This is a genomic window from Leptolyngbya sp. UWPOB_LEPTO1 (genome assembly GCF_017302695.1).
GTDB classification, from domain to species: Bacteria; Cyanobacteriota; Cyanobacteriia; order Leptolyngbyales; family Leptolyngbyaceae; genus Leptolyngbya; species Leptolyngbya boryana.
Map to the genome: position 1 here is coordinate 1 of NZ_JAFLCJ010000009.1, position 228,680 is coordinate 228,680.

At 47.1% G+C, this 228,680-nt stretch carries 229 protein-coding genes, 2 tRNA genes, 1 other RNA gene and 2 pseudogenes (1 of these 234 running past the window's edge); 115 read left to right on the plus strand and 119 right to left on the minus strand.

All coding sequences use genetic code 11. The annotated features are described in order from the left end of the window. The 4 genes and pseudogenes from J0L70_RS14665 to J0L70_RS14680 all read right to left on the minus strand — a co-directional run. Positions 1-188, minus strand: a pseudogene (locus J0L70_RS14665) (rhodanese-like domain-containing protein); the annotation flags it as partial. Positions 189-343: 155 nt separating this feature from the next. Beyond that, complete coding sequence (locus tag J0L70_RS14670; protein ID WP_026148470.1) at positions 344-628, minus strand: hypothetical protein; 285 nt, start codon at positions 626-628, stop codon at positions 344-346. A 158-nt stretch (positions 629-786) separates the two neighbouring features. Next, the gene (locus J0L70_RS14675) at positions 787-1,227 is read right to left on the minus strand and encodes a hypothetical protein (protein WP_017286874.1); all 441 of its coding nucleotides are present in this window, start codon (positions 1,225-1,227) and stop codon (positions 787-789) included. 471 nt (positions 1,228-1,698) lie between these two features. Next, positions 1,699-1,770: transfer RNA gene (locus J0L70_RS14680), tRNA-Val, on the minus strand. A 174-nt stretch (positions 1,771-1,944) separates the two neighbouring features. On the opposite strand from J0L70_RS14680, the gene J0L70_RS14685 reads away from it, so the two are divergent. Next, entirely contained in the window at positions 1,945-2,160 is a 216-nt protein-coding gene (locus tag J0L70_RS14685) for a hypothetical protein (protein WP_017286758.1), read from the plus strand. Positions 2,161-2,228: 68 nt separating this feature from the next. Here J0L70_RS14685 and sppA read toward each other — a convergent pair whose 3' ends face one another. Both sppA and J0L70_RS14695 read right to left on the minus strand, forming a co-directional pair. After that, complete coding sequence (gene sppA / locus J0L70_RS14690; RefSeq protein WP_287455132.1) at positions 2,229-4,034, minus strand: signal peptide peptidase SppA; 1,806 nt, start codon at positions 4,032-4,034, stop codon at positions 2,229-2,231. 106 nt (positions 4,035-4,140) lie between these two features. Further along, complete coding sequence (locus J0L70_RS14695) at positions 4,141-6,780, minus strand: DUF4912 domain-containing protein (protein WP_287455133.1); 2,640 nt, start codon at positions 6,778-6,780, stop codon at positions 4,141-4,143. Between the two features lie 257 nt (positions 6,781-7,037). Between J0L70_RS14695 and J0L70_RS14700 the strand changes: the two genes are divergently transcribed. The 7 genes from J0L70_RS14700 (at position 7,038) to J0L70_RS14730 (ending at position 14,803) form a co-directional block, all read left to right on the plus strand. Further along, entirely contained in the window at positions 7,038-8,540 is a 1,503-nt protein-coding gene (locus tag J0L70_RS14700; RefSeq protein ID WP_287455134.1) for a glycosyltransferase, read from the plus strand. Between the two features lie 57 nt (positions 8,541-8,597). Further along, the gene (locus J0L70_RS14705; protein WP_268183902.1) at positions 8,598-9,431 is read left to right on the plus strand and encodes a glycosyltransferase; all 834 of its coding nucleotides are present in this window, start codon (positions 8,598-8,600) and stop codon (positions 9,429-9,431) included. Next, on the plus strand, positions 9,431-10,846 hold the full coding sequence (locus J0L70_RS14710; protein ID WP_017286753.1) for a NupC/NupG family nucleoside CNT transporter: 1,416 nt from the start codon (positions 9,431-9,433) through the stop codon (positions 10,844-10,846). Before J0L70_RS14705 ends, J0L70_RS14710 begins: the two co-directional genes overlap by 1 nt. A gap of 3 nt (positions 10,847-10,849) precedes the next feature. Then, complete coding sequence (locus J0L70_RS14715; protein WP_190651915.1) at positions 10,850-11,584, plus strand: hypothetical protein; 735 nt, start codon at positions 10,850-10,852, stop codon at positions 11,582-11,584. Beyond that, positions 11,584-12,924, plus strand: coding sequence for a cobyrinic acid a,c-diamide synthase CobB (locus J0L70_RS14720; RefSeq protein ID WP_287455135.1), 1,341 nt, complete (start codon positions 11,584-11,586; stop codon positions 12,922-12,924). The genes J0L70_RS14715 and J0L70_RS14720 overlap by 1 nt, the downstream gene beginning before the upstream one ends. Positions 12,925-12,931: 7 nt before the next feature. After that, the gene (locus tag J0L70_RS14725) at positions 12,932-13,810 is read left to right on the plus strand and encodes a hypothetical protein (RefSeq protein WP_017286750.1); all 879 of its coding nucleotides are present in this window, start codon (positions 12,932-12,934) and stop codon (positions 13,808-13,810) included. A gap of 81 nt (positions 13,811-13,891) precedes the next feature. After that, positions 13,892-14,803 (plus strand): TIGR04168 family protein, encoded by a 912-nt coding sequence (locus J0L70_RS14730; RefSeq protein WP_017286749.1) that lies wholly within the window; start codon positions 13,892-13,894, stop codon positions 14,801-14,803. A 114-nt stretch (positions 14,804-14,917) separates the two neighbouring features. Here the strand turns inward: J0L70_RS14730 and J0L70_RS14735 are convergent, their stop codons facing one another. The 4 genes from J0L70_RS14735 to J0L70_RS14750 all read right to left on the minus strand — a co-directional run bounded on the left by J0L70_RS14735 (position 14,918) and on the right by J0L70_RS14750 (position 17,011). After that, on the minus strand, positions 14,918-15,121 hold the full coding sequence (locus J0L70_RS14735; protein WP_026148458.1) for a phycobilisome linker polypeptide: 204 nt from the start codon (positions 15,119-15,121) through the stop codon (positions 14,918-14,920). A 306-nt stretch (positions 15,122-15,427) separates the two neighbouring features. After that, a complete protein-coding gene (gene apcB, locus J0L70_RS14740) occupies positions 15,428-15,913 on the minus strand; it encodes an allophycocyanin subunit beta (RefSeq protein WP_017286747.1) in 486 nt (161 codons plus the stop codon). Positions 15,914-15,974: 61 nt separating this feature from the next. Beyond that, positions 15,975-16,460: an allophycocyanin subunit alpha gene (gene apcA, locus J0L70_RS14745; protein WP_017286746.1), complete on the minus strand. Its 486-nt coding sequence runs from the start codon at positions 16,458-16,460 to the stop codon at positions 15,975-15,977. Positions 16,461-16,792: 332 nt separating this feature from the next. Next, complete coding sequence (locus J0L70_RS14750) at positions 16,793-17,011, minus strand: hypothetical protein (RefSeq protein WP_017286745.1); 219 nt, start codon at positions 17,009-17,011, stop codon at positions 16,793-16,795. A gap of 182 nt (positions 17,012-17,193) precedes the next feature. Here J0L70_RS14750 and J0L70_RS14755 point away from each other — a divergent pair, with 182 nt between their 5' ends. Next, positions 17,194-18,789: an Hsp70 family protein gene (locus J0L70_RS14755; RefSeq protein WP_287455136.1), complete on the plus strand. Its 1,596-nt coding sequence runs from the start codon at positions 17,194-17,196 to the stop codon at positions 18,787-18,789. A 78-nt stretch (positions 18,790-18,867) separates the two neighbouring features. Next, positions 18,868-19,092 (plus strand): hypothetical protein, encoded by a 225-nt coding sequence (locus tag J0L70_RS14760; protein ID WP_190651911.1) that lies wholly within the window; start codon positions 18,868-18,870, stop codon positions 19,090-19,092. Between the two features lie 20 nt (positions 19,093-19,112). Here J0L70_RS14760 and hisC read toward each other — a convergent pair whose 3' ends face one another. Then, entirely contained in the window at positions 19,113-20,159 is a 1,047-nt protein-coding gene (gene hisC, locus J0L70_RS14765; protein ID WP_287455137.1) for a histidinol-phosphate transaminase, read from the minus strand. A 390-nt stretch (positions 20,160-20,549) separates the two neighbouring features. Here hisC and J0L70_RS14770 point away from each other — a divergent pair, with 390 nt between their 5' ends. The 3 genes from J0L70_RS14770 (at position 20,550) to J0L70_RS14780 (ending at position 22,832) form a co-directional block, all read left to right on the plus strand. Beyond that, positions 20,550-21,689 carry a coiled-coil domain-containing protein gene (locus J0L70_RS14770; protein ID WP_287455138.1) on the plus strand — a complete coding sequence of 380 codons (1,140 nt, stop codon included), beginning with the start codon at positions 20,550-20,552 and terminating at the stop codon, positions 21,687-21,689. A gap of 239 nt (positions 21,690-21,928) precedes the next feature. After that, the gene (gene yidD, locus J0L70_RS14775) at positions 21,929-22,168 is read left to right on the plus strand and encodes a membrane protein insertion efficiency factor YidD (protein WP_190651904.1); all 240 of its coding nucleotides are present in this window, start codon (positions 21,929-21,931) and stop codon (positions 22,166-22,168) included. Then, positions 22,146-22,832, plus strand: a complete 687-nt coding sequence (locus J0L70_RS14780) for a M15 family metallopeptidase (protein ID WP_287455139.1) — start codon at positions 22,146-22,148, stop codon at positions 22,830-22,832. Before yidD ends, J0L70_RS14780 begins: the two co-directional genes overlap by 23 nt. Here J0L70_RS14780 and J0L70_RS14785 read toward each other — a convergent pair. The 3 genes from J0L70_RS14785 to J0L70_RS14795 form a co-directional block, all read right to left on the minus strand. Further along, positions 22,829-23,269, minus strand: a complete 441-nt coding sequence (locus tag J0L70_RS14785; protein WP_017286739.1) for a peptidylprolyl isomerase — start codon at positions 23,267-23,269, stop codon at positions 22,829-22,831. The two genes, J0L70_RS14780 and J0L70_RS14785, sit on opposite strands and share 4 nt — an antisense overlap. Positions 23,270-23,524: 255 nt before the next feature. Beyond that, positions 23,525-25,030 (minus strand): UDP-N-acetylmuramoyl-L-alanyl-D-glutamate--2,6-diaminopimelate ligase, encoded by a 1,506-nt coding sequence (locus tag J0L70_RS14790; RefSeq protein WP_287455140.1) that lies wholly within the window; start codon positions 25,028-25,030, stop codon positions 23,525-23,527. A 30-nt stretch (positions 25,031-25,060) separates the two neighbouring features. Then, the gene (locus J0L70_RS14795) at positions 25,061-25,315 is read right to left on the minus strand and encodes a glutaredoxin family protein (RefSeq protein ID WP_190651901.1); all 255 of its coding nucleotides are present in this window, start codon (positions 25,313-25,315) and stop codon (positions 25,061-25,063) included. A 31-nt stretch (positions 25,316-25,346) separates the two neighbouring features. On the opposite strand from J0L70_RS14795, the gene J0L70_RS14800 reads away from it, so the two are divergent. From J0L70_RS14800 to J0L70_RS14815, 4 genes are all read left to right on the plus strand, one after another. Then, positions 25,347-26,147, plus strand: a complete 801-nt coding sequence (locus J0L70_RS14800; RefSeq protein WP_287455141.1) for an SDR family oxidoreductase — start codon at positions 25,347-25,349, stop codon at positions 26,145-26,147. A gap of 5 nt (positions 26,148-26,152) precedes the next feature. After that, positions 26,153-27,421 carry an exonuclease subunit SbcD gene (gene sbcD, locus J0L70_RS14805; RefSeq protein ID WP_287455142.1) on the plus strand — a complete coding sequence of 423 codons (1,269 nt, stop codon included), beginning with the start codon at positions 26,153-26,155 and terminating at the stop codon, positions 27,419-27,421. 253 nt (positions 27,422-27,674) lie between these two features. Beyond that, positions 27,675-28,457 (plus strand): PEP-CTERM sorting domain-containing protein, encoded by a 783-nt coding sequence (locus J0L70_RS14810; protein WP_287455143.1) that lies wholly within the window; start codon positions 27,675-27,677, stop codon positions 28,455-28,457. Positions 28,458-28,563: 106 nt separating this feature from the next. Continuing rightward, positions 28,564-29,007, plus strand: coding sequence for an SH3 domain-containing protein (locus tag J0L70_RS14815; RefSeq protein WP_017286733.1), 444 nt, complete (start codon positions 28,564-28,566; stop codon positions 29,005-29,007). Positions 29,008-29,203: 196 nt separating this feature from the next. Here the strand turns inward: J0L70_RS14815 and J0L70_RS14820 are convergent, their stop codons facing one another. The 4 genes from J0L70_RS14820 to J0L70_RS14835 are packed head-to-tail and all read right to left on the minus strand — an operon-like array spanning position 29,204 to position 34,872. After that, positions 29,204-29,569 (minus strand): response regulator transcription factor, encoded by a 366-nt coding sequence (locus tag J0L70_RS14820; RefSeq protein WP_017286732.1) that lies wholly within the window; start codon positions 29,567-29,569, stop codon positions 29,204-29,206. An 11-nt stretch (positions 29,570-29,580) separates the two neighbouring features. Next, positions 29,581-30,957, minus strand: coding sequence for an adenylate/guanylate cyclase domain-containing protein (locus J0L70_RS14825; protein WP_287455144.1), 1,377 nt, complete (start codon positions 30,955-30,957; stop codon positions 29,581-29,583). Continuing rightward, on the minus strand, positions 30,923-33,778 hold the full coding sequence (locus tag J0L70_RS14830; protein WP_287455145.1) for an ATP-binding protein: 2,856 nt from the start codon (positions 33,776-33,778) through the stop codon (positions 30,923-30,925). Before J0L70_RS14830 ends, J0L70_RS14825 begins: the two co-directional genes overlap by 35 nt. Positions 33,779-33,795: 17 nt before the next feature. Continuing rightward, a complete protein-coding gene (locus J0L70_RS14835) occupies positions 33,796-34,872 on the minus strand; it encodes an AEC family transporter (RefSeq protein WP_287455146.1) in 1,077 nt (358 codons plus the stop codon). Positions 34,873-35,219: 347 nt separating this feature from the next. Here J0L70_RS14835 and J0L70_RS14840 point away from each other — a divergent pair, with 347 nt between their 5' ends. After that, the gene (locus J0L70_RS14840; RefSeq protein WP_287455147.1) at positions 35,220-36,797 is read left to right on the plus strand and encodes an iron uptake porin; all 1,578 of its coding nucleotides are present in this window, start codon (positions 35,220-35,222) and stop codon (positions 36,795-36,797) included. Positions 36,798-36,933: 136 nt separating this feature from the next. Here the strand turns inward: J0L70_RS14840 and J0L70_RS14845 are convergent, their stop codons facing one another. Continuing rightward, positions 36,934-38,124: a pyridoxal phosphate-dependent aminotransferase gene (locus J0L70_RS14845; protein ID WP_287455148.1), complete on the minus strand. Its 1,191-nt coding sequence runs from the start codon at positions 38,122-38,124 to the stop codon at positions 36,934-36,936. A gap of 106 nt (positions 38,125-38,230) precedes the next feature. Here J0L70_RS14845 and J0L70_RS14850 point away from each other — a divergent pair, with 106 nt between their 5' ends. Continuing rightward, positions 38,231-38,965, plus strand: coding sequence for a DUF561 domain-containing protein (locus J0L70_RS14850; RefSeq protein WP_287455149.1), 735 nt, complete (start codon positions 38,231-38,233; stop codon positions 38,963-38,965). A gap of 66 nt (positions 38,966-39,031) precedes the next feature. Here J0L70_RS14850 and J0L70_RS14855 read toward each other — a convergent pair whose 3' ends face one another. From J0L70_RS14855 to J0L70_RS14870, 4 genes are all read right to left on the minus strand, one after another. Further along, positions 39,032-39,406, minus strand: coding sequence for a DUF4870 domain-containing protein (locus J0L70_RS14855; protein ID WP_017286725.1), 375 nt, complete (start codon positions 39,404-39,406; stop codon positions 39,032-39,034). Between the two features lie 185 nt (positions 39,407-39,591). Next, complete coding sequence (locus tag J0L70_RS14860) at positions 39,592-40,221, minus strand: lysozyme family protein (protein WP_190649033.1); 630 nt, start codon at positions 40,219-40,221, stop codon at positions 39,592-39,594. A 184-nt stretch (positions 40,222-40,405) separates the two neighbouring features. After that, positions 40,406-41,488, minus strand: coding sequence for a class II fructose-bisphosphate aldolase (fba, locus tag J0L70_RS14865; RefSeq protein ID WP_017286723.1), 1,083 nt, complete (start codon positions 41,486-41,488; stop codon positions 40,406-40,408). A gap of 227 nt (positions 41,489-41,715) precedes the next feature. After that, positions 41,716-42,555 carry an acyl-CoA desaturase gene (locus J0L70_RS14870; RefSeq protein WP_017286722.1) on the minus strand — a complete coding sequence of 280 codons (840 nt, stop codon included), beginning with the start codon at positions 42,553-42,555 and terminating at the stop codon, positions 41,716-41,718. A gap of 183 nt (positions 42,556-42,738) precedes the next feature. Between J0L70_RS14870 and J0L70_RS14875 the strand changes: the two genes are divergently transcribed. Beyond that, entirely contained in the window at positions 42,739-43,914 is a 1,176-nt protein-coding gene (locus J0L70_RS14875; protein ID WP_287455150.1) for a TetR family transcriptional regulator, read from the plus strand. A gap of 38 nt (positions 43,915-43,952) precedes the next feature. On the opposite strand, the gene dnaG is transcribed toward J0L70_RS14875, so the two are convergent. Continuing rightward, the gene (gene dnaG / locus J0L70_RS14880; RefSeq protein WP_287455151.1) at positions 43,953-45,857 is read right to left on the minus strand and encodes a DNA primase; all 1,905 of its coding nucleotides are present in this window, start codon (positions 45,855-45,857) and stop codon (positions 43,953-43,955) included. A 128-nt stretch (positions 45,858-45,985) separates the two neighbouring features. Between dnaG and J0L70_RS14885 the strand changes: the two genes are divergently transcribed. Continuing rightward, positions 45,986-46,591 (plus strand): HD domain-containing protein, encoded by a 606-nt coding sequence (locus J0L70_RS14885; protein ID WP_268183848.1) that lies wholly within the window; start codon positions 45,986-45,988, stop codon positions 46,589-46,591. 118 nt (positions 46,592-46,709) lie between these two features. Here the strand turns inward: J0L70_RS14885 and J0L70_RS14890 are convergent, their stop codons facing one another. From J0L70_RS14890 to J0L70_RS14910, 5 genes are read right to left on the minus strand one after another with little or no spacing between them, the layout of a single operon-like run. Beyond that, positions 46,710-46,901, minus strand: coding sequence for a type II toxin-antitoxin system PrlF family antitoxin (locus J0L70_RS14890; RefSeq protein ID WP_190649047.1), 192 nt, complete (start codon positions 46,899-46,901; stop codon positions 46,710-46,712). Between the two features lie 9 nt (positions 46,902-46,910). After that, on the minus strand, positions 46,911-47,246 hold the full coding sequence (locus J0L70_RS14895; protein ID WP_287455152.1) for a cupin domain-containing protein: 336 nt from the start codon (positions 47,244-47,246) through the stop codon (positions 46,911-46,913). Further along, positions 47,231-48,451 (minus strand): caspase family protein, encoded by a 1,221-nt coding sequence (locus tag J0L70_RS14900; protein WP_287455153.1) that lies wholly within the window; start codon positions 48,449-48,451, stop codon positions 47,231-47,233. The genes J0L70_RS14895 and J0L70_RS14900 overlap by 16 nt, the downstream gene beginning before the upstream one ends. A gap of 45 nt (positions 48,452-48,496) precedes the next feature. Further along, positions 48,497-49,339: a M28 family peptidase gene (locus tag J0L70_RS14905; RefSeq protein WP_287455154.1), complete on the minus strand. Its 843-nt coding sequence runs from the start codon at positions 49,337-49,339 to the stop codon at positions 48,497-48,499. Further along, complete coding sequence (locus J0L70_RS14910) at positions 49,340-49,804, minus strand: acyl-CoA thioesterase (protein ID WP_017286713.1); 465 nt, start codon at positions 49,802-49,804, stop codon at positions 49,340-49,342. It lies immediately after the preceding gene. 136 nt (positions 49,805-49,940) lie between these two features. On the opposite strand from J0L70_RS14910, the gene J0L70_RS14915 reads away from it, so the two are divergent. Beyond that, the gene (locus J0L70_RS14915; RefSeq protein WP_017286712.1) at positions 49,941-50,786 is read left to right on the plus strand and encodes a universal stress protein; all 846 of its coding nucleotides are present in this window, start codon (positions 49,941-49,943) and stop codon (positions 50,784-50,786) included. An 89-nt stretch (positions 50,787-50,875) separates the two neighbouring features. Here J0L70_RS14915 and J0L70_RS14920 read toward each other — a convergent pair whose 3' ends face one another. Then, entirely contained in the window at positions 50,876-52,222 is a 1,347-nt protein-coding gene (locus J0L70_RS14920; protein ID WP_287455155.1) for an HlyD family secretion protein, read from the minus strand. 248 nt (positions 52,223-52,470) lie between these two features. Between J0L70_RS14920 and J0L70_RS14925 the strand changes: the two genes are divergently transcribed. The 3 genes from J0L70_RS14925 to sixA all read left to right on the plus strand — a co-directional run bounded on the left by J0L70_RS14925 (position 52,471) and on the right by sixA (position 55,011). After that, positions 52,471-52,980 (plus strand): HNH endonuclease, encoded by a 510-nt coding sequence (locus J0L70_RS14925; RefSeq protein WP_017286710.1) that lies wholly within the window; start codon positions 52,471-52,473, stop codon positions 52,978-52,980. A gap of 221 nt (positions 52,981-53,201) precedes the next feature. Next, the gene (locus J0L70_RS14930) at positions 53,202-54,452 is read left to right on the plus strand and encodes a DHH family phosphoesterase (protein WP_017286709.1); all 1,251 of its coding nucleotides are present in this window, start codon (positions 53,202-53,204) and stop codon (positions 54,450-54,452) included. A gap of 70 nt (positions 54,453-54,522) precedes the next feature. Next, on the plus strand, positions 54,523-55,011 hold the full coding sequence (gene sixA / locus J0L70_RS14935; protein ID WP_190649061.1) for a phosphohistidine phosphatase SixA: 489 nt from the start codon (positions 54,523-54,525) through the stop codon (positions 55,009-55,011). A gap of 106 nt (positions 55,012-55,117) precedes the next feature. On the opposite strand, the gene J0L70_RS14940 is transcribed toward sixA, so the two are convergent. The 5 genes from J0L70_RS14940 to J0L70_RS14960 are packed head-to-tail and all read right to left on the minus strand — an operon-like array spanning position 55,118 to position 59,220. Next, positions 55,118-55,336 carry a type II toxin-antitoxin system HicB family antitoxin gene (locus J0L70_RS14940; protein ID WP_190649063.1) on the minus strand — a complete coding sequence of 73 codons (219 nt, stop codon included), beginning with the start codon at positions 55,334-55,336 and terminating at the stop codon, positions 55,118-55,120. Beyond that, positions 55,333-55,560: a type II toxin-antitoxin system HicA family toxin gene (locus tag J0L70_RS14945; RefSeq protein WP_190649066.1), complete on the minus strand. Its 228-nt coding sequence runs from the start codon at positions 55,558-55,560 to the stop codon at positions 55,333-55,335. Before J0L70_RS14945 ends, J0L70_RS14940 begins: the two co-directional genes overlap by 4 nt. Positions 55,561-55,617: 57 nt before the next feature. Further along, the gene (locus J0L70_RS14950) at positions 55,618-56,277 is read right to left on the minus strand and encodes a pentapeptide repeat-containing protein (protein ID WP_287455156.1); all 660 of its coding nucleotides are present in this window, start codon (positions 56,275-56,277) and stop codon (positions 55,618-55,620) included. Further along, positions 56,278-57,639, minus strand: a complete 1,362-nt coding sequence (locus J0L70_RS14955) for a DICT sensory domain-containing protein (protein WP_287455157.1) — start codon at positions 57,637-57,639, stop codon at positions 56,278-56,280. Positions 57,640-57,648: 9 nt separating this feature from the next. Next, a complete protein-coding gene (locus J0L70_RS14960) occupies positions 57,649-59,220 on the minus strand; it encodes a photosystem II high light acclimation radical SAM protein (protein ID WP_268183825.1) in 1,572 nt (523 codons plus the stop codon). A gap of 358 nt (positions 59,221-59,578) precedes the next feature. On the opposite strand from J0L70_RS14960, the gene J0L70_RS14965 reads away from it, so the two are divergent. Together J0L70_RS14965 and J0L70_RS14970 are read left to right on the plus strand one after the other, a co-directional pair. Then, a complete protein-coding gene (locus tag J0L70_RS14965) occupies positions 59,579-59,899 on the plus strand; it encodes a DUF1830 domain-containing protein (protein WP_017286704.1) in 321 nt (106 codons plus the stop codon). 147 nt (positions 59,900-60,046) lie between these two features. Continuing rightward, the gene (locus tag J0L70_RS14970; RefSeq protein WP_026148455.1) at positions 60,047-60,460 is read left to right on the plus strand and encodes a DUF4079 domain-containing protein; all 414 of its coding nucleotides are present in this window, start codon (positions 60,047-60,049) and stop codon (positions 60,458-60,460) included. Positions 60,461-60,477: 17 nt separating this feature from the next. Here the strand turns inward: J0L70_RS14970 and J0L70_RS14975 are convergent, their stop codons facing one another. Next, entirely contained in the window at positions 60,478-61,467 is a 990-nt protein-coding gene (locus J0L70_RS14975) for an adenylate/guanylate cyclase domain-containing protein (RefSeq protein WP_017286702.1), read from the minus strand. A gap of 168 nt (positions 61,468-61,635) precedes the next feature. Then, complete coding sequence (locus tag J0L70_RS14980; protein ID WP_017286701.1) at positions 61,636-62,373, minus strand: DUF3120 domain-containing protein; 738 nt, start codon at positions 62,371-62,373, stop codon at positions 61,636-61,638. Between the two features lie 243 nt (positions 62,374-62,616). Between J0L70_RS14980 and J0L70_RS14985 the strand changes: the two genes are divergently transcribed. Beyond that, positions 62,617-63,471 (plus strand): undecaprenyl-diphosphate phosphatase, encoded by an 855-nt coding sequence (locus J0L70_RS14985; RefSeq protein WP_017286700.1) that lies wholly within the window; start codon positions 62,617-62,619, stop codon positions 63,469-63,471. 27 nt (positions 63,472-63,498) lie between these two features. Then, positions 63,499-64,845, plus strand: a complete 1,347-nt coding sequence (locus tag J0L70_RS14990) for a TIGR03279 family radical SAM protein (protein WP_287455158.1) — start codon at positions 63,499-63,501, stop codon at positions 64,843-64,845. 47 nt (positions 64,846-64,892) lie between these two features. Here J0L70_RS14990 and J0L70_RS14995 read toward each other — a convergent pair whose 3' ends face one another. The 5 genes from J0L70_RS14995 to acpP all read right to left on the minus strand — a co-directional run bounded on the left by J0L70_RS14995 (position 64,893) and on the right by acpP (position 69,769). Next, entirely contained in the window at positions 64,893-65,294 is a 402-nt protein-coding gene (locus tag J0L70_RS14995; RefSeq protein WP_287455159.1) for a hypothetical protein, read from the minus strand. Between the two features lie 115 nt (positions 65,295-65,409). Further along, positions 65,410-65,625 (minus strand): hypothetical protein, encoded by a 216-nt coding sequence (locus tag J0L70_RS15000; protein WP_017286697.1) that lies wholly within the window; start codon positions 65,623-65,625, stop codon positions 65,410-65,412. 371 nt (positions 65,626-65,996) lie between these two features. Then, positions 65,997-68,006, minus strand: a complete 2,010-nt coding sequence (gene tkt / locus J0L70_RS15005) for a transketolase (RefSeq protein WP_268183820.1) — start codon at positions 68,004-68,006, stop codon at positions 65,997-65,999. 177 nt (positions 68,007-68,183) lie between these two features. After that, positions 68,184-69,437: a beta-ketoacyl-ACP synthase II gene (gene fabF / locus J0L70_RS15010; RefSeq protein ID WP_017286693.1), complete on the minus strand. Its 1,254-nt coding sequence runs from the start codon at positions 69,435-69,437 to the stop codon at positions 68,184-68,186. Positions 69,438-69,517: 80 nt separating this feature from the next. Further along, positions 69,518-69,769 (minus strand): acyl carrier protein, encoded by a 252-nt coding sequence (gene acpP, locus J0L70_RS15015; protein ID WP_017286692.1) that lies wholly within the window; start codon positions 69,767-69,769, stop codon positions 69,518-69,520. Positions 69,770-69,994: 225 nt separating this feature from the next. Here acpP and J0L70_RS15020 point away from each other — a divergent pair, with 225 nt between their 5' ends. The 3 genes from J0L70_RS15020 (at position 69,995) to J0L70_RS15030 (ending at position 73,347) form a co-directional block, all read left to right on the plus strand. Further along, on the plus strand, positions 69,995-70,879 hold the full coding sequence (locus J0L70_RS15020; RefSeq protein ID WP_017286691.1) for a CoB--CoM heterodisulfide reductase iron-sulfur subunit B family protein: 885 nt from the start codon (positions 69,995-69,997) through the stop codon (positions 70,877-70,879). A 78-nt stretch (positions 70,880-70,957) separates the two neighbouring features. Next, on the plus strand, positions 70,958-72,334 hold the full coding sequence (locus J0L70_RS15025; protein WP_353736639.1) for a protein kinase domain-containing protein: 1,377 nt from the start codon (positions 70,958-70,960) through the stop codon (positions 72,332-72,334). After that, positions 72,331-73,347 (plus strand): substrate-binding domain-containing protein, encoded by a 1,017-nt coding sequence (locus J0L70_RS15030; protein ID WP_287455161.1) that lies wholly within the window; start codon positions 72,331-72,333, stop codon positions 73,345-73,347. The genes J0L70_RS15025 and J0L70_RS15030 overlap by 4 nt, the downstream gene beginning before the upstream one ends. Here J0L70_RS15030 and J0L70_RS15035 read toward each other — a convergent pair. Both J0L70_RS15035 and lipB read right to left on the minus strand, forming a co-directional pair. Further along, on the minus strand, positions 73,344-74,429 hold the full coding sequence (locus tag J0L70_RS15035) for a sensor protein KdpD (RefSeq protein ID WP_287455162.1): 1,086 nt from the start codon (positions 74,427-74,429) through the stop codon (positions 73,344-73,346). The two genes, J0L70_RS15030 and J0L70_RS15035, sit on opposite strands and share 4 nt — an antisense overlap. Next, entirely contained in the window at positions 74,398-75,054 is a 657-nt protein-coding gene (gene lipB, locus J0L70_RS15040) for a lipoyl(octanoyl) transferase LipB (RefSeq protein WP_287455163.1), read from the minus strand. The genes J0L70_RS15035 and lipB overlap by 32 nt, the downstream gene beginning before the upstream one ends. Before the next feature lie 198 nt (positions 75,055-75,252). Between lipB and hpf the strand changes: the two genes are divergently transcribed. The 3 genes from hpf to J0L70_RS15055 all read left to right on the plus strand — a co-directional run bounded on the left by hpf (position 75,253) and on the right by J0L70_RS15055 (position 80,253). Beyond that, a complete protein-coding gene (gene hpf / locus J0L70_RS15045; RefSeq protein ID WP_017286686.1) occupies positions 75,253-75,882 on the plus strand; it encodes a ribosome hibernation-promoting factor, HPF/YfiA family in 630 nt (209 codons plus the stop codon). A 263-nt stretch (positions 75,883-76,145) separates the two neighbouring features. Further along, positions 76,146-78,170, plus strand: coding sequence for an elongation factor G (locus tag J0L70_RS15050; protein WP_287455164.1), 2,025 nt, complete (start codon positions 76,146-76,148; stop codon positions 78,168-78,170). Positions 78,171-78,405: 235 nt separating this feature from the next. Continuing rightward, positions 78,406-80,253 carry a VWA domain-containing protein gene (locus J0L70_RS15055; RefSeq protein ID WP_287455165.1) on the plus strand — a complete coding sequence of 616 codons (1,848 nt, stop codon included), beginning with the start codon at positions 78,406-78,408 and terminating at the stop codon, positions 80,251-80,253. 6 nt (positions 80,254-80,259) lie between these two features. Here J0L70_RS15055 and J0L70_RS15060 read toward each other — a convergent pair whose 3' ends face one another. Together J0L70_RS15060 and J0L70_RS15065 are read right to left on the minus strand one after the other, a co-directional pair. Continuing rightward, a complete protein-coding gene (locus tag J0L70_RS15060; protein WP_017286683.1) occupies positions 80,260-80,949 on the minus strand; it encodes a DUF6745 domain-containing protein in 690 nt (229 codons plus the stop codon). Next, the gene (locus J0L70_RS15065) at positions 80,949-81,269 is read right to left on the minus strand and encodes a DUF8820 family protein (RefSeq protein ID WP_017286682.1); all 321 of its coding nucleotides are present in this window, start codon (positions 81,267-81,269) and stop codon (positions 80,949-80,951) included. Before J0L70_RS15065 ends, J0L70_RS15060 begins: the two co-directional genes overlap by 1 nt. A gap of 377 nt (positions 81,270-81,646) precedes the next feature. Between J0L70_RS15065 and J0L70_RS15070 the strand changes: the two genes are divergently transcribed. The 5 genes from J0L70_RS15070 (at position 81,647) to ppk1 (ending at position 86,602) form a co-directional block, all read left to right on the plus strand. Then, positions 81,647-82,474: a Tic22 family protein gene (locus J0L70_RS15070; RefSeq protein ID WP_287455166.1), complete on the plus strand. Its 828-nt coding sequence runs from the start codon at positions 81,647-81,649 to the stop codon at positions 82,472-82,474. 5 nt (positions 82,475-82,479) lie between these two features. Continuing rightward, a complete protein-coding gene (gene prmC / locus J0L70_RS15075; RefSeq protein ID WP_190649115.1) occupies positions 82,480-83,349 on the plus strand; it encodes a peptide chain release factor N(5)-glutamine methyltransferase in 870 nt (289 codons plus the stop codon). Then, positions 83,346-83,843 (plus strand): DUF427 domain-containing protein, encoded by a 498-nt coding sequence (locus tag J0L70_RS15080; RefSeq protein WP_190649117.1) that lies wholly within the window; start codon positions 83,346-83,348, stop codon positions 83,841-83,843. Before prmC ends, J0L70_RS15080 begins: the two co-directional genes overlap by 4 nt. Before the next feature lie 378 nt (positions 83,844-84,221). After that, on the plus strand, positions 84,222-84,443 hold the full coding sequence (locus J0L70_RS15085) for a hypothetical protein (RefSeq protein WP_017286676.1): 222 nt from the start codon (positions 84,222-84,224) through the stop codon (positions 84,441-84,443). Beyond that, a complete protein-coding gene (gene ppk1 / locus J0L70_RS15090) occupies positions 84,443-86,602 on the plus strand; it encodes a polyphosphate kinase 1 (RefSeq protein ID WP_287455167.1) in 2,160 nt (719 codons plus the stop codon). Before J0L70_RS15085 ends, ppk1 begins: the two co-directional genes overlap by 1 nt. A 141-nt stretch (positions 86,603-86,743) precedes the next feature. Here the strand turns inward: ppk1 and J0L70_RS15095 are convergent, their stop codons facing one another. Continuing rightward, complete coding sequence (locus J0L70_RS15095) at positions 86,744-87,235, minus strand: group I intron-associated PD-(D/E)XK endonuclease (protein ID WP_287455168.1); 492 nt, start codon at positions 87,233-87,235, stop codon at positions 86,744-86,746. A 493-nt stretch (positions 87,236-87,728) separates the two neighbouring features. Here J0L70_RS15095 and J0L70_RS15100 point away from each other — a divergent pair, with 493 nt between their 5' ends. The 3 genes from J0L70_RS15100 to J0L70_RS15110 are packed head-to-tail and all read left to right on the plus strand — an operon-like array spanning position 87,729 to position 88,790. Continuing rightward, the gene (locus tag J0L70_RS15100; protein WP_017286673.1) at positions 87,729-88,079 is read left to right on the plus strand and encodes a YkgJ family cysteine cluster protein; all 351 of its coding nucleotides are present in this window, start codon (positions 87,729-87,731) and stop codon (positions 88,077-88,079) included. 60 nt (positions 88,080-88,139) lie between these two features. Further along, a complete protein-coding gene (locus tag J0L70_RS15105) occupies positions 88,140-88,496 on the plus strand; it encodes a TMEM165/GDT1 family protein (RefSeq protein WP_287455169.1) in 357 nt (118 codons plus the stop codon). A 3-nt stretch (positions 88,497-88,499) separates the two neighbouring features. Further along, positions 88,500-88,790 carry a TMEM165/GDT1 family protein gene (locus J0L70_RS15110; protein WP_017286671.1) on the plus strand — a complete coding sequence of 97 codons (291 nt, stop codon included), beginning with the start codon at positions 88,500-88,502 and terminating at the stop codon, positions 88,788-88,790. Positions 88,791-88,900: 110 nt separating this feature from the next. Here J0L70_RS15110 and J0L70_RS15115 read toward each other — a convergent pair whose 3' ends face one another. After that, positions 88,901-89,371 (minus strand): DUF4149 domain-containing protein, encoded by a 471-nt coding sequence (locus J0L70_RS15115; RefSeq protein WP_017286670.1) that lies wholly within the window; start codon positions 89,369-89,371, stop codon positions 88,901-88,903. A 496-nt stretch (positions 89,372-89,867) separates the two neighbouring features. On the opposite strand from J0L70_RS15115, the gene J0L70_RS15120 reads away from it, so the two are divergent. Beyond that, positions 89,868-90,428 (plus strand): DUF2808 domain-containing protein, encoded by a 561-nt coding sequence (locus J0L70_RS15120; protein WP_287455170.1) that lies wholly within the window; start codon positions 89,868-89,870, stop codon positions 90,426-90,428. Positions 90,429-90,598: 170 nt separating this feature from the next. Then, a complete protein-coding gene (locus J0L70_RS15125) occupies positions 90,599-91,021 on the plus strand; it encodes a hypothetical protein (RefSeq protein WP_190649123.1) in 423 nt (140 codons plus the stop codon). Between the two features lie 101 nt (positions 91,022-91,122). On the opposite strand, the gene J0L70_RS15130 is transcribed toward J0L70_RS15125, so the two are convergent. The 6 genes from J0L70_RS15130 to J0L70_RS15155 all read right to left on the minus strand — a co-directional run bounded on the left by J0L70_RS15130 (position 91,123) and on the right by J0L70_RS15155 (position 95,485). Then, entirely contained in the window at positions 91,123-91,512 is a 390-nt protein-coding gene (locus J0L70_RS15130; protein WP_268183788.1) for a response regulator, read from the minus strand. A 216-nt stretch (positions 91,513-91,728) separates the two neighbouring features. Next, complete coding sequence (locus tag J0L70_RS15135) at positions 91,729-92,718, minus strand: sigma-70 family RNA polymerase sigma factor (RefSeq protein ID WP_017286666.1); 990 nt, start codon at positions 92,716-92,718, stop codon at positions 91,729-91,731. Positions 92,719-93,280: 562 nt separating this feature from the next. Next, positions 93,281-93,865 (minus strand): CPBP family intramembrane glutamic endopeptidase, encoded by a 585-nt coding sequence (locus J0L70_RS15140; RefSeq protein WP_017286665.1) that lies wholly within the window; start codon positions 93,863-93,865, stop codon positions 93,281-93,283. A 66-nt stretch (positions 93,866-93,931) separates the two neighbouring features. Further along, positions 93,932-95,011, minus strand: coding sequence for a DUF3326 domain-containing protein (locus J0L70_RS15145; RefSeq protein WP_287455171.1), 1,080 nt, complete (start codon positions 95,009-95,011; stop codon positions 93,932-93,934). Continuing rightward, positions 95,004-95,168, minus strand: a complete 165-nt coding sequence (locus J0L70_RS15150; protein WP_017286663.1) for a DUF8621 family protein — start codon at positions 95,166-95,168, stop codon at positions 95,004-95,006. The genes J0L70_RS15145 and J0L70_RS15150 overlap by 8 nt, the downstream gene beginning before the upstream one ends. Then, positions 95,165-95,485 carry a 2Fe-2S iron-sulfur cluster-binding protein gene (locus tag J0L70_RS15155; protein ID WP_017286662.1) on the minus strand — a complete coding sequence of 107 codons (321 nt, stop codon included), beginning with the start codon at positions 95,483-95,485 and terminating at the stop codon, positions 95,165-95,167. The genes J0L70_RS15150 and J0L70_RS15155 overlap by 4 nt, the downstream gene beginning before the upstream one ends. Positions 95,486-95,933: 448 nt before the next feature. On the opposite strand from J0L70_RS15155, the gene J0L70_RS15160 reads away from it, so the two are divergent. Continuing rightward, on the plus strand, positions 95,934-96,929 hold the full coding sequence (locus J0L70_RS15160) for a hypothetical protein (RefSeq protein WP_287455172.1): 996 nt from the start codon (positions 95,934-95,936) through the stop codon (positions 96,927-96,929). 40 nt (positions 96,930-96,969) lie between these two features. After that, positions 96,970-97,971: a pentapeptide repeat-containing protein gene (locus J0L70_RS15165; protein WP_017286660.1), complete on the plus strand. Its 1,002-nt coding sequence runs from the start codon at positions 96,970-96,972 to the stop codon at positions 97,969-97,971. 164 nt (positions 97,972-98,135) lie between these two features. Here J0L70_RS15165 and atpC read toward each other — a convergent pair whose 3' ends face one another. The 10 genes from atpC to J0L70_RS15215 all read right to left on the minus strand — a co-directional run bounded on the left by atpC (position 98,136) and on the right by J0L70_RS15215 (position 105,598). Further along, positions 98,136-98,546, minus strand: coding sequence for an ATP synthase F1 subunit epsilon (atpC, locus tag J0L70_RS15170; protein ID WP_190649129.1), 411 nt, complete (start codon positions 98,544-98,546; stop codon positions 98,136-98,138). Between the two features lie 82 nt (positions 98,547-98,628). Continuing rightward, the gene (atpD, locus tag J0L70_RS15175) at positions 98,629-100,080 is read right to left on the minus strand and encodes a F0F1 ATP synthase subunit beta (protein ID WP_017286658.1); all 1,452 of its coding nucleotides are present in this window, start codon (positions 100,078-100,080) and stop codon (positions 98,629-98,631) included. A gap of 241 nt (positions 100,081-100,321) precedes the next feature. Further along, positions 100,322-100,975 (minus strand): urease accessory protein UreF, encoded by a 654-nt coding sequence (locus J0L70_RS15180; protein WP_287455173.1) that lies wholly within the window; start codon positions 100,973-100,975, stop codon positions 100,322-100,324. Next, positions 100,959-101,390: an urease accessory protein UreE gene (gene ureE, locus J0L70_RS15185; protein WP_017286656.1), complete on the minus strand. Its 432-nt coding sequence runs from the start codon at positions 101,388-101,390 to the stop codon at positions 100,959-100,961. Before ureE ends, J0L70_RS15180 begins: the two co-directional genes overlap by 17 nt. 55 nt (positions 101,391-101,445) lie before the next feature. Further along, positions 101,446-102,444: a Gfo/Idh/MocA family protein gene (locus J0L70_RS15190; protein WP_287455174.1), complete on the minus strand. Its 999-nt coding sequence runs from the start codon at positions 102,442-102,444 to the stop codon at positions 101,446-101,448. Between the two features lie 27 nt (positions 102,445-102,471). Next, on the minus strand, positions 102,472-103,188 hold the full coding sequence (rnc, locus tag J0L70_RS15195; protein WP_017286654.1) for a ribonuclease III: 717 nt from the start codon (positions 103,186-103,188) through the stop codon (positions 102,472-102,474). Positions 103,189-103,247: 59 nt separating this feature from the next. Beyond that, the gene (locus tag J0L70_RS15200; RefSeq protein WP_017286653.1) at positions 103,248-103,856 is read right to left on the minus strand and encodes a hypothetical protein; all 609 of its coding nucleotides are present in this window, start codon (positions 103,854-103,856) and stop codon (positions 103,248-103,250) included. A 264-nt stretch (positions 103,857-104,120) separates the two neighbouring features. Next, an RNA gene (rnpB, locus tag J0L70_RS15205) (RNase P RNA component class A) lies at positions 104,121-104,516 on the minus strand. A gap of 109 nt (positions 104,517-104,625) precedes the next feature. After that, positions 104,626-105,309 carry a hypothetical protein gene (locus J0L70_RS15210; RefSeq protein ID WP_190649141.1) on the minus strand — a complete coding sequence of 228 codons (684 nt, stop codon included), beginning with the start codon at positions 105,307-105,309 and terminating at the stop codon, positions 104,626-104,628. A 127-nt stretch (positions 105,310-105,436) separates the two neighbouring features. Further along, a complete protein-coding gene (locus tag J0L70_RS15215; RefSeq protein WP_172410470.1) occupies positions 105,437-105,598 on the minus strand; it encodes a hypothetical protein in 162 nt (53 codons plus the stop codon). Positions 105,599-105,995: 397 nt separating this feature from the next. Between J0L70_RS15215 and J0L70_RS15220 the strand changes: the two genes are divergently transcribed. From J0L70_RS15220 to J0L70_RS15250, 7 genes are read left to right on the plus strand one after another with little or no spacing between them, the layout of a single operon-like run. Next, positions 105,996-107,330, plus strand: a complete 1,335-nt coding sequence (locus tag J0L70_RS15220; protein WP_287455175.1) for a nicotinate phosphoribosyltransferase — start codon at positions 105,996-105,998, stop codon at positions 107,328-107,330. After that, positions 107,327-107,914, plus strand: coding sequence for a nicotinate-nucleotide adenylyltransferase (locus J0L70_RS15225; RefSeq protein ID WP_268183758.1), 588 nt, complete (start codon positions 107,327-107,329; stop codon positions 107,912-107,914). Before J0L70_RS15220 ends, J0L70_RS15225 begins: the two co-directional genes overlap by 4 nt. After that, entirely contained in the window at positions 107,878-108,621 is a 744-nt protein-coding gene (locus tag J0L70_RS15230; protein ID WP_017286647.1) for an NUDIX hydrolase, read from the plus strand. The genes J0L70_RS15225 and J0L70_RS15230 overlap by 37 nt, the downstream gene beginning before the upstream one ends. Before the next feature lie 11 nt (positions 108,622-108,632). Then, positions 108,633-108,929 (plus strand): nucleotidyltransferase family protein, encoded by a 297-nt coding sequence (locus tag J0L70_RS15235; protein WP_268183754.1) that lies wholly within the window; start codon positions 108,633-108,635, stop codon positions 108,927-108,929. Then, the gene (locus tag J0L70_RS15240) at positions 108,926-109,273 is read left to right on the plus strand and encodes a HepT-like ribonuclease domain-containing protein (RefSeq protein WP_287455176.1); all 348 of its coding nucleotides are present in this window, start codon (positions 108,926-108,928) and stop codon (positions 109,271-109,273) included. The genes J0L70_RS15235 and J0L70_RS15240 overlap by 4 nt, the downstream gene beginning before the upstream one ends. After that, positions 109,270-110,952, plus strand: a complete 1,683-nt coding sequence (locus tag J0L70_RS15245) for an NAD+ synthase (RefSeq protein WP_287455177.1) — start codon at positions 109,270-109,272, stop codon at positions 110,950-110,952. Before J0L70_RS15240 ends, J0L70_RS15245 begins: the two co-directional genes overlap by 4 nt. Before the next feature lie 27 nt (positions 110,953-110,979). Then, positions 110,980-111,168 carry a hypothetical protein gene (locus J0L70_RS15250; RefSeq protein ID WP_268183747.1) on the plus strand — a complete coding sequence of 63 codons (189 nt, stop codon included), beginning with the start codon at positions 110,980-110,982 and terminating at the stop codon, positions 111,166-111,168. Here J0L70_RS15250 and J0L70_RS15255 read toward each other — a convergent pair. From J0L70_RS15255 to cutA, 4 genes are all read right to left on the minus strand, one after another. Then, on the minus strand, positions 111,125-111,715 hold the full coding sequence (locus J0L70_RS15255; RefSeq protein ID WP_287455178.1) for a pseudouridine synthase: 591 nt from the start codon (positions 111,713-111,715) through the stop codon (positions 111,125-111,127). The two genes, J0L70_RS15250 and J0L70_RS15255, sit on opposite strands and share 44 nt — an antisense overlap. Positions 111,716-111,741: 26 nt before the next feature. Further along, positions 111,742-111,942 (minus strand): hypothetical protein, encoded by a 201-nt coding sequence (locus J0L70_RS15260; RefSeq protein WP_017286639.1) that lies wholly within the window; start codon positions 111,940-111,942, stop codon positions 111,742-111,744. A gap of 93 nt (positions 111,943-112,035) precedes the next feature. Beyond that, positions 112,036-112,548, minus strand: coding sequence for a GNAT family N-acetyltransferase (locus J0L70_RS15265; RefSeq protein WP_287455179.1), 513 nt, complete (start codon positions 112,546-112,548; stop codon positions 112,036-112,038). Then, positions 112,518-112,844 carry a divalent-cation tolerance protein CutA gene (gene cutA / locus J0L70_RS15270; RefSeq protein ID WP_190649162.1) on the minus strand — a complete coding sequence of 109 codons (327 nt, stop codon included), beginning with the start codon at positions 112,842-112,844 and terminating at the stop codon, positions 112,518-112,520. The genes J0L70_RS15265 and cutA overlap by 31 nt, the downstream gene beginning before the upstream one ends. 41 nt (positions 112,845-112,885) lie before the next feature. Here cutA and J0L70_RS15275 point away from each other — a divergent pair, with 41 nt between their 5' ends. The 6 genes from J0L70_RS15275 to aroF all read left to right on the plus strand — a co-directional run bounded on the left by J0L70_RS15275 (position 112,886) and on the right by aroF (position 117,904). Then, positions 112,886-113,557, plus strand: coding sequence for a DUF2834 domain-containing protein (locus J0L70_RS15275; protein WP_287455180.1), 672 nt, complete (start codon positions 112,886-112,888; stop codon positions 113,555-113,557). After that, positions 113,554-114,222 (plus strand): 4'-phosphopantetheinyl transferase family protein, encoded by a 669-nt coding sequence (locus tag J0L70_RS15280; protein ID WP_287455181.1) that lies wholly within the window; start codon positions 113,554-113,556, stop codon positions 114,220-114,222. Before J0L70_RS15275 ends, J0L70_RS15280 begins: the two co-directional genes overlap by 4 nt. 38 nt (positions 114,223-114,260) lie before the next feature. After that, complete coding sequence (locus J0L70_RS15285; protein ID WP_287455182.1) at positions 114,261-115,856, plus strand: alpha-amylase family glycosyl hydrolase; 1,596 nt, start codon at positions 114,261-114,263, stop codon at positions 115,854-115,856. Positions 115,857-115,922: 66 nt separating this feature from the next. Continuing rightward, positions 115,923-116,192: a 30S ribosomal protein S15 gene (rpsO, locus tag J0L70_RS15290; RefSeq protein ID WP_017286633.1), complete on the plus strand. Its 270-nt coding sequence runs from the start codon at positions 115,923-115,925 to the stop codon at positions 116,190-116,192. Positions 116,193-116,198: 6 nt separating this feature from the next. Continuing rightward, positions 116,199-116,741, plus strand: a complete 543-nt coding sequence (locus tag J0L70_RS15295; RefSeq protein WP_017286632.1) for a PAM68 family protein — start codon at positions 116,199-116,201, stop codon at positions 116,739-116,741. Positions 116,742-116,842: 101 nt separating this feature from the next. Next, positions 116,843-117,904 carry a 3-deoxy-7-phosphoheptulonate synthase gene (aroF, locus tag J0L70_RS15300; protein ID WP_017286631.1) on the plus strand — a complete coding sequence of 354 codons (1,062 nt, stop codon included), beginning with the start codon at positions 116,843-116,845 and terminating at the stop codon, positions 117,902-117,904. A 61-nt stretch (positions 117,905-117,965) separates the two neighbouring features. Here the strand turns inward: aroF and J0L70_RS15305 are convergent, their stop codons facing one another. Next, on the minus strand, positions 117,966-118,796 hold the full coding sequence (locus J0L70_RS15305) for an Rpn family recombination-promoting nuclease/putative transposase (protein ID WP_287455183.1): 831 nt from the start codon (positions 118,794-118,796) through the stop codon (positions 117,966-117,968). Between the two features lie 63 nt (positions 118,797-118,859). Continuing rightward, on the minus strand, positions 118,860-119,366 hold the full coding sequence (locus J0L70_RS15310) for a DUF2396 family protein (RefSeq protein WP_190653559.1): 507 nt from the start codon (positions 119,364-119,366) through the stop codon (positions 118,860-118,862). 167 nt (positions 119,367-119,533) lie between these two features. Between J0L70_RS15310 and pedR the strand changes: the two genes are divergently transcribed. The 8 genes from pedR (at position 119,534) to J0L70_RS15350 (ending at position 125,712) form a co-directional block, all read left to right on the plus strand. Further along, positions 119,534-119,803, plus strand: a complete 270-nt coding sequence (gene pedR / locus J0L70_RS15315) for a photosynthetic electron transport-dependent transcriptional regulator PedR (RefSeq protein WP_017286628.1) — start codon at positions 119,534-119,536, stop codon at positions 119,801-119,803. Next, positions 119,800-120,060: a hypothetical protein gene (locus tag J0L70_RS15320; RefSeq protein ID WP_287455184.1), complete on the plus strand. Its 261-nt coding sequence runs from the start codon at positions 119,800-119,802 to the stop codon at positions 120,058-120,060. Before pedR ends, J0L70_RS15320 begins: the two co-directional genes overlap by 4 nt. Positions 120,061-120,119: 59 nt before the next feature. Then, a complete protein-coding gene (locus J0L70_RS15325) occupies positions 120,120-120,884 on the plus strand; it encodes an ABC transporter ATP-binding protein (protein WP_017286626.1) in 765 nt (254 codons plus the stop codon). 36 nt (positions 120,885-120,920) lie between these two features. Beyond that, positions 120,921-121,631, plus strand: a complete 711-nt coding sequence (locus J0L70_RS15330) for an ABC transporter ATP-binding protein (RefSeq protein ID WP_287455185.1) — start codon at positions 120,921-120,923, stop codon at positions 121,629-121,631. A gap of 64 nt (positions 121,632-121,695) precedes the next feature. Continuing rightward, positions 121,696-122,880 (plus strand): ABC transporter substrate-binding protein, encoded by a 1,185-nt coding sequence (locus J0L70_RS15335; RefSeq protein ID WP_190653562.1) that lies wholly within the window; start codon positions 121,696-121,698, stop codon positions 122,878-122,880. Between the two features lie 41 nt (positions 122,881-122,921). Beyond that, positions 122,922-123,872: a branched-chain amino acid ABC transporter permease gene (locus tag J0L70_RS15340; protein WP_017286623.1), complete on the plus strand. Its 951-nt coding sequence runs from the start codon at positions 122,922-122,924 to the stop codon at positions 123,870-123,872. After that, positions 123,869-124,795, plus strand: a complete 927-nt coding sequence (locus J0L70_RS15345; protein ID WP_287455186.1) for a branched-chain amino acid ABC transporter permease — start codon at positions 123,869-123,871, stop codon at positions 124,793-124,795. Before J0L70_RS15340 ends, J0L70_RS15345 begins: the two co-directional genes overlap by 4 nt. Positions 124,796-124,887: 92 nt before the next feature. Beyond that, positions 124,888-125,712 carry a slipin family protein gene (locus J0L70_RS15350; RefSeq protein WP_287455187.1) on the plus strand — a complete coding sequence of 275 codons (825 nt, stop codon included), beginning with the start codon at positions 124,888-124,890 and terminating at the stop codon, positions 125,710-125,712. Positions 125,713-125,750: 38 nt separating this feature from the next. Here J0L70_RS15350 and J0L70_RS15355 read toward each other — a convergent pair whose 3' ends face one another. Further along, entirely contained in the window at positions 125,751-126,092 is a 342-nt protein-coding gene (locus J0L70_RS15355) for a DUF5615 family PIN-like protein (protein WP_287455188.1), read from the minus strand. Beyond that, positions 126,089-126,313 carry a DUF433 domain-containing protein gene (locus tag J0L70_RS15360; protein ID WP_017286619.1) on the minus strand — a complete coding sequence of 75 codons (225 nt, stop codon included), beginning with the start codon at positions 126,311-126,313 and terminating at the stop codon, positions 126,089-126,091. The genes J0L70_RS15355 and J0L70_RS15360 overlap by 4 nt, the downstream gene beginning before the upstream one ends. A 198-nt stretch (positions 126,314-126,511) precedes the next feature. On the opposite strand from J0L70_RS15360, the gene J0L70_RS15365 reads away from it, so the two are divergent. The 5 genes from J0L70_RS15365 to J0L70_RS15385 all read left to right on the plus strand — a co-directional run bounded on the left by J0L70_RS15365 (position 126,512) and on the right by J0L70_RS15385 (position 134,786). Then, positions 126,512-127,210 carry a diacylglycerol/polyprenol kinase family protein gene (locus J0L70_RS15365; RefSeq protein WP_287455189.1) on the plus strand — a complete coding sequence of 233 codons (699 nt, stop codon included), beginning with the start codon at positions 126,512-126,514 and terminating at the stop codon, positions 127,208-127,210. Positions 127,211-127,259: 49 nt separating this feature from the next. After that, positions 127,260-128,894, plus strand: a complete 1,635-nt coding sequence (locus J0L70_RS15370; RefSeq protein ID WP_287455190.1) for a dipeptide ABC transporter ATP-binding protein — start codon at positions 127,260-127,262, stop codon at positions 128,892-128,894. A gap of 65 nt (positions 128,895-128,959) precedes the next feature. Beyond that, positions 128,960-129,649: a glycoside hydrolase family 24 protein gene (locus J0L70_RS15375; protein ID WP_287455191.1), complete on the plus strand. Its 690-nt coding sequence runs from the start codon at positions 128,960-128,962 to the stop codon at positions 129,647-129,649. A 422-nt stretch (positions 129,650-130,071) separates the two neighbouring features. Beyond that, entirely contained in the window at positions 130,072-130,236 is a 165-nt protein-coding gene (locus tag J0L70_RS15380) for a hypothetical protein (RefSeq protein WP_017286615.1), read from the plus strand. 167 nt (positions 130,237-130,403) lie between these two features. Continuing rightward, on the plus strand, positions 130,404-134,786 hold the full coding sequence (locus tag J0L70_RS15385) for a PAS domain S-box protein (protein WP_287455192.1): 4,383 nt from the start codon (positions 130,404-130,406) through the stop codon (positions 134,784-134,786). A 306-nt stretch (positions 134,787-135,092) separates the two neighbouring features. Here the strand turns inward: J0L70_RS15385 and J0L70_RS15390 are convergent, their stop codons facing one another. Beyond that, positions 135,093-136,031, minus strand: a complete 939-nt coding sequence (locus J0L70_RS15390) for an alpha/beta fold hydrolase (RefSeq protein WP_287455193.1) — start codon at positions 136,029-136,031, stop codon at positions 135,093-135,095. Between the two features lie 524 nt (positions 136,032-136,555). Between J0L70_RS15390 and J0L70_RS15395 the strand changes: the two genes are divergently transcribed. Continuing rightward, a complete protein-coding gene (locus J0L70_RS15395) occupies positions 136,556-137,515 on the plus strand; it encodes an inositol monophosphatase family protein (protein WP_287455194.1) in 960 nt (319 codons plus the stop codon). Here J0L70_RS15395 and J0L70_RS15400 read toward each other — a convergent pair. After that, entirely contained in the window at positions 137,462-138,277 is an 816-nt protein-coding gene (locus tag J0L70_RS15400) for a VanZ family protein (RefSeq protein ID WP_268183697.1), read from the minus strand. The two genes, J0L70_RS15395 and J0L70_RS15400, sit on opposite strands and share 54 nt — an antisense overlap. 543 nt (positions 138,278-138,820) lie before the next feature. On the opposite strand from J0L70_RS15400, the gene J0L70_RS15405 reads away from it, so the two are divergent. The 7 genes from J0L70_RS15405 (at position 138,821) to J0L70_RS15435 (ending at position 146,479) form a co-directional block, all read left to right on the plus strand. After that, positions 138,821-140,053, plus strand: coding sequence for a class I SAM-dependent methyltransferase (locus J0L70_RS15405; protein ID WP_190653573.1), 1,233 nt, complete (start codon positions 138,821-138,823; stop codon positions 140,051-140,053). Positions 140,054-140,184: 131 nt separating this feature from the next. After that, positions 140,185-141,318, plus strand: a complete 1,134-nt coding sequence (locus J0L70_RS15410) for an NAD-dependent epimerase/dehydratase family protein (protein WP_051077844.1) — start codon at positions 140,185-140,187, stop codon at positions 141,316-141,318. Next, positions 141,318-142,655 carry a UDP-glucose dehydrogenase family protein gene (locus J0L70_RS15415; RefSeq protein WP_268183694.1) on the plus strand — a complete coding sequence of 446 codons (1,338 nt, stop codon included), beginning with the start codon at positions 141,318-141,320 and terminating at the stop codon, positions 142,653-142,655. The genes J0L70_RS15410 and J0L70_RS15415 overlap by 1 nt, the downstream gene beginning before the upstream one ends. Positions 142,656-142,732: 77 nt before the next feature. Next, positions 142,733-143,665 carry a phytanoyl-CoA dioxygenase family protein gene (locus J0L70_RS15420; RefSeq protein WP_017286607.1) on the plus strand — a complete coding sequence of 311 codons (933 nt, stop codon included), beginning with the start codon at positions 142,733-142,735 and terminating at the stop codon, positions 143,663-143,665. 5 nt (positions 143,666-143,670) lie between these two features. Beyond that, a complete protein-coding gene (locus tag J0L70_RS15425; RefSeq protein WP_287455195.1) occupies positions 143,671-144,987 on the plus strand; it encodes a DUF4910 domain-containing protein in 1,317 nt (438 codons plus the stop codon). Between the two features lie 26 nt (positions 144,988-145,013). Next, complete coding sequence (locus J0L70_RS15430) at positions 145,014-145,802, plus strand: glucose-1-phosphate cytidylyltransferase (RefSeq protein ID WP_017286605.1); 789 nt, start codon at positions 145,014-145,016, stop codon at positions 145,800-145,802. Between the two features lie 23 nt (positions 145,803-145,825). Continuing rightward, on the plus strand, positions 145,826-146,479 hold the full coding sequence (locus J0L70_RS15435; protein ID WP_017286604.1) for a PIG-L deacetylase family protein: 654 nt from the start codon (positions 145,826-145,828) through the stop codon (positions 146,477-146,479). A 143-nt stretch (positions 146,480-146,622) separates the two neighbouring features. Here J0L70_RS15435 and J0L70_RS15440 read toward each other — a convergent pair whose 3' ends face one another. Beyond that, positions 146,623-148,266, minus strand: a complete 1,644-nt coding sequence (locus J0L70_RS15440) for a Ppx/GppA phosphatase family protein (protein WP_268183684.1) — start codon at positions 148,264-148,266, stop codon at positions 146,623-146,625. 192 nt (positions 148,267-148,458) lie between these two features. Between J0L70_RS15440 and J0L70_RS15445 the strand changes: the two genes are divergently transcribed. Continuing rightward, on the plus strand, positions 148,459-149,358 hold the full coding sequence (locus tag J0L70_RS15445; protein WP_017286602.1) for a 4-hydroxybenzoate solanesyltransferase: 900 nt from the start codon (positions 148,459-148,461) through the stop codon (positions 149,356-149,358). Here the strand turns inward: J0L70_RS15445 and J0L70_RS15450 are convergent. The 4 genes from J0L70_RS15450 to J0L70_RS15465 all read right to left on the minus strand — a co-directional run bounded on the left by J0L70_RS15450 (position 149,355) and on the right by J0L70_RS15465 (position 153,052). Beyond that, on the minus strand, positions 149,355-149,987 hold the full coding sequence (locus J0L70_RS15450) for a DUF6391 domain-containing protein (protein WP_287455196.1): 633 nt from the start codon (positions 149,985-149,987) through the stop codon (positions 149,355-149,357). The two genes, J0L70_RS15445 and J0L70_RS15450, sit on opposite strands and share 4 nt — an antisense overlap. Before the next feature lie 98 nt (positions 149,988-150,085). Beyond that, complete coding sequence (locus J0L70_RS15455) at positions 150,086-151,021, minus strand: hypothetical protein (RefSeq protein WP_287455197.1); 936 nt, start codon at positions 151,019-151,021, stop codon at positions 150,086-150,088. 58 nt (positions 151,022-151,079) lie between these two features. Next, positions 151,080-151,853: an RNA polymerase sigma factor SigF gene (locus tag J0L70_RS15460; protein ID WP_017286599.1), complete on the minus strand. Its 774-nt coding sequence runs from the start codon at positions 151,851-151,853 to the stop codon at positions 151,080-151,082. A gap of 371 nt (positions 151,854-152,224) precedes the next feature. Next, the gene (locus J0L70_RS15465; RefSeq protein ID WP_017286598.1) at positions 152,225-153,052 is read right to left on the minus strand and encodes a photosystem II manganese-stabilizing polypeptide; all 828 of its coding nucleotides are present in this window, start codon (positions 153,050-153,052) and stop codon (positions 152,225-152,227) included. A gap of 212 nt (positions 153,053-153,264) precedes the next feature. Between J0L70_RS15465 and J0L70_RS15470 the strand changes: the two genes are divergently transcribed. After that, positions 153,265-153,705: a hypothetical protein gene (locus J0L70_RS15470; RefSeq protein WP_017286597.1), complete on the plus strand. Its 441-nt coding sequence runs from the start codon at positions 153,265-153,267 to the stop codon at positions 153,703-153,705. 61 nt (positions 153,706-153,766) lie between these two features. Here the strand turns inward: J0L70_RS15470 and psbM are convergent, their stop codons facing one another. Further along, positions 153,767-153,880, minus strand: coding sequence for a photosystem II reaction center protein PsbM (gene psbM, locus J0L70_RS15475; RefSeq protein ID WP_017286596.1), 114 nt, complete (start codon positions 153,878-153,880; stop codon positions 153,767-153,769). Positions 153,881-153,932: 52 nt separating this feature from the next. Beyond that, entirely contained in the window at positions 153,933-154,319 is a 387-nt protein-coding gene (locus J0L70_RS15480; RefSeq protein WP_353736640.1) for a 2Fe-2S iron-sulfur cluster-binding protein, read from the minus strand. 347 nt (positions 154,320-154,666) lie between these two features. On the opposite strand from J0L70_RS15480, the gene psbB reads away from it, so the two are divergent. The 6 genes from psbB to J0L70_RS15510 all read left to right on the plus strand — a co-directional run bounded on the left by psbB (position 154,667) and on the right by J0L70_RS15510 (position 159,881). Beyond that, a complete protein-coding gene (gene psbB, locus J0L70_RS15485) occupies positions 154,667-156,196 on the plus strand; it encodes a photosystem II chlorophyll-binding protein CP47 (protein ID WP_017286594.1) in 1,530 nt (509 codons plus the stop codon). 63 nt (positions 156,197-156,259) lie between these two features. Then, complete coding sequence (locus J0L70_RS15490; RefSeq protein ID WP_017286593.1) at positions 156,260-156,355, plus strand: photosystem II reaction center protein T; 96 nt, start codon at positions 156,260-156,262, stop codon at positions 156,353-156,355. 122 nt (positions 156,356-156,477) lie between these two features. Beyond that, entirely contained in the window at positions 156,478-157,047 is a 570-nt protein-coding gene (locus J0L70_RS15495) for a GNAT family N-acetyltransferase (RefSeq protein ID WP_017286592.1), read from the plus strand. A 130-nt stretch (positions 157,048-157,177) separates the two neighbouring features. Continuing rightward, positions 157,178-158,380: an inorganic phosphate transporter gene (locus J0L70_RS15500; RefSeq protein ID WP_287455229.1), complete on the plus strand. Its 1,203-nt coding sequence runs from the start codon at positions 157,178-157,180 to the stop codon at positions 158,378-158,380. Between the two features lie 79 nt (positions 158,381-158,459). Next, the gene (locus J0L70_RS15505; protein WP_287455198.1) at positions 158,460-159,623 is read left to right on the plus strand and encodes an EamA family transporter; all 1,164 of its coding nucleotides are present in this window, start codon (positions 158,460-158,462) and stop codon (positions 159,621-159,623) included. A gap of 27 nt (positions 159,624-159,650) precedes the next feature. Further along, complete coding sequence (locus J0L70_RS15510) at positions 159,651-159,881, plus strand: hypothetical protein (protein WP_017286589.1); 231 nt, start codon at positions 159,651-159,653, stop codon at positions 159,879-159,881. Between the two features lie 137 nt (positions 159,882-160,018). Here the strand turns inward: J0L70_RS15510 and J0L70_RS15515 are convergent, their stop codons facing one another. Further along, positions 160,019-161,818: a DUF3352 domain-containing protein gene (locus J0L70_RS15515; RefSeq protein WP_287455199.1), complete on the minus strand. Its 1,800-nt coding sequence runs from the start codon at positions 161,816-161,818 to the stop codon at positions 160,019-160,021. 116 nt (positions 161,819-161,934) lie between these two features. Between J0L70_RS15515 and J0L70_RS15520 the strand changes: the two genes are divergently transcribed. Then, on the plus strand, positions 161,935-162,804 hold the full coding sequence (locus tag J0L70_RS15520) for a CNNM domain-containing protein (RefSeq protein ID WP_017286587.1): 870 nt from the start codon (positions 161,935-161,937) through the stop codon (positions 162,802-162,804). Positions 162,805-162,862: 58 nt separating this feature from the next. On the opposite strand, the gene J0L70_RS15525 is transcribed toward J0L70_RS15520, so the two are convergent. From J0L70_RS15525 to J0L70_RS15540, 4 genes are all read right to left on the minus strand, one after another. Next, positions 162,863-164,254: an amidohydrolase family protein gene (locus J0L70_RS15525; protein WP_287455200.1), complete on the minus strand. Its 1,392-nt coding sequence runs from the start codon at positions 164,252-164,254 to the stop codon at positions 162,863-162,865. Between the two features lie 23 nt (positions 164,255-164,277). After that, a complete protein-coding gene (locus J0L70_RS15530; RefSeq protein ID WP_287455201.1) occupies positions 164,278-164,601 on the minus strand; it encodes an Mpo1-like protein in 324 nt (107 codons plus the stop codon). Positions 164,602-164,860: 259 nt separating this feature from the next. Next, complete coding sequence (locus tag J0L70_RS15535; protein WP_017286584.1) at positions 164,861-165,103, minus strand: hypothetical protein; 243 nt, start codon at positions 165,101-165,103, stop codon at positions 164,861-164,863. Between the two features lie 111 nt (positions 165,104-165,214). Next, a complete protein-coding gene (locus J0L70_RS15540) occupies positions 165,215-165,433 on the minus strand; it encodes a hypothetical protein (protein WP_017286583.1) in 219 nt (72 codons plus the stop codon). 253 nt (positions 165,434-165,686) lie between these two features. On the opposite strand from J0L70_RS15540, the gene J0L70_RS15545 reads away from it, so the two are divergent. After that, positions 165,687-166,955: an NAD(P)/FAD-dependent oxidoreductase gene (locus tag J0L70_RS15545; protein WP_287455202.1), complete on the plus strand. Its 1,269-nt coding sequence runs from the start codon at positions 165,687-165,689 to the stop codon at positions 166,953-166,955. 132 nt (positions 166,956-167,087) lie between these two features. Here the strand turns inward: J0L70_RS15545 and wecB are convergent, their stop codons facing one another. Continuing rightward, complete coding sequence (gene wecB / locus J0L70_RS15550) at positions 167,088-168,203, minus strand: non-hydrolyzing UDP-N-acetylglucosamine 2-epimerase (RefSeq protein WP_190653581.1); 1,116 nt, start codon at positions 168,201-168,203, stop codon at positions 167,088-167,090. Between the two features lie 209 nt (positions 168,204-168,412). Next, positions 168,413-168,790, minus strand: coding sequence for a hypothetical protein (locus J0L70_RS15555; RefSeq protein ID WP_017286580.1), 378 nt, complete (start codon positions 168,788-168,790; stop codon positions 168,413-168,415). A 485-nt stretch (positions 168,791-169,275) separates the two neighbouring features. Between J0L70_RS15555 and J0L70_RS15560 the strand changes: the two genes are divergently transcribed. Beyond that, positions 169,276-172,731 (plus strand): HEAT repeat domain-containing protein, encoded by a 3,456-nt coding sequence (locus J0L70_RS15560; protein WP_287455203.1) that lies wholly within the window; start codon positions 169,276-169,278, stop codon positions 172,729-172,731. An 83-nt stretch (positions 172,732-172,814) separates the two neighbouring features. On the opposite strand, the gene J0L70_RS15565 is transcribed toward J0L70_RS15560, so the two are convergent. The 3 genes from J0L70_RS15565 to J0L70_RS15575 all read right to left on the minus strand — a co-directional run bounded on the left by J0L70_RS15565 (position 172,815) and on the right by J0L70_RS15575 (position 176,055). Next, on the minus strand, positions 172,815-174,452 hold the full coding sequence (locus tag J0L70_RS15565; protein WP_287455204.1) for a RecQ family ATP-dependent DNA helicase: 1,638 nt from the start codon (positions 174,450-174,452) through the stop codon (positions 172,815-172,817). A gap of 67 nt (positions 174,453-174,519) precedes the next feature. After that, the gene (locus J0L70_RS15570) at positions 174,520-175,533 is read right to left on the minus strand and encodes an SDR family oxidoreductase (protein WP_190653584.1); all 1,014 of its coding nucleotides are present in this window, start codon (positions 175,531-175,533) and stop codon (positions 174,520-174,522) included. A gap of 12 nt (positions 175,534-175,545) precedes the next feature. Next, positions 175,546-176,055: a DUF6335 family protein gene (locus J0L70_RS15575; RefSeq protein WP_017286576.1), complete on the minus strand. Its 510-nt coding sequence runs from the start codon at positions 176,053-176,055 to the stop codon at positions 175,546-175,548. Positions 176,056-176,245: 190 nt separating this feature from the next. Here J0L70_RS15575 and J0L70_RS15580 point away from each other — a divergent pair, with 190 nt between their 5' ends. The 5 genes from J0L70_RS15580 (at position 176,246) to J0L70_RS15600 (ending at position 180,922) form a co-directional block, all read left to right on the plus strand. Then, positions 176,246-177,337, plus strand: a complete 1,092-nt coding sequence (locus tag J0L70_RS15580) for a DJ-1/PfpI/YhbO family deglycase/protease (protein ID WP_287455205.1) — start codon at positions 176,246-176,248, stop codon at positions 177,335-177,337. 70 nt (positions 177,338-177,407) lie between these two features. Continuing rightward, positions 177,408-178,118 carry an SRPBCC family protein gene (locus tag J0L70_RS15585; RefSeq protein ID WP_017286573.1) on the plus strand — a complete coding sequence of 237 codons (711 nt, stop codon included), beginning with the start codon at positions 177,408-177,410 and terminating at the stop codon, positions 178,116-178,118. Positions 178,119-178,136: 18 nt separating this feature from the next. Continuing rightward, the gene (locus J0L70_RS15590) at positions 178,137-179,306 is read left to right on the plus strand and encodes a zinc-dependent alcohol dehydrogenase (protein WP_287455206.1); all 1,170 of its coding nucleotides are present in this window, start codon (positions 178,137-178,139) and stop codon (positions 179,304-179,306) included. Next, positions 179,306-179,752, plus strand: coding sequence for a hypothetical protein (locus tag J0L70_RS15595; RefSeq protein WP_287455207.1), 447 nt, complete (start codon positions 179,306-179,308; stop codon positions 179,750-179,752). Before J0L70_RS15590 ends, J0L70_RS15595 begins: the two co-directional genes overlap by 1 nt. After that, a complete protein-coding gene (locus tag J0L70_RS15600) occupies positions 179,753-180,922 on the plus strand; it encodes a zinc-dependent alcohol dehydrogenase (RefSeq protein WP_017286570.1) in 1,170 nt (389 codons plus the stop codon). A 108-nt stretch (positions 180,923-181,030) separates the two neighbouring features. Here J0L70_RS15600 and J0L70_RS15605 read toward each other — a convergent pair whose 3' ends face one another. From J0L70_RS15605 to J0L70_RS15650, 10 genes are all read right to left on the minus strand, one after another. Further along, positions 181,031-181,750 carry a carbonic anhydrase gene (locus J0L70_RS15605; RefSeq protein ID WP_287455208.1) on the minus strand — a complete coding sequence of 240 codons (720 nt, stop codon included), beginning with the start codon at positions 181,748-181,750 and terminating at the stop codon, positions 181,031-181,033. A 255-nt stretch (positions 181,751-182,005) separates the two neighbouring features. After that, positions 182,006-183,133 carry a THUMP domain-containing class I SAM-dependent RNA methyltransferase gene (locus tag J0L70_RS15610; RefSeq protein WP_326498301.1) on the minus strand — a complete coding sequence of 376 codons (1,128 nt, stop codon included), beginning with the start codon at positions 183,131-183,133 and terminating at the stop codon, positions 182,006-182,008. Further along, positions 183,134-184,219 (minus strand): undecaprenyldiphospho-muramoylpentapeptide beta-N-acetylglucosaminyltransferase, encoded by a 1,086-nt coding sequence (murG, locus tag J0L70_RS15615; RefSeq protein WP_190653590.1) that lies wholly within the window; start codon positions 184,217-184,219, stop codon positions 183,134-183,136. It lies immediately after the preceding gene. Positions 184,220-184,324: 105 nt separating this feature from the next. Further along, positions 184,325-185,143, minus strand: a complete 819-nt coding sequence (locus J0L70_RS15620; RefSeq protein ID WP_017286566.1) for a segregation/condensation protein A — start codon at positions 185,141-185,143, stop codon at positions 184,325-184,327. 15 nt (positions 185,144-185,158) lie between these two features. Further along, entirely contained in the window at positions 185,159-185,311 is a 153-nt protein-coding gene (locus tag J0L70_RS15625; RefSeq protein WP_154660823.1) for a hypothetical protein, read from the minus strand. Positions 185,312-185,386: 75 nt separating this feature from the next. After that, positions 185,387-185,740: a LapA family protein gene (locus J0L70_RS15630; protein ID WP_017286565.1), complete on the minus strand. Its 354-nt coding sequence runs from the start codon at positions 185,738-185,740 to the stop codon at positions 185,387-185,389. Positions 185,741-185,865: 125 nt separating this feature from the next. Further along, complete coding sequence (locus J0L70_RS15635) at positions 185,866-186,945, minus strand: AI-2E family transporter (RefSeq protein WP_017286564.1); 1,080 nt, start codon at positions 186,943-186,945, stop codon at positions 185,866-185,868. Between the two features lie 6 nt (positions 186,946-186,951). Continuing rightward, on the minus strand, positions 186,952-187,692 hold the full coding sequence (locus tag J0L70_RS15640) for a DUF3153 domain-containing protein (RefSeq protein ID WP_287455209.1): 741 nt from the start codon (positions 187,690-187,692) through the stop codon (positions 186,952-186,954). A gap of 58 nt (positions 187,693-187,750) precedes the next feature. Beyond that, positions 187,751-188,287 carry a tol-pal system YbgF family protein gene (locus J0L70_RS15645; RefSeq protein WP_017286562.1) on the minus strand — a complete coding sequence of 179 codons (537 nt, stop codon included), beginning with the start codon at positions 188,285-188,287 and terminating at the stop codon, positions 187,751-187,753. Between the two features lie 43 nt (positions 188,288-188,330). Continuing rightward, positions 188,331-188,768 (minus strand): hypothetical protein, encoded by a 438-nt coding sequence (locus J0L70_RS15650; protein WP_017286561.1) that lies wholly within the window; start codon positions 188,766-188,768, stop codon positions 188,331-188,333. Positions 188,769-188,882: 114 nt separating this feature from the next. On the opposite strand from J0L70_RS15650, the gene J0L70_RS15655 reads away from it, so the two are divergent. Next, positions 188,883-189,770 carry an RpnC/YadD family protein gene (locus J0L70_RS15655; RefSeq protein WP_287455210.1) on the plus strand — a complete coding sequence of 296 codons (888 nt, stop codon included), beginning with the start codon at positions 188,883-188,885 and terminating at the stop codon, positions 189,768-189,770. Positions 189,771-189,838: 68 nt separating this feature from the next. Here the strand turns inward: J0L70_RS15655 and nuoK are convergent, their stop codons facing one another. The 5 genes from nuoK to J0L70_RS15680 all read right to left on the minus strand — a co-directional run bounded on the left by nuoK (position 189,839) and on the right by J0L70_RS15680 (position 194,059). Beyond that, complete coding sequence (nuoK, locus tag J0L70_RS15660; RefSeq protein ID WP_017286559.1) at positions 189,839-190,144, minus strand: NADH-quinone oxidoreductase subunit NuoK; 306 nt, start codon at positions 190,142-190,144, stop codon at positions 189,839-189,841. 12 nt (positions 190,145-190,156) lie between these two features. Further along, the gene (locus J0L70_RS15665; RefSeq protein WP_287455211.1) at positions 190,157-190,756 is read right to left on the minus strand and encodes an NADH-quinone oxidoreductase subunit J; all 600 of its coding nucleotides are present in this window, start codon (positions 190,754-190,756) and stop codon (positions 190,157-190,159) included. Between the two features lie 49 nt (positions 190,757-190,805). After that, positions 190,806-191,387: an NAD(P)H-quinone oxidoreductase subunit I gene (gene ndhI, locus J0L70_RS15670; RefSeq protein WP_197693408.1), complete on the minus strand. Its 582-nt coding sequence runs from the start codon at positions 191,385-191,387 to the stop codon at positions 190,806-190,808. A 29-nt stretch (positions 191,388-191,416) separates the two neighbouring features. Next, positions 191,417-192,535 carry an NADH-quinone oxidoreductase subunit NuoH gene (nuoH, locus tag J0L70_RS15675; protein ID WP_017286556.1) on the minus strand — a complete coding sequence of 373 codons (1,119 nt, stop codon included), beginning with the start codon at positions 192,533-192,535 and terminating at the stop codon, positions 191,417-191,419. 381 nt (positions 192,536-192,916) lie between these two features. Continuing rightward, positions 192,917-194,059: a citrate synthase gene (locus J0L70_RS15680; RefSeq protein WP_017286555.1), complete on the minus strand. Its 1,143-nt coding sequence runs from the start codon at positions 194,057-194,059 to the stop codon at positions 192,917-192,919. A gap of 323 nt (positions 194,060-194,382) precedes the next feature. Here J0L70_RS15680 and J0L70_RS15685 point away from each other — a divergent pair, with 323 nt between their 5' ends. Together J0L70_RS15685 and codA are read left to right on the plus strand one after the other, a co-directional pair. Next, on the plus strand, positions 194,383-194,727 hold the full coding sequence (locus J0L70_RS15685) for a hypothetical protein (protein ID WP_017286554.1): 345 nt from the start codon (positions 194,383-194,385) through the stop codon (positions 194,725-194,727). 154 nt (positions 194,728-194,881) lie between these two features. Beyond that, positions 194,882-196,135 (plus strand): cytosine deaminase, encoded by a 1,254-nt coding sequence (gene codA / locus J0L70_RS15690; RefSeq protein ID WP_190653595.1) that lies wholly within the window; start codon positions 194,882-194,884, stop codon positions 196,133-196,135. Between the two features lie 115 nt (positions 196,136-196,250). Here codA and J0L70_RS15695 read toward each other — a convergent pair whose 3' ends face one another. Continuing rightward, the gene (locus J0L70_RS15695; RefSeq protein ID WP_190653596.1) at positions 196,251-196,583 is read right to left on the minus strand and encodes a hypothetical protein; all 333 of its coding nucleotides are present in this window, start codon (positions 196,581-196,583) and stop codon (positions 196,251-196,253) included. 224 nt (positions 196,584-196,807) lie between these two features. Here J0L70_RS15695 and J0L70_RS15700 point away from each other — a divergent pair, with 224 nt between their 5' ends. The 4 genes from J0L70_RS15700 to J0L70_RS15715 all read left to right on the plus strand — a co-directional run bounded on the left by J0L70_RS15700 (position 196,808) and on the right by J0L70_RS15715 (position 200,446). After that, on the plus strand, positions 196,808-198,166 hold the full coding sequence (locus J0L70_RS15700) for an 8-oxoguanine deaminase (RefSeq protein WP_287455212.1): 1,359 nt from the start codon (positions 196,808-196,810) through the stop codon (positions 198,164-198,166). Positions 198,167-198,209: 43 nt separating this feature from the next. Then, on the plus strand, positions 198,210-199,619 hold the full coding sequence (gene glgA / locus J0L70_RS15705) for a glycogen synthase GlgA (protein ID WP_287455213.1): 1,410 nt from the start codon (positions 198,210-198,212) through the stop codon (positions 199,617-199,619). A gap of 87 nt (positions 199,620-199,706) precedes the next feature. Further along, entirely contained in the window at positions 199,707-200,123 is a 417-nt protein-coding gene (locus J0L70_RS15710; RefSeq protein ID WP_287455214.1) for an element excision factor XisH family protein, read from the plus strand. After that, positions 200,111-200,446, plus strand: coding sequence for a XisI protein (locus tag J0L70_RS15715; RefSeq protein ID WP_017286547.1), 336 nt, complete (start codon positions 200,111-200,113; stop codon positions 200,444-200,446). The genes J0L70_RS15710 and J0L70_RS15715 overlap by 13 nt, the downstream gene beginning before the upstream one ends. Positions 200,447-200,580: 134 nt before the next feature. On the opposite strand, the gene J0L70_RS15720 is transcribed toward J0L70_RS15715, so the two are convergent. Both J0L70_RS15720 and J0L70_RS15725 read right to left on the minus strand, forming a co-directional pair. Continuing rightward, the gene (locus tag J0L70_RS15720; protein WP_287455215.1) at positions 200,581-200,985 is read right to left on the minus strand and encodes a type II toxin-antitoxin system VapC family toxin; all 405 of its coding nucleotides are present in this window, start codon (positions 200,983-200,985) and stop codon (positions 200,581-200,583) included. Positions 200,986-200,988: 3 nt separating this feature from the next. Then, entirely contained in the window at positions 200,989-201,279 is a 291-nt protein-coding gene (locus tag J0L70_RS15725; RefSeq protein WP_017286545.1) for a hypothetical protein, read from the minus strand. Between the two features lie 172 nt (positions 201,280-201,451). On the opposite strand from J0L70_RS15725, the gene J0L70_RS15730 reads away from it, so the two are divergent. Continuing rightward, positions 201,452-202,414, plus strand: a complete 963-nt coding sequence (locus J0L70_RS15730) for a lysophospholipid acyltransferase family protein (protein ID WP_287455216.1) — start codon at positions 201,452-201,454, stop codon at positions 202,412-202,414. Here J0L70_RS15730 and J0L70_RS15735 read toward each other — a convergent pair. Then, positions 202,411-202,773 (minus strand): Lin0512 family protein, encoded by a 363-nt coding sequence (locus J0L70_RS15735; RefSeq protein WP_017286543.1) that lies wholly within the window; start codon positions 202,771-202,773, stop codon positions 202,411-202,413. The two genes, J0L70_RS15730 and J0L70_RS15735, sit on opposite strands and share 4 nt — an antisense overlap. 2 nt (positions 202,774-202,775) lie before the next feature. Beyond that, entirely contained in the window at positions 202,776-204,473 is a 1,698-nt protein-coding gene (locus J0L70_RS15740) for a helicase HerA domain-containing protein (RefSeq protein ID WP_287455217.1), read from the minus strand. A gap of 113 nt (positions 204,474-204,586) precedes the next feature. Here J0L70_RS15740 and J0L70_RS15745 point away from each other — a divergent pair, with 113 nt between their 5' ends. Beyond that, complete coding sequence (locus J0L70_RS15745; RefSeq protein WP_287455218.1) at positions 204,587-206,209, plus strand: ArnT family glycosyltransferase; 1,623 nt, start codon at positions 204,587-204,589, stop codon at positions 206,207-206,209. Positions 206,210-206,260: 51 nt separating this feature from the next. Here the strand turns inward: J0L70_RS15745 and J0L70_RS15750 are convergent, their stop codons facing one another. Both J0L70_RS15750 and recF read right to left on the minus strand, forming a co-directional pair. Then, a complete protein-coding gene (locus tag J0L70_RS15750) occupies positions 206,261-207,061 on the minus strand; it encodes a glutathione S-transferase family protein (RefSeq protein WP_190653605.1) in 801 nt (266 codons plus the stop codon). Positions 207,062-207,161: 100 nt separating this feature from the next. After that, positions 207,162-208,334, minus strand: coding sequence for a DNA replication/repair protein RecF (recF, locus tag J0L70_RS15755; RefSeq protein WP_190653606.1), 1,173 nt, complete (start codon positions 208,332-208,334; stop codon positions 207,162-207,164). 169 nt (positions 208,335-208,503) lie between these two features. On the opposite strand from recF, the gene J0L70_RS15760 reads away from it, so the two are divergent. Further along, on the plus strand, positions 208,504-209,880 hold the full coding sequence (locus J0L70_RS15760; RefSeq protein WP_287455219.1) for a cytochrome P450: 1,377 nt from the start codon (positions 208,504-208,506) through the stop codon (positions 209,878-209,880). 20 nt (positions 209,881-209,900) lie between these two features. Here the strand turns inward: J0L70_RS15760 and J0L70_RS15765 are convergent, their stop codons facing one another. From J0L70_RS15765 to J0L70_RS15780, 4 genes and pseudogenes are all read right to left on the minus strand, one after another. Continuing rightward, the gene (locus J0L70_RS15765) at positions 209,901-210,566 is read right to left on the minus strand and encodes a PIN domain-containing protein (RefSeq protein WP_287455220.1); all 666 of its coding nucleotides are present in this window, start codon (positions 210,564-210,566) and stop codon (positions 209,901-209,903) included. Continuing rightward, positions 210,550-210,996, minus strand: a complete 447-nt coding sequence (locus tag J0L70_RS15770) for a hypothetical protein (RefSeq protein WP_287455221.1) — start codon at positions 210,994-210,996, stop codon at positions 210,550-210,552. The genes J0L70_RS15765 and J0L70_RS15770 overlap by 17 nt, the downstream gene beginning before the upstream one ends. A 2,111-nt stretch (positions 210,997-213,107) precedes the next feature. Then, a pseudogene (locus tag J0L70_RS32140) lies at positions 213,108-214,217 on the minus strand (NACHT domain-containing protein); the annotation flags it as partial. Between the two features lie 587 nt (positions 214,218-214,804). Further along, positions 214,805-217,651, minus strand: coding sequence for a cation-translocating P-type ATPase (locus J0L70_RS15780; RefSeq protein ID WP_287455223.1), 2,847 nt, complete (start codon positions 217,649-217,651; stop codon positions 214,805-214,807). A 176-nt stretch (positions 217,652-217,827) separates the two neighbouring features. Here J0L70_RS15780 and J0L70_RS15785 point away from each other — a divergent pair, with 176 nt between their 5' ends. From J0L70_RS15785 to J0L70_RS15800, 4 genes are all read left to right on the plus strand, one after another. Next, a complete protein-coding gene (locus tag J0L70_RS15785) occupies positions 217,828-218,889 on the plus strand; it encodes an AAA family ATPase (RefSeq protein WP_017286533.1) in 1,062 nt (353 codons plus the stop codon). Positions 218,890-218,990: 101 nt separating this feature from the next. After that, on the plus strand, positions 218,991-219,230 hold the full coding sequence (locus J0L70_RS15790) for a helix-turn-helix domain-containing protein (RefSeq protein WP_017286532.1): 240 nt from the start codon (positions 218,991-218,993) through the stop codon (positions 219,228-219,230). Between the two features lie 137 nt (positions 219,231-219,367). Beyond that, positions 219,368-220,669, plus strand: a complete 1,302-nt coding sequence (locus J0L70_RS15795; RefSeq protein ID WP_017286531.1) for a P-loop NTPase family protein — start codon at positions 219,368-219,370, stop codon at positions 220,667-220,669. 30 nt (positions 220,670-220,699) lie between these two features. Further along, positions 220,700-222,631, plus strand: a complete 1,932-nt coding sequence (locus tag J0L70_RS15800; protein ID WP_017286530.1) for an ATP-binding protein — start codon at positions 220,700-220,702, stop codon at positions 222,629-222,631. A 1-nt stretch (position 222,632) separates the two neighbouring features. Here J0L70_RS15800 and J0L70_RS15805 read toward each other — a convergent pair whose 3' ends face one another. Next, positions 222,633-223,001, minus strand: coding sequence for a 2Fe-2S iron-sulfur cluster-binding protein (locus J0L70_RS15805; RefSeq protein WP_017286529.1), 369 nt, complete (start codon positions 222,999-223,001; stop codon positions 222,633-222,635). Between the two features lie 90 nt (positions 223,002-223,091). Between J0L70_RS15805 and J0L70_RS15810 the strand changes: the two genes are divergently transcribed. Further along, positions 223,092-223,178: transfer RNA gene (locus J0L70_RS15810), tRNA-Ser, on the plus strand. A 27-nt stretch (positions 223,179-223,205) separates the two neighbouring features. Here the strand turns inward: J0L70_RS15810 and J0L70_RS32005 are convergent. Continuing rightward, the gene (locus J0L70_RS32005) at positions 223,206-223,295 is read right to left on the minus strand and encodes a hypothetical protein (RefSeq protein WP_353736641.1); all 90 of its coding nucleotides are present in this window, start codon (positions 223,293-223,295) and stop codon (positions 223,206-223,208) included. A gap of 447 nt (positions 223,296-223,742) precedes the next feature. Here J0L70_RS32005 and J0L70_RS15815 point away from each other — a divergent pair, with 447 nt between their 5' ends. The 3 genes from J0L70_RS15815 to J0L70_RS15825 all read left to right on the plus strand — a co-directional run. Continuing rightward, entirely contained in the window at positions 223,743-224,453 is a 711-nt protein-coding gene (locus J0L70_RS15815) for a DUF305 domain-containing protein (RefSeq protein WP_287455224.1), read from the plus strand. A 150-nt stretch (positions 224,454-224,603) separates the two neighbouring features. Continuing rightward, on the plus strand, positions 224,604-226,262 hold the full coding sequence (locus tag J0L70_RS15820; RefSeq protein WP_287455225.1) for an efflux RND transporter periplasmic adaptor subunit: 1,659 nt from the start codon (positions 224,604-224,606) through the stop codon (positions 226,260-226,262). Positions 226,263-226,266: 4 nt separating this feature from the next. Further along, positions 226,267-228,680, plus strand: the 5' portion of a protein-coding gene (locus J0L70_RS15825; RefSeq protein WP_287455226.1) for an efflux RND transporter permease subunit. It continues 703 nt past the right edge of the window; the window shows 2,414 of its 3,117 coding nt (coding positions 1-2,414); its start codon is at positions 226,267-226,269; its stop codon lies beyond the right edge, outside the window.

Here is a 228,680-nt window from a genome sequence, read left to right on the forward strand (position 1 = left end):
TCAGAAATTCGGCGTGTCTCCCGATGCTTTGCAGCTTCATAGGAAACGCGCAAATACCCTGGCATATCAATTGCCGGATTATCTAAAGGGGGTTTGGGAGCGGCGATCGCTGCCTGATTTCTAGAAGTAGCCAGCATCTCACTGGACAGAACGATGCAAGAGAGGAGAGCCACTGCGAGATATTTCATCACTGTTTCCTTATCAAAGAAGATCGAAGAAGCTTGACTGGCACCCATTTTCCATAACTCTGCTGCAATCCTACTGATAGAGATCCCGTCAGAGCTACTCAAGCTTATCAAACCAGAGAAAAACAAGGCTGGACTATCTCAATCTGTTAACGATCTCACTCGAAGCCGTAGAGGACTTTTCCCGATCCATCTGGAGAAAATCTGACGCACCATTCCCCATCCGCCAGCCAGATACGCAACGGGTGATGAATGAACTTGCCATAGATGAAGGCGAGAACCACGATCAGCAGGAATGAGATCCCCACACCTTGAAATACTTTCCAGGGTCGGGCTGTCCATTGATTTTCCATTGGCGCAAATCTTGAGGGAACGGGCTTAGAATTCCCCTGTTGTGCCTCAAGATTTGCGTAAGCTTCCTGCCGCCGCCGAAGCGACTTCACAAGTTTGCAAAAATCCTCGGTTAACTCAGGGCTCCTCCCAGTATTGAGGGATCAGCTTTAATTGAAAATTTACCCATTCATACGAGGCTTCGTCTTCGCTATAGTTTCTGGCAGTGTAGAGAGCGGTTACGATCGCGGCTCTAATGATTTGGACTTCTTCAGTACCGCATGCTCGGAAGGAATACAAGGTCGAACACCTCGCCTAAACCGATTCCTAATCCAGCGATAACGACAAGATAAATCCATATCTGACGCTGCTCAAACCCCGCAGAACGCAGGCTGAGATCCGCTAGAACCGCTGTCACAAGTGGCAGAAAGACTAAACCCAAGAACTCAAACTTGCTGACAAATAGAAATGCACAGACACTAATCAAAAAGCTCAGGAATACAACGATCAATAAAGTGCGAGAAATCACTCCGGACAACTGCTCAAGCAAAGCCCTGCCCGTTCCAGAAATGATCACGATTGCAAGGATTGCGGCGGCTCCAACAAGCCAGATAATATGATGCGCCGCAAGATACCATCCGAGCATGGCATAAGCGCACCAAAACAGTCCTAACGAGAGCCAGGGCAACGAACGAGAAGATTCGCTATTCATGGGATAAAAGCAATCGCTCAACGAAATGGGTACGAAAAAGCCTCCATGCTTCAGCGTACCGTAACCAAGCTAGTACCGCGTAGATCCGAAGCACGATCGCTAGAATCAGCTATGCTGCGGTCGTCATCGGCGCAGATGCAGACTCGAAATTTATCATCAAACCGATTCCTTCCATTGCCACTGGAATAGGGAACGGGCTTATGTTTTCTAGAGGCAAATTGTGTCGATCACGCTTGATACAACTGAACTTTAGTACGCACGTCCACAACTTGCATTTATAAAATCAAACTGCAAGTTGTGGACATACCGAAAAAAACAGCGGTATCAGTCTTGGTATTCATAGACTTCCCATAGGTTTCTCTTCCCTTAAGAAGCTGTGAATACGCTTTGATATCGCGTCTCACTTATTCGGTTGTAACTCAGTTTTAGGGATGTTTTAGGGAGCTATGAAACTCGGTATCCTGAAATTGATGGGCGATACTGGATTCGAACCAGTGACTTCATCCCTGTCAAGGATGCACTCTACCACTGAGTTAATCGCCCGCAGTTATTTACAGTAGCAAACTTCTCTCGGCTTGTCTAGTCCTAATTTTTTATCCGCAAATCCAATGTGAAACGTAAACAACTTTAAAGAAGTATGGCGCAATTTGGGGACTTGCTGGAATAATCAGTTTGTAAGCTAAACATCTGTCGTGAGTTTGATAGGGAGAATACGTTTTGGATTCGCGCACTCAGCAATCGGCACACTTGCCCTCTCAAGTCGCTGCTCAAGAGGACTTCAGTGAATACGTCGCTCATCTTCAACTTCATATGGCGTTACAAGCTCGGAATCTCGTTCCCCGACTGACCAACACTCCGGATCATCGGGAGCAGTTACTCCATCAAACCCAAGCAGATTTTGAGAAGTTCGCTTCTCGGCAAATGTTTTTCTAACTGGGCTTCCATCGATAAACGCTTCAATGTAGTCAGAGCACAAATGCTCTGACTTTTTTATTTCAGGTTTATTTGATGAATAAATCCACGGGTAATCGCAAGTAAACGTTTTGAGGATCATTCATCGATTTCAGGCTTTCTAGCTCGGCTTGGAACTTTTTCATCTCGCTGGTGAGCGGATCGATCGCGGTAGATTCTTCAATGCTCGATCCCATCAAACTTTCGAGCAAGCGCTCTTCAAACGATCGCGGTTTTGGAAATTCTTCAATTTGCCAATCTTCCCCAAGGTTGGCTCGCTCGGCTGCGGCTCGAATTGCGTCTTGCAACCCACCCAATTGATCAACTAAGCCCAATTGCTTCGCCTGAATCCCTGACCAAACCCGACCTTGAGCAATTTCTGCCACCTTGGACTTTTGCAACTTGCGAGAAGCTGAAACCTTGGTGAGAAACTGATCATAAATACGATCGACACTCTTTTGAATCAGGGCTAGCTCTTGAGGGGTTTTCGGACGAGAAACGGTTTGAGCATCCGCAAATCGACCCGTTTTGACGACATCCCAAGTAATTCCATTGCGATTCGCAAGTTGCTGCACATTGAGAATTCTGCCGAAAACGCCAATCGACCCTGTAATCGTCGTTGGCTCTGCAAAAATCTCACTCGCATAGGTAGAAATCCAATATCCACCCGATGCGGCAACATTGCCCATCGAAACAATCACAGGTTTGACCTGATTGGTCAAAATTGCCTCACGCTGAATAATCTCTGAAGCGGTCGCACTGCCACCTGGACTATTGACTCTCAGCACAACAGCTTTCACATCGTCATCTAACCGTAATTCTCGCAGTTGTCTCGCTAAGCGATCGCCTCCGATTTGCCCAGTCGCACCTTGCCCATTGACAATTTCGCCTTCAGCATAAACAACGGCGATTTGATTGCGACTGGATCGATCATTGCGGTTGCTCTCTGCAACTCGTGCATAATTTCTTACGCTAATTTGTCGAAACGACTTGGTATCATCGTCCTGACCTGTAATCTTCTTCAGGTCTGCAATCACTTCATCGAAATACGCGACTCGATCGACTAATTTCTGTTTGACGGCTTCTTGAGGGTCTAACAGCCCGGCGCGATTTGTGATTGCTTGCAGTTGTCGAGGAGTCAGCTTTCTAGCTTTGCTCGTTGTACCTAAGATCTCAGTCCAAATGTCGCTTAATAGCTTCTGAGTTTGTTGGCGATCTGCCGGACTGCGACGATTCTGCAAAAATGGCTCAACCGCCGATTTATATTTACCGACCCGCGTCACCTGCACACCTACCCCAAACCGTTGGAGAGCCTGAGCAAAAAACACGCCCTCAGAACTTAATCCATTCATTTCCAGCCCACCGATCGGATTCATGGCGATCGTATCTGCGGTAGAGCCTAAATAATATTCGCGTTCCTGCCAATCGACATCATACGCATAGATTCGTTTGCCACTCTGTTTGAAGCGCTCTAGAGCGGAACGGACTTCTCTTAACGTTGCATAACCTGTCGTATTCGGATTGTTGCCCCCATTCAGATATAGCCCGACAATCCGATCGTCTTTTGCTGCCTCATTGATCGCATCTAACACCGATCGCAACCCAATCACATTGGGACGATTTCCAGCGATCGCATCATTGAGAACATCCCGAGTACTAGCACTAGCAGGCGCATCCGTAATTGTCTGCGAAAGGTCAAACACTAAGACAGATTTGTCTCGCACCGTCGGAGCCGAATCACGAGCCGCCATCATCGAAATCGAGATGAGTAGCAGTAAAAGCCCACCCACGCTGATACCTAGAAAAATAAACAAACCAAGTACAGTGGCGAGGGTGTGTTTCAGAAAGTCACGCATACGTTAGAGAAGCATGGGAAGAAGTCGCTTTTCCATGCTACATCTGTTTTTGCAGAATCAGTTGGAAGGCGGGGGAGTGGAGATATCTCTCTATCCCCCTATCTCCCTAATTTTCTGGAACATACGCTGGCAGCGATCGCACCAGACTCGTCCACTCCTGATTTGCATTCACATAGCCAATCTCAGCCATATAAGTGCGATCGCCTTGCGAAATCGGCACATCACAGCTCAATGCCATATCGTCGATGTCATGTTCCTCATAGCGAGCAGGCAATTGCGTTCCTGCATCTGTCACATCGTACAGCCGCAAGACCAGATTCTCACCAGAACTGATATCCAGTCGAGAACGCAACGATCGAGGAATATCCCAGGACGCATAAGCCCATCGAGAATTTCGAGGAGTCAACACCAAACGCCCTTCACTGATGCTTGTCGTAAATGAATTCGGTTCACCTGAGACAAACACATTGGTATCCACGAGATCGGGGTCAAATTCATGGGAATCGATCGCTGTCTCGCCCGTGACAAACTGATTCGGTTCAGTGACAGCAGCGTCTTGCGAGTCTTTGCGTTGACCCGATAAGAATGACCAAGCTGCGGCTCCTGCTCCGGCTGCTGCGGCTCCTGCAGTTGCTGCGCCTCCTGCAAAAGTATTCACCCCCGTTTGAGCAGTATCGCTAGCAGTCTCCCCGGCTCGATTCGTAATTCGTTGGAACCAATTCGGCGAGTCAGAAGGTTCTGCTTCAGGCAATTCAGTAGACGCATCATCGCGATCGCCTGACAAGAAAGATTTTGCAGAATCGACTGCACCTGTTGCAGCTGCGGCTCCGCCTGCCACTGCTGTACTACCCGCGTTCGCTATATTGCCCAGGAAATTAGAACTCGAAGTTGCCGGAACGCGCACATGGGTCGATCGAGCTAATCCCAACCATTGACCTTCTGGAGTGAGATAGCCAATTTCAGCGAGATAATCGCGATCAGGGAGTGCGATCGGCAAGCGTTGACGTTGGGTTAATTCATCACAATCAAATTGTTGAACACTGTGAGCAGGCTGATTTTCCAAGTCGATATCGGTGACATCGTACAGCCGGAGCGCTAGCTTCTCGCCCCCCTGCTGACGCATTGCCTGACGCTCCTCGCTCGGAAGATCCCAAAATGCCTCAACTTCTTGAGGGCTACGCGATTTGAGCACGACTCGGCTCTGCTGACCCCGATTACCAAAGGTTGACCAAGCGGCGGCGCCTCCCGCGATCGCAGTTCCTCCCGCGATCGCAGCGCCTCCAAGATTGCCCCAATCCCCGAATCCATCTTGACCTGCCCGAGTCGCATCTCCGACGAAATTTGCGTCTGCATTGGCATCGACACCTAGCCCAGTCCCGAATTCAGGCGCATCAACCGCTGCGGAGCCATTGCGATCGCCGTGGAGCGGATCAAACCCGCCTTCTACATAAGGGGCGCTGAACGTATCATCGCGTTCTGGTAAATCTCCGGCGGCATAGCCAGGAGCATTAAAGCTACCTGTTGCACCTGCATCGACTGGACCGCGACGACTGCGAGCGAGCATCCAGAGCAGGGTTGCACCAGAAGCAATTGGGAGGAGCCACCAGAGCCAGTTCGGTAAGCCCCCTGTGCCTGCTCCTGCGCCATTCGCCCCGGCTGTATCGCTACTTGGGAACAAGAATGCTAAAGGATTGCTGTCCCCAGTTTGCGAGGTTCCATCTTGAGCGTTATTGCCGCTTGGAGAGGTAGCTGTGGTTCCCGCTGTGCCTGTTGCGTTCTTTTCAGTTGCAACTGGGGCTTTTTTATCGTCTGTACCTGCTTTGGTCGGTGCTTTTGCCTCAGGTTTAGCCTCTACTTTCTTGCCTGAAGCTGGAGCGGCAGCACTTAGCGCGATCGCATCCGCGACTCCGGATTGGGTGAGCGTTTTTTGTCCGACTGGAGCCGTCGCAAATCCTAAAAAGGCTTTCACGGCATCGTTCGGTTCACCTTTATAAACGTAGTAAAGCGCTTGCGAGAAGGGATAGCGAGGATCGGTTGGGGCGACATTATCCAAGGCTATTGCCTTCGCGCCCGCCAAACCTTTCGTTTGATTCGCCGTCACGTAGCCGATACCAGTGTTGCCCAGTCTAGAGACAACTGCTTTCGTCGTATCTTCGTTCAGTTTCTCAACCGTTGCGCCTGTTGCAAAATTCCCTTGTCTGAAGACAGGATAGCTTTTGAACGCTTCGCGGGTGTCGCTAGAATCCGGTCGATCGACAAATTTCACCGGGGCAGAAGATCCACCCACTTCTGACCAGTTTTTGATTTCGCCGCGAAACATTTTGGCAAATTGGGTAATCGTGATGCTTTTTGCGAAGGGGTTGTCTGCACCGACCAAAATTGCAATTTTGTCTCGTCCCACGGGTACAGCCGTTAAGCCTTGCGCTTTTTCTTGCTCGTTGAGCGGTCGCCCGATCGCTGCGAGATCCACTTTTCCTTCAACAACGGCTTTGATGCCTTCGGGAACTCCGTTAGCCGCAATGTTAACTTTCGTGCCTTGAAATCTCTGCTCGAATCCTTTCTTCAAAACATCGTTGACCGCTGCCATGCTGGTTGAGCCATCGATTCGGACATTGGTGCCCGCTTTCACGGAAGCCGGAAGTTGGAAGGTGGGAAATTGTTGTGCTCGAACCAGTTGTACTTCTGCGACGGTGGTGGTCAAGAGAAGTGCAAAGCCGACTGCGGAGAAATATTTTTTATGCACCATACTTTTTTACCTGTGGGAGCAAAAACTTTTTTACACCGTTGCAGCCCATAAAGACAAGTGCAACTGGATACGAACGGCTCTGAATCGAACCCTGAATCGAACCTGAGAACGTCCGAATTCATATCAATTCATACCATTAGATTCGCGTATTGATCACCATAGGATGAATTTAATCGTTTTGATCCGCTGTTAAGAGTTTATTAATGGTTGGATGAATATGGGAAGATTGGGGCGTTCAAAATATCAATCAGTGTGGAATGCAGAATTCGCAGCGGCAAGAAGAAGTCACGCTCACGATGTCAGGCAAATTGATCGATTCAGGCTATCAAAATGCTTTTAAAGCAGAGGTGCGATCGTATTTCGATCACATTGCAGCGCAGATCGATCGCTGGAATCAGCGCAATCAATATTATTATCAAGACCTCGATCGCTTGCATCAATTCTTCATTCCACCGGGTCGCCGAGTCCTGGAAATTGGCTGTGGAACTGGAAATTTACTCGCTGCACTTGATCCTGCGATCGGAGTCGGCATTGACTTTTCTGAACCCATGATTCAGATTGCTCAAGCAAAATACCCTCATCTCCAGTTCTATTGCTTAGATGCAGAAACGCTCAGTCCGGATGATCTCAATCCGGCAGAATTCCAGTTTGATTTTATTGTGCTTTCTGGAGTATTAGGACATTTAAGCGATGTGCAGCAAGTATTAACAAGACTGCATCCTTTTTGCCATCCTCGAACCCGATTGCTTCTAACCTTTCACAATTTTTTATGGCAGCCTTTGTTGCACTTCGCTGAGAAAATTGGTCAGCGTCGTCCCCAGCCTGCTCAAAGTTGGTTATCGATGACCGATGTGCAAAATTTACTTCAAATTACAGGCTACTTACCGCTGCGATCGAGCAGGCGTTTCTTGTGTCCCAAGCAGATTCCTGTAATCGCACCCTTTTTTAATCGATTTTTGGCGCATCTGCCGATCCTGAATCATTTAGGACTCACGAATTACGTTGTGGCAAAGCCTCAGTTTGGAGCAAATACACACCATTACTCTTGCTCAGTCATTGTGCCTGCTCGCAATGAGGCAGGCAATATTCGAGATGCGATCGCGCGTTTACCGCAATTAGGAAGTCATACCGAAGTCATTTTTATCGAAGGACACTCTCAGGACGAGACTTGGAACGAGATTCAAAACGTGGTCAGTCAAGGGCATCCGCACTTTACTTTAAAGGCTTTACAGCAGACAGGAAAAGGCAAAGGGGATGCGGTGCGGCTTGGATTCGCACAGGCAACGGGCGATATTTTGATGATTTTGGATGCAGATTTGACGGTGCAACCCGAGGATTTACCCCATTTCTTTGAGGTGATTGCTCGCGATCGCGGCGAATTTATCAATGGCTCAAGGTTGGTTTATCCGCGATCAGGCAAGGCAATGCCTTGGTTAAATAACTGGGCAAATAAGTTTTTTAGCTTGGCATTTTCTTTCTTACTCGGACAACCGATCAAAGATACGCTATGCGGCACAAAAGTTTTGCGGCGAGATGATTACGAAAAAATTGCAGCCGGACGAAGCTATTTTGGGGATTTTGACCCGTTTGGTGACTTTGATTTACTCTTTGGGGCAACCAAACTGGGCTTGCATCTAGTCGATGTGCCTGTTCGGTATCAACCTCGAACTTATGGCACATCTAATATTGCGCATGTTCGTGAGGGATTAGTTTTATTGCGAATGTGCCTCTACGCCTCTCGGAAAATTAAGTTTTTCTAGGGTTGAGCGTTTCTAAATCCTGTATCTTGAGTGAAGCGGCAATTTGCACAATAAAGCATGAAAAGACCTTGGAACCCGATCGAGGCTTGGGCAAAACTGACGAATCCGCGTCCTCCCCAACATGGACATGAATCTGCTCCACATTCGCCCCGGTTGAATCCACTTGAGCAAGTCTCGATCGTGCTTCCGGTTTATAACGAACAAGCTTGCATTCAGCGAACGTTTGAAGCGGTTTTGCACTATCTCAAAACGCATCCCAATTTTACGTTCATTTTTGTAGATGACGGATCGAGCGATCGCACGAAACACATCATCACCGCCGGGATTCGGATTGCAAAAACGCCTCAGATTAAATTGCTGTCTTACAAACCGCGAGCAGGCAAAGGGTATGCGATTCGGCGAGGAGTTGAATATGCAGATGGTGATTTGATCTGCTTTCTTGATGGCGATTTGGCTTATTCACTTGCCCACCTAGATAAATTGATTGAAAAATTGCAGACTTGCGATGTTGTTATCGGCAATCGCGCTCTGATACGAGGTCGTCACCAGCCCGAGAACTTCGATCGCAAAATTACCGAAAAAGTTTTCAACTTCTTATCCCGTAGGATTTTGAACTTGCAATACAGCGATATGCAGGCAGGGCTAAAAGGATTTCGGAGATCGGCTGCGAAACAATTATTTTTTTACCAAATTTTAACCGGATTTTCGTTTGATGTGGAGCTAATTTATTTAGCGAAACAGTGGGGATATACGATCGGAGAAGTTCCGGCGATCGTCTCGAAACAGCATCAGAAAAAAATGTCGAAAGTTCATCTGTTACGCGACTCGATTAAAATGCTTCTGGATCTGCTCAAAATCCGATTTAATGATCAGCTAGGTCGATATCAATAATGTCTTGGTTAAATTTAGTATCGTTTGCTGGAATCTTTATCCTGTGTGGAATTGCCTGGATCGGGTCTGAAAACCGCCGTGTGATTCCGTGGAAAGTGATTCTCTGGGGCATCGCACTGCAATTAATTCTCGGATTGCTGGTGTTTTCGTTTCCTGTCACCCGCGCGGTTGTGACCGTGATTAGCAACAGTGTGAATGCCATCTTAGATGCCACTGAAGCAGGAGCAAGGTTTCTGTTTGGCTCGCTCTTGGTTCCAGATGTCAGCACACCTGGTCCAATTTTAGCGGGGCGCTGGATTGCCCGCGCGATTACGCCAGCTTATGTTCCAGTTGCAGGCGATCGCTTAAGTCCAGACAATCTCAATTTAGGCTACGTCTTTGCCTTCCGAGCATTACCCTCGGTGATCTTTTTCTCGGCATTGATGTCTTTGCTATATCATTTGCGCGTCATTCAACCGATTGTAAATTTCTTTGCAAAAATCTTTCACCGATTGTTGAATCTCAGTGGTGCAGAAGCACTCAGTGGGGCAACTAATATTTTTGTCGGAATTGAATCGGCATTAGTGATTCGTCCGTATCTCGCCAATATGACTCGTAGCGAACTCTGCGCGATTTTGACTTGCTGCTACGGGAGTATCGCTTCTACTGTTCTTGCACTTTATGCGGGATTGTTACGTCCAACATTTCCGAATATTACTGGGCATTTGGTTTCAGCCTCGTTCATGGCAATTCCAGCGTGTTTTGTCGTGTCCAAACTCTTGGTGCCGGAAACAGAAACGCCTAAAACGATCGCTGCTTTACCCAAAGAAGAAGAACCTGAAGAGAGTACGTCGAGCGCGATGGAAAGCGTGATTGCAGGCGCATTGGACGGTGTGAAATTAGCGATCGCGATCGCGGCTTTGCTCGTTGCTGTGCTCGGTTTAGTGGCGATCGTCAATCTCTTTTTTGCGAACTTAGGTGGACTTGCCGAAAGTAACAATTTAACGATTCGGCGCATTGGCATTATTTTCCAAATTGTGACGCTGCAAAATATCGTCGGTGCACTGTTTGTTCCACTAACGGCAATCACAGGTGTTTCTGCAAACTGGAACGAGATCTGGGAAACTTCGGTGTTGATTGGACGCAGATTGCTCGAAACAGAAGTGCCGGCTTATCAACAGCTTGGAGTATTAGCAAGTCAGGGGAGAATTAGCGATCGAGCTTTAGTGATTACGAGCTATTGTCTCTGCGGATTTGCGCATTTGCCTTCAGTTGGAATTTTCGTCGGTGGATTTTCTAGTTTGATTCCATCGCGTCGTAAAGAACTCGCAAGTGTTGGCTGGAAAGCGCTTTGGGCTGCGACTCTCGCAACTTTGATGATTGGTTGTGTGGCGGGTGTTTTTTATCTTGGTAATCCATCGGTTTTGAGAGGGTAGAACATGAAACGCAATTGGCTTATTGGATGGTTTGCTCTCGCAATTGTCCTATTCACAACTCTCTCCAGCATTGCCCAAACTCCTGCTCCTACCCCAACTGGAGCTTTAGGCGTTCCGGTTGCTCCGATTCCGGTTGATCCGTCTTTACCTGCGAATCGTCCGCCAATTCCGACAGCTTCTCCTTCACCTACAACTTCTCCGGTTGCGTCTCCTGGGGCATCCCCTGCGCCAATTCCAATTGCGCCTCCTGCGCCTGCGCCGCTACCTGCTGCACCCACGGCAGATCCACTGCCGACCAGTGGCGACTATAAAGATCCCAACGGACGTTTTATCGTTGGAATCCTGAAAGACTACAAAGTCAGTCCGCTTGCTGGAACGGTTCTGATCGAATCTCCAGATGGAAATTTAGCTTATAGCGTTCTTGCTCAGCCTCAATCTCAGTTGGGTGTCGCTGGAAGTATTATTCCAAATGAAGCATTAGTGACTGCTGCACAGAATGCATTTCGCCAGGGGGAAGGATTTCAAACAGGTGAAGTGCGATCAATCCCAGGTGGTGTGCAGATCGATTGGACAGGGAATTTGACGATCGCAGGTGCAACTCAACCGGTTGGCGGTGTCATTGTGGCAAGACAGACCAGTAATAGTGTTTTGCTCGTTTTAGTTGCAGCCACAAACGAAGGGGGAAGTCGCGTTTTAGGTGCAGCAACTACAATTGCAAATAGTTTGCGGGCAAGTTAATGGCGTTTGTAATAGCAGGAGAACGGAGTGGAGCAGGCAAAACAACGGTCACGCTCGCATTGTTAGCTGCATTGAGACGGCGCAATCTGACAGTGCGATCGTTTAAAGTTGGGCCTGATTACATTGATCCGATGTTTCATCGTCATGTGACGGGGCAAGCTTGCTATAACCTTGATCCGGTTTTAACTTCGGAAGCTTATGTACAGCAGTGCTTTGCTCAACGGGCTTCCGAGTATTCGATCGTAGAAGGGGTGATGGGCTTATTCGATGGAGCCGCTGGACACAAAGATTTTGCGAGTACTGCTCATATCGCTCGATTATTAAATCTGCCGATTTTGCTCGTGGTGGACTGTCGAAGCTTGTCTTACTCGGTTGCTGCGATCGTGCATGGCTATCGATCGCTTGATCCGCGATTGAAATTTGCGGGAGTCGTTTTAAACCGAGTCGGCAGCGATCGCCATTTAGAACTGCTGAAATCTGCCTTAATAGATGTGCCGATTTTGGGAGTTTTACGGCGACAAGACGCGATCGAGATTCCCGATCGCCATTTAGGATTAGTTCCAACCGATGAACTGCCAGGATTGACTGAGTTAATCGATCGCTTAGCCGAATTAGGGGAGTCTTGCTTCGATTGGGACGCATTGATGCCCTATTTGAAAACAGCAACAACCCCAAAAGTCTCAGTTCCTGAATCTTCAAGATCTGTCAAAATTGCGATCGCAAGAGATGCCGCGTTTAATTTTTACTATCAGGACAATCTTGATCTGCTGAGGCAAGCAGGAGCGGAACTAATCGAATGGAGTCCTTTAAGAGATACATTCCCCAATGATGTAGATGGACTGTATTTTGGTGGTGGCTTTCCTGAAATGTTTGCAGAAACGCTGAGCGAAAATCATGCAACACGACACGCAATTCGAGCAGCCATTCAATCGGGAATGCCAACTTATGCAGAATGCGGTGGACTGATGTATCTCAGTGAAAAAATTATCGATTTCTCAGAACAAGCTTTTTCAATGGTTGGAGCAATTCCAACAACAACCGTCATGCGATCGCGCTTAACCTTGGGATATCGCAAAGCGACCGCATTACAAACAACCCCGATCGTCAAAAAAGACGAGACACTACACGGGCATGAATTTCATCGATCGAGTCCTACAACTGAATCAGAGAAACCTTTATTTGAATTGACAGGCCTTTCTCGATCGTCGATGCAATACGACGGTTGGCAAACACCCAAATTACACGCTTCCTATCTGCATCTACACTGGGGCGCAACTTCGCAAATCCCACAGCGATTTGTTCGATACTGTACTAAATTCCGCAGCGATCGCTATCCTTAAAAAGAACATGGATAACAGATTAGACATGGCTGGATCGATTCAAGAAATTGCTCAACGTCTTACCGCCCTAGATCAGAAAATTGAGACAATGGGCGACACCTTCACCGAAACCTATCGCAGCTATCTTCAGCAACTCGGTCAAACCGTACGGCAGCAACTCATTCTGTCGTGCTACAAAATCTGTACCGAAAATTATCCCAAACGCTTTTTAGCCCTCCCCCTCAGTCAGCGTCAACAACTCCAAGACGACCTCAAAGCGCTCGCCGATCAAACTGCAACCGATTTACAAGAACTGCTTCAACCGATCGAGCACACCCAACCCGAGCCAGTCGAACTCCCCGACGAACTCGCAGCCCTGCTCTCGGACGAAGATCTCGATGACGAGGACGACGAATATCAAGAGGAACTCGAACCTAAAACCCCTTTGACCCCGATCGAAGCATTGACCATTTGGCAAGAACAACTCGATCGCTCCATTCACAAGACCCTAAAAACTGCCTCGAATCGCGCCAATCAATATCTCCAAGACGCTGAAATTCTGCAAAAGCGCATTCCCCAAGCGGTAATTGATGCTGCATCCAAATCCGAAGGCAACGATCCCAATTCTCCTAACCTACTCAATGTGCTCGTCAGTGCGAGTGAAAAATCTGGTACAGATGGAACTCCCGCAGCAGCGGCAGCAGCACTGAATGCACTCATCCATGTCGTTGCCGTCAATCTCAAGCTAAACGAATTAGAATTCAATGACATTCCGCTGATGAACTTGCGAAACAAGATCCGAGATCTCAAGAAACAATTTCAGGCGATCGCGCGTGAGTATCAGAAAAAACAGCGGGAACACGCCGTTCTCGAAGCCCAACATGCCTGGAAATCAACCTGGACATAAACCATCCTCAATCAATCGAGCTATGCCAAAATTCCCCACCCCGCCTATCCTAGAAAGAAGGAAACCAAGGGGAGGCGCGTAGTGGTAAAGCAAACCATTAAATTAGCCGCGATCGGAGATGTTCACGATCGATGGGAGGCTGAAGACGAAGCAGCGCTGAAAGCTTTAGGAGTAGATTTAGCTCTGTTTGTCGGAGATTTTGGCAATGAATCGGTTGAAATCGTCCGCTTAATTTCTCAGGTGCAAATACCAAAAGCAGCGATCATGGGCAATCACGACGCTTGGTATAGTGCAACCGATTGGGGTCGTCAAAAAAGCCCCTACGATCACCGCAAAGAAGATCGCGTTCAGCAACAGTTAGATTTGCTCGGTGAAGCTCATGTCGGGTATGGGAAGCTTGATTTTCCCAACTTCAATCTCAGCGTCGTGGGGAGCCGTCCGTTTAGCTGGGGTGGCTCGAAGTGGAAATATGAGCAATTTCATCATGAACGCTTCGGAGTCGAGAGCTTTGATGAATCGGTGAATCTAATCATGAATGCCGTGGAACAAACCGCGAGTGATACGATTCTCTTCATCGGACACAATGGACCCAAAGGACTAGGAGATCGACCTGAAGATCCCTGCGGCAAAGATTGGCAACCGATCGGGGGTGATCACGGTGATCCAGATTTTGCAGACGCGATCGCGCAAGCTCGTCAACTCGGAAAAAAGATTCCGTTCGTGACGTTTGGGCATATGCATCACACGTTGCGTCACACTCAAACCGAACTCCGTCGCGCCATTCACGTTGATACTGCTGGAACGGTTTACTTAAATGCTGCCAGCGTGCCCAGAATCATCAAACAAGACGGACAAAAACTGCGGAATTTCTCAATCGTCACCCTCGAAGATGGCATCGTCACCCAAGCCGAACTCCTTTGGCTCGATGCCAACTTTAAAACTGCATCCAAGACTGTTCTCTATCAAATCCAGGAAGCAGAAGCGATCGCCTAGCAACTTGCATCTAAACCGAGGAAAGCACAGGTAGCATTTAGCAATAAAAAAGGAGGTTCAAAAAACCTCCTACGAGTGCTCAGAGTTAGCAAACGTTAAGAAACGGCATCAGCCTTAAGCCAAACCTGTATTCATCCCAGGTCTGCCAGTTGCCAATTCAACCTTGACAATCTTGCCGCCCATCTTCTGGATGCGTTGCTGTTCTTTAAACCAGTTTTCGTAAGGAACAAGCTTCGTGAAGAACGTATTTTGCAATTCTCGCTGAGTCCGGATGCGGGTCTGGCTGGGGACGCAAGCCGTAATCTTGAACATTCTCATGAGTCGGTCTCTCCTAAGGGATAAAAAAGTAGGAAGAAGTGCCCCTACGAATGAAGGGAAGTCGCGTTTAGAAAGATCTCAAAAATAGTGCGATCGCTTAGACTCAGCTATTGATGATAGCGCCTTAACAAATCGTAAACGAAATCGCATCACAGAACAATGCTGTTTTTAAAAGGTTGGAAGCCAAGAGTCAAGATTAAATCGTAAAAGCCAAAACGAGCCTCAACAACCTAACCGTCACTCCAGACTTCCAAACTTAGAAGCTAAAGAACAAAAGCGATCAGCATTTCGTTCTGTAACTTAGTCTTAGCTCAAGCCAGAGCAGATGTAGTCGAAGTAAACGCCCATTTCTTTACCAGCGTCTGCACCAACCAAGCTAGCGGTGACTTCTTTCATTGCTTGGATTGCTTGTACAGTCGAAGTAACAGGCACGCCCAAGCTGTTGTAGGTTTCTTTCAATCCGTTGAGAACGCGCTCATCGAGGATCGAAGGATCTCCAGCCAACATTGCGTAGGTGGAGTAGCGGAGGTAGTAGTCGAGGTCGCGGATGCAAGCAGCATAACGACGAGTCGTGTACATGTTGCCACCGGGACGGGTTACATCCGAGTACAACAAGGACTTAGCAACTGCTTCTTTCACGATCGCTGCTGCGTTAGCAGAGATGGTGGTTGCTGCACGAACGCGCAGTTCGCCAGTTGCGAAGTAGCCTTTGAGTTTGTCGAGCGCAGAGCTATCCAGGTATTTACCCTGAACGTCAGAAGTGTTGATTACCGAGGTAATTGCGTCTTGCATGATTTCAAGTTCCGTAAGTCGCGTGGTCTTAAATTAAAAAAGAATCGATCGTGGCGAGCAATTACTGCATTGCACCGACGAGGTAGTCGAAGTAAGCACCTGCTTCTGCTGCATCATCAGCCGAGAGCAAGGAGGTTGCAACGCTCTTCATAGCACGAACGCCTTCTGCAACTGCGGGGATCGGGGTTCCCAAAGAGTTGTACATTTCTTTGACACCAACGACTCCGATTTCTTCGATCGGGGTTACGTCGCCTGCTACGATTCCGTAGGTTACGAGGCGCAGGTAGTAATCCAAGTCACGCAAGCAGGTTGCGGTCATTTCTTCGCCGTATGCGTTTCCACCAGGAGAAACAACGTCAGGACGCTTTTGGAACAATTGGTCGCCTGCTTGCTTCACGATGCGCTCACGAGCACCCGTCAAGGTTTCAGCAATGCGTAGACGCTTTTCACCAGTGGTGACGAAGCCTTTGATCCGATCCAATTCGCCGGGGCTGAGGTAACGTGCCTCAGCGTCAGCATTCACGATTGATTTCGTGACAATACTCATTGATGGATTCCTCCAAAGAAATGTAACCGAATTTGTTTAAAAGGGAGTTCCCCAAGTGGTTTTGGAGTCACGCGATTGGGTTGAGCCACCGCCTTTGACTTCGCCACCTTCCGAAAATTATTGTGCGGCATTGCGTTAACCTTCCTGGGCGCTCTGCAACATTTTGTAATATCTTTACTCAGGTTCGCGGCAAGTTCTGAAATTCCGATTAAAAACGTGCCACAAGTTTGTATAATTTCTACCGCTAAAAATCGCGCGCTCGATTGCTAGCCCATTCTGTAGCGAGGTGCGATCGCTGGCAACCCTGGTTCAGTTGCCAGATTTGATTCCAGCTAAAAGAGTTTTGTCGGTTTGAGAAAGAGCCAACTCACGAAGAAGAACGAGGCTGTGAACAGTTGTGCGATGTCGAGTGCTGAGAGGTAGCCGTCCATTAAAGCAGCGATCGATCGGTCTGCGATGCCAAAGAGCCAGGATGAAATGCCGAGAATCCAGATACTAGAGCGCAGTCGCGCCAAAAACGCGACGGATTCACCAGAAGGTTTGCGAAACATAATGTGGGTTCCGAGAGAGTGCAACAGGTTCAAAGTGCCTCTATGTTACAAAATATTATTTATGCTTGCCATAAGTCCACCGATATACATAGTGAAGTTCTGACTTTTGGAGTCTTGCTCTAAAGGCAGGAGTTGTGATTTGGTGAGGTCAGAAGAATCTGTTCGTTTCACCTTCATCTCCAATGCCCTACGCGATCGATTTCGGAACCAGTAACACCGTCATTACGCGCTGGAATGCTGTGACTCAGCAGCCAGAAACTTTAGCCATTCCAGGAATTTCTCAACGTCTCGCCCAGAATCCATCGCTGATCCCCAGTTTGTTGTATGCCGAAAATGCAGCACAGGGCAAAGTTACGATCGGGCAGGAGGTACGCGATCGCGGTTTAGATATCAGTCAGGATTCACGATTTTTCCGCAACTTCAAGCGCGGGATCGGAACAGAGGTGCAAGGATTTCTGCCCGAATTGGATGGTCAGGTGATTCGATTTGAGCAGGTGGGCGAGTGGTATCTCACCCAAATTATCAATCAGTTGAAAACGACCGATCCAGAGATTGCAGAATCGATTGTTTTCACCGTGCCAGTTGATAGTTTTGAGGCGTATCGGCTTTGGCTCGGGCAGATTTGTGAGTCTTTGGATATTAATCAGGTGCGGATGATTGATGAGCCAACAGCGGCAGCATTGGGATATGGATTTGTTGATCGACAAACTTTACTCGTGGTTGATTTTGGCGGTGGAACGTTGGATTTATCGATTGTTCAAACGAATGTGAATCAATCGGCAAAGCCAACAGGATTTATTTTGAAATGGGGGCAGAAATCATTTAAGGAACAGTCAGGACAACAAGCAAAGACGGCGAGAGTGATTGCAAAAGCTGGACAAAATTTAGGCGGATCGGATCTAGATAATTGGCTTGTCGATCATTTTGTGAATACACAAGGATTCACAGCAACGCCATTAATTTCGAGATTAGTAGAACGACTAAAAATTCAGCTTTCGCTCTTCACTGAAGCGCAGGAAGTTTTCTTTGATGATGAGCGTTTTGAAAGCTATGACTTGTCTTTAACGCGATCGCAGTTTGAGCAGATTTTGAGCGATCGCGGTTTCTTTACGAAGCTCGATGAATCGATGGAACAAGTCTTGCAACAAGCCCGCAGACAAGGGTTAGCTGTGAGTGATATTGATGCGGTTTTACTGGTCGGTGGAACGGTTCAAATTCCAGCAGTGCAGAACTGGGTGAAGCAATATTTTGATGAGCGTTTGATTCGGTGTGAAAAGCCGTTTGAAGCGATCGCTCAAGGGGCATTGCAACTGAGCCAAGGCATTGAGCTAAAAGATTTTCTCTATCACGGCTATGGAATTCGCTATTGGGATCGGCGGCAGAATCGCCATAATTGGCATCCTTTGATTAAAGCAGGACAGCCTTACCCGATGGAAAATCCTGTGGAATTGGTGCTAGGAGCGTCGTTAGAGAGCCAGCCAAGTATTGAACTGATTGTAGGTGAGTTAGGAGCCGAAACAGTTCAGACCGAGGTTTACTTTGATGGCGATCGCTTAGTCACTCGCAATGTTTCAAGCTCGCAAACGCAAGTACAAGCATTGAATGATAAAGATGGATCACGGAGCATTGCTGAACTTGATCCGCCGGGAAGTCCGGGAAGCGACCGCATTAAGGTACAGTTCATGGTCGATCGCGATCGTTTTTTGCGGATTACGGTGGAAGATTTACTGACGGCTCGAACATTGGTTGAAGATCAAGCAGTTGTCCAGTTGAGTTAGCTACTCTGCTGAATAGTTTGTTATTCTGACCAGAATTTGGCTGAATATACTTGAGAAGTACTCGTGAATACATGCCCTATGACTCAAGCGATTCCTTTTCAAACGGTTATTGAATACGTCGAAGCACTCTCTGAGGATGAACAGAATGAGTTATTTGATTTGATTCAGAAACGGCGGGTGATGAAGCGGAGGCAGAAAATTGCTCAAAATGCAGAAAAGACACTGGAAGCTGTCAGGAATGGCACAGCAGAACGAGGAACAGCGGCTGACGTGATGGCTGTTATCTTCGGGGATGATAAATGAGAACGCTAATCTATGACCGACTAGAGTTGAGATGAAAGAGTGGTGATAAGAATTCGATTCTGTTCATCTGTACCAACGCTGATCCGAAGTTTGTCATCAAGGTTTGGTTGGTTGAAGTAGCGTACTAGGATGTTTTGCTGCTTAAGCGCCTCATAGATTTTTGCAGCATTGCCTGGAGGTTGAGTGAGGAGGAAATTTGTTTGAGAAGTCCAGACCTCAAAGCCTAACTGTCTAAGTTCGATCGCTAATTTTTCTCGCGATCTCTTCACTTTTTCCGCACATTCATTTTTATAGTCCTGGTCACGCATTGCGGCAGCACCAACTAAAGTTGCGATCGCATCGACACTATAGCTATCACGAACTTTGAATAAGCCTCGAATGAGGTGAGGTTGCGCGATCGCAAATCCAAGCCGCAATCCTGCTAAACTGTAGCCTTTTGAAAGCGTTCTCAAAATGATCACATTCTGAAACTGTTCTACTAAAGGCAAAACTGTCTCTTCAGCAAAATCGACATATGCCTCATCAATCACAAGTACGCCGTTCAAGTTTGCGGCAAGTTGACGCAGATCGGACATTGGAACTACATGCCCCGAAGGACTATTTGGAGACGCAATAAAAGTTACTGCACCTTGAGCCTCAATCAGTGCATCTAGCGGTAGCTGATTGTTTTCACCATAAGGAATTTCTAAGCGATCAGCATCTTGAATCTCCGTCAAAGTCCGATACAGCACATAAGTCGGCATCGGATAAACGACTTTACGCCCCGGCTCTGCACAGGCTCTCACGACGACATTCAACATGTCATCGCTGCCATTTCCTACCATGATCCAATCTTTGGGAATGTTCAATGCTTCGCTTGTCGCTTGTCTGAAATCATTTGCATAAGGATCAGGGTAGCGGCGAAGCCATTCGGGATCGAGATTTTTCAGAACTGCGATCGCATGTGGAGACGGGAGATAAGGATTCTCATTGGTATTGAGTTTAATGATGGGCGTTCCAGGTTTTGGTTGCTCACCGGGAACGTATCCCGCCATCGCATCAACACTGGGGCGAAAGTAAGAATGCATGAAGAATGATTTGCGCGACAGTTATCAGCTTAGCGCTTGCTCAGATCGCTGGAGAAGACCATTCGCAAAAGATATCAATGCCAATATGCAGAATGTAAAGCGAGATCGCAGTTGCAATGGCAGAATCAATCGGAAGAGGAGCACCAGAGAGATTGACTAAAGCAGTAATGATTCCGGTAACTAAGGTTGCATTTGCAGGGTTCTTTTTTGCACCTTGGATTGAGCTGCGGAGGCTATCATTTTCGCCGCAGACTTTTTGTTGGACATATAACTCTTCAACTCTCCTTCGCCTTCTTAAACTGAAAGTTCTATCAACAGAATGAGTGATTTATAGGGAAAGCTAAGGGCAAAAGCCTGTAAATCTATTAGTCTTGCGGAGGGCTACATTAGATGCCTTTGATTACTCCTGTACTCGCTGCTATTGCCTTCTGTGTTCGTCCTATTTTTTCACTGTTTTCAAACATAACTGCTGTGATTAGAACTAAAATTACTAATTTCAGGCTCAAGATGCTTTTTTTCATCAGCGATCGTCTCGAACCGGATAAAATTACCAGTTTTCGTCGATCTATTGCTAAAACATTTGATGAACTTAGTGATTTTCTGGAGAAATCAGAGTTAGAGCTACTTCGCTCCCGTCTCGATAATGGATTCCTCAAAGACAAAGTTCAAGAGTTGGAAAGAAGCCGCGAAGCTCTTCTTCAAGAATTGGGTGGCTCCCCAGATTTTCTTAGCATCGAATTTTCCATATGGCAGGAAACAATTCAAACGGTTGATCTGCTAGTGAGCGATCGGCTTGCTCTTTTACAAAGAATTGAGATCATCAACTCCTACGATGGAGATTCTAGAAAGCTTTCAGAAGATCTATTCGCTCTCCATGATAAGAATCATGCTGCTGAACAAAGAATCAGCATATTGCTGCAAGAGAAGAATGAACTGTGGTTACACACTAAAACGCAATCAGAGCATATTGATTTCTTGTCAAATAAAATAGATGCGCTTCAGAGGATAGCAGAAACAGTAGAAATGCTGAAAAAGAGAGTTGAAGAATTGACACGATCTGAAAGCACTCTTCAAGATCAGTTAGAGCAGTGTAAACAACAAAACTCTCAATTAGTACAGCAGAATGAGCACTTGAAAAGAATGAAGCTTGAAAGTGATTCTGCTATATCTACCTTTAAAAGCTCAAATCAAGAATACATAGAAATAAACGCAGGTTTGAGAGACGATCTTGAACGTCTCAGAAATGAACTCCTAGAGAAAGACACTCAGAGTCAGCAGCAGGAATTCAGAGTAATTCAGCAACAAAGGACGTGGCAAACCAGACAAGAAAATCTAAGTCTTCAAACTTCACCGACCAACAATTGTGACTGTTGGAGAATAGACCAATTAGAAACCGAAATTTCGCATTGGCGTAATCAAGTTAGCCAATTAACTGAACTGATTAGCTTTGATACTGAAACAGATTATCTGATTGATGACGACTTGCTTAGTTACATTGAATATTGGCGTGAGCATCCAGATCGTCACTAAAAGCGAAAAATCAGTACTCCAAAAGTTCTATTGAGATAATTTAAGAGTGGCTAAAGAAACACTTTCTGGAGCAGGAGAATACTGGCGTGTTATTGATGAACACCGTACTATACAAACGCGCTGATGTAATTGTTACCTCTTCAGTTCAGCATTAGATTGAGTGCGATCGTCAGTCTTGCCGTTAAAGCGATCAGGCAACTTAGAATGAAGAAAAGCGATCGTGAGTGATTACGAAATTCATGAAACTTCTGCTGATCGGATTGGTAAGAGGCTATCGTATCGCAATTTCACCGTTGTTTCCGCCGACTTGTCGGTTTTACCCAACCTGTTCACAATATGCGATCGAGGCTTTAGAAACACATGGCGTACTCAAGGGCAGTTGGCTCTCGGTGCGTCGAATTTGTCGCTGTCATCCGCTCAATCCGGGCGGTTATGATCCTGTTCCACCGAAAAAAGATGAAACCTTATCAGAAAGTTGAGATCGCCGAATGCCATGAACCTCTGGTCGAAATTTCAGAGCAGTTCGATCGAGTCACCCCACATCCTTATGCAAAATTAGGCGCACCTTATGGAGAGAAGTCGCCATTTTTTGTCAGAGCAGGAATTCTCGATCGCTTAATTCAAGCCGATGCAGAATTGCAGAAAATTCGACCCGGCTGGAAAATCCAAATCTTTGATGCCTATCGTCCCGTTGCAGTTCAGCAATTCATGGTCGATTACACACTCACAGAATTAGTCAATGCAAATGGATTGCAATTAGAAACACTTTCAGAAACGCAGAGAGAAGAATTTCAGCAACAAGTTTATCAATTTTGGGCAATGCCAAATCTCAATTCTGCGACCCCTCCGCCTCATAGTACGGGAGCCGCGATCGATATTACCTTAATTGGTCAAAATGGCAATGTTATCGATATGGGATCAGAAATTGATGAGATTTCAGAGCGATCGTTTCCAAATCATTTTCCACCAGATTCAGAATACGGTCAGCATCGCAAAATTCTATTAAACGCAATGACCGCTGCCGGATTTAAGCAGCACTGGAACGAATGGTGGCACTTTTCTTATGGAGATCAGATTTGGGCATGGCTGACAAATCAAGCAGATTCATCAGCCCATGCGATCGCGAAATACGGCAGAGTTTAGCCTTCGATTTTGACGGAAAGAATGCGATCGTTACCCCGAATTGCATTCACAACATCCATATCTTCGGTTTTACCAAAGACGGTATGCACGCCATCGAGGTGAGGCTGTGCAGAATGGCAGATGAAGAATTGGCTGCCGCCCGTGTTGCGTCCAGCATGAGCCATCGATAAGCTGCCTGCTTCGTGCTTGTTCGGATTGATTTCGCAGTTGATTTTGTATCCAGGGCCTCCGGTTCCTGGCATTCCAGGTGCGCCTTCACGCGAGTTCGGACATCCACCTTGGATCATAAAGTTGGGAATGACGCGATGGAATGCAAGCCCATCGTAAAAGCCTTTGTTTGCTAAATCGACAAAATTCTTGACGGTGTTTGGGGCATCCTTGTCAAACAATTCGAGATTGATTGTGCCCTTGTCGGTTTCCATGATTGCGCGAGTCATAATCTAAGCCCTTCGTTTTCGGCTTTTCCATCCTATCAGGGAGATTGAGGATCGAGGCATGGGTGGGAGGGGAAAATGGTGGGGAGTGGGGAGTAGGGAGTAGTCAACCGCATGAATTTTGCAGAGTGGGGAACTAGAGAGCACTCTGAGTCCGGTTTTTCTAATCCCTCTATCAGATTGATTGTGGTAAACGAGTAGGAGAGTCAGGCAATTTCTCATTCCCCCACTCCCCACTCCCTACAGCTATCACTCAAATTAATACCGATCGCTTAACGCCGCCCGCGCCTGTTCTCGATCGTCAAAATGAATCTTCTCCGTTCCTAAAATTTGATAATCTTCATGCCCCTTGCCTGCAATCAAAACTCCATCTCCCGGTTTTGCCTGCATGATTGCGGTTTTGATGGCAACTGCGCGATCTGCAATTACTGTCGGATTGACTGTATCTGGAATGCCTGCCACGACATCCTTCAAAATCTGCTCTGGATCTTCAGTTCGCGGATTATCAGAAGTTACGATGACTTGATCTGCCAAAGTTGCAGCGATATTTCCCATCTTCGGACGTTTAGTACGATCGCGATCTCCTCCACAGCCAAACACACAAATCATCTGCCCCGAAATAAACGGACGAGACGCTTTCAGCATGTTTTCCAAACTATCAGGCGTATGGGCATAATCCACAATCACACTAATGTCTTGATCTGGCTTAATCTGTACTTGCTCCATGCGTCCTGGAACACCCGAAAAGCCAGGCAGGGCTTCGACGATCGCACTTAATCCCAATCCAGAATGCAATGCGGCTCCAACTGCGGCGAGTAAATTTGCCAGGTTAAATTGTCCAACTAAAGGCGATTTAAAGGCTGCATCTCCCATTGGCGTATGCAAGGTTCCACTCACACCATCGGACTCATATTGCAAATTGCTGGTGCAAAGGTCGGCTTTCTCTTGAGTGCTATATGTCCAAACTGATTTTGGATCTAGCTTTTCCACCAATTTCTTACCATAAGCATCATCCAGATTGACGATCGCTTTTCCTTTCAAATAGCTCGAATCAAATAACAATGCCTTTGCCGCAAAGTAGTCATCCATATCGCGATGAAAATCGAGGTGATCTTGCGTCAAATTTGTAAAGACTGCCACCTCGAATTCACAACCCAAAGTTCTCCCCTGCGCCAACGCATGAGAACTCACTTCCATCACGGCAAAGTCACAACCTGCATCGATCGCGCTTTTCAATTGATGTTGTAATTCAACTGGAAAGGGAGTGGTATGCAGTGCCGTTTGTTGAAAGCCTTTCCAACGCGTGTACAGCGTTCCTAATAAAGCTGGAGATTTGCCCGATCGCTCTAGCAAATATTCGATTAAATGCGTCGTCGTCGTTTTGCCATTGGTGCCAGTGACTCCGATCATTTTGAGCTTTTGGGCAGGAGAGTGATAGAACGTCGTTGCCAGTTGGGCGCAAGTTTGAGCCATATCGCTAGACGGAATCACCAAAGGCGGATTCTCAGATTGAAAGGCAGGATCGCTTTTCGCTTTTTCAGCAGCTTGAGGTGAAACAACGGCTGCGATCGCTCCAGCCGCGATCGCACTTTGCCAAAAATCACCCCCATCCACCCGCGTTCCCGGCATTCCGATAAACACATCTCCAGGCTGAACCGCTAAGGAATTCGTCGTGAGTCCCTTCACTTCAGCCTCTAACGCAGGATGATTCGGGAGTTCTCCCAACATTGCCAAAAGTTCTCCCAAAAGTTCTCTGAGTTGCATCGCTCTCTCCTTGCCTGAGTTTTTCAGTTTCTAATCGTTTGCTGACATGTAATTCTGTAACATAGATTCCAATTGTGCGATCGACGACCTTGGCGAAGGACGGGGCAGAGCGCGATCGTCGAGATACAAAACCGGAATTTCGTACTGATAAGCCGCAAACCAATCCTCACGAGTGGTGATATCTCGAACCTCAAGATCAAAAGCGAGCGAGTGAATCTGCTCAAGTTTTTCTTGCAATCCTTCACAGAGATGGCATCCTGGCTTACTGTACAGAATTAGTTTCATTTGTATTCTCGTCGCAACTCACTGAAATCTTATGTCTAAAACAGTTCTCATTACGGGTGCATCGACGGGAATTGGTCGATCGACTGCGATTTTGTTTGCCGAAAAAGGCTGGAACGTGATCGCAACCATGCGAAATCCAGAAAAGGCAAATTTCTCATCCGATAAGATACATGTTTTGCCGCTGGATGTGACAAATTTAGACTCGATTCGCGAGGCGATCGCAAAATCTCTTGAATTCGGCAAAATTGATGTTCTCGTTAACAATGCAGGCTATGGTCTCATGGGCGCATTCGAGAATTGCTCCCCGGCTCAGATCCAACGGCAGTTTGACACGAATGTATTCGGATTAATGGAAGTAACACGCGCCTTATTGCCGCATTTTCGGGAGTCCCGATCGGGCGTGATTATCAACGTTGCCTCGATCGGTGGAAAAATGTCTTTTCCAACTTACTCGCTCTATAACTCGACAAAATGGGCAGTCGAAGGCTTTTCAGAAGGATTGCAGTATGAATTAGAGCAATTCAATATTCGAGTCAAACTGATCGAACCTGGCCCGATTAAAACGGACTTCTACGATCGCTCTCCTGAGATTGCGACTTCAGATCTCAAGGTTTACGACGAGTACGTCAACAAGATCATTCCGAAGATGAACCAAGCTGGAGAAAAAGCACCTGCACCCGAAGTCGTTGCCAAAACGATTTACAAAGCTGCAACCGATCCGTCTCGAAGGCTGCGATATCCGGCTGATCCGGGCGCATGGACTGCGGTCATCTTAAGAAAGCTCCTGCCCAGCCATATCTTTAGTACAATTATTCGCAGTAACTTTCACTGATCGGTATGGTCAAAATTCTCCACCTGTCGGACATTCATCTTGGAAGCGGGTTTGCTCACGGCAAGATTAACCCTGAAACGGGTCTGAATACTCGACTGGAGGATTTTGTCGCTACCTTGGCGCGCTGTATCGATCGTGCGATTTCTGAATCAGTTGACCTAGTGTTATTTGGTGGCGATGCCTTCCCAGATGCCACTCCGCCACCTTACATTCAGCAAGCCTTTGCCCGTCAATTTCGTCGCTTAGTGGATGCAGATATTCCAGCCGTTCTGCTCGTTGGCAATCATGACCAGCATTCTCAAGGGGTTGGAGGCGCAAGTTTGTGCATCTACCGAACCTTGTGCGTTCCGAATGTGATTGTGGGCGATCGCTTAGAAACGCATCGCCTGCAAACCCGCAGCGGAGACGTGCAGATCATTACCTTGCCGTGGTTAACGCGATCAACGTTATTAACGCGACCCGAAACCGAAGGATTATCCATGTCGGATGTCGGGCATTTATTACTCGATCGATTAAGAGTTGCAATGGAAGGCGAAATTCGCAAGCTTGATCCAGAAATCCCAACGGTTCTCCTCGCACATTTAATGGTCGATGCTGCTCACTATGGCGCAGAGCGGTTTCTTGCGGTTGGAAAAGGATTCACAATTCCATTGGAGTTTCTAACTCGCGACGCGTTCGATTATGTGGCATTGGGACATGTGCATCGACATCAAATTTTGTCAGAAGATCCGTTCGTCGTGTATCCAGGCAGTATTGAACGCGTTGATTTTAGTGAAGAACACGAAGAGAAAGGCTTTGTTTTAGTCGATCTAGAACGTGGCTCTACAGCGATCGAGTTTTGTCCTTTGCCAGTGCGATCGTTCTGCACCATTGAAGTAGATTTAACCGAATCCGACACGCCTCAAGCCGATTTACTCAAAGCGATCGCAAAAAGAGGCATCGAAGATGCAGTCGTGCGCGTCATTTATCAAGTTCGCCCAGAGCAGATTGATTTGATCGATGATGCAATTTTGCATGAAACGTTAGAAGTTGCGCATACATACACCATTCAGGCAGGCTTAATCAGTCAAATGTCGCGATCGCGCTTACCAGAATTGGGCGTTGGTAGCGCGATCGCGCCTTTAGATGCATTGCATGCCTATTTAGCCAATCGAGAAGACCTGAAGCTTTTAGCAGAACCGATTCTAGAAGCAGCAAAAGCTTTGCTCGCTCAAGAAGAGTTTTACATCGAAACAGAAGCAGGCGTTGAAGAGACGCAGTTGCGGTTACTGTAGACGAGCAATACTAGTAAAAACACTGATTTGTGGAGTTGAGAATATACAGTACTACTACTTACGTATTAGCTTCACGATTCGGGCAATTTTAATAAAAACTTAGTTAATTGCTTTAGAGATCAAGGTGATTTCTCGACAGTTCGCTAAGATTTAGTCATGAAAGCCCCATAGAAACGACGAAATCTATGCAATTAGACTGCGTTCAGCAGGTCTAAAACATACCAGTATTCACCTAGATTCAGACTAGAGAATCATGAAAAAAATTAATAAAAGCAGCATGTTTGCGATCGCTTGTACCGCATTCATGGGCGCTTTTGGAAATTCTCACGCAACCGCAGCAACCTTAAATCTCGCAAATTCAGGCTTGCAAAATGGAACATTAAACGGAGCATTCTTTCAAGAGATTGATCCAAATGATCCAGCCGGGACAGGCGTTTTGAACTCTTTCGTGCGGTTACAATCTCCTGGCAACAGCACTGTTGAAGAAGGCTACAACACAGACGGTTCTTTGCAGTTCAATGAGATGAGCGGCAACTTTACGCGATCGCTCAAACTCAGCGATGTTCCAATTTTTACGATTGGAGGCGTGAAATATCGCCAGTTTGTCTTGGACATCAACGAGAAAAATGCCAAAGACGAACCCCTAATTGACCTAGAGAAATTGCAAATTTTCTTGGGCAACGCAGGCAACTTGGTGAATTATCCAACCTTCGGTGGCAATGCCGTGAAAATCTTTGATTTAGATGGCAACGAGGACAACACCGTCAAACTCCGGGATACCAACGCAGGAAGTGGCAGAGCTGATCTCTTGACTTACATCCCTGACAGCCTATTTTCCGGTCCCAATCAGTATGTATATCTGTACTCGAAGTTTTCAGGTGCAGAAGGTGGATTTGAAGAATGGGCAGTGCAGGTGAAAGAAAAACCTGATACTCCACCTAAATCTGTACCAGAACCCGCAGCGCTTGCAGGATTGGGCTTGGTCGCTGGAGCAATGACCTTTGCTCGCCGTCGTAAGTCGAGTCAAACTGCTTAGACCTAATTTTCCGCTGATTTGCCTGTCATCTCGCAAATCAGCGAGAACTGCGTCAGTTTGGAAAATCTGGTGTTAAAATCTGGTCGATATCCTAGAGTCGATCGTTATGCGCTGGTCTACAGTTCTGAAATTCTTCCTTGGTGTGCTGCTTGCGATCGCAATTTTGGCGGCTGGCGGGCTAGTTGCAGCACGGGTGATGATTGCACGGCTGTCTGTGCCGCCCTCAAAACCGATGTTTCCGAACGATACACCCACCACGAAGCCACCAGCAGCAAAGCCTGCGGCAACGGCAAAACCAGCAGCGGCAAAAGCCGAAACTCCTGCAAAACCGCTTCCAGATGGAGCTTTCCCGGCAAAGGTAACGCAATCGATCGGGCTAGTGATCCGCGATGCACCTTCGCTGGACGCTGTTTCTATCGGTGGGGTTGATTTTAATCAGCAAGTGACAGTGATTGAAACCAGCGCAGATGGAAGCTGGCAAAAAATCCGTTTGGCTAACAATACAGAAGGATGGGTGCGCGCTGGAAATGTCGAGAAAGTGAGTAACTAAGTTCGGAACATATCCTGCTTGAGTTTCGACCTCGCTCAAACCGTGAAAAAACTTAGCGATCGATCACGTGTTGAGCGGACTTGAATCGTGGAAACTCTTCATTGAGATATAGCAATGCTAAAAAGAGTGGGGAGTTCTTCCTAAGAGATCAAAACTTCCCACTCTTTTTAGCATTTACACTTCAAACAGAATTGCTCTACAAACCCAAGACTTCAACAGCCTTTGCCATGACTTCATCAGGATCAAAAGGTTTCGTCAAATAGAGATTTGCTCCCACTTCGGCTCCTTTTTGCTTGTCAAATTCCTGACCTTTGGCAGTCAGTAGAATGATATAGATATCTTCAATCTCCTGCTTGACCGTCTGACACACTTCAAACCCGTTCATAAAGGGCATCATCACATCCAAAAACACAAGTTGTGGACGTTCCGATTGGATCACCTCGATCGCTTCTTTTCCATTCGTCGCAGTCAAAAGCTCAACATCTTGATCCTCAAGCTCCTCTAAGGTCTGCTCTAGTAACAAACGGATATGAGGCTCATCGTCAACAATCAAAATTTTCATGATCTTATCCTCTAGTACAGTACTTCAAATACATCAACCGTCTGGGTTTTACCTTTCACAGTCAATGTCCCAACCTCTCGAAACGAAAAGCAATCTTTCGCTGCCTCATAGACATTGCGATTGACTAAAATCTGTCCCCCCTTCGCAACCGACTGCAAGCGAGAGGCAACATTCACTTCATCGCCGATCGCCGTATAGTCCATATGCTGCGGAGAACCAATATTGCCAACAATCACGCGCCCTGAACTAATGCCAATCCCCGTCAGAAAATGCTTCTGAATCCAATCAATCGGGATTGTCCGAATTCTTTGCTGCATCGCGATCGCGCTTTTGATCGCACAAGCCTCATGATGACTCACTTCAAAAGGCGCACCAAACAACGCCACAATCATGTCGCCCACAAATTTATTGACCGTGCCTTGGTGAGTAAAAATCTCATCCACCATATGCGTAAAGTAAGTGTTGAGATATTCCACCATCTCAGTGGGTGGGAGTTGTTCGCATTGCTGAGTAAAATTGCGAATATCCGAGAATAAAACGCTGATTTGTCGATACTCTGGAACCAGCGAAAAGCTCCCACTCGCATCGAGAATCGCTTGCACAAGCTGCGCGGGCACATAGCGCTCAAGATTACTTTTGACTCGTTCTTGATGCAATCGTTGCTTGTGCAAAAGCGCATTCTCTAAAGCAGATGCGGCTTGCGAAGCTAACGTATTCAGTAACTTTAAATCGGCTGCGGTGTAGGTCCTCGCTTGCTCGCTACCGAGCATCATGACTCCGATCGTGCGATCGCTCACCTTCAAAGGAGCCGCAATCAAGGCATGGAGTTTCGCTTCTTCTGGATTACACCTCGCATCTGAGCAAACCTCATTGACGATATCGCTTTTTTGATGTTCTAGAACTGCTTCTAAGATTCCACCCTGCAATTGAGTCGGCGAATTTCCAAATGCAGTAACAACCTCCAACTCAGACGACTTCAGAAGCATCACAGCCCCACAATCGCTTTGAATCGATCGCTTCGCTTCACTGAGCACTAAAGCTGCAACCGCTTCGACTTCTAAGCTTGCAGTCATTTTTTCAGAAAGATTGTGGAGCAGAGTTACTTCTTTATAGCGATCGAGCGTTTCCTGAGCCAGCGTTTTTTTCTCAATTTCTCGGGCGGCAATGTAGCTCAGAACCGATGCAAAAGTTGCTTCGCCGACTACATAGCCAATGAGTTCTCCATCGACCTGAATCGGATATTTCGGCGATTCAGTCGGCGTGCCCCAAATCGTTTGCCCTTCGCCATCTTGAATTGAAACTGAGATTGCACTGAGCGCTTGAAGACGAGCCAGAATCTCCTTGACCTCAGATTTAGCAACGAGTCGTTTCAAGCGAATGGGAACCATGATGTTCTGCAACTAATAAAAACACAGCGTTTTGTAACCCTTCAGCTTGTGAAAGATCCTGCGCCCTATCTGAGTGTTCCCAAAATTTGACGCTGGCAATGACCATATCCGGTTGGGTAGATGCAACTTTCTTGAGTAATTCTGCATCGTTCGTTGCTTCAACTGCGGTAAAGCCTTTCGAGCGAAGAATATCCACAAGAATCTTCGAGGTCGTTTCATTCTCATCGACTACCAGAATTTTGCGCGGGGATCTCCCTTGAGCGATTAACGATTCGACTTCTTGGCAAAGCACTTCTAAGTTGATGGGTTTCGTGAGATGGCGATCGATCCCCAACGAATGACAGCGCTCAGGCGCATCGACGATCGACAAAATAATCAAGGGAATTCCCATCGTCTGAGGATGATGCCGCAAGACCGCAGCCACATCAAACCCGTTCATTTCAGGCATCATCACATCCAGAATGATCAAATGAGGAAGCGATTCCTTCGCCATCTGAATAGCTTCTTTGCCATCTCTAGCTTCTTCGACCTGATAGCCTTCTGTTTCTAACTGTTGGCGCAGCAGCGCACGAATCGGAGCTTCATCATCCACGATCAAAATCCGTTTTTGCGTTGCATTGACCTCACTACCCTGCTGTAATTGCTGAATCAATGCACTGAAATCAATTTCTCTGATGTGAGTCGGAGAAGCAGAACTCGGCAAGCTAAATGAGAACGTACTGCCTTTGCCAATTTCACTCTCGACCCAGATCTGTCCATCATGATGCTCGATAATTTGCTTACAGATCGGCAACCCTAACCCGGTTCCCGTTGGCTTATCGGTCAGCGTATCCCCCACTTGCTTAAATTTCTCAAAGACTTTGGGCTGATCTTCAGGGCTGATGCCAATGCCCGAATCTGTAATACTCACCACAATCGTGTCGCCTTGCCGAGCAACTTTACACGTAATATCGCCGCTGTCGGTAAATTTGATTGCGTTCGAGAGCAGATTGATCACGACCTGGATTAAGCGATCGCGATCGCCAACCAATTGCGGCAAATGTGGATCAAATTGTTCTACTAAGGTGAGATTCTTCGCTTGCAGTAAGGCAGACGTTGCCGCGATCGCACGTTCTACAACTTCGGTAATCTGAAGTGGCTCAGATTTCCAGTCCACTTTACCGGCTTCCATTTTGGCAATGTCGAGCACATCGTTGATCAACGCGGTTAATCGCATTCCTTCAGACACGATGATGTCGATATTGTCATTGACCTGACGTGCCGCTCGCTGCATTTTCTTATCAGTCGTATCCAGTGAGGGGAAAACAACCTCCTCTAGCTTTTTCTTAATGAGTTTGGCAAAGCCTAAAACTGAAGTCAGCGGTGTTCTCAGTTCATGAGAAACCGTTGAAATGAAGTCGGTTTTCATCTGATCGACTTCTTTTTCAGCCGTAATATCATGAACTAAAACAACCGTTCCGATTTTAGTGCCTGTTCCATCCAGAATCGATGTAGCAACTGCCTTACCAACACTGCCTTGAGCAATTTCAACTTCAGTCACCAGTGTTTCTTGATTTTGCGATCGCTCGATCAGATTCACTAAGTCTTGCTTAAAAATGGCTTGAACTGACTTGCCATTCAAAGATTGTTCTTCTAAGCCAAACAGTTTAAGCAGTGCCGGATTGTAGCAAGTAATACTTCCCTCGGTATCACTAACAAGTAATCCATCAGCCAAGTTATCTAGAATTGTTGCTAGATATGCCAGAGTCGATTGCAGTTGCTGACTGGTCGCTTGTAATTGATTGTTTAATGCCGTTTCTTGCTCAGCTCGCTCGCGAATTTCTTCCCAGTGCTTCAACTGTGTGAGTGCAGTAATCATAACTACAACGAGCAGTCCTGCCATGACCATCGTTAGCGTATTCAACGCATTTAATTGCTCTTCTAAGTTCTCACGTGGAATGACTAATGCAACTGACCAATTTGCACGACGAATCGGCATATAAGCAACATAAACCGATCTGTGATCGAGTGTGACCATTTCAACGCCTTGTTTGCGGGCTGTCATCGACCGAGCGATCGCGGCAAGAGTTGGATCAGTATTCTGGGTTAAACTCTTTAGCCCTTCAGTAAATGCTGAGTTAGGATGAGCGATCGCAACGCCTTGAGCATCGAGCGCAAACGCATAGCTTCCTTTGCCAAGCTGAGTTGCTGAAATTGCTCTTGTTACTTCAGCAATGGGAATGTTTCCTGCAAGAATACCCGTTACTTTCGACTGCTCATTTACGGGTAAATTGTAGAAAGATAAGCTTTTCGATCGCATTTCTGCTCGATCTTTGTCCGTTGCTTTCGCCAACGGAATTGACCAAACTGGCACAGCAATATTAATTTGCCGTTTGCCTGTGGTACGGGAAATAATCAAATCGGAGACGTTCGATTCTCCTTTCATAGATTTTTGGAAATATTCGCGATCGCTCAAGTTCTTCCCGGTTGCAAATCCGCCTCTTGTTGTGGCATACGAGCCATCCGGATTGACTAAGATAAACATCCAGAAGTCAGCCAGTCGATCTTGTTCTAGCTGTAAGAACGGCTCTGCAATCTCCCAATTCATCGATCGGACTTCGACGCTATTCGACATTGACTCGACTTCGCCTAAGCGCCGATTCAGCCAAGAATCAATCTCTAATCCCGCAGATTGCACTTTCAGTAATGCATTTTCTTTGAGTGTGCTGAGAATAATACCCCGCACAATCCAATAGCTCGTAAACGCAGTCACTCCCACAGCAGCGATAAAGCTACCATGTAGTAGTAAAGATACGATTTTACGACGAGTCATTGATTTCATAGGATTCCTCTGGCAGGTTATTTAGCGAATAGGGCAACCGTGAACTTTCGAGCAGCAACAAACAGCAGAAATACTCCCAAACAGAACATCCCGGCTAAGTTCAAGTGAGCAGGTGCATAGAAAAACTGATCAGCCGAAAAGATAAAGAGTAGCGTGATCACCGAAAAAGGCATTGACATCGCCAGCATTGCTGTTGCAAAGCCTAAGTCAAAGAATTGTTCAGCTTGTGCCGGGTATAGTTCATTAATTTTGGTGGTATGTAACAATGCCCAGAGGCTACAAGATGCTTGCGGAAGTGCCACATACAAAGCTGTTGCTTCGATCGAAGTGGGTTGCAGCACCACGATCGCGCAGCTACTCAGTAGAAATCCTACGCCTGCTCGCCCAAGCAAAATCGCCAAGATTTTACTTGCTTCTAGTAACTTCAATTTCAACGAGATCCCCACATACATCAGAATGAGAGGAGTTGAGCAAAGCGCAATTTTCTGAATTGTCTCGACTAAAACACTGGGAAGTGTTCCTGCATTTAGCCCCAACGTTGCCAAAACCATCCCCAATACGATCGCAATATTCACAGGTTCAGTCAGTAAAAATTTTCCTAGTTCAACCCATTGAATTTTGCTATTTTGCTGTTGCGATCGAGCGACCCATAAGTAAGCCAGAATATACAAGCCAATCAGCACAAAAATCTTATTCCCCATATCTGCCAACGCTGCCCAAGCAAGCCCCTGTCGCCCGACAAACTGCTCAATAAAGGGGTAAACGGTAAGACCCGGCGCAAGCGATGGAAACATCAGGATTAAAGCTCTCGCCTGCGCCGCATTCTTCCGGTCTAGTACTAACGGCGTAAACAGAATGCCGAGAATTAAGAGATAGGAGTTAACACAGAGCGCAAACGCAGGAAGTAAAACTAAATTTAGGCTCGTGTTGATCTCAATGGTCGATAGAAAGATAGTTGCAGGGAGCGCAGCACTTAAGATGAATGTGCGTAAAACTGCGGTGGAATTCGGTGCAGAAAATTTCGGTTTGAGCAGATAGCCAATGCCGATGAGCAATAGAAGGGAGACAACTTTTTCGAGAATTAAGGGGTTCATGCGCGGGTAGCTCTCTGCACGTTTCCTTAGTACCCAAAAATCACCTCAAGAACGACATCTCCGCAAGAATTCGGTCGTCCTTGAAAAACTCAGAAGCCTATCTTCGTGACTTTCCACATCATCAACCGATTATTGAGAGATAATCTTCATTGCTATCTAGCTTAATTAGAAATATTTGCAATTATTTACAATATAGGAATCAAAAAAATGTCGAGGTAAAGGTTTTATCTTTACTTAACCAATTTCTTTATGTCTCAGTATTGACATTAATTCTTAGTAGATGGTAGGGTCGCTATTGACCTTAGTTCCCAATAAAGTGGAGCAAGTTATCTAGTGTGAGTTGAGTGATGTCTAATATTGTTCGAGGTTTGGCAGGGCTTTCAGGCTTGGCACTGTCTGTTTTTTTAATGCAAACAGGAGAGGCTGCTGCTTCCGAAGTGCGATCAGTAGATGAGAATTTACTAGGAGAAAGTACATTAAAGCAGGTTACTTCCGTTTCCCAATTATCCGATGTGCGTCCGACTGACTGGGCATTTCAGGCGCTCCAGTCTCTAGTAGAACGATACGGATGTATCGCAGGCTATCCTGATCGAACTTATCGCGGCAATCGCGCCCTAACCCGCTATGAATTTGCAGCAGGATTAAATGCCTGTCTCGATCGTGTCAATGAGTTAATCGCAGCAGCAACAGCAGACCTCGTTAAAAAAGAAGATCTAGCAGCATTGCAAAAGCTACAAGAAGAGTTTGCTGCAGAACTTGCTACCTTACGAGGTCGAGTGGATTCACTTGAAGCTCGAACCACGACATTAGAAAAACAGCAATTCTCCACGACGACAAAGCTCCGTGGAGAAGTCATCTTCTCAGGTGCGAGTGTTTTTGGGGATGAAAGAGCAGGTGGCGGCGCTTTGAGCGATAATCCGACCTTCTCTTATCGGGCACGATTGAATTTTGAGAGTAGCTTTACAGGCAAAGATCAACTGCGCGTCAGATTACAAGGTCGCAACGTTATTCCTCTCAGCGGCAGTGCGACTGGAACCAATATGACGCGGCTTTCTTATGATGGAGATAGTGGCGGACAGGTTGGAGTTGATGACTTGTACTATCGCTTTCCGTTGGGAGATAACACTCGGGTTTGGCTGATCGCGAATGCTTATGGCTCGGAAAATATCGCGAATCCATTGAATCCATTTTTGCAAAGTGATGGCAGTGGTGCTTTATCGCGGTTCGGTCGTTATAGTCCCATCTATCGAGCCGTAGATGGACCCGGTGTTGCTTTAGAACATAAATTTGGCAATACCGCTACGCTCTCGCTTGCTTATCGTGCCCGAAATGCAAGTTCTCCTGAAGAGAAAGCAGGACTATTTGATGGCAATCATAGCGCTCTAGCCCAGTTAATCTTGAGTCCTAGCAGAAACTTGAGTGTTGGTTTAACCTACGCGCGCGCTTACTACTCGGGGACAGCTGTAGATACAACTGGGAGTACAGGCAGCGCCTTTGCTCAAAGACCCTTCGGCAATACGGCAACGCTGACAAATTCTTATGGCGCGATCGCAAGTTTTCGAGTCAGCCCACAGTTTAATATTTCTGGTTGGGTTGGATTGACCAATGCAGAAGCAAAAGCTGGGGTGAACCGAGGTGCAGATGCAGACATTTTCAATTGGTCAGTGGCTCTAGCATTTCCTGACTTAGGCAAAAAAGGGAATTTAGGCGGCATCATTGTGGGAATGCCACCGAAAGCAACGAGTAATGATGTAGCAACTCGCGAAGACCGTGATACTTCTCTGCATCTAGAAGCGCTTTACCGTTATCAAGTCTCCGATAAGATTTCGATCACACCTGGTTTAATTGTGATCTTGAATCCTGAGCATAATCGGAACAATGATACGCAATATGTGGGAGTCGTCAGAACGACGTTCTCTTTCTAGATCTTTACTCTTTTCTTCACACCTTCGACTCTCCAGAGCAATCCGGAGAGTTTTTTTGTGAGGGAGCCGAACTTGAAAGCATGTACCGATATTGGTCGAGCTTGTCACTTTAATCCCAAATTGACTGGTCATCATCTCAAGGACTTTTTATACCATCGATCGATGATTGAGAGGCGGAAATCGCTTGCAAGCCTGTGACCAATCGTTGAATTCCTTCGATCGCGGTTTCCTTCTCTAATGCTCCATAGCCAACTCGGAGATAACATCCCTCTTTCAGCCCAAACGTGAATCCTGGCAAGACTGCGACCTGATGATCTCGAATCAATTGCCGGACTAACTCCATCGCATCTAAATCAGTCTGCATTTTCAGCAAAAAGTAGAATGCCCCCTCTGCTTTTGGCACGGTACACAGATGCGGAATGGTTTCTAATTTTGCCAAAACAATTTCTCGGACTTGGGCGATCGCGTTTAACTTTTCCTGACAATACGCTCTCCCCGCTTGCAATGCTCCCACCGCTGCAAACTGAGACACCACCGCCGGACAAATCACATTCGTATCCTGAATTTTTTGCACGGATTCCAACAAAAATTTCGGAATCACCATATACCCAATCCGCCAACTCGCAAATCCATAAGCCTTCGACAGACTGAAGAGCGAAATTGTATGGTTAGCACTTTCAGCAATGCTGCCTGCTGAAAAATGTTCAACCCCATAGGTGAAATATTCGTAAGCCTCATCTGTAATGTGAAAGCAATTGTGTTGGCGACAGATCTGATTCACTTCTCGCAAGGCTGATTCAGGATAAACTACCCCAGTCGGATTATTCGGTGAAATCGTCACGACTGCGCGCGTTCGCTGCGTCATTGCTGCCCGAATCAACTCAGGTTGGATTTGATAATGGTCATCCGTCGGTACAAGAACGGCTCGACAGCTTGCCAGATCGATCGCCATTTCATGATTAAAGTAAAACGGCGTTTGCAAGATGATCTCATCGCCTGGATCGGCGATCGCCAAAACCACATTCAAAAACGCCATATTGCTGCCAGCAGTCACGACAATTTCGCGATCGCTTAAATCAATTCGATTTTCTGTAGTTAACTTCTGAGCGATCGCGGATTTCAATTCTGGAATTCCTTCTACCGCTTGATACTTGTGATTTGCAGGGTCAGCGAGAAAATTAGTGATTTGGGCGATCGCCTGACCAGGAGGCGGATAATTTACGACACCTTGCCCTAAGGAAATCGTTCCGGGGGTTTGCCGAATCAACTCTCCTACGATCGGAATAATTGGCGACTGCACCGCTCTCATCCGCATCGAATCCTGCATCTTTCAATCTCTCCCTCTGCAAATCCAAAATTCAAACTTTCAAAATCCAAAATCCTTCTCTAACTCTGGCACAATGTTCTGTACTCATTTACTCGAATGAAGCAACATGATTTCTACGCTACAAACCGCGCTCACCAACCGCCACGCACTCAAAATCATCAGTGGCTTAAACAACTTTGATGCCAATAACGTCGCCTCGGTGATCAAAGCTGCCGATCTCGGTGGTGCGACCTTCGTTGATATCGCTGCCGATGCAACCTTGATCCGTATGGCAAAACAACTGACCGATCTACCAATCTGCGTCTCTGCGGTCGAACCTGAAGCTTTCACAATGGCAGTCGAAGCAGGCGCAGATTTAATTGAAATCGGTAACTTCGATAGCTTCTACGCTCAAGGTCGCCGCTTTGAAGCTGAAGAAGTTTTAGCCTTGACTCACGCGACTCGCGCGCTCTTGCCGAACATCATGTTATCGGTCACGGTTCCCCACATCTTGCCGCTTGACCAGCAAGTTGAACTGGCAGAACAGTTAGTCAAAGCAGGCGCAGACGTGATCCAAACCGAAGGCGGCACTTCTTCGAGTCCCGAACACGCTGGCGCATTAGGCTTAATCGAGAAGGCTGCTCCAACCTTGGCAGCGGCTTACGAAATCTCCAGAGTCGTAAGCGTTCCCGTTCTCTGTGCATCGGGTCTTTCTAGCGTCACTGCGCCTCTCGCGATCGCGGCTGGAGCTTCTGGAATCGGAGTCGGCAGTGCCATTCACAAACTCAACGATGAACTGGCAATGATCGCTGTGGTTCGTTCGTTAGTCGAATCTCTGACCCGCGCATCCGTCAACGTTTAAAAACAAAAAACCGGAACGGCTTAAACCTGTTCCGGTTCCCATCTTTGAGCAACTGATTTGAGCACCTTAGAGCAAACGGAAAATAAACGGGTAGCGATACGCTTCATCTGGCTTGGCAATGCAATGGAGCAACGCCACGATCGTTAAACCCCAGTGCAGTAAGAATCCGAATGCAATCACCGGAAAGAACAGCAACCCACCTAATCCGAAGGTAATAAATGAGAGGAATGCGATCGGTGTACCAATGACGATCGCCCAGAACCAAACATTCAAGTGAAAATTCATCGATTCTTTTGCGTTGGCTTTCACCACTGGATCATCTGAAAGCAAATTGATCGCAAACGGTACACCAAACGAAAACAGAGTGGTACTAAAGAAAATTGAGCCGTGACTGAGGCAGGATAACAAGCGGCGCTTATCGGGATTAAAAGTGGTTTGCATCCTGGAGTTCTCCTATAGTGCTTTCGATTTACAGGTTGATCTTATCGTTTTGTATCTTGCCTGTAGTAGTGAAGCTTACCGCACTTCTAACTGTTCTCGCCTTTTCCTTTAGGCATATTAATTTCAGACTAAACGGAACTCTCACGAGAGCGGTTAGCCGAAATCCTCGATCGATTTCAGACCGATTAAACGCCTCGTTGCGGCTGCGATGGATTTTGTGCATTCAAAATGAGCTGATATCGTCGCAAAATCGACTGGCTATAAGCCGCAATACTCGGATATCGATGTCCTGCATAATATTGCGTCTTAGTTGAGGTATATTTCTCCGGTTTCCCGCTGTACCACCAAGCGGCAACTCGTTGAATCGCGATCGCAACATTTCCACGACTTGCCACAATTGACTTCTGCCAGTACTGATTTAGCTTAAAGTCCACGATCGCGATTTGCAATTCAGGGCTTGCCAAAAAGTCTTTTCTTGACACAGAAAAGCCCAACGCTTCTTTCGACCATTGCGGCAAATTTTCTGGCATAACTTGAGCATATCCCAACGCACCAGAATGTCGATTAACCGCTTGGAAATTTGCACCACTTTCCTGCCCAATAATTGCTTGGCGGATCAGCATAACCTCTGGTGCAATCTGCGTTTGAGGTTTAATTTCTAAACTGATGAACGTCGAAAATGAATCAACAATATCTGCCGCATAAACAGGCGAGTTTGTAACAAGTGGAGATGCGATCGCAAAAACAAGAATACTCGTAATCTCAGGCAAACGAAATCGGGTACAAAAGCTCTTCGCTTGAAAATTCAGACTCATTCAGGTAAAGAAGAAACGAACTCAAAAAGTCTACAGGTATCTGTGTCTTTTGTTGAATATGATTGAAATTTCTGATGCGTTCGATCGAGGAAAACAGAATAAAAAAATCGTTTTTATAAGAGATTTTCATAAAAAAAGCTGGATGTCTTAGACATCCAGCCCTCCCAATTCACATGAAAAAGAATTAGACCGCAGCAGCCGTTTTGTTGGTTACTGCATTCAATTCGCCTTTCTTGTACTTCACAGCAAACAATTCCATCGGTTGCTGTTTGATTTTGCTCGCTTGACCTGCTGCACCAAACTGGTTGTAACGGTCAGCACAAACTTTTTGCATGTACTTGATCGACGGTTTCAAGAAGTGGCGGGGGTCAAACTCTTTCGCGTTTGATGCCAAAGCTTCACGAACCGCAGCAGTGATTGCCAAACGGTTGTCGGTATCGATGTTGACTTTACGAACACCCGACTTGATGCCTTTTTGAATTTCTTCAACAGGAACACCATAGGTTTCAGGAATCGCACCGCCATATTGGTTGATCAACGCGATCAAATCTTCAGGAACTGAAGAAGATCCGTGCATGACCAAGTGAGTGTTCGGCAAACGACGGTGAATTTCTTCAATCCGGCTGATTGCCAAGATTTCACCCGTCGGCTTACGAGTGAACTTGTAAGCACCGTGGCTGGTTCCAATTGCAACTGCCAAAGCGTCTACTTGAGTCCGCTCAACGAAGTCAACCGCTTCATCGGGATCGGTCAACAGCATCGAGTGATCCAATTCACCTTCAAACCCGTGACCATCTTCCGCTTCACCTTTTCCGGTTTCGAGCGATCCGAGACAGCCCAACTCACCTTCGACCGAAGCGCCGATCGCATGAGCGACCTTCACCACTTCCGAAGTCACAGCCACGTTGTATTCGTAGCTCGAAGGAGTCTTCGCATCTGCTTCCAAAGAACCGTCCATCATGACGCTGGTGAAGTTATTCTTCAGCGCCGTGTAGCAAGTTGCAGGCTCATTTCCATGATCTTGGTGCATCGCGATCGGAAGATGAGGATAGGTTTCAACTGCCGCCAAAATCAGGTGGCGGAGGAAATTTTCACCAGCGTAGTTCCGTGCACCACGCGAAGCTTGCAGAATGACCGGGCTATCGGTTTCATGGGCAGCAAACATGATCGATTGGATCTGCTCCATGTTGTTGACGTTAAATGCAGGGATGCCGTAACCGTTTTCAGCCGCGTGATCCAGCAACAGCCGCATCGGGACAAGCGCCATATCGAATTCTCCTGGTTATCTCAGCAAGGTCTGTTTTCACAAACTTAATTGTTACGATAATCTTAAGGCAATTTTTGCCTCTGTAGTCGTCGAATTTCTAGGTTTGTTAGGTAAAAATAGCTATTAAATATTCTGATAGGTTTTAGAAGCACTAATAAGTCGGGATCAAAACGCGATCGCAAAAGTCGATTCAAACCTCCACATTCGCGTTTTGACGCTCAGTAGATTCAATGCGGTGGCATGATCACGCGACGAGCCAAACCAAGCGATTGCAACGCTCGAATCGCCCACCAGGTCATATCAATCTCCCACCATTTCCGTCCAGCTTTCGCGACATTCGGCTGAGCGTGGTGGTTATTGTGCCATCCTTCGCCATAGGTCAGCAGCGCTGCCCACCAGAGATTTCGCGAATTATCCTCAATCTCATAGGTCTTGTACCCAAACACATGGGTTACGGAATTAATGAACCAAGTGCTATGCCATAGCAACACTGCCCGCAGCACAAATCCATAAATCACAAATGACCATCCTCCCAACCAGTAGAGAAACAGCACCACTGGGATTTGCAGCATCAAGAAATTGGGCGTGCGATCGAGCCAGCGATATAAGGGCTCTTTGTCGAGATCGGGGGCAAACTTTCTGTAGGAGTTGTAATCAAAAAACTTTTGTCGGGGATAAAGCACCCAGAGCATATGGCTCCACCAGAAGCCGCGTTGTGCGGAATACGGGTCGTTATCCACATCTTCCGTATGCAAATGGTGCATCCGATGTCCCGCAACCCAGAAGATTGGGCCGCCTTGCATTGCCAAGGTTCCAATAATAGTCAACACGTATTCCAAAGGCTTGGGAACTTGTAAGCTCCGATGCGTCAGCAATCGGTGATAGCCCAAACAAATCCCAATACTGCCAAACAACCAATGCAACAAGAGCATCACGCCTAGCGCTTTCCAGGAAAAACAGAACGGAGCCAGCAGCGCTAGAGCATGAAATGCCCCAAAGAAAAAAACGTTCGTCCACTCCAATTTCAGGGCTGGTTCAGAGTTGACTTGAACAGAATTAGAAGTCATGAAAATCCCTTACTAACATTGACTCTCGATCGACCACCATTGAGGACGACCGAATTCGTATCACCCAACTTACGACAAATCCGTTAAAGTTGAGAAACGCAATTGCAAGTAACACTTACATTTTTAGACTAGCAACGACTGAATTTAAATGCAAGTGCCACTTGCATATTTATTTCTAAAGACATGCCTACCCCACGCAACTCGACCCGGGAACGCCTCATCCAAGCCGCCTTAGAGTTATTCACGGCGAACGGTATTACCGACACTACTACCAAACAAATCGCTGAATTAGCCGACGTAAATGAAGTGACTCTGTTTCGGCATTTTGGCAACAAACATGGGCTGTTACTGGCTGCGATCGAAGAAGCGGCGGTTTTTACTCAACTCGGTCAAACGCTGGTAGAACGGGCAGATCAAGCTGATTATATCGACCAAGCGCTGAAAGAATATGCGATCGCCTGTTTGGAAGCGCTGGAGCAGGTTCCAGAAATGGTGCGATCAGTGGTGGGTGAAGCGGGACAATACCCGACCGAAAATCGAGAGGCTTTAGGGCGGGGTCTGACCCAAGCCAATCGCTATGTGGCGGAATATTTCGATCGCGTGATTCATCGCCGCCAAATGCAGCCTAATTTATCGTCTGAAAGTCTTGCAAGTCTTCTAAATGGCATGCTGTTAGGCTATGCAGTGATCGAATTCACCAGCGAATTTCATGAACTTTGGCAAAGCCGCGACGATTTTCTAACGAATTTAGTGACTTTATTTTTGCAAGGCGCGATCCAGCGGACCCAGGCTGAGTCTTTAGAGGTTCGAGATTTGCCAGCAGACACGGTTCATCAAATTTTACAGCGGGCAAAAAAGCAAGGCGTTCAGGATTATGCGATCGCTTATGTTTTATTCGGTGCAGGCTTAAGTGCGCGAGAACTCACTGAATTGACGCGATCGGATTACCACGTCAAGCAAATTCAAGTTTCGACGCGCCAAGTTCCGTTAAATCAATGGATATTAGAAAAACGCTACGGTTCTCATACGAAAAATCCGCTGACTCAATGGCTCAAAACTCGTAAAGATGCGCTTCCTGCCATGTTTCTAGCGAGTGAGAATCAGCCCATTACCGAAGCTGATATTCTGCAACGTTGGACTGATTGGACTGAGGGAATTCCGAATGAACCAGGGATCGAACAAGCCTATCAAACTTGGTGTGTTGATCTCTTAATGCGAGGAATTACGATCGCAGATCTCAAGATTTTGACGCAACAAACCGAAGCGCAACTTCAGCCATTTGTTGATCGAGCACGAGAGAAATTAGCAATTGAACAAGCAATCAGACTTGATCAGCCACCTCGGTCAATTGCTAAATAGATGAAAACAATCTTTACTAATCTTTGTGCATTGCAAACTTAATCCACTGCGATCGGAGCTTGAACTAAATCGACAAAACTGACCTGGCGTAAGCGATCGAGTTCTGTGATACGTTGTTTCTCAACGTAAGCTTTTTGCTGATAAAACTGTCCCAGATCAGGCGTAGTACTGAGATCCGTTTTCTGCCAAAGATCGAGGAAGTGGCGATAGCGTTTTTCACACATTACCCGCTCAATGCCTGCGGTAGCAGACCGAATCACAAGCGGCGCGCGCAGGATATCTCGCTGTGTTTTTTCGTCGAGTTCAAACAGCGAATAGACTTGAGACATCTCGCGGGGGAAATTGTGTGTGCGATCGCGCAATTGTTCCAGCAAATCGACCTCTAGACTATCCTGCTCAATGTCTGTGATTTGTCGCCAGAGAAATCGGTGATGAGACAGACTGAATTCTAGATCTTGAGCAGAAATTGCGTTGCGAAGTTCTACCCGGTATTCAGGAGCATGGAGGTAGAGACGCAGCAATTGAGCTTCGCATTCTTCGAGTAAGTTGCGATCGCCCGGAGTTTGCCATTTCTGCGATCGACCGTGCCAGCGTTGTCCTCGAACTTGAAGCCGCAGATTTTCTTCGATCTGTTGAGTGAGACGGCTATTGCCTTGGCTCAGCAGTTCTGAGCAATGATGAATGTAATGCGTTCGCAGGGAGGGATTGGGCAGGTTTCCGAGAAGTGCCACGATCGCCATAACTGCCTGTTGGAATTGATCAGATTGTTTCAGGTCTTGATTCGCGATCGCTTGATTAATTTGCCAATCGAGCCAGAGAGGAGCGTGATCGAGCAGATCTTGATACGCTTTTGCAGAGTGATTCTTAAGAAAATCATCGGGATCTTTTCCATCTGGGAGATTTAAAACCCGAAGTTGCACTTCTCCTTGATAGGCAAGCGTTGCAACTTCTCCGATCGCGCGTTCTGCGGCTTGAACGCCTGCCCGATCCGCATCAAAGTTGAATACAACGCGCTTCGATTCCGTATAGCGAAGGAGTTGTTTGACTTGAGCAATGCTCAGTGCTGTTCCGAGAGACGCGACCGAATTAGTAACTCCAGCAGCATGAAGCGCAATCACATCGAAATAGCCTTCGACAACAACCGCTTGATCCTGTTTCGCGATCGCGCTTTTTGCTTTGTCTAGCCCAAACAGCGTCCGACCTTTATCAAAGAGTTCGGTTTCTGGAGAGTTGAGATATTTAGGCTGTTCATCCGTCAGAGTTCGTCCCCCAAAGCCAATCACCCGACCCTGACTATCTTGAATCGGAACCATTAAGCGATTGCGAAAGCGATCGTAATAGCCGTCTCCAGTTTTCCGAGGCACGAGCAGACCTGCTTTTTCGAGTAAGACGATCGGATATTTCTTTTGTTCAACTAAGTATTTGCAAAGAATGTCCCAACCCGCCGGAGCGTAACCGAGTTGGAATTGTTGAATCGTTTCGACAGAAAGTTTGCGATCGCGGCGTAAGTAAGCTAGAGCATCGGCTCCTTGAGGTTGCTGTAAGGCGTGCTCGTAAAATTTCGCGGTAATTGCCAGAATTTCGTAGAGCTGTTCTCGAACTGACAATTGACGTTGAAGTTCTTGGCGATCCTCCGCTTGTAGAGTTTGAACGGGGACTTGATACTTGCGCGCCAGATCGAGCACAACTTCACTAAAGTTGCGTTTGCCTAACTCCATTAAAAACTTAATCGTATTGCCGCCTGCACCACAGCTAAAGCAGTAATAGAATTGTTTACTGGGACTAACTGTGAAGCTAGGGGATTTGTCGTCGTGAAATGGGCATAAGCCAACGAAGTCTTTACCCTGTTTTTTCAGGACGACATGTTCCGAAACAACGTCTACAATATCAGCGCGTTGTTTGACTTGCTCGATCGTATCGGGATGCAGGCGAGGAACGTTCATGATCGGCTCTTCGTTGGTACACCTATTCTAGCAGATTCTTGGAAGAAAACGCTGTAAATAGGAATGAGTTAATCCAGTGTACGCTATCTGTAGCGTTTGACCGAAAGTTTAACACTCTAGATTGGATCATGCAACTTACGACCACTCGACTTCAAGCTCAGATTCAATTCATTGTCGAAATTGACAAACTGAAGCATGTGCTCCGACAGACGATTTTGATGGATCAGTCACGGCGAGAAAATGATGCGGAGCATTCTTGGCATCTGGCGATGATGGCGATCGTGCTTTCTGAATACGCTGATCCAGCGGTGAATTTGCTGCGAGTTCTCAAAATGGTGCTGATTCACGATTTAGTAGAAATCGACGCAGGAGATACGTTCTGTTACGATGCGATCGCGCTGCAAGATCAAGAAATTCGAGAGCAGAAAGCGGCAGATCGATTGTTTGGCATGTTGCCGGAAAATCTTGGGGCAGAATTGCGATCGCTCTGGGAGGAATTTGAGGCGAGAGAATCTTTAGATTCCCAGTTTGCAGCAGCACTCGATCGGCTTCAGCCTTTATTGCATAACTACAATACGCAGGGTGGAACCTGGAAAAAGGCAGGGGTGACGGTTGAGAAAGTGAGAAAACGGATGGAGCCTGTTGCGATCGGATCTCCGGTGTTGGGCGAGTTTGTCGAAAGTTTGATTGAGGATGCAGTGCGGCAAGGTTTTATTCGTGAGGCTAGTCATTGAGCTTCTAGTGAGCTCATTCTTCAGAACTCTCTTTGAACTGAAAGTTTTAAACTTCTGTAAGGTGGCTCAACTTAGCTTCTGCCAGTATTGATTACTATTGATGAAATTGAGGACAATTCTACTCATTATCTGGTAGAAGAACATCCAAATCGACATCAATCCCATTTGTTAAAGCGCGTATACGATCGATCAACTCGGAACTCACAGCTTGAATTCGTTGAGGATTCTTCTGCATATCTTCTGATAGAAACTCTAGGAATTGTTTAAGCACCGGACCATCTTCTTCTGTACGATCGCTGTAATAAGTCATCTCCTTCTCCTATTTCAACACTGCGTGAATTGCTAGCCAAATGCAAGCAGGATCATTGCTGGTATAGCTCACACGATGTTTTTGATGGGCTGGAATGAGTAGATAGTCTCCAGCTTTTAGCTCGATCGTACTTTCATTCTCAAACATCAATTGCGCTTCACCTTGGAGCAGGATGACCCATTCATCACGCGATTGGTCATACCACTGATCGGGTGGAGTGGTTTGCCCAGTTGAAATGATACGCTCGATCGAGATTTGATCCGTTTCACACAACGACTCAAACAATTCTCGATCGAGCTTCAATCCCGTTAAATCAAATATATTATCTATCAAGGTTTCCCCCATGAGCCAGATTCACAGCGTAGTAGACGATTTAAGGTTGCGATCGCTTTCGCATCTTTCGAGGTTTTCACTCGTCGCTCCATAGCAACATTCGTTAGTTCCATCGAGAGACGAACTAAGTACGCTTCATCTTCGGCTGTTTTCACTAGGTCGGGTTTCATCGCTTGCAGATTACCCCGAAACGATCGAGCTGGATCGAACTTGAATTGTTTGCTCAAAGACTCAATAACAAAGCGTTGTTCAGGACGGGCAATCTTAGCAAGCGGTGCGATCGGTTGTCCTAAAATCTGCTCTTGCATGGTTGGGTTGCTTACTTGCCGTTGTAGCCAAGCTTCAGAAGTAGAAATTGGTAAATCAGTCGTGAACTTATCGACTTTTGCATAAGCATGAGCTTCAGAGTATGCAATGCGACCGTCTTTGTTGTAGTCAGCAGAAGCAACTTTTCGTCCAACGCGATCGCGTCCTGTCAAGCCTGCAAAAAAGCTCGAACTATAGTCCCGATAATCTGCTTCGTTTACTTCTGGAGTGCAACCGACTGAAGGACGGGATTTAATCGTTGCAAAGAACCCGCAGCGAGTTTGCAAAGCAACGCCTTTATTCGGATCACCACCTCGGTAAATCAAATTCGCAAATGAGCCAGAATAGCACTGAGACATCATGGTGACGAAAGGCTTATTCTGTGGCAGACGATCGAGCATTTGCGTGAAATTTTGCACATTCAATTGGCGATCGCGCCACATGAGTAACGTCGAATTGTCTTCGTTCACTCGATTATGTCCGCCATGCCCGGAAAAGTAGAAAAATAAGGGAGTTGAAGATTTCTCTTTTGCTGCTTCTGTCAGCCAAGTTCTCAGATTCGCAATGCTAGAAGCACCTTGTACATTTGGAATTGTATGAGTTTTGTACTGTTCTCGACCTCGCTCATCGAGATATCGCACGGTTTTCTCACCTGTGTTGCCATTTGCGAAGTAAATCGGCGCAACGCTCGGATTGTATCCTAGCTCTTTGAGCGATCGCTGAAAGTACAGCATGTTCTTCTCTAACGCAATTTCGTTATAAGAAGGTCCACCACCACCGCCAAAGACCAAGAAATTTTGAGCATTCGATCGCTGACAGGTTGAAGCCTGGAATAAAGAAGGCTGACTAAGTGCTTGGGAATTGGTCAGAGTAACGCTTGCAAGCAAAACCGGGATAAAGCGTCGCATCATAATTGAGCAGAGATTGAGATGTAATTAGAGAAATGATACCCAAACCTATAAAGATTGAATGGCGTAAATCAGCCCCTGACACACCCGTGTGAGAAAGTCAAAATCGAGCGTTTCAATGCGATCGCTCGGTTGATGATAGTGCGGATTTCTCAGATTCGCTGTATCCGTCACCATCAAAGCCCGATATCCCCGATCCCAAAATGCAGCATGATCACTCCGGCGCGTATCCGGAATAATTTTGCCGCGCATTCCCGCAGGTAACCATTCACAGCCCACTTGAGCGCGCCGAATCGATCGACTGAGGCGCATCAAATCGGGAATTGTCGGAATATTGCCAATTAACGCAATGAAGTTCCCCTGATCCGGATAAAATCTCTCTAAACCTGCTGGATAGCGTTGTGAATTGCGTTCATGATTGCAATAGCCAAGCATCTCCAAAGCAATCATTAACCTTAACGGTTCACCATTCAACGACTGTGCATATTGAGTGTTACCAAATGTATCCGATTGTGTGAAAATTTCTTCTAAATCAAAAGCAACTAACCGAATCGGGTAACGGGCAGGCTTTTCAGAAAACGCTTTTGCCATTTCCAACAACACCGCTACTCCCGTCGCATTGTCGTCGGCTCCCGGTGAATTGGGAACCGCGTCATAATGTGCGCCAATCAGAATTGGCGGTTTTTTCTTCTGCCCCGGCAAGTTCAGAATCCAATTGTAGTGAGTTTTCTGCCCGACTTGGAACGCATGAGATTCAACTGTTCCCCAGCGTGAGAACTGTTCGCGGATATAGTGTTGAACATAAAAATGCCCTTGCGTCGCGAAATACGGATCGCGATCGCGGGCAATGACTTCAATATGCGATCGTAATCGTGCAGTTAACTCTTGCATCTAATTGACGATCGTTAAAGCACTGTGAACATCGGAAGGCAACCGTCTTAAAATTTTGCCTTTCTCCATATCCACAGCAACTAAAATCACTCGACCGCTGACAAACAGAACCGTGTCATCCGTGGATCGAATCTCATACTCGATCGGAAGTCGCACCCCTTCGAGCGCAGTCAAGCGAGTTTTGACGATCGCCTTCATTCCCATCCGCAACGGTTGATGATAGCGAATCGCCAAATCGATCACCGGAAGATTACACCCCATCGCGACCAACTTCGAGAAATCGATACCCCGTGCCTGCAAGAACTCAATTCGGGCTTCTTCTAGCCATTGGATATAGCGTCCATGCCATACGACACCTGCGTAATCCGTATGGTGCGAATAGACAGTAATCGGATAAATAAACCATTCCGGCGGAATCACGGATGGCACAAGATTAGATGTGGGAAGTTGAGGAGACTCTGACACGATCGTACTTCACAAACGATAACAAACGAACTATCAGGGGACAGCAGCCCCTAGACTTGAAACAGGCGCAACGTGGGATTTTCTTTCCCAATTGCCTCACCCTTTTCAAAGTCTACTGAGAAACGAGACAGAAGCGATGATAGAAAAAATCTTATTAGCCGATTCTGGCACTGGGCGTTCTGAAGATATGCTGAATGCACTGCTGGCGATTCCCTCCATTCAACGCGCGATGGTGACGGTGCTGCATGTGGTTCCACCCCAAACCAGTTCAGATTCGATGACGGAGAAATGGGAAGAAGGTGGAAAAACCTTAGCAACCGCAGTCCAATCGCTGAAGATTGATCAGAGCCACGTTTCGGCGATGCTAAGAGAAGGTGACCCGAAAGATCAAGTCCTGAAAGCGGCGGATGAGGTGAACGCTGATCTGATTATTATGGGATCGCGCGGATTGAAGCGATTAGTCTCAATTTTGGAGAATTCCGTCAGTCAGTATGTGTTTCAGCTTTCCTCGCGCCCGATGCTGCTGGTGAAAGATGACATTTTTGTGCGATCGATTAATCGCATTGCTGTTGCCGTTGATAAGTCTGAGTCGTCGAAGCAAGCTTTGAAGATGGCGCTGTTTTTGGCACGCGATATTAAAGGCGGACAAGTAACGCTGATTCACATCGATTCTAATCCCAAAGGGGCTGAGAAAGTGGGAGCAGAAGCAGAAAGAGATCCTGCGTTCGCAGATGCGATCGCGCAAGCGAAACAAGCGGGAGTCGCCTACAAAGCAGTGGTTACCGCTGGAAAAGCAGGTGAAGCAATCTGCCGGGTTGCAGATGAGACGAAGGCAGATCTGCTGATCTTGGGATCGCCCGATCGCCGTCCTTCGATCGCGAAAGGATTGCCCGATCTCGATCGCTTATTAGGAACATCGTTGTCTGACTATGTGCGAGTCTATGCAAATTGCCCCGTGTTATTGACCCGAACGCTCGGGTAATTTCAATTTCGGTTCCAATAAACAATGGGTAGAGTATGGATGATTCCGTCTCTACCCGTTTTACGCTTCCAATTTGATCTGCATACAATCTAAGAGTTCAAATCGACTGTCACCTCAGCCGACATTCCAGGTGTCACTGCCGATTCAAATCCTCGAATCGAATCTCGATCGAACACGACCTTCACCGGAATGCGCTGCACGACTTTGGTAAAGTTCCCAATCGCATTATCAGGCGGCAAGAGCGCAAACTGTGCCCCAGAAGCAGGAGAGACACTCTCAATCCGTCCTGTAAACTCATGATGCGGGAACGAATCTAATTTAATCTCAACTTTTTGTCCGGGATGCATCTTCTCAAGTTGGGTTTCCTTGAAATTCGCAGTCACCCAGTATTGATCATCCACGATCGCTAAAAGCGGAGTGCCCGCCTGAACCTGTTGCCCAGTCTGCACATTCTTCCGTCCCACTCGTCCACTGACCGGAGCCGTAATCGTCACATATTCCAACTGCTGCTTCGCATTCTTCAACGCGACTTGAGACTGATTAATCGCAGCTTGCGCTGTCTGATAATCACTCTGACTTACCTGGGTCTGAACATTTTGTGCCTGTGCCTGCTGCAATTCCCCTTGTGAAGATTCCAAGCCAGCTTGTGCCGTCGCAACGCCTTGTTCAGCTTGTGCGACCTTCGCCTGGGCTTGTCTAACGCCTTCACTCGCAGAATCGCGCTGAGCACGTGCCACTTCATACGCTTGCCGCGCCGTATCCAGCTCCCGCCGTGATACTGCACCCGAACTGAACAACTGATTAAACCGATTGTAGTCCGCTTGAGCCTTGGCTAAATTCGCATTCGTTTGCGCTAAGTCGGCTTGCGCTCTCGGCACTCCAGCTTGGGCTTCAGCAACTTGTGCCTGAGCTTGTGCGATCGCGGCTTGAGCCGTACCAATTCCACCCTGAGCTTTTGTATTCGATGCAGTTGCATTCTGACCGGAGAGCACAACATTCACCTGTGCAGTATTCGCCTTCTGTTGCGCCGCCGCTAAATCCGCTTGCGCCTGTTGTAATTTAATTTGAAAATCTCGATCGTCTAGCCGAATCAACGGCTGACCCGCTTTCACGTCTTGGTTATCATCAACTAACACCTGATCGACCGTTCCTGAGACGCGAGAACCGATCGAGTGAATATTACCCGTAACCGTTGCATTATCTGTACTCTGGTGCGCTGAAGCGTATTGCCACCAGTTGTACCCAAAGCCACTTGCTGCGATCGCACCAACACCCAAGCCTGCCAAAATTAGCTTCATTGGCTTCTTGCGGCGAGTCGCCACAGGCTGCTCTGGAGGAGCAACAACTTTAGGAGTCACTTGATCGAGCTGCGGCGCAGGTTTAACTAACTTGTTTTCCTGAACTGGAGCATGATCATCAAAAGATGCAGAACTCATAATTCACTCAAAATGTGAGGAGCAGTAAAGCAGAAATCCATTTCCTTAGAACCCTAAGGATTTGCATAAATTCATAATACCACAATTTAATTCGAGCACTAACTGTTTGTACTATAACTATGGTCGGATTTCCGCAAAATTCAAAACCTGCTTCTAGAGAGATTTCTTAACTTAAATCCAGGCTTCACAGCCGTCTCAGGATTGAATATGTTAGCATCAGTGCAAATAAGCACGTCTTAGAAATCCGAATGGGAAAGGTTCTGGTGCTCAATGCCTCCTATGAACCGCTCAATATCACCAGTTGGCGGCGAGCAGTTGTCCTGCTAATCAAAGGCAAAGCTGAGCAAGTCGAGCATAACGGAAAGTTCGTTTATTCGGGGTTCCCACTCCCCACGGTGATTCGGCTGCGCCATTATGTGCGTGTGCCTTACAAAGAGATTCCCCTCACCCGCAAGAATCTCTTGCACCGAGATTCACACTCCTGTCAGTATTGTGGCTATACAGGCGATGACTTGACCCTGGATCATGTGATCCCGCGATCGCGAGGCGGAGCAGATACTTGGGAAAATATTGTGACTGCCTGTGTGCGCTGCAATGTGAAGAAGGGCAATCGCACGCCGAAGGAAGCATCGATGCCTTTATTCACGAATCCACACCGACCGCACAGTGGGCTTTATTTTGAGGTGACGAAGCATGTCAAAAATGGTGTGAACCAGGAATGGCAGAAGTACGTCATTGGTGGAGTGCGAGAAGATTAGTTCCAGCCAGAAGTGATGTAGTTTACGATCGCATTCTCTCTCTTATGAGAGAAATCGAACAAACCGATCTGCCGTTTTTTGAAGTTTTTTGCGAAGATCAAGAAGTGCCTACGATCGATCATGTCTAAACAGGATGGGATCGACTGAGGCTGGTTCTATTTTTCGCACAACTTTAACGTATGCAATCTGATTCAACTGTGCCCCTCTCTTCATTTGTAACAATGGAACCAGACTCCGGTATTTCTGGGCTGAATCCGACTGAGGTTCAAATTATTTCATCCCCTCAAACTTCTAACGGATCGAATTATACGACCGAATCGCGCGGAAGATTTCCTTACGAAGTGGTTCGATCATCTGAGCAAGAACAAAAAATTGAAGCTTTTCGCCAAGTTCTCGAACGACATCGAGGCGAACGTCAAATTATTCTGCTTCAAGATTTCCCTGACCCAGACGCACTCTCTTCAGCTTGGGCATACAAATTAATCGCTCAAAAGTTTGAAATTCAGTGCGAGATTGTCTATGCCGGAATGCTTTCGCACCAGGAAAATATCGCCCTTGTTAAGCTCACAAATTTACCGCTCCAACGTCTACCGATTCAAACTGCGAAAACGAAAGATTTTTCAATTTATAAAGGATGTGTCCTGATCGACAATCAGGGAACGACGAGCCAACTTCTCACGTCCGTTCAGCAGGCGAATATTCCGATTACCGTGATTATTGATCATCACAGTATGCAAGATGACCTCAAAGCTGAATTTATCGATATCCGCACCTACACCCGTGCGACTGCCACGATTCTGACCCAGTACATTCAATCGGGAATGTTGAAGCTGGATACGAGTACGCCTGAGCATGTGAAGTGTGCAACGGCGCTCATGCACGGATTGCGCTCAGATACGAATCGCCTGATGCAGGCCCAGGAAGAAGATTTTCTGGCTGCGGCTTATTTGAGTCGATTTTACGATGCGCAATTGCTGAATGCAGTGATGCAATCTTCGCGATCGAAGCAAGTCATGGAAGTGATTGAGCGATCGCTGAAAAATCGCATGGTACAGAATAATTTCTCGATCGCGGGAGTGGGTTATTTGCGATACGACGATCGTGATGCGATTCCGCAAGCTGCGGACTTCTTGGTTACTGAGGAGAATGTCCATACTGCGGTCGTTTACGGGATTGTTCACGACGAAGATGAAGAACTCGAATTCGTCGTGGGATCGCTGCGAACGAATAAAATTACGCTTGATCCCGATGAATTTATTAAAGAAGCGTTTGGACAAGATGCTCACGGCAGATTCTTTGGCGGAGGACGATCGCAAGCGGGGGGATTTGAAATTCCCATGGGATTTTTATCTGGATTTACAGAGAATAGCGACTATGCCAAAACAAAATGGTCAGTCTTTGATGCTCAGGTCAAACAAAAGCTATTGCGCCTAGTCAACCCGGATCAAAATTATCCAAAAGGCGTGAATTAATCCCAAGGTAGAGGATTGAGGGGCAAAGGGTGCTGTAATGATCCGTGTAGTCCTTCAATCTTCTGTAGATATGGAACTTTATCTGATCCGACATGGCTTAGCCGGACAACATGGCGACTATCCTGATGATGATCAGCGTCCTCTGACTCCAGAAGGGGAGCGTAAAACAGAACAGGTTGCAAAGCGAATGCGATCGCTCGATTTAAAATTTGATCTGATTCTGACGAGTCCTCTGACTCGTGCCAAGCAAACGGCTAAAATTTTGCAAAAAGCAGGGTTGAGCGATGCATTAGAAACTGCTGGCTACCTTGCCCCAGGAGGCGATATTCAAAATTGGCACGCTTGGGTTGAGAGTTGGCGATCGCCCGACAAAGCATTAGCGCTGGTTGGACACGAGCCGGATCTCAGCAGTTGGGCAGAGTTACTGATTTGGGGAGAAGTGCGCGATCGCTTCATTCTAAAAAAAGCGGGTGTGATCGGCTTAGAGCTTCCCGAGAGCGGAAGTGCGATCTCCAATAGCCAACTATTCTGGCTAACTCCGCCTCGGTTGTTTCTGTAAACAAAAAATGCGATCGCATCGTTCAGCATTGAGAGTTTGCCTCTGTTGGCTTGGCTAACTGCGATCGTGATGGACCTCTTGCCCATGTTTCCAATTATGGTAAGAGTTAAGCCGTTTGCAGCGTCATCGGTTCAGGAATCTGCTCACCTTCTACCTGCCAAGCTTCTAAATACATTTCGATCACGTCTTCACCATTACGAATCGCTTCTTCACGAGTTTTGCCAGATGTGCAAGGCATAACAACCAAGTCAGCAAATTCTGGAACAGTAACCAGGAACAGTTGATCTTCATCAGACCATTGAATGATCATGCTGTATCGGCTCATCTTTCCTGATCCTCCTCTCTTAAATTCTTGAGTTCTATCAGTAGTTTTTCGAGTTGTTTTTCTAGATAGAGTGGAACATCATCTCCATCTTTTCCTGGGATCGTCAATGTTTTTTTCAGGAGAGGATGCCGCCACCGCTCATGACTCCCTTTGCCACGCTTAGGCAGATATGTAAATCCTTCACGTCCAATCTGAGCTTTCAATTCTCGAATTTTTCTAGGCATGAATATTCGTTTAGATCGTGCCCTATCTTTTCAATCCTTTTTTTATTCTTACCTACTTCATTTGCTCTCAAGTTCGCCTTTCGATGCCTCCGCTAAGAGAGTTCCAATCACACAAGCTCCGAGCAGATTTGCGCCTGTTAGGTTTGCATCCTGGAGTTCTGCACAAAGCAGATTCGCACCTGAGAGGTTCGCGCCTGCTAGATTTGCACCTTGCAAATCTGCTTCTTCAAGATTCGCTTCGCTGAGCTGTGCGCCTTGCAAATCTGCTTGAGTCAAGTTTGCACCGAGCAGATTGACTCCACTTAAATTTGCGCCGCGTAAATCTGCACCTCGTAAATCAACGCCTTGCAAATTCACGCCCATCAAGTTTGTGCCGCTGAGAAATGCACCGGATAAAGCCGCACGAGTTAGGCGCGATCGCATGAGATTCGCCCCGCGCAAATTACTGCCGCGCAAATCTGCCTCAGTCAAATCTGCCTGCATCAAATTTGCACCCGTCATCGACGCGCGCAAATCCGCCCCAATCAGCTGGCATCCGACTAAATTCGCACCGTCTAAAATGGCTCCCGCCAGTTTTGCGCCTGTGAAATCTGCCCCCGCCAGTTTTGCTCCCGCCAAAATCACGCCGCCCAAATCTGCTTTAGACAGATCTTCATCCTGCAAATCTACACCCGCGAGTTGCGCTACTTTTCCCGATCGAATCGCCTGAATATCCATTTACCCTCGCTCCGTCACTTTCTCAGATAGATTCAGCAATTCTTCGTCAGAATGAGAATCTAACAACCACATTCCAGCCGCGATTTTCGGCATTTGAATCGGCAGGCTTAACCCTTGCTGAATCGCGCTGACAAGAAGCGTTAAAGCTTCGACGAGCTTTGTATCCCACCGCTCTCCTGCTTCCGCTTGGCACTGAGCGAGCGCATCGGTTAAATTGCTTTGAGTCACGCGCTGTTGAAACTCAGAGAGTAAGCCAAGGATTCTTGATTCTAAAGGAATTTCGTCGCCTGCGAGTCCGGCAGGTTGTCCTTTTCCATTCCAGTGTTCAGATTCATGCGTAATGATCGTTGCGATCGCATTCAATCTGCCCATATTTCTTAAAAGCTGAGCGCCTGGAACGATCGGACAACTCGGCGCGGCATCGGGATCAGGCTCAGTCACCCGTCCAAAGCTTCCTGGACTGAGTACACTATCTGCTCGCTGTAAGAATGCGAGTCGATGCAGCAAGGCAGAGAGCCGTAACCGATTCACCTGCCAAGCCGGAAGATCAAGCAACTGTGCCATCGCGACCGATAACGAAGCCACTTCAGCCGCAGCATTTGGATTGCTCACATCAGTTTGATCAATCAATTGAGCCAGACGGAGAAAGGCTTGTAGCTCATTGGAAACGAGATTGTTATCTAACGCTTCGTGCTTGTGTTTCGAGTGACCGTCTTGTAAATAGTTCACGACCATCGAAACCGCTTGATAGATTTCGTCTTGGTCGCTACTCTGAGCAGAAATTTCTGCGACTTTTGCCCGAAGTTGATTGGCTAAATCCGGGTTGTAGCGATCGATATGAGCGATCGCAATATTCACCGTCTCTTCGACTAAGCCCTGCTCAAATGTCCAAAAGCCGTAAAACTTCCGCTCTAAGTCTTCTTCTGGCACACCTTGAGTCCCATAGTCTTCAGGCGAGAGTTCCTGACAGAGCACCATGGCGGTATAAGACGGAGCCAAAATCATCAAGTGCCATTCTTGAGCAACCGGATCAGTGGGATCTAAATCGACTAAAGTGACATTCGATCGCTGACTGGTCGGATGTTCTGCAAATCCGGCATCTGCCGTCGCCATGATCACAATTTGGTCGGCTCGATTCGCGATATCGCCATAGCGATCGGCTTCAACGAGATACCATTTTCCCCGCTGGAAAGCAGTAATCACGAGAGGCGCACTCTGACAGGTGAGAATGCAGTCTTCCAGCGCATGGCAGAGCGAAACCAGCGTATTTTTGTAATACACACCGAAATTGAGCGGGCGTTTACCGACCTCGCCGGACTGGTGCGCTACTTTTAAATTTTTGAGAATTGAGCCTTCTAACATGAGCGGAAATTAGGGAGCAGTAACAAGTTGAGGATTGGATTTCTCGATCGGAGCAGTTAAGGCTTCTTCTAGATCAGCACGTCCGAGACGTTCTTCTAAAATATCCATGACTTCCCGTCCGAAATCATTGGGATTGCGCTGCCAAGCTTGCAGACAAACTTCACCAAAGAATGATCCCAAAGGTTCTGGATTCCATAACAGTTTGCGAACTGTCCAAGGTTTCACATTCATCGGATCGTATCCCGGCTTCAGAATGTCATTCTTGAGCGCATATTCTTCTAGATGCGTATGAGGTTGCAGCCCGATAAAGAAAATCGCAGGCTCAACTTTGTCGGCTCCGAAGATTTTTTCTAATTCGCGATGATACGCGATCGTTTGTCGAATCGTTTCCGGTCGCTCATCAATCACGTTAAATGAATAATTCACCGAAACAAGATCGTTGAATCCTGCCGCTTTCAAATCTCGACAGTTTTCTAAGACGGTTCGGAGATTGTACCCCATTCTCATTTTGCGCACGAGTTCCTGAGAGCCGCTGGTAATGCCAATCTCAAAGTAATTCATGCCAGTCTTCACCATCAATTCGGCAAGCTTCGGCGTGAGATTATCCGCACGAATGTAAGCTGCCCAGTGAATATCGGTCATGCCCGCATCCACGATCTTTTGCAACAGCTCGATCGCATCATCAATATACTTCCTGGCTGGAATAAATTGAGCATCTGTGAACCAGAAGTTGCGAACGCCTTTTTTGTAAAGCTGCTGCATTTCTTTGACAACTTCATCAGCTGGATTGATCCGAACCTGTTTACCTTCAATCACTGTATAGACGCAGTAGCAGCAGTTGTGGGGACAGCCGCGCTTGGTCTGGACTCCTATATAGAAGTCTTGAGATTGAAAATAGTATTCAAATTCGTCCCAGATCGACGCAATGTAATCGTAATCGCAAGCAGCTTTCTCGATCGGGGTGGGAAATTCGTGAATCATGCGATCGCGCGGTTTCGTCTCGCCGACGATATAACACCGCTCATCTAAGAAATCTTCACCCCGCAGCAGTTTTTCGAGCAGCGTTTCCCCTTCGCCCACCGATACGATCGTGCCTTTCGGCAAACTTCTCGCAACTTGCTCATAAAACACGCTCACTGCGCCCCCACCCACAACCAATTTGGCATCTGGATGATATTTGCGAGCGCGTTTGAAGCCCCGTTTGATCAGATTGGCATTGCGCCACAATTCGCCGTAATAGCCTGAAGCGATTCGCAGTAAGCCAAGCGCGCCTCTCGCCTTCAAGAACGGATTTAAAGCGTAGTAGTACTCAAAGGTGTATTGCAGTGGATTTCCCCCGCGGCCCCCCACAGGTGCGTAAATCTGAATGTCGCGCCAAGAATAGACCAACAGCGTTGGCTTGAACTGATCAATGCAATCATCCAGCGCTGAGGCGTAATCCAAAGGCGGGACTGTGCCCAAATCTAAGATTTTTTGGGTGATGTCAGGAAACTGCTTGTGAACGTGATCGGCAAGATACACGGCTCCAATCGGAAAAATCGGATTACAAGGCAACCGGACGTAGAGAATGCGAGTTTCCATAGCCTTCATGGGTGAGGAATCCATCAGCGTTGATTCATCGGATCAATGGATCCTGAGTAATTTTCACATAACTTTACGATATCACTGACTCTCGCTCTCTGCATGGATTGTCCTCAAGAAGCATCCACGCGATCGCAAAACAGCCTTAATCTTTTTTGAGAACTCTGTATTTTTACTGCACAAAGTATTCAGGTATGAACTAAATTTAATTTTTTGCGTTGAAGACTTACAAGTTCTCAATCTCAAAGCATAAATCGTCTTGAAAAGAAACCGTTGGTAATCACCTTTACAGTTGTTAGAAATCCGGCAATGTTAGTGTCAAGGTACTTCGCTACTTATCTAAGGGGTTTCAATCGCCATGCCTCAAATTCTTGATCCCGTTCCTTCTAATGGATCTGATCCCGTCCTTTGTTGTTATGTAAATGCTACAAGTCAAATTCAAATTGCTCGGATTACAGATGTGCCAAATTGGTACTTTGAACGAGTCGTTTTTCCAGGTCAGCGATTGATCTTTGAAGCAATCGTGACAGCTCATTTGGAAATTCATACTGGCATGATGGCAAGTGCGATTTTGTCAGATACAATTCCTTGTTCAACTCTGATTGTGACGGAGGGAGACGAGGATGCCTCCTTTCGCCAAGAGCTGAGGTCAATTCTGGCAACTCCAGCGGAATCCTAAATTTTTTCTGCAATTTTTATAAGAAAAACCGCTTCGTCTATCGATTTGCTTAGTAAAAGGTGTGGGGATTCGTTAAGAAACAACCGCGATCGCATTTTGATCGCGGTTGTTTTTTGCACAATGAGAAGGCGAGTTAGGTAGAACGTTTTGGATTTACCGTCCTTTCTTTGGTTATGGCGAATTGCTGCTTGGGCAATGGGTTTGACGATCGTGGCGTATTTGCTTCAAGCAGCAACGGGATCAGGATTATTATTTGGCATCAAATGGGTGAGATCGCTGCATATTGGCGTAGGAATTGCGATCGCGATTTTAGTCTTGGTCTTACTGGGAATTGGCATTGTCGGAACCCTAGGGCATTACGGCAGTTTAGGTCATTCCAATCATTTATGGTCGGGGCTAGCTGTCGTTGAATTGGTATTTCTTTCTGCCTGGAGTGCCGTACAGATTCCCACTCAGCCTTGGGCACGTTCTGTTCACATTGGCGTGAATTTTCTCTTATGCTTAGGGCTAATTTGGGTCTCGATCACCGGATGGGAAGTGGTTCAAAAATATCTTTCTTGACTCTCTTTCTTGGATCTTTAGTAAAAGGTATCGAAATTACTCTTCAAAAAGCGATCGAGATCCGCAAATGAGCAAGCATGAGTCGGAGTTGGCGTATCGTAACCTTTGAGATCAACGTTATATCGCTCAAAGAACGCCAACTCACCCACATGACTTGCCAGATGCCGATACGTCGTTTCACCCATCGCAATATCGAGTCCGATTTGTTTCGTTGCTGTTTCTAATCGAAATGCCGCATTCACGGTATCACCCAATGCTGTGTAATCGGGTCGATCGCCGCTACCTGTGTTACCGACCATCGCAAATCCCGTATTCACACCTGCCCCGATCCGAATCGGAAATGGCAAGGGATAGTCTCGATACAAATCACTCGTCATCTTATGAAGCGCATTAATCGCCTGACAGATTCGTAGTGACTCATCCCGCTCGACTCCATGCGCTCCATGCGTCCAGACCGCCATCACCGCATCGCCAATATATTTATCGACCCAACTGCCATACTCTCGAATAATCTCACCTGCTTGGCGAAACCAAGTCCCGATCATCTCAGAAAGAATGCTTTCGTCTAGCTGACGCGTCAGAATCGTAAAATCGCGAATATCAACAACCAAAACCGAGATTAAACAGCGCACTGAGAGCGCTGCGGTTGCCGTGAAATCTTTAGAGTCGAGATCGCTCGACGGAGCAGGACGATTCATAGGACAGAAGAAATCTAGTTCAGTCTGTCCAAACGTGAGACGATCGCCATTCTGCAATGTCACCGGAATACTCACCCGCCGCCCATTCACAAAAGTGCCGTTGCGACTGCCGAGATCGATCAAATAATATTCTCCCGTTTCCATCCATTGCAGCATGGCATGGTTACGTGAAATCCAGCGATCGCCAATCACAAATGTGTTATCCTCGCTCCGTCCAATTGTCCAGCAGCTATTACCCACTAAAGGCAAGCGCTGACGATTGAGATCGCTATGTAGGATGAGATGAGGAATAGGTTGGAGAGTTACCACAGGCTCAACAAGGAAAATAAGGTCATTCTTTCCTTATGATGCAACGCTTGCGATGGAAATGTGTCAGTAGTAGCGCTTGTAATGTAAAGGTGAAGTGAATTATTTTTTACTGTATTTTCCGCAGTATTCAACTGAGAGAAATTGCGTGCAATCGCGCTATCTACGAGTTTATGCCAGGGTTGCTGCAATCCAGAAAAGACTGTCAACTAGAATGGTACTGAGAACAGCACCACCAAATGCTACCCAATGCGGCGTTTTCACCCGCAGCGAGAGAACACCGATTACAAGGAGTAGCGTAGCTAGTGAAATCACCCAGAAAATGCCATGAGGTGTGTACATTTGCATAAGAGCTTCTTGAAAGATCGGCTGCACTGCATCTGGTTCTACCTGCATTAATCGCCGCCAATACGGAATCAAGTCACTCACGTAGAAATATAAATCAGTGATTGCAGTTCCAAAGAGGGAGCCTAAGTAGAAAAAGTTTCCAAGTTTGCACCAATTCTGCCGCAGTCCCCAGATCGCGATCGGCAGTCCAATCGCTTCGATCGGTAAATGTAACGTGGGTTCCCAACGCATCCACCCCCAGTAAAGCGAGCCAGCAAGCCATGTCCAAGTGAATCCTGTGATTAACTCACCCCAGTGTTGTGTTTTTGATTTCGCAGAAAGCGCGATCGAGACCCAAACCCATACTGAAGTGAGTAAAAGGCAGAGCAGCGGAATCGATCGGACTAAGGGCGCTTCAAAGAACACAGGAACCGACACCAAAAAGACCGATGCACCGAAAATGAGACGATTGCGCGACGGGAGTTGCCGCTCTATCAGAGAAGATTCAGTGAGAGAAGATTTAGAAACCGCGATCACTTCAGCCTCTTGGGATGGGGTGGGGGTGGGCGAATAGGAAATCAAAGGAAAATTTAATCCTGTTCATTTTATTTACTTAACTTAACATTACCATAGGATTTTCTGGGGACGGGAGCCTCAATTTGTAAATCATTCTTAAGGAGAATGCCCCCCCTAGGCATATTTCAGAATAGCGGAACTATCTTGAAATTGCGAATAAATTTAGGAGAACGAATTCAGAAATCGCTGAAATGGCAGTACACTGCACAGCGAGAGTTCTGCTCCTAGTTTTTGAAGGTTGAGAAGCGCATGACCCCACTTTTAGTCGTTGCTAGTGAGAGCAATAGTCTGTTTGCTCTTTTCCAAGGTGTTGTCTTGGGTTTAGTGCAAGGAATTACAGAGTTTCTGCCGATCAGCAGTACGGCGCATTTGATTATTTTTACAGATGTGTTCGGCTGGCAGAACCAATGGAAAAAAGAAGCGATCGATGCGATTCAGTTCGGCAGTGTCATCGCAGTGCTGATGTACTTTTGGAAGGATATTCGGAATATTCTCTCAGGAGCTTTGGGGGCATTTGTGCGCAAGGAGTGGTATCGCGAAGACTGGAAGATCTTTATCGGCATTGTCTTCGGAACAGTTCCAGCCTTAGCGGGTGGCTTGATGCTCAAAGAGTTGGGCGTAAAGTTAGAGAGTGCGACACTAATTGCTGTGATGTCGATCGTGATGTCGCTTTTGTTGGCACTTGCCGAGAAAGTCGGTTCTCGGAAACGGGGGTTTGATGAGCTTGAGGTTAAAGATGGGATTTTGGTTGGACTTGGGCAAATGATTGCGTTGCTGCCTGGAGCCTCGCGCTCAGGTTCGACTTTGACGACTGGCTTGTTTTTAGGATTACGCAGAGAAACAGCGGCTCGATTTTCCTTTCTGCTCGGTCTGCCGACTTTGGCGATTGCCACCTTAGTGCAAACGAAAGATGTGTTGCAAGATGGTTCAATGGGAATGCCTTTGCTGTTTGGCATCATTTCAGCGTTTGTGTTTTCGTATTTATCGATCGCTTGGTTGCTGAAGTTTTTGCAGCGTCAGAGTACTTGGGTCTTTGTCTGGTATCGCTTGGCGTTAGGCATTACATTATTAGCCGCAATCGCCACACAAGTTCTAAAGGCTTAAACTAGAGAAGCTGTCAAAGTTCGAGTCATGAGCGAGATTTCTATTCGTCCGGCGTTAATTACTGGGGTGTTGTCGGGTTCAATCGCGCAAGAGATTGGATTTGAAGTGGGCGATCGCATTGTATCGATCAACGGCGAAAAGCCTCGCGATCTGATCGACTATCAGTTTTTGTGTGCGGACGAATTTTTAGAACTCGACGTGATCGATCGCAAAGGAAAAACCCATCAGATCGAAATTGAGAAGGATTACGATGAGGATCTGGGTTTGGAGTTTGAAACGGCTCTGTTTGATGGGTTGATCCAATGTACGAATCGCTGTCCATTTTGCTTTATTGATCAACAGCCTCCGGGCAAGCGAGATAGTCTTTACCTCAAAGATGATGACTATCGGCTGAGTTTTCTTTATGGGAGCTATTTGACTCTGACGAATTTGACTCAGCGCGAGTGGAACCGGATTGAACAGATGAGGCTTTCCCCACTTTATGTTTCAGTTCATGCAACTGAAGCAGATGTCAGAACTCGGTTGCTGAAAAATTCAAGAGCAGGTCAAATTCTAGACCAGATGCGATGGTTCCAAGAACGACAGCTACAGATCCATGCTCAAGTGGTTCTCTGTCCTGGTATCAATGATGGTGAGCACTTAACTCGGACGATCGAGGATCTAGCGCAGTTTCACACAGGAGAGATTCCAGCAGTTGCGTCGATCGCGGTGGTGCCCGTTGGACTGACCCGATTTCGACCCGATGAAGATGAATTGATTCCCGTTTCACCTGAGAAAGCGAGAGAAGTAATTGCCCAAGTACAAGCACTGCAAGCTAAATTCCGAAAAGAGCAGGGCAGTACGATTGTTTGGTTAGCAGATGAGTGGTTCTTAATCGCTGGAGCCGATTTACCCCCAGAATCGCACTATGAAGACTATCCACAAATTGGTAATGGTGTAGGTTCAATTCGATTGTTCCTAAAAGAGTTTGAAACAGCAGCACAAAGACTTCCACAGAAGATTGCGCCTGCACGCGAGTATACCTGGGTTGTGGGGAATGCAGTTGAGAGAGCATTTTTGCCGATTCTCGATCGCTTAAACCAAGTTCAAGGTTTGACGGTCAAAATGGTTGCTCTGAATAGCCAGTACTGGGGTCAGAGCATGACTGTCACGGGGCTACTGACTGGGCAAGACATTTTGGCAGCACTGCAAGGGAGAGCGCTCGGAGACGGAATTCTTTTGCCGTCTTTGATGCTGAAACAAGATGCAGCCGTATTTTTAGATGACATGACTGTGGCAGATTTGGAGCATCGATTGGCAACGAAAATTACGATCGTTCAAGGAGTTGAAGGTCTGATTGAGGTTTGCCAATCGATGCAGGCTATTGCGGTTTAATTGCAGTTGCTAGATAGCTCTGCCCACTCGCAACTATGCAAATATTGTTAATCAGGCTTGCGAACTCGTTCTTCGATATCTTCCAAGGTTTTGAGTACTAGTCGTTTTGCTTGGAGTCGCCAGCCGAGTTTTTGAATTTGGAAGGCGATCGCGCCTCCAGCGATGGTGGCAACAAAATCTAACGGTTGCGACATCGAAATGCCAAACAATAAACCCAATCCAGCAATTCCCCAAAATGGTAGTGCAACCGTTTGACGCTGATCTTCAATGATTTTGCGAATTGGATCAGTTGGCATTTCTGTGAGCAGTTGCTCTTTGACTTGCTTTTGCTCATTGGAAGAAACCGATAAGCCAATTTTCTGTCGGAGCTTTTCAATTTTACGGGCATCGGTACTGTACTGTGTCAGTTCATCTTCTGCCATGAGAATTAAGCGATCGTACTGTCCCATTCTGTTTTGAATAACTCGCCTCCTCTATTGTTCATCAAATTCTGCTTTAATTCAGGGTTTTACGGTTGGATAAGTTTTTGCCGCAAGATTGTAGCAATCAAACGCAAGCCATTTCCTAGTAGACAACCTTCAACATGCCTAGTCCTAAACGATGAGCAATGACTCTAATTTTTGTTTGTTCTTCAGCACTGAGCGGACTGTCTAACGTCATTGCAGCTTGCAGGACTCGATGAGCATCACTTTGAGCAATTTGACCTGTGGCGAGAATTCGGTCAAGCACCGAGCTAACAGCACCATCAGAGCAGGTGGAATTGGTTTGAGTGTAAAGCATCGCAGACCTCGCTAGAGTAGATGTTCAGTAAGCATTGCAGCTTGTGTTCTTGTTTATACTTTCGTCGGCGAGGCGATGATTTCCGTACAGCTAAAGTAAAGAATCAGTGAATCTTATCACTCAGAGAAAATACTGAGATGGGTTGCTTGAAGCTGCGATCGCATCTAGAACTGCCCACGCATATCTAATAGCAGCGCTGATCGATCGAACGATTAGATCAACCTTCGTAATTCTTGTAGCAACCCATGAGGAATTGCTTTCATCAGGTTCCGAGTAGATGAAAGCAATTGAGTTAGCGATGCCGATTTCAACAAAAAAGCCCCCAGAAATTCTGGGGGCTTGCAATCTATCACTCAAAGCAACTTTTGTGCTTATTTGCCGATCACTGCTTTCGCACGAGCCACAACGTTATCGACGGTGTAGCCGAATTTCTCCATAGCAACGTTACCTGGAGCCGAGATACCAAAGCGCTCAATGCTGATCATGTCGCCTTCGCTTCCCATGTACTTCTGCCAACCGAAGCTAGAAGCAGCTTCAACCACGAGGCGTTTTTGATCTGCTTTCGGGAAGATGGTGTTCTTGTAAGCTTCATCTTGCTCCTCGAACAATTCCCAACAAGGCATCGATACCACACGGACTTTGTGACCTTCTGCACGCAGTTTCTCAGCAGCAGTTACACAAAGGCTCACTTCACTTCCCGTTCCCACCAAGATGATGTCTGGCAGGTCATCGCTACCGGAAAGAATGTATGCACCGCGAGCGACCGCATCGATCGAGCTACCATCCAAGTTCGGCAATGCTTGACGAGTCATTGCCAACAGCGAAGGCTGCTTACGACGCTCCATTGCAATTTTGTATGCACCAGAGGTTTCATTTCCATCTGCAGGACGGAAGACCAACAGATTCGGAATCGCACGCAGCGATGCAAGCGTCTCAATCGGTTGGTGAGTAGGGCCATCTTCACCCAATGCAACTGAGTCATGAGTCATGACATAAATCACGCCTGCTTCAGACAGTGCAGAAAGGCGAATCGCTGCCCGCATGTAGTCTACAAACACCAAGAAGGTTGCACAGTAAGGAATCAAGCCCGAATTGTGCAATGCAATTCCATTACAGATTGCGCCCATTGCATGTTCGCGGACTCCAAAGCGGAGGTTGCGGTTTTGGTAAGAGCCTTTCTGGAAGTCACCGAACCCTTTCAGCAAGGTCAAGTTCGAGTGAGTCAAGTCAGCCGAACCACCGATCAGTTCGGGAACCACAGGCGCGATCGCATTCAAGGTCTTCTCAGACGTTTGACGGGTCGCTAAGCCTTTATCTTCAGGCGAGTAGACCGGAAGGCACTTTTCCCAACCGTCTGGAAGCTTGCCGCTCAGCAGGCGCTCAAAGGTTGCTGCATCTTCAGGATATTTTGCTTTGTAGTCTGCAAATGCTGCATTCCAATCAGATTCGAGCTTCGCACCGCGCTCGATCGCTTTGCGCCAGTGATTCAACGCATCTTCGGGAACCACGAAAGGTTCGTAATCCCAACCTAACTGCTTGCGGGTTGCAGCCACTTCGTCACCACCCAAAGCAGCACCGTGAACGCCTGCGGTTCCTTGCTTGTTGGGTGAACCGAATCCGATCGTCGTGCGGATTTTGATCAAGGTCGGCTTGGTCGTTTCTTTCTTCGCTTCTGCGATCGCTGCTTCGATTGCAGCAGTATTGGTATCGCCATCGGGCACAGTGAGAACTTGCCAACCATACGCTTCGTAGCGTTTACCCACATCTTCAGTAAAGGAAACTTCCGTGTCTCCATCGATCGAGATATGGTTGTCATCATAGAGGGCAATCAGTTTACCCAAACCCAGGTGTCCAGCCAGTGAGCAAGCTTCACCCGAAACGCCTTCCATGTTGCAGCCATCACCCATGATCACATAGGTATAGTGATCAACAATCGTTGCATCGGGCTTGTTGAATTTTGCAGCCAGGTGCGCTTCAGCGATTGCCAAACCAACCCCATTACAAATCCCTTGACCCAAAGGCCCAGTTGTGACTTCAACACCCGCAGTTTCAAAATTTTCTGGGTGTCCAGGCGTGCGCGATCCGAGTTGGCGGAACTGTTTGATATCGTCGATCGTCACACTGTCATAGCCCGCTAAATAGAGCAATGCATATTGCAGCATTGAGCCGTGACCTGCGGACAGCACGAAGCGATCGCGGTTGAACCACTGCGGATTTTTGGGATTAAACCGCATGAACTTGTCCCATAGCACGAAGGACATCGGAGCCGCACCCATCGGCAATCCTGGGTGTCCGGATTTTGCTTTCTCAACGCCATCGATCGCTAAAAAGCGAATCGAATTAATGCAAAGTTCTTCGAGTGACTGGGCTGCAACGACCATGATTTCTGTTAAGAATGAACGACGAGTGGGCAATAACGGAAGAATTCGATCAAATCCGAATACTTGATTCCATTATGAAGAAAAGTAGGCACAAATACCTAATCAGAAAAAGCTATCAAAGGCTGTCAATTGATAACAGCCTCCTAATAATCCTAGATAACGGTAGCCAGTTCAAGTTTATGGCTCAAACTTTTTAAATGCGATCGTCACATTGTGTCCGCCAAACCCAAAAGAGTTGGACAGCGCAACGTTCACGACATGTTCGCGGCTTTCATTGGCAACGTAATCGAGATCACAAGCTGGATCGGGTTCGACCAAATTAATCGTTGGAGGAACGCGATCGTTGTGGATTGCCATCACGGTTGCAACGGCTTCAATTCCGCCAGAACCGCCGAGCAAGTGACCCGTCATCGATTTCGTGGAGCTGACGAGAATTTGTTTTGCGCGATCGCCCAGAGCAGTTTTAATCGCCATCGTCTCATTTGGATCATTGACGGGCGTACTGGTTCCGTGAGCATTGACGTAATCCACCTGATCCGGAGTGAGTCCGCCATCTTTTAGACAGAACTGAATCGCTCTTGCGGCATCTTTTCCGCCTGGAGTTTGTCCTGTGATGTGATAAGCATCGCAAGTTACGCCATAGCCGACGATTTCAGCGTAAATCTTTGCGCCACGAGCCAGCGCGTGTTCCATTTCTTCAAGCAGAAGAATTCCAGATCCTTCACCTAAGACGAAACCGTCGCGATCTTTATCAAACGGGCGGCTCGCGTGAGTAGGGTCATCATTTCTTAATGAGAGGGCTTTACACGCTGCAAATCCTGCTACTGCAAGCGAAGTGACTGCCGCTTCAGTACCACCGCAAATCATGGCTTGAGCATAGCCGCGTCGCACCCATTGAAACGCATCGCCGATCGCATTCGAGCCAGCCGCGCAAGCGGTCACTGAACAAGAGTTTGGACCTTTTGCACCAATGTGAATCGCCGTAAGACCTGCCGCCATATTCGCAATCATCATGGGAATCATGAACGGACTACAGCGATCGGGTCCTTTGGTCAGGTTAATTTCTTGCTGATCTTCGAGAACTTTCAAGCCGCCAATGCCCGTTCCGATCAAAACTCCGACCTGTTCTGCATTCAGATCATTGATCTCGAAATTTGCATCTGCCAAAGCTTGTTTACTGGCTGCAACCGCAAATTGACAAAAGCGATCCATCCGTTTTGCTTCTTTGCGATCCATATATTGAATCGGATCAAAGCCTTTTACCTCAGCGGCAAAACGACAATCATGCCGAGACGCATCGAATAAAGTAATGGGGGCAATGCCATTACGTCCCGCCATTAGCCCGTCCCAATACTCAGAAAGCGTATTGCCGATCGGCGTAATTGCACCAAGCCCTGTGACAACAACGCGCTTATTTACCGTATTTGTCATGATGTCCAATGAAAAAAGGATGTGGGGATAAAGGATGAGGGACAAGTCACAGTCTTATCCCCCATTCTTCGGAGATTTGACTAAGCCGAGGCTGCAACTTTGCCACTGATGTAATCAACTGCAGATTGAACCGTTGCAATTTCTTCTGCCGCTTCATCGGGGATTTCGATGTCGAATTCTTCTTCGAGTGCCATCACCAATTCAACGGTGTCGAGTGAATCTGCACCTAAGTCGTTTGCAAAACTAGCAGCAGGAACAACTTTAGCGGCATCGACACCTAACTGTTCTGCCACGATCTTCTGGACTTTATCAAAAATTTCGGTCTCGCTCATAAAATTCCTCTTGAGTTGCAGCCGCAACGAATCACACTAAACACAGAAATGCTCATTCATTTTGAGCATCTCTTCATCTTATCTGAATGAAGTCATCTCATATCAGATTCGGGTGCGGTGAACATTTTGCCACGATCGCTGACCAAATTCCTCAGTTTTTCTTAAGATCGGTGTTTTCGAGGCGGTGGGCGCTACTATCAAAGTCGGATGAGTCGGGCAAATTCTATGGTTCTGAAATACGCTTATTTCCCTGGTTGTGTCGCGCAAGGAGCGTGTCGGGAGTTGGATCAATCGACCAAAGCTGTGTCGCGATCGCTCGGAATCGAATTGATCGAATTGAAAAAAGCTGCTTGTTGCGGTTCGGGAACGTTTAAAGAAGATTCTCAACTGCTCGAAGATACGGTCAATGCTAGAAATATTGCTTTAGCTGAAGAATTAAACTTGCCGCTCTTGACGCATTGCAGCACCTGTCAGGGCGTAATCGGGCATGTGGATGAACGGTTGAAATCAGCAGATTCAGAGTATTTGAATCAAGTGAATGGGTTTTTGAACCGGGAAGGATGTTCGCCTTATCAGGGAAGCACTGAGGTCAAACATTTACTCTGGGCGTTGGTGAGTGATTATGGACTCGATGCGATCGCGGCAAAAGTCACTCGCAAGCTCTCAGGTCTTAAATGTGCAGCATTTTATGGCTGTTATCTCTTGCGCGGGCAGGATCGTCCTTTAGATGATCCATTCAATCCCACGTCAATGGAGAACTTATTTGAGGCAGTGGGCGCAACACCGATTCAGTATCGCGGTCGGACTCAATGTTGTGGATGGCCGCTCTCGAGTTATGCAACTGAGCAGTCGTTTCAGATGGCAGGGAAGCATATCAAAGCGGCGATTCAAGCTGGAGCCGATTGTATGGTCACGCCATGTCCGCTGTGCCATTTGAATTTAGACTCGCGACAGCCAGAAGTTGAACAAGTCATTGGAGAGAAATTAGGCTTACCAATTTTGCATTTGCCGCAGTTGGTAGGATTGGCGATCGGGATTTCGCCTTCGGAGTTGGGACTCGATCGCCACATCGTTGCCACAAAATCAGTGCTTGCAAAATTAGGAAAATAGAAAAATACTAAGAAATAGTGCCAGGCTTGACACACTAGGTTACTTTAGTAGGTAAACGCACCGAATTCGTGAGTCTCTATGCAGCTACACTGCACTCGTCCTGGTTGTGCCCGTCCTGTGAATCATTTCGCAGACCTAGACGACCCCAACATCTTAAAATCTGTTCCCCAGAAATTTTGTATGCATTGTGGCATGCCATTGATATTGGTGGGACGGTATTTGCCGACAAAATTATTGGGACAAGGCGGATTTGGCACAGCATTTCTGGCGCGCGATCGCTATACGCCAGGCATGAGATCGTGTGTGGTCAAGCAGTTTCAACCTTCTGGCAATCTCAAGCCTGCTCAGCTCAAAGTTGCTCAAGATCTGTTTGAACGAGAAGCCGAAGTGCTCGAGCAACTCGGACGAGAACATCCGCAGATTCCCGATTTGTTCGCGTTTTTTGAAGTCACTGATCCGAATTCTCCGAAAAACGCCAAATTCTTTTACTTAGTTCAGGAATATATTGAAGGGCAAACCTTAGAAGCAGAGCTAGTTCAAAACGGAAGATTTTCTGAGTCAGACATGCGCAACGCTCTAGAGCAAACCCTGAAGATTTTAGAGTTTGTGCATGAGAATGGCTCAATTCATCGGGATATTAAGCCTTCCAATATCATGCGTCATCAGAATGGGCGCTTCTACTTGCTCGATTTCGGAGCAGTCAAATTTGTCACAAAGGCGGTTGGAAATATTCAAAGTTCAACCGGGATTTACTCCGCAGGATTTGCTCCGCCCGAACAGATTTCAGGCAGCCAGGTTTTTCCTGCAAGTGACTTGTACGCTCTAGCAGCCACTTGTGTGATGTTACTCACTGGAAAATCGCCGCAAGATTTATTTGATAGCTATAACAACCAGTGGAATTGGCGAAAGCAGGCTCAAGTCAGTTCGCAATTTGCAGACATCCTCGATCGTATGCTGCGTCATGCTCCAGCAGAGCGCTTTCAATCTGCAACTGAAGTGCTCGCCGCCCTCGCTCCAAAACCCACTCCCCCACCTCCCACTCCCCCACTCCCCACTCCGACTCCTCAGCGATCGCCGATTATTTCCCGCTTCTCAACCCTAGAATGGATCGGCGGATCAATCTTCACTGGATTTGAAGCAGGCATTTTAGCGATCTCAATGGTGAGCCTGCTCGGAACAACCCTCATCAGTGCGACCTTCTGGCTGATGTTGGTTGGAATTCTGCTCTTGGCACAGTACTGGCGATTCATTGAAAAGATTGATCTCGTGATTTTGGCAGGCGTTTCACTGTTGACGGTTGGATTTGTCAGGCAGCTAAATGGGGCAGGTGAATTTGTCCGGGCAGGTCATCCGGCACTGAATGTTTTAATTTTTGCAGGCTTAACGGCGTTGGTTGCACTCGCGATCGGACTTGTATTTCGTTTAATCTTCAACCTAGTTTCTCGACTCTTATGACTCAGAAAAACGAAGCCCCTGCTTTACTTTTTTCGTTGTTGATTACAGGTAGCTTGATTGCTGCTGGCGTTTGGTGGCTAGCTGAGAAATCAGGCATTCCGGTTGGTAATTTTGAGCCGAAGCCTTCTGCGACTCCTTTGCCCAATTCAAAGCCCTCAGCCGATTGGACAGAGGTACAGAATGTCCCACCTGGAATTTTTAATTATGGTGGCAGTACGTCTTGGGCACCGATTCGTTTGAGTGTGGATGCAGCACTGCAAGCTGCTCGTCCCGAATTTCGACTGCGTTATGTCAATCCAGTTGGCAGCGCGCCTAGCTCAGCAGTCGGCATTCAGATGTTGTTGAATGGTCAAGTTCAGTTTGCTCAATCTTCACGACCTATCACGCCACAAGAGCAGCAAGACGCACAGCAAAAAGGCTTGAGTTTGAAAGAAATTCCCATCGCGATCGATGGCATTGCGATCGCAGTTCACCCCTCTCAATCTGCGCCGGGATTAACCCTCGATCAACTCCGCGAGATTTACTTAGGGCGGATTACCAATTGGCAACAAGTCGGCGGGCAGGATTTAGCGATCGTCGTTTTTTCACGTCGGGATCTCGATGGCAATATCTTCTCTGAGCAAGTACTCAAAGGACAGCCTTTACCTGCAACGACTCAGATTGTTGGCACCACAACAGAGGGATTACAAAAAGTAGGCTCAACTCCTGGGGGAATCTACTTTGCTTCAGCGCCTGAAGTTGTGCCGCAGTGTACTGTGAAAACAATGCCGTTGGGAACGACGAATCAGTTTGTTGCAGCTTACGAAGGATCGCTTGCAACTTGTCCAACTCGGAATCGATTAAATACAAAAGCCTTTCAGGATGGCACTTATCCGCTGACCCGCAATCTTTCGGTAATTGTGAAACAAAACAATAGCAGAGAACAACAAGCAGGTGAAGCATATGCGAATCTGCTTTTGAGTACTCCAGCACAGGAGGCGATCGCGAAAGCAGGATTTGTGCGCGTGCGTTAATTTCCTCGTGGCTCTGTTGCAATAATATGCACATCAATGTTGCGCAAGGATTTTAGCAATCGCTGAGTCAGAGAGCCGCGAATCAAAGTGCTCCAGTACGATCGACGACTTTCCCCAATCACAATTTGCGTAATTCGGTACTCTTGAGCAACTTGTGCGATCGCTTTTGCTCGATCGGGTTCTGTCACGCGAATAAATTGCCCCCCAAATTCCTGACAGATCTGCTCACAAGTCTCAATATGTAAGGTTTCTGCTTTCGTTAAAAATCGATCCGGCGCGTTGACAAACAGGCAGTAAAGTAGCCCGTGCATATATCCTGAAATTCTAGCTCCGCGCCGAAGTAACTGAATCGAATTGGGATAAGTCGAAATGCAGACTAAGATGCGCTCATGAATGTTACAGAAGGAAGCATTCTCACTTTCAATTTCCTTCTCTTCAACATTATCTGCAATCTCTCGCAGCGCTAGCTCTCTAAGTGCAATCAAATTCCGACGCTGAAAAAAGTTTTGCAAAGCTTGATCAATCTTCTCAGGCGCATAGATTTTGCCATCTTTGAGCCGCTCCTCCAACGTTTCAGGAGTCACATCAACTACGACAATCTCATCGGCTTGTTCTAAAACGCGATCGGGGATTCTCTCTCGGACAACAACGCCAGTAATTCGAGCTACCAGATCATTCAAGCTTTCTAGATGCTGAATGTTGACGGTCGAGAACACATCAATTCCCGCTGCCAAAATTTCTTCGACATCTTGATATCGCTTCTCGTACTTTGAACCTGGCACATTCGTATGCGCTAGCTCATCAATCAACGCAAGCTGAGGCTGGCGAGCCATCACTGCTGCTGTATCCATTTCAGTGAGGACAACTCCCGAAACCAGCAGTTGTTGGCGGGGGACTTGTTCTAGCCCAATCGCTTTTTGCGCGGTTTCCTCTCGGTTATGCGTTTCGAGTAGCCCGATGACAACATCGACACCTTCTTGTTTCAAGCCGCGCGCTTCTTCAAGCATCTTGACCGTCTTCCCGACACCAGGCGACATGCCGATGAAAATCTTATGCTTGCCCCGACGAGAAAGTGTGTTCATGGAGAGTGACTTCAAAGACTTCAGCAAACGCGATCGCAATTCTTTCTTTTACCTCTTCGACCGTAACGCCTGGAACAAACTGCGCCAAACTTCCGACCGGCTTATCTGCAATCCCACACGGCACAATTCGCTCAAATCCACTCAAATCAGGGCAGACATTCAACGCAAACCCATGCATCGTAATCCAACGACTGACTTTTATCCCAATCGCTGCTAACTTTCGTCCCTCCACCCAAACCCCAGTCAATCCTGGAATCCGAATTCCTTCTAATTCATACATTGCTAGAACTCGGATGATCACTTCTTCCAACTGTCGCAGATACCAATGCAAATCCTTGCGATAGTACTGCAAATTCAAAATCGGATAGCCCACCAGTTGCCCAGGGCAGTGATAGGTTACTTCTCCACCGCGCTCAATTCGATGCAATTCATACTCACCCGGAGCAAACTTGAGAAATCCGATATCCGAACCCTGTCCAAGTGTGTAAACAGACGGGTGTTCTAGCAAAATCAAAATATCATCGAGAGCCGCATTCTCTTTGCGCTCATTCACCAGCGATCGCTGCCATTTCCAGGCAGTTTGATAAGGCACTAACCCTTGAGAGTACAAAAAACACGATCGCATAGAGCTTGGTGAATCCCCGATTAATAAGATTCGCTCAAAATTGCAGAAAGATCAAGCGAGAAACAGGGGAGATCACCGCCCTTTTTGAATCAAGAATTGTCAACAGATGCAAAACATTTTTAACCGAACTGTTTACTGCAATACCAAAGTGCTAGTGTGAAGTTAATCACCCACCATTCCAGGGGAGGAGCAGCTTATATGAAGCTTGTGATTCAGGGAAAGAACATTGAAATCACAGATGCGATTCGAGAGTACGTTCACCAAAAAATTGAAAAAGCGGTGAACCACTACCAGGCATTAACAACCGAAGTCGATGTTCATCTCTCTGTCGCCCGAAACCCTCGCGTTGCAAAACAAATTGCAGAGGTCACGATCTATGCGAACGGAACTGTCGTTCGCGCCGAAGAAGCCAGCGAAAATCTTTACGCCAGTATTGATTTAGTCGCAGATAAAATTAGTCGGAGACTCCGAAAATACAAAGAAAAACGTGCAAATCATCGTCATGAAAAAACGACTGAACTTCTAGAAGGACAGCCTGTGGTAGAAGAGTTGCGGCTCGACCGAGAACCGGAACTGCCTGCCCAAGTGGTTCGGACGAAGTATTTCTCAATGCCACCGATGACCGTTGATCAAGCGATCGAGCAGCTAGAACTTGTCGGACATGACTTCTATATGTTCCGCAATATCGAGACGGGTGAAATCAACGTCGCTTATGAACGGAATCACGGGGGATACGGTGTCATTCAACCGCGCAACGGCAACGGACACACTCACCAAAATGGGAATGGTAAACACGCGACTGAGACTGCCAGCTCGCTAATTTCATAAGACAAGATGGGGTGCTCAACGCGCCCCATTTTTGTTAAGACAATCTGAGATTTCAATCGATTGGATGCAATCAATTTGATAATCCATAGACTGAATAATTTCAGATTCAGAAATTCCCGATTTTCTATCTCAATTCAAGCTTCGATCGCGCTGTAAATTTAATGTCTGATTTTTGCACTCTTCAATGCAGAAATTTAGAGATTACATTTACAGAAATGCGATCGAGGTATGTTCTGCATTTCACTTAATTCAAGAGGTCAGATATGAAAGGTAATTCTATCGGCATCCGAAGTGTGGCGATCGTAGGTCCTTACCTGAGCGGCAAAACCACCTTACTCGAAAGCTTACTTTGGGTCACCAAAGCAGTGTCTCGCAAAGGAACGGTTCAAGACAAAAACACTGTCGGAGACAGCAGCCAAGAAGCCCGCGATCGCCAAATGACCGTTGAAGTCAACGCAGCACACACCGTCTATGAAGACGTGCGGTTTACCTTCCTTGACTGTCCCGGATCGGTAGAATTTGCTCAGGAAACCTTGAACGCCCTGATCGGCGTAGATGCAGTGGTTGTCGTCTGCGAACCTGTCGTCGATCGAGTGATGACTCTATCGCCCTTGTTCAAATTCCTAGACGATTGGGAAATTCCGCACTTCGTATTTTTGAACAAAATGGATCGCGCTGATGTAGATTTCATGGAAGTTCTACACGCGCTCAAAGCTGTTTCAAGCCGTCCACTGATTCCGCATCAATATCCGATTGGCCGGGGCGAATCGATTTTAGGCTTTATCAATCTCGTCAACGAGCAAGCCTACCACTATCATCCGGGCGCACCTGCTGACCCAGTTCCTTTCCCCAATGAACTCAAAGAAGAAGAGCAGCTTGCCCGTATGGAAATGCTGGAAACGCTCGCAAATTGGGATGATCACCTGCTAGAAGAACTTTTAGAAGAAATTGAGCCACCCGAAGAAGAGATTTTGAACGATCTGAAAATGGAACTGGGTGCTGACTTGATTGTGCCTGTGTTCTTTGGATGCGCCGATCGCGATTATGGTGTGCGTCCTTTACTCGAAGCATTACTACAAGAAACATCAGAGCCAACTGCGATCGCAGAACGCCGCAACATCAAATCTGATGCAGAAATCGCTCAAGTGCTCAAAACTTACAACACTCAACAAGGAGGCAAGCTCTCTCTGATTCGCGTTTGGCAAGGCACCATCACAGACGGCATGACCTTAAATGGAGTACGCATCGGTGGAATGTATCGCCTGATGGGGCAACAACAGCAAAGTATCAATGAAGCTCATGCAGGTGAGATTGTTGCGCTTGCCAGAATGGAAGGAATTAAAACAGGTGATACCCTCTCTCCTGTAGAAGTTCCAGCCCTACGTCAGCCTGAGCAGATCAAACCCGTCTTTGCTATGGCAATTCAAGCTGAGAAACGCAATGATGAGGTGAAGCTAACAGGAACACTCGCAAAACTCTTGGAAGAAGATGCTGGACTCTGTTGGGAGCAGCATGGTGATACCCATGAAATCATTCTGTGGGGACAGGGTGAAATTCACTTGCAAATCGCACTCGATCGCTTACGCCGCAAGTACAATCTCCCGATGGTGACGCATCTGCCCCAAGTTCCCTACAAAGAAACCGTTCGCAAATCTACAAACTCTCATGGTCGCTACAAGCACCAAACAGGCGGACATGGACAATTTGGAGATGTCTATCTCGACATTCAGCCTGTCGCACGCGGGGATGGCTTCCGGTTTGGTGAAAAAATTGTGGGTGGAGTCGTTCCGAAACAGTACATTCCAGGAGTAGAAATGGGTGTACGGGAGTATCTCACAACGGGACCACTAGGGTTCCCAGTTGTCGATATTGCTGTGACTTTAACGAATGGTTCCTATCACAGTGTTGATAGTTCGGAGCAAGCTTTCAAGCAAGCCGCTCGTATTGCAATGCAGGAAGGCATGGCGAAGTGTGAGCCTGTGTTATTAGAACCGATCGTCAAAGCTGTGATTTCTGTTCCAACGGATTTCACTTCAAAGGTGCTACGGCTGTCGAGTGGTCGTCGCGGTCAAGTACTAGGCTACGACGCGAAAGAGGGTTGGACAGGTTGGGATGATGTCGTTGTGCTCCTGCCCCAAGCAGAAATGCATGACTTAATTGTAGAACTGCGATCGCAAACGATGGGAGTCGGATTCTTCCAGTGTGAATTCGATCATCTGCAAGAAGTCCCCGATAAGCTAGCCGAAAGAGTTCTCGTCACGACTGGGCACAGCAACGGTAAACGTTAGTTTTTGATCTATCTCTCTAAGGATCAGCGTCTCCGGAGTCGAGCAATTTCGACTCCGGTTTCTTGTTGAAGGAACTTGCTCAATGACGACGATCGACCAATTGAATTCCTCTACTTAATCTATTTTGGTTCAAATGTACTATAATAGAGCGAGGGATGATCGGCAATCACTGACCATCCCTCGCTCTCGATTTGGGCACTCTGGCTACATGATGAACCTAGTAGAGGGGCTGTAAATGATCGAAACTAAGTACGATTTTGAACAGGCAATTCTTCCGACTGGTACCCCCCTTCAAACCAATTTATTGCTACGATTTCGAGCTGATCTTCCTGAATCTCCGCGCCGCGATTTGAACTTATCTCTCGTCATCGATCGCTCTGGATCAATGGCAGGCGCGCCGCTACATCATGCTTTGAAAGCTGCTGAATCTGTTGTCGATCAACTCGAAGCAACCGATACGCTTTCAGTCGTGGTTTACGATGATGTCGTAGATGTTCCGGTTGCTCCTCAAGAGGTGAGTGACAAATCTGCACTCAAATCTGCGATTCGTCGAGTTCAAGCAGGTGGGCTTACGAATCTTTCGGGTGGCTGGCTCAAAGGATGCGAGTTTGTCAAAGCGCATCTTGATCCACAAAAGGTCAACCGGGTGCTGCTCCTGACGGATGGTCATGCAAACATGGGGATTCAAGATCCGCGAGTCCTAACTACAACTTCAGGACAAAAAGCAGAAGAAGGCATTGCGACCACGACCTTAGGGTTTGCTCAAGGCTTTAATGAAGATATGCTGATTGGCATGGCAAGAGCCTCGAAAGGGAACTTCTACTTCATTCAGAGCATTGATGAAGCGAGCGAAGTGTTTAGCATCGAACTCGATAGCTTACGGGCAGTCGTGGGACAAAATCTCTCAGTGACGATCGAGCTTGCTCCCGGTGTTGAACTACTCGATACATTGAGCCTAGCTGAGGTGACACAAACTGCTCAAGGCGCAACTGTTATTGGCTTAGGCGATTTATATGAGCGCGAAGACAAGTTACTAGGCTTGAGCTTGTCACTTCCCTCTGCATCAGTTGGCGATTTGCCGATTATGAAAGTGCATTACAGCGCAGATGTGATTCAAGACGGAGCAATTCAATCCGTTGCAGGAACATCTGAGATTGTGGCAAAGATTGGCACGATCGAGGAATCTGCCAGCGCTGCATCTAGTCATATCCTTCTAGAACTCAGCCAACTGACGATCGCGAAAACAAAGGAAACTGCGCTGAATCTAGCAGAACAGGGCAAGCATCAAGAAGCAGAATTTGCTCTGCGATCGCTGATTCAAAATCTTCGCAGTAAAGGCTTAGACGAAACCTTTGAAATTGCAGAAGAGATCGAGCAGCTTGATTACTTTGCAAATCGGATTGCACAAGGAGCACTCGGAAATGCAGGACGCAAAGAACTAAGAGATCAAAGTTTCCAAAGCTTGACTCGCAATCGGAGCGATCTAGCAGGTCGGGGTGTGACGGCTGGCGAAGAAATTGCAGCCATGGCAACGGTGCAAGAAGTTGGCTCTGGAATTGAATTAATCTGCGTGCGAGAAGGCGGAAAACTGCGAGTCAAGGTCGTTTCCGATGGCTATGATTCGACCAAGAATGTACAGTTTCCACGTGCGATTCGAGCAGAAGGAGCGCGTTATGTCGTGGAAGGAATTGAGCTTTCCGCAGACCAATCTTTCTACCGAGTGCAAGGTCAGATCCAGCGATTTGTGAAGCCAGGGGAAGTAGATGTATTTGCAAGTTTTGGTCGATCGCGATCGAGAACTGCATCCACCGCATCAAAAGCACCCGCAACAGCCGCAGCTTTGCCAACCACAGATACGGTTGGAGATGGCATCTTGGTGCAATGCGTGAAAGACGGCAGCAAGTTGAGAGCGCGAGTCGTTGCAGACGGGTACGAACCGGACTGGAACATGCGCTTTCCGCGATCGATTCGCGAAGAAGGAATGCTCTATGTCGTCGAAGCGGTGAAAACGGCTCCTGATGGTAAGTCTTACATTGCTTGCGGCGAGATCAAGCGGTTCGTCCAAGCTGCAATCGCAAGTTAACCCTATCTAAGCTTCGATCACAGGCTGATAGTCGTCTGGATTGTCAAATCCAGCTATCCAGGCGGCTGCCTGATGACAGGTTCTTAGATAAGGCGGAACTCGCAAAATATGCAGATGTCCCGTTGAAGGACAAGTCACTTTTAGAAGCATCAGCGGCTCGTCATCTTCAAAAGCAATACAAATCAGTTGACGTTCTCCACCCGCATCGGTATCACGATCGCGCACGACACCCCCCACCTGCTGCAAAAAGGTGTCATATCCCAATCGCTCAATCAGCACCCGCCGCAGTTCAACATTTTCGACATTGAGAATATCTTGTCCCGTATGGGTTTCAAACGCGATCGCATCGCTGACCCGCACGCCCCGCCAGCGCAACACAAATCCATGCCCTTTCGGAAGGTGCATAATTCCGCTGTCTGCAATTTCAATCCAGTGCGTCACATGCAACCCTTTCGGCAGGAACGTGAGATTCGGACAATCACTAATATCCAAGCTTTCACACGTGAGATTTTCGGGCAGCGTATAAAGGGCTGACGCGCGACTTAGATTCAAATGACCCAAAACGCGCATCCCGTCCCAAGCGCGACGTTCAAGAATCAACTTCCGAGCACGATCGCCCGAAATCGGTTCATGAGTTTCAGGAAGAGGACGAATCGACTTTTTGGGAATTCGCCCATTTGCCATTAAGCTCCGCATTAATCAGACACCTCAACATAGTGACCAGGACGATATTCGCGCTGTTTCCAAACTCGATACAATCCCTGCGGAAGCTCGATCGCATGATGTTCCTCGTGAACTAAGGTGGCACTGAATGCTTTAACTTCTAAAAATAGATTCTCACCTTGCTCCCAAAGTTGCACCGCTTGAGCTTGCTGAATTCGATGCCGATGTCCTGTTACTTCACCTTCGGCTAAGGTTACACTCTCGCGTTTTCTCACGTTATTGGGAAGACGATCAATTTGTCTCAGTAAAACATCACCATGTCGGTAAAGCGTACCTGCAATCGGACTTCGCATCAGCGTACTCCTGAAAGTCTAAATTAGTACAATTTTACCAATTGAATACTCTGAAGGTCAATATTTATAGAGAGTCCTCAATCTTGATTTAAGACAGGCGATCGCACTTTGAGTGTCATAACCAAGCGAATCGATGCTACTATTGCCAAGAATTGTTTCGCAAATTGTTCATATTCATGAACAATTGTCATTTGATCGCGATCGGAAACTTAATTCGTTTCGCCTCGGTCAAACTGAACAGGATGATTGAGCCGAATCACAACTCCGATCTGATGCAACGAGCCTGCGATGAAAATCCGCCGTTTGCAGATGATCGATAGGGACAGTAAACGCCTCGGATTTCAGTCGATGTATCGTTTTTGAAGCCAGGAGCAATCATGAAGTCATTGGTTCGTTGGAGTACAACCGCTGCGTTAGTTGGCGGAACCTTGATGGGGACGCTAGTCGGCGGGCTGCAGGCACTTGCCCTAACACCAGAACAAATTAGTCAAAAGTTACGGGCTGTTCCAGTTTTCACGATCGCCAATAACCAAGGTGCGCCACTCGTCGCCCAGCCTCCCAACGGTCAAAAGGGAAATCCGGTTGCAGGGGTATTTATTAGCCAGAAAGATGCAGCAGCATTTTTAGAGAATTTGAAAGCAAAGAATCCAGCCCTGGCAAAGGATGTCAGAGTCGTTCCGGTCTCGCTCGCTGAAGTCTATCAACTCAACCAGGGAGCACAAGGCAAGCCTGATAAGTTAGATTTCGCGTATGTTCCTACGAAGCAGCAGGTTGATTCTGCTGTCGCGATTCTGAAGCAAGGGGGTCAGCAAGTCAGCCAGTTTAATGGCACACCGCTATTCGTCGCACGAGCTGGAAAAGAAAAGGGATTTTTGACGATTCAAGAAGGGAACCAGTCTGTGATCCCAATGTTCTTTAACAAAGAAGATTTACAGCCGTTGGTCGATCGCTTTAAGCAACAAAAGCCTGATTTAGCAGCCACAGTGGATATTCAGGTCTTCCCGCTTGAAGGCGTAATGGAAGCGATGAAAAAGGAAAAAGACCCGCAACTCGATAAGATTGTGCTGATTCCGCCGAGAGAGACGATCGAGTTTGTGCGATCGCAGCAACCGCAGGGTCAACCGCAAAGACCGCAGCAAGGTCAACCGCAAAGACCGCAGCAAGGTCAACCGCAAAGACCCGCTCCACAACCGCAAAGACGTTAATTTGAATGGGATTTTCAGTTCCCGGTGTCCAACTTTGGCAGTGGCGATCGCGCGCAAAAAATAGCGCGATCGCCCACGGTCTTCCCCCGAACGAAGTCGATTGGCTCTTGCAAGAATTAGCAGGAGTGAGTCGGCTTTTCCTGCGTTTGCAGCCAGAATCCGAGCTTGAGTTGAAGGTGTCTTTACAAGAACTCGATCGACTTTGGCAGCGCAGAGTGCAGGAATTCGTTCCCGTTCAGTATTTAGCGGGCGTTACGCCTTGGCGTGAATTTGAATTGCACGTCGCTCCGGGAGTCTTGATCCCGCGACCTGAAACGGAATTGCTGATTGATTTGGCACTCGCGCAAGATTTAACCCTCAAATCGGGGCATTGGGTAGATTTAGGAACCGGAAGCGGGGCAATCGCGATCGGACTCGCTTTTGCCCTACCGAATGCGACCATTCATGCCGTTGATCGCAGTGCAGAAGCTTTAGCGATCGCATCACTCAATGCAAAAACCTTGAATGCACCTGTTCAGTTCTATCAGGGCAATTGGTTTGACGCGATCCCTCATTTGAAAGGTCAACTCAGCGGAGTGGTGTCTAATCCGCCTTATATTCCGACTGAGAGTGTTGCTGAATTGCAGCCTGAAGTGAGATTACACGAACCGCATCTGGCTTTAGATGGCGGAGCAGATGGGTTAGAGAGTATTCGAGAATTGGTGAATCGTGCCCCGGACTATCTAATTTCGGGAGGCGTTTGGATGGTTGAGATGATGATGGGACAAGGAAACGCGATCGCACAACTGCTTTCGGCACAGGGAAGTTACGATCGCATTGAGATTCACAAAGATCTCGCTGGAATTGAACGATTTGTAACCGCTTACCGACTATGATGCGACCGACTCCAATACCACCCGAACCTGGACAGGAATCTGTCTGGGATTATCCGCGCCCACCGAGATTAGAGCCTGTTGAGAAACAGATTCAGATTATTTTTAATGGCGTGACGATCGTCGATACGCATCACGCGATGCGAGTGTTAGAGACAAGCCATCCTCCGACTTACTACATTCCACCAGAAGACATTCAGCAACAGTACTTGCTGCCCTCAGCTCGCACCACATTCTGCGAATGGAAAGGGGCAGGCAGTTATTACAGTGTCAAAGTGGGAGAAAAAAGCGCGATCGATGTCGCTTGGTACTACAGCAATCCGACTCCAAACTTTGCAGCGATTCAGAACTATGTCGCGTTCTATGCAGCTCCGATGGATGGATGCTATGTGAATGGAGAAAAGGTGATTCCGCAGCCAGGACAGTTTTATGGAGGCTGGATTACAAAAGATATCGTAGGCCCATTTAAGGGTGAGATGGGATCTTGGGGGTGGTAGCTAAGAAACTGAAACCTTGAAGTGTTTCCAAAGCCTTCAATTTCTTCGCGTAAAATAGAGCCTAGACCGAGGACGATCTAGGCTCCGTTTTTTATAACCCAACCTAATTAAGCTAGTCGGGAAGTCTCGTAAGAGTTCAATACCTTTATTACTTTCAATCTTACGCAAAGCATTTCCAAACTGGTGGGAAAGCACACAGTTCTTTAGATTTTGACACTTAGTTTAACAATACGGCTGGGATCATACGACCGATCCTGCGAAACTACAGTTTTGGCAAAGACAGAACTAAACGCTGATTTTGCCCAAATTGGTCGATGAGATCGCGTCGCATCGCTAAAAATAACGCAACAATAAAAGTATCCTTAACTCCAAGTGTTCATGAGCAGCAACGAATTAAACAGCACCGAATTTGCCCGGTATCTTGAGCAAACTGGAAATGTGACAAAACCCTGGTTGCTCGCCCAGCTTAGACTCATGAAGCTGAAAGAACAACGATCGCAGCTATCCTTAGAAGAATATGAACAGCGAGTGACCGATATTCATCAGGATGTGATGAATTTGGGCGAATGGTGGGTTGGAATCGAAGATGAGGTGTTCTAATGCGACGGCGTAAGCAAGCGACGGTGGAAATTAATCTCAATGATCCGCAGTACTATCTGAATCGAGAGTTGAGTTGGATTGAGTTTAATAGCCGAGTTCTTCATGAAGCATTTGATCCACGCACGCCTTTACTTGAGCGCTTAAAGTTTTTAGCGATTTTTAGCTCGAACTTAGATGAGTATTTCATGGTACGCATCGGAGCACTCAAAGAGCAAATTGAAGCTCAGGTAAGAAAGCTGAGTCCAGATGGTCGCACGCCTCAAGAACAGTTAAATTTAATCAACGATCGCTTACGTCCCCTCGTTGCAAAACAGCATCGTCATTTTGAAGAAGCGCTGCGCCCGCAGCTTTCAGCACAAGGCGTTTATCTGCTGGACTATATCGATCTTAACCAAGAACAACGAGCATACTTACATCAATACTTTGAGGAAAAAGTTTTTCCAGTTCTGACTCCGTTAGCGATCGACCCTGGACATCCTTTTCCTTACATTTCCAATCTCAGTCTCAACTTAGCGGTTGTGATCAAAGACCCGGTAGACGACGAGGAACTGTATGCACGGGTAAAAGTTCCGAAAGTTTTGCCACGATTTATTCCTTTGCCGATCGAGACGCAAGATCTGCCAACGTCGATCGCAAAAAGTCGGGCAACCGTCTGGGCAGGTGTGCCGCTCGAGCAAGTCATTGCTCACAATCTAGAGGCATTATTTCCTGGCATGAACATTCAGGAATATCATCCCTTCCGAATCACGCGCAATGCCGATTTAGAAGTCGAAGAAGATGAAGCCGATGATTTGATGTCCGCGATCGAAGAAGAATTGAGAAAGCGGCGATTCGGTGGTTCTGCCGTGCGCCTTGAAGTCAATCCATCGATGCCCGAACAATTGAGATCGATGCTGATCGAAGAGATGGAGATTTCTTCAGAAGATGTTTATGAAATCGAGGGTCTACTCTGTCTGCGCGATCTGTTTATGTTTGGAGGATTACCGCTTCCAGAGCTAAAAGATCCTCCCTGGAGTCCGATTACACATCCGAAGCTCAAAAGAGTTAATGAAGTCCCTGTGCAAGAAGCTTTAACGCATGATGAGAACTTCTTTTCAGTCATGCGAAAGCAGGATTTGCTGGTACATCACCCGTATCATTCCTTTTCTCGCAGTGTGCAGCGATTTATTGAAGAAGCAGCCCACGATCCGAATGTGCTGGCAATCAAGATGACCCTATATCGAACTTCAGGGGATTCTCCGATCGTTCAAGCATTAATTGCAGCCGCAGAGAATGGCGTTCAAGTTGCCGCTTTAGTTGAACTCAAAGCTCGATTTGACGAAGAAAATAACATCAATTGGGCGAAAAAGTTAGAAAGCGCCGGGGTTCACGTTGTTTATGGGTTAGTCGGGCTAAAAACTCATACGAAGCTTGTCTTAGTCGTTCGACGTGAAGAAGACCGAATTAAAAGATATGTGCATATTGGCACAGGTAACTATAATCCGAAGACAGCTCGCCTTTATACCGATTTAGGGGTTTTTAGTTGTCGAGAGGAGCTAGGCGCTGATTTAACGGATCTCTTTAACTATTTGACGGGGTATTCGCGGCAGCAGTCTTATCGCAGATTGTTAGTTGCTCCTGTGAATTTGCGCGATCGTATGTTGGCATATATCGAGCGTGAAATTGAGCATCAACAGAACGGCGGTCAAGGTCGAATTGTTGCCAAGATGAATGCTTTGGTTGATCCGCGCTTGATTATGGCATTGTATGAGGCTTCGCAAGCGGGGGTTCAAATTGATTTGATTGTGCGGGGAATTTGCTGTCTGCGCCCCGGATTGCCCGAGATTAGTGAGAATATCCGCGTCATCAGCATTGTGGGACGCTTTCTCGAACATGCGCGCATTTTCTATTTCAACAACAATGGTGAGCCAGAGGTCTTTATTGGCAGTGCCGACTGGATGCCGAGAAATCTCGATCGCCGAGTTGAAGCGGTTGTCCCTGTCGAAGAACCGAGTCTGGCTCAAGATTTGCAAGAAATTTTAGGCATTATGCTGGCAGATAACCGTCACGCCTGGGATTTGCAGTCGGATGGTAAATATGTCCAGCGCAAACCCCAAGCGGATCAAGCTGAGCAGAGTTCGCAGCAAATTTTTATGGACATGGCGCAAAAGCAAAGTTAATTGCTTCGAGATCTTCAAATGTCAGACTCGCTCGGCAAGAGCAGCGAATGTAGAACCAGATTTCGTAGCTAGCTAATTTGCGATCGAACTCTTGCCAGAGTCGCAACTCTTCCAGACTTTCTAAGCGTTGGATCTTTCTCTTTAGAACAATGTGTGAGGTAAATTCGGATCATTTTGTTTCAGATCCAATCGATCTGGCTGAGAAGATCCAAATTGTAGAATCAGCTGCCAAGCATTTCGGTACATGGCACTCTTTGGCTTACGCTGGCGTTTCTCAGCTTCTACAAAATGAATTTCACTGCCGTAGCTGATGAAGATATCAACCGGAAAAACATAGAACACATCAAGATCTGCAAGGTAAGCAAGAGCAAAATCGAAGTCAGTTGGCTGATAGACATCCCGAAGCATAACGCGGCGATTTGTTTTAGTCCGACGATTATCAACGACATAATTACCAGAGGGTTCATCCAACCAAGCAGATTTCACCTGAATCTTGATTAACCTTCCCGACACATCAAAGACCAAATCATAAGGAAGTCGATCGCCAACAGGTTGCAGCACACCCCACCCCTGTTTCAGCGCGTAGAGGATCGCAGCTTGCTCAGCAATATCGCCCGTTAGCTTAGTATCCATGATTCTAAATCTGTTTAAACGACTAGAGCGGTAGACTCTTTTGAATCTACCGCTCTAGATTTGGTGGCGGGGCATGGATTTGAACCATGGACCTTCGGGTTATGCTTACCACTACAACTTTCGTTGCCTGAACTCTGTTCAGTTTGTGGTCTGGACTGTCCCTTCACCCTCAGCTTTCCTGTTAGGGTGCTTGCCTAACCAGTCTCTACACCTTCCTCTTTCGAGGCTTGGTTCGGGATTACCGCGCTATTGGCTTCCCCGACTTAGACAAGTAAACACACATCAGTTTCTTGATATGCCGCCCATCTAGAAAATCAGCTTAAAAGCGTATAACTGATCTTCGATCCGAGCCCGACGAGCTACCAGACTGCTCTACCCCGCGTCGCTGTGTGCTTTCGCTTGGCAACTCAACCAGTATAACCATAAGTCCCCAAAAGTTGCAATACCCAATTTAAAGCGAGAAGATAGAGAGGTTCTTATTCGAGCCGAAATCATGGCAACTTGGCGGTGCGTAAAATATTGTGGAGCTTGCTGCAACCTCGATCCGAGCGATCGACCAGAGTTAGAAACCTATCTCAATCCCGAACAACTCCATCTGTATCTCAGCATGGTCGGTGAAGACGGCTGGTGTGTGAATTTCAACCAAACGACTCGCGAATGCGAAATTTATGACACTCGACCGAGCTTTTGCCGCGTCACGCCGGAAACCTTTCAGGAGATGTTTGGCATTGAGCCAGAAGAATTAAACGAGTTCGCGATCGACTGCTGTCGCGAACAGATCGAAGCCGTTTATGGCGATCGCAGTTTGGAGTCGTTGAAATTTGAGCGAGAAATTGGACTCTAGCAAAAGAAAGCATTTGCGGGTATAGTGTCAGAATAATGAAAAGAAAATGAAAGTAGTTTCATGCCTTCTCCTGACCTCCCCACCCTTGAAACACAAGAAGTCATCATTCTTGAAAAGACCCAGCCTAGCCTGAAGGCGAATTTTCTGAGCGCCTTCGGTTCCACTTTCATCACGATCTTCTTAGCCGAGTTAGGCGATAAGACCCAACTGGCAACCTTGCTGATGAGCGCTCAATCTCATCATCCTTGGATCGTGTTTGCGGGCGCTGCGACTGCACTCGTGGCAACCAGCTTAGTCGGCGTTCTGGTCGGGCGTTGGCTCTGTCAAAACGTTTCTCCAAAAACCTTGGAAAAAGCAACCGGTGGAATTCTCTTATTAGTTGCAGTGCTGTTAGTTGTCGATGTCATGGGGATGTAAATTATGGACTGGCAATTAATGGGCATTAGTTTTGTCACTGTCTTTTTAGCAGAGCTAGGCGATAAAAGTCAGCTTGCCGCGATCGCGCTCAGCAGCAACAGCAATAACTCTCCCAAAGCAATTTTTCTTGGAACTGTAGCGGCGTTAGTTTTAGCCAGTTTTATTGGTGTGATTCTTGGAGAAGGAACCGCACAGCTTTTGCCGACAAAATGGACAAAAATCATTGCAGCGATCGGATTTTTGATCCTAGCCGTACGACTCCTTTGGTTTAGCAACTGCGAAGAAGAAGCGTAACCCCATTGCAATTCTACAATTTAGAAAAAATTAGAGAAAAAGCCTCCAAATGCTGGAGGCTTTTCAATGGAGTTCACCGCACGAATTGGAATTCACCATTCCAAACTTGTCTAAAATTCACGTTTCAGCAGCCATCCCCCTGCAAGTAGCTTGCACGATTCAAGCATCCAATAGCCGATGTGAAGCTGATCCATTCCCGTTGGAACTTGCGCAGGCGCAAAGAGATTCAGATTCAAGCCGAGCGCACTCATCTGAGGCGACAGCAAATAAGTGCAAGTTATCGCGATCGCAAACAACACTCCAGCTAATACGATCGAAGTTAAAGTCTTCTCAGACTGCTGCTGAACTAAAACACTCGTCAAAACCGAAGCAGCACAAAGCAATTCTAAGCGATTAAATATCCAGAAAATTCCATATCCAGCCGTTGCAAAATCAGGCTGCGACATCATTCCAGCTGCAAATAGACTTGGCAGAACTACCAAATCAAGCAACACACTACTGCTGATCCAAAATGCCAAGGTGAGGATCAAAATCTTTCGCCAATTTACAAAATTGGAACTGACTTTTGAAGCGACAGTCATAACGCAGACCTATGCTCGAATTACTCTAAATTCAGCCTAACAAATCCCACTTTAGACAATGGATTTGAGATAAGAAACTTAGCAAAGAAATTTAGATCAAAAATAGAGGATCTAGCGATAAAAACTAGATCCTCTATTCAGGTAATCGAACATTAAAATATAAATCGAAACTGATCAGAATCCTGCAACTTCCATCTTGAGAGATGCAATATCCTCCTTAATTGATAACAGTACAAACTCAATTGGCTACGTATCTTCTGAAAACAGCAAGATATCCAGTTGCAGGGGCTTTGAGGCGGAGACACAGAACTCAAAGCGGTGGTATGGAGATTGAGGAGAAACATCTCTCTGTGTCTGCATTTAAATTAGCATTTCTCTCCAAAATTGACGAGCGAGTTTAATAGTTAAAAATCGAAGTTAATATAAGTTAATCTTCTCTTAAACTCCGGTTTAAAGTACGATCGTTTAGACTGAAAGTATTGCTCTACATCGCTTTATGAAAAGCCAATTCGCTGCAATTGTCTTCAGTCTTTTGAGCTTGACGCTTCCCGCTCAAGCCGTACAAGTTCGAGGCACAACTTACTTTGTCTCCCCACCTCGGCTAGTCGGTGCATCCACCACTCAGAATCATGTCTATGCTTGGAGCGCAACCTACTACTTTACGTTAGAGATTCCAGACAATTCGGGCGAATCCCTGCAACGAGTGACGATCGCTCAAGACGATGGAGTTGATCGGGTTCGGTTCAATCTCAAGGAAACAGAGGCCTTCGACGGCGATCGGCGATCGCGCACTAAACTTGGACTCGGTGAAGTTACGCTTGACGAGAAAACCAAAGCCGTAACTGTTAACTTCAATCCACCAGTTCCGGCTGGAAAACGAGTGACGATCGCACTTGCACCAGAGCGCAACCCCGCTTACGGAGGAGTCTACCTGTTTGGAGTCACTGCCTTTCCCACAGGCGATCCAGCCTATGGACAATTTCTAGGATTTGGGCGCATCTCAATTTACGACAATCGCTTTGATTCGTTCTTTTTCCGTCCTCGATTTCGGCATTAGCTACAGATCGATCTGTTTCTATCCCACATCAACCCTTGCGCGGCTGCAAACTCTGTATCTTCTATTCCGCAAGCTTTAGTGCCACTTCGGGAACAGGAACATCTTGCACCAAAATCGATTTTGTGACTAGTCATACTGAAACTGTGAGAGTCCCCAGGAGTGAACCCATCATGCAAGCTTCTCTACGCTGGTCAATTTTTCCGACTGCGATCATGGCTGTTTTCGCAATGTCTAATCTCGCTGCAAGTCAACAAGTGGTCTCGATCGCCTCTAATACGTCGCCCATTACTCTCAATGGCATATCCGGAGGTGACAAAAAAGATTCAAGCTGTGCTGGCTTCATTGGCGATCGTCCAAATCACACCGTTCAAGTCACTGCCGATCGTAATCTCAAATTTACACTTCAAGGCAGCGGCGAACCGACACTATTGATCATCGGTACACAAGGACAAAATTTTTGTGTCCAAGCTGATCGTCTTTCTAACGGCAAGGTGGAAATTCCAGGGCGATGGACAAAAGACAATTATTCAGTCTTTGTAGGAGACAGAGGACGGGCGCGAAATCCTTATACATTGTCTATTTCTCCGCAATAGAGCAGACAAATGAGCCGCTCGATACGAACATATCTGCTCTCAAATACGATCATTTCAAATCAACAAGAATGCCGATCCTTCTAACAGGATCGGCATTCTAATTAAGAGTGACTTTTCTTGTGTTCCGCTTCTTGCCCCAATTGATTGACTATCGCAATCAAATCCTGCACTGCCGTCTCTTTATTACAAAACGCATCCACTTTTGCCGTCTGCAGCATCACCTCAGTTTGAGGATCTTCTAACGACGAATACGCCAAAATCTTAATCTGGGGATGCACGCTCTTAATCTGAGTTGAAGCACTCAGCCCATCCATGACAGGCATTTGTAGATCCAGAACGATCACATCGGGGCAATGCCGATCCGCCATTTCCACAGCTTCTCGTCCATTGCTCGCTAAACCTACTAACTCGATTCCCGCTTGACGCTGCATTGCTAACTTCAAGCTAAATCGGGTTAGTTCATGATCATCGACAATTAAAACACGCAACACTTTGCACTCACTAGACAGCATGGGACAACCGACCGATAATTCGAGTGTTACAGGAGAGTGTAGCGAGACGAACACTCTGAAAACCTCTACCGCAAGGATTAATCTAGTCAGCCATTTTGGAGAAGAGCGAGGAGAAGCAAAAAAAATCAGCGATCCTTTTACTAAATCAAGCATTTAGAAGAAGCATCGCTGATAGCAACCGACAGACTTGAAAACTTACATCCAATCTTTCAATAAGGCTTGACGACGAGGGTGACGTAGCTTTCTCATCGCTTTCGCTTGAATTTGGCGCACACGCTCGCGGGATAAATCATAGATCTGACCGATTTCGCTCAGGGTGTAGTGCTGGCCATCCGTTAAACCAAATCGCAACTTAATAATTTCACGCTCACGATCGCTCAAATGATCCAACACGGAGTTGAGGCGATCGACTAATAATTTGTGATCCAGATTATCGTTGGGTGCAACATTATCTGCATCTTCGATCAGTTGCATTAATTCAGTATCTTCATCGCGTCCCACCCAAGCATGAAGCGATAAAGTACGCTGGCTCACGTCTAGAACCTGCTCTAACTTATCTTCCTCCATATCCAGCGCGCCTGCTAACTCTTGCTTGGTCGGCTTGCGACCGAGTTCTTGAGAAAGCATTTGCCGAACTTTACGAACCTGATTGAGCTTTTCAACCATGTGTACGGGTAAGCGCACTGTTCTTGATTGAGACGCAATAGCACGGGTGATCCCTTGACGAATCCACCAGTAGGCATAGGTTGAGAACTTATAACCCCGTTCGTAATCGAACTTTTCAGCAGCCCTCATCAGACCCATCGCCCCTTCTTGAATTAGATCTAAGAAAGGTACGCCCCGATTCAGGTACTTTTTCGCGATCGAAACAACTAAGCGCAAATTTGCCCGGACTAACTTCCGCTTTGCTCGTTCTCCTATGACTCCACCTTTTGAAATTTCTCTAGCGAGTTCAATCTCTTGTGCCTGAGTTAAAAGGGGGTAGCGTGCCATCTCTCTCAGGAACATTCCAACCGAGTCATCTGATAGACCTAAATATTCGCTGGTTTTACCACGCAGCGATTTCGCCAAAGCTTCGGGTGAAAGATCTTCATTTTCGAGAGACTCGAGTTCGGAAAGATCGATATCGCCCTCAGTTACAACTGAGTCAACCGGAAAGGAGTCAGTGGGTAATTTAGTTGCCATTGTCAGGTTACGCTGGGTCTTTAATTTTTTCGGAAAGTCATCTTCAACTGCAACCTACTGTAATCGAAATGTTTGAGTTTGGTTCAGTAAAATAACGCTTTTTTGATTGTTTTTTATGCACTTTATCAAGGCTTAGTTTATGAATTGAAATGAGTCCGTTTTTTCGCTGAATTTCAGTAGCTATACGGAAGAAACAACACGGTGGAAAGGCGGTATAGTAATCGGTTTTTGCTTAAGTAACTGTCCAGAACTTTCACTGAGTTGTACAGTTACACTAACTCATTTTAAGAATTAGATCCGGGGAATTGCAGTGGTTTTTTGAAAAAATTTGAAATTGTGATGTCTCTCCGAAATATTGCGGAGGAATCAAAGAAACCTGGATCGATTCAATTTGAATTTTGAAATTAGTGTCTTTGTAGAGTAACTTAGACTACAAAAAATAGCGCACTAATTTGAAGAGTTAAAGACAAAAGTCGAAGATTGACACTTTTGAATGGGATAACCCAAAAAAACACGCCCTAAAGTACACTCAGGGCGTGTTAATGCAAAGATTGACAGTAGATTAGTCGCGGTTGCTCAATTTCCAAGTTGCGCCAGAAACGAGATTCGTCAGAATGTGCGCCACAATCGGGACTAAGAGATTTCCTGTCCAAACGGCACTCAGACCTAATGCTATGCCGACTAAGGATGCCCATACGACATACGACCATTGTTTAAGATTGCTCATATGCAGGACTCCAAAACAGAGGCTTGATAACAGAACGCCAAGCTCATCTAAGCCAAACTCTGGCAGCATGACCCCTCGAAATAAGAGTTCTTCACTTAACCCGGGAAGTAACCCCAGCCAAAGCAGATCAGGAACGAGCAGGGGTTTGATCACCATCGTGAGATATTGATCCGCACTTCTGCGATACTCTCCCCAAATCCGGTAGACGATCGCACTGGCAATCGAGATGCCAACGCCTAATGCTAGTCCTTCAAGCAAGGCTTGAACTGAGAAGCGAACGGGCAACATTGATAACTGGCTAAAATGAAGCCAAATTTTAGAAACAACTAATAGAACAACCGCGGTTACCCCCATTGCAATGAGAACTTGGGTACGAGTTAGCGGCTGCATTTCCGGCGTATCAGGAATTTGTTGTGCCACAGTAAATTTAAGGTGCTTGATTTAAGGCTCACAGTATAACTCAAGCGCTCGAAAGGAAACTAGAGGCTAAATTCCTGTAAGTTGCGATCCCCGAATCGATTGATCGAACCGTTTGAGAGCAGCGATTTCTGGACTTAACGCTGTCGGGTTGATCCCTGCACGATCGCAGATCAAAATCCCGATCGCTTCTAAATAAGATTTGACGATTGTTGCGCGAATTCCCAAAGCTTCTGCGGAAACATTAAGCTTTGTCTGGTTCTCTTGCACGGCAATAATTCGCGTGCGTGTCTGACTGAGATGCAAGATTGCACTCCCTCCGCAGGCAGAAGCAGGAATCACTAAAGCATTCATCTGATCCACCCAAATTGCATGAGCCTTAGGAAATTCTGTAAATCGTGGCGCACGACTCAACCCGACTAAGACACAAGGTAAGAAAGTATGTCCTAATTCTTCCGCTGCCGATCGCGGAGAGAGATCAGGATCCAGGGGTAACGCAGACAAAGCAGGCGCGTGTGCACAAGGCACATGAAATGTGCGCACAATGAGATGACTGATCACCGCTTCTGCTCCAGATAGCGGATCTACACCTTGCCCATGTCGATAGTTCTGCAATGCTTCACTACCTGTATCGTCAGGAAATCGAGCGACAACTGCGATCGCATCGGCTCCAGCCTGAATGAGTTTCTCAGCTGCTCTCAATAAGCTATCAGGATGCTCGATCGTGCCCCAGGTCGCGCCAGACTTTGCCGTTCTTAGTTCAACATTCAAAGGCTGATCTGTGACCACATAGTCCAAAATATTTAGTCCTAATGTGGCTCTTGCAGCATCCGCAACTTGTAAATGCCTTAGTTTCAGATCAGGTTCGATAGCTTGATCCAAAATCAAGCCAATCCGATTTGAGGTAGTGGGTAACAGTCCCCAATGTCCAGCAGCGAACTGATCTAACCCATAGCCTTCTACATAAAGTGCATTCGGTAGATTCCAGTAGAGTTGTGCGCCGTTGAGAACATTGGGGTGCGTGATCAAACAATCTGCAACTTCCGAGATCGCGCGCGCGACAGGCATTGCATCCCCTGCATATCCGCCGATTGCAGCTCCAATCCCAGTTGGAACAATCAGCCCAACCGTAAATGATGGTTTATTCACGAGTCACGACCGCTTCGATCTCAACTGTATTTGCATCAATTCGAGTAATTGCCCACCGCAGAGGCTCACCGAATTGACGCAGTTTTTGTTCGATAAGTGGATGTAACTCTCGAACGGGAGCTAAAGAAAGTTCGATCGTAATAAAATCCGTGATCATCCTTGCTGTCCGAATTGCTTTTTGTAAACGGTTTCTTCTTTTTCGGTTTCGAGTTTGATATTCGATCGCGGATACGAGACACAAAGCAGCGCATATCCTTGCGCTTGTAAATCGGGGCTTACACCCATCCCGTCTGTTTGATCGACTGTGCCTTCTGTAATCAACGCAGCACAGGTCGTACAAACGCCCGCTGTACAGGATACAGGGAGATTCAAACCTTTATCGTCATTCGCAACACTGAGAATCGTGCGATCGTCGGGCACTTCGATCGTGTAGATCTGACCTTGATGTGAAATTTCGACAGTATAAGTAGCCATAAACAATGATGTCTGGAGGATCATTATTATCCATCACGAGTGGCGATCCTGCCAGCGCAAAAGTTTTTGCTGACCATTCTAAATTTATCCTCAGTTAATAGCCCCTTAACCTCTTCTCAGTCGGAATTTAATAGCCAAGTGAGATGCTGCTGTAAGACCTGAAAAGTGCGTCTTTGTCGATCACGAGGTTTCTACTAGTAGGATCGCTACTCGTGCCATATTTTCAGATATTTCTAAGAGTGATCTATCGTGCTCTCTTCACGTCAAATGATCCAACTGCGGGGGTAAATAATTTTGAGTTGATATTGACGGGTGGATCAGGCAAAAGGAACAGCAATAGTACTGATTTCAGGAAAACGGCAGCAGCAATGCGATCGCATTTTACTCTCGTTAAGACCAGCACTGATTCGGGCATTCTAACCAATGATGAGCTTTGACCCAGAAAGAGATGAACGATCCGATTGCTCCAATCGTGAATCAGTTTGACCAAGATCCGAGTGCAATTCGGATTCAAAAGTTACTAGTTTACGTGTGTCGAAATCATTGGGAGAGTGAGATGTCCCTTTTCGATGCTAGCCAGTGGAGATCACTGATCGAAGAAGTCAGAATCGCGTATCCGACACTCGACCAATTGCGCTCTCGTCTGACTCATCAAATCGGAACGCTGAATAAATCCAAAGAATATGCCGCAATTGGACAAATCATTCTTTCTGTTCTAGAGGGACTTTATGCCGAAGGTGCGGTCACGATGGTTAGCGCGTCACGGCGATCCACGAAATTAGAACAAGATATCAACATTCATCGCATCAAGAAGCTTCTTATCTACACTTGTAAAAAATATTGGGAAGCGAATTCTTACATCATTGAACAAACCGCTCTTCCGGACCTGATTGATACTTTGATCAAACAGTATCCCACCACTGCAGAACTGCGATCGGGGTTGAATAAAATGGTGAAGACTTTGAATAAATCGGTTGAGTATGCATTGATTGCAGAGATCATTATTCGTGAAGTAGAACCCCTGTATGGCAATGATCAACCAGCAGACAATTTAGCGCTGTGTGATCCGATTGACTTATTTGATATTCGGCGTGCGATTCTCAAATCTGCAAACCCTCTACAGACAAAGGTTTTACTGTTTTCATCCGTTTACTATTTGTTCGAGTTTTGTGAGCAAGATTGGTCAAATCTCAAACTTTATAGCTTAGATGGATTACTGCGAACCGTTGTGATTCAATCGGCAACGATCGAGGAACTCCAGCAGCTTTTAAATAGTAAAGCGAGCCAACTGCGAGATCCAGATACTTATCTAGAGATTGTGCCTGTGCTCATCAGATCTCTGAAAAAGGATTACAACGATCTCCGGCAAAAATTGCAACAAGTCTCTAGCGTGAGTAGTCTTGCAGATACAACGATTGCACGATCGACTCGCGCATTTTCCTAGAAGTTGGGAAAACTGAACATCAAGATCTTTGTAGGGCTGCATGACGATGAATGCTCAAGAATTGATGCGACAGTATGATGCCGGAAAACTCAACTTTTCAAGTCAAAATTTAAGCAGAATTAATTTGATAGGGGCGGATTTAATTGGCGCCAATTTGGCTCAGGCAGATCTCAATCATGCAGTTTTAATTCTAGCTTTTCTCAATCGCGCAAATCTGAGCCAGGCAAACTTGTTGCAAGCGAGCCTGAGCGGTGCAAATCTCAGTCAAGCCGATTTACTCAATGCGAATTTACGGGATGCAGATTTACACGGCGCAATTCTCTGTGGAGCCGATTTGCGTGGGGCTGACCTTTCACTCGCGATCGCATTAGATGCAAATTTTAGTGGTGCGGATTTGCGAAATGCAAATTTTAGCGGAGCCGACTTGCGCGGGGCGGATTTACGCGGCGCAAATTTTAGAGAGGAGAAACGCGCTTATGAAGGCGCAACGCTACGCGGAGCCGATTTACGTGGGGCGGATTTACGCGGCGCAAATCTGAGTGGAGCGGATTTAAGTCGCGCCAATCTCGCAGGTGCAAATCTCAGCGAAGCGAGTTTGAGAGAGGCTAACTTGGCGCAAGCGAATTTGAGTGAGGCAATTTTACGCGGTGCTTTTCTGACCGATGCGAACCTGAGCGAGGCAAATCTGACTCAAGCGAGCCTCAGAGACGCAAAGATGAATCGATCGATTCTCAATCAAGCAATCCTCAGCCAAGCGAATCTCTCAGAAGTGACCTTAAACCATGCAAAATTACATAAAGCGAAGCTCGATCGTGCGAATCTGACGCGCGCTCAAATGAATCAAGCAGATCTAAGTCGTGCGGATTTGCAGAATGCAATTTTAATGGATGCCGTTTTAGTCGCCGCTTATTTGGGACGTGCTGATTTGCGTCAGGCAAATCTGACTCGTGCGAATTTTACACGCGCTGAAATGAGTAGTGCTTTAATGACAGGTGCGATCACGGATTCTATGATTCAACCCGATGGTTCAACTGTATCGTAACCTGTCGTTCCAAGAACATAGAAGAACTCATACAAACACTCTCTCGAAACCACCCAATTTTTTAATTGTCTTCTCTATCTAGCACTTGATAACGCTGCTTTAAAGCAGAAAAAGAGGGTACGATCGTACCCTCTCAACGTTGATTGAAGACTTCAAATTTAAAGTTAAACCTGACCACCAGCAGCCTGCAATCTAGCGCGCGCACGCTTCAATGCTTGAGTTGCTTTCAATTGGTCTTCTTTAGATCCACCTTGTTCTGCTTGAGCAAATTTGGTTTGTGCGTCCGCGTAAGCAGTTTGAGCAGCAGTCCGATCGATATCTTCACCACGTTCTGCCCCATTGACTAGAATCGTGACTTCATTCTTCTCGACTTCCGCAAAACCGCCCATCACTGCGATCGGAACCCAATTTTTCTCAGCCCGAACGCGCAGAACGCCCGTTTCTAAAGCCGTCAGCAAGGGAGCGTGACCTGAGAGAATGCCCAGCTGCCCTGTAGTGCTAGGAAGAATCACTTCCTCAGCCGAAGAATCCCAGACGGTTTTGTCTGGTGCAATTACACGAACAGTTAAAGCCATAGTAAAAAATGAAGGTAAAGGGTGAAATGAGAAGCGGTGAAGGATGAGAGTTCACCCTTCACAATTCAGATTTTCCTGGCAATTAGCCCGCCTTCATTTTTTCTGCTTTCGCGATCGCTTCATCGATGTCGCCAACCAAGTAGAATGCTTGCTCTGGCAGATCATCCAATTCACCAGCCAAGATCTTCTTGAAGCCTGCGATGGTTTTCTCCAGGGTTACATACTTACCAGGAGATCCGGTGAAGACTTCTGCCACGAAGAACGGCTGAGACAAGAAGCGCTCAATCTTACGTGCACGAGCAACGGTCAAACGATCGTCTTCCGACAATTCGTCCAAACCAAGAATCGCGATAATATCTTGCAATTCTTTGTAGCGTTGCAGTGTCGATTGAACTGCACGAGCCGTATCGTAGTGGTCGTTTCCAACGATGCTGGGTTGCAACATGGTCGAAGTCGAATCCAATGGATCTACCGCTGGATAAATTCCTTTTGCAGCCAAACCACGGGAAAGAACGGTGGTTCCATCCAAGTGAGCGAAGGTGGTTGCAGGTGCGGGGTCAGTCAAGTCATCCGCAGGTACGTAAACTGCTTGAATCGAAGTGATCGAACCTTCGGTCGTCGAGGTGATCCGCTCTTGCAAGTCCCCTACGTCTGTACCCAAAGTCGGCTGATATCCTACCGCAGACGGCATCCGACCCAAGAGTGCGGATACTTCAGAACCGGCTTGCACAAACCGGAAGATGTTGTCAACGAACAGCAATACGTCTTGCTTGTTCACGTCGCGGAAGTATTCTGCCATCGTCAATCCTGACAGACCGACGCGCATCCGTGCTCCCGGCGGTTCGTTCATTTGACCGTACACCAGAGCGATTTTCGATTCGTTCAGGTTGTCTTTTTTGATTACGCCAGACTCGATCATTTCGTTGTAAAGGTCATTTCCTTCACGAGTCCGCTCACCTACACCTGCGAATACGGATACTCCACCGTGATTCGTTGCGATGTTGTTGATCAGTTCCATCATGATGACGGTTTTGCCGACACCCGCACCACCGAACAGACCAATTTTTCCACCACGACGGTAGGGCGTGAGCAAGTCGATCACCTTAATTCCAGTTTCAAAAACTGACGGCTTCGTTTCGAGTTCGGTCAGTTTGGGAGCGGGGCGGTGAATCGGAGAAGTTTCAGTGTTATTGACCGGACCTTGGTTGTCCACAGGTTCGCCCAATACGTTAAAGATTCGTCCTAAAGTTGCGGTTCCAACGGGGACGCTGATCGGTGCGCCCAAGTCTGCAACTTCCATGCCGCGAACTAAACCATCGGTGGAACTCATTGCCACCGCACGAACTTGGTTATCGCCCAAAAGTTGTTGCACTTCGCAGGTCACTGAAACGTGTTGACCCGATTCGGTTTGACCCGAAATGGAGAGTGCGTTGTAGATTCGGGGCATTTTGCCACCGGGAAATCGAACGTCCAATACGGGACCGATGATTTGTGTGATGTAACCGATGTTTGTTTTCTCTGCGGTGGTGACCATGAAGAACGCCCTACAAGTTGTGGTTCTACTATTTGTGAATAGACCGTGTGAATACACGGGTTGCGCGGATTCGCCAAGAGTTAGCTTATCATTGAAGGGTTACAGATGATTAAGCAATTTTTCCTATTGTGCGATCGTTTGTTGTCTATGACACTGCGAAGAAATTGAAGCGCAAATCTGAGTGAGCAAGGATGGACTCAACTCATGTTTTGAGATTTTTCAAGACGCTGTAGAATTTTGACTAACTCCGAAATAATCGACTGTAGAGCGTTTCATGAGACATGCTGGCGATCGCGAATCCCCATCCACACGTTTCAAGTTCATCATCGCTTAGATCCGCGATCGCACTTTTCCCCATCTCTTCGCCCAACTTCAGCAGCAACTTTTGCCCAGAAGTTTGTCCCAATGGAATTAATTTCACGCCTGCGCTGACGAGATTCGTTGCCCAACTGTGCAGATATGCAAGAAGCGCCGAGGATTCTTCAATTTCCCAGAGTGCCGCGACGAGTCCGAACGCGATAGCGAAATTGCACCCGTCTGGAAAATTTGGAATTGGTTCGGGATAGAGCGCGCGGAATAATCGTAAAAGTGAACCGCCCATTTGTAGACTTTGCGATCGCAGTTCTTCGGTTTCGCGAGCAGCGGTAAACCATTGATTCCACTCCAGAACGCGATCAAACTCTTGATTCAGTGTGGCGCGATACGATCGCAGCATCATGGCTGCTTCGAGCCGAACTGCACCGCAATTTAATTCTTGAATGATCCAATGTTCGAGCGCATCGACATTGTGAATCACACCGCTATGTACTAGAGTTTCTAATCCTTCTGAATAGCTATATGCGCCAACAGGCAAAGCAGGACTTGCCAATTGCAAAAGCTTAGTGAGAGTGTCCATACGCACCGGATTCGGGTTGAAAGGGAACGATTTCAGATTTCACTTGGAGTCCGCGATGTTCTAACAAGTCTTGCAGCACGGGGTCAGGTGAAAGTCTCAAATACGCGCTACTAATTTCTAGCGGAACGTGGCGATTGCCTAAGTGATAGGCAGCTTGGAGCAGATCGAGTGACTGCGAGGTTGTGATGGTTAGAACAGGTTCAGGCTTCGCTTGAATTTTGGCGAATTTTCCCTGATCAGATTCCAGCCAGTCGCCATCTTTGAGCGTTGTGCCTCTGGGAAGATTGAGATACACTTCTTGTCCGTCATCAGATTGGAAGAGAAAGCGAGATCGCGTTCTCTCTTCAGCCGTGAGCGAGAGAATATAATCCGGTGAGGATTGAGGGGGAATGCGTCGGACGAAAGTCGGAGTCACGATAACAAACTGAAAACGAATTGTTCTCAGAGTATCGTGCTGTGATTTGAGAGGGCTAAATTTTTAGAATATCGATCGCTTTGCCATTTGCCTGCATCGATTCAGAAAGTGCGACTAAAGTTTGGACTAACCCCGCACCGAGCCAACCTGAAGAAATTGCTGAAGTTCGATTGTGCTGAACGCAGTCTAAGAAATGATTGCAGACTTGTTGAAGCGGTTCTTGATTTTGGAGGTCAAGAATTTCGCGACTTTGTGCGATCGGTCTAAATTTCTCGTCAAATTTTCCCCACTGTGCAGTTAATTGATCTTGAGCGAGTTCGTCAAAAATCAAACTGCCATTCTCGCCAACAAGACACGATCGCCGCTGTTTGTCTGGATTGAGCCAGCTTAAATGCAGTCTTGCTTCAAAGCCAGAAGGATAAGTCAAAGTCGCCCAAACGGTATCAGCTAACCCTGCTTGTAACCAAGTCGATCCTTTTGCTTCAACTTGGCAAGGCGTTTCACCGAGCCAAAAATTTAGGATGGCAATATCGTGAATCGCTAAATCCCACATTGCATCGACATCAGAGCGAACGGGGCTGAGATGCGATCGCGTTGAATACCCATATCGCAACTGTCCAAGTTTGCCAGATTGGACGAATTCTCGACCCCGCAACACCGCAGGATGAAATAAATAAGTGTGATCGATAACGAGTTGACGCCGTTGTTGCTCAGCTAAACGGCAAAGCTGGACTGATTCTGCAAAACTTAACGTCAGCGGCTTCGCTGCGAGGACGTGCAGATCTTGTTTCAGGGCGGCTGTGATTAGAGAATTGTGAGTCGTGGCGGGAGTAGTAATTGCAACTGCATCTAATCCATTCATTTCTAAAACGTCTTGCCACTGCGTTGTGCAGAAAACGTCTAATTCAAACCGTTTCGCGATCGCTTCTAATTGCTCAAGGCAGGGATCGACGACTGCCACCACTCGCGCTCTGGGATTGTGAAGAAAATTCCGCAGAAGATGCGCTCCCCAACGTCCAACGCCAAGCAGTGCGATCGCTGTTTGCTCTGACATAACCAACCTCTTAAAATCTTGGGCTGGTTAAGTCTCCTGACCGCTCAGCACCAAAAACGCCTCTTGCGCGGCTGCTTGTTCGGCAGCTTTGCGCGATCGCCCCGTTCCTTGTCCCATACAGCGTCCTTGAATCCAGACTTCTGAAACAAAGCGGTTCGGATCATTGTGAGTGTTCCCCATTTCCTGAGTGCGATATTCAGGGAGCGTTTTCTGATGCCCTTGTGTCCAGTTCTGCAAAGCAGCTTTGTAGTTTTGCCGAGCCGGATCAGCGAGAATTTCTTCAGCAAGGGGGTGAAATTGCTCATCGAGCCAAGGATGAATCAAACTGAGGTTATGAGTGCTTAGGTAAAGTGCTGCAAGAACGGCTTCGAGAGAATCGGCAAGCCGAGAATCACGTCCAGCCGGATCAGATTTGGCACTTGATGCGACGAGAAGATAACGATCGAAGCCAAAGGAATCTGCAATTTTGGCAAGAATACGATCGCTCACTAGAACAGATCGAATTGCAGTAAATTCTCCGACTTTCAAATCCGGATAAGTCTTGAGCAGAAATTCGGCAGCTGCTAATTTAACCACTGCATCGCCTACGAATTCAAGCTGTTCGTAGTTTCGTTCGGCTGAGAAGGTAATGTGAATCAGCGCGAGATCCATTAAATTCCAGTCGATCGCGTCGAGCTTTGATAGCCCTAATCGTTGAGCCAGTGCGTGGAGTTCCTGCTGACGGCGCGGGTAGGCAAGAGACATGGGATCAGTAAAAAATCAGGCTGTTCCCATCGTAGGGGTGAAAGGACACTCCGACAAATTTAAGCGGATTTCAAAACGGCATAGGTGCGCTCGATTTCGCTAACGGTTGCGCTTGTCAGTAAGGGCACTTCCGGCGTTTCATGCCGATTCATCGAAATCGTGGTAACTTTTAGCTGATCTGAACCGGGGAGAAATGACATCGTTCCAGTTCTGCTGCCCCGCCAGTGTTGGACTCTAACTTGCTCGATCGTGCCCGGAAAGACACCCGCTAAAAGCGCTAACACTTCGCTGGGTAAGCCAATCACGACTTGCCGCCCAAAAAATTCTTCAAATCCGGCTAATAATTTTTCCGCCCGCATCATCGGGTCAGGATGTTCGACGATTTTCTGAAGCCATCGTCCCCACTGAATTCTTCGTCCATAGGCTCGCCGACGTTCGTCAAAGGTTTGAGTCGGAATTAATTCAGGAGACCCGATCGCAATCACAGCGCGATAAATCGGTTCGACGCCGCAATTCACTGCTGCACCGGGTCCGGCAAACTCTGCGTGATATTGCTTACAGAGGATTAAACCGCTCTTTTTATGTTCGCTAATTGCGAGCAGGGATTCTGAGGACGGGCATACCTCGGAATGCTTCGGGAGTTCGAGTGTAGAAGCTTGACTTTTCACAGACTTACCCTACGGGGGTGCAAGTGGGCGATTGACTGACGAACGGCTCAGACGCGGACGTTTAGCACATTTATAGTAGACCAGGCAACCCCAACTCATTGCTTAACTTTCATGGACTTTGCTGAATCTACATATTGGTTCCCACTGTTTAAAGTAAGTTCAAGAAGAAAAGCGCGGATCACAATTTCTGAAGGGAGTGATTCTCAGTATCGGGCGCGCGATCGAGGGAAAAGTCCGTGTTTTCCACGAGTTTAGAAGCGGGTCGAGAAGAGTTAGACATAAGCCGGATTCTGTTCTCTTCATATCAAAGATATAGAGAGGGCAGTTATCTATCTGGGATTGAAGTTACCTTCAACCTCAAGCGGTTCACAATCGTCCGCAGACATGTCCGCAAACAATTCGCCGAAACAGGAAAAAACCCAACCTTTGTTTCGTCTGACCTTGCTCCCAACCGGGGTTTACCGAGCCAATACCTCTCGATATTGCTGGTGCGCTCTTACCGCACCTTTGCACCCTTACCAACGGAGTTGGCGGTATCTTTCTGTGGCACTATCCTCACGCTCACGCGCACTGGGCGTTATCCAGCAAGTCTGGGTTTTGGGGAGTCCGGACTTTCCTCAGATTTAGAAAAACTAAATCCGCAACCGCCGCGCTGACTCTTCTCTGTTGTTTAGTCTAGCTGATTGAGGGGGAGTGGAGTGGGGGAGTGGGGAGATGGGGAGTGGGGTAGAAGAATCATGATTTTGGGCTTCGTTATTTTCCCTAGCTCCTACGGCATCTTAGGATTCCAGGGAAGTCCGGCTGTCCAGTCGAGTTTGCGGACGTTGAAGCGGCAGACGAGGCGAATGCGATCGCCGGTTGGAGAGGTGCCGAAACCGATGAAGCGCAAGACGAGATCGAGATCGAACTGGAACGGTTCTTTGCTATTGACGAAGTTTTTGTAGAGTTTTTTCTTGGCTTCAGGTGCTTTTTTATTGGGTTCTGAAAAGTCTAGTAAAGTTTTGCTTGCTTTGATCGTGCTATCTTTGCGAGCCATCATGTCTTCTGCAAAGATGTCCTCGAAGAGGGTTTTTCCAGGAGCAATGACGCTGAAAACTTGACGCTGAAATAGATCAGTCGAGTCGCCAGGAACGGAACGGGTGACCCGACGCGATCGCTTATCGTACTGTTCGGTTAAGACACAGTAGTCCCAATCGACATAGAGCGCCCGATCTTTCGTTTTGTTATTGATTCGGATTTGTAGCTTTTCCAGGTTGTGATATTCATAGCGACTGTTGAACTTAAAGCTAACGCCAACGGCATCAGTTAGATTTTGGTCGGCGAGCTGCTGCTTTAAGTCGTCCTCGTCGAGCCAGACCATCACTTCATCGTTGAATGAATTGACGATTTGGTAGAGGACGTAAGTAACGCACAAAAAATAGACCGTCAGTAAGACAAAATCGAGTTCAGTCATTCTCTTGGAGCAGATACAGCTTTGATTCTGTTCTTATACCATTTTGAGATTGGTTGTGTTCATCGATCAAAAAATCGGCGCAAGTTTCAATTGCGCCGATTTTTTCAAGACAAATTTAGAAGTTAATTTAACGCTCAAAATCTTTTTTGGCGTGTTTCCGATCGTAAACATCTCCACTAAATGGCTGTACTCCTGACTCTGGATACTGATCATCTCTTAAACCGAAGATTCGACCAAATGCGCCGGAGAAATAGTCTACTACGTCTACTACAACTTTTGGAACGCTCATGAAATCACCTCTGAAGTTTCTAGGTCAACCAATTCAATGGGTGAATGATCTCTTACTGAGTCAATTATCAGGATTTCAAGAAAAAATGACTAGCGATCGCATCAATTTGTTAGAAAGAACAGGCTTTTTTCGGTGTTTCTTAAAGCTTTGTATTTTTGTTTTAAATAGCAACATAAATGAAGAGGGAGAACAGGCGCGATCGCGACAATTTCTTTACAAATCGAGAGGCTGATTTTTGTCGAATTCACTATAATGCGCCGCGCATCACACATAAATTCGCTAGAAAAATCAGAAAGAGTCGCTTGACTTTTGGTTAAATTAACTATAATTTAGATGAAGAAGCGCTTTCAACTGCCCCCTAACTCTCACAACCCTTTTGCATCTAAGGAGGATTTGGGTGGAAGACCTTAAACTGACAATTCAACCTGAAGATTACAGTCTGCTCACTGATTTATATCAGTTAACAATGTCAGCTTGTTATGTGGGCGAGGGTTTGGATCAACGACGTGCCAGTTTTGAGCTTTCAGCGCGACGCTTGCCCAAAGGTTTTGGTTACGCGATCGCGATGGGTCTCGCACAAGCGTTAGATTATTTAGAAAGTTTTCGATTTAGCTTAGATCAAATTTCAGCACTGCAAGCCACCGGGATTTTTGACGATGCGCCCGCTGAATTTTGGACGGTGCTAGAAACAGCATGCTTTGAAGGAGATGTGTGGGCGGTTCCAGAAGGGACAGCAATTTTTGCCAATGAGCCATTTTTGAGAGTTGAAGCTCCGCTGTGGCAAGCGCAATTGGTGGAAACTTATTTGCTGAATGTGATTAATTATCAAACTTTGGTCGCAACTCGTGCGGCGCGGCTGCGAGATATTGCAGGCAAAGATGCGACCTTGCTAGAGTTTGGAACTCGGCGCGCGTTTAGTCCACAAGCCTCAGTTTGGGCAGCCCGAGCGGCATTAGCAGGTGGACTTGATGCAACATCAAACGTCTTGGCAGCTTTGAAGTTGGATCGTAAACCTGCTGGAACGATGGCGCATTCGTTGGTGATGGCGCTGGGTGCGATCGAAGGTACTGAATCTCAAGCCTTTCATGCTTTTCATCGCTACTTCCCAGGCGCGCCATTGTTGATTGATACCTATGACACGATCGCTGCTGCTGAAATGCTGTCTAAACAGCTTCAAGCCGGAGAAATTCAGCTTTCGGGTGTGCGGCTTGATTCAGGTGACTTAGTTGATCTCTCGAGAAAAGTACGATCGCTGCTGCCTGGCGTTCCGATTTTTGCCAGTGGCGATTTAGATGAATATCGGATTGCGGAACTGAAAGCTCAGGGTGCGTGTATTGAGGGCTATGGTTTGGGAACGCAACTCGTAACAGGTTCGCCTGTGAATGGCGTTTATAAATTGGTCGAAATTGATGGCATTCCTGTGATGAAGGAAGCGCTTGGAAAGATGACTTATCCAGGACGCAAGCAAATTTTTCGAGGAGAAAACCGCGATCGCTTAGGTTTAATCACAGAAGCTGCAAATGGTGAAATTCCCTTATTACAATTAGTCTTGAAGCAGGGAGAGCGAGTCAATGAGCCTGAGACGATTGCTGAAATTCGCGATCGGGCAACGGTCAATGTTGCGCGATTGCCAAAAGCGGTTCGATGTCTTGAAAACCCGGTATCGATTCCAGTCGAACTATCCCAAGCGTTATTTGAGTTAACTGATCGTACCCGGAGCCGTCACGCATGAGAATCGCGTTATTTGGAACAAGTGCCGATCCGCCTACGACGGGACATTTAGAGATTTTACGCTGGCTCTCGCAGCGATTTGATCACGTTGCAGTTTGGGCTGCCGACAATCCGTTTAAGTCTCAGCAAACTGAGTTGAGATATCGAACCGAGATGCTGAAAGTTTTAGTGGATGAGCTAGCGTGTGCCAACGTGGAAGTGCATCCAGAGTTGAGCCATCCGAGAACTCTGATTACGGTTGAGCGCATTCAGCAACGCTATCCGAATGCAGAATTAACGTTAGTGGTCGGATTTGATGTCGCGAGGCAATTATCGAAATGGTATCGTGCTCAAGAATTGTTGCAGCGCGTTCAAGTGTTGGTGATTCCGCGATCGCGCTATTCATTTACTCAAGAGGATTTGGAGCAGTTGAAGACTTTGGGCGCGAAGACTGAGATTGCCCCGGCAAGTGTTCCAGATGTTTCTTCGACTGCATATCGCGAAGGCTGTGACTTATCTGGGGTGACCGCTTCAATTCAGGCTTATATCGATCGGGAGCAATTGTATCCATGCCACGCACACATCGAAAAACAACCAGTTCATTAATAGGAGAGAAGCTTGCAGATTTCAGGGTGGGAGTCGATAACGCGATTTTCTCAGTCGATACGGCGCAAAATCGATTACTGGTTTTGCTCGTGATGCGTCATGAGGAGCCGTTTTTGGGTCAGTGGAGTTTGCCTGGCACACTGGTTCGTCAAGGAGAATCGCTAGAAGATGCGGCGTATCGCATTCTGTCCGAGAAGATTCGGGCACGTAATCTCTATTTGGAGCAGCTTTATACGTTTGGTGGCCCCGATCGCGATCCGCGTGAGGCGAAAGATAGTTATGACGTGCGGTATCTATCGGTGAGCTATTTTGCGTTAGTTCGATTTGCAGAAGCTGAACTGATTGCAGATGGGGTGAGCGGAATAGCTTGGTATCCTGTGGATCAATTACCTGAACTTGCTTTTGATCACAACAAGATTTTGGAGTATGGTCATCGACGTTTAAGAAACAAATTAGAGTACAGCCCGGTTGCGTTTGATGTATTGCCTGAACTGTTTACGCTGAGTGATTTGTTTCAGCTTTATACGACTGTGTTGGGAGAAAACTTTTCAGATTATTCTAATTTTCGATCGCGCTTACTCAAGCTTGGGTTTCTCTCAGATACTGGGGTAAAAGTTTCCAGAGGAGCGGGGCGACCGGCAAGTCTATATCGCTTTGATGCTGAGGCATTTGCGCCACTAAAAGATAAGCCTTTAGTGTTTATTTGAGTGTTGAAATTATGGGACTTGGGATTGAAGAATTACTAGCCGATAAGCGAGAAGAGATTTTAGCGATCGCGCTAAAACACGGAGCTTACAACATCAGAGTTTTTGGCTCTGTTGCTCGTCATGAAGCAAATAGTAAGAGCGATATTGATTTCTTAGTAGATATGGGTGAAAAACATAGCTCCTGGTTTCCTGTTGGATTAATTCAAGATCTTGAAGATCTACTAGGGCGAGAAGTGGATGTTGCAACTGAGAAAATGCTGCATGAGCGGATTCGCGATCGTGTCTTGAAAGAGGCAATTTTCTTATGATTGACGATGGCTTAAATATGACTTGCATTGCAGAATGTGTTGCCCGAATTGAGGAATATACTACTGCTGGACAAGACGCATTTGCAGCATCAACTTTAATTCAAGATGCCGTCATTCGGAACTTTCAAGTAATTGGCGATGCAACTAAAAACCTTTCTCCAGAACTTAGACAATCTTATCCAGATGTTCCATGGCGAAGAATGGCTGGATTTCGAGATGTACTTGTTCATGACTATCTAAGAGTTGATTTGGCGATTGTTTGGGAAATTATCGAAATTGAATTGCCTAGCCTCAAACCGCAAATTCTAGAAATCTTGCAAACTTTGAATTCCACACCATCATGAAAATTGCGATCGCACAACTCAATCCGACGATCGGAGATATCCAAGGCAACGCTGCCAAAATTCTTGAAGCTGCTAATCGCGCAGCATCCGAGGGAGTTCGTCTCTTACTGACTCCAGAACTTTCACTTTGCGGCTATCCTCCTCGCGATCTACTGTTGCATCCAAGCTTTGTTGAAACAATGGCAAAGCAGCTTGCTGAACTAGCATCAAAGCTTCCTGAAGGTGTAGCAGTTTTAGTCGGAACAGTCGAGCCGAATGCTGGAGCGATTTCTACAGGTGGTAAACCTCTGTTTAACAGTGTGGCCCTGATTAAGAAAAGCAATGTTCTCCAAATCTTTCATAAGCGGTTACTACCAACCTACGATGTCTTTGATGAGGATCGTTACTTTGAACCGGGAAATGAGCCGAATCAGTTCGAGCTAGATGGCGTTCGGATTGGAGTCACAATCTGTGAGGATCTCTGGAATGATGAGGAATTCTGGGGAAAGCGAACTTATAATTTGAACCCAATCGCGGATTTAGCTCAAGCAGGAGTCGATTTTACGATCAATCTTTCTGCATCTCCTTACACGGTTGGAAAGCAAAAGCTTCGAGAAGCAATGTTGAAGCATGGAGCCGTGAGGTTTAATCAACCTTTGATCTATGCGAATCAGGTGGGTGGAAATGATGATCTGATTTTTGATGGAGCGAGTCTTGCGATCGACAGAAAAGGCGAACTGATTGCACGAGCCGTGAGCTTTGAAGAAGATTGGGTTGTGCTTGATTACGACTCAGAAAAGCAAGACTTCGAGAAAAGCTCGATCGCGCCTGCACCAGAGTGTAAAGAAGCTGAACTTTGGTCAGCATTAGTTCTGGGTGTGCGAGATTATGCCCGCAAATGTGGCTTTTCTAAGATTGTGTTGGGCTTGAGTGGTGGGATTGATTCATCTTTGATTGCTGCGATCGCATCTGAAGCAGTGGGCAAAGATAACGTTCTCGGTATTTTAATGCCTTCGCCTTATAGTTCAGATCACTCGATTCAAGATGCTCTAGCACTCGCTGAGAATTTGGGAATTCAGACTCAAACATTTCCAATTGGAACCTTAATGGAATGTTTTGACCACACGCTCGATCCCTTGTTTGCTGGAACGCCCTTTGGACTGGCAGAAGAGAACTTACAGTCTCGAATTCGTGGCACGTTGCTGATGGCAGTATCGAACAAATTCGGGCATCTACTCGTTTCGACTGGGAATAAATCTGAGGTCGCTGTTGGTTACTGTACGTTGTATGGCGATATGAATGGGGGGCTTGCTGCGATCGCAGATGTTCCGAAAACTCAAGTCTACAAACTGTGCGAATGGTTAAATCGTTCTACTGAAATCATTCCGAACAATGTTCTGAGCAAGCCTCCGAGTGCAGAACTGAAGCCAGATCAAAAAGATCAAGACTCGTTGCCAGAGTATGACGTGCTGGACGATATTCTCGATCGCTATCTTCACCAGCATCAATCTTTAGCAGAAATCGTTGCAGCCGGACATGACGCTGCGATCGTCGAACGAGTGGCGAAATTAGTTCGGATGGCGGAGTTCAAACGGAAGCAAGCACCGCCTGGATTGAAAGTCACTGATCGCGCTTTTGGAACCGGGTGGAGAATGCCGATCGCGAGTCGCTGGATTGCTCAAATTTCTCACAATTCGTAAAATGTGTAGTTGTGTGAAGCAAGACCGATGACGAGACGAACTTCTCCAGATGATTTACAAAATTGGGACGATGCTCAGGATATCGAGCATTTAGTCAACGATAAGCGATCTCATAAACGTGCCACACCTGCTAAAGGTCGTCGCCGCAATCGTCGCTATGAAAATCGCTTACTCAAATTGCAGATCGAGAACGTTGAGTTTGACGAAGATAGCTGAGTTCGTCGGGGGTTAATTCTCGCCATTCTCCGGGAGATAGACCTGTGAGGCGAAGCTTTCCGATCGCAACTCGAACCAGTCTCAACGTCGGAAAACCGACGGCTGCGGTCATGCGACGAACTTGCCGATTTCGTCCCTCAGTTAACGTGATTTCGAGCCAAGCGGTCGGAATGTTTTTGCGAAATCGAATTGGGGGATCGCGATCGGGTAAATCTGGCTCAGGTAGGCGATCGACGATCGCCGGACGAGTCAGATAATCCTTAATCTTCACGCCTTTTCGCAATTGAGCGATCGCTTCGTCTGTTGGAATGTTTTCAACTTGCACCCAATAGGTTTTGGAATGTTCAAATTTTGGATCGCTGAGTCGGTGCTGAAGCTGACCATTATCCGTCAACAGCATCAAGCCTTCGCTGTCTTGATCGAGCCGACCGACCGCGTAAACATTCGTCACAGGAATGAAATCTTTTAGCGTCGATCGAGGATTCGGTGAGTCATCGGTAAACTGACTCAGCACATTGTAAGGTTTATAAAACAGCAAGTGAGGCATAACGATTGCCAAAGACTTGCTTGATTTTACGATCCTAGGAAGGGCAATGTGAGCCAGCGGCGTGATCGACCATTTGAAGTCGTTTCTGACAGTTGCAGCACAATTTTTAATTCATGCAGCGGCTTCGTTGTGCGCGCGATCGGCGTATTGAATAGTAGCGCGATCGTAATCACTAGAACTAATGTCCAAGCGGTCGGAAACTTAATCAGTGGGAAATGACGAACCATCGATATGTCTGAGAACAGCTTGTTCATTATGGCGGAATTCGTCCAAGATGACACAGTTGAACAATCGGTGGCATTACGGAATTTATTGCGAACTTAAATCTTTCGTCCCAAAATAATCACATCGCGATCGCGCTGCCAGGATTGAGCAACTTCGGGCAAATATCCCCATTGGGCAAAGCCGAATTTTTTCAGCAATTCGATACTGGGCGTATTTTCTGCAAAAGCAATGCCAAGCAAAGTTTTGATGCCGAGGTTTGGAGATTGTGCGATCGCATGTTTGAGCAAAGTCTGCCCAACGCCTTGTCGATGAAATTTCGGTGCAACATACAAGCTAATTTCAGCCGTCGATCGATACGCTTCTCGACCGTAATACATGCGAAACGCAAACCAGCCTGCGATCTGATTGTCTCGCTCTAAAACCCATAAAGGATAGCGATCGGGAGAATGCGATCGAAACCAATCTAATCGACTTTCGACTGATACAGGTTCAACATCAGCCGTAATGGTTTTTGCCGCAACTGCGTGATTATAGATTTCAACAATGGCGGGTAAATCAGCTTCAACAGCATCTCGAATCATTGCGGCGTAACCTGCTGAGAAATCCATTGCAAATAAGGGTGTGATCCTTGAACAATCGGGAGAGCAATAATTTCAGGAACTTCGTAAGAATGAAGTTCACGGATTTTCGCTTCGAGTTCAGCAAAGCGATCGAGTTTTGACTTAATGACCAATTGCCATTCTTCTTCTTGGTGAATCTCCTCTCGCCAAGTGTAGACGGACTGTACGGGTAGGAGTGTTACGCAGGCTGCTAATTTCGCAGCAACCAGCGATCGCGCTAGCATTTCCGCCTGAGCCTTTGAGCTTGCGGTTACTAAAATCACTCCGAACTCTGATTGTGTCATAAGCTTAAAAATGAACCCTAGCGACTTTCAGTGTAATTGCCATGAGCAAAAAAATCCTGTTGACTTTAGTATGGATCGGTTTTGTGAGCTATGCGTTCACGCTTGCTCCTCCTCAGCAGCCTGACACGTTTGATTTAATTGCCAATCTTTCAACCGGAAAGATCGCAGGGGTGAATCCTTTGATTGTGGCGCTCTTTAATATCATGGGCGTTCTGCCGATGGCGTATAGTTGCATCACATTCTTGGATGGTCGATCGCAAAAAATTCCGGCTTGGCTGTTTACGCTTGTATCATTTGGTACTGGTGCATTTGCGTTATTGCCGTATTTGATTTTCCGTCAGCCGAGTCCGACCTTTCAGGGACAGAAAAATTGGCTACTCAAGATTTTGGATTCTCGAATTACAGGCAGCGCGATCGCACTCAGCGGAATTGGTTTATTTCTTTACGGAGTGATGAATGGCGATTGGAGTAACTTTGTGCAACAGTGGCAGACCAGCCGATTCATTCATGTAATGAGTTTAGATTTTTGTCTATTATGTGCATTGTTTCCGATTCTGTTGCAAGACGATATGAAACGACGTGGTTTAACTGATTCACAAGTGTTCAAGATTCTGTCATTCGTCCCGTTCTTTGGAGCGTTGATTTATTTGGCATTGCGTCCACCCACGATCGAGCAATCGACTCCTGTTCCATCTGAGCAAGTTGCAGTATGAAGTTAGGCGATTCTGAAGTCCACATTTGGCAAGTGAACTTAGACGAGGTGCAACTCCATCTCTTATCAGCAGATGAACAAGTCAGAGCCGATCGATTTAAATTTGAGCAGCATCGCAAACGATTTATTGCAGGGCGATCGTTTTTGCGATCGCTGCTTTCCCGCTATATTCAAACTGATCCAATGGCTTTGGAGTTTGAATATAGCTCACACGGAAAACCGACGCTCAAGCGATCGCGAATTCAATTCAATCTAGCGCATTCGCAGCATTTAGCTCTGTATGCAGTGACTTACGATCGACTGGTGGGAATTGATGTTGAAGCAATTCGACCGATGGATGATTTAGAGTCTCTGGTGCAGCGATTCTTTTTGCCTTCGGAGTACAAAGCAATTCGAGCTGATAATGCTTTATTTTTTCAGTACTGGACTTGCAAAGAAGCGTTTCTAAAAGCAATTGGAACTGGACTGTCAAAACTGAAAGAATTAGAGATTGAAAATGCCCAACTGAAGACGATTCCAGTTGAAGCGCGATCGCGAAAATGGCATCTTCAGCAGCTATCCATTCAAGATGATTTTGCCGCCGCCATCGCAGTTGAGCAAAACTGTCCATCTCTCGAATTGAAGTCTTTTAAATCACTCACAGGTGAGATGCAGGAGATTGATTAGTCAAGCAATACTCCAAAAAGTATGCTCTCCTCAACAATATGACAATCGAGTTTAATCTCTTCGCGCCTCGCAACGAAGCAGTGGAGCTTATTGGTTCTTTTTCGGATTGGCAAGGCGTTCCGATGGAGAAAGATGAAACAGGCTTTTTCCGAGTTCAGCTTGAGCTAAAAGATGGTGATTATCAATATAAATTTCGCATTAAACATCAAGATAAATGGATTGAAACCAACGATCCGTACATGACAGAAATGGATCGTAAAACTCAAAATGGCATCGTTCATATTAAAGAAGGGCAACGCATCTTAGATACCTTTATTTGGCAACATGACGACAGTTTTCTCCCCGATAATCGCGATTTAGTTCTCTACGAAATGCACATTGCTGATTTTTGTAGTGCCGATCCTTCTGATCCGACGAAATTCAAACAAGCCTTAGAAAAGCTCGATTATCTCAGTGAATTAGGCATTAATGCGATCGCGCTGATGCCGATTACGGAATATGCTGGCGATTACCGTTGGGGGTATATGCCTCAACACTTTTTTGCTCTAGAAAGTAGCTATGGCAAACCTGCTGATTTCAAATCCTTTGTCGATGACTGTCATGCGCGTGGAATTCGTGTTTTCATCGACTGTATTTTCAATCACACGCATGAAGAAAGCCCATTATTGCTAATTGATCGAGATTATTGGTACTACCACGATCGACATTATCCTGAAGACGATGCGAACTACTGGGGGCCAGAACTCAGTTACGAAAACTATGACCCCGATCGCGATATCCGCCCGACTTGGAACTATGTCAGGGATATCGTGCAATTCTGGACTCGTGAATATCACATTGATGGCATCCGCTACGATGCCGTTCGCCAACTTGCGAACTATGAATTTTTCGGCTGGCTCTTTGAGCAGGTTCAAGTTCCTAAGCCTTTCTTTCACATTGCAGAACACATTCCCGACTCTAGCGAAATCTGTAAACCTCAAGGGGTTTTTGATGCCTGCTGGCATGAAAGCTTTCGCTACTTTCTCAAAGATCTCCTGATTGGCAAAGACATCGACTTTAACGAATTCAAATCCGCGATCGCTGCTCAGCCGCAAGGATATGCAAGTGCGACTTCTGTGATTAACTATTTCGCAACCCACGATCGCGAACACATGATCGTCGAATTGCAAGACGCTAGCATTTCTGATTTCGATCGCATCAAACTCGGTGCAATTGTTCAATTCACTGCCCTTGGAATTCCCATGCTCTGGATGGGGGACGAGTTTGGACAAGATACGCACAAAACTGAAACGACAACCGAACCCAACCCACTCGATTGGTCACTGCTTCAGAAAAATCAGAATCTCTTTGAATTTTACAAACGCCTGATCGCCCTTCGGCACGAGAAATCATCTTTACGCAGCGACAATCTTGAATTTTTCCATGAAAATGGCAAAATTTTAGCCTATGTGCGGTGGAATGATGCAGGAGAAAGAGTTGTCGTGATTGCCAATTTCTCAGATCAAGATTTTGAGAATTATGCGATCGACCATTTTCCTGCCGATGGAACTTGGACAAATTGGAGCGATGGACAAGAGGTTGACCCTAACGCGATCGACCTCCCCAGGTTTAGCGCCAAAATTTTGCTCCAATGATCCGGCTCTCGAATTGCTGTGATAATATTGTAAACTGCCGTATTCATCGCAATTCAGGACAACGTAATGGCACTGGTACAAGAGCGCAAACAAGAAATCATCACCCAATATCAAGTTCACGAAACCGACACCGGATCGGCTGATGTCCAAGTTGCCATCCTCACCGAGCGGATCAACAAACTCAGCCTTCACCTCCGCAGCAACAAAAAAGACCACGCATCCCGCACCGGACTTTTGAAAATGATCGGTCAGCGTAAGCGTCTGCTCGCCTACATCCAAAAAGGTGACGCTGCACACTACCGCGAACTCATTGCGCGCCTCGGCATCCGGGGTTAATCATCAATGGCTTCCGAATCCAATACCCCTGATCCCCAACCAGAGCGCCTACCTTTCGAGCCAGGACGCAAGAAAGCAGCGAAGCCTGCTAAACCTGCGCCCGAACCCGAAAAGAAAGCCAGCACGAAGTCGTCGGGCAAATCTGGTCTAATCGAGAAACGACCAACCTCGGTGAAGAAGCCAGCCGCTCGACCTGCTGCCCCAGCCCCAGCCCCCATCCCGGAAGTTGTGACTCAACGAATGGCGCGACGGATGGCGTTTTTTTGCGGCATTCCAACCACGCTGGGTATCGCTACATTTGTGGTCAGCTACTTCATCGTCACCCAAGGCATTTACAAACTGCCGAATGTTGCCGTGGTGCTGGTGAGTATGCTCTTTTTTGGGTTAGGGGTGATTGGATTGTCCTACGGTGTGCTATCCGCCTCTTGGGATGAAGATCGAGTCGGCGGACTCGTTGGAGCGAGCGAATTTACAACGAATGTAGGTCGCTTAGCAGGAGCCTGGAAAGAAGCACGGGCGCGACAAAAGCAACCGCGCAGCGAGAATTAGGCAATCGATCAGGCTACGATGAAAAATGCACTGCTGATCAGGGCGGATTCTAGCTCAATCAGCACGCTACAGAATCAATACACTCAGCAGGATTTTTTAACATGATTGTGGTTATGAAGGTTGGCTCCCCAGAAGCCGAAATTGCTCGCCTCACTGAGGAGTTCGTCAGTTGGGGACTCAGCCCGGAAAAGATCGTCGGTAAGCACAAAGTTGTGATCGGGCTAGTTGGTGAAACTGTCGCAATGGATCCGCTGCAAATCCAAGAAGCTAGCGCTTGGATTGAACAAGTTTTAAGAGTTGAGCAACCTTTCAAACGCGCAAGCCGCGAGTACCGCAATGGTGAAGCGAGTGAAGTTGCCATCCCGACTCCCAATGGTGTGGTTTATATCGGAGAGCATCACCCGATCGTCACAGTTGCAGGGCCTTGCTCGGTTGAGAATGAGGAAATGATCATCGAAACGGCACGGCGCGTCAAAGCGGCTGGTGCTCAATTCCTCCGAGGCGGTGCATTTAAGCCGAGAACGTCTCCTTATGCATTCCAAGGTCATGGTGAAAGCGCATTAGGATTATTGGCTGCTGCCCGTGAAGCAACCGGATTGGGGATCATCACCGAATTGATGGATGCTTCTGATCTCGAACCGTTGGCAGAAATTGCAGACGTGATCCAAATCGGTGCGCGCAACATGCAGAACTTCTCGCTGTTGAAGAAAGTAGGTGCACAAGACAAGCCGATTCTGCTCAAGCGGGGTATGGCCGCAACGATCGAAGATTGGCTGATGGCGGCAGAATACATTCTTGCTGCTGGAAATCCGAACGTAATCTTGTGTGAGCGTGGAATTCGTACCTTCGATCGCCAATATGCTCGTAACACGCTCGATCTCTCTGCGATTCCAGTGCTGAGAACATTGACTCACCTGCCGATCATGATTGATCCGAGCCATGGAACTGGACGTGCTGAATACGTTCCTTCAATGGCAATGGCATCGATCGCCGCTGGAACCGATTCGCTGATGATCGAAGTTCACCCGAATCCGAAGAAAGCGCTCTCTGATGGGCCGCAATCTCTGACTCCCGATGCGTTTGATCAGCTGATGCGCGATTTAGCGATCGTTGGTAAACCCCTCGGACGCTGGACTGAACAACGTCAACCTGTCGGTGTCTAATTTTAAAATTTGAAAGCAGTCCTCAGGTGTCTTTGACACCTGAGGATTTTTTATGCAAAGTTCAGTCTTGCTGAGAGAACCAAGTCTTTAAATCTTGAACTGTTGCGAAATCTAATAACGCTTCACCCAACTGCTCAAGCTGTTCAGAGGATAGAGTCGCAACCTGGCTCCGCATTGCTTCGTCAAGCTGTCCCACTTTCTTGGTCAGTTGTCGGAAAATCAGCGATCGTTCTCCTTCTTCCTTTGCTTCCCGAATCGCTCTTGGTTCCTCAGTCAAATCTAGTCCCAACATTGCTCTAATCTCCGTTTGGCTTAAACTGGAAAATTTGTACAGCATAATCGAGGTCACAACATCTATTATGTTCTGGCGCTCTTGATCAGGGAAGTCCGCTTGCTGTGTACGAGTCAGCAAATATCGCGCTTCATCTGCGGCTTGCTCTTCTTTGACGATCGTTAAGACTACAACAGCGATTGGAACCGGCAATGAACGAATCTCACCTAATTCATTTAAGTAAACGCGATGCACCTGTTCGCCATTGAGCAAAGACCGATGCGGATGAATATCATCTTGCTCAATTGAGCGTGAAGGATAAATAATCACAGCCTGCCAGTCAGAAAAACGCGATCGATTGCGATAAAAATACAGCGAGGATTCGCTAAACAATCGCTCATAAAGCGTTTGATCTTTTTGGAACTGCACTTCAGAAAAGAAAACGATCCCAGGTTCAGATTCAGGTGGGAGAAAGACCCCATCAATTTCAAACTTTGGCTCTTTGACGGCAACAGAATCGAATTGATAACTTGCTGCATTGTGAGGACGATCGCCGATCAAATCAAACAGCAGTTGAGGAGAACGCTGGAACATTTGATAAAAAATTGGATCGCGCCGCATACAGCAATCTGCAAATTTACTCGATCAACTGTACTGATTTATTTGTCTTCCTGCAAGATTGACTCAAGACGAAAACCGCTCTAGCCAGCGCCGAATTCTTACCTTTCCTGCGACATAAAACGGCAATTGATAATGCTCCGCCATCAGCCAAGCCACAAACGTGAAATGCAGCCCAAACGTCAACGCGATCCAGAACGTCGGAAACCAGGCTCCTGAATCCCCATCCAATGGCACAAAAATCTTCGAGGGTAGCCAGATCAAGCTAGGGGGCAAAACGACCAGCGCAAGTCCGACCATCCAAATAATGATCGACAAGTCCAGATCTGTCTGATTGACCGTCTGCCATTTCCGCCCATTCCAGCGCCAGGTCATCGGTTGCGAACTGTCCTCCACATGTACCGTTTGCTCTTTGAGATTCGTTGTGAAAATATGGCGACAGAAATTACAGGCAAATGCATCCATCAAGGTCAACGCTTCGATCTGCCCATGCCGACAAATTGGGCAAGGAAAGGCTTCTTGTGTATTCAACGTTTTGCGATCGTGAACCCCATTCGTTTTTGGATGCTGCATGATCCAGCCTCAGAAAATCACTTTGTCTAGTCTAACGATTTTCATCTTGAGCATTGGGATTCCTCTAATTCCTTTAATCCTTGCTATCAGGAGATTCCATTTGCGGATTGAGCAATTCCACCTAGAATAGATGGATAAGTACATATACACAGCGCAGGGCTATCGATATGGCAGAGGGCGAATCTCAGGCACAAGCGCCTCTTTCAGAGCGTGAATTGCAGGTCATTGAATTGGTCGCTGCTGGCTTGACGAACCAAGACATTGCCGAAAAACTAGAAATCAGTAAGCGAACTGTCGATAACCACATCAGTAACATTCTCACGAAGACCGAAACGGAAAACCGGGTCGCCTTAGTGCGCTGGGCATTGCAGTGGGGCAAGGTTTGCCTAGATGATGTCAATTGTTGTCCCTTGCCCCCTTATAACGGAGCGGTATGAGTTATTCGGTTCAAAATCCCAAATTGCCGTTAGCAGTGTATCGTGAGGTCGCTGCTCATTTATCTCAGGTAGAGGGGGTTCAAACGGAACTCACCCCGCAAACCTCGAAGCAGTTTGATTACACGCTGAGCCAAGTGGGAAGTTTAGAAATTCAATTCTCAGAACCCGCGAGTTCCGAAGCCCGTGCCCAGGTTGAAAAAATCTTGGCGTATTATGGCGATCGCTTTGGGGCTTGGACAATCCTTGCTCAGGCTTAGCGCTGCTCATAAGGCAATCTATAACTTCGCGGCAATCAATTCCAAAGGGTGAAATGAAGATGGTTTCTTCTCCGGTACTCGAAGCAAAATCACTGACTCGTCGCTTTGGTGGATTAGTCGCAGTGAATGCGGTTTGTTTCTCAGTCAATCCCGGAGAAATTTTTGGGTTGATCGGGCCGAATGGAGCCGGGAAAACCACTTTGTTTAATCTCGTGACGGGGATGATTCCCCCTTCGAGCGGGCAAATGCTGTACAACGGAACGGAAATTTCTAAGCTCCGTCCGCATCAGATTGCCGCGAAAGGGATTGCTCGGACGTTTCAAAATATTCGATTGTTTAGCAACTTATCCGTTTTGGAAAATGTGATGATTGCTCGACATCTGCAAACAAGTAGTGGATTACTTCAAGGGGTGATCGGAGCCGCCGCTCAGGAAGAACAGACGACTCGACAAGCGGCTTTAGAACTGTTGGAATTGGTGGGACTGAGCGATCGCGCTGAAGAGAAATCGCGCAATTTGCCCTATGGTGAACAACGCCGCTTAGAAATTGCCAGAGCTTTAGCGCTTCAGCCGCAGGTGTTATTGCTCGATGAGCCTGCTGCGGGGATGAATTTGAATGAGAAACATCAACTGAGTGAATTTATCCGTCAAATCCGCGATCGCTTCAACCTGACCATTTTATTGATCGAACATCACGTTCCCTTGGTTATGGGATTGTGCGATCGCATTGCCGTTTTGGATTTTGGACAACTGATTGCAATGGGCGATCCGGCTCAGGTTCGCAATGATCGAGCGGTCATTGAAGCTTATTTAGGCGGCGAATAGGCGACAATACAGTCACTTTGCTTTTCTAGCTGTCCTATGTCTCCTTTGCTCGAACTGATCAATCTCAGCGTCAATTATGGTGGTATTCAGGCATTACAAGCGATCGACATTCAGATCAATCCCGGTGAAGTCGTCACCCTAGTCGGAGCCAATGGCGCAGGAAAAAGCACGACGCTGCGGGCGATTTCTCGAATTGTAGGAGTCCGCAGCGGCAAAATTATCTACGCCGGACAAGACATCACGCAGCGTCGTGCCAGCGAAGTCGTCAAGTTAGGCATCGCTCATAGTCCAGAAGGCAGAAGAGTTTTAGCCCGACAAACCGTGCTGGATAATTTAGAACTCGGGGCTTATATTCGCTCAGATCGGTTTGGAATCAAAGCTGATATGGAGCGGCAGTTTCAACTCTTTCCTCGACTCGCAGAACGGCGCAATCAACTTGCCGGGACGCTCAGTGGGGGTGAGCAACAAATGTTGGCGATCGCGCGCGCTTTGATGAGTCGTCCTCAATTGTTGTTACTCGACGAACCCAGTTTAGGCTTAGCGCCGACGATCGTGCGTGAAATCTTTTCGATTCTTGCCCAGTTGAAAACGACAGGCGTAACGATTCTTCTGGTGGAGCAGAATGCAAATTTAGCGTTACAAATTAGCGATCGCGCTTATGTCTTAGAAGCCGGATGCATTACGCTTTCTGGAAACGCTTCAGAATTATTGGGCGACGATCGTGTAAAACAAGCTTACTTAGGGTAATCAAAACGTGGTAAATCAACTCTAAGGACGAATTTTGTCTGCAATTCAAAATTACACGTGTGCTATGAAATCTATTGTTTCCCGTCGTTCGATCGTATTGTTTGCTCTCACGATCGCAGTTTCGGCTTGTAGTTCTGGAGGATCGAATTCTGGTGGGGGAACGATTTCTGGAGCGATTCCGATCGGAGTTGGCATTGCGCAGACGAGCAACGTTGCCTTACTTGGACAAGAACAAGTGGCAGGCGTGAAGATTGCAGAAAAATATTTTAATGACAATGGTGGTGTGAATGGTACGCCGATCAAAATCGTTCTGCAAGATACAGCAGGGGATGAACAAGGGGCGATCAATGCGTTTCAGACGTTGATTAATCGCGATCGCGTCGTCGGAATTGTCGGGCCGACTTTATCGCAACAGGCGTTTGCTGCAAGTCCGATCGCGAATAATGCGAAAGTGCCAGTTCTCGGCCCCTCAAATACTGCCAAGGGAATTCCACAAATTGGCGATTTTGTGGCGCGAGTGTCTGCCCCGGTGGCGGTCGTTGCGCCTAACTCTGTGCAAGCCGCGCTGAAGCAAAATCCCAATATCAAACGAGTCGCAGTCTTCTTTGCTCAGAATGATGCATTTAGTAAGTCAGAAACAGAAATCTTTCAGCAAACTGTGAAAGATAAAGGCTTAGAACTCGTAACGGTGCAGAAGTTTCAAACCACGGATACAGATTTTCAGACGCAAGCCACGGCTGGAATTAATGCTAAACCAGATTTGGTGATTATTTCGGGACTCGCAGCAGATGGTGGGAACTTAGTTAAACAGTTACGACAACTCGGCTACAAAGGACTGATCATTGGCGGAAACGGATTGAATACATCGAATGTGTTTCCGGTTTGTCAGGCGCTGTGTGATGGCATTCTGATTGCTCAAGCTTATAGTCCTGAACATCCAGGTGCAGTGAATAAAGCGTTTCGCTCAGCCTATCAAGCTCAGTTTAAGAAAGAACCACCCCAATTTTCGGCGCAAGCATTTACAGCCGTTCAGGTCTTTGTAGAAGCGTTGAAGCAAGTGGATACGAAAAAATCGTTAAATGAGGTTCGCACTCAACTCAATCAAACACTGTTGAAAGGAAACTATGACACGCCGATCGGACAAATTTCTTTTAATCCTGAAGGCGAAATTTTTCAGCAAGCGTTCTATGTGGCTCAAGTGAAAATGTCACCCGATGGCAAGACTGGACGATTTGAGTTTCTCAAGTAATCGGCAAACGGCTCTTAATTCACCTTCTAAACCTTAAACTCGTGTCTTTCACTATCCTGCTGCAAAATCTGTTGAATGGTTTGTCGATCGGGAGCGTGTATGCGATCTTCGCGTTAGGCTACACGCTCGTTTTTTCGATTCTGGGCATTATCAATTTTGCTCACGGCGCAATTTTTACCCTCGGAGCCTATTTTACTTATGCGCTGATGGGGCAAGCTTTTGGTACGAATGGATTGCTGGCTTTAGCAGCCTTGCCGATTCAATTGCCGTTTGTACTGGCAATGATTTTAGGCGGGATTTTGACGGGCTTTGTCAGTTTAGCGATCGAACGCATTGCTTTCCGTCCCCTACGACGCAGAGGAGCCGACCCCTTACTGACGGTGGTTTCAAGTTTAGGGGTCGCTGTTGTGATTGTGAATGTGATTCAGTACCTTGTTGGTGCTGAGATCTATACATTTCCAGCGGAAACGTATGGCAGCTTGCCTGATGCGGTGAACTTTGGGACAGATCAAGCCCCGATTCCAATTCGGAGTGTTCAAATTGTGATTTTTGGGGTTTCAGGTTTCATCCTGGCAGTGTTGGTTTATCTGATCAATGCTACTAAATTCGGTAAAGCGATGAAAGCCGTTGCAGAGGATGCGACGACTGCAAGTTTACTGGGAATTGATAGCGATCGCTTTATCGTTGGCACATTTTTTCTCAGCGGTTTTCTGGGTGGAATTGCTGGCACATTAGTGGCATCGAGCGTGGGAATTGCAGGTCCTTATTTTGGGATTAGTTTTGGCTTGAAAGGACTCGCCGTGATTGTTTTAGGCGGTTTAGGCAGTATTTCTGGAACGGTTTTAGGTGGCTTGCTGATTGGGTTGATTGAAGCTTTTGTTCCGGGTGAATATTCGGCTTACAAAGATGCGGTTGCTTTTAGCATTTTGTTTCTGATGCTGCTCATCCGTCCTCAAGGCTTACTTGGTCGCAAATTGATTCAAAAAGTATGATTGATTTTATTTCGACTTATGATTTTCTCATTGTCTCAATGGTATTGGGTGCAATGCTGGGCTTATCGTTGTATCTGCCATTGATGGCGGGTCAACTTTCCTTAGCAAGCCCCGGATTCTATGCATTGGGGGGATACATTGCAGCAATTTGCTCAACTCGAATTTTTCCGACTTCGGGTAGCTTATTTCCCATTCCACTGTTGCTCTTAGAAATGGTAGTTGCTGCGATCGCTTGTGGTATTTTGGGCGTTTTGATTGGTATTCCTGCACTGAGATTGCGGGGAATTTATTTGGCAATTGCAACGATCGCGTTTGTCGAAATTCTCCGCGTGCTATCGCTGAATTTAGACATCACGGGTGGAGCAGTGGGGATTTTTGGCATTCCTCAACCGTTTGCATCTCGGATTGAGTATCTTTGGATTGCTTTACCGTTATTGGTGCTCAGTGCTGCTTTTGTCTATCGGCTCGAAAATATTCGAGTTGGGCGAGCATTTACAGCGATTCGAGAAGATGAGCTAGCAGCAGATGCAGTGGGCATTAATCCCACCTACTACAAAGTTTTAGCCTTTACTTTGGGCGCAATTTTGGCGGGAGTGGTTGGAGTCGTCTATGCTCACTTCCTCAATACCTGGAATGCTCGCCAGGGCACGTTTGATGCCAGTATTATCTATCTGACATTTGTGCTGATTGGTGGATCGCGATCGTTTCTCGGTGCGATTTTGGGTGGAATGGTGTTTACTGCATTGCCAGAAGTTTTAAGAGCGATCGCGGATCTGCCCAATTTACCGATCGCATTGGCACAGCTTTTGCGGGATGGGCGATTAATTATCTTTGGGTTGCTAATCGTGATTGGCAGTATCTTTTTTCCGCAAGGTTGGGTGACACCAGAGCTTTTAAGTCGGGTGAAACTGAAGCGCCGTTAACAACATTTACCAAAGTTAACTAAAAAGTTATGTTTTGAGAGGGTCTGAATCGCAAGTGATAGAACAGAACTATCTTTTCTCAGGACAAAGATATGGGCAGCGTCATCACCCTAGTTTTAGCACTACTGATTTTGTCGGCGAATGGACTCAAGCTCGATCGTGAATATCAGCGAGGTGTGATTTTCCGCTTAGGACGAACGAAAGCAACGAAGGGACCAGGTTTGTATTGGATTATCCCCTTTGTCGATCAGAAAGTGCAGATTGATATCCGTACGAAAACTGTCAATATTGAACCCCAAGAAACCGTAACTGCGGATAGTGTTACGATTCGCGTCAATGCCGTGCTGTACTATCGCATTATTGATCCAGCAAAAGCGATTAACCGCGTTGAGAACTACGAAATCGCCGTCTATCAAGTTGCCCTGACGACTCTTCGCAATGTCGTGGGTCAGAACATTTTGGATGACGTGTTGCAAAATCGCGACCAGATCAATACTCGCGTTCAAGAAATCGTCGATGAAATCACAGAACCGTGGGGAATTGTGATCGAGCGAGTCGAGATGAAAGATGTAGAAATCCCTGCCAGTATGCAGCGGGCAATGGCGAAAGAAGCGGAAGCAATCCGTGAAAAGCGTGCTCGGATTATCAAAGCAGCGGCGGAACAAGAAGCCTCAGCAAAACTTGCGGAAGCATCTCAATTGATTAGCGCGAATCCGGCAGCGTTAGAGTTGCGACGGATGCAAATGCTGACTGAGATTGGAGCGGAGAATAATACGACAACGGTTGTGATGATGCCGTCAGATTTCATTAATGCTGCAAGACGCTTGGCAGAATCCCCTCAGCCTAGCTTTGCGAATGGGCAGGCTCAACCGTTTAATCCAGAGGTGCTGTTTGTGCCGAAGGAGGAGAAGGAGTAGGGCGATCGCTGAAATGTGTTCTACAGGCGATCGATGAGTTACTCTCCGCTAATCTCTACTAGCTTTTCGCCAGATTTCAATAACTCTAATGCATCAGGCAAAGTCGAGCTTAGAATTTCCTGCAAACGGGCATTTGATGTATTGCCACAAGTTAACCAAATAATTTGTGGCGGTGCTTCCAAACGTTCAACGAGATCCACGAAATCGCTATCTTTAGTCATGAATATAACGCCTTGAGCTTTTGCAGCCTCAAAGATTTCGGGATCTTCGGCATCTCTCAAGCCGATATCCCGTAAAGCGATCGCGGTAATTCCAAATCTGCCTGTAATCCAAGTTGCGATCGCAGGCGACAAATGGGCATCGATCCAAATCGTTGTCACGCGACTAAAACAGGGTGGTTGACTTTACGTGAAGCGTAGGCAAGTGCTGCTCTTAAATCATCTCTTTCCAGATCAGGCAGTTCTTCCAAAATTTGTTCAGCACTTAACCCTGCTGCAAATAAATCCAAAACATCGGACACTCGAATTCTCATGCCACGAATACAGGGGCGACCCCCACACTGCTTAGGATTCACGGTGATTCGTTTAAGTAAGTCTGACATTGGATACAGCCTCTATAAAATTAAGTTTTTATCGAGAAGTGCGTTCGTTGAATTCTGCGTGGTGTTGACGACGAGTGCCTACCGTAACTTTACCCTCCTTGTCCAAATTTCAGGAGCATTTCATCATTTCTGCGATCGCATTCTGAAAGAATCGTCGATCGAGAAACGAAACCCGATAAAGTTAGAGAATCGCCTTAGTTGAAAAATATCGTGATTTCTGGCTGGACACATTCCTTATTTGGGCAATTGACGATCGCAACGCTCTGGCTGTTGATTGTGGGTTTGTGTGCCACGATCGTCAATCACTTCAATCCCGATCGTAATGAACTCGTTCGCAAAGTGATTCACATTGGTACAGGCAATATCATTTTGATTGCTTGGTGGTTAAATATTCCGATGTGGATAATCATCGCTGCCTCAATTTTCTTTAGCATTCTCACCCTTTTGTCTTACTATTTTCCAATCCTGCCGAATATCAACAGCATCGGACGGAAAAGCTTTGGAACTTTTTTCTACGCGGTCAGTATTGGGGTGCTAGCGGCTTGGTTTTGGACGGTAGGAAAGCCGGAATTCGCAGCGATCGGCATTCTGGTTATGACTTGGGGAGATGGATTTGCGGCTCTGATTGGACAGCGCTTTGGCAAGCATTCTTACCGACTTTGGGACATGAAAAAAAGTTGGGAAGGATCATCCGCAATGGCAGCCATTAGTTTTTCAGTCTGCGCCTTGATTCTGCTTTCGACAGTTGGAAATGTTTGGCAAATCTGGCTCATTTCGCTGCTAGTTGGTTTATGTGCTGCTGGATTAGAAGCCTTTTCAAAATTTGGGATTGATAATTTGACGGTGCCAATTATGTCTGCTGCGATCGCATTTTTTCTAACGCAAAATCTGTTGTAGCGAGAAGATCGGTTAAAGTGGGTTTCATCGAAAACTACGCGCCAAATTCATGAACGAGCCGCTGTTCTCCGTCGAAAACCTCTCAGTTGCTTACCAAGTCGGACAGAATGCCGTTGTCGAGAATGTTTCGTTCGTCTTGCAGCCTGGAGAACGGTTAGGACTCGTGGGTGAATCTGGTTGTGGCAAATCCACCCTGGGACGCGCAGCAATGCGGCTCTTGTCCGATTCTGCACAGATTCAAGGACAGGTCAAATTTCAAGGCAAATCTGTATTAGACATGTCTCCTACCGAACTTCGACACTTTCGGGGAGAAGCAGTTGCGCTGATTTTCCAAGATCCGATGACCCGGCTCGATCCTTTAATGACGATCGGCGATCATTGTCTCGAAACCTTAAAAGCACACGAGCCGCATCTTTCAACCAAAACAGCTAAAGAGAGAGCGATCGAGACTTTAAAAGCGGTCAGTATTCCTGAAAATCGCTGGTCGCAGTATCCTCATGAATTTAGCGGCGGTATGCGGCAACGAGTTGCGATCGCTCTTGCCTTACTGCTGAATCCCAAATTGATTGTGGCAGATGAGCCAACTACAAGCTTAGATGTCACCGTTTCAGCCCAAATTCTCAAAGAGCTGACTCGCTTATGCAGTGAGCGAAACATGGCGCTGATTCTGATTTCACATGACTTAGCAATGGTGGCAGAATACTGCGATCGCATTGCAGTCATGTATGACGGTGAAATTGTTGAAACTGGTTCAACTGAATCGGTTTTTCGGAATCCGCAGCATGAGTATACGCAGACACTCCTGCATTCTGCTTTGCATTTGCAGAAAGATGCAGAGACGATTGTGAGTGCTGATTGCTCAAGTGTTGCACCGATTTTGCAATTATCTGATCTCAAACAGCACTATACGATCGAATCAAATTTCATCTCAAAGTTATTTGATAAAGAAGATCGGACGATTCGAGCTGTCGATGGCATTAATCTTGAACTCTATCCGGGTGAGACTTTAGGCTTAGTCGGGGAATCAGGCTGTGGGAAAAGTACGTTATCCAGAACCATCCTACAATTGCTCCGTCCAACGAGCGGCAAAGTAGAATTCTCAGGTCAAAATCTCACGCAACTGAATCGTGATCAGCTTCAACACCAGCGCCGTCAAATTCAGATGATCTTTCAAGATCCACATGCTTGTCTCAATCCGCGCATGACGATCGGCGAAAGCATTGCTGATCCGCTCCTAATTCACAAGATTGCAACTCCTGAAGCAGCAAAGCAGGAAGTCGAATATGTTCTAGAGCGAGTCGGGTTAACGCCAGTTGAATCTTTTTACAATCGCTATCCTGGAGAGCTTTCCGGCGGACAGCAGCAGCGCGTTGCGATCGCACGTGCCCTAATTACTCGTCCCAAATTAGTCATTTGCGATGAGCCTGTCAGTATGCTCGATGCGACCGTTCAAACTCAAGTCCTGCAATTAATGCAAGATTTGAAGGAAGAATTCGATCTGACTTATCTCTTCATCACTCATGATTTGTGGGTCGCCCGCTATTTCTGCGATCGCATTGCGGTGATGCATGGCGGTAAAATCGTCGAACTGGGTGAGACTCAAGCCCTGTTCAAATCGCCTCAACACCCCTATACTCAATCACTTCTCGGCGCAGCACCCCTATTGAACAAAATGACGGGTTAATCTGCCAATAATCTACCAATTCAGGGAATCGAAGCTAGAATGCTTTGCAGTGCGTGACTTTTTCTATGACCAAAACGGACTCAAAAAAGACCTTACCGAAACCGGATACTTTAGAACAGAGTGTTGGAAGTTGGCTGGTTCGCAGTCTGATTTTATTAGCGATCGTCATCTTCATCGGGCACATGCAGGGGAAACAACCTTCACTACGCTGGTTTGACAGTGCAGAACGCGGATCGGATGCGCCTTTAGTCATGCAGGGAGGCGATCCCTACATTCGTGCTTTGATGCGAACAATTTCTGCGAGCGAGTCGAATGTCCGCAATCCCTACAGTGTTCTCTACGGGGGCGATCGCATTCAGGATTTGAGTACCCATCCTGATCGCTGTATCACGATCGTCAATGGTCCAAATATGGGCAATTGCACAACCGCCGCAGGTCGCTATCAATTTATCACAACCACCTGGCAAGCCCAAGCAAAACGGTATCATCCGGCTCCTGGAGGTTTCTTATTCTGGCAAGATTATAGTTTTGAGCCGCAGTACCAAGATGAAGTGGTGTATCGGTGGCTCAGCGACTCCAGTGCATGGGGAGCCGACATTCGCCAATTATTGAAGCGAGGTCAAGTCAATGCTGTTCTCAAAATGCTATCAGGAACGTGGACAAGCCTGGGCTATGGAATCGAAGACAATTCGATGAGTGACGAGTTGCCAAGGATCTATCAGAAAGTTCTGCAACAAGAATTGCAATCTCGGTAAGTTACTTGGCTTGCAGAATTCTATGAAACTGAATTGCGAGTTCAGCGCGATCGCACATCTGAGATTACAGACTACAAATCAAGTCAGTCAATTGACTGACCCTGTTGAATGAGCGGTTCAGAGGGATGAGCGATCGCGTGACTGATTCGACGAACTTGCAAACCGCAATGAGTGATATCCTCCATCATTCTGCTGAAAATAAAGTATTACTTTGGCTAATGTCTTACATAAACTAATGTTAAGACGCTCTAGAGTCGGTACAGAGAATTCGGTAAACTACTAGACACTATTTAGATTTTCTTAATAACTCGCTACTCGCTTGTTAGGCGAAATGTTAACTCTTGCCTAACTGTTTAGGAGGCGAGTGAGTTGATGGTGTTACCCATTTTTTCTTTCAATTCCTTGATTGTTTGGAGAACTCTATGAGCCTTGTTCCAGGTACTGCTGTCAGATTGCCCGATGGACGCGAAGGTGTGGTGATTCCGGCTTCGATTTGGTTTCGCGATCGCGTCTTAGTGAAAGTCAAGGGCGGCAGAAAATCTTGGTTCAAAGCGAGTGATTGTATCCCAACATCCTCTGTTGCATGAGGAGCACGGGTCTCGGAATTGATTCAGAAGGATGCAGGTAGTAGAGGACTTGAAGCGCCAAAGTTGTCGCAATTTAAAACTGTTAAAATTTAGGCAACGACTACAGAAAGTTTTAGATTCTGTCGCTTCGGTCGTTCTCCTTTCGCTTCACAGGCTGGATCCTAGGTATGTCACTACACCGAACCGTTCTTGTAATTGCTGCCTCGAGTGATGATGTAATCAAGTATCGACAGCAGTTACAGCACGATAGGAGGGTGACATATGAAATTCTCTCAAAGCAATACAATGCTCTAGAGTTGCCTCTGCCGCAATCGCAGAAAATTGACAGCATTCTCTTAGAGCTTCATTCCCGTTCCAGCAGCAATACGTTGCTACTGGAGCTAAAGCATCAGATGGGCAATAGTTGCCCGCCAATTGTGGTGGTTGATGACGAAGATATAGAAAGTGCAGTCCAGGCTTTTAGGAATGGCGCAGCGGACTATTTAGTCAGAGATCGATTCACCTCTGAGGATTTGTGTCGGGCGCTGGAAAGTGCGATCGCAAATGCCGAACTCCGTCGGGAGTGTCAACAGCGTCAGCACCAGACTATCGAGGCACTGCAACAGCTTAACCAGGAGTTGACCGATCGGGTCGTTGAACTGCAAACCCTGCTGGATATTTTGCCAGTCGGAGTCGCGATCGCAACGGATTCCGCCTGTACGCACATGCACAGCAACGCCTACTTGCGGCAGTTACTCGGGGTTACCTCTGACGACAATATCTCGAAGAGTGCGTCCGCTGCCAATCAGCCCCCTTATCAAACCTTCCGCCATGGAGTAGAAATCGCTGCTGAAGATCTGCCGATGCAGATTGCGGGTCGTTCTGGTAAACAGGTGAACGATGTGGAATTTGATATTCTGCTGTCGGATGGGACCCTGCGCCAACTGCTGTGCTACGCAACGCCCCTGCAGAGCGACCAAAACCAAATTCGAGGCGTAATCGGCGCTTTTCTGGATATCACCGAGCGTCATCGAGATGCACTTGCCCTCAAAGCGAGTCAGCAGCGCTACCGCGAACTTGCCGAAGCGATGCCCCAAATGATCTGGACTGCCGATGCCAATGGCGTTGTGACCTACCGCAATCAGCGCTGGTACGAATACACTGGCATGAGTGATGCAGAGTCGATCGGAGTCGCTAGAGCCGATGCTGTCCACCCCGATGAACGAGATCAGGCTTTGAAGGTGTGGCGAACTGCGATCGCAACAGGAGAGCCTTTTGAAATAGAGTGCCGCTTTCGTCGTTGGGATGGTGAGTATCAGTGGTTTATTTGCCGAGCCGTACCCACCCGAGACGGTGAAGGTCAAATCACAGGCTGGATTGGCACGATTACCAATATTGATGACCAGAAGCAGCTAGAAGCCAGATTATTAGATGAAATTGCGAACCGTCAGCGGATGGATATCGCCCTGCAGCAAAGCCAGAAACGCCTTGAACTGGCCATGGTAGCTGCTCAGTTGGGCAGCTGGGATTGGGATATTCAGACTGGCACAATTCATTGGTCTACCAGTCTAGAGGGCTTACTTGGCATGGCTCCCGGCAGCTTTGATGGGCAGTATGAAACGTTCAGAACCATGATTCATCCTGACGATCTGACCCGGGTTGACCAAGCCATTCATCGCGCGATTTATGATCGGCAAGACTACAACATTGAGTTTCGCTTCATCAAGCCCGACGGGGCAGTGCGTTGGGCATTGAGCTTAGGGCGGGTCTTCTATGATGCCAATGGTCATCCTGTCGCCATGACTGGGGTCGATATGGATATCTCAGAGCGCAGGCAGGTAGAAGCCGATCTGCGCTCCAGTGAAGAACGATTCCGCAACTTAGCAGACCACGCACCCATGAAGATTTGGGTGACGGATTCTACTGGATATTGCACCTATCTCAACCAGCGCTGGTACAAGTTCACCGGGCAAACCGAAGCAACAGGGTTGGGATTCGGTTGGCTGGAGGCTGTGCACCCCGATGATCGCGAATTTTCTAAAGTTATCTTCCTGAATGCCTTAGAGCAGCAAATGGCTTTTCAACTGGAATATCGGTTGCGCCGGCATGATGGTGAATATTGTTGGGCGATCGATGCCGCTAGCCCCTGGATTGGGCAGAATGGGGAATTCAAAGGCTATATCGGCTCTGTGGTCAATATTCATGATCGCAAACAGGCAGAACTGGCGTTGCAAGAAGCCCATATTCAGCTAGAAGCCGCTCTGGTGGCGGGGGCGATCTACACCTGGCGCTGGAATATCGTTGAGGATGTGTTTGCTGCCGATCGCAATTTTGCTCATCTGTTCGGCGTTGATCCTGAGGAAGCGGTCACAGGTGTTTCCCTAGAGGCTCTTCTAAACGGCATTCATCCCGACGATCGCGATCGCATTGTTGCCCGCATTGAACATGCGATCGCAACTGGCGAAACCTACACCGAAGAGTACCGTGTCCTGAATGCTGACGGAGAAGAACGCTGTGTGATTGCTCGGGGACAGGTTGAATATGATGCGAATGGAAAGGCGATCGCTTTTCCGGGTGCCCTCGTCGATATTACCGAACGCAGAAAAACTGAGGAGGCGTTGCAGCGCTCTGAGGAGCGCTATCGTACTCTGTTTGAATCAATGGACGAAGGCTTTTGCGTCATTGAAATGATCTTTGATCAGAACGATCAGCCCGTCGATTACATCTTTTTAGAAACGAATCCGGCGTTTGAGAGACAGTGCGGGCTTTATGACGTCCAGGGCAAGCGGATGCGCGAGCTGATTCCGCACCATGAGGATCATTGGTTTGAAATCTATGGCAGTGTTGCCCAAACCGGAACCCCTGTCCGATTTGAGAATTCGGCTGAAGCGTTGCAGCGGTGGTACGACCTTTATGCCTATCGCGTTGGGCTTCCTCATGAGCGGAAAGTGGCTGTTCTCTTCAAAGACATCACTGAGCGCAAACTTGCCGAAGAAGCCCTGCGCCAGAGTGAAGACCGCTTCCGCATCGCCATTGAGTCAGCCCAACTCGGCACTTGGGACTTGAATCCGAAGACGGGCGTTATGAAATGGGACGATCGGTGCAAAGCTGTATTTGGCATGTCGCCCACAGCCAACATTGACTATGACATTTTCCTAGCAGGACTGCATCCAGACGATCGAGATCGCACTCATCAAGTCGTGCTGCAATCGTTCAATCCTGAGAGCAGCGGTGATTACGACATTGAATATCGCACCGTGGGGCTTGAAGACGGGATTGAACGATGGGTCGCCGCGAAAGGAAAAGCTTTTTGCAATTCAGATGGAGAGGTGATTCGCTTTATTGGAACGGTGCGTGACATTACCGAGAAGAAACAGGCGGAGACCGAACGCGACCAGCTCCTTCAGCGCGAACAGGCTGCCAGAGCAGAAGCCGAACGGGCTAATCGGATCAAAGATGAATTTCTAGCTGTACTTTCTCATGAATTGCGATCGCCCCTGAACCCCATTTTGGGGTGGACTAAACTCCTGCAATTGGGCAGGTTAGACACTGCTAAAACTGCTGAAGCCCTCGCGACCATTGAGCGCAACGCCAAGTTGCAGACGCAACTCATTGATGACCTGCTGGATGTCGCTAAAATTTTGCGTGGCAAGCTGAGCCTAAATATGGCTGCTGCCAATCTATCTTTCGCCGTTGAAGCAGCGATCGGCACCGTCAGTGCGGCCGCTGCTGCTAAATCTATTTCGCTACGGGCTGTCCTACCCAACGTTGGACAAGTCTTTGGAGATATTGCCCGGCTTCAGCAGATTGTCTGGAACCTGTTGTCCAACGCGATCAAATTCACGCCTCAAGGTGGGCGCGTAGACGTTCAGCTTCAACAGGTGGGCACTGAAGTTCATATCACCGTCAAAGATACCGGCAAAGGCATCAGCTCAGACTTTCTGCCTTACCTATTTGAATCTTTCCAACAGGAAGACGCTTCGATCACGCGCAAATATGGCGGTCTTGGACTCGGATTGGCAATTGTTCGTCAATTGGTCGAGGCTCACGGCGGTACTATCACGGCGCACAGCCTCGGGGAAGGGCTAGGCGCGACGTTCACTGTCCAACTGCCTCTCCTCAACGTTACACCGGAGATTCAGCCGCTAGATGAATCTCCACAACAGGAACTTGACCTGACAGGAATTCGCGTGCTGGCGATCGATGACGAACCAGATGCCCGTGAGTTGTTAACAGCACTACTGACCCAATACGGTGCAGATGTTTTAACCGTTGCTTCTGCGGCAGAGGTGCTGTTAAATTTAGAAGTTTTTCAACCGACTGTGCTCGTGAGCGATATTGCGATGCCTGAAGTTGATGGCTATACATTGATTCAAACGATCCGTGCATTACCTCCCACGCAAGGGGGGCAGATTCCTGCGATCGCGCTAACTGCTTATGCGAGAGAGGACGATCACAAACGGGCAATCAGCAGCGGGTTTCAACGCCACATCACAAAGCCTCTTGACCCAGAACGATTAGTTCAAGCAGTAGTAACCCTCGCCCAGAATCAACTCAATGCCTGTTTGTAAGGTGGTTCACATCAGGCATCTCGAACCAGACCGGGAGCGTTTGAAATTGACTTCCAGGCATCGGATGAAGTACAACGCCAGGCTGAAACTGTCTTCACAAGAATCGAATGATTTGTCCGGACGATCTGCCCCGATTGGGAAGAGTGAATTGGTAGATGCACCCTGATTATTTGCCCTGGTTTCTGACCAGGGTTTTTTATTGCCATTTTTTGAAAATCTTCCGGATTGAATCTCCTCAGTCAGAAGAGTGAATTGGTAGATGCACCCTGATTATTTGCCCTGGTTTCTGACCAGGGTTTTTTATCTTTAAAAATCAATCTGAGGATTTCTGGTTCTTCTTCTCGATCGATACTTCTCCAAAAATCCTAAAATCCCCACCGCCAACTGTTCTGGATACTCTTCATGCAATCCAAGTGATCCCGGCATTCGATAAACTTGCACGCCTGAAAAATGTGCTAAGACTTCCACTTCTTGACGAGATTTTGCAGGCATGTTTTCCCCAATCACCATCATCACAGGTACAGGCAAGGGCTGAAACCAGCTAAACCAATCCTCACGCGACTTGGCGCGATCGAGTCCTCCCGTGACAAATGCGGCTGAGGCAAATCTCGATCGCTTCGCCCGTGTCGTCTTCCACTTTTGCTCAATCAGTTCCGGCGTAATGTTCTGCGGATCTGCAAACACATGCCGCTGATACATCATTCTCAGGAACTTACGAGTCGTATTCAGAAAATACAAAAACTGTCCAATCAACGGCAGCCCTACCAATTTTTGCAAAATCCGATATACCCAACGATGTTCCCCCATCGCTGTTGGCAATGGACCTCGCCAAGTTGGGCATACCAACACCACCCATTCCCAAGGCGGCTGCCGCTGTGCTAACTCCATCACATACCCTGCTGAATGACCTGCGGCAATGACAACCACTGGATCAGGAAACATTGCCTGCACAAAATTTCGCAAACATGCCTCATATAAAGCAGGCGTATAAGCAACTGCCGGACGCGACGACTCCCCAAATCCAATCCAGTCGATCGTATAAACCTGATAATTTCCCGCCAACTGTCTCGCTAAGCCGCGCATCTCCGCTCGACTCGACACCGAACTTAATGCCGGAAGCAACAAAATGGGCTGCCCTTCCCCCACCACCTCATATGCCAACGTTAGCGCCTTCCCTTTCCAACTCCAGCGATGCTCTCGCAGTTCAGGACACTCGATCGTATCTGTTGGGGGATATTCGCTCATGCAAAACTGCCTCAGCCGCTAACTCAGTCCTCTATTGTCCAACAAAAAAGGCAGCCTACATCAAATTTTGTAGACTACCCGAATCGAATAGGAGTAATTGAGTGAAACTTTCTGCGATCGTGGCAACAGTTATCGCTAAACTCGTTGAGAATTTGCTGTCTACTGTGTCTCATCAATCATGAGAGAAGTGCAACCAACTTAGAAACCTAAGCATTTTGCCTTCGTAAATTGTCAGATCGCTCGTAACCTCTAATCTTTCTAACAGTCGTCTGATCACTGATTCTGGGAGATTCTACGGCTTTCGTCTAGTCTTCACTACATTTGAGGATTCGTCTTAGTTTGTACGGAGAATTTCATGGCTTTTCTGACCAGATGTCTGACCAGATGGCGAAAATTTCGCGTCTTAATCTCGTATTGATCCAGATAAATCGTCGAGCATTAGGACTGAGTTTAATGAATTTTCTGATAATCTCCGATTTGACCTCCGAAATTTAGCGATCAGCACTACGGATTAGAAAAAACTAATGCAGTACATCTACGAGGCAGACATTGCGATCGCTGCCGCCAAACAAGCAACGATTCTGTGCAAACACGTGCAGCACTCGATCCAGTTGACAAGTTTAGAAAAGCTCGATCAGTCTCCTGTCACGATCGCGGATTTTGGATCGCAGGCGATCATTTGCCGATTCCTCGCTGAACATTTTCCGCAGGATGCGATCGTGGCAGAAGAATCCTCTGCCCTTCTGCGTCAATCTCCGACCCAATTCAGTGCCGTTCAGAAGCTTATTCCTGATGCAACTCCGGAGCAAATCTTGGACTGGATCGATTTGGGACAGGGCAAAGTCGAAGAACGATTTTGGACACTTGATCCGATCGATGGAACGAAAGGTTTTTTGAGAAATCAGCAGTATGCGATTGCGATCGCCTTGATTGAATCCGGCGAAGTCAAAGTCGGTGTTCTGTCCTGTCCTGCGTTTGAAGAGGGCTGCCTATTTGTGGCAATTCGGGGTCAGGGTACGCGCCGAATTTCACTCGAAACTGGCGCATCTCGCGCGCTCTCAGCTTTAGATGCGCCAAATTTTCGTCTTGCTGAAAGTGTAGAAACCAGCCACGGTGACCCAGAGTTACAGCGCAGGATTGCTCGATCGATTGGATTCACAACTCCATCGCTTCAGATGGATAGTCAGGCAAAATATGGTGCGATCGCATCCAGTCACGCCGGACTCTACATGAGACTACCTTGGAAAGAAAAGCCGAACTATCGAGAGAACATTTGGGATCATGCAGCGGGTGCCATCATCGTCGAAGAAGCGGGGGGACAGGTCACCGACATGGACGGCAACCCCCTCAATTTTTCGGCCTCCGCCCAACTGATTGAGAATCGTGGCATCATTGCGAGTTCAGGTGAAATTCATGCAGCAGTGCTGGCATCAATAGCGCAGCAGATGTCCCAAACGACCCCGGACAACCAGCAGGGTGAATAGAGAGATCGTGGCACTCATCACCAAATTTGTTTTTCTCAAGTCTGTGCCCCGCAGGAGTACCTCCATCATGATGGCAGGCAAAACAATCCCGGCACTCGCTAGCATCAAATACAGCTTTGGCTCATGTTTCAGAACATTCGTAATCATCGCCAGTAAAATTCCGAGCGGGATGAAAAATGTGCTGTAGAAGATAAACATCGATGCCAGTGAGAAATCCCACGTGGCAATCTGGACGGTTTGCTCCAATACAAGGAACAGTCCGGCCGTCGCAACGAACCAGAGCACGGACAAAACCATCAACATTCTGGGTGAGAGCCAGTGACGAATCTGTTTTGCGATCGCACGCGATCCGTTGGGGAACATGTGCTGCCAAGCCAGATAAATCGCTGCTCCAATTGCGCCACCAGCTGTATTTGTACAAATATCAATCCAACTCGATGCCCGCCACGGTAGAAAAACTTGCAGCGTTTCTACCAGAAGAGACAGCGCTGTACTCAAGATCACAACGAGTAAAAATGTTGCTTTCGGTCTGAATCTTCGCTGACGCAATTCGTAAGCTAAATCAATCCCAAATGGCATAAATAGAAAAACATTGCCGACAATATCGCTGAAGCCACTTGCATGCTGAAAAAAACTGCGCATTGCGCTTCTGAATGTCACTCCTTCTGCTGTGAAATTAAACGGCAATAGCGTTACCAGCAAAACGAGTAAAACACTACTTAGCGTAATAAAAATCGAACGATGGGAAGAAGAATTGCTCATAGTCTCAAAGCGATCGTGCGTGACTGTTGATAGAATTTGGAGATTTTTCTAATCGGCAAACCGAGTGCTCTCACTCTCTTCATGCTCGGCAGACAGTATTCCGTTCAGGATCAAATCAATCTTGTCCATCTACTGTAGCGAAACTTTTTGAGACTGCAATGTCAGTGCGGACATAGCATAGGGTTTACATGATCTCAATCACAAGAATGAGTGAATTTTCTACTGAATTGTCAGTAATCTACATGGATTCAAATTTGAGGCACCCTTGCACGATTGCCCAATTTCACTTCCTATTCAATCACCCAAATGGAATTTTTTGCACCTCTATTTTGTTTAAGTAAAGATGACCAAGTTTGGATAAAGATTACGTAGAAATACTGGAAAATTATGCAGAGATGGTAGAGACTTGACTCAGCCAACCTTCAGACGATAATTACAACGTCAACCAGGGGCAACGTCTGCTTGAGTCCATAAGTTCTGATCGAGGTCAAGCTCAATGGACTGTGATTTTAGCGTCCTGATGCCGTGAGGTGCAGAAAGTTTATGAGTAGTTCGAGTTGTCGGTTTTGCGGTTCACCACTGCATCATACGTTCGTCGATTTGGGAATGTCGCCACTGTGCCAAACCCATATCACTCCTGAGCAATTAAACGAGATGGAGCCGTTTTACCCACTCCATACTTATGTTTGTGAGAATTGCTTTCTAGTGCAATTGCAGGAGTTCGTGAGTCCCCAAGACATCTTTACTGAGTACGCTTATTTTTCGTCCTATGTTGATGCGCTGCTCAAGAATGCTAGCGATTATAGCGATCTAATGGTTGAGCGCTTCGGCTTCAATGCTCAGAGTAAAGTGGTTGAGATTGCCAGCAATGATGGATATCTGTTGCAGTATTTCCACAAAAAAGGCATTCCCGTATTAGGCGTTGAACCTGCAGTCAACGTCTCGCAAGTTGCAAAAGACAAAGGCATTCCCGTAGTCAACAAGTTCTTCGGTGTGCAGACTGCAACCGAACTTGCTGCCGACGGCAAAGCTGATTTGCTTCTAGGTAACAATGTCTTGGCACATGTTCCCGACATTAATGATTTTGTCGGTGGCATGAAGATTATGCTGAAGCCAGACGGCGTCATCACAATGGAGTTTCCGCATCTGATGCGGCTGATGGAAGAGAATCAATTTGACACGATTTACCACGAGCATTTCTCGTATTTGTCCTTCATGGCGGTAAATCGCATTTTTGCATTCCACGGGCTGACATTGTTTGATGTGCAAGAAATCCCAATTCACGGTGGATCGCTGCGGATTTACGCGCGCCACACCGACGACGAATCGAAGCCGATTAGCGATCGTGTGACTGAACTGTTAGAACGTGAGAAAACCGCTGGATTCGACAAACTCGAAACCTATTCTCATTTCACAGAACAAGTCAAAGAAACCAAGCGCAAATTACTGGAATTCTTGATCACTGCCAAGCAGAAAGGGAAGACCATTGCAGGATATGGTGCGCCTGGAAAAGGAAACACCTTGCTCAACTACTGTGGTATCCGGACTGATTTTCTGGACTACACGGTCGATCGCAATCCTTATAAGCAAGGTAAGTACACGCCTGGAACCCATATCCCCATCTACTCTCCGGACAAGATCCGAGAAACAAAACCCGATTATCTGTTGATTCTTCCCTGGAACGTCAAAGACGAAGTGATGGAGCAAGTCTCTTACATTCGTGAATGGGGCGGTCAGTTCGTGGTTCCTATTCCTGAAGTCAAAATTTACGCCTAGCACTTTTGGGTGTGAGTTTTGATGCGAGTTTTGCCAGTCTTGTGTTCTTGATGAGCTTTGAGTTCTACCGTTGTTCAAATCGATTTATGAGTGGAAGTAGTGTAGGCGCGAGCCTCAACGAAGAGAAACTAATGACTAACCCAACCCAAACCCGACTCCGTACGAAAGACATCATCGCTCAAGACCTTGACTATATCTGTGGCAACCTCACTGAAGAGTTTGGCACGATGGCAGGCAAGAATCTACTCATTACCGGTGGTGCAGGCTTCTTAGGTTACTATTTTGTCCAAGCCGTTTTACATTGGAACCAGAAGCAAGAATCAGCCCAGCAAATTCGCCTCACAGTCTACGATAACTATTCACGAGGCGTTCCGACTTGGCTAACGGATCTCAAAGATGATCCAACTTTGACCTTACTCAAGCATGATATGACTCAACCGTTGCCCGCAGATATGGGCGACTTCCAGTACATCATTCATGCAGCTTCGATTGCGTCTCCCACGTTCTACCGCCGAGATCCAATCGGCACCATGGATGCCAACGTCAACGGACTTCGCAATCTGCTGGAATACTTCAAAAATCAGAAGGATCAAGGTAAAGAAGTTGGCGGATTTCTATTCTTCTCGAGCAGTGAGATTTACGGCGATCCGACTCCAGAGAACATCCCAACTCCTGAAGACTACCGGGGGAATGTTTCCTGTACGGGACCTCGTGCCTGCTATGACGAAGCGAAGCGCTATGGCGAAACGCTGTGTGTGAACTTTGCTCAACAGTACGGATTACCGATTAAATCTGCCCGTCCGTTCAACAACTACGGACCTGGCTTGAAAATTACCGATCGACGTTTACTTCCCGACTTTGCACGCGATGTCTTCAGTGGTCGAGATATCACGATGCTTTCGGATGGTTCACCAAAGCGTACCTTTTGTTATTCGGCGGATTCGATTACGGGTTACTACAAAGTTCTCGTCAAAGGTCACGCAGGCGAAGCTTACAATATCGGAATCGAAACCCCTGAAATCTCAGTTCTAGAACTCGCTGAAAGAGTCGTTGCGCTCTCGAAAGAACTGTTTGGATACGAAGGTCAAGTGATTCGCAAAGTGAGCGAAGACAAGGACTATCTGGTTGACAATCCGGTTCGCCGTTGTCCTGTCATTGAGAAAGCAAGAACTCATCTCGGCTACAATCCAACGATCGGGATTGAAGAAGGACTACGTCGATCGCTAATTTGGTACGAAGGCAATCAAGAAGCGGAGGATGCATAATGCAAGTTTCAATTATTGGAACAGGTTATGTTGGCTTAGTTTCAGGCGTTTGCTTTGCAGAGAAAGGACATCAAGTATTCTGTGTTGATGTCGATCAATCAAAAGTAGACCAGATCAATCAGGGCGTTTCTCCCTTCTATGAGCCTGGATTGAATGAACTATTAGAGCGCAACATTCACACTCGGCTCAAAGCCACGACTGATTTCCGCCAAGCGATTCTCGACACAGATCTTTCACTCATTGCTGTGGGAACTCCATTTGACGGTAAAGAGGTCGATCTGACTTACGTGAAGCAAGTCGCTCAGCAGATTGGAGAAGCACTCAAGGATAAATCGACTTATCACTTAGTCGTTGTCAAAAGTACTGTTGTGCCTGGAACAACTGATCAAGTGGTTCTCCCGATTCTCGAAGCCGCTTCAGGTAAGAAAGCTGGTGTTGACTTTGGTGTGGGAATGAACCCGGAATTTCTCACCGAAGGTGAAGCGATCGACGATTTTATGTACCCGGATCGGATTGTGCTCGGCGGGATTGATGAACAAAGCATCGATATGCTAGACGCACTCTATACGGGATTTGAGAATGTCGATCGCTTAAGAACGAACAACTCCACTGCAGAGATGATCAAATACACGTCAAACTCATTGTTGGCGCTGTTGATCTCTTTCTCGAATGAAGTTGGTAATCTGTGTTCTGCAATTGGCAACACCGACATTGTGGAAGTCATGAAAGGCGTCCATAACAGTCGTTACTTGACAACCGTGCTGCCCAATGGCGAGCGTGTTGTTCCGCCCATTACTAGCTTCCTCGCCGCAGGCTGCGGATTTGGTGGAAGCTGTCTCCCCAAAGATGTGAAAGCTTTGATCGCTCATGGTGAGAAGTATCAAAGTCCGATGCCCTTGTTAGATGCAGTCATTCAAGTCAATCAATCTCAACCGCAGCAAGTCATTGCCCGATTGAACAAGCATTTTCCGTCACTCGATGGAGTGAAGATTGCAATTCTTGGTCTGTCATTTAGACCGAATACGAATGACATGCGCGAAACGCCTGCAATTCCCTTGATCAAAGCACTCAAAGCACAGAATGCATCCCTCAAAGCTTATGATCCGGTTGCAAATTCAGAAGCAGCAAAGTTGATCCGCCCAGAAGAGGCTGAACTTTGCAATAGCTTGAAAGAAGTCCTTGAGAATGTTGATGCGATCGTGCTTGTGACTCGTTGGGATGAGTTCAAAGCCGTTCCCGAACTGATTGCTCAATTTGATCCACAGCCCGTCTTTGTGGATGGTCGCCGAATGTTGGATAAGAATTCGATCCAACGATACGAAGGCATTGGACTTTAAGCAAGACAGCAATCCTTGATCAAGATAATCGCTCGATCAAGGATTGACCCTGGTTACAATTGAAGTAAGGAACCCTTATGCACACCGTTTATTTCGATTCCCCGGTGAGTGACGAAGTTAGACGCGATCGCCTTTACAATGGTCAGCTATTTCTTTACTCTCCTCGCCCTAGCATGTTGGCACTCTGTGAACATGCGCGTCAAATGATTGCAGCGGCATTCGCTCCACTCGATCCGACTCAAGCACAACATCAGTTAAGCGTCGAAGAATTTGTCGCGATCGCTGCGTCACTTAAGCCTAGTTTTATCCATCATCCCAAGTCAAAGCAGCTCATTCAGAAGATTCTGGAAGAGTATGGCTATGACTTAGAGAAAACATATTTTGATGTACCTCGCTTAAAAATCATTACGAGTCACGCCTATCTCACAGCAGGAGTCGGATATCCTTTTCATCCTCACAGAGATACCTGGTACTGTGCGCCTCCAAGCCAAGTCAATTGGTGGCTACCAGTCTATGAATTTGAGTCAGAAAGCTCAATGGCATTCCATCCAAAATACTGGAACCAGGCTGTGAAAAATAGCTCTAGTGGATTTAACTACTACGAGTACAACAATACAGGTCGTAAGAATGCTGCTCAGCATGTGAAGAAAGACACTCGTTTTCAGCCTCGTGCCGAAGAATTTGTAGATATCGATCCACAAGTTCGTCTAGTGTGCGAAGTCGGTGGAGTTCTATTGTTCTCTGGCGCACAGATGCATTCAACTGTGCCAAATACTTCTGGACACACCCGTTTTAGTATCGATTTCAGAACCGTTCATCTCGATGATCTCATTGCCAAGCAAGGCGCACCAAATATCGATAATGCTTCTACTGGAACTGCGCTCAGAGACTTTATGCGAGCGACAGATCTCGCTCAGCTGCCTGAAGAAGTTGTTGCCTTATACGAAGATACTCCTCCGCCTGAAGGCGAGTTAGTGTTTCAACCGCCTGTTGCTCTCGCTGCCTATTAGAGCCAATGAATATTACTGACCTCAAAACAGTGCTTGATCCCCAAGCGATCGGTGAAGATCTGCATCGCTTTGCGACTACGTTATATCCCATCTGTCGTAGCATTACGGGCGATGGCTTCCGAGAAACGTTGCGTCAAATCGAGCAATTTATTCCACTCAAGCGGTATGAAGTGCCCACTGGAACACAAGTGTTTGATTGGACAGTGCCGCGTGAATGGAATATCCGAGATGCTTACGTCAAAAACTCTAAAGGGGAGCGCGTCATTGACTTTAAACAGCACAATCTGCATGTTGTGAACTACAGTGTTCCAGTTCATGAAACGATGTCGCTGGAAGCCTTAAAACCGCATCTATTTAGCTTGCCTGAGCATCCAGATTGGATTCCGTATCGCACGTCTTACTACAAAGATACCTGGGGGTTCTGCTTAACTCATCAGCAGTTGCTCGACCTACCAGAGGATCAGTATGAGGTTTGTATTGACTCAACGTTAGACGCTGGAAACTTAACCTATGGGGAGTACTACTTACCTGGAGAAGTCGAAGATGAAGTCTTAGTCTCTTGTCATGCTTGCCATCCATCTTTAGCAAATGACAATCTTTCAGGAATTGCGATCGCGGTGTATCTTGCTAAAGCCTTGAGTGAGGTTGCTCGCCGCTATTCCTACCGCTTCATCTTCATTCCAGCCACGATTGGGTCAATTACTTGGTTGAGTCAAAACGAAGATCAAGTCCATCGCATTAAGCATGGTTTAGTCCTGAGTTGTCTAGGCGATCCAGGCAGGTCAACCTACAAGAAAAGTCGGCAGGGGAATGCAGAAGTCGATCGAGCTGTCACCCATGTTCTGAGCCATTCGGAGCAGGATCACAACATTATCGATTTCTTGCCCTATGGCTATGATGAGCGGCAGTTTTGCTCACCCGGGTTTAATTTGCCTGTGGGTTGCTTTATGCGATCGCCCAATAGTAAGTTCCCGGAGTACCATACCTCGGCAGACAACTTGGACTTTATCCAGTCTGAATGCCTCGCAGACTCCTTTGTGAAATGCTTAGGAGTGCTGTCAGTCTTAGATCACAATAAGATTTATGTAAACCAGAATCCGAAGTGTGAACCTCAACTCGGTAAACGGGGACTCTATCGATCGATAGGAGGTTCCTCTGGAACTGGATTGAATGAGCTTGCATTACTGTGGACATTGAATTTGTCAGATGGACAACATTCATTGCTTGACATTGCAGAGCGATCAGGATTTAAGTTTGACGTGATTAAGCAAGTCGCAGATGCGTTGATCGAGACTCATCTGTTGAAGGAATCGGCTAACTGAGAAAATTCATTAAGAGGGATATCTGCATGAAAGTTGTTTTGTTTTGTGGCGGTCTAGGCACTCGGTTGAGAGACTATTCGGAAAAAGTTCCCAAACCGATGGTCAACATCGGGTATCGTCCTATCTTGTGGCATTTGATGAAATACTATGCTCACTATGGACACAAAGATTTCATTCTCTGTCTGGGATACAAAGCAGACTATATCAAAGAGTACTTTTTGAACTACAACGAATGCCTCTCCAATGACTTCGTGCTATCCGCAGGCGGCAAGCAAGTTCAAATGATTGGGAGTGACATTCACGACTGGCGGATCACCTTTGTTGATACTGGGTTGTCTTCTAACATCGGACAGCGCCTAAAAGCAGTTGAAAAGTATCTCGAAGGCGAAGAGATGTTCTTAGCCAACTACAGCGATGGACTTAGCAACCTGCCGCTTGATGACTTCATCGATCACTTCATGCGACATGACAAAGTTGCAAGTTTCCTCTCTGTGAAGCCGACTCAGACGTTCCACGTTGTCTCTACTCAAGAAGATGGATTAGTCAAGAGCATTGAACATGTGAACAATGCGGATCTACGCATCAATGGTGGATTTTTTGCGCTCAAGACCGAAATCTTTAAATACATGCAGCCTGGTGAGGAACTAGTGATTGAGCCATTCCAGCGCTTGATTGAGAAAGAGCAATTGGTTGCTTACAACTATGATGGCTTCTGGACTTGTATGGATACATTCAGAGACAAGCAAAATTTGGATGATATGTATTCTCAAGGGAATCCTCCCTGGGAAGTTTGGAAGACCCGCAAAACGCTCTAAGTTGCAAATCTGAGAAGGTGAAAATGCTGAAGTTGATGTTCGATCGAGGAAAAGACGCTGAATATCGGATTCTGTGTCTGGGCGCACACTGCGATGATATTGAAATCGGATGCGGTGGCACGATTTTGAAACTAATCGAAGAGTATCCGAACGCAATCTTTTACTGGGTTGTGTTTAGCTCTAGCGAAGTGCGATCGAAAGAAGCGTTCGAGAGCGCAGATCGATTTTTAGCAGGTGCGAAAGTTGAGAACATTGTTGTCAAAAACTTCCGCAACAGTTTCTTTCCATTCGTGGGTACTGAAATCAAGGAGTACTTTAACGAACTCAGCCAAGCATTTTCACCCGATCTGATCCTGACGCACTACAAGCATGATGCTCACCAAGATCACCGCGTGATTTCCGATCTCACTTGGAATAGCTATCGGAATCATTTCGTTCTGGAATACGAAATTCCCAAGTATGACGGGGATATTGGGAATCCAAATTTCTACGTTCCCGTTAGCGAAGAAATTTGCAATCGCAAGATTCAAACGCTGATGGAAGTGTTTGAAACGCAGAAAAAACGTCAGTGGTTCACTGAAGATACGTTCCAAGCCATCATGCGGCTCCGAGGCATTGAATCGAATGCGCCCAGTAAGTTTGCAGAGGCATTTTACAGTCGCAAGTTAGTGTTTTGATCACATTTTCGCGAGCATCTAAAATGAAGCAGAAAGCCTGATAGTCATTGATTATCGGCTTTCTGCGATCGTATTCATCAAACTGAAAAAAGCAAGATGACTCAATTTGATAACTATGAAGATATCGTTGTTCACTGATTCGCTTAATTTGCTTGCAAAATCGGTGTCAGTTTGACGTGATATTCTGCCTCAAACTCCCCTTTTTTGAAATCCAAACTCCACAATTCTAGCGAACAAGGATCATCGGCTTGAGTCGGGGTGATAAGCAACTGAAAACTGCGTTGAACTGCATCAAAACGACATTCAATCGATTGAATGGCTCCGATTTGACGGCGATCGAGGGCAACTGCTAAACGCAACAATGAATGCAATTGTTCAACGACTCGCCGATGGTGTTTGCTCGTTAAATTTCGGTAGGTTTCATGACGTTTCTTAGGTGCATTTTTACGATGATAGCGAGCAAGATTCGCGATCGTTTCAATCTCCATTTCCGTAAACCCTAACAATTCGGCATGTCGGATCAGATAGTAAGAATGCTTGTGATGCGAAGAATGTCCAACATGGTGCCCGCAGTTGTGTAGAATCGCAGCCGCCCAAAGTAAAATTCGCTCTTCCTCGCCCCAAGTATGCAGTTTGCCCTGAGTTTGATCAAATAAACTTAGGGCAAATTCTGCAACTCGTTGGCTGTGCGCTAGATTCACCTGATACTTCTGTGCTGTTTTGAAGACACTTCGTTCGCGAACCGATTTCTGATAGCGTAGCCGATCTTCAATCAGCCCATGTGCCACCATCCAATCCACAATCACGCCTTCTCGCAGCGATCGCTCACAGATGACGATCGATTCCGCCTTCAATTGCATCATCACTTCCAGCAGAATCATCGCTCCAGGCAAAATAATTTCTGCTCGCCGCTCATTTAATCCGGGAATGACTAAACGCTCTGAAAGACTCATTTTCCGTAACCGATTCACCCAGTCGCGCAAATCTTTTACGGACATTTCGCAGCCATTCAACGGAGTTGGAACTGTGCCAAATTTCTCGCGTGCATTGAGTGCGACTAAAGTTTCGATCGTGCCTGACGTTCCAACCATACGCAGACGTTCTCCAGGTTTGACATGGGCTTGGAGATCCTCAATCGATCGTTCCAACATGCCCCGAATATAAGCCTGTAGCGCATAAAATTCAGTTGAACTAATTGGATCGGTTTTGATATGTTCAGCCGTCAGTCGAACCGCGCCCACCTTGGTACTACTAAGGGTGCGAGGCTCATGCCCATCTCCCAAAATTAGCTCAGTTGAACCGCCCCCAATATCTACAATCACATGCGGCTGATTATCAAAGCTCATCCCCGACAGCACACCGAGATAAATCCGCCTCGCCTCTTCCGCTCCTGAAATTAAATTGACCCAAAGTCCAAGCTCATTCTCAATTCGTTGCAGAAATGCTTGTCCATTCGGGGCTTCGCGGACAGCACTTGTTGCGACCGCAATCACATGTTCGGCGTTCACACTTTTGGCGACATCCTGACATCGTCGGAGGGCTGCCATTGCGCGATCCATTGCCTCTTCTGACAATTCCCCCGTTTTCTTACAAAAATCTCCCAATCGCACGGTCGCTTTCTCTCGTCCAACAATCGTAAACGCAGGTAAATGAGGTTGAATGCGGGCAATCACCATATGAATCGAATTCGTTCCGACATCGATTGCGGCGAGGATGCGGTCTTGATCAGGAGGAATGATGGGAAGCGTCACCGGATTATTCTGGGGTTTCGGGATGGAGTTAACCATGAGACTAGACGTACTGCGATCGAATAAAGGGCTATTAGAGGCAAGAGCGAGAACACCAAACGTCTGACGTGAACAAAAGCGATCGAACTACTTCTAAACTAAGGTTTTACCTCAAATCTTGAGCAATTCAGCGGATCTTTACACAAAAACCGCGCTAAGTTCTTTTATAGACCTGCGATTGACCAATTTTCTATGTGGACTCAGCCGAATCAATCTCCAGAACCGACTTGGCGCGTAATTGCGCGACTTCTACGCTGGCACAAGCCTGAAGGACGACTCATTTTAATGATTCCGGCTCTGTGGGCTGTGGTCTTGGCTGCACAAGGCAAACCACCAGCATTATTAGTCGGCATTATTATTCTAGGAACTTTAGCGACCAGTGCAGCAGGTTGCGTTGCAAATGATCTCTGGGATCGCAATATTGATCCGCATGTCGAACGGACTCGCGATCGTCCTTTGGCTTCAAGAGCACTTTCTGTCAAGGTTGGAATTGGCGTTGGGCTAATTTCACTCTTGTGTGCTGCCGGATTAACAGTTTTTCTGAATCCACTCACATTCTGGCTGTGTGTTGCCGCAGTCCCGGTCATTTTGCTGTATCCAGCCGCGAAGCGAGTTTTTCCAGTCCCGCAGTTAGTGTTATCGATCGCGTGGGGGTTTGCAGTTCTGATTAGTTGGAGTGCGGTCAGTTGCCGTGATACATCAAATTTAGTGTGTCTGACTCAACCGATGTGGTTGCTCTGGGGCGCAACAATTCTCTGGACGTTGGGATTTGACACAGTGTATGCCATGTCCGATCGCGAAGACGACAAACGAATCGGTGTGAAATCAAGTGCCTTATTCTTCGGTCGATACGCGCCTTATGCAATCGCTGCCTTCTACGTCGGAACCGCATTAATTCTTGCGAAACTCGGTGTAGTAATGGGATTAAATGTCTGGTACTGGAGCGCATTAGGGTGCAGCGCGATCACCTGGGCATGGCAATCTTATCAACTCACCCAACCGACAATCCCCCATTCGTTTTACGCTTTCAGTTTCAAGCAGAACGTTTGGATCGGCTTTATTCTCTTAGGCGGCATGATTGCTGGAATCTAGACATCAATCCATTCAACTCGAACGAAGTGAGCCGGACGACCCCAACTGTCCTGCACGCTCGAAACTTCTCGAACCCTCAAGTTAAAGGGTACTGCGGTTGTAATGTACTGCTGGACGATGCGTCCTAACTCTGGGGTCAGTTGTGCAGCAGTCGTTGCAGCCACTCCGAATCCTAACAATTGCTCGATCGGCGTGCGAGGCAACACCAAATGGAACCCAAACGCGATCGCAGCCGTTAACAACATCCCGACTGAAAGATTCGTTCCACAACGTGGATGCACTGCGAGATTCCATTCTCCATGCGTAATTCGGGACAACGCTTGATTTACAGCCCGTCTGACATCAACTGTGTTCGCCTGTCCGTAGAGATAAAATCCCTGCTCGGTCGATAATCCGCCTAAACTGCTATTGTCTTCCCAATCAGTTTGGGGTGAGCTACGCCGATCGGGTAATCCGCTCAAAATCCAAACAGTGGCATGCTCTAGGGCATGAACTTGGCGCACTGTCAGCATTTCTTTCAGTCCTGGAAGAAATCCAATTTTCCTAAGCAACTCAGTGTCTTGAGCCACTTGAGGAGTTGGAAGGAAAAAATTCAAAAACTCATCGAACTCAGAAGCATTTGCAGTCATAACAAAGCAACTTCAGACAATCCTAGAGAAGTTAGTGTCTCAACTCTAGCGTTTGTTTGCTGAAGTTGCAGGGTGGCTGTTGCAAATCGTTGCGACTTTTAGCTGAAAAGATTTGAAAGTGGAACCGCTGCTGCGGGTGCAGGTGGAACGCTTGGCGAATTTGGTGCGACTACAGGACTGCCGACTCCACGCGCCACTTCTACGCCATTTTGCTCCAAAATTACGAGCGGATCAGACCCCCCATTCATTTCAATTCGCTTGACTAAGACCTGTCCACCTGCAATGCGTTGCCCTGCTTGAACATAACGGCTTGTCGCCTCATTGGGAGCCTGAATAATGGCTTGAGGCACACCTGCAACAACAATCACACCTGTTACTTGCACCGATTTCGCAAGAGTCGGATCTGGCAGAGGTGGTAGTGCTTTAATGGGGGATTGCTCTGGCGATTTTGCAGCCACGACCTTCGGATTTGGACGGGATGCAACAGCAGGTTGTTTCGCAATCGAGCGATCTCCAACATTCGGGCTGACAGCAGGTTGATTCGCAGTTTCAGGCAGTTTAATGGGAACTTTGAACGAGACGATCGGCGGAATGCTAGAAAATGGATCTTTGCCTTTGGTATTGATGCCGCGTTGAACTTGTCTCGCCCGTTCTGCTGGGTCAGTTGATTGCAGCAGCCCTGCGACCTTGCCTGCTTTACCTGTCGCTGCGTCTTTCTTGTCTTTATCCTTCTCTGGAACAGTGGGTTTTGCAAAAGCCTGGGTTGGGGTCGAAGGCGATGCCGCTGGAGAAGGACTGGCGCTCGTAACAGTTGGCTCTTCACCCACCGTACATCCGCCTATCCAGACTGTTAATGCGCTCGCGCAAAGTACCAGCGTCCCTTTCGGGATTCGTGCTGTGATTTGCTGTGTAAACCGCTTGCTCATGACCACTCCAAAAATTCGACTTAAAAATTCGCCTGGATCACCGTTCGCAGTACAAGCTTGAAATTGACCCGCAGCAGAGAACGATTCAGTTAGTGCAAGTGTGCCCAAATCCGATGGGTTTTTTACTCGCTGCTAATTTTTGAGCGAATTTTTAGAGAAGCTGGGATTAAGCTTCGCTGCAAACCATGATGCTTTGCAGTTTCTGAAGCCCTTTTTTCACTTGGCGTGAAACCGTCACAGCGCTGATTCCTAGTCGCTCAGCTGTCTCTTTCTGAGTCAGGTCATATAGAAAAACAAATTCCAACACTTCACGAGTGCGCTGTTCTAATTGGACGAGTGCCTGCTGCAGCCGAATTTGATCTTCTTGAGCCAGTTGAAAACTCCGATACCGTGAATCAGGAACGAGATCGCCTAAAAATGCTGTGCCTTCTTCGTCGCCGACAGGAGCATCTAAACTGAGCAGCGCGCGATTTTGCACCGAGAGCCGAATTTCCTGCCATTCCTCGATCGAGATATCCAATATCGCAGCGATCTCAATATCGGTGGGTTGCCGCCGCTCTTTTGCTTGAAAGTCACGGATCACGTGAGTGGCTTGACGTTGTAGCGCTTGCCAACGGCGCGGAATTCGGACTGAAGGGCTTTTGTCCCGTAAGTAGTGTTGGATTTCTCCTCGAATGTAGGGAATTGCAAATGAGCTAAATGCATGACCTTTCGACATATCAAACCGCTCGATCGCTCGAATCAGCCCAATACACCCAACTTGGAGCAAATCGTCGTAACTCTCAGTACACTGATTCATCCAGTGGTGAGCCTCTTTTCTCACCAGTCCAATATTCAATTCAACCAATTGATTACGAATAGCAGCAGTTGCAGTCGTTTGATATTGATGAAGCAGTTCTAAGGTTTCACTTTTGAGGTCGGTAGACACAAGATTAGGCATGACGAATTCAGTGGTTGGCGCAAAAGCTCAAGAAGAAATCAAACCGTTTTGCTGATTCAAACTGTGAGGGTAGGAATCACACCGGAAAGACATTTAGAGAAAGTGAACAAATAATGAAACCGCGTTTCTTGCTCACTTTTCATGACACATAAAACTTATTTCTTCCAGCGAATTTGTTACAACTGCATTTCCACGGAACGTCTGTCTACCGTGATCTTGGTCACTTTTTTAACGAATTTTTAACGAATTTCTGATTAAGATTAAAACTTGTTTTTATCAAAAAATAAATAATAAAAATGGGGCTATCTGCCCCATAAAATTGAATATTTTGAGTTGAGATCGCACTAAGTTGTGGATCTGATTATCGGTAATTACGCTGCAGGTGCAACTCGTGCGTAGAACAATCCACGGATTTTTACCTCGCTTGCTTCACGCGATCCCATATCGGTTTCTGAGGGTTGATCGCTTTCAAAGGTTCCTGCAATTTCGCCCGATGCACTGTCGATTTTTGCAACTTGCAGCGAGATAGTGCCTTTATCCAACTGGAAACGCTTGACGTTTTCCTTTCTCAATTCTTCAGAGTCAGCCGAAGCAGGAAGTGCAACTGCGTTGTCATAGCCTGTGGTCAGACCCCGACCTTTCGGATCAAGGAAGTTGGATGTCCGGTAGGAGGGCACACGGAATTCGCCGGTAAAGTCGGTTGACGTGTTGATGCTCGAAGAACCCGGATCGGTGGTTGCAACTAGACCTTTAATCGTGAACAAGAACGGCACGCGTTCGCCCCCAGGAAGCTGAACGGTAATCGCTTGGAAGTCCAGACCATCTTCTTCGGTGAAGGTCAAGCTACCATCAGAGTTCGATTTTAGGGTTCCTGAAACTGCATCGATCGAGGAAGTATAGCGAGTCATCAACTTCGCCGGGACAAACTCAGCTTCGCGACGCTTGCTCGCCGTTTCTTCTTTGACGAAATAAGATGTGGGTTGCAGACACAATCCAGTGATTGAGTAGGTTTTGCCGCTCTCAATCGGGATAGAGCCACGAGAGGTGGCTTCGATTTGGGGGCAGTTATTTGCCAAGCCCGTGTTACGGATTTGCTCGTAGGTTAAGCCTTCCGTACTGGCAGCGGGAGCTTCACTACAAGCGGTCAAAACACTCAGGCAGAACGCCAACAGTGTCACAATAAAAGCGCGATACCTCATGGTCAACCTCAAAGTAATGTCAAATTTCTGCCAGTGCGTTCGGGCGGGAGTTCAAAGAAGTCAATCTCGGAGAGTGATTCTTAGAAGGGCGCTCTAAACTGCTGTCAGATCTCATGGAGTTTCTAATAAATTCTGGAGTGGCTCTGATCGAACCTCTCATAGCATTTTACAGATATTCGTAAACTTTTTAAGAATCGCCCGCGATCGCATGTGTGGAAAAGTCGATTCGGCGCGATTCGGCTGCTTACGAAGAACGAACGAAATGCTCGAAAAGCAGTACCGTATTAGATTGCGCCCCTACGCTAGGAACGAATTGCATGAATGATGATGATGTGATGTTTAGAGAATATGCCTCGAATTCGGAGGCGCTATCGCGCGATCTCGATCAAATTGCCCAAGAGATTCGGACGATTGCAAAAAACTCGCGGGGAGATGGAATCGCGTTGCTGGCATTGCTGAGAGTTTTAGAAGCCCTCCATCGTGAAATTCGTGAGGGATTCTTCCAAGAGTCTTTGCCCAGTAATCGACAGGCGCTTTACGCGTTGCTGAAAGATATTGAAGCCAGTGGCGGGTGGCCCTATATCCATCGAATGCGGCTACAGGAATTTCTGAATAATTTGCTGGCTGAATCTAGCTTAGATTCGCCTGAATAAAAGTAAAAAGCGCTAGAAATGAAACTCCTAGCGCTTTTCTGAGTGAAATTGTAAAGTTTTGTTACTCGTCTTTTGGTTGACGGCTAGCGGTCTGGATATAGAGAATCAGCAAAAACACGCTCGGCACAAGCACAAACAAAATCGACGCAATAAATCCTAATTCATTAACTTGCATAAAGCCCGATCCCTTCTAAACTCGGCATCAACACTTTTCAGGATACCACTCATTAGGGTTTCGTCTTTACGCTGACTGCCCCGTTGACTAAAGCCTGACAGGCAAGACGATAGGAAGCTGGTTTTTTCTTGAGTTTACGCTCCTCAAAGGCGGTTCGAGGCGAGAGATTCTCCATTCCTTCAACCACTTCGATGATGCAAGTTCCGCACTGTCCATACCCCCCGCAATTCATAAGTTTGCCACCGAGCGTGTAGAGATCCACTTGATTCTCGATCGCTTTAATCCGCAAATTTGCCCCTTGAGCCGCAACGACTTCTTTGTCTTCTTTGATGAATTTGATGCTGGCAGACTGAAACGCAGGTTTCGGCGGTTCAGCGCTCATCCCTTCTTCAGGTTGGACGTCAGAAATCGCTTGGAGGTCAGTATCGGCGGGTTGCATAGTCTTCCTCTTAAAGAGATAAGGGTTAGTATCCACTCTATTTGTAACTCAAATCGCGCCAAAAGTTAAGAATGATTAAGAAGTGAAACGGGCGAGTCGTCGGAATTTCAGGCGATTTCATATTCGCTTGCAATCGTTTCTAACACTGGTTACACTTCTTTATACACTTTCATTTTTTATGAATTCCTTGTCATACTGCCGATTCAACGTTCTAAGGAATGGCTGGATCATCAGAAACGGCGGGGGGACAGGATGCCTTATCTGGTAAAGTTACCCATATTAGGCACTTTAACAAAAGGCTGAAAGAAGCGTTGCAGTAGACGTAATTTAGAGGAGGAGAGTAGTCAATGGGACTACCCTGGTACCGCGTACACACAGTCCTGGTGAACGATCCGGGGCGGTTGATTGCGACTCACCTGATGCATACCGCACTGGTTGCAGGTTGGGCGGGATCAATGGCGCTTTATGAGCTTGCGATTTTTGACCCTAGCGATCCAGTTTTGAATCCTATGTGGAGACAAGGCATGTTCGTGCTGCCGTTTATGGCAAGACTCGGCGTGACTTCTTCTTGGGGCGGATGGAGCATTACGGGTGAAACCGTCACCGATCCAGGCTTCTGGTCGTTTGAGGGCGTTGCAGCTGCCCACATCGTTTTATCAGGTTTGCTGTTCTTAGCAGCTTGCTGGCATTGGGTTTATTGGGATTTGGAACTTTTCCGCGATCCGCGTACAGGTGAGCCTGCACTCGATTTGCCGAAAATGTTCGGGATTCATTTGTTCTTGTCGGGATTACTTTGTTTTGGCTTTGGCGCGTTCCACTTGACTGGATTGTTTGGTCCAGGAATGTGGGTATCGGACGCGTATGGGGTGACAGGGCATATTCAGCCTGTTGCGCCTGAATGGGGACCGTCTGGATTTAATCCGTTTAATCCAGGTGGGGTCGTCGCACACCACATTGCGGCGGGAATTGTCGGCATTATTGCAGGCTTGTTCCATCTCAGTGTCCGTCCGCCAGAGCGTTTATATCGCGCTTTGAGAATGGGGAACATCGAAACGGTGTTGTCGAGCAGTATCGCGGCTGTGTTCTTTGCGGCTTTCGTGGTTGCAGGAACGATGTGGTACGGCAATGCGACGACTCCGATCGAGTTGTTTGGTCCGACTCGTTATCAGTGGGATAGCGGCTACTTCCGCCAGGAAATCGATCGTCGAGTTCAGGGTGCAGTAGCGGATGGCGCGAGCTTATCAGAAGCGTATAACCAAATTCCTGAGAAATTGGCGTTCTATGACTATGTCGGTAACAGCCCCGCGAAAGGTGGTTTGTTCCGTACAGGTCAAATGAACAAGGGTGACGGGATTGCTCAAACTTGGCTCGGACATCCGGTGTTCAAGGACAGCGAAGGTCGTGAGTTGTTTGTGCGTCGCTTGCCGAACTTCTTTGAGAACTTCCCAGTTGTGCTTCAAGATGCAGATGGCGTGATCCGCGCTGACATTCCGTTCCGTAAGGCTGAGTCGAAGTACAGCTTTGAACAAGCAGGTGTAACGGCAAGCATTTACGGTGGAAAGTTGGATGGTCAGGTGATCACCGATCCAGCGCAGGTCAAACGCTTTGCGCGTGCGGCTCAGTTGGGTGAACCGTTTGAATTCGATCGTGAAACATTGAATTCGGATGGTGTATTCCGGACTAGCCCGCGTGGATGGTTCACGTTTGGTCATGCGGTCTTTGCATTGTTGTTCTTCTTTGGTCATATCTGGCACGGATCTCGGACGATTTTCCGGGATGTGTTTGCTGGGGTTGACCCAGATTTGTCGGAAGAACAAGTCGAATGGGGACGGTTTGCGAAAGTGGGTGATAAGACCACGCTTCGGGAACCTGTCTAAATGGTTTAACGGGTCTAGGCAGGTTGCTTAGGCCCGGTTCGATTCTTTTGTTGGGACACCATCATGGAAAGTGCAGCGTATATTTTGATTTTGGCTTTGGCGATCGGAGTTTTGTTTTTTGCGATCGCATTCCGCGAACCTCCGAGAATTGGTAAGTAAATCCTTCTGTGAAAGAACCCGTCTTGACTCAAGACGGGTTCTTTTTTGCGCTGATTTTGGGCAGGGTGATTTAGGATGTGAAGGTTGGGTTATCTGAGCTTGTGAGCGTTTCTTCGCGTCAAATGGATTATTCTAGTCCGACTCGCTATCGAATTCGGGCTGTTCAGCCGCAGGATTTGAACGAAATTGCGGGAATTTTGGTGGATAGTTTTCCGCTGTATCCGCCGTTTTTGCCCTGGTTGGGTGCGATTATTCGAGTCGGAATTTATGAGGATTTGCGGAGTCGAGCGCGCTCAATGACCTCAAACTATGCGTGTCTCGTCGCGATCGATACGACGCATCGGGATGAATTAATTGTGGGAACGGTGGAAGTGGGGATACGCAGTGCCAATCCTTGGCAGCCGAAAACGAGCCAGTATATTTATTTGTCAAATTTGGCGGTGAGAGAAGAATTCCGGCGGCAGGGCATTGCAGAACAGCTGTTATTGGCGTGTGAGCCTTATGTAGAAAGTTGGGGCTATCGCCAGATTTATCTGCACGTTCTAGAGACGAATCAGGCGGCGAAAGCATTGTATTTCAAGTTGGGGTATCGATTGGAGGAAATTCAGTTGAGTTGGGATTGGTTTTTAGGAAAGCCAAGACGGATGCTGTTGCGTAAGGAAATGCGATCGACACATGCAAGAGAGGCTTAATCTGAATTTCCCAACTTGCTGTTAGCGTCCCATGCTGTGTACAATTCGCTGCTCCTTGAGGTTTAGAACCCGCCAAGGGTGCCTGTGTTGAATTAGCTTCTGTTCATGCCCTGAGGAAATTGACGTGGAAATGGATCAGATTGTCTTGCTCATTACGAGTCTTCTAGCATTCTATCTGGCATGGAATCTGGGCGCGAATGATGTTGCAAATTCGATGGGAACCTCGGTGGGTTCTAAAGCTGTCACGCTCAAACAGGCCTTAATCATTGCAGGAACTCTAGAATTCACGGGCGCAGTCTTGCTTGGTCAAACTGTTTCTCAGAAACTCGTTACAGGCATCATCAATCCCGCCCAATTCACGCCCCAAATCTTGCTGATTGGGATGATTTCGGTCTTAATCGCCGCAGGAGTTTGGTTGAATATTGCCACAGTGTTTGGATTTCCCGTGTCGTCTTCTCATGCAACTGTCGGCGCGATCGCAGGCGTTGGCTATCTCGCGTTCGGCAAAACTGCTGTCAATTGGAGCACGATCGGTCTTATTTCTCTCACTTGGGTGATCACTCCCTTAGTGAGTGGCACGATCGCGGCTGTTTTTTACAGTTTGATCAAACAATGGATTCTCGATCAACCTCATCAACTCGAAGAATGGATTCCCTGGCTCAGTGCCGTATTGATTAGCGTTTTCGGTGTGATTGTCTTTCCGACGATCGCCAAACCGATTCAAACTATTATTCATTTACCGATTCCATCTATTTCACTCATGCTTGGAGTCATTGGAATCGGAACGTTATCCGTTTATGGATTCCAAAATTTACAGACCGTAGAAGCGACGATCGCTAAATTTCAAGTGGTCAGTGCCTGCTTTGTCGCGTTTGCTCATGGCTCAAATGATGTTGGCAACGCGATCGCACCCTTTGCCGCGATCGTCTACATTCTGCAAACTGGAAACTTGCCGTTAGAAGACTTCCAGATTCCAGTTTGGAGTTTGATACTCGGTGGAGTTGGCATCGTTGCAGGGTTAGCCGTCTTAGGCAAAAAAGTGATTTCAACGATTGGAGAAGGAATAATTCCTTTGCAGCCTAGCGGCGGACTTTGTGCAGAACTCGCAACAGCAACCACAATATTGATTGCCTCTCGTATGGGATTTCCGGTTTCGACTTCTCACGCTCTAGTGGGCGGTGTTGTTGGAGTGGGATTTGTTCAAGGCATGAAAAGCATTCAGTTTCAAACTCTGAGATCGATCGGTTTAACTTGGTTTGTGACGATTCCCATTGCTGCTGTGCTCAGCGGAATTTTATTTTTGATTTTGCGTACAACTTTCATTGAATTTTAGACAATAGAGTTTATCAACTCTTCACTGGGCACTATAGGTTGTGAAGTTATCTACAGCCGGATGTCAAGGGTGAAGACCGATGGAGCAAGAGCAATCATGGGGTGATTCGCGCCCACCGAATCAAAATGAAGAGATTTCTGCTACATCTGGTGCAAGCACCGATCGGCGGGAAATTACGGAACTGCGCGAGGTGAATGCGCAGTTGAGGAAAGAGGTTGAAGAGTTACGGTCTCAATCTCAGCTTTCTCTCAAGCCCCAAAAACCTAAAGTATCAAAATTAAGGTTGGGGCTTTGGCTCGTTTTGCTTTCGACTTTTGCGCTGTCGATTCATAACGTGATTGTCCGCATCACGATCGGGCAACCGATTCGATTATTTGGTCTATTTTCCGCGGGTGGCTTTATCCAGCCGACAATCGGGAATTCGTTATTGATTCTCTGGATGCGAATGCTGGTGGTCGTGCCTTTGATGATTGGCATTGCGGGATTTCTTTACCCTCCGGTTTGGCAAGATCTTCAGAAAGTCCTGCTGAAGCGCGATCGTCGTCCGCTTTGGCACATTATCGGCAGCGGTATTTTTCTGTTTTTGTCACAAGTTCTGATTTATATTGCGATCGCACAAATTGGGCCAGGTGCTGCGGTCACGATTCTATTTATGTATCCGCTGCTCACGGTTCCCCTCGCTTGGTGGTTGTTTAACGATCGACCAACTCGTCTGCGGGTTGTCGTGATGGGATTGATTTTGTTGGGTGTAATTTTGACAGCTATTCCCAGTTTAATGGTCGCAAAACTGGGCGGAGGCGTGTTTTTTGCCATATTCTCCGGAGCGGCATTCGCGCTGTATTTAATTTTGATGCAGCTTGGATTTCGCAAAGTGCATCCGGTTCCCGTCAGTGTGGTGCAATTTCTCACGGTGCTCGTTTGTACGAGTGTGAGTCTATCCTTACCACTTCAATTAGGGGTTGCAGTTTCAGCGACGGGCAGACCTGGATTATTCATAGGAGGTCTAGTCTTGGGGGCGTTCACTCTCGTCGGATACCTCTCGAACAATTTCGGGGTGCGCTATATGGGGGCGGCACAAGCTTCGATCATCGCATCGAGTGGTCCTGTGTTAACGGCGTTGCTAGCCGCTGTGATCATCCGTACTAAGTTAGATTGGGTACAAATTGCTGGAATTTTGCTTGTGACGATCGGGGTCACTGCTCTGAGCTTTGAGCGGATGAGAAAGACCGCAAAATCTGCATAATGGGAAAGGTGTTACTCAAATAATGTGATGCGATTTGCGGTTTCAAGTGGATCTGGGCAAGTTTTAGCGAATGGGTCGTTGCGAATTCAGACTGATGAGTCTGGAGTGCAACGACTTTGTTTTGAAAGCGATCGTGGAACTTTCATTGTGGGTGGTGAGATTGGCGAAGATGGAGATCTCACTGAGGCAGGGCAGGAATTGTATCGGCAATTTTTTCGGGCCTGGGGTGTGATGGGAATTAAGATGACTTCGCTCTAATATTCGCAAATTGGAGATGAGAGAGAAGCGAATTGTTCTCTATCTTTCATGGAATTTGAATTTCGACTCTGCTCAACCTGTGAAGACCTCGGATCTAGAGGGTTGAGCAAAGTCGAAATGTAGCGCGATCGCTCAACTTAGCGATTTAATCGCGATGCAAGTGAAAGAAAACCTTCAAATTGCACTTGATTGTCTTTGATCGAACTCGCACCGCTAATGCTCCGAATGCTACTCAAGCTATCTTGAAGCTGCGTGGCAAATGGATTGCTTGACCTCGATGCACCGAATATCATCGGAAACGCCGCAGTGTTCAAAAAGCTCATGAATGCGCCTTGATTGACATAGAAATAGCCTAAATTCGCATCGGGGAAGGGTGCGATCGCAGATTTAAAGTTGGCAGATTGCGGTAGAGTCCGAGTCGGTGTCGGGCTAAACTCGCTCATTGATCCGCCTCCAAATAACATCACTAAAGTCTGCTCATCTGTCCAACCATGACTTAAGAAATTCAGCGATCGACCTTTCTCAATGGATCCAAAACTCGTGACAGGTTGACCTGCCAGGGTAGATTGATGGACGAGCGCTTGCCCTAAACGAGGGGTGACAAACTCCTGGAATTTCTTTAATCCCGCTTCGGCGGCAGCGCGATCGTCTGTTTGCACCATCATGCCGAAGGCAATGTCTAACCCTGGCGAAATCGAGGGAATAAATCCTTGGCGAGTCGGATAAGCAAATATCGCGTACTCTCCATTCATCCAAGGGAAAATATCGCGATCGTCCACGCCAATGAAATCCTGCATCCACTTCCGGCTTTGTTCCAAGTTTTTCTTCCAGGATGGCTGCGATTCTAGTCCTAGCGTCAATGCTTGCCAATACAGCGCTAAATTCTGGCTATTGGACATCATGTAATTGACTTCTGGCAGGCGACTGAGAATCTGATTGCGAGTGGTCAACGGAGTTAACAAATTCTCTGGAACAGATTGAGTCAAATTCACGGCAAATTGCGCGCGTAATCCTGTGGATTCTGCCCAGACAAAGCCTTCGGCGGTGTCATAAAACTTTGCCAATGGATCCAGTAAACTCGGATCGAGCACGGGTGGCACAGGTAGGTTGGGATTTTTCTTGGTCAGTTCTTCAATCTGCTGTTGATTGAGTTGAGTAAACGCTTTGAGAAATTTGCCATACTCGCCATAGAGCGTCACGATCGATTTAAGCGCTTTCGGGTTTTGCTGAAATTTTTGAAACTTAGGATTTTCACTCAGCTTGCCTTGTGCATCGAGCAGTTCTTGAATCGCTTCCGTTGAAGTTGAACTGACAAAATGATTGGGAAGAACCGCGATCGCAAATTTGGGTTGAGTCGGAACGAAACTTGAGTCTTCTGAATCAGGGTCAGGTGCATCAGGCTGAGGTTTCTTGACAGTCGCTTTAGGCTCAGCTTGAATCGGTATTTTTTCTGCTTCAAACTCCAGGATCGTCACGCCTTTATACTGCGCTTCTTTCGGGGCTTTCTTGCGGCTTTTTTTAACACGATCGACATATTGCGCCAAAGCTGCCGGGTCTTTCACATCGGAAATCGTCACGATGCTTTTCGCTGAAAGAAAGGCAACTCCAAACTGCTCGCCTAGCCAGGGTTTAATATCTTTCTCGAAACTTGCATCTTTTTCAGTGGGATAGAGCAGACTGCCTGGAAATGCAAATCCGTCGGGGAACAACTGAAACTGGCTTAATTCTTGCCAGCGATCATCTTGCGTGTTGACGAGTACGACTCCGAGTGTTTCAGACGGGAGAATTGTCGAGAGAGAGAGCCGGGTTGGCTGAGTCAGGGGGGCAACGACAGGAGTCGGCGCAGTCACCGCTTGAGCAGGACGAACCGACAAATCTGAGAAACTGGCTAGACTCAATACAGCCAGGGTTGAGAGCGCAGATCGTTTTAGCAACATGAGTTCACGTGAATATTGCGATTAATTTAGATCCTCGCGATGAGGATGAAATTACTGAGAAACTTCAGTAATCTTTACACAAATAGAATTCCCAAAAAGCGTACGGGAGCGGTGATTTGACGACTTTAGAGACATTTGAAATTGAAACGGCTGAGACACTTCTCCGTTTGCTAGTATTGCTGCTGTTTGTGCTAGCGGTTGCCTTCTTCGTGGCGGCAGAACTCGCGATCGTATCGGCTGCAAAAGGCGAAATCGATCATTTAGCGCAGCAAGGCAATCGTGCAGCACAGCAAGTTCAATATGCCCAAAACAATTTAGGGCAATATTTATCGGTAACGCAGACGGGGACAACGGCGGGTAGTCTGGTTTTGGGTTGGTTGGGGGAAGGGGCGACCGTGCATTGGATCGAACCGTGGATTGCGCTACTCCCGATCGCGCATTTGCCTGCGATGATCACGACGCATACGATTGCAACTGCGATCGCATTTCTGATTGTTACGTATGTCGAAATCGTACTGGGTGAACTGGTTCCAAAAGTATTAGCGGCTCATGCGCCAGAAAGAACAGCACTGTTTCTGATTCGTCCGCTGCAATTTTGCTTTTATCTCTTCTTTCCAGCGCTCGTGATTCTGAATGGAACCGTTCGATTGTTAACGGGGCGGATTACTCAGAAAGAAAATCATCAGGATGCGCTCGTTCCGAAAGACGCTCACTCGATCTTGCTCGCTGGGACGGTGGAGGTGAGCCAACTGAATGAGCAATTTGATTTAGGCTTATCTGCAAGTGATGCTTATCGGACGATCGCGGGATTCATGGTGCATCATTTAGCACGGGTTCCCACAACAGGTGATCGCCTTCAGTGGGGAGAGCTAGAACTGGAAGCAACGCGGGTGGTAGAAAATCAGGTCGAGAAGATTTTACTTCGGCGCGTGACGAGTCCTTTGATCGCTGAAATTGGTGAGAAAGAACTAGCTACGCGCTCTTAAAACGTGCAAAAACTCCGAGTCTGTCAAGACTCGGAGTTCTAATCGGAGGTCTAAGAGGCTATGCGATCGCGCCTGCGAGGCTTCTTTGTGGCAGAGAATTTCTCAAGCGATCGCCATACAGAGCTAAAGCATTGCCGCTCAGTAAGAGTTTGAGGTGATCACGATCGTAGTTCGTCACTTCAGCTGCCGATTTCACGCAGTCTCGCAGTACGCCATCCCAATGACCGTAGTCACCCGAGAAGCAAGCGAGCCGTTTACCCATCTCGCCCATCGCGGCAGGGAGATAAGCCGGAGCCGGATCGTCAGACTCAAACGACGTAAAGATTTGACCACGCTCGAAGTACTCCATCGGATCGCGATGTTTCAGCTCAAAGTGTTCGTACAAGCTAGCATCATTGATCTTGGTGGGATCGTGCTGCTTCGTCCACAGTAGATCGAATAAGTTCTTCGCTTGGGTCACAATGCTGCTGCTATTGTGCGCCCCTTGCTCTTGAATCATCAGCTTCGTAAACTCAAGTGCGGAAGGACGATAGGGATGCTTCGGATCAAAGTCCCGAATCCGTTTTTCCCAATGTTCATGGAAAGAATGCGCCAAATCGGGCAGCCAACCGCATCCGCCTTCTAGGAAGCCAACTCTCAAGGTTGGATAGCGCTCAAACACACCGTCAAAAACCATTCGAGCCAGTGCTAACTGTTGCTGGTTTCGCTGCACGAAAATATGGCTCAACACGAAAGTTTCGGTGTGATCCGAGAGTCCGCCCACCATGTAAGACCCAGGCCCGCCATGAATGCCCAAGGCAATATCGAGTTCAACCGCAGCTTGGATAATCGGCTCAAAGTCAGGATGTGAAATTGTTTTGCAAGTCCGAACTTCGGGAAACGCTTCCGGCGCTTTTGGATGGGGAATGGCAATATTTGGAGGCACTGCAACCCCAATTAAGCCTAATTCCTCGACGCAGCGATGCATCTCTTTCACCGACTCTTGCACATCTTGAATCGGTAAAACGCCGATCGCTTTCAAGCGGTTATCGTAGCCCTTACAATCCTCGGCAATGTAGTTGTTGTAGGCTTTGCAAAGCGCGACGGCTAAATCTCGATCGAGATAACTGCCAAAACTGAGATTCCAAGTGCCATAAATGACTTGAACATCGACCCCTTCTTGATCCATGTGCTCAAGTCGCGTGCGATTAAACACAGCACCCAACGTCGTTTCGGGATGCAGATTCCGGAATCCACCTTTTCCGAGTCCTTGAGGTTGCGGGAACAGCCGCACCAAATCATTTTTTCCGGTTGCCGGATTGAAATCGACGATGCGCATCCGTTGATCGCCGAGATTATCAACAATTAATGTCACACGATCGCGATATTCAGGTTCAATATAATCGCGAATCACAAGCGGATTTTCAAGTTTATGAGCATCGGCATCGATGACCAATATGCCGTTATACATAAATGATTACTCCAAAATGAATGTTATGAATGAGCGTTGAAACGTTGAAAAATTTCTCGAAATCCAAACCAATGATCAAATGACCAAGACAATGAAGCGAGGATGGTAATGCCAGGATATTTCACAAAGGCGGGGTGATTTTTTTCAAACACGGCATGACCGCCCAAAGCAAAAACCTGAGTCAGAACAAGACACACAAGTGTCCATCGCCAGTCAATGAATAAAAAAATCACAGCGGAGATCGCTAACGCATTAGTTAAGTGATGAAGTTTTTGATTAATAGGGTGTTGGTGAGATGCAATGAAATGAGTCTTTGCTTCACGGTAGTAGCTCATGAAATCGTTCATGAGTCCCTCCTATTGGACACGGTTTTCCGAACGATAACATAAGCATCTGGAGGGCAATAACCGCTCAAGCATTCGTAACGCGGCAGTCTAAATTTGTAATTTATAGAAAAATAAAGTAACAAAAACTTTAGCTAAAATTTAGAATTTGTGAGTGTGCCAACGATTCGGCATCGCGTTTTTTCAAATATAAATGTGCCAACCTAGGTGACTTCGAGATTGGCACATTGATGCAAATGCTTTTTGTTGTGTTGTCCGAAATTTATAGCTGCCAAAAATTGGGATTGTTGATACCGAGTCCGATCGTACTGAAACCCAGTGTCGAAGTATACGATCGACCAATATTTGCAAAGGCTGAACTCCCATTGGGTCCTGAAACTGCGCCTGTTTGGATCATGGATAAAAATTGATTAAAAGCAGTCAAGGTCGCTGCCCAATCTGCGCCGCCTTGAAGATCTTCACTGGCAGGTGGAGTTTCTTCAAAATTGAGATCAGAAATAATCATAAATGGCTCCTACAAAAAGAATAAAAATCGCGCATTCAAGAAGTATTAAATACGCGATTTATGTCGAACTTCAAGAGAAGAGTAGCTTAGAAAAAAATCGGTTTTCTAAACTTATGCACCCAATGCGATCATGCTAAAACCACCTGAGTTGATTTTCACGTGTTGAGCATTAGCGAACGATGCTGTACCAAGAGGGCCAGACGTTGTGCCCGATTGCATAGCCGAAAGCTCTTGTTTGTAGTAGTTACCAGTGATCGAAAGATCAAGTCCACCTTCGAGTTCGTTTGCTTCAACTGCGATTTCTTGATAGGTCAATTCATTGATAATCATGATGTTCTCCGTTTGGGTTGAATGTTTTTGTGGTTAACAACTTTGATTTGAAGCTGTTATGTATAAGGTATCGGTTTGAATTTAGAAATAGGGCATATCTTGCTATTTATGTAGCCAAAATGGCGTAGTTTTTTAGCACTGCCAAAAGCAAAGCATTGTAAAATTCCTCTTAAAATTCAGAACAGGCTAGGTTTTTGCGAGACAATGACGGCAGCCTCGAATTCTCAAATTCATCGATTACAAGTCTGTATCTATGACTGCCACATCCACCGATTCAACATTTTCAACGTCTCAATCCCTACAGCATCAGATTGTCATTGTCGGAGGAGGGGCTGCCGGAATTACGGTTGCTGCACAATTAATCGCTCAGGATGCAGCCCTAGATGTTCTGATTATTGAGCCATCCTCTCAGCATTATTATCAGCCTGCTTGGACAATGGTTGGCGCAGGCTGCTATTCCTATGAAGACACCGTGCAGCCTGAGCAAAATTGCATTCCGAACGGTGTGAAATGGCTGCAAGACGCGGCTGAATCTTTTGATCCTGAACAAAATCAGTTGCGAACCCGCGATGGCAAAACTGTATCCTACGAAGCGTTGGTCGTCTGTCCTGGTATTCAACTGAACTGGAAGGCAATTCCAGGATTAGAAGAAGCATTGGGTAAAAATGGCGTGTGTAGTAACTATGCGATCGCAGGCGCAAACTACACTTGGGAATTGCTGAATAACTTTAAGGGAGGGAATGTCTTATTTACCTTTCCTGCAACGCCGATTAAATGTGCGGGTGCGCCTCAAAAAATTATGTACTTGGCGGACGAGATTTTTCGCCGCAATGGAGTCCGAGAAAAATCGAATCTGCTTTACTGCACAGCGGGTCCTAAGATTTTTGCGATCGAAACATTTGTTTCTCCTTTAATGCAAGTCGTCGAACGCAAAGGAATTCAGCTGAAAACGAAACATAATCTCAAGGAAATTCGGGGTGAGGCGAAGGAAGCCGTTTTTGAAGTCACCACCGATGCGGGGACTGAAACGATCGTAATGCCCTATGAGATTCTGCATGTGGCTCCACCGATGAGCGCTCCGGACTTTATCAAAAATAGTCCGCTGGCTGTCTCTGCGCCGGGAGGTTGGGTAGATGTGCATAAACACACGTTGCAGCATCAGCGCTATCCCAATGTGTTTAGTCTCGGCGATGCTTCTTCGTTGCCGACCTCGAAAACGGCTGCTGCCATTCGTAAAGAAGCGCCTGTACTCGTACAAAATCTACTCAGTCATTTGCAGAAGCGACCCTTAGAAGGAAATTACAACGGCTATAGCTGTTGTCCCTTGATTACTGGATTTGGCAAAACGATTTTGGCAGAGTTTGACTATGACGGTAAGCCAGAGCCGAGTTTTCCACTCGATCCGACTCAGGAACGCTACAGTATGTGGATTCTCAAGCGACATGTGCTGCCCTGGGTTTATTGGAATCGCATGTTGAAAGGCAAACAGCACGAAGGAGAAATTATTCGCTCATTTGTCTGATAGATTGGAGCGTTTCGACGTTGAATCAGCGATCGAGTCGCGATCGCTGATTCAAAAAATTGATGGGGAGATGGGGAGAAGCAACCATGATTTCAGATCTTCCCCCTATCTCCCCATTAGATTTAGGGCTTGCTACGCATTCAAATACCGTTCAACAATCTGGACAATCCGTTCTGATGCCAGTCCATCTCCGAACGGACTGACTGCATTCGCCATCGTTTGATACGCACTTGCATCACTCAATAACGTTCCAGCTTCCTGCAAAATACGATCGGGATTTGTTCCAATCAATTTTGCGGTTCCCGCCATCACTGCTTCTGGTCGCTCTGTCGTTTCTCGCAGCACCAACACGGGCTTACCCAGGCTCGGCGCTTCTTCTTGAATTCCGCCTGAATCCGTTAGCAATAGATAACATCGCTGCATTGCGCCGACGAGTTCGGTGTAATCCAATGGCTCTGTTAAAAAGACGCGCGGGTGATCTCCCAAGATTGCGGTCAAGGGTTCTCGCACGGTCGGATTGCGATGCAAGGGTAACAACAAAGCTGTATCTTCAAACTGATTCAAGACCTTCAAAAATCCTTGAGCGATGTCTTCGATCGGTTGCCCCCAATTCTCGCGCCGATGCACAGTTGCCAGGATCGTTCGATACTTCGACCAATCCAGTCCCGGAATCTCACAAGCAGGTTGACGATTCGCAACTGTTAACAACGCATCAATCACAGTATTTCCCGTCTGATGAATTTCTCCCAGAACGCCTGATTTCTGTAGATTTTCTACCGAAAGCGAAGTCGGCGCAAAGTGAAGTTGCGTAATCTGGGAAACTAATCGTCGATTTGCTTCTTCTGGATACGGATTAAACACATTCTCGGTTCGTAGTCCTGCTTCGACATGTCCGACCGGAATTTTTTGATAAAACGCTGCTAACGCTGCTGCAAATGCAGTCGTTGTATCGCCTTGTACCAAAACCATGCGGGGTTGAAGCTTCTGAAATAATTCCTCTAATCCTCGCAGCGCCCAACACGTAATATCCGTTAAGCTTTGCTTCGGCTGCATAATCGCTAAATCATGCTGCGGCGACAGTTCAAAAAAATTCATCACCTGATCAACCATCTCGCGATGTTGCCCGGTTAGCACAATCTGAGTCTCGAACAAGCTCGATCGCTGAAACGCCTGAATCACCGGAGCCATCTTAATCGCTTCAGGACGGGTTCCCACAATCAGACAAACTGGAATTGGCAACTTTAACATCACGACTCGTTTAATAATTTCAACAGCACACGATCCCGTTTTCTGCTTTTTCCGTAGAAATCCGGAGTTCGCTCGATCGCCCAATCATCATAAATCGGGATCAACCTTCTCAATATAATTAAGAAATGTAAAGCATATTCTCATAAAAAAGCCCGACCGAAGTCGGGGGAGTCAGACCAGTTCACCGAATGATGATTAACAACGCACCCTTACTCTTCAGTCAGGTTGCAGGTCAAGGGGCAAGAAGCATACACAGAAGTATGCAGAGGGTTTTCGTTGCCGCTTAACCACCGTAAGAAATCAACTTCTTGGGGATGGATGCCTTTTGAGGTCAGCCAAGCAGCAGCCAGCATTACGCCAACTGCGTGCACACCCAGAACGCTAATTGAAACAAATAAGATCGAGCTAAATGGCAAAATCGTGTCCAAGACAAACGCCGCGAGTGCGCTCACTGAGACAACTAAAACAAAGACTGGGAAGCCAATCACAATCATGCAGACAGTCAGCGTGAAAACCCAAACCGAGAAGCTTTTCAGTGTAAACAAGACAGCAGAAGTTTCAGGGCTTTGACTGTTAGCCAAGGTCATAACTTTACTCCCAGAGTATAGAGGTTTATTTGATAGTGCGAAAACTTGTACGAGGATATGAAAACGAGAAACTCGTCTGACTGGCGGTTTCAGCAACCGCGCTTTGCTCATGAAAGTAGTATATGGAAAAGATTAGAAATAGTGAATAGTAGTTAAAGAAAGTTTAAATTTGTAGTGAATCTATGACAACGATTGAGTGAGATCACTGAATCTGGGTTCGCATTGTCACTGGGATTTCCACTGAGGATAAATACTTATCTTCCCTCACTCTGTTTTGCCATAAGAAATCTGCCACTGTCAACCCCACGATCGACGTTATTTGCGTAATCTTGATGGGAACTATTACGCAGTCAGGGCTGCATCGTTTTTGAAGACATGGAATTTTACGGAGGTTATTTCTGTAAAACTCACCATCATGACACTTACGCATTCAAATCCGAATCGTAGCCCTGCACACGACTCATCCTCGTTTGCAGGCTTTTTCTATGGCATCGCACACCCGCAAAATCGTTTTTCTCGCTAGCCAAGTCACACTGCTGTGTCTCACGAGTGTGCTGATCCCTCGGGCTGGACTCGCTCAAACGAGTCCAGCAGGTGTTCGGAAACTGGCAGCAGAAACGCAGTCTCAATCTGCAATTGCTGCGCTGAAACGACAGGGCAATCCTGCCATCAAAACGCTGATTCAGCTCGCGAGAGATGAGAAAGAGCCGCAGAAAAACCGAATTTTTGCGATCGTAGCCTTGGGTGAGTTGAATGCGCGCTCAGCGATTCCGGTCTTGAGTAATTTAGTCAGTGCTAGCCCAAAAGCGATTCGGCTAGCGGCACTCGATGCATTTACAAAGATTGAAAATCCTGGAAAAGAAGCGGTTGCTGCTCAAGTTACTGCCCTCAAGGATAAAGATACTGAAATTAAAATTGCGGCGGCTCAGGCATTAACGAATGCAGGGACTGAAGCCAGTCTCGCCATCACAGATTTGATTAGTGCACTTGCAGATCCGAATTTGAAGGTGCGAGTCAAGGCGGTTGATGCGATCGCAGCGGCAGGCTCGCAAGCCAAACCCGCGATCGCAGCTTTGATGGATACTTTGAGCTCACAGGAGCGTGAATTTAAAAAAGCGGCAGTCATTGCATTAAGTAAGTTAGGACAAGACGCAAAACCTGCGGTGCCGATCTTGGCGCAACTGCTTGCAGATCCGGATTCTGAAATTCGAGTTGCAACCGCGACAACGCTAGGAACATTAGAAGGCTATGCGGCTGAAGCAGTTCCGCAATTAGCTCGGGCATTACAAAACCCGGATCGCAATACGCGATCATTTGCCGCATCGGCCTTAGGACGGATTGGAAGTCAGTCACAACCCGCGGTTCCTGACTTGACAAGATTACTCAAAGATTTCGATAAAGATGTGCGAGCGAGCGCTGCAACTGCCTTAGGACGGATTGGGTTAGAAGCGCGATCGGCATTACCTGAATTAGTGAATGCTTTGAAAGATGAAAATGTAGGAGTTCGAGTCAATTCAGCCTTTGCCGTGGGTCGGCTGGCTGGAGCTTTACAAGATAGAGCAGCCAAACTCTCTGCTGACGAACTGAGTGCGGCTTACAGCACGCTAGAGACGGCACTCCCAATTCTGGAAGATCCGCAAGCGTCTTTTAATGAGGATGTGACGAATTCGGTTCGTCGATCGCTGAAATCGCTGAAAAATGAGAAAGACTCGCGTTTGTTTGAGCAAACCTGGGAGTGGGCACAAGCGAATCCAGCAACCGCAGGAATTGTAGCCTATCTACTGGCGATGCCGTCTCTCTGGCTGATAGTGCTGCTCATTCGTCCGATCTGGCTCCTGAAGTTGAACAATGTCCTTCAGCCCTACACGGATTTTGAGATTCCAAGTCCGACAGGTGGCAGTATCAAAATCCCGCTGAGATTTGTCTTATTTGTCGGTTGGTTTCACTATCATCCGAGAGTCCTAGATGCTTGGGTCGGGCAGCAAATTGAAGTTGCCCGCGAAGCCTTTGCGCACAAGAATACGGTCAATGATCGTAAAGTCTATATTCCGATTCCAGTGGTCATGGATGGCAATGCGATCGCAGAACTGTGTAGTGAGGATCTGCACACCACGTTCTGGGATGGTCGGCAGTGTTTACTGATTTGGGGTGAAGGGGGCATTGGTAAAACGAGCTTGGCTTGCCATCTTGCTAAATGGTCGATGTCGGACAATAAGCTAGAGCGGTTGAGCCGTCATCGGATGTTGCCTGTATTGCTTGAGCAAGAGTTAGACTTCAAATTACCAGAGGATAAGAATCCGTTCCGAGAAGCGATTCGAGGGCAGCTGCAAGCTCTAATTGATGCGGCTGAGCCGATTAGTGATGAATTTTTGGAAAAATTGCTGCGGCAGAGACGGATTTTGGTGATTGTCGATCGATTGTCTGAACTGAGCGAAGAAACCCGTCAGCAGATTCGTCCTGGGCACCCTGATTTTCCAGCGAATGCTTTGATTGTGACTTCGCGAGTTGAAGAAACGTTAGATGAAGTTCCCAAAACAACGGTGAAGCCGCTTCGGATTGAAGGCAATCGTCTGTCATCTTTCCTCGAAGCTTATCTGAATCAGCGCAGCAAGCGGGAGCTTTTCACTGATCCAGAGTACTTTGATGCGTGTAGCCAACTCTCGAAGATGGTCGGCCAGCGCAATATTACCGTGCTACTGGCAAAGCTTTACGCTGAGCAAATGATTGCTAAAAAAGACGGCAGTGAAGATACGTTGCCAGATAATATTCCAGACTTGATGTTGAGCTATTTGAATGAACTCAATCGAGATACTGCCGAAGATGAGCCTGACAATCTCATGGTGCATGAAGATGCCAAAATCATTGCTTGGGAGTGTTTAAAGCACTATTACCGTCCTGCACCAGCAAAGCGTGAAGCCATTCTTGAAGCACTCAAAGCCAAGACTAAAGCAGAGGAAGACGAAGTTAAAATTAGACTAAAGCATTTAGAAAGACGGCTGCGAATTGTCCAAGCGATCGGGCCTGCTCAAGATCAAATTTGTTTCGCGCTTGATCCACTTGCAGAATGTCTAGCAGCGTTGCATCTGGTTGAGCTTTATCAAGACGATCGATCTGCTTGGGACAACTGGTTGATACAAGCTGATGCGATGCCGGGTTCGCCTGATACGATTCAGGGTTTTCTCATGGCAATGCGAGATTGTTGCTTAACTCGCAGTGCTGAGATTGATGTGCCTGATTCTGTGTTGGAGCAATTAGGTCAAAGAGTGGGCTTGAGTGCTGAGGTACTGAGAAAATCCCAAATTGACCAGCGCATGAGACGCTTAACCCCGATGCTTTCGACTGGAGATACTGTCGATCGCATTGAGGCAATTCGCGAATTGGGCGAATTAGGAGCTGCTTCAAAAGATGTGCTTCCGGCTTTGATTCGAGAGTTTCAGGATCGTGATTGGTCTGTCCGACGAGAAGTCGCCCGTGCGATCGGGAATATTGGTCCAGAAGCGCGAACGGCTATTCCTGCCTTAGTTGAGCGATTGCGTGATGAAGATCGACGGGTCTGCACAGAGGCGATCGCGACGTTAGGGAAGTTGGGGGTCAGTGCCATTCCTGCTTTAGTGAGTGCGCTGGATGCCAAGACACCCTTTGTCCGGAGTAGTGCAGCCTGGGTGCTAGCAAGCTTCAATTCTGCCGCAAAACCTGCAATTCCAGCCCTGATTGCGGCGCTTAAGGATGAGGATTGGCAAGTTCGATGGGTGGCGGCTTATGCGCTGGGCTGTATTGGACCTGAAGCAAAATCTGCAATTCCGTCTTTGATTGAAGCGTTTCGAGGCGAATATGAGCTAGTCAGTAAAGAGGCGAGCCGGACACTTTGGCGGATTAGTGGTGAAGCAGGGGTGATTGTTTCTGCATTGGGAGGAATGCAGCAGAGTAACGATCGCAACTAAAAGAGGTAAATTCGTACTAAGCAAGAGAGATTTGTTGTTCACGACAATCAATCAGATAGGGGTATACAGATAGGGGCATAACACTATACCCGACTGAGCAATCCTCTGAATGCTGCGGCATCTAAACTTAGGGTTTTGTATCCAACTTGATCGAATAAAATCACAATCTTGTCGCCTTCGTATCGCATGACTATCCCTTTACCCCAAGATCGATGGATTACATCGCTATTGAGTGCATAAGGCTGTCTGCGATCGCACTGTGGCTCAGAAATTCCTCGTCTACAGTTATCACAGATGCCACAGTGATCGTCTTTGTGTTCGCCAAAGTAGTTGAGTAAGTAGTTGCGTCGGCACTCTCGCACTTCAGCATAACCTCGCATCATTTCTAAGCGCGATCGCTCGACTTGGATCTTTCGTTCCTGAGCTTCGATAACTGCTTCTGCTGCTTGCTCTAGCTCAGAAACATCACTTGCAACGACTTCACCTGTTGGTAGTGATTCAACGATCCCAACTCCTTCTAGCTGTGACAATGCTGCTTTGAGTTTAGTTTGTGAGAGGTTGACGACTTCTTTCAAATCTTTGGGATGAATCGGCTCAGGTTGAGCTTGAATCGTTTGGGCAACTTCTACAATCTTTTCTGAATCAAGCTTGCCACTGCCAGAGAAGAATTTTCGCAGATTTAAGTCATCGGGTGTGTAAAACAGAATCGCTTCTGCAGGTTTTCCATCTCGTCCGGCTCGTCCAATCTCTTGATAGTAAGCATCGATCGAGTCACTGATGTTGTAGTGCAAGACAAACCGAACATTCGGCTTATCGATTCCCATGCCAAAAGCTGTTGTCGCAATGATTACTTCTACTTCATCGCTCATGAATGCAGTTTGAGCCTGTTCGCGCTCTTTGGCTTTGAGTCCTGCATGATATGCGATCGCAGAAACTCCAGCCTCGTTTAATTCTGCGGTAAGCTGCTCAGTCATTTTTCGAGTTGCTACGTAGACAATTCCAGGCTTTTGCAGCTTTTGTACATGGTGAAGAAATGCCGATCGCTTTTCATCGTCATCTTTCTCGTATCGCTTCACACAGAGCTTTAAATTGGGTCGATTGAAGCCTCGAACAATCACGCGCGGATTGTTCATGCCTAATCGCTGCATGATTTCCTCACGCACAGGTGGAGAAGCGGTTGCTGTCAGTGCCAGAATAGGCGGATGTCCCACTGCATCGATCACGGTTCCTAACCGGAGATAATCAGGACGAAAATCATGTCCCCATTGACTAATGCAATGCGCTTCATCCACAACGAATAAAGAAGGTTTTGCAGCTTGAAGAAGCTCGATCGTATCCAGATTATTGAACTGTTCTGGAGCAAGAAAGAGGAATTCGAGGTCGCCTTGTCTCCAGCGATCGAGAATCGTAGAACGCTGACTTGCTGAGATTGTCGAGTTCAGAACAGCAGCATGACCAACATCAACGTCATCCTGAGAGATCGATTCAACTTGATCGCGTTGTAGAGCTAAGAGCGGGGAAATGACGATCGTTGAACCCGGAATTTGCGCGGCAGCAAGTTGGTAGATTGCCGATTTACCTGAGCCTGTTGGCATGACTGCCAAGGTGTCACGATGGTCTAAGATTGATGCGATCGCAGCTTCTTGTCCAGGGCGGAGGTCTTCATAACCGAGATGAGTTTCTGCTAATTCTTGAATGGAAACAGTCTTTTTCTTAGGCATTTCAAACTGCGATCGTGGGGTGAAGGCTCTGAGATTTGCAAGAACTCAGAGCCTTGAGAATCTCGACTTAGTGCTTATCACTTGCACCAGATAGTAAGAGCGACAATCCACCTAAAGCTGCAAGCGCGATTGTGCTGAACATTGCAGCCGGATGTTTAGTGATTACATCGCTCACACTCGGTACTTCAAGCTGTTTGAAATCGCCTTCTACGCGATCGTATCCTTGCATCGGCTCGAACAGATTATTCGGTTCTTCACCCTTCTCGTCTGAGGTTCGCTGCCCGTCAAAGCTAATCGCGAGCAGAATCGCATCGACTAAGCTTGGCGAAATCCGTTGTGCTAAATCGAGCAATCGTCCCACATCTCCAACAATGTAGTCGCGGACTGGATGTTCAGCAGCATAGAGAATCGCATCTGTGACGAGACTCGGATTATAGTAAGGCGGCAATCCCGTCGGCTTTACACCGAGCTTAGTTTTCCCTTTGTTGTAGAACGGTGTGTTAATCACCGAAGGTAGAATGTTCGCAACATTGATGTTGTTATATCCTTGATGCTTCAACTCAATGCGGAGGGCATCAAGAAAGCCTGCTGTGCCATGTTTAGAAGCAGAGTAAGGACTTTGGTAAGGTAGCGATCGCCGAGCTTCCATCGACGTAATATGAATCAGCGATCCACCTTTAGCGGCTTTTAAATGAGGTAAAGCAGCCATTGCTCCATACGCTTGCCCAGTCAAATTAACATCAATGACTCGCTTGAACTCCTCAGGAGAAATGCGATCGAACGTCGCAAACACACTCGTTGCTGCGGCATGTACCCAAGTATCAATCCGCCCAAATCGTTCAACGGTCTTATCTGCAACGGCTTTTACTTGATCAAAATCGGCTGTATCGGCTGGAACCGCGATCGCTTCTCCACCTTGCTGATAGATTGCTTCGACCAACGTTGCTAAGCCTTCTTGGCTCCGAGCAGAGACAACAACCTTTGCACCCTGCTCTGCAAACTTTAAGGCTGCATCGCGACCAATGCCACTCGATGCACCCATAATCGTGACAACTTGTTGACTAATCGGCTTTAAATTCATGCTTTTATCACTTTATTCAAGTTCGTCTTCTGTCATTCGTCGATCGTCGTAATCTTCAGAGGAACGCGGTTCAAGTTCCCAGCGGCGATCATCGCGATTTTCTAAAATCTCATTGGTATGCAGAAAGTTCCGGTCATCCATTTCTAGTCCAACGGCTCGACCGAGATCATCGACAATATCCATATCCGGAGTCATTGCTGTGCCGCCAACAGATTCATCCCCAACGGCATTAGCTTGCTCGTAGTTTGCATCAATGTCTCCCCCGGTCAAATCAGGCGAAGCTTCATGAAGTTCGTGACGACGAGCCATCATCGTCCGACCGCCTATGTTGTATCCGGGTAGTTCTTCAACTCCAGTGCCATAAGACTCTGTATACTCTTGCGGAATGTCTCCGAAGTCCTGCTCGTCTTCCAAATCATCTAAATCATCGTCTTCTACTTCGCCGCCGAGGTCATTGAGCGACGCTTCTAAATCATCGAGATCAGTCGGATTTGGAAATGCTGAATCTTTGCTGTAGGTCATGATTGTGTTCTCCGTCTTAGAAAGCATCGCACTTTTGCAAGGTAACGAATTTGAGGACTTCTGCAACTCAGCAAATAGAAAGTTTGTTGATCCATCAAAAGTAAGAGCTTTGCTTCTGTCATCAGAGCGAGGAGCGATCGATACTCCCCTCTTACGCTAGGAGAGCATTGGGACACTGGGAGATATGGTGATGACTGAAGGATCGAAGCGAGTCGCGATCTTAATTGAGCAGGGAGTAGAGGATTCAGAGTTTCAACTTCCCTACACTGCTCTGAAAAAAGCAGGGGCTGAAGTGGTGGTGCTCGGATCGCGCATCAATGAAGAATACAAGGGCAAGCAAGGCAAGCTGACAATCAAAGCAGACGCAACGACAACAGAAGCGATTGCCACGGATTTTGATGCGGTCATTGTGCCGGGAGGACAAGCTCCTGACAAGATGCGAACAAACCTGAAGACCGTACAGTTCGTAGAAGATGCACTGGAGAATGGTGTTTTAGTTGCTTCAGTCTGTCACGGGCCGCAAGTGTTGATTGAAGGTGACATGCTGAAAGGCGTTCGTGCGACTGGATTTCGAGCCATTCGCAAAGATATGCAGAATGCAGGCGCAGAATTTGTAGATGAGCCTTTGGTGATCGATGACAACTTGATTACCTCGCGTCGTCCGGGAGATCTGCCGATTTTTGTCACAGCCATCTTACAGCACTTGGGATTGAGTATTCCTGATACAACCTTGCCGCCTGTGGGCGATATGGATGCAGGCTGGTGGAAACTCGGCGAAGATTGGGGTGGTTCTAGCAAGAGCGAGATTGTTCAGGCGATTAATACTGCACTCTCCGGCGAAAAATATGGATTAGAAGCATTCCAGCACTATTTGGATAATGCCGTAGATGATGCCATGAAAGAAGTATTCCAGGAGGTTTGCCAGCATAAGCAGCAGCATGTTCAACAATTAGAAGCAAGATTATCTGTCTTGGGTGAGCAGCCTTCTCTTACGGCAAATGTGAGTAATGTCTATGCAAGCATTAAGTCCTTTTTCCAAAACAATCAAACGGATGTAGAGATTCTGCGACGCGCGCTCGGCGATATCCAAACCGGAGTCGTCGATACCTACAATCTGCGGAATAAAATCACTGATCCGGCAACAGTCGAGATTTTTGATCAGATGGAAATTACTTTGGCGCGGGATGAATCTCGGATTGCCAATCTTTACAAGGATCGATTGGGCGAACGAACTCCTCAATCTCCGATGCCATCCAGTCGTCCTGCTGCAACAGGTGCGTAAATACAGGCTTGGAACTCGGAGGAAATTCCGAGTTCCGCTTTTTCAAACAGGTTTTCAAACAGGATGAATTATGGAAACTGAATCAAACAAAATTATCAATTCCTCAGAAACGCAGCCCCAGTCTCTAACTGATACCGAAAAGTGGGCATCGATCGTCGGAGGAAGCGCGATGGTGCTGTTTGGCTTGCAACAGCGATCGCTAAGAGGAGTTTTAACTGCGATCGCAGGTGGAAGTCTTGCTTACCACGGTGCTACGGCTGAGAAAAGTCTGACCGACAAAGTGTCCGATGCAGTGGGTATCAATCAATCGCTGAAAGTTGAAAAGACCGTCACGATTAGAAAATCAGCCGAAGAACTTTACAACTACTGGCATAATTTCGAGAACCTACCGACATTCATGAAGCATGTGAAGTCGGTGACAGTCACGGATGGAACGCGATCGCATTGGATTGCTAATGCTCCATTAGGACAATCCGTTGAATGGGATGCAGACATTATCAAAGACGAACCGAATCATTTAATTGCTTGGGCATCAGCCGAAAACGCAGAAGTCAATAATTCAGGGTTTGTGCGGTTTAGTCCTGCTCCGGGCGATCGCGGAACCGAAGTCAAAGTCGTGCTGGAATATGACATCCCTGGGGGAAGAGTCAGCGCTGCGATCGCAAAACTGTTTGGTGAAGAACCAGAACAGCAGATTGGAGACGAACTTCGCCGCTTCAAGCAATTGATGGAAGCTGGAGAAATTGCAACGACGGAAGGGCAGCCTCGCTGTCATGGTTAATTTATCAAAGAGTCAATTATGAAAGCAGTCTGTTGGCATGGTGCGAACGATGTTCGTGTCGATAATGTGCCTGATCCCACACTTTTGAACCCCAGAGATGCCATTCTCAAAGTTACAGCCACCACGATTTGCGGCTCAGATCTGCATATCTATGATGGCTATATTCCCTCCATGCAGCCCGGAGACATTATCGGGCATGAATTTATGGGGGAAATTGTCGAGACGGGACGCGAAGTCAGAAAATTGAAAAAAGGCGATCGCGTTGTTGTTTCTTCGATTATTGGCTGTGGTCAATGTCACTATTGCAGCCATCACCAATGGTCATTGTGCGATAACTCAAATCCCAATGGTGCTTTACAAGAGCCAATCTTTGGGTTTGGAACTGCGGGAATTTTTGGCTATTCGCATCTGTTCGGTGGCTATGCTGGCTCACAAGCGCAGTATGTTCGGATTCCCTTCGCCGATCATGGCTGTATCAAAGTACCGGATGGCATGACCGACGAGCAGGCTTTACCGATTTCTGATGCCTTCCCCACGGGATATATGGGCGCAGATATGTGTGACATTAAGCCTGGAGATGTCGTTGCGGTCTGGGGCTGTGGGCCAGTTGGATTGTTTGCGATTAAGAGCGCCTATTTACTAGGAGCAGAAAAAGTAATCGCTATCGATCGCTTTCCAGAACGGTTACTGATGGCGAAAACACAGTGTAATGCAGAAGTCATCAACTATGAAGAAGTTGATGCGGGAGATGCGCTCAAAGAAATGACAGGTGGACGTGGCCCCGATGCTTGTATCGATGCTGTCGGACTTGAGTCACATGGAACTGGAGTCATGGGTTTCTATGACGAAGTAAAACAGAGTGTTCGGCTTGAAACTGATCGACCTCACGTTCTGCGGCAAATGATTGTGGCTTGTAAGAAGGGCGGCGTGATTTCGGTGATGGGTGTCTATGCTGGCTTTGTCGATAAGATGCCGATGGGTGCTGCTTTTAATAAAGGTCTGACGTTCAAAATGGGTCAGATGCATGGACAGCGCTACATGCCGAAGCTGATTGATCATGTTCTCAAAGGTGAGATTGATCCAGCCTTTGTGTTTTCACATCACATGCCGCTGACTGAAGCAAAGCAAGCTTACGAAATGTTCAAGCATAAAACCGATAAGTGCATCAAAGTTCTCCTCAAACCATAATGATGAAATTACTTCAAAAATTCTTTTCTACGATCGTTCTTAGTCTTATTCTCTTCGTCGGCTTCTCGAATATTCCTGCTCACGCTGCTATTACGCCTGGAGAAGCAAAAGGTGTAATTCGCGATTCTGGCAGCATGATGGAAGCAGCAGAAAAGCTCCGAGAAGCAGATTCAACAGCAGAAGTTCGCCAACAGTATAAATTTGACGGCGAAAACAAGATTCATACGGCTCAAGATCCGATCGCGAAAACTCAAGACAAACTAAAAGGCGCAGTTGAGAATGTGAAAGAAAAGCTCAATCTAGATGAGCCTCTTCCACCTTCCACGAAAAAGTTTCTGGGCAAACGCGAAGAAATCGGCGAGTCGAACGGCAAAACCTTGGTGAGAGAAGAGCCAGGTTCTTATCAACGTAATCGCCAAACCCAAGTCTTTACTGAGGAAAAATAGATGAAAGCACTTTGCTGGCATGGCGCGCTTGATGTTCGAGTCGATAACGTGCCTGATCCGAAAATTCTTAATCCCAGAGATGCGATCGTCAAAATTACTTCAACAGCAATTTGTGGTTCTGACCTGCATATCTATGATGGTTTCATTCCAACAATGCAGTCGGGCGATATTCTCGGTCATGAATTCATGGGTGAGATTGTTGAAGTTGGGCCTTCGGTAAAGAATCTGAAAATTGGCGATCGTGTCGTTGTTCCGTTTACGATCGCTTGTGGAAGCTGCGAATTCTGCCATCGCGATTTATGGTCACTGTGCGATAACTCGAATCCTAATGCTTGGCTGATTGAACCGTTGTATGGTCATTCTCCGGCTGGATTGTTTGGCTATTCACATTTCTTTGGTGGATATGCAGGCGGACAAGCAGAATATGTGCGAGTTCCCTTTGCAGATACAGGACTTTTCAAAGTTCCATCTGAGCTAACCGATGAACAGGTCTTGTTCTTAACGGATATTTTTCCGACAGGCTACATGGCTGCGGAGCATTGTGATATCAAGCCCGGTCATGTTGTTGCGGTCTGGGGCTGTGGGCCAGTTGGGCAGTTTGCAATTAAGAGTGCTTTTCTACTCGGTGCAGAACGAGTGATTGCGATCGATCGTGTACCTGAGCGACTTGAACTTGCAAAACGCTACAGTGGCGCGGAAGTGCTCAACTATGAAGAAGTTGATGTAGGCGAAGCTGTCAAAGAACTGACGGGCGGGCGTGGCCCCGATTCAGTGATTGATGCTGTGGGCTTAGAAGCACATGGAACCAACATTGATTACTGGATGGATAAAGCGAAGCAAGCGGTGAGATTGGAAACCGATCGACCTACAGCATTGCGGCAAGTCATTGTTGCTTGTAGTAAAGGTGGAACTGTTTCTGTACCGGGTGTCTATGGAGGCTTCATCGATAAAATGCCGATGGGTGCTGCCTTTAATAAAGGGCTAACCTTTAAGATGGGCCAAACTCATGTGCATCGATATCTTCAGCCGTTAATCGATCGGATTCAACGCGGAGAGATTGATCCGTCGTTTGTGGTGACGCACACTCTACCTTTAGAGCAAGCCCCTCACGGTTATGAGATCTTCAAGAAGAAGCAGGATAACTGCATTAAGGTTGTGTTGAAGCCTTAACGTCGAACTGCTTAACGTCGAACTGCTGTGAACTGGTTGGATTCCCTCGTTCCTGCTAACAACAGGAATGAGGGAATCGTTTTAGGTATACTTCATACCAAGATGTAGCTAAGTCACAATCACGAACTTACCACTTGACAAGTCATAGCGTCCCCCAACAATTTTGAGTTTGCCTTCTTTGATCAAGCCAGCCAAGATAGTTGAACTCTCTGCCAGCCGCTCCGCCTGATATTGCACATTTGCGATAACTGCATTTTGCTGTAAGTCCCCCGTTTTCGCGACCACACGCGCAACAGCAGGCTTAATCTCTTCTACAAACGTACCTATGCGACCGGGTAAGGGGTCGCCTTTCGTGGCTGCTACGACTGCCCCACAACGGCTATGCCCCACGACTACAATGAGTTGCGAACCCAGTACAGCCGTAGAAAATTCTAAACTGCCGATCGCAGTTTGACTCGCCACATTTCCGGCAACGCGAACGACAAACAAATCTCCTAAGCCTTGGTCAAACACGATTTCAGCAGGCACTCGCGAATCTGCACAGCCCAAAATCGACGCGAAGGGGTATTGAGCAACAGCAGTTTCTTGCAGACGCAAGCGAGATTGATTCGGGTTTTGTCGCTTCCCTTCCATAAAGCGCTGATTCCCTTCGAGCAGTCGCTTTAGGGCAGCTTCCGGGCTAACAGGCTGAGGTTTGGTAGTAGGGTTTTGTGCTACTGCTGCTTCTGGATGCCACAGAAGTCCGCTGCTGGCAGCAACACCCATTCCGCCTAATCCGGCAAGTTGCAGAAATGATCGTCGTCCAATAAATCCGAGTCTTTGAGTCATTTGATCAACCTCAAGCTACTATCATCAATGCAATTTTCTCTATCGATAGCATTGATACAGGTGATGAGGAGACTATATCAGAATCACTGTTCACTTATTCAGCTAAGCCTGTCCATCCATACGAACTGGAGTTGAGGCTCAATCGAAGAGCAATTCCTCTGTAACGATCGCGAATTGAATCAGGTTGGCAAGCACTCTTAACGCTTTGCAAGCGAATGTGCTAGGAAAAAGCTCGGAGGTAGTTAATTCACGAGCTTAGTAAAGTTCGTACTTCATCAACTGACAAGGTAATGCACCATTGTAAACTGCAAATCTTTGCGACGATCGTAGTCCGATCGATTGAGCAAGCTCCTTATTTCCGCTCAGAACAAAGGCTGTCCAACCTTTGAAACGTTGCTTTAATACATTGCCTAAGCGTTTGTAGAATGCGCCTAAGTCGCTATCTCGACCTAAGCGCTCACCATAAGGTGGATTGCAAAACAGTACCCCACTATCTGCGGGTGCAGCAACGTCTTCTAGCTCGATCGTTGAAAAATAGACATGGTTTGATACCCCACAATTGGTCGCATTGACGATCGCTTGTTCAATTACTTCTGGATTGCGATCGCTGCCCCAAATTGGTGCAGGCAAACTTTCTCGCTGGCTCGCTTCTGCTGCTTTAATTAGCTCATCCAGTAAATTTAGATCAGCATCGAGCCAGGTTTCAAATCCAAATCGTTCACGAAATAGTCCTGGGGCAACATTCAGCGCTTTCAAACTTGCCTCTAAAGGCAACGTCCCAGACCCACAAAGCGGATCGTAAAACATTTGCTCTGGCTGCCATCCAGAGAGTTGGATCAATGCAGCAGCGAGTGATTCTTTTAGGGGAGCTGCACCAACAGCAGGGCGATATCCCCGACGATGTAAACTCTCACCCGAACTATCGAGGCTCACCGTACAAAGGTCACGATCGATGTGTACTGTAACTTGCACATCGGGTGATTGCAATTCGACATTAGAGCGATCGCTAAATCGATCTTGCTGCTGATCAACGATCGCGTTTTTGACCTGAAGCGCTGTGAAATGAGTATGGTTGAGCTGTTGATTTTTGCCTGTTGCCTTCACAGCTAAGGTCATATCGGGAGTTAGATACAATGACCAATCGATGGATTGCACTCCCCGATACAAGTCTTCCGAATCCTGACAGGGAAACTCATGTAACTTCATCAAAATCCGAAATGGTAATCTCGCCCAAAGGTTAACGCGATAGAGAAGATCACGATCGCCTGTGAATGAAACGCCACAAAATCCAGGCTCGATCGTTTTTGCTCCTAACTGCTCTAATTCTTGTGCAGCTAGGGATTCGAGTCCCCGCGCGACTGTTGCAAAATACTGATTCATCATTTAGAGCGCTTCTCTCACTAACTGTGCAGTTCGCTCTGCACTATCAATTATCGCGATCGACAATGCCTGCTGACTCATTGTTGCTAACCGAGCTGGATCATTCAATAGGTCAAGCACCGATTGCTGAAGTTGCTCGGCAGTCAATTCCGCTTGTCGAAACATCTCTGCTGCTCCTACGCGAACCATTACCATCGCATTAAAAGCTTGATGATCCTCTGCGGCAAATGGATAAGGAATTAGAATTGCAGGCGTTCCTGTGACTAACAACTCAGTCACAGTTCCGGCTCCCGATCGACTAATTGCTAAATCGGCTCGCTGAAACAATGCCGCCATATTTTGATAGAACGGCAACGCTAAATACTGCGGATGCTGCAAGCTTTTTACGTCTGGATCGTTTTCTCCAGTCAAATGCACGACCCAAGCGCCTTTCTCAAACCAAGCAGGAGCCGCTTCGCGCACGAGTTTATTCATCGCGACTGCACCTTGACTGCCTCCGACCACCACAATTAGCGGCACGCCAGAGGGAATCGGCAAATCTGGCAATTCTGGATTAGCAAGTGCTGCTCGAAACTGCGATCGTACAGGCGTTCCCACTACAACGGTTTTTGCTTTCCGTAATGATTTGGCTGCGACATCAAACCCGATCGCCACGACAGTACACCAAGGGGCAAAAAATCGCGTCACTTTGCCAGGTAAAGCATTCGATTCATGCAAAATCACAGGCAACCCTAAAGTTCGAGCCGCAATAATTGCAGGCGCAGAAATATAGCCTCCAGTTGTCACCACGCCTTCAAACTTTCCTCGCCGGATAATTTGGCGGACTTGACGAATCGAGTTGATCAAGCGAAATAGAATTTTCAGCGTCCCTAAGCCGAATTTTTGCTGAAAGCCTGCAACGGAGATTTTGTGCATCGGATAGCGATCGCCCACAAGTTGTGATTCTAGACGATCCGGAACTCCAAGCCATTCGATATGAAACTCTGGCAACTGTTCCGCAATTGCGATCGCAGGAAAAACATGTCCTCCTGTTCCACTAGCAGCAATCAGGAGACGGCGCGATTTAGGCTGATTTAACGAGGATTCCACGGCGAAATTAACAGAACACGAAGGGATTCTACCGCACTCTGGAAAGCATGACAGAAATTATTCTCAGTTCATGTTGGGAATTCGCCTCAGTCCTGAAAAACTTGCTCAATCTGGCAGTACTGTCTCTGCAAGCTCCATCGGTAATCCCACTAAAGATTTCACTCGCAGTTCCTGATAAAACTCATCCTGCGATAATTCCACTTTTGACTGTGCCGACAGCAGCAACAACGCCCAAAACACCCCAACCCGCTCATGATTTTCCGTATGATGCGGGTCAATTTTATTGTTCCGTTCCTGCACTGCGACCCAAAACTCTAAAACCAATTCAAAATCAATCCAGTCTTTGCCATGCGAGACTTCTGACCAGTGATCCGCAAAAAATTCCTCGATCGCAACTGCCATCTCAGACAGATTTTCTTCATGCGCCAAAGCGGCGATCGTTTTAACGGCTTCGGCACGCGGAACTTTCAGCCGTTTCGTCCGAGGTCGCGGCTCCTTCTCTTCTAATGCAACTGCAATAATTTGCAGTTGCTCAATCAATTCTTTCAGCGTGACGCGCCGTCGTTGTGGCGGTTGAGCAACCGCGCGACGACGAAGTTGCCGTTCCAAATTCAAGGGCAAAACCGTTTGCCCAACTGCCATTTCATCAAAAAACTCTTCTTCCGGGAACTCCGAAACCTCTGGCGTAATCTCGACCTGTGCCAGCGTATTCGCTTTCAGCAATAGCAACATCGAGGCATAGAGAAACGCTTGCCCCGATTGAGAAAGATTTGCCTCATAGAGTTCGCGTCCAGTCGCCGGAGCAAGCTCACTGAGAAAGCGATCAATCACATCAATTACCTTCACGTCCCACGGATCGATTTCACCGCGTTCAGCCAGATCAATTAAAAGTGATATCGCATCTTGAGCGAGAGAAACTGCCATAAAATAGCTTGGAAATTAGCGGATCTTAACGCGTGCGAAATAGACAGCAGCCAGAATAATCAAGGCTAATAGCGTCAATGGTACACAAAAACTCCACGGACGACTCGATAAAAGATTAATCTGGCTGACTGAGTTTGTCACGTCGATCGGCATTTCTCCAAAGTTCATAGTGGGGAGTGGGGAGATGTGGAGCAGCAACCATGATTTCAGATCTTCACCCTATTCCCCTATTCCCCCATTCCCCTACTGCGCATAAACCTCTGCATCTTGAACATTCGATGCCGCAGGCAATAGACGTTGCTGCTCTTCCAGTTCAGCCTTATACCGTTGGATATCGTCTTCGAGTTCATGAATCCGCTCGTCTCGAACGGTGACTTCTTTGCCGATTTCAACGGTATGTTGGACGTGCGACCAAACACTAAACACCCAAGCTAAAACTGCACCAATTCCGGCTGAGAGAATCAACTCGACCGATAAAGGGGCTTGAAACTGAATGTTTTTAACAATGTGAATCACGACAGGCTCGGTGTTTTCGATGCCGAATAACACCAAAGCTAAGCAGATGACAAAAATGATTACAAAATTTACTTGTCTCATCGTTTGATGCTCCGAATCACGCCGCTAGTTTAGCAAGATTCAGCAGAAACTAATTTGAAGAAAATCTAAGTAAATGATTAAACAGTTCTGCCCCCGCTGCACGATCGCGGTTACTCGATTTGAGTTTAAGCGGGTGGCAGTTCTTTCTCAGGGGGAATCACGATCGCTGAATTTCCCTGCACGATCGCATCAATGATGCCCTTAATCGTTCCTGCAATTGGAACTGCCACAATGATGCCTAACACTCCCGCCACCTGAAGTCCAATCAATAATGCAATAAAAATCCACAAAGGATTTAACCCCGTAAAATCCCCCATAATCTTGGGCGCAATCAGATTGTCTCGAATTTGCTGAAGCACGATCGCAGCGAATGCCACCTGGACGGCAAGCCAACCGCTCTGAAACGCTACCAATAACGTCACAAGACCAATTCCCAAGGTCGCACCGATAAATGGAATAATTTCCGCAACGCCGATGATCAGCGCAAACACTAACGTAAACGGCACTTTCAATGCGGTAAAGACTGGGATCACCGCTAACGCCATAAACAGCGCTAGGACAATTTGACTCAAGAAGAAGTTATGAAAATTTGTTCTCAGAGATCGACTCAATGGAACCGAAAACTTGGCTGGAATCAGATTTAAGAATCCAGTCCAAAGTTGTCCCCCGTACATCAACATATAAAACGCCAGCACAATCACCAGAACCGTATCGACTAAGCCTGTTACGGTTCCCAATGCCAGCCCTAAAGCTTGCGGGGCAATGTTTTGCAACTGGTTCTCAATCTGTGTACTCAGCCGTCCGCCAAATCCCTTAAGATCGATCGGATAATTTCGCGCCTTTGCCCAATTGTCCCAAAATTCTAAATTTGATTGGCTCAATTCTAACCAACCCGGAATTTTCCCCAAGAGTTGGGTGGTCTGGGTGAGCAAAATCGGCATCAAAGTTGTCGCCAAAATCGCCACAAGCGCGATCGTCATCACGATCACAATCACGATCGCTCCTTGCCGTTTAATCCGAAGTCTCTCAAAGGCTTGGACGGGATAATCGAGGAGAAACGCCAGAATTGCCGCGATCGTCAACACAGTAAATAGGTGATCAAAATATGACACGACCCATCCAAGCAGATAGACATTCAAGGCAATAATTGGACCACTGAGCCCAATCATCAACAAGCGCTGTAAATCGTGAGAAGGACGAGCCATATTGCCTTAACTCACTGTCACTGGCTGCTGTTTTTTGAAAAAGATTCCAGCCGCTACGATCGCCGCAATCACCAACGCTCCGATGCCCAATGGGTTAGGCATCCAAAATGCCGTTTCAATATGATTTTGTACACCCGGTTGAAGTGTCCAAATCAATTGTTTGCCGTTTCGACGAGCCGGAATCACCACCCCATTCTTTGTCCGGTTCAGACTCTGTGCGCCCCACGGAGCCTCGACGCTAAACTGCAAATCTAGCAATGAATTTGGACTAATTGGACTGTCTGTAGCAATTCCTAGCGATCGCAGATCGATATCATAAATCAATCGCGTCCGCTCCAAGACAATGAAATTTCCTTGCTGCACCACAAATTTAGAATCGATTTGTGGCAATTCCAGGGATTTCTTGCCGCGAACTTTTGCCGCAAGTTCTGTGCTGAAAAACTCGTTAAATTTCTTCTCTAAGTCCTGCCCGTTGCTAAATGGAATGGTGGCAATGATCTCATTACTGGAGACTTTGCGAATTTTGCCCTGCAATTTGCGAGTGCGTTGCTCAATATTGGCGAGCCAAGTTTGAGATGTCCCACTGGTCAATAAGCGATCGTCAAGCTGAATTTTTTGGACGATCGCGCCCCCATTTGGACTATCAAACTGCACCCCGACATCGTATTTGACACAGCCGGACGTGATCAGACAAACGATACACAAAACGATGAAATGTTTGAGCAAGCGAGCGAGTTTAGCAATCATATCGGGGGCGATTCAGTCAGTGTCTTCTATGATGTACCACGATGCGAGGTATAAATCCCTAACTTAGCCAAACTAAACCTGCAATAATTGCGATCGCGGCGATTAATGCTACCCAAATAAAAGCGTTGTCTTGGGTATTCACTTGGCTAAGATCAACTTCTTCCGGCACAATCGGTTTTTTCGGCTCCACTCGTCTGGTTGGCTTTGTTGGCGCAAATTTAGACCGTCCAAAATCGCGATCGGATTCATTTTCATCGATTCCTTCTAAATTCGGAATTTCGGTGAGCCATTCCGGTCGCGTCTTTAATCGTGGCGCTTCTAGAATGTAGAGCAAGCGTTTGCCCTGCTTACGGGTGGTCAAATCTGGATGTTGGCAAGCTTTGCGACACAGGGTAATTGCTTCAGTTCTCTGCCCTGCTGCTTCGTAAGCGGTCACTAACCAAATTTGCATCTCGCCACCGAGTTTAGACCCCGGTTCGACCAGCGCATTCGATCGCTCTAAAGCGGTGACTGCTTGCCGATAATCTCCCCGCTCAAAAGCTGCTTTTCCTGCTTGATATTCCCGTTGTGCAAGCTCTTTCTGTTCTGTTGTCATGCCGAAAATTGAACCATTCGCCTTCTCTCAGGGTATCGAAAATTTAAGACCTCTGTTTCGCTTTCAATTCGTGGGGAAGCTCTGAATCTTGCGTATAAGCGCGAATTTCGTTGGTTTCTCCCCAAGCTGTCCAAGCTTCTAGGGTTCTCGCTGCCCCGAGTTTTTCGCCTTTTTGATCGAACAGTTCTACCCAGCCATCGTTGCCATCGGTACTAACGGTGACTGCAAACACTTCTTGATTTTGAAGTTTCTCGATCGTGGCTGTGACCGATCCCCAATCTGCGGCTTCGACTTCTTCGACGTAGTAATCATAAGCATTGAGAACAGGTTTAGGAACCATCGATCGTTCTTCTTCATCGGTCAAATTCAAAGTGATCGAAGGGTTCGCCTGAAAAGACTGTGCGCCATCTGCCTGCGCTTGATAGTCATTTGCAACCTTATTTGTCCAAATTTCTCGAACAGTTTCAGCCCACTCACTCATAATAAGTCCGCCTAAATTCCTAAAGATAGGATATCGTTTACAGCCTCAAGCAACTTCAATAAACTCTAATCATGCAATGATAGGATATAGAACATATCAACTAATTTTGGCGTAATGACGCAACAATCCTCTGAAAATACAGATTACGATAATCCTTGGAAAACCTTTATCGAACTGTATTTTCGAGAGTTTCTAGCCTTCTTTTTCCCAACGATTGAGGCAGATGTTGACTGGTCAAAGCCGGTTCGCTTTCTAGATAAAGAATTACAGAAAATCGTCAGAGATGCAGAGATTCCCAAACGCTATGCCGATAAATTAGTCGAAGTTCACCGTCTGCGGGGTGAGAGAACCTTAGTGATTTGTCACATTGAAGTGCAAAGTCAAGAGGAGCGCGATTTCGCCGCCAGGATGTACAGCTACAACTATCGATTGCGCGATCGCTATAATTGCCCTGTTGTCAGCTTAGCCATTCTGGGTGATGACCGCCCGAATTGGCGACCCAGCAGGTTTTATGACGAATTGTGGGGCTGTGCCACTCATTTTGAGTTTCCAATCGTGAAGCTATCAGACTATCAATCTCAATGGACAGAATTAGAAGCCATTCAAAATCCTTTTGCTGTCGTCGCGATGGCTCATCTAAAGACCAAGGAAACGCACAATCAGCCACTTGAGCGCAAGCGCTGGCGGTATCATCTGACGACAATGCTTTACGATCGTGGCTATAGTGAGCAAGATATACTAGAGCTACACAACTTTTTAGACTGGCTGATGAATTTGCCTGAAGAGTTAGAGCGCCAGTTACAGGCTGAGTTAGAAACTTTTGAGGAGGCTAGACGGATGAAGTATGTGTCATCACTAGAGCGGAGAGCAAAATTGGAAGAAAAGCAGGCGATCGCTCTCAATATGCTTCGTAGAAATCTCGATATGGAACTCATTGCTGAAGTGACTGGCTTGACGATCGCTGAAATTCAAATCCTTCAATCTCAGCAACAGCAAGATTAATTGCTATCCTCAAACAAAAAAGAGGTGCAGACTCACTACACCTCTCTTCAGAAAAGTTGGAGAACAATTTACCACTTGAGTAAATTGAATTGTTCCATATCGACCGTATCGCGGTTCCGATAGATCGCCAGCACGATCGCTAACCCAACTGCCGCTTCTGCAGCCGCGATCGTAATCACGAAAATCGTAAACATCTGACCTTTGATCTCTTGCGGATCAAGATAGTTAGAAAACGCCATCAAATTCAAATTCACAGCGTTCAGCATCAATTCGATCGACATCAGGACTCGAACCGCATTTCGGCTCGTCACCAGACCATATACGCCAATGCAGAACAACGCGGCTGCAATGAGTAAGAAATATTGAAGTTGCATCGTTCAAAGTCCTTAGTTTTCAGGGTTGTTCTGTCCAGCGGGAACCAACTCACGCGGACGCTCTGGCAAAGTTAAAGCGGTATCCGCCTCATCCTCATCCGGCAGAAACTCACGACGCGCCAGCACGATCGCGCCAACTAATGCCATCAGCAACAAAATCGATGCCAATTCAAACGGCAAGAGGAAATCGGTGAAGAAATGCAGCCCGATCGTAATAATCGAACTCTCCACCGGAACCGCTGTTGAAATCGCCCAAGGAGTCGTCAACACCATTGCGCTCAACAGCGCAAAGATTCCAGCACAGACGAGTGCAGTTGCAGCCCGACGAATCCAAGACTTCGCGATCGGCTGAAATGCCTCACGCTTGTTCACCAACATAATCGCAAACAAAATCAAGACGTTGACTGCCCCGACGTAAATCAAAACTTGCGCCGCTGCCACGAAGTCTGCATTCAGCAGCAAATATAATCCCGCAATGCTAATGAAAACGCCGCCTAAAAGAAAGGCAGAATAAACCACATTTTCCAGTAAAACGACCCCGATCGCAGATCCAATCATCATGGCTGCCAGGATCGCGAACGATACAATTTGAACACCTTCCGCTAAATTCACGGTCTCTCTCCCTAAATACCAAGTGGGGCAGTCACGCCCCAACTAACACCTATTGCTGCGATTGTTCAACAATCTCTTCAGGACGTAAGCCAGCCCGACGCGAACCAGCAGGTAGATCATGTGGATCGATCGCACCCTTCGGTAAGTATGCAAACTCACGCAACGGAGTCACCATCGGATCATTCGTCACTTTGTACGGCAGACGACCCAGTGCCACATTGTCGTAGTTCAGTTCATGTCGATCGTAGGTAGACAGCTCATATTCTTCTGTCATGGATAAACAATTCGTGGGGCAATATTCCACGCAGTTTCCACAGAAAATACAAACGCCGAAATCAATACTGTAATGATTGAGTTTCTTTTTCTTGGTTTCTTTGTTGAATTCCCAATCTACGACAGGCAAGTTGATCGGGCAAACCCGCACACAGACTTCGCAAGCAATACACTTGTCAAATTCAAAGTGAATCCGTCCCCGGAAGCGCTCAGAAAGAATCAGCTTTTCGTAAGGATACTGAACGGTGATAGGGCGACGGCGCATGTGGTCAAAGGTCACAGACAAGCCTTGACCGATATACTTGCCTGCTTGGATCGCCTCTTTCGTGTAATCACCGACTTGTTTGAGAAATTTCATCATGATGGGTGTTCTCCAGTTCGAGAGGATTAGCCGCCAAACGCGACCGGGAATGCCAGTTTCAAACCTGCGGTGATCAGCAAGTTGACAAGCGAGACGGGAAGTAGAAACTTCCAGCCGAGGTCGAGCAGTTGGTCAATCCGCACACGGGGCACAGTCCAACGCATCAAAATCGCCAGGAAGATCAAGAAATAAGCCTTCAAGAGCGTCATTCCAATGCCGATTGTGGCGAAAATCAACTGCAACCAAGGAGTCGATTCGGGCACGCCAATCAGTCCGGAGATGACACTTAGCGAAATTGGGAATTCCCAACCACCCAGGTAAAGGACAGCAAACAGCAAGGCTGAGAGCGTCAAGTTCACATAAGACCCGAGATAGAACAGGGCAAACTTCATGCCTGAATATTCAGTCTGATACCCTGCAACGAGTTCTTCTTCCGCTTCTGGTAAGTCAAAGGGAATCCGCTCACATTCTGCCAGAGCCGCAATCCAGAAAATAATAAATCCAACCGGTTGTCGCCAAATATTCCAGCCCAGAATTCCGTAGCCCGCTTGCTGATTGACGATATCAACCGTACTCAGCGAGTTCGACATCATGACAACGGCTAAAACTGATAGTGCCAGCGGCAGTTCATAGCTAATCGACTGAGCCGCAGCCCGCAATCCACCCAGCAGCGAGTATTTGTTATTCGAGGCATAGCCCGACATCAAAAGCCCGATCGGCACAACGCTCGATAAGGCAATCCAAAGGAAGATTCCCAGCCCGACATCGGTGATTTGAAGGTTTTGTCCAAACGGCAGAATCAAGTAGGACAAAAAGACGGGAATAACCACGATCGCGGGACCTAGGGTAAAGAGCAGCTTATCTGCTTTCGCCGGAACCACATCTTCTTTCAATACGAGTTTTAAGCCATCCGCAAGCGGGGCGAGAACGCCGAGCGGTCCGATGAATTCAGGACCAATCCGCTGTTGCGCGGCGGCTGAGATTTTCCGTTCTAGCCACACCACAACCAGAACGCTGACCGTCGCTGCAACCAGCATGATCAGCATCGGCAATGGCATCCAGAGGGCTTTTGCTGCCCCGGCGGGGATGCCAAGGCTCTGCACAGTTTCAATAAAGGTTCCTTGAAGGTCAATTCCTGGGTTCATGGTTCCCAACGCAGTAAGAAGGCAGCGTTGAGAGGAGTAGATCTTCTCGACATGAAGATTTATCGATGCTCTCAACGTCTTTCAGTATAGCGGTCGGACTGGGTGCGAAACGTATCGAACTACTGAATTTCTGCCGATTTGAGCCATCAAAGTATCTGATGCAGCGGATTGAGTAAATTGAATGGTTCAGCCGATAAGGCCTGCTAATACTCTATATTGTCTAGGAAATTATCCCTAGTCAGAATTTGTAAAAATAAAAGAAACCCCCAGAAGCAAGATTCCTGAGGGCTGGAGTTCCTGAAAATCGTCACGTTGTTATAGTTGCAAGGGATTGGGGAATCTGCAAGAGGGGTCTAACCCATCATCGAAATTACGCAATCTTTATCCTCGTTTCTCGATCGTGGTGTAAGGCTGCCCATGTAGCCCCGTGTAAATCTGCGTCGGACGGAAGATCCGGTTTTCTGCAAGCTGCTCTTTCCAATGCGCTAACCAGCCTGCAGCGCGGGAAATTGCAAACACAGGCGTAAACAGATCGGTGGGAATGCCCAACTTGCGATACACCAGTCCCGAGTAAAAATCGACATTCGGGTAAATCCCCTTATGACCGAGTTTTTCTTCGACCGCTTTCTCCAATTCGACTGCGATATCGTAATACTTGTCTTGCCCAAATTTGTCGAAGAGTTGTTCAGCTAACTGTTGCAGAATGATCGCTCTTGGATCTTTCACCTTGTAAACCCGGTGCCCAAATCCCATGATCCGATCTTTGCGCTCCAACCGATCTTGTAAGAATGGGCGGACATTCTCAACCGATCCGATTTCTTCCAGCATCAAAATGACTTCCTCGCTGGCTCCTCCATGCAACGGCCCTGCCAGCGTTCCCACGGCTGAAGCAATCACTGCATAAGGATCAGTGAGCGTCGAAGCAGTCACCATTGCTGAGAAGGTAGAGGCATTGATCGTGTGTTCAGCATGCAAAGTCAAGCTGATATCGAAAATGCGAGCGGCGAAGGGATCTGGCTCTTGCTCATTCAACATGTAAAGAAAGTTTGCAGCATACCCCAAATCATCTCGAGGCTGAACGGGGTCATTCCCTTTCCGCATCAGTTGAAATGCTGCGACCATCGTTGGAATCTTTGCCAGGATTCGCACGACAGCTTCTCGGATGTAGGTCGGATCGTCGAGTGCCCGTTTCGAGTAGAACAAACCCAACGCCGCAGCACAGGCTTGCAGAGCATCCATGGGATGCCCCGACTCCGGAAAACACTTCATCATGTCGCGAATTCTGTACTTTAAGCGACGATGAAACTGAATTTCATGCTCAAACTCTGCCAAAGTGTCACGGTTTGGCAATTCGTTCCAAATCAGAAGATACGCAGTTTCTAAAAAGGTATTCTGCTCTTGCATCGCGAGATCCTGAATCGGAATGCCGCGATACTCCAGAATTCCTTTCTGCCCATCCACAAAGCTAATGCTGGACTGAGTTGCAGGAATGCCCTCTAGACCTGCCCTAAATTCGACAGTCATGTTTACGGTATGGCTAATTAAGACTCACAAGTTAACTTACCAGATCTCCTGGCAAGCTTTGTCCAGAACAAACCTGTTCAGAATTTTTTAACAGTTTTCCTCACCTACTGAAATAGCACAGTTTGGTGTTAAAGATTACAAATTTGAGATATGAATCTGTAAACAATTGCGGTTTTTTATAAAAGCTAATACTATCGAGTTAGAAAGCTTTACATCTTGACGAAATTGCATCTACCACCTTGCCAACTGACTCTCTTCCCAAACTGGTTTCTGACTGGAGGGAGTCGATTGGCGATTTTTTATATTCGATCGTAAGGAGTTTTATGCCTCATAACCATGCTCGTAAACAACGTGAAACGGCTCATCATAAAGAACATCGCTCTAACAATTCTCGATTCCGTGAAGACGCTCCGAAGACCATGTTGACTCGCCTCATTGAGCAAGATGCCCCGCTCTTTTCTCACAGTCAACTGGTGTTAATGTACGGATTCTTTCAGGCTGAAATGTCTGCTGAAGCGAACCTTGGTGTTGCTTCCTGGATAAAAGATTGCATTCGACAATATGGACTTCCAAGTCTGGTTCGATTTGATTCTCATCGACGTGCCCAAATCTTCCGACGAGATCAATTTCAACCTTGGATTGAACCTTTGATGGATCAAGCGTGTTAGATTTTCCACGGGTTAGCTTTTCCGATTGTTAGCATCATCCGCTTGGGAACGCAGAATCAAAGTCCGAAATCTGCTAACAATTTTGAAATGTGCAACACCGTTCGCAAGTTTCTAAATCCGCTAGAGTTGAGCAGATCAGATTTCTTGCGGTGCTATGTCTTACGACCTTCTGCTTCGTCAGTGCCAGTTACTTCGATCGCATCATGTTTCTGAGTTGGTGGATGTTGCGATTCATGCGGGTGAGATTGTTGAGATTGCCCCTCACTTAGACGCAACAGCGGAGGTGGAACTAGAAATCCAAGGGCATCTAGTTAGTCCTCCGTTTGTCGAATCGCATATTCATTTAGACTCTGCCCTTACCGCAGGTGAGCCTCGCTGGAACCAGAGTGGAACTCTGTTTGAGGGCATCGAAATTTGGAGAGAGCGGAAGCAAAATCTTTCGCTCGATGATGTAAAAGCGAGAGCGATCGAGACTCTGAAGCAACAAGCGATGCAGGGGGTTCTTTTCGTGCGAAGCCACGCGGATGTGAGTGAAGCAAGTTTAACGGCGCTAAACGCTTTGCTCGAAGTCCGCGAAGCTGTCAAAGATTGGATCACCTTGCAAGTCGTTGCGTTTCCCCAAGATGGCATCTATGGCGGGGCAAAGAATGATGCCTTGATGGAAGAAGCAATGGTACTGGGGGCAGATGTGGTCGGGGGTATCCCGCACTATGAACTGACCCGCGAAGATGGGGTGCGATCGGTACATCGGATTTTTGAACTTGCAGAACAGTACGATCGCTTGATTGATATTCATTGCGATGAGATTGATGATGATCAGTCGCGATTTTTAGAAGTCGTCGCAGCTTGTGCGATTCGGACTGAAATGGGGTCAAGAGTGACAGCAAGCCATACGACTGCTTTTGGGTCGTATAACAATGCGTATGCGTTTAAGTTACTGGGTTTTCTCAAACGCACTCAGTTGAATTTCGTTGCAAATCCGTTGATTAATATTACGCTGCAAGGTCGGACAGATACTTATCCGAAACGGCGTGGGGTAACACGGGTGAAAGAGCTTTGGCAGCAGGGCATGAATGTCAGTTTAGGACATGACTGTGTTCAAGACCCGTGGTATTCGCTGGGGACAGGCAACATGCTTGATGTGGCTGCAATGGCGATTCATATCTGCCAGATGACGGGTCAGGATGAAATGAATGCGTGTTTCGACATGGTGACTTGGGGCGGGGCAAAGACGCTGAATCTAGACCAGTATGGAGTTGAGGTAGGTAAACCTGCGAATTTGATTGTCTTAGATGCGATCGATCGATATGATGCAATTCGCCGCCGTGCCACAGTGCAATATGTGATTTCGCAAGGCAAACTTTTGGCACAGACAGAGCCTCCGAAACCCAAATGGCGCGGGAATTAGAGCTGCCTTATTAGTGTAGAAAATTAGAGTAGAAAAACTGAATCGGAAATTGTATGCAAAACTGCTTTCCGATTCAGGAATCAAACACACAGGATCAAACAAGGAATCTCTACCCTTACTTTTTGCTGTTATAGACACAGGTGTGGCTATCAAGATGTCCCCAAACATGAGGATTGCGAGGGATTCTTCCCTTGAAGAAGAGTTCGACCGCTTTTGGAGCGAACAGTGCTTTGCAATACTTATTTGCTGCTGATTGCGACATCGTACCGATTAGGTGGTCGCAGGCAAATGGATTTTCCCAAGCTTGAAAGTCCGCTCTGTTGTAGCTAAATTTCAGTCCATTCATCTGGCAAACGGTCGAAGCTTTTGCAGGAGCAGTAGGTAACATCGTGGCGCTTCCAGTCACGATCGAGGATAGAGCGAGCAATGCGAGGAATTGGCGTTTCATGATGAAATCTCCTTTTGAGTGGTATTGCCTGAAAGCCTCGTTTTGTTTGGCTTCTGGGCTGTTGATACTCACAAGGTATTCGGTTTTTTCGATCGAGTCGATGCCTATAAATTGAGGAAAGTTAAGGAGATCCGCGAAGATCTATTTTTAGGAAATGTTAGGTTCAGCACTCTAGCTTGTTCAAGAATGCGCTAAATCAAAGCTTAGTCTTCACGCTGAACGCTATGCCTACTTTACTGGTTAAGAATATTCATACCCTTGCCACAATGGATGCTGATCGCCGAGAAATCCGCCATGCGGCACTCTATATTCGAGACAATGTGATTGAGCAAGTTGGCACAACTGCCGAACTGCCACAAACCGCAGACGAAGTGCTGGATTTGCGCGATCGCTATGTTGTCCTTCCTGGTTTAGTCAACACGCATCATCATTTCTTTCAAACGTTAACGCGCGTGATTCCAGCGGCACAAAATTGTGATTTATTCAATTGGCTGCAAGCGCTCTATCCGATTTGGTCAAATCTGACTTCAGAAGCAATTTATATCAGTGCTCAACTGGCAGCAGCAGAATTGATTCTATCCGGCTGTACGACTGCCAGCGATCATCTGTATATCTATCCGAATGACAGTACCTTGGATGATGAGATTCGGGCAGTGCAAGAGATTGGATTGCGATTTCATGCCAGTCGCGGCAGCATGAGTGTGGGAGAGAGCCAGGGCGGACTGCCGCCGGATTCTGTCGTTGAGAAAGAGCCTGATATTCTCAAAGATAGTCAGCGATTGATCGAGCAATATCATGACAACGATCGACATGCGATGCTGAGAATTACCTTAGCTCCTTGTTCGCCGTTCTCAGTCACTCAGGATTTGATGCGAGAGTCAGCGGCACTTGCTCGATCGTATTCTGGCGTTCGATTGCATACTCACTTAGCTGAAAATCGCTCAGATGTCGAATACAGTTTAGCGACCTTCGGAATGACTCCAGGCGACTATGCAGAATCCGTCGGTTGGTTAGGCAATGATGTGTGGCACGCGCATTGTGTCCAGTTAGACGATCGCGCAATTCTCAGCTTTGGTAAGACTGGAACTGGGATTGCACATTGTCCTTGTAGTAATATGCGGCTTGCCAGTGGAATGGCTCCGATTCGGAAAATGCTCCAGCATCGGGTTCCTGTGGGATTAGGAGTTGATGGATCAGCCTCGAATGATACTTCAAACTTGTTGAATGAGGCGCGCACCGCTTTTCTGATGGCGCGAGTGCGAGAATTGGATGCTGCTGCCATGAGTGCGAGAGAAGCTTTAGAATTAGCGACACTAGGCGGAGCGAAAGTGTTGGGACGGGATGATATTGGCTATTTAGCGCCCGGAATGTCGGCGGATTTTATTGCCGTGAATCTCGATCGAGTCGAGTTTGCAGGGGCACTGCATGATCCGATCGCGGCAATGATTTTCTGTCAGGTGAATCAGGTTGATTACAGTTTTATCAATGGGCGAAAAGTTGTCGATCAGGGGCGATTGACCACGATCGAGCTTGAGACGTTGGTCGAGAAACACAATACTCTTTCGCTGAAATTGGTGCAGTAAAACTCGGTATGATGACAGAGCGAAAATTAAAGAGGGGAGCCAGATGCGGATCTTGTTTGTGGCAGCGGAAGCAGCACCGATCGCAAAAGTAGGCGGGATGGGGGATGTCGTAGGTGCATTGCCGAAAGTCCTGAAAGCGATGGGGCATGATGTCCGAATCTTTCTCCCATATTTCGGATTTCTCAACGACAAAATCGAAATTCCAGCCGAGCCGGTTTGGAAAGGCTATGCAATGTTTAACGACTTTGCGGTCTATGAGACGGTTTTGCCGGGAACCGATGTGCCGCTGTATTTATTTGGGCATCCTGCCTTTGATCCGCGTCGGATTTACGGCGGTGAGGATGAAGAGTGGCGGTATACCTTTTTTGCAAATGGCGCGGCTGAGTTTGCTTGGAACTATTGGAAGCCGCAGGTGATGCATTGCCATGATTGGCATACGGGAATGATTCCGGTGTGGATGCATCAAGATCCTGATATTGCGACGATTTTTACGATTCATAATTTGGCGTATCAAGGGCCGTGGCGCTGGAAGTTAGAAAAAATTACTTGGTGTCCTTGGTACATGCAGGGACATAACACGATGGCGGCGGCTGTGCAGTACGCGAATTGGGTGACAACCGTTTCACCGACGTATGCCGAGCAGATTAAAACGCCGACGTATGGGGAGGAATTAGAGGGATTGCTCTCGTTTATCAGCGGTCGGCTGAGTGGAATTGTGAATGGAATTGATACCGAGGCTTACAATCCAGAGACGGATAAAGCGCTGACGAAGACGTTCTCGATCGATACTATCGACGATCGCATTAAAAACAAAATTGCTCTCCAAGAAGAAGTAGGACTGGAAGTGAATTCCAAAGCCTTTCTCATTGGCATGGTTTCACGATTGGTTGAGCAGAAGGGCTTAGATTTGGTGATTCAAATTCTCGATCGCTATTTGGCTTATACCGATGCTCAATTTATTTTGCTAGGCACTGGCGATCGCTATTACGAAACGCAGATGTGGCAACTGTCTTCTCGCTATGGGGGGCGGATGTCTGTCTATTTGCTCTATAACGATGCGCTAGCTCGTCGAATTTATGCGGGTGCAGATGCGTTCTTGATGCCTTCAAGATTTGAGCCTTGTGGGATTAGTCAAATGCTATCGATGCGGTATGGCTGTGTGCCGATCGTGAGACGCACGGGTGGCTTAGTCGATACTGTTTCGCATCATGATCCGGAGAAACATGCGGGAACCGGATATTGTTTCGATCGCTATGAGCCATTGGATCTCTTTACCTCAATGGTGCGGGCAAATGAGGCATTCCGCTTTAAAGGGCTGTGGAAAGAACTTCAGCAACGAGGAATGAAGCAGAACTTTGATTGGAAAAAATCGGCGGTGGAATACGATCGATTGTATCGACGAGTTTTAGGAATGCCGGAAGAGGGAGATGTGACTGTTGCTGTAGAAGCTTAATTGGCTGGTTTCAGCAAGGTAAAAATCTTAAGCTTGGAATGAACGATCGCTGCGCCAATGAAAACAAGTTTCGCGAACAAGTTTTCTATGCCAGCGATTGATCTCTATCATGATGCAGTGAAACGGGCACTGATTAAAGAAGGGTGGAATATTACCCATGACCCGTTTCATTTGCGTTGGGGACGCAAAGATATGTATGTGGTTCTGGGAGCCAAACGATTGCTAGTAGCAGAACGTGCGGAACAGAAGATCGCGGTTGAGGTGAAAAGCTTTATTAGTGACTCGGAAATGCAAGCGTTTCGAGATGCGATTGGACAGTTTGCGATTTATCGTTCTGTCCTGCGTCGAACGAATCCAGACTATACGCTGTATTTAGCTGTGCGAAATGTTACTTATGTCTCCTTATTTGAAGAACCAATTGGACAACTTTTGATCGAAGATGAAGGTTTAAAGCTTGTTGTATTTGACGCAGAGGAAGAGGTGATTCTGCAATGGAAAAACTAGACCAGTACCGTCAAATTATTCAGTTCGTTCTGATGCCTTATACACAGATTCCTTATTCACACGGGGATTTGATTTGTAAACCGATTTTCGATCAGCAGCGAGATAGCTATCTTTTAATGACTTTAGGTTGGGATCGTAAGACGCGCGTGCATGGGTGCCTGGTGCATTTGGATTTGATTGATGGGAAGGTGTGGGTGCAGCGAGACGAGACAGAAGATGGCGTGACGCGTGAATTAGTTGAGGCTGGAATTCCAAAGCAGGATATTGTATTGGCGTTTCATCCTGAAGATGTGCGTCCTTATACGGGATATGCGATCGCCTAATTGATAATTTAGCTCGATCGTGTTTCCCAAGTCGGTTTTCTGCTCGTTAAACTCATGTGTAACTTGTCAAGCAAGTGCTATGGTGGATCATCCGATTGGGGTTTTCTTCTCGTACTCGTATCGGTATGAGGAGTTTAAGGACGAGATTGGAGTAAACGGACAAATCCTTCTTGCTCAAAATGTCGATCGGTCGTTAATGCGTCTGTTATTCCACGCTGTCGCATCAAAACAAAGCTCACTGCATCACACAACGAATAAGTTTTATCCGCTCGATCGGCTAAAAGCTGCATCGCTTCTCGGTGCAGTTGTTCATCGACCCAAATCACTTCAATATCTGGACTGTCAAGTAAATCGGTCGCGTAAGTTAACACTGCAGAACGAGGAAAACGACGGACTAAGGCTAAAGCAATCAACTCCGCTAAGACATAGCTATGAGTAAGCAGCCTCTGACTTGAACTATTGAGAAATCGCACTGCCTCCGGATGTTGAGGTTCATCTTGATGAAGGTAGCAAAGTAGTCCTGACGTATCTAACAGCACAAATCAATCCTGCCTCTGATACTCATCGGCATAAGCTCTGGCAAGATCAGCATCAATGCTTTCATTGTCTGATCCTGTGGGATGTCCAAGGCGAATCGATCCGGCATGATTCCTAAACCTTTGCCGAGCTTCTTCTTGCTGCGCTGTTAAGGGTGAATCCGCCTGGAGAGATCGATTTTGTTGGTTTAAAACCGTAATAATCCACTCTGTCATGGGCAATCCAGCAGCATCGGCTTTCTGTTGAAGGTCTGCATAGATCTCATCACTCAGTTGTAGCGTTAATTGCTGGCTCACGGTTACTTGATAAACATGGAGGTTAGGATAATTATAACTCCTGGATTCAGCGCTCAATCTAAACAAATCGTTCAAAATAATGCTCAAGCTAGACCGACAAAATGCTTCTGACGAATGAAGATCGCTAGAGATACGATCGATAAAATAGCCTAGCCCCTTTTCCTGTTGCGCTATGTCTTTCCAGTTTTCCCGGTTTGACTGGTTTTGTTTCTGGTATCCGCCTGGATGGTTGATTCTGTTTAATCGTCATTGGCAGCATTATCATCCGGATCCGGAGGGTTGGAATTGGCTGGAATTTGGGCTGTTTCTGATTCCAGGAGGGTTTTATCTGGCATTATTGCTGCGCTGGATACGGTTGGGATTTCGTGCGCCGAAACCGATTTTCACAGAGCCTGATCCGGTTTATCAAAATGCGTTTCGAGAAGAGATTCTTTCCCCGATCGTAACTCGCTATTTTCGCGCCGAACTGCATGATGTGGAGAATCTACCGACAGAACCACCCGCGATCGTGACGCTTAATCATGCTGGAATGTGCTTCCCGTGGGATTTTGTTTGCCTGGGTGTATTGTTAGGACGAAAAACAGGTTGGTTTGTGCAACTCTTAGCTCATCCCATCTTTTTTGATCATCCTTGGTTGGTGTGGTGGTTGCCGCCTGGATGGGCACAGGCTTTGGGTGGGGTACGGGCAGAAAAAGAAAGCTTTGAAGCAGCGATCGCAGAGAAAAAAGTATTACTTTATGCACCTGAAAGCTGGCGAGGATTGGTGAAAGGCTGGCGGCATCGATATCAATTAGCAAAATATGATCCAAGCTTTTTACGCTTGAGTTCACAGTATCAAGTACCGATCGTATCGACTGTTTGTATTGGCAATGAATCTCTACATCCTTGGGCGTTAAATTCTCAGGTATTGGCAAAATGGTTTAAGATGCCGATGTTACCTGTGTCGCCTTTAGTGTTGCTTTTTGTGTTGTTTCCATCGATGGGAGTTTGGGCGGTGAGGACGCAACTAAAGTACTATGTGCGATCGCGACAATTACCCGAAACTGAACTGAGTCGAGCTGAGTCGGTTCAGCAGGCAGAGAAAATGCGATCGCAATTGCAAGAAGAGATTAATCAGCTTGTGACTCGCAGCTAGATATCGACCCAGACGGTGACTGAGGCAACAGCGATGTACATATCGTCATTTTTATCGTTAAATTCCTCGATCGCTCTGCCTTGCACAATCATTCCACCGGATTCGACTTTCAAATTTTTTTGCCCGAATGGAAGCACTTCTAGAACTTCGGCTTCGCGCACTTGTTCGGGATAAGGAACTGCGATTTGAACTTCGATGATCATTTCGTTGGGATGGCTCAGTCCGGCAACTTCCCAAATTCCGGGGAGAGCGTTATGAGCGATCGCATTTCTTACGGCTCTAGAAGCTGCAACAGTCGGATCTTGCCCGTGCTGATCGATTCCCATTCCCATTTCAATTACAAATCGTTTCCGTGTCATCGCTAAAATCCTAAATCTGCTTTTGCTGCTTCTGCCGCTCGAAAGACTTCTACATCGGGCATTTCCTCCCAAGCCGTATCGCCAATCTCACGGTAGAAGTTTTCATCATAAGGACGAGTTCGGACAACAACAGGCATCGGAACTGCGTGACCTAGAATTAAAGCTTGCTGTTTGGAATCCAGTTTGGCAAGTACCGATCGTAGACTTTGCCCTCCAGAAACACCTGTAAAAATTGCCTCAATATCTTTGTCATCATTCAGCAATGCTGTGATTCGGGTTCCAATCTGCGACATGACTTCATTATCAATTCCAGACGGACGCTGATCGACGACTAGCAACGTGACAAAGTACTTTCGCATCTCACGGGCGATCGTGCCAAAAATCGTTTGTCCAACGGTTGCAGGATCGAGAAATCGGTGTGCTTCTTCGATCGTAATTACGAGTTGCTGAGGTCGATCGTTTACGTCTTTGGTTTGTAGAAATTGCTCAGCTTTGCGAACATAGGCGTGGTGAATTCGTCTCGCAATGATGTTAGTTGCCAGCATGTAAGAGAGTAAATTCGATTGAGAGCCGAACTCAACTACGACATGCTTTCCCGCATCAATACATTCAAGAATTTGACCGACATAGTTATGCGGACAACTATTGCGAATGTACTTCAATTCATCCAAACGATTGAGTTTTCGCTGCAATGCCATGATCGAAGATTTACTGCCCATCTTGGTTTCGCAAAACTCTTGAATCTCACCATTGCTCATGGTTAAGAGCCGATTGATCCAAGCTTTACCAAACTCATTTCTGAGAATGATTGCATTTTCCAGAGCTGCTTCGGAGAGGTTTAACTCTCCTCGAACGAGCATCAAATCTTCGACATCAATTTGGTCATAGCTAACATACAATTCTTGAGCATCTCGAACGCCTCTTCGCTTTGTCGAATCAGGATCGAGCGTAAAGATTTGCACTTGTCCTGGAAAGAGCTGCCGCAAGCCTTTGACGGTGCTAAATTGCTTGCCTTCTCGCGTGGCTTCCCATCCATACTCAGAGTGCATATCGAAGATGAGATTCACTGCCGCTTGCTTTCGGACAATTCCTGCCAGCAGCAATCTCGTCAGAAATGATTTTCCGGTTCCTGATTTTCCAAATACACCGTTACTGCGTTCGACAAAGCGATCGAGATCCAAACAAATCGGAACCTCCATATCAATCGGTTCTCCGATCGCGAAGTTGCGCCGATGCGGGTCATCTTCCCAACCAAAGACGGCTCGAAAATCTCGTTCACTCGCATCAAAAACCTGGCTAAAGTGACTAGGAATCGTTTTCACGGGTAAGAGTTCGATCGCTTCACTTGAACTTGCTTCATACGAGGCCAATTTAGAAGATTTTTTCTTTGCGACAGGCTTCTCGGTTGGCGTAAACATCAACATCGGAGAAAGCTCGATCGTGCCATAGGTTCCGCTGCCAGCTAGCACTTCTTGCAGAAATAAATTTGTCGGTTCTGGCGGATTGGCAATAATTCGCTGACTAGAGGTGCCTAGAGAAACGTCAGTCAACATGCAGAAAAAGCGCGATCGCGTTCCCTGAACGACGAGGAACTTGCCAACCCGCATTTCTTCAACCGAGACATCGGGATGGAGCCGAACCTCTAGCCCTTGACTCAGAGATCCTTGAATGACTGACCCTAATGGTTTCTCTAAATCCATACGCTACGACAAAGCAATTGTTCTATCTTAGTTCAGCTTGAGACATGCGTACTAAAGTTGTCAAATCTTAAGTAATTTGTAATACGATTTAATCGCTGTAGTCCTCGTGTCGAATGCAAGTTTTAGAGACGGTTATCGATGCAATTGCGAATCGCAAAAGATTAGAAATAGAACTGATCTTTCAACTGTTTTGGATTCTATTTTTCGTGGGTTTGATTCCATCATGGATTGTGTCTCGATATTTCAGTCGCGTCGCTCGATGGCTAGCGCTGATTTTAGCGATCGTCATTCTGCTCAACTATATTGGGCTGGTGATTCTCTATCCAACTTGGGCAGATTACGCTGATCCGGCTGAAGCAAATATCGCAGTTGTGTCTTGGCTATTGCGACGAGGAGAACCCCTTTATCCAACGTTGGATGCAGCCGGGAGATATATCAATAACTATGGTGCTTTTTCTTATATTATCCAAGCTGCTTTCCTCAGTGTTTTCCAGCCGAGTATTTTCTCGTCAAAACTTGCAGGAAGTGTGGCAGGACTATCGAGTTTAACGTTGATTTTTTTATTGATTCAACATCAATTAAACCGATGGTTTGCGATCGTTGGAACTGCGATCGCGAGTCTTTGCTTTCTCAATCAAACTTCCGCTTCAGGATTGCTTACGTCTTCATTTTGGGTTCGCCCTGATTCTTTGCTGCTGTTTTTCTCAGTGTTGGGACTATTTTTAGTTGTGCGAGGTGGAAAAGCGATCGCGATTTTTGGTAGTGCGATCGCGCTAGGAGTTAGTACGAATCTCAAAGTTACTGCTTTTCTGCATTTCATTCCCATCTATGTTTTATTGCTTGAGCGATTTGGGATAGTCTCAGTACTGATCTCAGCAGCTAGCTCGATTTTCATTTCAGCTTTACCGTATCTTCTACCTCAAATCTCGCTCACGAACTATTGGAAGTGGTTACAACAGGTGCGGCTCAAAGGAATTAAATCCGAACAGATTCCCAAGAATCTCCTCTGGACAGCATTTATGGCGATTCCTAGCATGATCGCGCTTTTGTTGAACTGCAATCGAAGATGGTTCTCAAAGCGTTGGTTATACGGTTTAACTTTACTAGCTGGAATTGTGCTCAATGCTGTAATTAGCTCAACTCGTGGCGCATTAGAGAACAATATGCTGCCATTTGTACCGCTTTTGATTTACTTAGCCATTGATCTATTTCGACTGAGAGCATCACGACCTAAACTGATTTCTGTGCTTGGAATCAGTGCTGCGATCGCGTTTATTGCTGCGAGTAGCTTAGCTGTATATTCAACCGAAGTGAAGTTTGTTGAGCGTATGAATACGGCTCCTGGACACCGAGCGATCGCTGATCTCGATCGCTTTATTGCAGCGCATCCAAATCGTACAATCGGTATGGGATATGGGGCTGTGAGCTACCAGCTTTCGAGCTATCGTCCACCGCTCGTTTTTGCTGGCAATCCTTATCTACTAGATTCTGCTTCTTTGATGGAAATGCAAGCTTCTGGGCTGAATAATACGCCTGAAAAAACGTTGCAGGCTTTGAAAACTTGTCAGACTCAGATCTGGTTAGTCCCGAAAGAGAATCTGCCGTTTCAGGTTTATAGCTACTATCCGCCGCTTCAGAAACTATTTAGCGATCGCTTTAGAAAAATCTTTGCTGAGACTTACGATCGACAAGAATCTACCGAGTTCTACGATGCTTGGATTTGTAAAACTCGGTAGTCGTGAAATTATAAAGCCCCTAAAAAGGGACATTCAGGAAGCTTGCCCAGACTATTCAATATTGATCGAAGTTGGTGCTGATCCGCTTGGAGGTGTGTAACTGCTTGTCGTCGAAGCCTTGCGAAAATCAGCATAGAGCTTATCTCGCCAGTTAAAGAACGGGTCGAAGATGCTCACATCTGCAATACCAGCGACACCCTTGCCTTTGAGCGATTCAGGAATATCTAAATATGCGCCTGTTGGAAACTTGACATACATCGACAATCCAGCGACCGCAAAATCTGCCAGCGTCGGCGAATCACCGACCAAGTAGGGTTGCTCAGTCAACATAAACGAAAGAGCTGTCAAACTGCGTTTCAGTGCATCGGTTGCTTCTTTCACTGTGTCTGGACCCATGCCGACTCCCACGCCTAAAATCCCAAGAAAATCACCCGGAATTGCTCCGACCAAATTCTTCAAAATATCTGGAGTCGAAGTAGGTAGTACGGCTGTGCGAAAACTTTGATTTTGCGAAAGCGATCCGATTAATCCTTTCCGGGCATTCAACCCTAACGACTCATCTGCCCACTGTTCGATCAGCAGACATAGACCTTTTTGCTTTGGATCAGATGGGATAATTGGATTTTCGGGATATTTTCGATCGAGATATTCCGCGATCGCAGTCGAATCAGCAATAATTTCGCTCCCATCTTTCAGCACTGGAACCTTTCTCTGTCCTGACATTTGAAAGAGTTCAATCTGCCCAATTCCCGGTGTGACCTCAACTTTACGATAGGGAAGTCCTTTGTAATCGAGAATCAGCCGCACCTTTTCCGCATAATGCGACATCTCAAATTGATATAACTCAAGCATAAATAAAGCTCCTAAAGCCGATCTTGCCAATCTCTACCTTAGAACCAAATTCCCAGAAACGCATCCGATCCTATGGAGAGATTTCCGACGAAACTCAAATTTAGAAATCAGAATTTTGCAAAAACTCCGACTGCTCGCGCCGCATACTCTGCTCAAACAGATGTCCTGCTTTCACTTCCAAAATTTGAGCCGAATCAATCCACTGGGCATCAAATGATCCTAAGTGAGTCGTCGTGATCAAAGTCTGGAACCGATCCTGAATCGCATCGAGCAATTGATTTTGTCGATTTAGATCTAATTCTGCTAATACATCATCTAACAGTAATAACGGTGGCTCACCGATTACATCTTCGATCAGTTTCAGTTCTGCTAACTTCAATGCTAAAACTAATGTTCTCTGTTGCCCTTGTGAACCGTACTGACGAGCAGGGGTTTGATTGATCATAAATTCAATCTCGTCGCGATGTGCGCCGACTAAAGTTGTTCCTTGATGTTGTTCTGCGATCGCTCTCGCCTGAATTTTCTCTAAAAATGCCTGCTGCAAGGCTTCTGGCGTATCTTGCTCTGCTTGGACATTCGGGGCGTAGCGAATTTCTAGTTTTTCAGTACTGCCACTAATCGCTTGATGCCATTCCTCGGCAAACGGCACTAAGCGATCGAGTACTCTGGCTCGACGGCGAATCACACGCGAACCTGCGATCGCGAGTTGAGCATCCCACAGAGCTAAATCTGGAGCTTCGATCGATCTGCCTTCACTTTCTTCTCGCAAGCGCGCTCTTAACAAAGCATTGCGCTGCCTTAGAACCTGAGTGTATTGCTGAAGCACATAGGCATAAACAGGTTCAAGCTGAACGAGTAGCCCATCAATCCAATGTCTGCGCTGATCGGGTCCACCTCGCACCAGATCGAGATCGAGACTAGAGAATTGCACCATATTCAACGTGCCAAGAAAATCAAGCTGTCGGCGCAAAGACATACCGTTTTGTGACACGGTGCGCCGCCCGTTTTCTCGTAACGTAATCGTCAGTTCGGTTTCTCCGGTTTCGCGTTTCAGATGTCCGGTAATTTGAGACAGCGTTTCACCGTCGTAGATCAAATCGCGATCGCGAGAAGTCCGATGCGATTTCAATGACGACAACAATTCAACCGCTTCAAGAACGTTCGATTTCCCCTGTGCATTGTTTCCCAGCAAAATCGTTTTGGATGAAGTGAAATCAACCTGCTGATCGAGGTAATTCCGAAAGTGACGAAGATGCAGAGAGCGCAGGTACATGATTGGCTTGGGCAAAGTCTTACCAAGTGTACCAAAGATGAAGAAACTGCCGTTCTGGATTTGAGCAGCGATCGCCAAATCGAAAGATCAATCGAAGATTTGAAGGTTGATCGCTCCTCCAGTTACCATATAGACCGTTCCCATCAAATTCTGAATGGTCGAGGGACTGATGAATCTACCAAATGTGCTACGTGCGCCGTCATTACTTCAGACCTTGCATTGGGTTGCTGATCCAGTCGGTTACATGGAAAAGTCGGCTCAGCAATATCCTGATATTTTCTCAGCACCAATTTTGGGCGGGAAGCATTTAGTCTTTATCAATCATCCGCAGGCGATTCAAGAGATTCTCACCAGCGATCGTAAACGGTTTATTGCTCCAGGTAGAGTCAACCACATTCTCTCGCCACTGATTGGTGATGCGTCGGTGATTATGCTGGAGGGCGATCGTCATAAGCGCCGTCGGCAACTCTTGATGCCTCCTTTTCATGGGGAACGGATGCGGGCGTATGGGAATTTGATTTGCCAGTTAACTGAGAGAGTGGTAAGTCAACGCGCGATCGCCCAACCGTTTAATGCGCGATCGATGATGCAAGAAATCTCGCTACAAGTGATTTTAGAAGCGGTGTTTGGAGTCTGCGAGGGCGAACGGTTTGAGCAACTGAGAGCCTCGATTACGCAGATGTGCGAACTGTTTCGCAATCCGTTAGGTGCGAGTTTTCTGTTTTTCCCCTGGATGCAGCAAGATTTGGGAACTTGGATGCCTTGGGGAAGATTTTTGCGCGCTAGATCGAACATTGATAAATTGCTTTATGCCGAAATTGCCGATCGCCATCAGCAAGATCTTCGCGATCGAGTCGATATTCTCTCCTTACTGATGGAAACTCGAGATGAAGACGGTCAGCCGTTGAGTGATTCAGAACTCCGAGATGAACTGATGACGTTACTGTTTGCAGGACATGAAACGACTGCAACGGCAATGGCATGGGCACTGTACTGGATTCATCATCAACCAGAAGTGCGCGAAAAACTGCTGCAAGAACTGGATGCGCTCGGTGCGAATCCTGATCCGATGTCGATCGTTCGATTACCTTACCTGAGTGCAGTTTGCAATGAAACGCTCCGGCTCTATCCGGTTGCGATGTTGACTTTTACTAGAATTGTCACCGAACCTGTAGAACTGTTGGGGTATCCACTTGAGCCGGGGATGTCGGTTGTGGGCTGTATTTATCTACTGCATCACCGGGAAGATCTGTATCCAAATTCGCATGAGTTTCGACCGGAGCGCTTTTTAGAACGGCAGTTTTCTCCGTTTGAGTTTATGCCGTTTGGCGGTGGGGCGCGGCGATGTATTGGGGAAGCACTCGCGGTGGCTGAAATGAAGCTTGTGCTAGCAACAGTTTTGTCTCGGTACCAGCTTGCGTTAGCTGATAGTCGTCCTGAAGTTCCGCGTCGTCGGGGAGTGACACTTGGTCCATCGGGAAGAGTCAAAATTCAGATTTTGGGGCAGAGAACGACTCGACCGAGTGAAGCGATCGTGTCTGGATAGATGCGTAGAGCAAAGCGATCTCATCTATCAAATGATTCGGGTGTTCCTCCTTGAATCTTCAATTCTTGCTGTAACCAGCCCAAAAAGTTTTTCGTTCTCGTGAAGTGTTGATCCACTCCAGCATCTAATAGTGCTTGTTTAGCAGGAGTTGGTTGACTAAATATCTCGTCTTTCCAGAATGCTGCATCGTTAGTTAATAGGATTTTTCGATCATTAGGATATTGTCGAGCATGGTGCAAGATACATTGCAAAACTAAGTTATCTCGACGCTGTTTCTGCTCGGAGAGAAACCGTTCATTTAATCCACAGACTAAACTTTCAGGAGTCAAATGTACCATTTCAAATCGGCTAGACATGGCTTGAACTGCCATCTGAAACCGCGCTTCAACATCATTCAGCAAATTGCTATAACGCACTAAAGCATCACTCAAAGCAGACACTAATGCGAGGCGATCTGGTGCTGTTGCGTCTCGTCGTGCTTCGCTCAGCTGCTGATCCATTGCTTTCCTAAAGCTTTCTCGTCGTTGTCGATCTTCTTCAAAAGCGACTAAAGCCTCCATATAACAAATACTGGGAATCACAATTCTCACTGAATCACACAGCGGATTTTGTAGTAATTCTGTTGCTTCTGGATCTTGCCCTTTTGCGATCGCCAAAATTAAATTTGTCTCAACGTACAATATCAAGCTCAACCTCTTCTTCCGTCGTACCATCCGCTAAATGAGGGAGTAACCCAATTTCTTCCATCACAGCCGCCGCAGGAGGCTTTGGAGATTTCCAATGATAGGCTAGGTCGCGCAACCATGCCTCAACGAGCGTCGTTAAATAACTTTCAAAAATCTGTTTTTGTCCAAATTTTGGATCGTAAAATCGCAAAATGTCTGCTGTGTTAAGTATCTGAATTGGCTCAGATAGTTCTTGCTCATTCCATCGAAAAATTTGAATGTTTTCAGTATCGACTAACATACCGAAGGAGATGTTGCCATGATACTGATTGAGATAATGCTTCAACTGCTCTCTTGCATTACCTCTCAGATTATTGGTCTTCACTTCACCAATTAGAAAAATGTTCCCGTCTTTGTCTTTCGCGACAAAATCTAATGTCTGGGTTTTCATTTTTCACCCTCATCTTTTGTTTTGAGCATAATTTCGATCTCTATCTTTTTATTTTATCGTCGATCGCTTTTGGGTCGATATTTTTCAAGGGCTGAGATGCCTTGAAGTGGATTGCGGGCGCGTTGATCGAGGGCTTTTCCTCGGAACCAGAGGCAAGAGCAGAAGAGTACGATTGTACTCCAGAGAATCGCAACTTGCCAGCTAGGGAGAAAGTTTAAGAAGCCAAAGGTTGCAGCGCAGATAGTAATCGGGAACCAACAGAACCAGGGAAAAGCTAAGGCGGCAAGGAATCTGAGAGAATCTTGCTTTGTCTCGGCTCGATGCCAAAAACCAATGCCTGCCCCCGCAGCGAAAGCGAAAGCGCCAGCGAAAGCGCCAGCGACAGCGACAGCGAAAGCGACAGCGACAGCGAAAGCGACAGCGCCAGCGACAGCGAAAGCGACAGCGACAGCGCCAGCGCCAGCGACAGCAAAAGCGCCAGCGCCAGCGCCAGCGAAAGCGCCAGCGCCAGCGACAGCAAAAGCGCCAGCGCCAGCGACAGCGCCAGCGCCAGCGCCAGCGCCAGCGACAGCGACAGCGAAAGCGCCAGCGACAGCAAAAGCTTTGTCACTTATTATGGTTTCAAATAAAACCTCAACGCCCGCCCACGTCAAACGTTTGACATATAGACGCTGTAGCTCAGCAAAAAATGTAGCTCCTCCAAGTAAGCCAAAGTTAATAAAGAGTCCCGGTTCTAAACGCTCCTCAATGCCTTGCCACAAGAAGACCCAGAAATACGCTAAAACTAAGCTAGGAAGCCCACTGCTCCAAGCTATCCACTCAGTTGGAAAACGAGAAGGCAAAGAGAGCAGTTGTACAATTGCTACAATCGACAATAGCAACGCGCACCCAAGTACAGTTCGATAGTGCCACCCTACGTTAAAGCGGTACTTCAGTCGTTTGTACAATCTCAGCCAGTCATCTCGATTAGCATTTCTCTGATTGATTAATCGATCGAGCAATTCAAGCTGCACTTTAGGCTTAAGGCTCGAAAGCAAAAATCTCCATCTAGAATTTGTTCCTACCAGACGAGAAACTTCTTCCAATATCAGTTCATCTACTACTGGCATGGCTCTCGGTGTTAGTCGAGAATTATAGGCTTTATACAGCGTTAGTTCTTCTATTGTCGGTGTAGCCGTTCGTCCTAATAGTGCTTCCGCTTGAGAACTCCAACGTTTGGGAGATAAGGTAATTTGATCACGAAGCGCGATCGAACAAACCGGGATCACCAAGCGCGGATCGAATTTCGGATTCCCAAGCGCAACCTCGATCGGTGCTTCCTGCATCAAATAAGCAATTCGATTGGCAATGACGGATAGGTTAGAAGCCTGAAAGTCTTCAAAAGGTTCCCAAACCCAATCCAATCGAAAATTACGCTCACGCTGTGATCGTTCAAGTGGACAATCTCGCAAGGCATTCTCAATTTCAGGATTTGCAATCAAAGTTGCTAAATGCCAAGTTGCTCGTCCAGATAGTTCTGCATTGTTATGCCAAAGAAACGGTACTAGCACTTTTGCTGCTTGCCCTGTGCCAATTCTAAATAGATCATTCAACGCATCTTGCTCACCTGCTTCTGCAAGTTGCTTGAGCTTCGGAACGGCTAAATCTCCCATTCGGATCAATGGCGATCGAGCTTCTGCCGAGTAGTTATCGACTAGTACTTGAGCCGCGATCGGTAAATTCGTCAAAGACAAAGCATTTGCCGCCGCAATTCTTTGTTCAGTTTCTCGACTTTGCAAAGTTGCTACCAAAAACTCAAATACTGATTGTCCTCGCGATCGAGTATTGGAAGCCACCGCTGCAAACGCCTGTACGATCGCATCACTCTCTGTCAATCGTCCCTTAAACTCATTCACGATCTGATCTGCTAATGATTGCTCTACCTGCTGAGCATCTGCCAAACACTCAAAAGCAGTAATCGCATCCAATTGATAGACCCGCGCAATTAACGTAGTACTATCTCCAACTAACCCACACCAAAGCTTCACCATCTCTCGCCAAGCAGCTCGATCGCGCTCAAACCGATTCAGCAACTCATCCGCATTCTCCCGCAACAGTTCTGCCACAAAAAACTCTTGCAACGTCAAATGAGCAAACTGGTATCGCTCCCCACCATCAAGCTCCATCAGCAACCCACTGCGCTCAACAATCTCCCGCAACATCGGTTGAGTATCTTTCCCCGCCTCCAGATTCAGACTCGGTAAAACCTGCCCCACCTCAGCCAGCACCTGCTGAAACTGCATACTGCGTCGATCGCTGCCCTGCTGCTCCTGCATCCGAATCGCCAACTGCCTCAGCACCAACCGCTTCTCCCTCATTTTGTAAACATTTGGTGTCTGCTTCGCCTGATCCCAAGTCTCTAGCAAAATATCGATCGCTTTTTGATAAAACTCCGATCGCGAATGCGGCAATACAAACGGCGTATCACAATACAAGTAAGCAATAATCGTCAACAACAAGGGATTCCGCGCCAACTCCAAAATCCGAGGACGATCCTGCAACGTCAACATTAACTGATCGATCGACTTCTCCGGAGGCATTGCCCAAGCCGCTAAAAATCGCCGCATCTGTTGATCTGTAAACTCCACAACCTCCAACGTCTGATCAACATGTTCATTAAATTCGTTGTAGTAGACCTGCGATCGACAAGTCAAAATCACCCGGCACTTCTCATAGCGATCGAGAAAATCTTTCAGTTTTTGCACAATCGTCGATCGTGCAGCACTTCCTACTTCATCTAATCCATCCAACAAAAGCATGACTGTGCCATTTTCCAATCCCTGCTCAACGAACTTTGTCGCCCCTGGAAAATCATCACGCTCCAACGCTTTCACCAACAGCGCCACAATATCCGAATCGACCCCGACGCGATACAACTCCAACAAAATCGCCACAGGTCGTTCTGCCAAATTCAACAAGCGATTTTCCGCATAGCTCAAAGTCAAAAACTTGAGCAGCATCGACTTGCCTGCTCCCGGCTGCCCCAGTACCATCAGCCGTTTGTGTTTTCCAACCGCATCCAGCGCATCAATTAACTCTGTGTCCCGCTTGCCTTTCACTTTTAGCGGTACATACACATCCTGCATTTTCAACGGTCGATCGACCCGAAACGGAATCTTCAACTCCCGATACTTGCCAATCAGCGCCTGCCGATACTTTGTCAGCGCAATTCCCCAAAACATTTTGGTTCCAGCAAACCGATCGTAAATATTTTTCTCGATCGCAGTACTGAATGCTGTAAACCACTTTTTAAGTGTGTCCTGAAAAATGAGAAGGAAAATTGACGCAGCAAAAGCCGCCCAGCCTCCTGTCTTCGAGAAGACCTCCCGCCAGTCTTGCTCCTTTTCCTGCTTCTTTTGCAGAAATGCCCGATCGTAAATTTCACCAATTTCTTTATCGCTCAAATTGAGAGTCTTACCGCCACCATAGACTTCAACCGCATATTTCGTCCGAGGTGATCCGGGATTAATCTCAACATCCCGTGCAGCCAACTCTTGAATCTCCGCGATCGCAGTTTCTCTTTCAGATTGCGAATAACTCGGCAATCCAAACGTTACCAGAAACGTCAGAACAAAAACAAAAATCCATTTGCGATTCAGCAGCTTAGACACAGGCGCAATCTCAGAACACTTAAATCTTTGTATCACTCCTTATTCAAGGCGTAGGAAAAACCTAATGCAACGTTTAGATTTCTCAGCTGAAAAGACGAAAAACCGGAGCTAGCTAATCTACTAACTCCGGTTTCTCTGTTATTCAATTTGTATGGCGACTAACGTTTTTTGCTGAAATAGAAACGGATGAATAGTTTCTCCATTTCAATCCACACAAACATCAACGCACTCACGCCCACACAAACCATCAGTTCATCAAACGGCAGATAATGCGTGCCAAAGAATCTCCGCAACGGTTCAACATACACCAACGCCAATTGCAGAATTGAAGTCAGAACAACTGCACCCCAGACATAGAGATTCGTAAACGGATTCAATTCAATCGTCAATCGACTATTCGATCGAATCGCGATCGCATGTCCCATCTGAGCTAAACACAGCGTTGTAAACACGATCGTCTTCCAACGATCTGGATCTAATCCACTTGCTGTATTCTTCGTCGTCCAGTCATAAGCCCACACCATCGTTGCAACTGAGAGAATCGCAAGGATAATCCCAATCCGGATCATGTAAGCTCCCAACCCCCGTGCAAAGATGCTTTCACCCGGATGATTCGGCGGACGATTCATCACATTCGGCTCCGCAGGCTCAACTGCTAAAGCTAAAGCGGGCAAACCATCGGTTACTAGGTTCATCCACAAAATTTGCAATGGAGTCAACGGAACACTTCCTGTCGCTGCAACTGCCGGAATCAAGACCACAGAAGCTGCGATCGTAATTACTTCCCCAATATTCGATCCCAGAATGTACTTGATAAATCGTCGAATATTGGTATAGACCACCCGACCTTCTTCTGTCGCAGACACGATCGTGGCAAAGTTATCATCCAACAACACCATGTCAGATGCTTCTTTACTGACATCAGTTCCGGTAATGCCCATCGCAATCCCGATATCTGCTTGCTTCAGAGCCGGAGCATCATTCACCCCGTCTCCGGTCATCGCAGCAATCTGTCCCGTCTTTTGTAAAGCTTGAACAATCCGGAGTTTATGTTCTGGAGCCACACGCGCATAGACACTCACACGATCGACATGCGATTCGAGTTCTTGCTGGCTCATTGCTTCTAGTTCACGTCCAATGAGAACTTCATCACCCGGTTTAGCAATGCCTAGATCTTGAGCGATCGCGCTTGCTGTTAATTGGTGATCTCCCGTGATCATCACAGGACGAATTCCAGCAGTCCGGCAGCGTTTGACCGCTTCTCGAACTTCAGGACGAGGCGCATCTAACATATCGACTAAGCCTAACCAAACTAAGTCCTGTTCTGCTCCTTCTTCATCGGTTTCAGCCGGAACCCCTTGCAAAGGCTTGTAAGCAAAGCCCAACACACGCAAACCGTTTCCAGCAAGTTCATTATTGCGCTCTAAAATCTGGCTGCGCTGAACTTGAGTAATTGGCTCAACCTGATCGCCAACTTGAATCTGTTGACAGCGCTCTAAAACAATCTCAGGCGACCCCTTAGTAAACATCAGATAAGGCGTTGCTAAGAAATCTGTCTCAGATTGCAACAAGCCTGCTGCATCTTCAACGATCACACTCATTCGTTTACGATCGCTCGAGAACGGAAACTCTGCGACCCGTGGCAGTTTACTATTCCACTGATCTCGTTCCAATCCTGCTTTTGCAGCAGCCGTGAGTAATGCTCCTTCAGTCGGATCGCCTAGGATGATCCATTCTCCCGCTTCTTGTTGCAGAATCGAGTCATTACACACTGTACAAGCAAGGAGTAAAGCTCTAAATTCCGGCTGTTCTGCGGGGATAATCTTTGTGCCATCGAGCAGAAATTCGCCATCGGGTGCATAGCCTTGCCCTGTAATTTTCGGGCTAGCACTAATCGTATGCAGCGATTGCACGACCATTTTGTTTTGGGTCAAGGTTCCAGTCTTATCCGAACAAATCGTCGTGACAGAACCTAATGTTTCAACAGCAGGCAACTTACGAATCAGCGCATTGCGGCGTACCATGCGCTGAGTTCCGATCGCTAATGTCACCGTAATCACCGCAGGCAACCCTTCCGGCACAACTGCAACTGCCATACTTAAAGACGTTTGCAGCAAATTCTGCAGCAACCCAAAGTTGCGACTGATCAGCAACCCACCGACGACCACGATCGCAACTAAAATTAAGGCACCTGTTACGAGCGCTTGGCTCAGTTGATCCATACGTCGTTGCAACGGCGTTGGTTCTGATTCGACTCCTTGAATCTGTGCGGCAATTTTTCCTAACTCAGTCCGCATTCCGGTTCCCGTCACCAAAACCGTTCCGCGACCATTCACAACCTCAGTTCCTTGGTAGGTCATGTTAATGCGATCGGCAGGCATCGCATCTTCTTTGACGGTGATATTCGCGTTCTTGCTAACGGCTTCTGCTTCCCCTGTCAGGGCAGCTTCTCGAATTTGCAAGTTTGCGGCTTCTAGAATTCGACCATCTGCGGAGACTTGCGTCCCGGCTTCGACGAGCATCACATCGCCTGGCACTAAATATTTAGAATCGACTTCGCTGACTCGCCCACCGCGTAAGACACGAACTCGCGGCGAAGAAAGCTGTTTCAGGGCGGCTAATGCTTGTTCTGCTCGACTTTCCTGGATGTAACCGAGTGCTCCATTTAAAACCACGATCGCTAAAATCGCGATCGTATCTTTGAAAGGAACTTCACCGGGTTTGAGATTTCCTTGCGTCAGGGCGATGATATCCAAAATCCCAGACACTAACGCCACTCCGATCAGCATCAGGAGCATGACGTTTTTAAATTGGTCGATCAGAATTTCCCAGGAGCTACGACCCCCAGATTCTTCGAGTTCGTTCGTTCCGTATTGTTCTAGGCGAGTGGCGGCTTCTTGCTCACTTAATCCTGTGGTGCGATCGCTATTTAACGTCGCCAGTGATCCAACAGTATCGAGCGTATGCCAAGCCGTGTTTGGCGATGGAAGTGAATGACCAGACATAGACTGAAGAGGTTGAGGAATAATGACCTACAGCACCTTATCATAGTGCTAAAGCGTAGAATATGGCACTATTAAATAGTATTATCTTTAAAGCTAGATGATAGAGTCTAGACATTACTGCGTTTCGAGCGCTTTGTGAACCCTCTATTCGTAGAGATTTGTAGTAGAGATTTGCAGTGAGTCATCCCTTTTCTTTTTCTCAACTGATTGGACGACACGCTGAACTAGAGCAGGTCAGCCAAATTTTGTTGGGTGATCATGACATTCTCTTAGCAGGGGTTCCAGGTATCGGTAGACGAACACTCATGCGTGCAGCTGCTCAGGCTTGTAGTGCAAGAGTACTAGAAATCGATTGCCTGCGCGCGACGAACTATTCTCGATTTCTTGAATTGCTGGCAGAAGCGATTATTCAGACGTTCAAGTCTCCAGAGGAACTAGCGTTTATCGATCGTTGGAGTAAGGAGCATCCCTTCATTTTGCGATCGCAACAGGGACGAACTCAACTAGTTTGGCACCCTGTACCGGGCAAGGAATGGACATTGTTTGAGGCACTACTGACCTTGCCGCAGGCTCTAGCCGAGTGGCTCGACAGTCGGGTGGTGATTGTATTTCAGAACTTCCCGCATTTGAAATCATTCGATCGCTCCAACAAATGGGAGCAATATTTGCGCCAGGAAGTCCAGCGACAGAGCCGGGTGAGCTACGCACTGATCGCGACGGTCGCAGAGCGTTGGTCAGAACCGGATGAGTTGCGAGTACTCTCGCTGAGTCCGCTCCCAGATGAAGTGTTACAAACTTGGCTCATCGAAGCAATGGCGGCTGAGAAATTAAAATTTGAGCCAGAAAGCGTAGCGGTGTTTCTGAACTATGTACAAGGGCATTTTGGCGATGCGATTACGTTGGCGCGCCGGATTCGATTGGAAGCAGAAACGATTGTGCAGCCCCACCATGTGGAAAGAAGTGCGATCGCATTAATCGAAGATCTCTCAGTCACGTTTGAATCATTAATTTTATTACTCCCACACAGCCAAGTGCGGGTGTTAGAAAGCTTAGCGCTCGATCCAACCGACAGTCCCCATGCGCGTGAATATATTCAGAAACATAACTTATCCCGAGGCGGAGGCTTACAGGGGGCGCTGGCAAGTTTGGAGCAGAAAGGCTTAGTTTACGGAGCAGAGCTAGGATATCGGATTGCACTCCCGATGTTAGGAGCCTGGATGAAGTATCGACTCTCGTAGAAAAATCATCGTTCCGTGATAAGTGATACTCGATTTTACTTTCCAGGAGAGGTAAAAAATTATATAGTCATTTCATCTATTGTTGTTAGTCAGCACAGAGCATGTCGAAAGCGGGGAGTGCATTGAAGCAGGTGCTGGAATCTCACAGCATCACGCAGTATCAATTGTCTGCAATTATGGGTGTGAATCGATCAAACTTTAGTCGGTGGTTGCGCGGTGAGCGTGATCCATTAGCAGAAGTGGTCGTCGAAATTTACAAAGCCCTCAAGTCAATTAATCCAAAGGCTGCGTCGGAATTTGTACGTCTATACCTGGGGATTGGAGCGGATGAGGAGATTTAGAAGATGGGGAATGGGGCGAACTAAACTATCCCCCACTCCCCCACTCCCCACTCCCCACCCTAGTTAATTCGGCGGAAGTTTGCCTCGGTTAAGGAAATCACAGGTACGATCGAAAAAAGCCTGATCGATGACCTGATATGCCCGACTCCCCATTTTTACGAAATCCGTACGTGCCAGGAAAACCTGTTTCGCCCTTACTGTTTATCGGGCGGACAGGAGAAATCGAAACGGCATTCGATCAAATTCTCAGTCGGGGACACCTCGCAGTTTGGGGCGGCTCTGGAATTGGGAAAACGTCGTTTCTCAATATGATCGCTGCGCCGCAAACTTGGAAGTTTCGGGGACATGATCCGACTCAGGCAGTCGTTGTGCTGCTCAGTTGCCTGGGTGTGACTCCGTTCACCGCGGAAAACTTTTGGCACGAAGTCTTTGTGATCTTGAAAGATGCCCTCGCGAATGAACCAGAAATTGCTGCCGAAGTCGATAAATTTATTGAGCGACGAACTGCAAGTAAAGATTGTTTACGATCGATTCTCCGCATGATTGGCGATCGCAATAAATTCCTCTTACTCCTGATCGACGATTACGATGTCGCGCTTCGTCCTACAGCAAACTACACCGAAGATGATGCCAGCGATTTCTTAAGCGATTGTCGGAATCTCGCCTCTCACTCCAAAGAATCCGATTATTTCGCGAGCATCGTCACCTCATTGCGGCGCTTGAATGAAGCGGGGATCAAACTCAAACCCGGAGAATCCCCTTGGTATAATCACTATCTATTCCAGCCCTTGAAGCCGTTCAGTGAAACCGATGCAGCCTCGCTATTAGGAGGATTGCCGTTGACCCCTGCTCTGCGGGATGGCATTCGCGATATTGCGGATGGCAGTCCTGCCCTTTTACAAGTTGCTGGATACCTTTTATTCCGAGAATTCCGCGCTGAGCGTATTCCAGATAGCGATGCCTTTGCTACAGAATTTCAGCGAGCCACTGAGCATTATTTTGAAGACAACTGGAATCAGTCGAACGATACCGAACAGACGTTATTAATGCTCCTCGCACTGACCCATTTGAAAGGGCGGCTACTGAAGAAACGTTATGACCTCGGTGATACGGATGTAATTTTTAGCCAAAAGGAGCGAGAATTAAGGGATCTCGAAGAACGAGGGGTTGTGGTCTACCAAGTGCAAGAGGGCAAGAAACAGTATCGCTTTGCTTCCTCGCTCATGGAGTGGTGGGTCGTCAAAGAGATCGAGAATAGTGACGAAGAAGCGTTACAAGCCCGACAGCGCACGTTTCTGAATCTCATGAGCCGTCGCCAAGCGGAAACCGTGACCAATGCGATACGCTGGCTTTGGCAGCATAAAGAAGAAATACCATCTATTCTGTCTTGGTTAGGGAAGGTTACATCTGCCCTACCGATTGGTTTCATTCAGGGATAATTCGGAGCGGCGTAAGCCACTGCTTTAGATATGAGTTACTCGATCGAGCGGAGAAATCCATATATTATCGGTCGTCCTATTACCGAACCTGACCGTTTTTTCGGACGCGATCGCTTATTTGAGTTCATCGAAGACAATTTGCTTCAATCAGCTCAAGTGATTTTATTGCACGGGCATCGCCGCATCGGTAAGTCTTCGGTATTGGCGCAAATTCCCAGAGCAATTGACCTCAAAGAGTTTGCATTTGTGCCCCTTTCTCTTGAAGGAGATAGCCGGAAATCGCTGGCTGAGGTGCTGCACGAATTGTCACGCGATTCTGTGCAACAGTTTGACTTGACGATTCAGGTTCCTCCGGTTCAGGCTTTTGCCGAAAATCCGCAAATTTTTATCGATAATTTTATTCCAGCCCTGCGGCGCGAATTAGGCGTTAAAAATATCGTGCTGCTGCTGGATGAGTTTGATACGCTCTACAACGTCGATGTCAAGCAAGCAGCCGAGCATCTGTTCGGGTATTTACAAACGGCGGTCTATGACAATCCGAATTTGTACATTATTCCTGTCGTTGGTCGGCAGTTAGAAGATTTGCCTTTGATGCTCAGTCTGTTTCGAGAAGCGCCGAATCAAGAAGTAGGGCTTCTCGATCAACGCAGTACTGAACAGTTGATCACAATTCCCGCCAAAGGAATTTTAGAATACGACTTAGCCGCGATCGATGGAATTTGGGAATTGACGGCTGGGCATCCCTATTTCACTCAAGTCGTCTGTTTTGCGCTCTTTTCTAATGCTCGGGCAGAAAAACGGTGGAGAGTGACGCGATCCGATGTGCGATTTATTGTCGATCGGGCGATCGAACTCGGTGAAGGCGGATTAGGTTGGTTTTGGGAAGGCATTCCCTTGCCGGAACGCGTCGTTTTTTCAGCGGCAGCAGAGGTTCCACGGGCACGACAAATGGAGTTTCCTGAAATTTCGAGCTTAGACTTTAGCGAAGTCGAGCCGTTGCAATTATTGCGCGAATGCGGCGTTGAACTCACTGAACCGATCCGCAAAGCCTTGTTGAATCTGGTGGGCTGGAAACTGTTAAGAACCTCTGGAGTGCGATCGGGAATTCTCCCAGGACAGAAACATCTTTCTATGCCTCCGACTTTGGCGACCTATCGAGTGTCGATCGAACTGGTACGCCGTTGGCTGATTCAGCGGCATCCGGTGCGGCGAGAATTCCGGGGACTCGAAGATCTGAATACAGAAGCCCAAAATTTATACGAAGCCGCAAAATCTGCGCGGCTGCGCGGCACGAATCCGAAGATTGTCAGCCTGTTGAATGAAGCACTGCGACTCAATCCCAATCATTTTGAATCGCTATTTGAACTGGCAGATAGTTTGGCGGAAATGCGAGAGTTCGGGCAGGCGTTGAAATATTACAAACGTGCTTATTTAGTCGATGCGGTGCGCGTTCGAGATAGTTATGTTCAAGCGCTGCTCGATTATGGCGAAGAATTGCATAACTTGGGAGAAACTCAAGATGCGATCGCTCACTTAGAAGAAGCCTTAGCGATCGAACCTGAAAATCTACAAATCAGACGATTATTAGAACAAGTCCGCAAAGAGCAGCAGTATATAGAGCATCTGCGAGTGATTCCGATCACGAGTCAGAATCGCGCTTACATTTCCTCGATCGCGGAAATGAATGCGGAACAAGCAGATTTGCAGACCTTACAGCAGAACTTTAATCAGTTAAAAGCGCAAGTCAATGCAGAGGCTCCAATCGATTTGAAAAATCGAGCCTTGGAGCATTTGAATGATTTGCAAGAAGAATTGTTTACTCAGAAGAAAGTCGATGGCTTGACGTTAATTTATGTGTATCAATGGTTCCGAAAGCATTTGCCCAAACCTTTGGTACAGGCGGTGACAGATTTTGTCGATGCAGTCACCGCAACCATTTCTCATTCAGACAAATCGCATTGACCTATTCTTCGTCGAGTGGCAGTCCTCGTTTCACACGTCCTTTCGCAAAGAATCGTCCAAATTGTAGTTCATACACTTCATCTTCGTCTTGGGTTTCGACTTCGATATCTGATTTTGCGTAACTGACACACAGTAATGCATATCCTTGCCGCTTCAACTCGGGTGAGAGTCCGACGGCTTCTGGCTGCTCTAAATGCCCCGATAAAACTCTCACCGCACAAGCGGTACAGGCTCCATTACGGCAGGAGAAGGGAAGTTCAACGCCTTGGGTTTCGCCGCTTTGGAGGATATAGCGATCGCTCGGCACTTCAAAAGAATAAAATTTATTTTCTTGGCGGTGATAAACACGAACAGTATGAAACTCAGGCATGATGATCAACAAATTTTGAATCTTCTCTATTCAGTATGCGACATGTTCTGTTACTATATGAATTCTGCGGCGTAAAAAGCTGCATGGTTTGGAGAGATGGCCGAGTGGTTGAAGGCGCAGCACTGGAAATGCTGTTTACGGGTGACTGTAACGAGGGTTCGAATCCCTCTCTCTCCGTTCTAAAGCATCAGTAGATTAAGGTTTTCAGGAAGTCCTCGAAAATCCGAGAGTTCTTTTTGCTTCAAACATCAAATGCTTTTCACATTCGGTGACACAGGCTTGACAGACTTCGATGCACGATCGCGCAACGTGAGAATAAAGCGGGAACTGCGGCTAATAAAAGACGCGATCGTTCAGCAGAGTTGAGCGCAATCCTGGTAGACTCGCGCCCATTCCGTATCAGTCAGACACACTTGGCACAATGTTCACATTCGGAAGCGCAGTGAACCGCAGCATTAATAATCGACTGATATGGCTGATGAGGCATTGTTCGTTCTCCTAAGTTGAAGCTGAAACTCAACTTAGGAGAATCATCTTGAAGTCGCCCCTACCAAGCGTCAGGCATTCGATTTCTAGTTGAATGAGTCGCTTTATTTCATCCTGATTTTATTTTTGTATGTTCTTTTAGTCGGTAGGGATAGTTCTATCAAATCCTTAGCCTCAACCCTTGACTCTCTATCTGACTGGAGAGATCAGAATAAAGAGGTTCTATTACTCCAGCCTCTCTCAATGAAACGCTCCATGTTCAACTCTCGATTTTTAAGACGATCTCTCAAGTCAACGACGACCCAAGCCGTTGTTGGAATCGTTGCAATTGCTACCCTCGCCGCCTGTTCCACCACAACTGGACAAAATTCTGCTACCAATTCTTCTCCTGCTGCCAGCACGATGCCGGGAATGGATCATAGCAATATGGATCACGGCAGTATGAATCATGGCAACATGATGATGGATTTAGGTCCAGCCGATGCCAACTTTGATTTACGCTTCATTGATGCCATGACCCCACATCATCAAGGCGCGGTCGAGATGGCAAAAGAGGCGCAGCAAAAATCCAAGCGCCCAGAAATCAAGAAACTGGCAGCCGATATCATCAAAGCCCAGGATCAAGAGATTGGAGAGATGAAGCAGTGGCGGCAAGCCTGGTATCCCAAAGCCAATAGCATTCCGATGGCGTATGACTCGAAGATGGGACAGATGATGCCGATGTCGGCTGATCAGATGAAAGGCATGATGATGGGAATGGATTTAGGGGCTGCGGATAATCAGTTCGATTTGCGCTTTATTAATGCGATGATTCCGCACCATGAGGGAGCCGTTACGATGGCGCAGGATGCTCTGAGTAAATCAAAGCGTCCAGAAATCAAGAAGCTCGCTCAAGAGATTATCGCTTCGCAGGAGAAGGAAATTGCTCAGATGAAACAGTGGCGGAAAGCTTGGTATAACCAGTAGCCCATTTCATCTTAGTTTTAGGTTTGGCTGCGAAACTGTTGACTGGGTATCTGCTTGCTGCCTTTGGCTCATGCAGACTGTGTCGCAGCCGAATTCCTCCAGATTCTGCTGAACTCAACCTGCCCCGAACCTCTATCAAGGACGCGATCGATGCTTCACATTTCTTACCGTCCCAAGCGTTCTAGCGGTGCTTCTGCAACCGTCTTGGGCTTGTTGCTGATCATAGTAGCTCCCCAAATCACGCTAGCGCATGCTGGACACGGCAACGAGTTTCAGCATGACAGTCAGCCTGTCCAGACTGTGGGAGCGATTGAGGTGGATGCTGCTACCGCAGAACGTATGGGGCTGACAGTGGAATCCGTGAGCCGTCAACGTCTTGTCTCGGGTATCAAAACGACCGGACAGATTGAAGCCCAGCCGAATCAACAAGCAGAGGTAACAACGCCTGTTGGGGGAACCGTGTTGCGATTGTTGGTTAAGCCCGGAGAACAAGTCAGGGTAGGACAACCCGTTGCCATCATGACTAGTCCAGAGCTTGCCGAACTTCGCACCATTGCCCTTGATCGACAGTCCGAAGCACTAGGCAGCGTTCAACAAGCCGAGGCAGATTTACGCCTAGCGCAGCAAAACTATGAGCAGCAGCAGCGAATTGCTCAAGCCGAGATTCAGCAGGCACAAGTGGCGTTAAATGTGGCTCAAGAGCAATATGACCGCGATCGCGACCTTCTTTCTACTGGAGCTATCCCCCGCCGTACCGTTCTAGAGTCCGAATCGAAACTCGCCGAGGCGAAAGCGGCATTTGCAAAAGTTAGAAGTCAGTTGCAAGTCTCTGAAGCTCAGGCACAACTTAAACGCGCCCAGTCTGCCGTTGATGTAGCGCAATCCAAGAGTCAATTGAGTGGGCAGACTTATCAAACTCGACTGAGGCAGTTAGGCGCAAGTGCGAATGCAGACGGGACAATTACCATCACAGCTCCTATTTCTGGAGTGGTCGCAGACCGAGAAGCGACGATCGGCGAATCGGGACAGGATGCGGGCAAAAAGATCATGACGATCGTAAATGGCAGTAGTGTATTGATCGCTGCCGATATCTATGAGAAAGATTTAGATAAAGTTCAACAAGGGCAAGGGGTACAGGTCAGAGTCAATGGCTTGCCGAATCGCATGTTTCGCGGACGAATTAGTGTGATCGGTGCAACGGTGCAAGGTGATACTCGTGTTGTTCCGGTCAAAGCGGAACTCGATAATGCTGATGGTGCGCTCAAGCCGGGAATGTTTGCTGAACTGGAAGTGTTAACGGATCGAACCCCTGTTGCAGTTTTGGCTGTTCCGAAATCCGCGATCGTTGAAACCAACGACAAGAAAAAGATTGTGTTTGTCCAAAATGGTCAAGCTTTCCAACCAACCGAAGTCTCACTGGGTCGCGAATCGGGAGAGTTTGTCGAGGTCACAAACGGGTTATTTGATGGCGATCGCGTGGTTACACAACGAGCCACTCAACTCTACGCGCAATCGTTACGCACTGGGGGCCAGAAAGAAGCGAATCATTCCCCTAACCCTGTGACTTCTCAAAGTTCCATGCCTTTACCGTGGTGGGCAATTCTGCCTATCGGAGGTTTGCTGATCGGATCTACATTCTGGGCAGGGATGTATTGGGCGAATCGTCGTCAACGCTTTGCTTCACCTGTTCCCGCAGAGTCCAATGGATTTCATCCTAATCCAGAGATTGACCTGAATCATTTTCAATCCCAAAACGGCAAATTGCCGACTGAAGTGACCGAGAAACAGTTCGATCGTCCCCAGAATTAGACCTATGCTGAGTTCTATTGTGAGATGGGCGATCGCACGCCGTTGGGTAGTGGTTCTAGGAGCAATTATCGTAACGCTCTGGACAGTTCGCGCCATTCCTCAAATGCCGCTGGATGTCTTTCCACCGTTCGCACCGCCCCAAGTTGAAATTGAGACAGAATCGCCGGGACTTGCTCCCGAAGAAGTAGAGTCACTGGTGACGTTGCCGATTGAAAGTACAGTCAATGGAACGCCTGGAGTGACTGCGGTTCGATCTGCCTCTGCGCCGGGAATTTCGGTTGTTAAAGTCATTTTTGATTGGGGAACCGACATTTTTCAGGCACGGCAGCTTGTCACGGAACGATTACAGCAAGTTCAGACCAAGCTCCCAGAAGGCATCGAAACGCCGCGCATTTCTCCGATTAGTTCGCCGATCGGCACGATTCTCAAAGTCGCCTTGACCATCGAACCCGGAGCGCAAACTTCCATGATGGACGTGCGACGGTTCATCGATTGGCAAGTAACCAATCGATTGTTAGCAGTTCCCGGAGTCAGTCAAGTAACCGCGTATGGGGGCGAGGTTCGACAGTATCAAGTTCTCGTTGATCCCGCGCAACTCAAAGCCTTTGATGTTTCTCTAGAACAAGTTACACAAGCCGCTGCTGCTGCAAATCTCAATGCGCCGGGAGGATACCTGATCACACCGGATCAGGAGAAACTGATTCGAGGCATTGGACGGATTGAATCGATCGAAGACTTAGAGAAATCAGTCATCACCTCTCGCAAAGGTACTCCAGTCCGACTTGCAGATGTTGCGGAGGTGAAAATTGGTGCGGCTCTCAAGCGGGGCGATGGCAGTGTCAATGGTCAGCCTGCTGTGATTGTCATGATCAATAAGCAACCGCAAGCAGACACGCCGACCGTAACCCGTGCGGTAGAAGCCGCGATCGAGGAATTAAAAGCTGGATTGCCTAAAGGTGTGAATGTTGCAGTGACGTTTCGCCAAGATGATTACATTGCTGCATCGGTTGACAATGTGCGATCGGCGCTCGTTGAAGGCAGTGTGATTGTAGCTGCCATTCTGATTCCCTTTTTGATGAACTGGCGTACACTAGCGGTCTGCTTGCTCGACTTTTTTCTCACCTTGCTGTTTGCCTTGCTCGTCTGCTCTTGGTTAGGACTAGGGCTGAACACGATGACGCTAGGTGGGCTGGCAGTCGCGATCGGAACGGCAGTTGATGATGCGATCGTCTATGGCGAAAACACTTACCGCAACTTACGCGAAAATCGCCTATCGGCTCATCCTCGTCCAATGATGGAAGTCATCTACGAAGGTAGCCAGGAGGTGCGGGAATCGCTGATTGGTGCGACGCTGATCGGAGCCGTAGTCTTTTCTCCGATTTTTACGTTAAGCGGAGTCGAGGGGCGCATCTTTACGCCGATGGGCATTGCTTATCTGATTGTCGTGGTGGTGTCTAGTTTAGAATCCTTGGTGTTGTCGCCAGCGTTGTGTGCCATCCTGCTACCCCAAGGACGACTACAAGAGAAAGAACCTTGGGTTGCTCGTGCCTGTAAGCGGTTTTATCATCCTCTGTTGCGATTTGCGATGCGGCGATCGGTGCTGATTTTATCGCTCTCCGCGGCTTTACTGGTGATATCGCTCTCGATCGTTCCCACACTTGGACGACAATTTCTCCCCGAATTTCAAGAGCAAACTTTAGTCAACACCCTGACTCTCTATCCAGGTACTTCACTCGAAGTTACTAATCGAGCTGGATTTGCCCTAGAAGAAGCACTCAAGACCGATCCTCGCTTCAACTACATTCAAACTCGCTCAGGACGCGCTCCGGGAGATGGGGATGCAGGAGGGGTCAATTTTGCCCACTTGGATGTGGATTTAAGTGAAAAGGGCTTGGCAGACCGCCCTGCTGCTATTAATAAGCTACGAGAAGAATTTGCCAAACTTCCAGGTGTTGCAACGGGAATTGGTGGATTTATTTCCCATCGTATGGATGAAGTGTTATCGGGGGTGAGAAGTCAGATTGCGGTCAAAATCTTTGGTGCAGATTTAGAGCAGTTACGGACGATCGGACAACAAATCGAAGCGCAAATGCAAGCCATACCGGGAATTGTCGATTTGCAGCTTGAACCACAAGTGCCGATCAATCAGGTGCAGATTGTCTTGAATCGCGATGCTGCTGCACGAGAAGGACTATCCATTGGGCAGTTAGCAACCACGATCGAGACTGCACTGAATGGGCACGTCGTGTCTCAAGTTCTAGAAGCTCAGCAAACGTTTGATTTAGTCGTGTGGCTCAAACCTGAAGCCCGCGATAACCTGAGTACGATCGAGAATCTTCTCATTGATAAGCCCAGTGGTGGCAAAATTCTCCTAGCTCAAGTAGCGACGATTCGTAACGGAACAGGACCCAATACGAT

Excerpts from the sequence above, each read along its gene's own strand:
- J0L70_RS14675 (WP_017286874.1), bottom strand. The coding sequence starts at position 1,227 with ATGAATAGCGAATCTTCTCGTTCGTTGCCCTGGCTCTCGTTAGGACTG.
- sppA (WP_287455132.1), bottom strand. The coding sequence starts at position 4,034 with ATGCGTGACTTTCTGAAACACACCCTCGCCACTGTACTTGGTTTGTTT.
- J0L70_RS14695 (WP_287455133.1), bottom strand. The coding sequence starts at position 6,780 with ATGGTGCATAAAAAATATTTCTCCGCAGTCGGCTTTGCACTTCTCTTG.
- J0L70_RS14700 (WP_287455134.1), top strand. The coding sequence starts at position 7,038 with ATGCAGAATTCGCAGCGGCAAGAAGAAGTCACGCTCACGATGTCAGGC.
- J0L70_RS14705 (WP_268183902.1), top strand. The coding sequence starts at position 8,598 with ATGAAAAGACCTTGGAACCCGATCGAGGCTTGGGCAAAACTGACGAAT.
- J0L70_RS14710 (WP_017286753.1), top strand. The coding sequence starts at position 9,431 with ATGTCTTGGTTAAATTTAGTATCGTTTGCTGGAATCTTTATCCTGTGT.
- J0L70_RS14715 (WP_190651915.1), top strand. The coding sequence starts at position 10,850 with ATGAAACGCAATTGGCTTATTGGATGGTTTGCTCTCGCAATTGTCCTA.
- J0L70_RS14720 (WP_287455135.1), top strand. The coding sequence starts at position 11,584 with ATGGCGTTTGTAATAGCAGGAGAACGGAGTGGAGCAGGCAAAACAACG.
- J0L70_RS14725 (WP_017286750.1), top strand. The coding sequence starts at position 12,932 with ATGGATAACAGATTAGACATGGCTGGATCGATTCAAGAAATTGCTCAA.
- J0L70_RS14735 (WP_026148458.1), bottom strand. The coding sequence starts at position 15,121 with ATGAGAATGTTCAAGATTACGGCTTGCGTCCCCAGCCAGACCCGCATC.
- apcB (WP_017286747.1), bottom strand. The coding sequence starts at position 15,913 with ATGCAAGACGCAATTACCTCGGTAATCAACACTTCTGACGTTCAGGGT.
- apcA (WP_017286746.1), bottom strand. The coding sequence starts at position 16,460 with ATGAGTATTGTCACGAAATCAATCGTGAATGCTGACGCTGAGGCACGT.
- J0L70_RS14750 (WP_017286745.1), bottom strand. The coding sequence starts at position 17,011 with ATGTTTCGCAAACCTTCTGGTGAATCCGTCGCGTTTTTGGCGCGACTG.
- J0L70_RS14755 (WP_287455136.1), top strand. The coding sequence starts at position 17,194 with ATGCCCTACGCGATCGATTTCGGAACCAGTAACACCGTCATTACGCGC.
- J0L70_RS14760 (WP_190651911.1), top strand. The coding sequence starts at position 18,868 with ATGACTCAAGCGATTCCTTTTCAAACGGTTATTGAATACGTCGAAGCA.
- hisC (WP_287455137.1), bottom strand. The coding sequence starts at position 20,159 with ATGCATTCTTACTTTCGCCCCAGTGTTGATGCGATGGCGGGATACGTT.
- J0L70_RS14770 (WP_287455138.1), top strand. The coding sequence starts at position 20,550 with ATGCCTTTGATTACTCCTGTACTCGCTGCTATTGCCTTCTGTGTTCGT.
- yidD (WP_190651904.1), top strand. The coding sequence starts at position 21,929 with ATGAAACTTCTGCTGATCGGATTGGTAAGAGGCTATCGTATCGCAATT.
- J0L70_RS14780 (WP_287455139.1), top strand. The coding sequence starts at position 22,146 with ATGAAACCTTATCAGAAAGTTGAGATCGCCGAATGCCATGAACCTCTG.
- J0L70_RS14785 (WP_017286739.1), bottom strand. The coding sequence starts at position 23,269 with ATGACTCGCGCAATCATGGAAACCGACAAGGGCACAATCAATCTCGAA.
- J0L70_RS14790 (WP_287455140.1), bottom strand. The coding sequence starts at position 25,030 with ATGCAACTCAGAGAACTTTTGGGAGAACTTTTGGCAATGTTGGGAGAA.
- J0L70_RS14795 (WP_190651901.1), bottom strand. The coding sequence starts at position 25,315 with ATGAAACTAATTCTGTACAGTAAGCCAGGATGCCATCTCTGTGAAGGA.
- J0L70_RS14800 (WP_287455141.1), top strand. The coding sequence starts at position 25,347 with ATGTCTAAAACAGTTCTCATTACGGGTGCATCGACGGGAATTGGTCGA.
- sbcD (WP_287455142.1), top strand. The coding sequence starts at position 26,153 with ATGGTCAAAATTCTCCACCTGTCGGACATTCATCTTGGAAGCGGGTTT.
- J0L70_RS14810 (WP_287455143.1), top strand. The coding sequence starts at position 27,675 with ATGAAAAAAATTAATAAAAGCAGCATGTTTGCGATCGCTTGTACCGCA.
- J0L70_RS14815 (WP_017286733.1), top strand. The coding sequence starts at position 28,564 with ATGCGCTGGTCTACAGTTCTGAAATTCTTCCTTGGTGTGCTGCTTGCG.
- J0L70_RS14820 (WP_017286732.1), bottom strand. The coding sequence starts at position 29,569 with ATGAAAATTTTGATTGTTGACGATGAGCCTCATATCCGTTTGTTACTA.
- J0L70_RS14825 (WP_287455144.1), bottom strand. The coding sequence starts at position 30,957 with ATGGTTCCCATTCGCTTGAAACGACTCGTTGCTAAATCTGAGGTCAAG.
- J0L70_RS14830 (WP_287455145.1), bottom strand. The coding sequence starts at position 33,778 with ATGAAATCAATGACTCGTCGTAAAATCGTATCTTTACTACTACATGGT.
- J0L70_RS14835 (WP_287455146.1), bottom strand. The coding sequence starts at position 34,872 with ATGAACCCCTTAATTCTCGAAAAAGTTGTCTCCCTTCTATTGCTCATC.
- J0L70_RS14840 (WP_287455147.1), top strand. The coding sequence starts at position 35,220 with ATGTCTAATATTGTTCGAGGTTTGGCAGGGCTTTCAGGCTTGGCACTG.
- J0L70_RS14845 (WP_287455148.1), bottom strand. The coding sequence starts at position 38,124 with ATGCAGGATTCGATGCGGATGAGAGCGGTGCAGTCGCCAATTATTCCG.
- J0L70_RS14850 (WP_287455149.1), top strand. The coding sequence starts at position 38,231 with ATGATTTCTACGCTACAAACCGCGCTCACCAACCGCCACGCACTCAAA.
- J0L70_RS14855 (WP_017286725.1), bottom strand. The coding sequence starts at position 39,406 with ATGCAAACCACTTTTAATCCCGATAAGCGCCGCTTGTTATCCTGCCTC.
- J0L70_RS14860 (WP_190649033.1), bottom strand. The coding sequence starts at position 40,221 with ATGAGTCTGAATTTTCAAGCGAAGAGCTTTTGTACCCGATTTCGTTTG.
- fba (WP_017286723.1), bottom strand. The coding sequence starts at position 41,488 with ATGGCGCTTGTCCCGATGCGGCTGTTGCTGGATCACGCGGCTGAAAAC.
- J0L70_RS14870 (WP_017286722.1), bottom strand. The coding sequence starts at position 42,555 with ATGACTTCTAATTCTGTTCAAGTCAACTCTGAACCAGCCCTGAAATTG.
- J0L70_RS14875 (WP_287455150.1), top strand. The coding sequence starts at position 42,739 with ATGCCTACCCCACGCAACTCGACCCGGGAACGCCTCATCCAAGCCGCC.
- dnaG (WP_287455151.1), bottom strand. The coding sequence starts at position 45,857 with ATGAACGTTCCTCGCCTGCATCCCGATACGATCGAGCAAGTCAAACAA.
- J0L70_RS14885 (WP_268183848.1), top strand. The coding sequence starts at position 45,986 with ATGCAACTTACGACCACTCGACTTCAAGCTCAGATTCAATTCATTGTC.
- J0L70_RS14890 (WP_190649047.1), bottom strand. The coding sequence starts at position 46,901 with ATGACTTATTACAGCGATCGTACAGAAGAAGATGGTCCGGTGCTTAAA.
- J0L70_RS14895 (WP_287455152.1), bottom strand. The coding sequence starts at position 47,246 with ATGGGGGAAACCTTGATAGATAATATATTTGATTTAACGGGATTGAAG.
- J0L70_RS14900 (WP_287455153.1), bottom strand. The coding sequence starts at position 48,451 with ATGATGCGACGCTTTATCCCGGTTTTGCTTGCAAGCGTTACTCTGACC.
- J0L70_RS14905 (WP_287455154.1), bottom strand. The coding sequence starts at position 49,339 with ATGCAAGAGTTAACTGCACGATTACGATCGCATATTGAAGTCATTGCC.
- J0L70_RS14915 (WP_017286712.1), top strand. The coding sequence starts at position 49,941 with ATGATAGAAAAAATCTTATTAGCCGATTCTGGCACTGGGCGTTCTGAA.
- J0L70_RS14920 (WP_287455155.1), bottom strand. The coding sequence starts at position 52,222 with ATGAGTTCTGCATCTTTTGATGATCATGCTCCAGTTCAGGAAAACAAG.
- J0L70_RS14925 (WP_017286710.1), top strand. The coding sequence starts at position 52,471 with ATGGGAAAGGTTCTGGTGCTCAATGCCTCCTATGAACCGCTCAATATC.
- J0L70_RS14930 (WP_017286709.1), top strand. The coding sequence starts at position 53,202 with ATGGAACCAGACTCCGGTATTTCTGGGCTGAATCCGACTGAGGTTCAA.
- sixA (WP_190649061.1), top strand. The coding sequence starts at position 54,523 with ATGGAACTTTATCTGATCCGACATGGCTTAGCCGGACAACATGGCGAC.
- J0L70_RS14940 (WP_190649063.1), bottom strand. The coding sequence starts at position 55,336 with ATGAGCCGATACAGCATGATCATTCAATGGTCTGATGAAGATCAACTG.
- J0L70_RS14945 (WP_190649066.1), bottom strand. The coding sequence starts at position 55,560 with ATGCCTAGAAAAATTCGAGAATTGAAAGCTCAGATTGGACGTGAAGGA.
- J0L70_RS14950 (WP_287455156.1), bottom strand. The coding sequence starts at position 56,277 with ATGGATATTCAGGCGATTCGATCGGGAAAAGTAGCGCAACTCGCGGGT.
- J0L70_RS14955 (WP_287455157.1), bottom strand. The coding sequence starts at position 57,639 with ATGTTAGAAGGCTCAATTCTCAAAAATTTAAAAGTAGCGCACCAGTCC.
- J0L70_RS14960 (WP_268183825.1), bottom strand. The coding sequence starts at position 59,220 with ATGGAAACTCGCATTCTCTACGTCCGGTTGCCTTGTAATCCGATTTTT.
- J0L70_RS14965 (WP_017286704.1), top strand. The coding sequence starts at position 59,579 with ATGCCTCAAATTCTTGATCCCGTTCCTTCTAATGGATCTGATCCCGTC.
- J0L70_RS14985 (WP_017286700.1), top strand. The coding sequence starts at position 62,617 with ATGACCCCACTTTTAGTCGTTGCTAGTGAGAGCAATAGTCTGTTTGCT.
- J0L70_RS14990 (WP_287455158.1), top strand. The coding sequence starts at position 63,499 with ATGAGCGAGATTTCTATTCGTCCGGCGTTAATTACTGGGGTGTTGTCG.
- J0L70_RS14995 (WP_287455159.1), bottom strand. The coding sequence starts at position 65,294 with ATGGGACAGTACGATCGCTTAATTCTCATGGCAGAAGATGAACTGACA.
- J0L70_RS15000 (WP_017286697.1), bottom strand. The coding sequence starts at position 65,625 with ATGCTTTACACTCAAACCAATTCCACCTGCTCTGATGGTGCTGTTAGC.
- tkt (WP_268183820.1), bottom strand. The coding sequence starts at position 68,006 with ATGGTCGTTGCAGCCCAGTCACTCGAAGAACTTTGCATTAATTCGATT.
- fabF (WP_017286693.1), bottom strand. The coding sequence starts at position 69,437 with ATGACAAATACGGTAAATAAGCGCGTTGTTGTCACAGGGCTTGGTGCA.
- acpP (WP_017286692.1), bottom strand. The coding sequence starts at position 69,769 with ATGAGCGAGACCGAAATTTTTGATAAAGTCCAGAAGATCGTGGCAGAA.
- J0L70_RS15020 (WP_017286691.1), top strand. The coding sequence starts at position 69,995 with ATGGTTCTGAAATACGCTTATTTCCCTGGTTGTGTCGCGCAAGGAGCG.
- J0L70_RS15025 (WP_353736639.1), top strand. The coding sequence starts at position 70,958 with ATGCAGCTACACTGCACTCGTCCTGGTTGTGCCCGTCCTGTGAATCAT.
- J0L70_RS15030 (WP_287455161.1), top strand. The coding sequence starts at position 72,331 with ATGACTCAGAAAAACGAAGCCCCTGCTTTACTTTTTTCGTTGTTGATT.
- J0L70_RS15035 (WP_287455162.1), bottom strand. The coding sequence starts at position 74,429 with ATGAACACACTTTCTCGTCGGGGCAAGCATAAGATTTTCATCGGCATG.
- lipB (WP_287455163.1), bottom strand. The coding sequence starts at position 75,054 with ATGCGATCGTGTTTTTTGTACTCTCAAGGGTTAGTGCCTTATCAAACT.
- hpf (WP_017286686.1), top strand. The coding sequence starts at position 75,253 with ATGAAGCTTGTGATTCAGGGAAAGAACATTGAAATCACAGATGCGATT.
- J0L70_RS15050 (WP_287455164.1), top strand. The coding sequence starts at position 76,146 with ATGAAAGGTAATTCTATCGGCATCCGAAGTGTGGCGATCGTAGGTCCT.
- J0L70_RS15055 (WP_287455165.1), top strand. The coding sequence starts at position 78,406 with ATGATCGAAACTAAGTACGATTTTGAACAGGCAATTCTTCCGACTGGT.
- J0L70_RS15060 (WP_017286683.1), bottom strand. The coding sequence starts at position 80,949 with ATGCGGAGCTTAATGGCAAATGGGCGAATTCCCAAAAAGTCGATTCGT.
- J0L70_RS15065 (WP_017286682.1), bottom strand. The coding sequence starts at position 81,269 with ATGCGAAGTCCGATTGCAGGTACGCTTTACCGACATGGTGATGTTTTA.
- J0L70_RS15070 (WP_287455166.1), top strand. The coding sequence starts at position 81,647 with ATGAAGTCATTGGTTCGTTGGAGTACAACCGCTGCGTTAGTTGGCGGA.
- prmC (WP_190649115.1), top strand. The coding sequence starts at position 82,480 with ATGGGATTTTCAGTTCCCGGTGTCCAACTTTGGCAGTGGCGATCGCGC.
- J0L70_RS15080 (WP_190649117.1), top strand. The coding sequence starts at position 83,346 with ATGATGCGACCGACTCCAATACCACCCGAACCTGGACAGGAATCTGTC.
- J0L70_RS15085 (WP_017286676.1), top strand. The coding sequence starts at position 84,222 with ATGAGCAGCAACGAATTAAACAGCACCGAATTTGCCCGGTATCTTGAG.
- ppk1 (WP_287455167.1), top strand. The coding sequence starts at position 84,443 with ATGCGACGGCGTAAGCAAGCGACGGTGGAAATTAATCTCAATGATCCG.
- J0L70_RS15095 (WP_287455168.1), bottom strand. The coding sequence starts at position 87,235 with ATGGATACTAAGCTAACGGGCGATATTGCTGAGCAAGCTGCGATCCTC.
- J0L70_RS15100 (WP_017286673.1), top strand. The coding sequence starts at position 87,729 with ATGGCAACTTGGCGGTGCGTAAAATATTGTGGAGCTTGCTGCAACCTC.
- J0L70_RS15105 (WP_287455169.1), top strand. The coding sequence starts at position 88,140 with ATGCCTTCTCCTGACCTCCCCACCCTTGAAACACAAGAAGTCATCATT.
- J0L70_RS15110 (WP_017286671.1), top strand. The coding sequence starts at position 88,500 with ATGGACTGGCAATTAATGGGCATTAGTTTTGTCACTGTCTTTTTAGCA.
- J0L70_RS15115 (WP_017286670.1), bottom strand. The coding sequence starts at position 89,371 with ATGACTGTCGCTTCAAAAGTCAGTTCCAATTTTGTAAATTGGCGAAAG.
- J0L70_RS15120 (WP_287455170.1), top strand. The coding sequence starts at position 89,868 with ATGAAAAGCCAATTCGCTGCAATTGTCTTCAGTCTTTTGAGCTTGACG.
- J0L70_RS15125 (WP_190649123.1), top strand. The coding sequence starts at position 90,599 with ATGCAAGCTTCTCTACGCTGGTCAATTTTTCCGACTGCGATCATGGCT.
- J0L70_RS15135 (WP_017286666.1), bottom strand. The coding sequence starts at position 92,718 with ATGGCAACTAAATTACCCACTGACTCCTTTCCGGTTGACTCAGTTGTA.
- J0L70_RS15150 (WP_017286663.1), bottom strand. The coding sequence starts at position 95,168 with ATGATCACGGATTTTATTACGATCGAACTTTCTTTAGCTCCCGTTCGA.
- J0L70_RS15155 (WP_017286662.1), bottom strand. The coding sequence starts at position 95,485 with ATGGCTACTTATACTGTCGAAATTTCACATCAAGGTCAGATCTACACG.
- J0L70_RS15160 (WP_287455172.1), top strand. The coding sequence starts at position 95,934 with ATGAACGATCCGATTGCTCCAATCGTGAATCAGTTTGACCAAGATCCG.
- J0L70_RS15165 (WP_017286660.1), top strand. The coding sequence starts at position 96,970 with ATGACGATGAATGCTCAAGAATTGATGCGACAGTATGATGCCGGAAAA.
- atpC (WP_190649129.1), bottom strand. The coding sequence starts at position 98,546 with ATGGCTTTAACTGTTCGTGTAATTGCACCAGACAAAACCGTCTGGGAT.
- atpD (WP_017286658.1), bottom strand. The coding sequence starts at position 100,080 with ATGGTCACCACCGCAGAGAAAACAAACATCGGTTACATCACACAAATC.
- J0L70_RS15180 (WP_287455173.1), bottom strand. The coding sequence starts at position 100,975 with ATGGACACTCTCACTAAGCTTTTGCAATTGGCAAGTCCTGCTTTGCCT.
- J0L70_RS15190 (WP_287455174.1), bottom strand. The coding sequence starts at position 102,444 with ATGTCAGAGCAAACAGCGATCGCACTGCTTGGCGTTGGACGTTGGGGA.
- rnc (WP_017286654.1), bottom strand. The coding sequence starts at position 103,188 with ATGTCTCTTGCCTACCCGCGCCGTCAGCAGGAACTCCACGCACTGGCT.
- J0L70_RS15210 (WP_190649141.1), bottom strand. The coding sequence starts at position 105,309 with ATGACTGAACTCGATTTTGTCTTACTGACGGTCTATTTTTTGTGCGTT.
- J0L70_RS15215 (WP_172410470.1), bottom strand. The coding sequence starts at position 105,598 with ATGAGCGTTCCAAAAGTTGTAGTAGACGTAGTAGACTATTTCTCCGGC.
- J0L70_RS15225 (WP_268183758.1), top strand. The coding sequence starts at position 107,327 with ATGAGAATCGCGTTATTTGGAACAAGTGCCGATCCGCCTACGACGGGA.
- J0L70_RS15230 (WP_017286647.1), top strand. The coding sequence starts at position 107,878 with ATGCCACGCACACATCGAAAAACAACCAGTTCATTAATAGGAGAGAAG.
- J0L70_RS15235 (WP_268183754.1), top strand. The coding sequence starts at position 108,633 with ATGGGACTTGGGATTGAAGAATTACTAGCCGATAAGCGAGAAGAGATT.
- J0L70_RS15240 (WP_287455176.1), top strand. The coding sequence starts at position 108,926 with ATGATTGACGATGGCTTAAATATGACTTGCATTGCAGAATGTGTTGCC.
- J0L70_RS15245 (WP_287455177.1), top strand. The coding sequence starts at position 109,270 with ATGAAAATTGCGATCGCACAACTCAATCCGACGATCGGAGATATCCAA.
- J0L70_RS15250 (WP_268183747.1), top strand. The coding sequence starts at position 110,980 with ATGACGAGACGAACTTCTCCAGATGATTTACAAAATTGGGACGATGCT.
- J0L70_RS15255 (WP_287455178.1), bottom strand. The coding sequence starts at position 111,715 with ATGCCTCACTTGCTGTTTTATAAACCTTACAATGTGCTGAGTCAGTTT.
- J0L70_RS15260 (WP_017286639.1), bottom strand. The coding sequence starts at position 111,942 with ATGGTTCGTCATTTCCCACTGATTAAGTTTCCGACCGCTTGGACATTA.
- J0L70_RS15265 (WP_287455179.1), bottom strand. The coding sequence starts at position 112,548 with ATGGATTTCTCAGCAGGTTACGCCGCAATGATTCGAGATGCTGTTGAA.
- cutA (WP_190649162.1), bottom strand. The coding sequence starts at position 112,844 with ATGACACAATCAGAGTTCGGAGTGATTTTAGTAACCGCAAGCTCAAAG.
- J0L70_RS15275 (WP_287455180.1), top strand. The coding sequence starts at position 112,886 with ATGAGCAAAAAAATCCTGTTGACTTTAGTATGGATCGGTTTTGTGAGC.
- J0L70_RS15280 (WP_287455181.1), top strand. The coding sequence starts at position 113,554 with ATGAAGTTAGGCGATTCTGAAGTCCACATTTGGCAAGTGAACTTAGAC.
- J0L70_RS15285 (WP_287455182.1), top strand. The coding sequence starts at position 114,261 with ATGACAATCGAGTTTAATCTCTTCGCGCCTCGCAACGAAGCAGTGGAG.
- rpsO (WP_017286633.1), top strand. The coding sequence starts at position 115,923 with ATGGCACTGGTACAAGAGCGCAAACAAGAAATCATCACCCAATATCAA.
- J0L70_RS15295 (WP_017286632.1), top strand. The coding sequence starts at position 116,199 with ATGGCTTCCGAATCCAATACCCCTGATCCCCAACCAGAGCGCCTACCT.
- aroF (WP_017286631.1), top strand. The coding sequence starts at position 116,843 with ATGATTGTGGTTATGAAGGTTGGCTCCCCAGAAGCCGAAATTGCTCGC.
- J0L70_RS15305 (WP_287455183.1), bottom strand. The coding sequence starts at position 118,796 with ATGCGGCGCGATCCAATTTTTTATCAAATGTTCCAGCGTTCTCCTCAA.
- J0L70_RS15310 (WP_190653559.1), bottom strand. The coding sequence starts at position 119,366 with ATGCAGCATCCAAAAACGAATGGGGTTCACGATCGCAAAACGTTGAAT.
- pedR (WP_017286628.1), top strand. The coding sequence starts at position 119,534 with ATGGCAGAGGGCGAATCTCAGGCACAAGCGCCTCTTTCAGAGCGTGAA.
- J0L70_RS15320 (WP_287455184.1), top strand. The coding sequence starts at position 119,800 with ATGAGTTATTCGGTTCAAAATCCCAAATTGCCGTTAGCAGTGTATCGT.
- J0L70_RS15325 (WP_017286626.1), top strand. The coding sequence starts at position 120,120 with ATGGTTTCTTCTCCGGTACTCGAAGCAAAATCACTGACTCGTCGCTTT.
- J0L70_RS15330 (WP_287455185.1), top strand. The coding sequence starts at position 120,921 with ATGTCTCCTTTGCTCGAACTGATCAATCTCAGCGTCAATTATGGTGGT.
- J0L70_RS15335 (WP_190653562.1), top strand. The coding sequence starts at position 121,696 with ATGAAATCTATTGTTTCCCGTCGTTCGATCGTATTGTTTGCTCTCACG.
- J0L70_RS15345 (WP_287455186.1), top strand. The coding sequence starts at position 123,869 with ATGATTGATTTTATTTCGACTTATGATTTTCTCATTGTCTCAATGGTA.
- J0L70_RS15350 (WP_287455187.1), top strand. The coding sequence starts at position 124,888 with ATGGGCAGCGTCATCACCCTAGTTTTAGCACTACTGATTTTGTCGGCG.
- J0L70_RS15360 (WP_017286619.1), bottom strand. The coding sequence starts at position 126,313 with ATGTCAGACTTACTTAAACGAATCACCGTGAATCCTAAGCAGTGTGGG.
- J0L70_RS15370 (WP_287455190.1), top strand. The coding sequence starts at position 127,260 with ATGAACGAGCCGCTGTTCTCCGTCGAAAACCTCTCAGTTGCTTACCAA.
- J0L70_RS15375 (WP_287455191.1), top strand. The coding sequence starts at position 128,960 with ATGACCAAAACGGACTCAAAAAAGACCTTACCGAAACCGGATACTTTA.
- J0L70_RS15380 (WP_017286615.1), top strand. The coding sequence starts at position 130,072 with ATGAGCCTTGTTCCAGGTACTGCTGTCAGATTGCCCGATGGACGCGAA.
- J0L70_RS15385 (WP_287455192.1), top strand. The coding sequence starts at position 130,404 with ATGTCACTACACCGAACCGTTCTTGTAATTGCTGCCTCGAGTGATGAT.
- J0L70_RS15390 (WP_287455193.1), bottom strand. The coding sequence starts at position 136,031 with ATGAGCGAATATCCCCCAACAGATACGATCGAGTGTCCTGAACTGCGA.
- J0L70_RS15395 (WP_287455194.1), top strand. The coding sequence starts at position 136,556 with ATGCAGTACATCTACGAGGCAGACATTGCGATCGCTGCCGCCAAACAA.
- J0L70_RS15400 (WP_268183697.1), bottom strand. The coding sequence starts at position 138,277 with ATGAGCAATTCTTCTTCCCATCGTTCGATTTTTATTACGCTAAGTAGT.
- J0L70_RS15405 (WP_190653573.1), top strand. The coding sequence starts at position 138,821 with ATGAGTAGTTCGAGTTGTCGGTTTTGCGGTTCACCACTGCATCATACG.
- J0L70_RS15410 (WP_051077844.1), top strand. The coding sequence starts at position 140,185 with ATGACTAACCCAACCCAAACCCGACTCCGTACGAAAGACATCATCGCT.
- J0L70_RS15415 (WP_268183694.1), top strand. The coding sequence starts at position 141,318 with ATGCAAGTTTCAATTATTGGAACAGGTTATGTTGGCTTAGTTTCAGGC.
- J0L70_RS15420 (WP_017286607.1), top strand. The coding sequence starts at position 142,733 with ATGCACACCGTTTATTTCGATTCCCCGGTGAGTGACGAAGTTAGACGC.
- J0L70_RS15425 (WP_287455195.1), top strand. The coding sequence starts at position 143,671 with ATGAATATTACTGACCTCAAAACAGTGCTTGATCCCCAAGCGATCGGT.
- J0L70_RS15430 (WP_017286605.1), top strand. The coding sequence starts at position 145,014 with ATGAAAGTTGTTTTGTTTTGTGGCGGTCTAGGCACTCGGTTGAGAGAC.
- J0L70_RS15435 (WP_017286604.1), top strand. The coding sequence starts at position 145,826 with ATGCTGAAGTTGATGTTCGATCGAGGAAAAGACGCTGAATATCGGATT.
- J0L70_RS15440 (WP_268183684.1), bottom strand. The coding sequence starts at position 148,266 with ATGGTTAACTCCATCCCGAAACCCCAGAATAATCCGGTGACGCTTCCC.
- J0L70_RS15445 (WP_017286602.1), top strand. The coding sequence starts at position 148,459 with ATGTGGACTCAGCCGAATCAATCTCCAGAACCGACTTGGCGCGTAATT.
- J0L70_RS15450 (WP_287455196.1), bottom strand. The coding sequence starts at position 149,987 with ATGACTGCAAATGCTTCTGAGTTCGATGAGTTTTTGAATTTTTTCCTT.
- J0L70_RS15460 (WP_017286599.1), bottom strand. The coding sequence starts at position 151,853 with ATGCCTAATCTTGTGTCTACCGACCTCAAAAGTGAAACCTTAGAACTG.
- J0L70_RS15465 (WP_017286598.1), bottom strand. The coding sequence starts at position 153,052 with ATGAGGTATCGCGCTTTTATTGTGACACTGTTGGCGTTCTGCCTGAGT.
- psbM (WP_017286596.1), bottom strand. The coding sequence starts at position 153,880 with ATGCAAGTTAATGAATTAGGATTTATTGCGTCGATTTTGTTTGTGCTT.
- J0L70_RS15480 (WP_353736640.1), bottom strand. The coding sequence starts at position 154,319 with ATGCAACCCGCCGATACTGACCTCCAAGCGATTTCTGACGTCCAACCT.
- psbB (WP_017286594.1), top strand. The coding sequence starts at position 154,667 with ATGGGACTACCCTGGTACCGCGTACACACAGTCCTGGTGAACGATCCG.
- J0L70_RS15490 (WP_017286593.1), top strand. The coding sequence starts at position 156,260 with ATGGAAAGTGCAGCGTATATTTTGATTTTGGCTTTGGCGATCGGAGTT.
- J0L70_RS15495 (WP_017286592.1), top strand. The coding sequence starts at position 156,478 with ATGGATTATTCTAGTCCGACTCGCTATCGAATTCGGGCTGTTCAGCCG.
- J0L70_RS15500 (WP_287455229.1), top strand. The coding sequence starts at position 157,178 with ATGGATCAGATTGTCTTGCTCATTACGAGTCTTCTAGCATTCTATCTG.
- J0L70_RS15505 (WP_287455198.1), top strand. The coding sequence starts at position 158,460 with ATGGAGCAAGAGCAATCATGGGGTGATTCGCGCCCACCGAATCAAAAT.
- J0L70_RS15510 (WP_017286589.1), top strand. The coding sequence starts at position 159,651 with ATGCGATTTGCGGTTTCAAGTGGATCTGGGCAAGTTTTAGCGAATGGG.
- J0L70_RS15515 (WP_287455199.1), bottom strand. The coding sequence starts at position 161,818 with ATGTTGCTAAAACGATCTGCGCTCTCAACCCTGGCTGTATTGAGTCTA.
- J0L70_RS15525 (WP_287455200.1), bottom strand. The coding sequence starts at position 164,254 with ATGTATAACGGCATATTGGTCATCGATGCCGATGCTCATAAACTTGAA.
- J0L70_RS15530 (WP_287455201.1), bottom strand. The coding sequence starts at position 164,601 with ATGAACGATTTCATGAGCTACTACCGTGAAGCAAAGACTCATTTCATT.
- J0L70_RS15535 (WP_017286584.1), bottom strand. The coding sequence starts at position 165,103 with ATGATTATTTCTGATCTCAATTTTGAAGAAACTCCACCTGCCAGTGAA.
- J0L70_RS15540 (WP_017286583.1), bottom strand. The coding sequence starts at position 165,433 with ATGATTATCAATGAATTGACCTATCAAGAAATCGCAGTTGAAGCAAAC.
- J0L70_RS15545 (WP_287455202.1), top strand. The coding sequence starts at position 165,687 with ATGACTGCCACATCCACCGATTCAACATTTTCAACGTCTCAATCCCTA.
- wecB (WP_190653581.1), bottom strand. The coding sequence starts at position 168,203 with ATGTTAAAGTTGCCAATTCCAGTTTGTCTGATTGTGGGAACCCGTCCT.
- J0L70_RS15555 (WP_017286580.1), bottom strand. The coding sequence starts at position 168,790 with ATGACCTTGGCTAACAGTCAAAGCCCTGAAACTTCTGCTGTCTTGTTT.
- J0L70_RS15560 (WP_287455203.1), top strand. The coding sequence starts at position 169,276 with ATGGCATCGCACACCCGCAAAATCGTTTTTCTCGCTAGCCAAGTCACA.
- J0L70_RS15565 (WP_287455204.1), bottom strand. The coding sequence starts at position 174,452 with ATGCCTAAGAAAAAGACTGTTTCCATTCAAGAATTAGCAGAAACTCAT.
- J0L70_RS15570 (WP_190653584.1), bottom strand. The coding sequence starts at position 175,533 with ATGAATTTAAAGCCGATTAGTCAACAAGTTGTCACGATTATGGGTGCA.
- J0L70_RS15575 (WP_017286576.1), bottom strand. The coding sequence starts at position 176,055 with ATGACCTACAGCAAAGATTCAGCATTTCCAAATCCGACTGATCTCGAT.
- J0L70_RS15580 (WP_287455205.1), top strand. The coding sequence starts at position 176,246 with ATGACTGAAGGATCGAAGCGAGTCGCGATCTTAATTGAGCAGGGAGTA.
- J0L70_RS15585 (WP_017286573.1), top strand. The coding sequence starts at position 177,408 with ATGGAAACTGAATCAAACAAAATTATCAATTCCTCAGAAACGCAGCCC.
- J0L70_RS15590 (WP_287455206.1), top strand. The coding sequence starts at position 178,137 with ATGAAAGCAGTCTGTTGGCATGGTGCGAACGATGTTCGTGTCGATAAT.
- J0L70_RS15595 (WP_287455207.1), top strand. The coding sequence starts at position 179,306 with ATGATGAAATTACTTCAAAAATTCTTTTCTACGATCGTTCTTAGTCTT.
- J0L70_RS15600 (WP_017286570.1), top strand. The coding sequence starts at position 179,753 with ATGAAAGCACTTTGCTGGCATGGCGCGCTTGATGTTCGAGTCGATAAC.
- J0L70_RS15605 (WP_287455208.1), bottom strand. The coding sequence starts at position 181,750 with ATGACTCAAAGACTCGGATTTATTGGACGACGATCATTTCTGCAACTT.
- J0L70_RS15610 (WP_326498301.1), bottom strand. The coding sequence starts at position 183,133 with ATGATGAATCAGTATTTTGCAACAGTCGCGCGGGGACTCGAATCCCTA.
- J0L70_RS15620 (WP_017286566.1), bottom strand. The coding sequence starts at position 185,143 with ATGGCAGTTTCTCTCGCTCAAGATGCGATATCACTTTTAATTGATCTG.
- J0L70_RS15625 (WP_154660823.1), bottom strand. The coding sequence starts at position 185,311 with ATGAACTTTGGAGAAATGCCGATCGACGTGACAAACTCAGTCAGCCAG.
- J0L70_RS15630 (WP_017286565.1), bottom strand. The coding sequence starts at position 185,740 with ATGAGACAAGTAAATTTTGTAATCATTTTTGTCATCTGCTTAGCTTTG.
- J0L70_RS15635 (WP_017286564.1), bottom strand. The coding sequence starts at position 186,945 with ATGGCTCGTCCTTCTCACGATTTACAGCGCTTGTTGATGATTGGGCTC.
- J0L70_RS15640 (WP_287455209.1), bottom strand. The coding sequence starts at position 187,692 with ATGATTGCTAAACTCGCTCGCTTGCTCAAACATTTCATCGTTTTGTGT.
- J0L70_RS15645 (WP_017286562.1), bottom strand. The coding sequence starts at position 188,287 with ATGACAACAGAACAGAAAGAGCTTGCACAACGGGAATATCAAGCAGGA.
- J0L70_RS15650 (WP_017286561.1), bottom strand. The coding sequence starts at position 188,768 with ATGAGTGAGTGGGCTGAAACTGTTCGAGAAATTTGGACAAATAAGGTT.
- J0L70_RS15655 (WP_287455210.1), top strand. The coding sequence starts at position 188,883 with ATGACGCAACAATCCTCTGAAAATACAGATTACGATAATCCTTGGAAA.
- nuoK (WP_017286559.1), bottom strand. The coding sequence starts at position 190,144 with ATGCAACTTCAATATTTCTTACTCATTGCAGCCGCGTTGTTCTGCATT.
- ndhI (WP_197693408.1), bottom strand. The coding sequence starts at position 191,387 with ATGAAATTTCTCAAACAAGTCGGTGATTACACGAAAGAGGCGATCCAA.
- nuoH (WP_017286556.1), bottom strand. The coding sequence starts at position 192,535 with ATGAACCCAGGAATTGACCTTCAAGGAACCTTTATTGAAACTGTGCAG.
- J0L70_RS15680 (WP_017286555.1), bottom strand. The coding sequence starts at position 194,059 with ATGACTGTCGAATTTAGGGCAGGTCTAGAGGGCATTCCTGCAACTCAG.
- J0L70_RS15685 (WP_017286554.1), top strand. The coding sequence starts at position 194,383 with ATGCCTCATAACCATGCTCGTAAACAACGTGAAACGGCTCATCATAAA.
- codA (WP_190653595.1), top strand. The coding sequence starts at position 194,882 with ATGTCTTACGACCTTCTGCTTCGTCAGTGCCAGTTACTTCGATCGCAT.
- J0L70_RS15695 (WP_190653596.1), bottom strand. The coding sequence starts at position 196,583 with ATGAAACGCCAATTCCTCGCATTGCTCGCTCTATCCTCGATCGTGACT.
- J0L70_RS15700 (WP_287455212.1), top strand. The coding sequence starts at position 196,808 with ATGCCTACTTTACTGGTTAAGAATATTCATACCCTTGCCACAATGGAT.
- glgA (WP_287455213.1), top strand. The coding sequence starts at position 198,210 with ATGCGGATCTTGTTTGTGGCAGCGGAAGCAGCACCGATCGCAAAAGTA.
- J0L70_RS15710 (WP_287455214.1), top strand. The coding sequence starts at position 199,707 with ATGCCAGCGATTGATCTCTATCATGATGCAGTGAAACGGGCACTGATT.
- J0L70_RS15715 (WP_017286547.1), top strand. The coding sequence starts at position 200,111 with ATGGAAAAACTAGACCAGTACCGTCAAATTATTCAGTTCGTTCTGATG.
- J0L70_RS15730 (WP_287455216.1), top strand. The coding sequence starts at position 201,452 with ATGTCTTTCCAGTTTTCCCGGTTTGACTGGTTTTGTTTCTGGTATCCG.
- J0L70_RS15735 (WP_017286543.1), bottom strand. The coding sequence starts at position 202,773 with ATGACACGGAAACGATTTGTAATTGAAATGGGAATGGGAATCGATCAG.
- J0L70_RS15740 (WP_287455217.1), bottom strand. The coding sequence starts at position 204,473 with ATGGATTTAGAGAAACCATTAGGGTCAGTCATTCAAGGATCTCTGAGT.
- J0L70_RS15745 (WP_287455218.1), top strand. The coding sequence starts at position 204,587 with ATGCAAGTTTTAGAGACGGTTATCGATGCAATTGCGAATCGCAAAAGA.
- J0L70_RS15750 (WP_190653605.1), bottom strand. The coding sequence starts at position 207,061 with ATGCTTGAGTTATATCAATTTGAGATGTCGCATTATGCGGAAAAGGTG.
- recF (WP_190653606.1), bottom strand. The coding sequence starts at position 208,334 with ATGTACCTGCGCTCTCTGCATCTTCGTCACTTTCGGAATTACCTCGAT.
- J0L70_RS15760 (WP_287455219.1), top strand. The coding sequence starts at position 208,504 with ATGAATCTACCAAATGTGCTACGTGCGCCGTCATTACTTCAGACCTTG.
- J0L70_RS15770 (WP_287455221.1), bottom strand. The coding sequence starts at position 210,996 with ATGAAAACCCAGACATTAGATTTTGTCGCGAAAGACAAAGACGGGAAC.
- J0L70_RS15780 (WP_287455223.1), bottom strand. The coding sequence starts at position 217,651 with ATGTCTGGTCATTCACTTCCATCGCCAAACACGGCTTGGCATACGCTC.
- J0L70_RS15790 (WP_017286532.1), top strand. The coding sequence starts at position 218,991 with ATGTCGAAAGCGGGGAGTGCATTGAAGCAGGTGCTGGAATCTCACAGC.
- J0L70_RS15795 (WP_017286531.1), top strand. The coding sequence starts at position 219,368 with ATGCCCGACTCCCCATTTTTACGAAATCCGTACGTGCCAGGAAAACCT.
- J0L70_RS15800 (WP_017286530.1), top strand. The coding sequence starts at position 220,700 with ATGAGTTACTCGATCGAGCGGAGAAATCCATATATTATCGGTCGTCCT.
- J0L70_RS15805 (WP_017286529.1), bottom strand. The coding sequence starts at position 223,001 with ATGCCTGAGTTTCATACTGTTCGTGTTTATCACCGCCAAGAAAATAAA.
- J0L70_RS15815 (WP_287455224.1), top strand. The coding sequence starts at position 223,743 with ATGTTCAACTCTCGATTTTTAAGACGATCTCTCAAGTCAACGACGACC.
- J0L70_RS15820 (WP_287455225.1), top strand. The coding sequence starts at position 224,604 with ATGCTTCACATTTCTTACCGTCCCAAGCGTTCTAGCGGTGCTTCTGCA.